The sequence below is a fragment of the Saccharopolyspora sp. MMCC62 genome, assembly GCF_057736575.1.
In genome coordinates this window covers 56,923-286,346 of sequence record NZ_JBYKCM010000009.1, presented here as the reverse complement: position 1 = coordinate 286,346, position 229,424 = coordinate 56,923, and the positions used below count along the sequence as shown (strand labels likewise).

195 protein-coding genes, 4 tRNA genes and 2 riboswitches (2 of these 201 only partly in view) are annotated in these 229,424 nt (G+C 72.0%); of the genes, 130 read left to right on the top strand and 69 right to left on the bottom strand.

What is annotated here, in order from left to right; all coding sequences use genetic code 11:
- The 4 genes in view from hutU to hutI are tightly spaced (at most 22 nt apart) and all read left to right on the top strand, a layout consistent with a single transcriptional unit that may run on beyond the window.
- Positions 1 to 1,123 carry the 3' portion of a urocanate hydratase gene (gene hutU / locus AC29IT_RS21935; protein WP_488219967.1) on the top strand. Its footprint begins 542 nt before the window's first position, so only the last 1,123 of its 1,665 coding nucleotides appear in the window; its start codon lies off the left edge, out of view; the stop codon is at positions 1,121 to 1,123.
- Positions 1,120 to 2,319 carry an allantoate amidohydrolase gene (locus AC29IT_RS21930; protein ID WP_488219966.1) on the top strand — a complete coding sequence of 400 codons (1,200 nt, stop codon included), beginning with the start codon at positions 1,120 to 1,122 and terminating at the stop codon, positions 2,317 to 2,319. Before hutU ends, AC29IT_RS21930 begins: the two co-directional genes overlap by 4 nt.
- The gene (locus AC29IT_RS21925) at positions 2,316 to 3,626 is read left to right on the top strand and encodes a formimidoylglutamate deiminase (protein WP_488219965.1); all 1,311 of its coding nucleotides are present in this window, start codon (positions 2,316 to 2,318) and stop codon (positions 3,624 to 3,626) included. The genes AC29IT_RS21930 and AC29IT_RS21925 overlap by 4 nt, the downstream gene beginning before the upstream one ends.
- A gap of 22 nt (positions 3,627 to 3,648) precedes the next feature.
- The gene (hutI, locus tag AC29IT_RS21920) at positions 3,649 to 4,809 is read left to right on the top strand and encodes an imidazolonepropionase (protein WP_358443617.1); all 1,161 of its coding nucleotides are present in this window, start codon (positions 3,649 to 3,651) and stop codon (positions 4,807 to 4,809) included.
- A 281-nt stretch (positions 4,810 to 5,090) separates the two neighbouring features.
- On the opposite strand, the gene AC29IT_RS21915 is transcribed toward hutI, so the two are convergent.
- The 7 genes from AC29IT_RS21915 to ald all read right to left on the bottom strand — a co-directional run bounded on the left by AC29IT_RS21915 (position 5,091) and on the right by ald (position 17,524).
- Positions 5,091 to 5,267 carry a DUF6104 family protein gene (locus tag AC29IT_RS21915; RefSeq protein WP_224958280.1) on the bottom strand — a complete coding sequence of 59 codons (177 nt, stop codon included), beginning with the start codon at positions 5,265 to 5,267 and terminating at the stop codon, positions 5,091 to 5,093.
- A 167-nt stretch (positions 5,268 to 5,434) separates the two neighbouring features.
- A complete protein-coding gene (locus AC29IT_RS21910; RefSeq protein ID WP_358442467.1) occupies positions 5,435 to 9,157 on the bottom strand; it encodes a multifunctional oxoglutarate decarboxylase/oxoglutarate dehydrogenase thiamine pyrophosphate-binding subunit/dihydrolipoyllysine-residue succinyltransferase subunit in 3,723 nt (1,240 codons plus the stop codon).
- 363 nt (positions 9,158 to 9,520) lie between these two features.
- Complete coding sequence (locus tag AC29IT_RS21905) at positions 9,521 to 13,234, bottom strand: ABC transporter ATP-binding protein (protein ID WP_488219964.1); 3,714 nt, start codon at positions 13,232 to 13,234, stop codon at positions 9,521 to 9,523.
- A gap of 333 nt (positions 13,235 to 13,567) precedes the next feature.
- Positions 13,568 to 14,416, bottom strand: coding sequence for an ABC transporter permease (locus AC29IT_RS21900; protein WP_358442462.1), 849 nt, complete (start codon positions 14,414 to 14,416; stop codon positions 13,568 to 13,570).
- Positions 14,416 to 15,438, bottom strand: a complete 1,023-nt coding sequence (locus tag AC29IT_RS21895) for an ABC transporter ATP-binding protein (protein ID WP_358442459.1) — start codon at positions 15,436 to 15,438, stop codon at positions 14,416 to 14,418. The genes AC29IT_RS21900 and AC29IT_RS21895 overlap by 1 nt, the downstream gene beginning before the upstream one ends.
- A gap of 115 nt (positions 15,439 to 15,553) precedes the next feature.
- Positions 15,554 to 16,048, bottom strand: coding sequence for a hypothetical protein (locus tag AC29IT_RS21890; protein WP_488219963.1), 495 nt, complete (start codon positions 16,046 to 16,048; stop codon positions 15,554 to 15,556).
- A gap of 360 nt (positions 16,049 to 16,408) precedes the next feature.
- Positions 16,409 to 17,524, bottom strand: coding sequence for an alanine dehydrogenase (ald, locus tag AC29IT_RS21885; RefSeq protein ID WP_488219988.1), 1,116 nt, complete (start codon positions 17,522 to 17,524; stop codon positions 16,409 to 16,411).
- A gap of 208 nt (positions 17,525 to 17,732) precedes the next feature.
- Positions 17,733 to 17,828, top strand: a riboswitch (glycine riboswitch).
- 1 nt (position 17,829) lies between these two features.
- Positions 17,830 to 17,919, top strand: a riboswitch (glycine riboswitch).
- Positions 17,920 to 17,967: 48 nt separating this feature from the next.
- Here ald and gcvH point away from each other — a divergent pair.
- The 4 genes from gcvH (at position 17,968) to AC29IT_RS21865 (ending at position 21,077) form a co-directional block, all read left to right on the top strand.
- Positions 17,968 to 18,342 carry a glycine cleavage system protein GcvH gene (gcvH, locus tag AC29IT_RS21880; RefSeq protein WP_488219962.1) on the top strand — a complete coding sequence of 125 codons (375 nt, stop codon included), beginning with the start codon at positions 17,968 to 17,970 and terminating at the stop codon, positions 18,340 to 18,342.
- Between the two features lie 24 nt (positions 18,343 to 18,366).
- Positions 18,367 to 19,719: an L-serine ammonia-lyase gene (locus tag AC29IT_RS21875; RefSeq protein ID WP_358442450.1), complete on the top strand. Its 1,353-nt coding sequence runs from the start codon at positions 18,367 to 18,369 to the stop codon at positions 19,717 to 19,719.
- A 418-nt stretch (positions 19,720 to 20,137) separates the two neighbouring features.
- Complete coding sequence (locus tag AC29IT_RS21870; RefSeq protein ID WP_358442447.1) at positions 20,138 to 20,656, top strand: MarR family winged helix-turn-helix transcriptional regulator; 519 nt, start codon at positions 20,138 to 20,140, stop codon at positions 20,654 to 20,656.
- 1 nt (position 20,657) lies between these two features.
- Complete coding sequence (locus AC29IT_RS21865; RefSeq protein ID WP_358442444.1) at positions 20,658 to 21,077, top strand: organic hydroperoxide resistance protein; 420 nt, start codon at positions 20,658 to 20,660, stop codon at positions 21,075 to 21,077.
- Positions 21,078 to 21,120: 43 nt separating this feature from the next.
- On the opposite strand, the gene AC29IT_RS21860 is transcribed toward AC29IT_RS21865, so the two are convergent.
- The 5 genes from AC29IT_RS21860 to AC29IT_RS21840 form a co-directional block, all read right to left on the bottom strand.
- Positions 21,121 to 21,447 carry a DUF202 domain-containing protein gene (locus AC29IT_RS21860; RefSeq protein WP_488219961.1) on the bottom strand — a complete coding sequence of 109 codons (327 nt, stop codon included), beginning with the start codon at positions 21,445 to 21,447 and terminating at the stop codon, positions 21,121 to 21,123.
- Positions 21,448 to 21,449: 2 nt separating this feature from the next.
- On the bottom strand, positions 21,450 to 21,848 hold the full coding sequence (locus tag AC29IT_RS21855) for a YidH family protein (RefSeq protein WP_358442439.1): 399 nt from the start codon (positions 21,846 to 21,848) through the stop codon (positions 21,450 to 21,452).
- Positions 21,849 to 21,954: 106 nt separating this feature from the next.
- The gene (locus tag AC29IT_RS21850; RefSeq protein ID WP_488219960.1) at positions 21,955 to 22,350 is read right to left on the bottom strand and encodes an SSI family serine proteinase inhibitor; all 396 of its coding nucleotides are present in this window, start codon (positions 22,348 to 22,350) and stop codon (positions 21,955 to 21,957) included.
- A 475-nt stretch (positions 22,351 to 22,825) separates the two neighbouring features.
- Positions 22,826 to 24,514 carry an AMP-dependent synthetase/ligase gene (locus tag AC29IT_RS21845; RefSeq protein ID WP_488219959.1) on the bottom strand — a complete coding sequence of 563 codons (1,689 nt, stop codon included), beginning with the start codon at positions 24,512 to 24,514 and terminating at the stop codon, positions 22,826 to 22,828.
- Between the two features lie 537 nt (positions 24,515 to 25,051).
- Positions 25,052 to 25,771 (bottom strand): MerR family transcriptional regulator, encoded by a 720-nt coding sequence (locus AC29IT_RS21840; protein ID WP_358442430.1) that lies wholly within the window; start codon positions 25,769 to 25,771, stop codon positions 25,052 to 25,054.
- Between the two features lie 108 nt (positions 25,772 to 25,879).
- Between AC29IT_RS21840 and AC29IT_RS21835 the strand changes: the two genes are divergently transcribed.
- From AC29IT_RS21835 to AC29IT_RS21825, 3 genes are read left to right on the top strand one after another with little or no spacing between them, the layout of a single operon-like run.
- Positions 25,880 to 27,016, top strand: coding sequence for a CaiB/BaiF CoA transferase family protein (locus tag AC29IT_RS21835; RefSeq protein WP_358442427.1), 1,137 nt, complete (start codon positions 25,880 to 25,882; stop codon positions 27,014 to 27,016).
- Between the two features lie 5 nt (positions 27,017 to 27,021).
- Complete coding sequence (locus tag AC29IT_RS21830; protein ID WP_358442424.1) at positions 27,022 to 28,164, top strand: acyl-CoA dehydrogenase family protein; 1,143 nt, start codon at positions 27,022 to 27,024, stop codon at positions 28,162 to 28,164.
- Positions 28,165 to 28,181: 17 nt separating this feature from the next.
- Complete coding sequence (locus tag AC29IT_RS21825; protein ID WP_488219958.1) at positions 28,182 to 29,330, top strand: alkaline phosphatase family protein; 1,149 nt, start codon at positions 28,182 to 28,184, stop codon at positions 29,328 to 29,330.
- A 364-nt stretch (positions 29,331 to 29,694) separates the two neighbouring features.
- On the opposite strand, the gene AC29IT_RS21820 is transcribed toward AC29IT_RS21825, so the two are convergent.
- Positions 29,695 to 30,189, bottom strand: coding sequence for a YbaB/EbfC family nucleoid-associated protein (locus AC29IT_RS21820; RefSeq protein ID WP_358442418.1), 495 nt, complete (start codon positions 30,187 to 30,189; stop codon positions 29,695 to 29,697).
- A 238-nt stretch (positions 30,190 to 30,427) separates the two neighbouring features.
- On the opposite strand from AC29IT_RS21820, the gene AC29IT_RS21815 reads away from it, so the two are divergent.
- From AC29IT_RS21815 to AC29IT_RS21790, 6 genes are all read left to right on the top strand, one after another.
- Positions 30,428 to 31,912, top strand: coding sequence for an FAD-linked oxidase C-terminal domain-containing protein (locus AC29IT_RS21815; RefSeq protein ID WP_488219957.1), 1,485 nt, complete (start codon positions 30,428 to 30,430; stop codon positions 31,910 to 31,912).
- A complete protein-coding gene (locus AC29IT_RS21810; RefSeq protein WP_488219956.1) occupies positions 31,912 to 33,147 on the top strand; it encodes an FAD-binding oxidoreductase in 1,236 nt (411 codons plus the stop codon). Before AC29IT_RS21815 ends, AC29IT_RS21810 begins: the two co-directional genes overlap by 1 nt.
- Positions 33,144 to 34,475 carry a glycolate oxidase subunit GlcF gene (glcF, locus tag AC29IT_RS21805; RefSeq protein ID WP_358442410.1) on the top strand — a complete coding sequence of 444 codons (1,332 nt, stop codon included), beginning with the start codon at positions 33,144 to 33,146 and terminating at the stop codon, positions 34,473 to 34,475. Before AC29IT_RS21810 ends, glcF begins: the two co-directional genes overlap by 4 nt.
- A gap of 405 nt (positions 34,476 to 34,880) precedes the next feature.
- Positions 34,881 to 36,464: an L-lactate permease gene (locus AC29IT_RS21800; RefSeq protein WP_488219955.1), complete on the top strand. Its 1,584-nt coding sequence runs from the start codon at positions 34,881 to 34,883 to the stop codon at positions 36,462 to 36,464.
- Positions 36,465 to 36,649: 185 nt separating this feature from the next.
- Entirely contained in the window at positions 36,650 to 37,864 is a 1,215-nt protein-coding gene (locus AC29IT_RS21795) for an acetyl-CoA C-acetyltransferase (protein ID WP_488219954.1), read from the top strand.
- A 134-nt stretch (positions 37,865 to 37,998) separates the two neighbouring features.
- Positions 37,999 to 40,218: a 3-hydroxyacyl-CoA dehydrogenase NAD-binding domain-containing protein gene (locus AC29IT_RS21790; RefSeq protein WP_488219953.1), complete on the top strand. Its 2,220-nt coding sequence runs from the start codon at positions 37,999 to 38,001 to the stop codon at positions 40,216 to 40,218.
- 313 nt (positions 40,219 to 40,531) lie between these two features.
- Here AC29IT_RS21790 and AC29IT_RS21785 read toward each other — a convergent pair whose 3' ends face one another.
- Complete coding sequence (locus tag AC29IT_RS21785) at positions 40,532 to 41,290, bottom strand: hypothetical protein (RefSeq protein ID WP_358446432.1); 759 nt, start codon at positions 41,288 to 41,290, stop codon at positions 40,532 to 40,534.
- A gap of 250 nt (positions 41,291 to 41,540) precedes the next feature.
- Complete coding sequence (locus AC29IT_RS21780; RefSeq protein ID WP_488219952.1) at positions 41,541 to 42,170, bottom strand: TetR/AcrR family transcriptional regulator; 630 nt, start codon at positions 42,168 to 42,170, stop codon at positions 41,541 to 41,543.
- A 99-nt stretch (positions 42,171 to 42,269) separates the two neighbouring features.
- Here AC29IT_RS21780 and AC29IT_RS21775 point away from each other — a divergent pair, with 99 nt between their 5' ends.
- The 3 genes from AC29IT_RS21775 to AC29IT_RS21765 all read left to right on the top strand — a co-directional run bounded on the left by AC29IT_RS21775 (position 42,270) and on the right by AC29IT_RS21765 (position 45,356).
- Positions 42,270 to 43,763, top strand: a complete 1,494-nt coding sequence (locus AC29IT_RS21775) for a flavin-containing monooxygenase (protein ID WP_488219951.1) — start codon at positions 42,270 to 42,272, stop codon at positions 43,761 to 43,763.
- A gap of 112 nt (positions 43,764 to 43,875) precedes the next feature.
- Positions 43,876 to 44,562, top strand: a complete 687-nt coding sequence (locus AC29IT_RS21770; protein WP_358446440.1) for a DUF6319 family protein — start codon at positions 43,876 to 43,878, stop codon at positions 44,560 to 44,562.
- Between the two features lie 401 nt (positions 44,563 to 44,963).
- Complete coding sequence (locus tag AC29IT_RS21765; protein ID WP_488219987.1) at positions 44,964 to 45,356, top strand: hypothetical protein; 393 nt, start codon at positions 44,964 to 44,966, stop codon at positions 45,354 to 45,356.
- A gap of 15 nt (positions 45,357 to 45,371) precedes the next feature.
- On the opposite strand, the gene AC29IT_RS21760 is transcribed toward AC29IT_RS21765, so the two are convergent.
- On the bottom strand, positions 45,372 to 45,752 hold the full coding sequence (locus AC29IT_RS21760) for a hypothetical protein (RefSeq protein WP_488219950.1): 381 nt from the start codon (positions 45,750 to 45,752) through the stop codon (positions 45,372 to 45,374).
- Positions 45,753 to 46,162: 410 nt separating this feature from the next.
- On the opposite strand from AC29IT_RS21760, the gene AC29IT_RS21755 reads away from it, so the two are divergent.
- Positions 46,163 to 48,235 carry a transglycosylase domain-containing protein gene (locus AC29IT_RS21755; protein ID WP_488219986.1) on the top strand — a complete coding sequence of 691 codons (2,073 nt, stop codon included), beginning with the start codon at positions 46,163 to 46,165 and terminating at the stop codon, positions 48,233 to 48,235.
- Between the two features lie 252 nt (positions 48,236 to 48,487).
- Here the strand turns inward: AC29IT_RS21755 and AC29IT_RS21750 are convergent, their stop codons facing one another.
- Positions 48,488 to 49,444, bottom strand: coding sequence for a CPBP family intramembrane glutamic endopeptidase (locus tag AC29IT_RS21750; protein ID WP_488219949.1), 957 nt, complete (start codon positions 49,442 to 49,444; stop codon positions 48,488 to 48,490).
- Positions 49,445 to 49,539: 95 nt separating this feature from the next.
- Here AC29IT_RS21750 and AC29IT_RS21745 point away from each other — a divergent pair, with 95 nt between their 5' ends.
- From AC29IT_RS21745 to AC29IT_RS21730, 4 genes are all read left to right on the top strand, one after another.
- Positions 49,540 to 50,898, top strand: a complete 1,359-nt coding sequence (locus AC29IT_RS21745) for a serine hydrolase domain-containing protein (RefSeq protein WP_488219948.1) — start codon at positions 49,540 to 49,542, stop codon at positions 50,896 to 50,898.
- A 116-nt stretch (positions 50,899 to 51,014) separates the two neighbouring features.
- Entirely contained in the window at positions 51,015 to 52,115 is a 1,101-nt protein-coding gene (locus tag AC29IT_RS21740; protein WP_488219947.1) for a 3-deoxy-7-phosphoheptulonate synthase, read from the top strand.
- Positions 52,116 to 52,143: 28 nt separating this feature from the next.
- On the top strand, positions 52,144 to 52,575 hold the full coding sequence (arfB, locus tag AC29IT_RS21735) for an alternative ribosome rescue aminoacyl-tRNA hydrolase ArfB (protein WP_488219946.1): 432 nt from the start codon (positions 52,144 to 52,146) through the stop codon (positions 52,573 to 52,575).
- A 61-nt stretch (positions 52,576 to 52,636) separates the two neighbouring features.
- Positions 52,637 to 53,566, top strand: a complete 930-nt coding sequence (locus tag AC29IT_RS21730; RefSeq protein WP_488219945.1) for a patatin-like phospholipase family protein — start codon at positions 52,637 to 52,639, stop codon at positions 53,564 to 53,566.
- A gap of 176 nt (positions 53,567 to 53,742) precedes the next feature.
- Here the strand turns inward: AC29IT_RS21730 and AC29IT_RS21725 are convergent, their stop codons facing one another.
- On the bottom strand, positions 53,743 to 54,705 hold the full coding sequence (locus tag AC29IT_RS21725; protein ID WP_488219944.1) for a hypothetical protein: 963 nt from the start codon (positions 54,703 to 54,705) through the stop codon (positions 53,743 to 53,745).
- Between the two features lie 218 nt (positions 54,706 to 54,923).
- Here AC29IT_RS21725 and AC29IT_RS21720 point away from each other — a divergent pair, with 218 nt between their 5' ends.
- The gene (locus AC29IT_RS21720; protein WP_488219943.1) at positions 54,924 to 56,225 is read left to right on the top strand and encodes a S1C family serine protease; all 1,302 of its coding nucleotides are present in this window, start codon (positions 54,924 to 54,926) and stop codon (positions 56,223 to 56,225) included.
- Positions 56,226 to 56,280: 55 nt separating this feature from the next.
- Here AC29IT_RS21720 and AC29IT_RS21715 read toward each other — a convergent pair whose 3' ends face one another.
- A complete protein-coding gene (locus AC29IT_RS21715; RefSeq protein ID WP_488219942.1) occupies positions 56,281 to 57,717 on the bottom strand; it encodes an alpha/beta hydrolase in 1,437 nt (478 codons plus the stop codon).
- Positions 57,718 to 57,817: 100 nt separating this feature from the next.
- On the opposite strand from AC29IT_RS21715, the gene AC29IT_RS21710 reads away from it, so the two are divergent.
- The 10 genes from AC29IT_RS21710 to AC29IT_RS21665 all read left to right on the top strand — a co-directional run bounded on the left by AC29IT_RS21710 (position 57,818) and on the right by AC29IT_RS21665 (position 69,131).
- Positions 57,818 to 59,086 (top strand): ATP-grasp domain-containing protein, encoded by a 1,269-nt coding sequence (locus AC29IT_RS21710; RefSeq protein WP_488219941.1) that lies wholly within the window; start codon positions 57,818 to 57,820, stop codon positions 59,084 to 59,086.
- Complete coding sequence (locus AC29IT_RS21705; RefSeq protein WP_488219940.1) at positions 59,083 to 59,913, top strand: hypothetical protein; 831 nt, start codon at positions 59,083 to 59,085, stop codon at positions 59,911 to 59,913. The genes AC29IT_RS21710 and AC29IT_RS21705 overlap by 4 nt, the downstream gene beginning before the upstream one ends.
- Before the next feature lie 53 nt (positions 59,914 to 59,966).
- A complete protein-coding gene (locus AC29IT_RS21700; RefSeq protein ID WP_358446717.1) occupies positions 59,967 to 60,995 on the top strand; it encodes a PLP-dependent cysteine synthase family protein in 1,029 nt (342 codons plus the stop codon).
- Positions 60,992 to 62,020 (top strand): dipeptide epimerase, encoded by a 1,029-nt coding sequence (locus tag AC29IT_RS21695; protein WP_358446698.1) that lies wholly within the window; start codon positions 60,992 to 60,994, stop codon positions 62,018 to 62,020. Before AC29IT_RS21700 ends, AC29IT_RS21695 begins: the two co-directional genes overlap by 4 nt.
- Complete coding sequence (locus AC29IT_RS21690; RefSeq protein WP_358446691.1) at positions 62,017 to 63,306, top strand: MFS transporter; 1,290 nt, start codon at positions 62,017 to 62,019, stop codon at positions 63,304 to 63,306. Before AC29IT_RS21695 ends, AC29IT_RS21690 begins: the two co-directional genes overlap by 4 nt.
- Positions 63,282 to 64,070 (top strand): class I SAM-dependent methyltransferase, encoded by a 789-nt coding sequence (locus AC29IT_RS21685; RefSeq protein WP_358446688.1) that lies wholly within the window; start codon positions 63,282 to 63,284, stop codon positions 64,068 to 64,070. Before AC29IT_RS21690 ends, AC29IT_RS21685 begins: the two co-directional genes overlap by 25 nt.
- A gap of 171 nt (positions 64,071 to 64,241) precedes the next feature.
- Complete coding sequence (locus tag AC29IT_RS21680; RefSeq protein WP_488219939.1) at positions 64,242 to 65,816, top strand: ABC transporter substrate-binding protein; 1,575 nt, start codon at positions 64,242 to 64,244, stop codon at positions 65,814 to 65,816.
- Entirely contained in the window at positions 65,813 to 66,760 is a 948-nt protein-coding gene (locus AC29IT_RS21675) for an ABC transporter permease (RefSeq protein WP_488219938.1), read from the top strand. Before AC29IT_RS21680 ends, AC29IT_RS21675 begins: the two co-directional genes overlap by 4 nt.
- Positions 66,757 to 67,563 (top strand): ABC transporter permease, encoded by an 807-nt coding sequence (locus AC29IT_RS21670; protein WP_358438704.1) that lies wholly within the window; start codon positions 66,757 to 66,759, stop codon positions 67,561 to 67,563. Before AC29IT_RS21675 ends, AC29IT_RS21670 begins: the two co-directional genes overlap by 4 nt.
- On the top strand, positions 67,560 to 69,131 hold the full coding sequence (locus AC29IT_RS21665) for an ABC transporter ATP-binding protein (protein ID WP_488219937.1): 1,572 nt from the start codon (positions 67,560 to 67,562) through the stop codon (positions 69,129 to 69,131). Before AC29IT_RS21670 ends, AC29IT_RS21665 begins: the two co-directional genes overlap by 4 nt.
- 131 nt (positions 69,132 to 69,262) lie before the next feature.
- On the opposite strand, the gene AC29IT_RS21660 is transcribed toward AC29IT_RS21665, so the two are convergent.
- The gene (locus AC29IT_RS21660) at positions 69,263 to 69,868 is read right to left on the bottom strand and encodes a GNAT family N-acetyltransferase (RefSeq protein ID WP_358438710.1); all 606 of its coding nucleotides are present in this window, start codon (positions 69,866 to 69,868) and stop codon (positions 69,263 to 69,265) included.
- A 227-nt stretch (positions 69,869 to 70,095) separates the two neighbouring features.
- On the opposite strand from AC29IT_RS21660, the gene AC29IT_RS21655 reads away from it, so the two are divergent.
- Complete coding sequence (locus AC29IT_RS21655; RefSeq protein ID WP_488219936.1) at positions 70,096 to 71,553, top strand: SDR family oxidoreductase; 1,458 nt, start codon at positions 70,096 to 70,098, stop codon at positions 71,551 to 71,553.
- Positions 71,554 to 71,623: 70 nt separating this feature from the next.
- Here the strand turns inward: AC29IT_RS21655 and AC29IT_RS21650 are convergent.
- A tRNA-Arg gene (locus tag AC29IT_RS21650) sits at positions 71,624 to 71,696 on the bottom strand.
- 165 nt (positions 71,697 to 71,861) lie between these two features.
- Between AC29IT_RS21650 and AC29IT_RS21645 the strand changes: the two genes are divergently transcribed.
- A complete protein-coding gene (locus AC29IT_RS21645) occupies positions 71,862 to 72,782 on the top strand; it encodes a cation diffusion facilitator family transporter (protein ID WP_358438715.1) in 921 nt (306 codons plus the stop codon).
- 332 nt (positions 72,783 to 73,114) lie between these two features.
- Here AC29IT_RS21645 and rho read toward each other — a convergent pair whose 3' ends face one another.
- The 6 genes from rho to argS all read right to left on the bottom strand — a co-directional run bounded on the left by rho (position 73,115) and on the right by argS (position 82,372).
- Complete coding sequence (gene rho / locus AC29IT_RS21640; RefSeq protein ID WP_488219935.1) at positions 73,115 to 75,040, bottom strand: transcription termination factor Rho; 1,926 nt, start codon at positions 75,038 to 75,040, stop codon at positions 73,115 to 73,117.
- Positions 75,041 to 75,895: 855 nt separating this feature from the next.
- Complete coding sequence (gene thrB / locus AC29IT_RS21635; protein WP_358438880.1) at positions 75,896 to 76,816, bottom strand: homoserine kinase; 921 nt, start codon at positions 76,814 to 76,816, stop codon at positions 75,896 to 75,898.
- Positions 76,817 to 76,818: 2 nt separating this feature from the next.
- Positions 76,819 to 77,904, bottom strand: a complete 1,086-nt coding sequence (gene thrC, locus AC29IT_RS21630) for a threonine synthase (RefSeq protein ID WP_358438720.1) — start codon at positions 77,902 to 77,904, stop codon at positions 76,819 to 76,821.
- Entirely contained in the window at positions 77,901 to 79,205 is a 1,305-nt protein-coding gene (locus tag AC29IT_RS21625; protein ID WP_358438723.1) for a homoserine dehydrogenase, read from the bottom strand. The genes thrC and AC29IT_RS21625 overlap by 4 nt, the downstream gene beginning before the upstream one ends.
- Complete coding sequence (gene lysA / locus AC29IT_RS21620; protein WP_358438726.1) at positions 79,206 to 80,624, bottom strand: diaminopimelate decarboxylase; 1,419 nt, start codon at positions 80,622 to 80,624, stop codon at positions 79,206 to 79,208.
- A gap of 86 nt (positions 80,625 to 80,710) precedes the next feature.
- The gene (argS, locus tag AC29IT_RS21615) at positions 80,711 to 82,372 is read right to left on the bottom strand and encodes an arginine--tRNA ligase (protein WP_358438728.1); all 1,662 of its coding nucleotides are present in this window, start codon (positions 82,370 to 82,372) and stop codon (positions 80,711 to 80,713) included.
- A 208-nt stretch (positions 82,373 to 82,580) separates the two neighbouring features.
- Between argS and AC29IT_RS21610 the strand changes: the two genes are divergently transcribed.
- Positions 82,581 to 83,381 (top strand): thioredoxin-like domain-containing protein, encoded by an 801-nt coding sequence (locus AC29IT_RS21610; protein WP_488219934.1) that lies wholly within the window; start codon positions 82,581 to 82,583, stop codon positions 83,379 to 83,381.
- Between the two features lie 4 nt (positions 83,382 to 83,385).
- Positions 83,386 to 84,075, top strand: a complete 690-nt coding sequence (locus tag AC29IT_RS21605) for a DUF305 domain-containing protein (protein ID WP_358438734.1) — start codon at positions 83,386 to 83,388, stop codon at positions 84,073 to 84,075.
- A gap of 148 nt (positions 84,076 to 84,223) precedes the next feature.
- On the opposite strand, the gene AC29IT_RS21600 is transcribed toward AC29IT_RS21605, so the two are convergent.
- Positions 84,224 to 84,610: a hypothetical protein gene (locus AC29IT_RS21600; RefSeq protein WP_358438737.1), complete on the bottom strand. Its 387-nt coding sequence runs from the start codon at positions 84,608 to 84,610 to the stop codon at positions 84,224 to 84,226.
- A 237-nt stretch (positions 84,611 to 84,847) separates the two neighbouring features.
- Between AC29IT_RS21600 and rpmE the strand changes: the two genes are divergently transcribed.
- The 3 genes from rpmE (at position 84,848) to prmC (ending at position 87,297) form a co-directional block, all read left to right on the top strand.
- Positions 84,848 to 85,072 carry a 50S ribosomal protein L31 gene (gene rpmE, locus AC29IT_RS21595; protein WP_358438739.1) on the top strand — a complete coding sequence of 75 codons (225 nt, stop codon included), beginning with the start codon at positions 84,848 to 84,850 and terminating at the stop codon, positions 85,070 to 85,072.
- A 138-nt stretch (positions 85,073 to 85,210) separates the two neighbouring features.
- Entirely contained in the window at positions 85,211 to 86,284 is a 1,074-nt protein-coding gene (prfA, locus tag AC29IT_RS21590) for a peptide chain release factor 1 (protein ID WP_358438742.1), read from the top strand.
- Between the two features lie 137 nt (positions 86,285 to 86,421).
- Positions 86,422 to 87,297 carry a peptide chain release factor N(5)-glutamine methyltransferase gene (prmC, locus tag AC29IT_RS21585; protein ID WP_358438745.1) on the top strand — a complete coding sequence of 292 codons (876 nt, stop codon included), beginning with the start codon at positions 86,422 to 86,424 and terminating at the stop codon, positions 87,295 to 87,297.
- A 215-nt stretch (positions 87,298 to 87,512) separates the two neighbouring features.
- On the opposite strand, the gene AC29IT_RS21580 is transcribed toward prmC, so the two are convergent.
- The gene (locus AC29IT_RS21580) at positions 87,513 to 89,144 is read right to left on the bottom strand and encodes a coiled-coil domain-containing protein (RefSeq protein ID WP_488219933.1); all 1,632 of its coding nucleotides are present in this window, start codon (positions 89,142 to 89,144) and stop codon (positions 87,513 to 87,515) included.
- Between the two features lie 184 nt (positions 89,145 to 89,328).
- Here AC29IT_RS21580 and AC29IT_RS21575 point away from each other — a divergent pair, with 184 nt between their 5' ends.
- Together AC29IT_RS21575 and AC29IT_RS21570 are read left to right on the top strand one after the other, a co-directional pair.
- Positions 89,329 to 89,718 (top strand): SPW repeat domain-containing protein, encoded by a 390-nt coding sequence (locus AC29IT_RS21575; protein ID WP_358438750.1) that lies wholly within the window; start codon positions 89,329 to 89,331, stop codon positions 89,716 to 89,718.
- Between the two features lie 309 nt (positions 89,719 to 90,027).
- The gene (locus tag AC29IT_RS21570; RefSeq protein WP_488219932.1) at positions 90,028 to 90,600 is read left to right on the top strand and encodes a TetR/AcrR family transcriptional regulator; all 573 of its coding nucleotides are present in this window, start codon (positions 90,028 to 90,030) and stop codon (positions 90,598 to 90,600) included.
- Positions 90,601 to 90,603: 3 nt separating this feature from the next.
- Here the strand turns inward: AC29IT_RS21570 and mce are convergent, their stop codons facing one another.
- On the bottom strand, positions 90,604 to 91,044 hold the full coding sequence (gene mce / locus AC29IT_RS21565) for a methylmalonyl-CoA epimerase (protein WP_488219931.1): 441 nt from the start codon (positions 91,042 to 91,044) through the stop codon (positions 90,604 to 90,606).
- Positions 91,045 to 91,168: 124 nt separating this feature from the next.
- On the opposite strand from mce, the gene AC29IT_RS21560 reads away from it, so the two are divergent.
- From AC29IT_RS21560 to AC29IT_RS21550, 3 genes are all read left to right on the top strand, one after another.
- Complete coding sequence (locus AC29IT_RS21560) at positions 91,169 to 92,110, top strand: hypothetical protein (protein WP_488219930.1); 942 nt, start codon at positions 91,169 to 91,171, stop codon at positions 92,108 to 92,110.
- 378 nt (positions 92,111 to 92,488) lie between these two features.
- Positions 92,489 to 93,676, top strand: coding sequence for an acetyl-CoA C-acetyltransferase (locus AC29IT_RS21555; protein ID WP_358438761.1), 1,188 nt, complete (start codon positions 92,489 to 92,491; stop codon positions 93,674 to 93,676).
- A 109-nt stretch (positions 93,677 to 93,785) separates the two neighbouring features.
- A complete protein-coding gene (locus tag AC29IT_RS21550) occupies positions 93,786 to 94,571 on the top strand; it encodes a hypothetical protein (RefSeq protein ID WP_358438764.1) in 786 nt (261 codons plus the stop codon).
- A gap of 181 nt (positions 94,572 to 94,752) precedes the next feature.
- Here AC29IT_RS21550 and AC29IT_RS21545 read toward each other — a convergent pair whose 3' ends face one another.
- The 3 genes from AC29IT_RS21545 to trxA all read right to left on the bottom strand — a co-directional run bounded on the left by AC29IT_RS21545 (position 94,753) and on the right by trxA (position 97,561).
- On the bottom strand, positions 94,753 to 96,078 hold the full coding sequence (locus AC29IT_RS21545; RefSeq protein ID WP_488219929.1) for a DNA polymerase IV: 1,326 nt from the start codon (positions 96,076 to 96,078) through the stop codon (positions 94,753 to 94,755).
- 114 nt (positions 96,079 to 96,192) lie between these two features.
- Positions 96,193 to 96,378, bottom strand: a complete 186-nt coding sequence (locus AC29IT_RS21540; RefSeq protein WP_358438770.1) for a hypothetical protein — start codon at positions 96,376 to 96,378, stop codon at positions 96,193 to 96,195.
- Between the two features lie 223 nt (positions 96,379 to 96,601).
- Positions 96,602 to 97,561, bottom strand: a complete 960-nt coding sequence (gene trxA / locus AC29IT_RS21535) for a thioredoxin (RefSeq protein WP_488219928.1) — start codon at positions 97,559 to 97,561, stop codon at positions 96,602 to 96,604.
- A gap of 304 nt (positions 97,562 to 97,865) precedes the next feature.
- Between trxA and AC29IT_RS21530 the strand changes: the two genes are divergently transcribed.
- The gene (locus AC29IT_RS21530) at positions 97,866 to 98,126 is read left to right on the top strand and encodes a hypothetical protein (protein ID WP_358438776.1); all 261 of its coding nucleotides are present in this window, start codon (positions 97,866 to 97,868) and stop codon (positions 98,124 to 98,126) included.
- 60 nt (positions 98,127 to 98,186) lie between these two features.
- Here AC29IT_RS21530 and AC29IT_RS21525 read toward each other — a convergent pair whose 3' ends face one another.
- Complete coding sequence (locus AC29IT_RS21525; RefSeq protein WP_358438882.1) at positions 98,187 to 98,492, bottom strand: MTH1187 family thiamine-binding protein; 306 nt, start codon at positions 98,490 to 98,492, stop codon at positions 98,187 to 98,189.
- Between the two features lie 123 nt (positions 98,493 to 98,615).
- On the opposite strand from AC29IT_RS21525, the gene AC29IT_RS21520 reads away from it, so the two are divergent.
- Complete coding sequence (locus AC29IT_RS21520) at positions 98,616 to 99,116, top strand: MarR family winged helix-turn-helix transcriptional regulator (protein ID WP_358438779.1); 501 nt, start codon at positions 98,616 to 98,618, stop codon at positions 99,114 to 99,116.
- A gap of 378 nt (positions 99,117 to 99,494) precedes the next feature.
- Here AC29IT_RS21520 and AC29IT_RS21515 read toward each other — a convergent pair whose 3' ends face one another.
- The gene (locus tag AC29IT_RS21515) at positions 99,495 to 99,854 is read right to left on the bottom strand and encodes a DUF3817 domain-containing protein (protein ID WP_358438782.1); all 360 of its coding nucleotides are present in this window, start codon (positions 99,852 to 99,854) and stop codon (positions 99,495 to 99,497) included.
- Positions 99,855 to 100,210: 356 nt separating this feature from the next.
- Here AC29IT_RS21515 and AC29IT_RS21510 point away from each other — a divergent pair, with 356 nt between their 5' ends.
- Genes AC29IT_RS21510 through AC29IT_RS21495 form a run of 4 tightly spaced genes read left to right on the top strand, consistent with a single transcriptional unit; the run spans position 100,211 to position 104,048 of the window.
- Complete coding sequence (locus AC29IT_RS21510) at positions 100,211 to 101,185, top strand: LacI family DNA-binding transcriptional regulator (protein ID WP_358438785.1); 975 nt, start codon at positions 100,211 to 100,213, stop codon at positions 101,183 to 101,185.
- A gap of 37 nt (positions 101,186 to 101,222) precedes the next feature.
- Positions 101,223 to 101,987: an ATP-binding cassette domain-containing protein gene (locus AC29IT_RS21505; protein ID WP_488219927.1), complete on the top strand. Its 765-nt coding sequence runs from the start codon at positions 101,223 to 101,225 to the stop codon at positions 101,985 to 101,987.
- Positions 101,987 to 103,030: an ABC transporter permease gene (locus AC29IT_RS21500; protein ID WP_358438791.1), complete on the top strand. Its 1,044-nt coding sequence runs from the start codon at positions 101,987 to 101,989 to the stop codon at positions 103,028 to 103,030. Before AC29IT_RS21505 ends, AC29IT_RS21500 begins: the two co-directional genes overlap by 1 nt.
- 58 nt (positions 103,031 to 103,088) lie before the next feature.
- Complete coding sequence (locus AC29IT_RS21495; RefSeq protein WP_488219985.1) at positions 103,089 to 104,048, top strand: ABC transporter substrate-binding protein; 960 nt, start codon at positions 103,089 to 103,091, stop codon at positions 104,046 to 104,048.
- Positions 104,049 to 104,109: 61 nt separating this feature from the next.
- Here the strand turns inward: AC29IT_RS21495 and AC29IT_RS21490 are convergent, their stop codons facing one another.
- Positions 104,110 to 104,979, bottom strand: coding sequence for an alpha/beta fold hydrolase (locus tag AC29IT_RS21490; protein WP_358438794.1), 870 nt, complete (start codon positions 104,977 to 104,979; stop codon positions 104,110 to 104,112).
- A 255-nt stretch (positions 104,980 to 105,234) separates the two neighbouring features.
- Between AC29IT_RS21490 and AC29IT_RS21485 the strand changes: the two genes are divergently transcribed.
- The 12 genes from AC29IT_RS21485 to AC29IT_RS21430 all read left to right on the top strand — a co-directional run bounded on the left by AC29IT_RS21485 (position 105,235) and on the right by AC29IT_RS21430 (position 115,746).
- Entirely contained in the window at positions 105,235 to 105,885 is a 651-nt protein-coding gene (locus AC29IT_RS21485) for an L-threonylcarbamoyladenylate synthase (RefSeq protein ID WP_488219926.1), read from the top strand.
- A gap of 247 nt (positions 105,886 to 106,132) precedes the next feature.
- Entirely contained in the window at positions 106,133 to 107,308 is a 1,176-nt protein-coding gene (locus AC29IT_RS21480) for a glycosyltransferase family 4 protein (protein WP_358438799.1), read from the top strand.
- The gene (locus tag AC29IT_RS21475) at positions 107,309 to 107,764 is read left to right on the top strand and encodes a Cg1360 family ATP-synthase-associated protein (protein ID WP_358438802.1); all 456 of its coding nucleotides are present in this window, start codon (positions 107,309 to 107,311) and stop codon (positions 107,762 to 107,764) included. It begins immediately after the preceding gene.
- 231 nt (positions 107,765 to 107,995) lie between these two features.
- Positions 107,996 to 108,775 carry a F0F1 ATP synthase subunit A gene (gene atpB / locus AC29IT_RS21470; protein WP_224956399.1) on the top strand — a complete coding sequence of 260 codons (780 nt, stop codon included), beginning with the start codon at positions 107,996 to 107,998 and terminating at the stop codon, positions 108,773 to 108,775.
- A gap of 62 nt (positions 108,776 to 108,837) precedes the next feature.
- Positions 108,838 to 109,095: an ATP synthase subunit c family protein gene (locus AC29IT_RS21465; protein ID WP_308011215.1), complete on the top strand. Its 258-nt coding sequence runs from the start codon at positions 108,838 to 108,840 to the stop codon at positions 109,093 to 109,095.
- A 37-nt stretch (positions 109,096 to 109,132) separates the two neighbouring features.
- Positions 109,133 to 109,690, top strand: coding sequence for a F0F1 ATP synthase subunit B (locus AC29IT_RS21460; protein ID WP_224956477.1), 558 nt, complete (start codon positions 109,133 to 109,135; stop codon positions 109,688 to 109,690).
- A gap of 72 nt (positions 109,691 to 109,762) precedes the next feature.
- Positions 109,763 to 110,593: a F0F1 ATP synthase subunit delta gene (locus AC29IT_RS21455; RefSeq protein WP_358438806.1), complete on the top strand. Its 831-nt coding sequence runs from the start codon at positions 109,763 to 109,765 to the stop codon at positions 110,591 to 110,593.
- 64 nt (positions 110,594 to 110,657) lie between these two features.
- A complete protein-coding gene (atpA, locus tag AC29IT_RS21450) occupies positions 110,658 to 112,301 on the top strand; it encodes a F0F1 ATP synthase subunit alpha (RefSeq protein ID WP_358438809.1) in 1,644 nt (547 codons plus the stop codon).
- 10 nt (positions 112,302 to 112,311) lie between these two features.
- Positions 112,312 to 113,235 (top strand): F0F1 ATP synthase subunit gamma, encoded by a 924-nt coding sequence (locus tag AC29IT_RS21445; RefSeq protein WP_358438813.1) that lies wholly within the window; start codon positions 112,312 to 112,314, stop codon positions 113,233 to 113,235.
- Position 113,236: 1 nt separating this feature from the next.
- Positions 113,237 to 114,670: a F0F1 ATP synthase subunit beta gene (atpD, locus tag AC29IT_RS21440; RefSeq protein WP_224956408.1), complete on the top strand. Its 1,434-nt coding sequence runs from the start codon at positions 113,237 to 113,239 to the stop codon at positions 114,668 to 114,670.
- Between the two features lie 245 nt (positions 114,671 to 114,915).
- Complete coding sequence (locus tag AC29IT_RS21435; protein ID WP_358438815.1) at positions 114,916 to 115,281, top strand: F0F1 ATP synthase subunit epsilon; 366 nt, start codon at positions 114,916 to 114,918, stop codon at positions 115,279 to 115,281.
- Positions 115,282 to 115,293: 12 nt separating this feature from the next.
- Positions 115,294 to 115,746: a DUF2550 domain-containing protein gene (locus AC29IT_RS21430; RefSeq protein ID WP_358438817.1), complete on the top strand. Its 453-nt coding sequence runs from the start codon at positions 115,294 to 115,296 to the stop codon at positions 115,744 to 115,746.
- A 101-nt stretch (positions 115,747 to 115,847) separates the two neighbouring features.
- On the opposite strand, the gene AC29IT_RS21425 is transcribed toward AC29IT_RS21430, so the two are convergent.
- Positions 115,848 to 116,765, bottom strand: a complete 918-nt coding sequence (locus tag AC29IT_RS21425; RefSeq protein WP_488219925.1) for a LysR family transcriptional regulator — start codon at positions 116,763 to 116,765, stop codon at positions 115,848 to 115,850.
- A gap of 70 nt (positions 116,766 to 116,835) precedes the next feature.
- On the opposite strand from AC29IT_RS21425, the gene AC29IT_RS21420 reads away from it, so the two are divergent.
- Both AC29IT_RS21420 and AC29IT_RS21415 read left to right on the top strand, forming a co-directional pair.
- Positions 116,836 to 117,327, top strand: coding sequence for a GNAT family N-acetyltransferase (locus AC29IT_RS21420; protein WP_488219924.1), 492 nt, complete (start codon positions 116,836 to 116,838; stop codon positions 117,325 to 117,327).
- Positions 117,328 to 117,346: 19 nt separating this feature from the next.
- Entirely contained in the window at positions 117,347 to 117,817 is a 471-nt protein-coding gene (locus AC29IT_RS21415) for a GNAT family N-acetyltransferase (protein WP_358438822.1), read from the top strand.
- A gap of 3 nt (positions 117,818 to 117,820) precedes the next feature.
- Here AC29IT_RS21415 and AC29IT_RS21410 read toward each other — a convergent pair whose 3' ends face one another.
- Positions 117,821 to 118,393 (bottom strand): cob(I)yrinic acid a,c-diamide adenosyltransferase, encoded by a 573-nt coding sequence (locus AC29IT_RS21410; protein WP_358438824.1) that lies wholly within the window; start codon positions 118,391 to 118,393, stop codon positions 117,821 to 117,823.
- An 83-nt stretch (positions 118,394 to 118,476) separates the two neighbouring features.
- Here AC29IT_RS21410 and murA point away from each other — a divergent pair, with 83 nt between their 5' ends.
- Entirely contained in the window at positions 118,477 to 119,733 is a 1,257-nt protein-coding gene (gene murA, locus AC29IT_RS21405) for a UDP-N-acetylglucosamine 1-carboxyvinyltransferase (protein WP_358438826.1), read from the top strand.
- A gap of 294 nt (positions 119,734 to 120,027) precedes the next feature.
- Here murA and AC29IT_RS21400 read toward each other — a convergent pair whose 3' ends face one another.
- From AC29IT_RS21400 to AC29IT_RS21390, 3 genes are all read right to left on the bottom strand, one after another.
- A complete protein-coding gene (locus AC29IT_RS21400) occupies positions 120,028 to 120,672 on the bottom strand; it encodes a LysE family translocator (protein WP_358438828.1) in 645 nt (214 codons plus the stop codon).
- A gap of 88 nt (positions 120,673 to 120,760) precedes the next feature.
- Positions 120,761 to 121,294: an NUDIX domain-containing protein gene (locus AC29IT_RS21395; RefSeq protein WP_488219923.1), complete on the bottom strand. Its 534-nt coding sequence runs from the start codon at positions 121,292 to 121,294 to the stop codon at positions 120,761 to 120,763.
- Positions 121,295 to 121,398: 104 nt separating this feature from the next.
- Positions 121,399 to 122,787 carry an amino acid permease gene (locus tag AC29IT_RS21390; protein WP_358438832.1) on the bottom strand — a complete coding sequence of 463 codons (1,389 nt, stop codon included), beginning with the start codon at positions 122,785 to 122,787 and terminating at the stop codon, positions 121,399 to 121,401.
- A 107-nt stretch (positions 122,788 to 122,894) separates the two neighbouring features.
- On the opposite strand from AC29IT_RS21390, the gene nucS reads away from it, so the two are divergent.
- The 10 genes from nucS to AC29IT_RS21340 all read left to right on the top strand — a co-directional run bounded on the left by nucS (position 122,895) and on the right by AC29IT_RS21340 (position 133,557).
- Positions 122,895 to 123,554, top strand: a complete 660-nt coding sequence (nucS, locus tag AC29IT_RS21385; RefSeq protein WP_358438834.1) for an endonuclease NucS — start codon at positions 122,895 to 122,897, stop codon at positions 123,552 to 123,554.
- A 580-nt stretch (positions 123,555 to 124,134) separates the two neighbouring features.
- The gene (locus tag AC29IT_RS21380) at positions 124,135 to 125,817 is read left to right on the top strand and encodes a sodium:solute symporter family protein (protein WP_488219922.1); all 1,683 of its coding nucleotides are present in this window, start codon (positions 124,135 to 124,137) and stop codon (positions 125,815 to 125,817) included.
- A 13-nt stretch (positions 125,818 to 125,830) separates the two neighbouring features.
- Positions 125,831 to 126,097 carry a hypothetical protein gene (locus tag AC29IT_RS21375; RefSeq protein WP_358438840.1) on the top strand — a complete coding sequence of 89 codons (267 nt, stop codon included), beginning with the start codon at positions 125,831 to 125,833 and terminating at the stop codon, positions 126,095 to 126,097.
- Between the two features lie 320 nt (positions 126,098 to 126,417).
- A complete protein-coding gene (locus AC29IT_RS21370) occupies positions 126,418 to 127,932 on the top strand; it encodes an aldehyde dehydrogenase family protein (RefSeq protein WP_358438843.1) in 1,515 nt (504 codons plus the stop codon).
- Between the two features lie 767 nt (positions 127,933 to 128,699).
- Entirely contained in the window at positions 128,700 to 129,695 is a 996-nt protein-coding gene (gene dhaK / locus AC29IT_RS21365) for a dihydroxyacetone kinase subunit DhaK (protein WP_488219921.1), read from the top strand.
- Between the two features lie 17 nt (positions 129,696 to 129,712).
- Positions 129,713 to 130,342, top strand: a complete 630-nt coding sequence (dhaL, locus tag AC29IT_RS21360; RefSeq protein ID WP_488219920.1) for a dihydroxyacetone kinase subunit DhaL — start codon at positions 129,713 to 129,715, stop codon at positions 130,340 to 130,342.
- Positions 130,342 to 131,013, top strand: a complete 672-nt coding sequence (gene dhaM / locus AC29IT_RS21355) for a dihydroxyacetone kinase phosphoryl donor subunit DhaM (protein WP_488219919.1) — start codon at positions 130,342 to 130,344, stop codon at positions 131,011 to 131,013. The genes dhaL and dhaM overlap by 1 nt, the downstream gene beginning before the upstream one ends.
- A 423-nt stretch (positions 131,014 to 131,436) precedes the next feature.
- A complete protein-coding gene (locus tag AC29IT_RS21350) occupies positions 131,437 to 132,408 on the top strand; it encodes a DUF3558 family protein (protein WP_488219918.1) in 972 nt (323 codons plus the stop codon).
- A gap of 32 nt (positions 132,409 to 132,440) precedes the next feature.
- Positions 132,441 to 132,758 (top strand): hypothetical protein, encoded by a 318-nt coding sequence (locus tag AC29IT_RS21345; protein ID WP_358438858.1) that lies wholly within the window; start codon positions 132,441 to 132,443, stop codon positions 132,756 to 132,758.
- A 49-nt stretch (positions 132,759 to 132,807) separates the two neighbouring features.
- Positions 132,808 to 133,557: an alpha/beta hydrolase gene (locus AC29IT_RS21340; RefSeq protein WP_358438860.1), complete on the top strand. Its 750-nt coding sequence runs from the start codon at positions 132,808 to 132,810 to the stop codon at positions 133,555 to 133,557.
- Here the strand turns inward: AC29IT_RS21340 and AC29IT_RS21335 are convergent, their stop codons facing one another.
- From AC29IT_RS21335 to AC29IT_RS21310, 6 genes are all read right to left on the bottom strand, one after another.
- Positions 133,558 to 134,736, bottom strand: coding sequence for a THUMP-like domain-containing protein (locus tag AC29IT_RS21335; protein WP_358438863.1), 1,179 nt, complete (start codon positions 134,734 to 134,736; stop codon positions 133,558 to 133,560).
- A gap of 106 nt (positions 134,737 to 134,842) precedes the next feature.
- Complete coding sequence (locus AC29IT_RS21330) at positions 134,843 to 135,625, bottom strand: enoyl-CoA hydratase/isomerase family protein (RefSeq protein WP_488219917.1); 783 nt, start codon at positions 135,623 to 135,625, stop codon at positions 134,843 to 134,845.
- Positions 135,626 to 135,768: 143 nt separating this feature from the next.
- Entirely contained in the window at positions 135,769 to 136,536 is a 768-nt protein-coding gene (locus AC29IT_RS21325; RefSeq protein ID WP_358438888.1) for an ABC transporter ATP-binding protein, read from the bottom strand.
- Positions 136,537 to 136,755: 219 nt separating this feature from the next.
- On the bottom strand, positions 136,756 to 137,211 hold the full coding sequence (locus AC29IT_RS21320) for a rhodanese-like domain-containing protein (protein ID WP_358438869.1): 456 nt from the start codon (positions 137,209 to 137,211) through the stop codon (positions 136,756 to 136,758).
- A complete protein-coding gene (locus AC29IT_RS21315; protein WP_488219916.1) occupies positions 137,208 to 137,798 on the bottom strand; it encodes a cysteine dioxygenase in 591 nt (196 codons plus the stop codon). The genes AC29IT_RS21320 and AC29IT_RS21315 overlap by 4 nt, the downstream gene beginning before the upstream one ends.
- 562 nt (positions 137,799 to 138,360) lie before the next feature.
- On the bottom strand, positions 138,361 to 139,665 hold the full coding sequence (locus AC29IT_RS21310) for a neutral zinc metallopeptidase (protein WP_488219915.1): 1,305 nt from the start codon (positions 139,663 to 139,665) through the stop codon (positions 138,361 to 138,363).
- Between the two features lie 158 nt (positions 139,666 to 139,823).
- On the opposite strand from AC29IT_RS21310, the gene glgP reads away from it, so the two are divergent.
- Entirely contained in the window at positions 139,824 to 142,373 is a 2,550-nt protein-coding gene (gene glgP, locus AC29IT_RS21305; protein ID WP_358438877.1) for an alpha-glucan family phosphorylase, read from the top strand.
- 252 nt (positions 142,374 to 142,625) lie between these two features.
- Here glgP and AC29IT_RS21300 read toward each other — a convergent pair whose 3' ends face one another.
- Positions 142,626 to 143,783 carry a hypothetical protein gene (locus tag AC29IT_RS21300; RefSeq protein WP_358437550.1) on the bottom strand — a complete coding sequence of 386 codons (1,158 nt, stop codon included), beginning with the start codon at positions 143,781 to 143,783 and terminating at the stop codon, positions 142,626 to 142,628.
- A 242-nt stretch (positions 143,784 to 144,025) separates the two neighbouring features.
- Between AC29IT_RS21300 and AC29IT_RS21295 the strand changes: the two genes are divergently transcribed.
- The 3 genes from AC29IT_RS21295 (at position 144,026) to hrpA (ending at position 150,525) form a co-directional block, all read left to right on the top strand.
- Positions 144,026 to 145,498 (top strand): neutral zinc metallopeptidase, encoded by a 1,473-nt coding sequence (locus AC29IT_RS21295; RefSeq protein WP_488219914.1) that lies wholly within the window; start codon positions 144,026 to 144,028, stop codon positions 145,496 to 145,498.
- Between the two features lie 137 nt (positions 145,499 to 145,635).
- Positions 145,636 to 146,403, top strand: coding sequence for a tyrosine-protein phosphatase (locus AC29IT_RS21290; RefSeq protein ID WP_358437556.1), 768 nt, complete (start codon positions 145,636 to 145,638; stop codon positions 146,401 to 146,403).
- A 162-nt stretch (positions 146,404 to 146,565) separates the two neighbouring features.
- A complete protein-coding gene (gene hrpA, locus AC29IT_RS21285) occupies positions 146,566 to 150,525 on the top strand; it encodes an ATP-dependent RNA helicase HrpA (protein ID WP_358437559.1) in 3,960 nt (1,319 codons plus the stop codon).
- Here the strand turns inward: hrpA and AC29IT_RS21280 are convergent, their stop codons facing one another.
- Complete coding sequence (locus tag AC29IT_RS21280; RefSeq protein WP_488219913.1) at positions 150,526 to 151,371, bottom strand: DegV family protein; 846 nt, start codon at positions 151,369 to 151,371, stop codon at positions 150,526 to 150,528.
- A 306-nt stretch (positions 151,372 to 151,677) separates the two neighbouring features.
- Between AC29IT_RS21280 and AC29IT_RS21275 the strand changes: the two genes are divergently transcribed.
- Both AC29IT_RS21275 and AC29IT_RS21270 read left to right on the top strand, forming a co-directional pair.
- The gene (locus AC29IT_RS21275) at positions 151,678 to 152,460 is read left to right on the top strand and encodes an electron transfer flavoprotein subunit beta/FixA family protein (RefSeq protein WP_358437565.1); all 783 of its coding nucleotides are present in this window, start codon (positions 151,678 to 151,680) and stop codon (positions 152,458 to 152,460) included.
- A gap of 27 nt (positions 152,461 to 152,487) precedes the next feature.
- Positions 152,488 to 153,447 (top strand): electron transfer flavoprotein subunit alpha/FixB family protein, encoded by a 960-nt coding sequence (locus AC29IT_RS21270; protein WP_358437568.1) that lies wholly within the window; start codon positions 152,488 to 152,490, stop codon positions 153,445 to 153,447.
- 269 nt (positions 153,448 to 153,716) lie between these two features.
- Here AC29IT_RS21270 and rnhA read toward each other — a convergent pair whose 3' ends face one another.
- Positions 153,717 to 154,172: a ribonuclease HI gene (gene rnhA / locus AC29IT_RS21265; protein WP_358437570.1), complete on the bottom strand. Its 456-nt coding sequence runs from the start codon at positions 154,170 to 154,172 to the stop codon at positions 153,717 to 153,719.
- A 140-nt stretch (positions 154,173 to 154,312) separates the two neighbouring features.
- Between rnhA and AC29IT_RS21260 the strand changes: the two genes are divergently transcribed.
- Both AC29IT_RS21260 and AC29IT_RS21255 read left to right on the top strand, forming a co-directional pair.
- Positions 154,313 to 155,092, top strand: coding sequence for a GNAT family N-acetyltransferase (locus AC29IT_RS21260; protein WP_358437573.1), 780 nt, complete (start codon positions 154,313 to 154,315; stop codon positions 155,090 to 155,092).
- A complete protein-coding gene (locus AC29IT_RS21255) occupies positions 155,089 to 155,931 on the top strand; it encodes a lysophospholipid acyltransferase family protein (protein WP_488219912.1) in 843 nt (280 codons plus the stop codon). Before AC29IT_RS21260 ends, AC29IT_RS21255 begins: the two co-directional genes overlap by 4 nt.
- A gap of 240 nt (positions 155,932 to 156,171) precedes the next feature.
- Here the strand turns inward: AC29IT_RS21255 and AC29IT_RS21250 are convergent, their stop codons facing one another.
- Together AC29IT_RS21250 and AC29IT_RS21245 are read right to left on the bottom strand one after the other, a co-directional pair.
- Positions 156,172 to 157,005, bottom strand: coding sequence for a class I SAM-dependent methyltransferase (locus AC29IT_RS21250; protein ID WP_488219911.1), 834 nt, complete (start codon positions 157,003 to 157,005; stop codon positions 156,172 to 156,174).
- Complete coding sequence (locus AC29IT_RS21245; RefSeq protein ID WP_488219910.1) at positions 157,002 to 157,631, bottom strand: SRPBCC family protein; 630 nt, start codon at positions 157,629 to 157,631, stop codon at positions 157,002 to 157,004. The genes AC29IT_RS21250 and AC29IT_RS21245 overlap by 4 nt, the downstream gene beginning before the upstream one ends.
- Positions 157,632 to 157,771: 140 nt before the next feature.
- Here AC29IT_RS21245 and AC29IT_RS21240 point away from each other — a divergent pair, with 140 nt between their 5' ends.
- Genes AC29IT_RS21240 through mnmA form a run of 3 tightly spaced genes read left to right on the top strand, consistent with a single transcriptional unit; the run spans position 157,772 to position 161,550 of the window.
- A complete protein-coding gene (locus tag AC29IT_RS21240) occupies positions 157,772 to 159,169 on the top strand; it encodes an MFS transporter (protein ID WP_488219909.1) in 1,398 nt (465 codons plus the stop codon).
- Positions 159,170 to 159,224: 55 nt separating this feature from the next.
- Complete coding sequence (locus AC29IT_RS21235; protein WP_488219908.1) at positions 159,225 to 160,457, top strand: cysteine desulfurase family protein; 1,233 nt, start codon at positions 159,225 to 159,227, stop codon at positions 160,455 to 160,457.
- Positions 160,458 to 160,461: 4 nt separating this feature from the next.
- Positions 160,462 to 161,550: a tRNA 2-thiouridine(34) synthase MnmA gene (mnmA, locus tag AC29IT_RS21230; protein ID WP_488219907.1), complete on the top strand. Its 1,089-nt coding sequence runs from the start codon at positions 160,462 to 160,464 to the stop codon at positions 161,548 to 161,550.
- 170 nt (positions 161,551 to 161,720) lie between these two features.
- Here mnmA and AC29IT_RS21225 read toward each other — a convergent pair whose 3' ends face one another.
- Positions 161,721 to 162,689: an ABC transporter substrate-binding protein gene (locus tag AC29IT_RS21225; protein WP_488219906.1), complete on the bottom strand. Its 969-nt coding sequence runs from the start codon at positions 162,687 to 162,689 to the stop codon at positions 161,721 to 161,723.
- Between the two features lie 128 nt (positions 162,690 to 162,817).
- Here AC29IT_RS21225 and AC29IT_RS21220 point away from each other — a divergent pair, with 128 nt between their 5' ends.
- From AC29IT_RS21220 to ligA, 4 genes are all read left to right on the top strand, one after another.
- Complete coding sequence (locus tag AC29IT_RS21220) at positions 162,818 to 163,849, top strand: methionine synthase (RefSeq protein ID WP_488219905.1); 1,032 nt, start codon at positions 162,818 to 162,820, stop codon at positions 163,847 to 163,849.
- Between the two features lie 87 nt (positions 163,850 to 163,936).
- Positions 163,937 to 165,001, top strand: coding sequence for a DUF6461 domain-containing protein (locus AC29IT_RS21215; protein ID WP_488219904.1), 1,065 nt, complete (start codon positions 163,937 to 163,939; stop codon positions 164,999 to 165,001).
- Between the two features lie 335 nt (positions 165,002 to 165,336).
- Entirely contained in the window at positions 165,337 to 166,017 is a 681-nt protein-coding gene (locus tag AC29IT_RS21210; RefSeq protein WP_358437601.1) for a hypothetical protein, read from the top strand.
- Positions 166,018 to 166,253: 236 nt separating this feature from the next.
- The gene (gene ligA / locus AC29IT_RS21205) at positions 166,254 to 168,380 is read left to right on the top strand and encodes an NAD-dependent DNA ligase LigA (RefSeq protein WP_488219984.1); all 2,127 of its coding nucleotides are present in this window, start codon (positions 166,254 to 166,256) and stop codon (positions 168,378 to 168,380) included.
- 247 nt (positions 168,381 to 168,627) lie between these two features.
- Here the strand turns inward: ligA and AC29IT_RS21200 are convergent, their stop codons facing one another.
- Complete coding sequence (locus AC29IT_RS21200) at positions 168,628 to 169,281, bottom strand: ACT domain-containing protein (protein WP_488219983.1); 654 nt, start codon at positions 169,279 to 169,281, stop codon at positions 168,628 to 168,630.
- A gap of 391 nt (positions 169,282 to 169,672) precedes the next feature.
- On the opposite strand from AC29IT_RS21200, the gene gatC reads away from it, so the two are divergent.
- The 4 genes from gatC to gatB are packed head-to-tail and all read left to right on the top strand — an operon-like array spanning position 169,673 to position 173,206.
- Complete coding sequence (gene gatC, locus AC29IT_RS21195; RefSeq protein WP_224956462.1) at positions 169,673 to 169,972, top strand: Asp-tRNA(Asn)/Glu-tRNA(Gln) amidotransferase subunit GatC; 300 nt, start codon at positions 169,673 to 169,675, stop codon at positions 169,970 to 169,972.
- The gene (gene gatA, locus AC29IT_RS21190; RefSeq protein ID WP_358437604.1) at positions 169,972 to 171,507 is read left to right on the top strand and encodes an Asp-tRNA(Asn)/Glu-tRNA(Gln) amidotransferase subunit GatA; all 1,536 of its coding nucleotides are present in this window, start codon (positions 169,972 to 169,974) and stop codon (positions 171,505 to 171,507) included. Before gatC ends, gatA begins: the two co-directional genes overlap by 1 nt.
- Complete coding sequence (locus AC29IT_RS21185; protein WP_358437607.1) at positions 171,507 to 171,704, top strand: hypothetical protein; 198 nt, start codon at positions 171,507 to 171,509, stop codon at positions 171,702 to 171,704. Before gatA ends, AC29IT_RS21185 begins: the two co-directional genes overlap by 1 nt.
- Positions 171,701 to 173,206, top strand: a complete 1,506-nt coding sequence (gene gatB / locus AC29IT_RS21180) for an Asp-tRNA(Asn)/Glu-tRNA(Gln) amidotransferase subunit GatB (protein ID WP_488219903.1) — start codon at positions 171,701 to 171,703, stop codon at positions 173,204 to 173,206. Before AC29IT_RS21185 ends, gatB begins: the two co-directional genes overlap by 4 nt.
- 60 nt (positions 173,207 to 173,266) lie before the next feature.
- Here the strand turns inward: gatB and AC29IT_RS21175 are convergent, their stop codons facing one another.
- From AC29IT_RS21175 to AC29IT_RS21165, 3 genes are all read right to left on the bottom strand, one after another.
- Positions 173,267 to 173,824, bottom strand: coding sequence for a sugar O-acetyltransferase (locus tag AC29IT_RS21175; protein WP_358437611.1), 558 nt, complete (start codon positions 173,822 to 173,824; stop codon positions 173,267 to 173,269).
- 103 nt (positions 173,825 to 173,927) lie between these two features.
- The gene (locus AC29IT_RS21170; protein ID WP_488219982.1) at positions 173,928 to 175,418 is read right to left on the bottom strand and encodes a potassium/proton antiporter; all 1,491 of its coding nucleotides are present in this window, start codon (positions 175,416 to 175,418) and stop codon (positions 173,928 to 173,930) included.
- A gap of 168 nt (positions 175,419 to 175,586) precedes the next feature.
- Positions 175,587 to 176,762 carry a PQQ-dependent sugar dehydrogenase gene (locus AC29IT_RS21165; RefSeq protein ID WP_358437615.1) on the bottom strand — a complete coding sequence of 392 codons (1,176 nt, stop codon included), beginning with the start codon at positions 176,760 to 176,762 and terminating at the stop codon, positions 175,587 to 175,589.
- Between the two features lie 381 nt (positions 176,763 to 177,143).
- Here AC29IT_RS21165 and AC29IT_RS21160 point away from each other — a divergent pair, with 381 nt between their 5' ends.
- On the top strand, positions 177,144 to 177,863 hold the full coding sequence (locus AC29IT_RS21160) for a DoxX family protein (protein ID WP_358437617.1): 720 nt from the start codon (positions 177,144 to 177,146) through the stop codon (positions 177,861 to 177,863).
- A 95-nt stretch (positions 177,864 to 177,958) separates the two neighbouring features.
- Here AC29IT_RS21160 and ilvD read toward each other — a convergent pair whose 3' ends face one another.
- Positions 177,959 to 179,803 carry a dihydroxy-acid dehydratase gene (gene ilvD, locus AC29IT_RS21155; protein WP_358437619.1) on the bottom strand — a complete coding sequence of 615 codons (1,845 nt, stop codon included), beginning with the start codon at positions 179,801 to 179,803 and terminating at the stop codon, positions 177,959 to 177,961.
- Between the two features lie 228 nt (positions 179,804 to 180,031).
- Entirely contained in the window at positions 180,032 to 180,895 is an 864-nt protein-coding gene (locus tag AC29IT_RS21150) for a PH domain-containing protein (RefSeq protein ID WP_488219902.1), read from the bottom strand.
- Between the two features lie 443 nt (positions 180,896 to 181,338).
- On the opposite strand from AC29IT_RS21150, the gene AC29IT_RS21145 reads away from it, so the two are divergent.
- From AC29IT_RS21145 to ilvC, 3 genes are all read left to right on the top strand, one after another.
- The gene (locus AC29IT_RS21145) at positions 181,339 to 183,171 is read left to right on the top strand and encodes an acetolactate synthase large subunit (protein WP_488219901.1); all 1,833 of its coding nucleotides are present in this window, start codon (positions 181,339 to 181,341) and stop codon (positions 183,169 to 183,171) included.
- Positions 183,172 to 183,179: 8 nt separating this feature from the next.
- Positions 183,180 to 183,686 carry an acetolactate synthase small subunit gene (ilvN, locus tag AC29IT_RS21140; protein ID WP_224956483.1) on the top strand — a complete coding sequence of 169 codons (507 nt, stop codon included), beginning with the start codon at positions 183,180 to 183,182 and terminating at the stop codon, positions 183,684 to 183,686.
- Between the two features lie 125 nt (positions 183,687 to 183,811).
- Entirely contained in the window at positions 183,812 to 184,807 is a 996-nt protein-coding gene (gene ilvC / locus AC29IT_RS21135) for a ketol-acid reductoisomerase (protein ID WP_358437625.1), read from the top strand.
- Between the two features lie 316 nt (positions 184,808 to 185,123).
- On the opposite strand, the gene AC29IT_RS21130 is transcribed toward ilvC, so the two are convergent.
- Positions 185,124 to 185,981: a LysR family transcriptional regulator gene (locus AC29IT_RS21130; protein WP_358437627.1), complete on the bottom strand. Its 858-nt coding sequence runs from the start codon at positions 185,979 to 185,981 to the stop codon at positions 185,124 to 185,126.
- 69 nt (positions 185,982 to 186,050) lie between these two features.
- On the opposite strand from AC29IT_RS21130, the gene AC29IT_RS21125 reads away from it, so the two are divergent.
- From AC29IT_RS21125 to AC29IT_RS21100, 6 genes are all read left to right on the top strand, one after another.
- Entirely contained in the window at positions 186,051 to 186,983 is a 933-nt protein-coding gene (locus tag AC29IT_RS21125) for an EamA family transporter (RefSeq protein ID WP_488219900.1), read from the top strand.
- 83 nt (positions 186,984 to 187,066) lie between these two features.
- A complete protein-coding gene (locus AC29IT_RS21120; protein ID WP_373690015.1) occupies positions 187,067 to 187,327 on the top strand; it encodes a DUF397 domain-containing protein in 261 nt (86 codons plus the stop codon).
- A 216-nt stretch (positions 187,328 to 187,543) separates the two neighbouring features.
- Positions 187,544 to 189,133, top strand: coding sequence for a phosphoglycerate dehydrogenase (gene serA, locus AC29IT_RS21115; protein ID WP_358437631.1), 1,590 nt, complete (start codon positions 187,544 to 187,546; stop codon positions 189,131 to 189,133).
- 236 nt (positions 189,134 to 189,369) lie between these two features.
- On the top strand, positions 189,370 to 190,413 hold the full coding sequence (locus AC29IT_RS21110; RefSeq protein ID WP_358437633.1) for a 3-isopropylmalate dehydrogenase: 1,044 nt from the start codon (positions 189,370 to 189,372) through the stop codon (positions 190,411 to 190,413).
- Between the two features lie 335 nt (positions 190,414 to 190,748).
- Positions 190,749 to 192,446, top strand: a complete 1,698-nt coding sequence (gene cimA, locus AC29IT_RS21105) for a citramalate synthase (RefSeq protein ID WP_488219899.1) — start codon at positions 190,749 to 190,751, stop codon at positions 192,444 to 192,446.
- 62 nt (positions 192,447 to 192,508) lie between these two features.
- A complete protein-coding gene (locus tag AC29IT_RS21100; protein ID WP_358437637.1) occupies positions 192,509 to 193,285 on the top strand; it encodes a fumarylacetoacetate hydrolase family protein in 777 nt (258 codons plus the stop codon).
- 245 nt (positions 193,286 to 193,530) lie between these two features.
- On the opposite strand, the gene AC29IT_RS21095 is transcribed toward AC29IT_RS21100, so the two are convergent.
- A complete protein-coding gene (locus AC29IT_RS21095) occupies positions 193,531 to 194,766 on the bottom strand; it encodes an FAD-dependent oxidoreductase (RefSeq protein WP_488219898.1) in 1,236 nt (411 codons plus the stop codon).
- A gap of 132 nt (positions 194,767 to 194,898) precedes the next feature.
- On the opposite strand from AC29IT_RS21095, the gene gltX reads away from it, so the two are divergent.
- The 5 genes from gltX to AC29IT_RS21070 all read left to right on the top strand — a co-directional run bounded on the left by gltX (position 194,899) and on the right by AC29IT_RS21070 (position 198,200).
- A complete protein-coding gene (gene gltX / locus AC29IT_RS21090; protein WP_358437642.1) occupies positions 194,899 to 196,392 on the top strand; it encodes a glutamate--tRNA ligase in 1,494 nt (497 codons plus the stop codon).
- Between the two features lie 141 nt (positions 196,393 to 196,533).
- Positions 196,534 to 197,358, top strand: a complete 825-nt coding sequence (locus AC29IT_RS21085) for an HAD family hydrolase (protein WP_488219897.1) — start codon at positions 196,534 to 196,536, stop codon at positions 197,356 to 197,358.
- A gap of 205 nt (positions 197,359 to 197,563) precedes the next feature.
- A tRNA-Gln gene (locus AC29IT_RS21080) sits at positions 197,564 to 197,635 on the top strand.
- A gap of 31 nt (positions 197,636 to 197,666) precedes the next feature.
- Positions 197,667 to 197,739, top strand: a tRNA-Glu gene (locus AC29IT_RS21075).
- A gap of 388 nt (positions 197,740 to 198,127) precedes the next feature.
- A tRNA-Glu gene (locus AC29IT_RS21070) sits at positions 198,128 to 198,200 on the top strand.
- Between the two features lie 198 nt (positions 198,201 to 198,398).
- Here the strand turns inward: AC29IT_RS21070 and AC29IT_RS21065 are convergent.
- Positions 198,399 to 199,100: an IclR family transcriptional regulator gene (locus tag AC29IT_RS21065; protein WP_358437648.1), complete on the bottom strand. Its 702-nt coding sequence runs from the start codon at positions 199,098 to 199,100 to the stop codon at positions 198,399 to 198,401.
- Between the two features lie 96 nt (positions 199,101 to 199,196).
- Here AC29IT_RS21065 and leuC point away from each other — a divergent pair, with 96 nt between their 5' ends.
- The 3 genes from leuC (at position 199,197) to AC29IT_RS21050 (ending at position 202,322) form a co-directional block, all read left to right on the top strand.
- On the top strand, positions 199,197 to 200,600 hold the full coding sequence (gene leuC / locus AC29IT_RS21060; RefSeq protein ID WP_488219896.1) for a 3-isopropylmalate dehydratase large subunit: 1,404 nt from the start codon (positions 199,197 to 199,199) through the stop codon (positions 200,598 to 200,600).
- Positions 200,601 to 200,630: 30 nt separating this feature from the next.
- The gene (gene leuD / locus AC29IT_RS21055; RefSeq protein ID WP_358437653.1) at positions 200,631 to 201,233 is read left to right on the top strand and encodes a 3-isopropylmalate dehydratase small subunit; all 603 of its coding nucleotides are present in this window, start codon (positions 200,631 to 200,633) and stop codon (positions 201,231 to 201,233) included.
- 228 nt (positions 201,234 to 201,461) lie between these two features.
- Positions 201,462 to 202,322, top strand: coding sequence for an HU family DNA-binding protein (locus AC29IT_RS21050; RefSeq protein WP_488219895.1), 861 nt, complete (start codon positions 201,462 to 201,464; stop codon positions 202,320 to 202,322).
- 402 nt (positions 202,323 to 202,724) lie between these two features.
- Here the strand turns inward: AC29IT_RS21050 and AC29IT_RS21045 are convergent, their stop codons facing one another.
- Positions 202,725 to 203,822: an NUDIX hydrolase gene (locus AC29IT_RS21045; RefSeq protein ID WP_358437659.1), complete on the bottom strand. Its 1,098-nt coding sequence runs from the start codon at positions 203,820 to 203,822 to the stop codon at positions 202,725 to 202,727.
- Positions 203,819 to 205,945: an RNA degradosome polyphosphate kinase gene (locus AC29IT_RS21040; RefSeq protein ID WP_488219894.1), complete on the bottom strand. Its 2,127-nt coding sequence runs from the start codon at positions 205,943 to 205,945 to the stop codon at positions 203,819 to 203,821. Before AC29IT_RS21040 ends, AC29IT_RS21045 begins: the two co-directional genes overlap by 4 nt.
- A gap of 61 nt (positions 205,946 to 206,006) precedes the next feature.
- Between AC29IT_RS21040 and AC29IT_RS21035 the strand changes: the two genes are divergently transcribed.
- A complete protein-coding gene (locus AC29IT_RS21035; RefSeq protein ID WP_488219893.1) occupies positions 206,007 to 206,651 on the top strand; it encodes a hypothetical protein in 645 nt (214 codons plus the stop codon).
- A gap of 83 nt (positions 206,652 to 206,734) precedes the next feature.
- Here the strand turns inward: AC29IT_RS21035 and cofC are convergent, their stop codons facing one another.
- Positions 206,735 to 207,367, bottom strand: coding sequence for a 2-phospho-L-lactate guanylyltransferase (cofC, locus tag AC29IT_RS21030; RefSeq protein ID WP_488219892.1), 633 nt, complete (start codon positions 207,365 to 207,367; stop codon positions 206,735 to 206,737).
- Positions 207,368 to 207,488: 121 nt separating this feature from the next.
- Between cofC and AC29IT_RS21025 the strand changes: the two genes are divergently transcribed.
- The 6 genes from AC29IT_RS21025 (at position 207,489) to AC29IT_RS21000 (ending at position 214,054) form a co-directional block, all read left to right on the top strand.
- Entirely contained in the window at positions 207,489 to 208,274 is a 786-nt protein-coding gene (locus AC29IT_RS21025; protein WP_358437665.1) for a lysophospholipid acyltransferase family protein, read from the top strand.
- Complete coding sequence (locus AC29IT_RS21020) at positions 208,261 to 209,277, top strand: NAD(P)H-dependent glycerol-3-phosphate dehydrogenase (RefSeq protein ID WP_358437668.1); 1,017 nt, start codon at positions 208,261 to 208,263, stop codon at positions 209,275 to 209,277. Before AC29IT_RS21025 ends, AC29IT_RS21020 begins: the two co-directional genes overlap by 14 nt.
- A gap of 93 nt (positions 209,278 to 209,370) precedes the next feature.
- The gene (locus AC29IT_RS21015) at positions 209,371 to 210,474 is read left to right on the top strand and encodes a cystathionine gamma-lyase (RefSeq protein WP_488219891.1); all 1,104 of its coding nucleotides are present in this window, start codon (positions 209,371 to 209,373) and stop codon (positions 210,472 to 210,474) included.
- A gap of 493 nt (positions 210,475 to 210,967) precedes the next feature.
- Positions 210,968 to 211,444 carry a cysteine dioxygenase gene (locus tag AC29IT_RS21010; RefSeq protein WP_358437673.1) on the top strand — a complete coding sequence of 159 codons (477 nt, stop codon included), beginning with the start codon at positions 210,968 to 210,970 and terminating at the stop codon, positions 211,442 to 211,444.
- A gap of 68 nt (positions 211,445 to 211,512) precedes the next feature.
- Positions 211,513 to 212,952 carry a MocR-like pyridoxine biosynthesis transcription factor PdxR gene (pdxR, locus tag AC29IT_RS21005; protein ID WP_488219890.1) on the top strand — a complete coding sequence of 480 codons (1,440 nt, stop codon included), beginning with the start codon at positions 211,513 to 211,515 and terminating at the stop codon, positions 212,950 to 212,952.
- 10 nt (positions 212,953 to 212,962) lie between these two features.
- On the top strand, positions 212,963 to 214,054 hold the full coding sequence (locus AC29IT_RS21000) for a D-alanine--D-alanine ligase family protein (protein WP_358437679.1): 1,092 nt from the start codon (positions 212,963 to 212,965) through the stop codon (positions 214,052 to 214,054).
- 271 nt (positions 214,055 to 214,325) lie between these two features.
- Here the strand turns inward: AC29IT_RS21000 and AC29IT_RS20995 are convergent, their stop codons facing one another.
- On the bottom strand, positions 214,326 to 214,898 hold the full coding sequence (locus tag AC29IT_RS20995; RefSeq protein WP_358437682.1) for a DUF3515 domain-containing protein: 573 nt from the start codon (positions 214,896 to 214,898) through the stop codon (positions 214,326 to 214,328).
- 45 nt (positions 214,899 to 214,943) lie between these two features.
- Entirely contained in the window at positions 214,944 to 215,177 is a 234-nt protein-coding gene (locus tag AC29IT_RS20990; protein WP_184481871.1) for an Lrp/AsnC ligand binding domain-containing protein, read from the bottom strand.
- A 97-nt stretch (positions 215,178 to 215,274) separates the two neighbouring features.
- Between AC29IT_RS20990 and AC29IT_RS20985 the strand changes: the two genes are divergently transcribed.
- Positions 215,275 to 216,240 (top strand): thiamine-phosphate kinase, encoded by a 966-nt coding sequence (locus AC29IT_RS20985; RefSeq protein ID WP_488219889.1) that lies wholly within the window; start codon positions 215,275 to 215,277, stop codon positions 216,238 to 216,240.
- 72 nt (positions 216,241 to 216,312) lie between these two features.
- On the opposite strand, the gene AC29IT_RS20980 is transcribed toward AC29IT_RS20985, so the two are convergent.
- Positions 216,313 to 217,656: an MFS transporter gene (locus tag AC29IT_RS20980; RefSeq protein WP_488219888.1), complete on the bottom strand. Its 1,344-nt coding sequence runs from the start codon at positions 217,654 to 217,656 to the stop codon at positions 216,313 to 216,315.
- Between the two features lie 371 nt (positions 217,657 to 218,027).
- Here AC29IT_RS20980 and AC29IT_RS20975 point away from each other — a divergent pair, with 371 nt between their 5' ends.
- Both AC29IT_RS20975 and AC29IT_RS20970 read left to right on the top strand, forming a co-directional pair.
- Positions 218,028 to 218,699 (top strand): uracil-DNA glycosylase, encoded by a 672-nt coding sequence (locus AC29IT_RS20975; RefSeq protein ID WP_358437689.1) that lies wholly within the window; start codon positions 218,028 to 218,030, stop codon positions 218,697 to 218,699.
- Between the two features lie 523 nt (positions 218,700 to 219,222).
- Positions 219,223 to 219,810, top strand: a complete 588-nt coding sequence (locus tag AC29IT_RS20970) for an Rv1733c family protein (protein WP_488219887.1) — start codon at positions 219,223 to 219,225, stop codon at positions 219,808 to 219,810.
- Between the two features lie 316 nt (positions 219,811 to 220,126).
- Here the strand turns inward: AC29IT_RS20970 and rpmB are convergent, their stop codons facing one another.
- Positions 220,127 to 220,318 (bottom strand): 50S ribosomal protein L28, encoded by a 192-nt coding sequence (gene rpmB / locus AC29IT_RS20965; protein WP_358437708.1) that lies wholly within the window; start codon positions 220,316 to 220,318, stop codon positions 220,127 to 220,129.
- A 407-nt stretch (positions 220,319 to 220,725) separates the two neighbouring features.
- Here rpmB and AC29IT_RS20960 point away from each other — a divergent pair, with 407 nt between their 5' ends.
- The 4 genes from AC29IT_RS20960 to AC29IT_RS20945 all read left to right on the top strand — a co-directional run.
- On the top strand, positions 220,726 to 222,300 hold the full coding sequence (locus AC29IT_RS20960; RefSeq protein ID WP_488219886.1) for a DAK2 domain-containing protein: 1,575 nt from the start codon (positions 220,726 to 220,728) through the stop codon (positions 222,298 to 222,300).
- A 201-nt stretch (positions 222,301 to 222,501) separates the two neighbouring features.
- A complete protein-coding gene (recG, locus tag AC29IT_RS20955) occupies positions 222,502 to 224,733 on the top strand; it encodes an ATP-dependent DNA helicase RecG (RefSeq protein WP_358437697.1) in 2,232 nt (743 codons plus the stop codon).
- Positions 224,734 to 225,005: 272 nt separating this feature from the next.
- Entirely contained in the window at positions 225,006 to 228,383 is a 3,378-nt protein-coding gene (locus AC29IT_RS20950; RefSeq protein ID WP_358437699.1) for a pyruvate carboxylase, read from the top strand.
- A gap of 330 nt (positions 228,384 to 228,713) precedes the next feature.
- Positions 228,714 to 229,424, top strand: the 5' portion of a protein-coding gene (locus AC29IT_RS20945; protein WP_488219885.1) for an SAM-dependent methyltransferase. The gene runs 90 nt beyond the window's last position; the window shows 711 of its 801 coding nt (coding positions 1-711); the start codon lies at positions 228,714 to 228,716; its stop codon lies beyond the right edge, outside the window.

Genomic DNA, 229,424 nt, shown 5'->3' with positions numbered 1-229,424 from the left:
CGTCACCATGAACGGCGGGGCCGCGCTCGTCGTCGAATGCGACCCCGAACGCGCCCGCCGCCGGGTGCAGCACCGCTACCTCGACGTGCTCGCCGACGACCTCGACGACGCCGTCGAGCAGGCCGTCGCCGCCCGCGACCAGCGGCGCGCCGTGTCCATCGGCGTCATCGGCAACGCCGCCGAGGTGCTGCCCGAACTGCTGCGGCGCGGCGTGCCCGCGGACATCGTCACCGACCAGACCTCCGCGCACGACCCGCTGTCCTACCTGCCGCGCGGCGTCGAGCTCGACGACTGGGCGGACTACGCGGCGAAGAAGCCCGACGAGTTCACCGCCCGCGCCCGCGACTCCATCGCCGAGCACGTCGAAGCGATGGTCGGTTTCCTCGACGCCGGCGCGGAAGTCTTCGACTACGGCAACTCGCTGCGCGGCGAAGCGGCCGAAGCCGGCTACGCGCGCGCCTTCGACTACCCGGGATTCGTGCCCGCCTACCTGCGGCCGCTGTTCTGCGAGGGCAAGGGGCCGTTCCGCTGGGCCGCGCTGTCCGGCGACCCCGCCGACATCGCCGCCACCGACCGCGCGATCCTCGAGGAGTTCGGCGAGGACGAGCACCTGGCCCGCTGGATCCGGCTCGCCGGGGAACGGGTCGCGTTCCAAGGGCTGCCCGCCCGGATCTGCTGGCTCGGCTACGGCGAACGGCACCGGGCGGGGCTGCGGTTCAACGAGCTCGTCGCCTCCGGCGAGGTGTCCGCGCCGCTGGTGCTCGGCCGCGACCACCTCGACAGCGGATCCGTCGCCTCCCCGTACCGGGAGACCGAGGGGATGGCCGACGGGTCCGACGCCATCGCCGACTGGCCGCTGCTCAACGCGCTGGTCAACACCTCCTCCGGTGCCACCTGGGTGTCGGTGCACCAGGGCGGTGGCGTCGGCATGGGCCGTTCGCTGCACGCCGGGCAGGTCACTGTCGCCGACGGCACCGAACTCGCCGCCCGCAAGCTCGAACGCGTCCTCACCAACGACCCCGGCACCGGGGTGCTGCGGCACGCCGACGCCGGCTACGACCGGGCCCGCGACGTCGCCGCCGAACGCGGGCTGCGGCTGCCGATCGCGGGGGAGGGGCGATGAGCACGGCCCGGCTGCTCGCCGAACTCGACGACGTCGGCCGCGACCGGCGCCGCGGCGGCTACTCCCGGCACGTCTTCGACCGCGGTGAACGGGAACTCCGCGAGTGGTTCACCGAGCAGGCCGGGCGCCGCGGCCTGCAGGTCGAGACCGACCGGAACGCGAACCTGTGGGCGTGGTGGGGAGAACCCGGCGACGACGCCGTCGTCACCGGCAGCCACCTCGACTCGGTGCCCGGCGGCGGGGCCTTCGACGGGCCGCTCGGCGTGGTGTCCGCGCTCGCCGCGGTGGACTCGTTGCGCGACAACGGGTTCCGGCCGCGGCGCCCGCTCGCCGTCGTCGTGTTCGCCGAAGAGGAAGGCGGCCGGTTCGGGGTGCCGTGCCTCGGCTCCCGGCTGCTCAGCGGCGGCATCAGCCGGGACGCGGCCTGCGCGCTGCGCGACCCCGACGGCACCACCTTCGCCGAGGCGATGCGCGCCGCCGGGCACGACCCGGACCGCGCCGGTCGCGACGACGCGGCGCTGCGGCGCATCGGACGCCTGGTGGAACTGCACGTCGAGCAGGGCAGAGGCCTCATCGACCTGCACCGGCCCGTCGCCGTCGCCGACAGCATCCTCGCGCACGGGCGCTGGCGGTTCCGGTTCCGCGGCGAAGGCAACCACGCCGGAGCCACCCTCATCGGCGACCGCCGCGACCCGATGATCCCCGCCGCCCGCACCGTGCTCGCCGCCCGCCGCGCAGCCGCCGCCCGTGACCAGGCCCGCGCCACCGTCGGCCGCATCGAGGCCACCCCCGGCGGCACCAACGTCATCGCGTCCACAGTGGACGTGTGGCTGGACGCGCGGGCCCCGCGGCACCCCGACGCCCGCGCCCTCGTCGACGAACTCACCCGGCAGGCCCACGAGCACGCCGGCGACGAAGGCTGCACCGTCGAGATCACCGAGGAGTCCTACGGCGACACCGTCCACTTCCACCCCGGGCTCCGCGACGAACTCCGCGACCAGCTCGACGACGCACCCGTGCTGCCCACCGGAGCCGGGCACGACGCAGGAGTCCTCGCCGCCCACGTGCCCACCGCCATGCTGTTCGTCCGCAACCCCACCGGCATCAGCCACGCGCCCGACGAACACGCCGAACCCGACGACTGCGCTGCGGGCACCAGCGCGCTCGCCGACGTCCTCCGGAGGTGGACCGCATGACCTACTGGTGCGAACACGCCTGGCTCGACGACGGGCCGCAGCCCGGCGTGCTCGTCGACGTCGACGGCACCACCATCACCGCCGTCACCCGCACCGGCAGCCCGCCCGCCGGAGCCACCCGGCTGCCCGGACTCGTCATCCCCGGCCTCGCCAACGCCCACTCGCACGCCTTCCACCGCGGACTCCGCGGGCGCGCCACCGGACGCGGCACCTTCTGGACCTGGCGCGAGCAGATGTACGCGCTCGCCGGACGGCTCGACCCGGACGGCTACCGGCGGCTCGCCACCGCCACCTACACCGAGATGGCGCTCGCCGGCATCACCTGCGTCGGCGAGTTCCACTACCTGCACCACCCGCCCGGCGGCGGCCGCTACGACGACCCCAACGCCATGAGCGCCGCGCTCGCCCAAGCCGCTCACGACGCGGGCATCCGGCTCACCCTCCTCGACACCTGCTACCTCACCGGCGGCTTCGACACCCCCGCCGAAGGCGTGCAGCTGCGCTTCAGCGACGGCGACGCCACCGCCTGGGCCGACCGGGTCGACAGGTTCCGCGTCGACTGCGGCCGCGTGCGCCTCGGCGCCGCCGTGCACTCCGTGCGCGCCGTGCCCGCCGACCAGATCCCGCACCTCGCCGACTGGGCGCACCGCGGCGGCACCCCGCTGCACGTGCACCTGTCCGAACAGCGCGCCGAGAACGACGCCTGCCGCGCCGCCCACGGCCGCACCCCCACCGAACTCCTCCACGAGCGCGGCGCCCTCGGACCCCGCACCACCGCCGTGCACGCCACCCACCTCACCGAGCACGACCTGCGGCTGCTCGCCGACACCGGCACCGGCAGCTGCCTGTGCCCCAGCACCGAAGCCGACCTCGGCGACGGCATCGGACCCGCCCGCGCGCTGCACGACGCGGGCAGCCCGCTGTCCCTCGGCAGCGACGGGCATTCCACCATCGACCTGCTCGCCGAAGCCCACGCCGTCGAAGCCGGCCAGCGGCTGCGCACCGAAACCCGTGGGCACTTCGACACCCCGCAGCTGCTCGACATGGCCACCACCCACGGGCACCGCGCCCTCGGCTGGCTCGACGCCGGACGCATCGCACCCGGGCACCGCGCCGACCTCGTCGCACTCGACCTCGACCGGCCCCGCCTCGCAGGCATTCCCCTGCGCAACGTGCCCACCGCCGCCCGCGCCGACGACGTCCGGCACGTCATCGCCCACGGCCGCGCCATCGTCCGCGACCACACCCACGAACACGTGCCCGACCCGGTGCAGCGGCTCCGGCGGCTGCTCGCCGAACTCAGCTGACCACCGACGCGGACGGAACACCATGACCAGCACCGTCATCACCGGCATCGGCGAACTCACCACGAACGACGACGAGCTCGGCACCCCCGGCGGCGCCGCACTCGTCCTCGACGGCGACCGCATCGCCTGGACCGGACCCGCCGACCGCGCACCCGCCGCCGACCATGCCCTCGACGTCGGCGGCCGCGCCGTGCTGCCCGGCTGGGTCGACAGCCACACCCACCTGCTGTTCGCCGGCGACCGCACCGCCGAGTTCACCGCCCGCATGAACGGCGAGCCCTACGCCGCGGGTGGCATCGCCGTCACCGTCGACGCCACCCGCGCCGCCACCGACGACGAACTCCGCGGCACGCTGCGCCGCCACCTCGCCGAAGCCGCCCGGAACGGCACCACCTGCGTCGAGACCAAGACCGGATACGGGCTCACCACCGCCGACGAACTCCGCGCCGCCCGGATCGCCGCCGCCGAAGCCGACGAGGTCACCTTCCTCGGCGCGCACCTCGTCCCACCCGGCGAGGACCCCGACCGCTACCTCGACCTCGTCTGCGGCGAGATGCTCGACGCCGTCGCACCCCACGTGCGCTGGTGCGACGTCTTCTGCGAACGCGGTGCCTTCGACGCGGCGCAGACCCGGCGCGTGCTGCGTGCCGCCGCCGACCGCGGACTCGGGCTGCGCGTGCACGGCAACCAGCTCGGACCCGGACCCGGCGTGCGGCTCGCCGTCGAACTCAGCGCCGCCAGCGTCGACCACTGCACCCACCTCGAAGCCGAGGACATCGCGGCCCTCGCCGGATCCGGCACCGTCGCCACCCTGCTGCCCGCCTGCGACCTCTCCACCCGGCAACCGCTGCCTGCCGCCCGCGAACTCCTCGACGCCGGGGCGACCGTCGCGCTCGCGTCCAACTGCAACCCCGGCTCCTCCTACACCACGTCCATGGCGTTCTGCGTCACCACCGCCGTGCTGCAGATGCGGATGACCGTGCCCGAAGCGATTCGCGCCGCCACCCTCGGCGGGGCGCGGGCGCTGCGGCGCGACACCGGCGACGGGGCCGTCGGCGTGCTGCGGCCCGGCGCCCGCGCCGACGTGCACGTGCTCGACGCGCCCAGCGCGGCCTGGCTCGCCTACCGGCCCGGGGTGCCGCTCACGCACGCGGTGTGGCGAGCGGGGGAGCGGGTGCGGTGAGGAAGGGGGCCTTCCTGCGCGGAAGGGGCCCTTCCTACGAGGAAGGGGCCCTTTCGGTCACCGGTGCGGTGAAGGGAACCTTCCTGTCACGGGTGCGAGGAAGGGACCCTTTCGATCACCGGTGCGGTGAAGGGACCCTTTCGGTCACGGGCGCGGTGAAGGGAACCTTCTGGTCACGACCGGCGGAAGGGAACCTTGCTGCCACGGATGCGGTGCGGGGGACCTTCCGATCACCCGTGGGACGACGGGAACTCCCGGTCGATCCGGAACGGGGAGCGGCTTCAGTCGTCGTCCGCGTCGTCGCGGGCGAGGAAGGTCGCGAGCCGCTCGGTCGCGTCCTCGAACGCCGGGTTCAGGTCGACGAAGACCCGCATCCGGTCCGCGACCCACGCCAAGGTCACCTCGTCGTCACCGCGACGCTCCTCGAGCTCCTCGATGCCCCGGTCGGTGAAGTACACCGTCTCCTCCTCCACGTGCGAACCGGCGGCAGCGCACCGCCGGAGCTGACAGCAAGGGAACCTTACTGTCACACGTGACCGGAAGATTCCCTTCATCGCACCCCCGGATGCGAAAAGCGGGCCGCCGGTTCCCGGAGGAACCGACGGCCCGCGATCGTGCGGAGGGATCAGGCGAAGGCGTTGTGCACGACCTCGGCCTGCTCCACGTCGTGCACGGCCTTGAGACCGGTGGCCGGGGCGGCCATCGGGCGCCGCGACACGCGCTTGAGCCCGCGCATCCGCTCGGGGAACAGCTCCGGCAGCGCGAGGCCGAGGAACGGCCACGGGCCCTGGTTCGCCGGTTCTTCCTGCGCCCACCGGATGTCGGTGGCGTTCGGGTAGCGCTCCAGCAGCGCGCCGAGCTTGCGGTGCGGCAGCGGGTACAGCTGCTCGAGCCGCACCACGGCGGTGTCGGTGTGCCCCTGCTTCTCCTTCTCGGCGGCGAGGTCGTAGTAGAGCTTGCCGGAGCAGAGGACGATCCGGCGCACCGCCGACGGGTCCGGCTGCGCCGGGTCGTCGATCACCGAGGTGAACTTGCCCTCGGTGAAGTCGGCGACGGAGCTCGTCGCGGCCTTCATCCGCAGCATCGACTTCGGCGTGAACACCACCAGCGGACGGTGGATGCCGTCCAGCGAGTGCCTGCGCAGCAGGTGGAAGTAGTTCGCCGGCGTCGACGGCAGCGCCACCGTCATGGACCCTTCGGCGCACAGCTGCAGCCAGCGCTCGATGCGCGCCGAGCTGTGGTCCGGGCCCTGGCCTTCGTGGCCGTGCGGCAGCAGCAGCACCACGTCGGAACGCTGCCCCCACTTGGCCTCACCGGACGAGATGAACTCGTCGATGATCGACTGGGCGCCGTTGAAGAAGTCGCCGAACTGCGCTTCCCACAGCACGAGGGCGTCCGGGTTGGCGACCGAGTAGCCGTACTCGAAGCCCATCGCCGCGAACTCGGACAGCGCCGAGTCGTAGACGAGGAACTTCGCCTGGTCGTCGCCGAGGTTCTGCAGCGGCGTGTACTCGGTGCCGTTCTTCCGGTCGATGAGCACCGAGTGCCGCTGGCCGAAGGTGCCGCGTCGCGAGTCCTGGCCGGTGAGCCGCACCGAGCGGCCCTCCATCGCCAGCGACCCGAACGCGAGCAGCTCGCCGAAGCCCCAGTCGATCTCGCCCTCGCGGGCCATCTTGGCGCGCCGCTCCAGCACCGGCTTGACCCGCGAGTGCGGGGTGAAGCCCTCGGGCAGGTCGACGTGCGAGTCCGCGATCCGCTCCAGCGTGGCGGGGGAGATCGCGGTGACCAGCTTGGTCGGCACGACCTGCTCGGACTCCACCGACGGGCTCGGCTCCGGCGGGTGCTTCTCCAGCTCGCGGACCTCGTTGAACACGTGCTCCAGCTGGGAGGCGTAGTCCTTGAGCGCCTTCTCGGCCTCTTCGACGGTGATGTCGCCGCGGCCGATGAGGGACTCGGTGTAGGTCTTGCGGACGCTGCGCATCTTGTCGATCGCGTCGTACATCGACGGCTGCGTCATCGACGGGTCGTCGCCCTCGTTGTGCCCGCGGCGGCGGTAGCACACCATGTCGATCACGACGTCCTTGCCGAACGCCTGGCGGTACTCGACGGCGAGCTTCGCGACCCAGACGCACGCCTCGGGGTCGTCGCCGTTGACGTGGAACACCGGCGAACCGATCATCTTCGCCACGTCGGTGGAGTACTTGCTGGACCGCGAGTGCTCCGGGGCGGTGGTGTAGCCGACCTGGTTGTTCACGATCACGTGCACGGTGCCGCCGGTGCGGTAGCCGCGCAGCAGCGACAGGTTCAGCGTCTCGGCGACCACGCCCTGGCCGGCGAACGCGGCGTCGCCGTGCAGCAGCACCGGCAGCACCGTGAAGCCTTCCTGGCCCTTGTCCAGGATGTCCTGCTTGGCGCGGACGATGCCTTCCAGCACCGGGTCCACGGCCTCCAGGTGGGAGGGGTTCGAGGTCAGCGACACCTTCGTCTCGCCGTCGCCGAACATGCGGAAGTACTTGCCCTCCGCGCCCAGGTGGTACTTGACGTCACCGGAACCGTGCGCCTGGCCCGGGTCCAGGTTGCCCTCGAACTCGCGGAAGATCTGCGAGATCGGCTTGCCGACGATGTTCGCCAGCACGTTCAGCCGGCCGCGGTGCGGCATGCCGATGACGACCTCGTCGAGGTCCGCGGCGGCCGACGAGTCGAGCACCGCGTCCAGCAGCGGCACCACGGTCTCGGCGCCCTCCAGCGAGAACCGCTTCTGCCCGACGTACTTGGTCTGCAGGAACGTCTCGAACGCCTCGGCGGCGTTGAGCTTGGAGAGGATGTACTTCTGCTCGGACTGCTCCGGCTTCTCGTGCGGCTTCTCGACCCGCTTCTGCAGCCAGTCGCGCTCGTCCGGCTCGAGGATGTGCATGTACTCGACGCCGACGGTGCGGCAGTACGAGTCGCGCAGCACGCCCAGCACGTCGCGCAGCGACATCCGCTCCTTGCCCGCGAACCCGCCGACCGCGAACTTCCGGTCCAGGTCCCACAGCGTGAGGCTGTGCGAGAGGACGTCGAGGTCCTCGTGCCTGCGCTGCCGGTAGTTCAGCGGGTCGATGTCGGCCATCAGGTGGCCGCGGGTGCGGTAGGCGTCGATCAGCTCCAGCACCCGGGCGGTCTTGTCGACCGCGCCCTCCGGGATGTCCTGGGTCCAGCGGATCGGCTCGTACGGGATGCGCAGCGACGAGAAGATGTCGTCGAAGAACTTGTCCTCGCCCAGCAGCAGCTGGTGCACCTTGCGCAGGAAGTCACCGGACTCGGCGCCCTGGATGACCCGGTGGTCGTAGGTCGAGGTCAGCGTCACGATCTTGCTGATGCCCATGTCGACCAGGGACTTCTCCGAAGCCCCCTGGAACTCGGCCGGGTAGTCCATCGCCCCGACGCCGATGATCGCCGACTGGCCCTTGGTGAGCCGCGGCACCGAGTGGTTCGTGCCCGACGGGCCCGGGTTCGTCAGCGAGAACGTGGTGCCCGCGAAGTCGTCCGCGGTCAGCCCACCGGTGCGGGCCTTGCGGATGATGTCCTCGTAGGCCTGCCAGAACTGCTGGAAGGTCATCTCCTCGCAGCCCTTGATGGAGGCCACGACGAGGTTGCGCGAGCCGTCCTTGGCGGGAAGGTCGATCGCGAGACCGAGGTTCACGTGCTCCGGGGTGACGGCCGCGGGCTTGCCCTTGGCGTCCTCCCCGTAGTGGCGGTTCATGTTCGGGTAGTCCCGCATCGCCCGCACCAGCGCGTAGCCGATGAGGTGCGTGAACGAGACCTTGCCGCCCTTGTTCCGCTTCAGGTGGTTGTTGATCACGATGCGGTTGTCGAACAGCAGCTTCGCCGGGACCGCCCGCACGCTCGTCGCGGTGGGCACCTCCAGCGACTGCTCCATGTTCTTGGCGATCGCCGCGGCCGCACCGCGCAGCGGCTTCGTCTCCTCGCCCGCACCGGAGCTCTTCACCGGAGCCGCCTTCGCGGCCTGCTGGGGGGACGGCTTCGGCTCGGCTGCCTTGGCCGGCTTCGGCGCGGGGGCCTGCGCTGCGGCGGCCGGGCGAGCCTGCCCGTTGCCCTCGCTGCGCGTGGCCGTCGCAGTAGTCGTTCCCGACACCGTTGTCGTCGTCGCGGTCGACCCGGCTCCTGCCGCGGCGGTGGAGTTGTCAGCGGCTACCGAGACCGAGGCCGCCTGCCCCGGCTTGTAGTCGGCGAAGAACTCGTGCCACGCGGAGTCCACCGAAGCGGGATCTTGGAGGTACTGCTCGTACATCTCCTCGATCAACCATTCGTTGGGGCCGAACTGTGACGCAGGGCTGCTGCTGGACACGGCTGGCGTTCGCCTCGATCCATCTGCTCGTGATGTACACACACTCAAGTACCAGGCTAGCGGTCCGATTAGTGCGGTTGGCACACAGTGCGGGCCTGGTGGAGAAGAGCTCGGTCACAGGATCGATCAGGAAAGTCCCTCACCAGGCAAACGTGACCCGTTCGGGCGTCGTAGTCGATCACTGGCATCCGTACTATGCGCCGACTCACCACCGGCGGGCCGGTGGTCCTCCACCCCGTCTGTCGCCTGCGGACACCACAACGTTTCGGTCACGACCGCTGTTCCCGCCTCGCGGGACGAACCGGCCCGACCGGCGAGAACGCGTGACGCCACGTGCTCGCGGCCACCCGCACGGTGAGCACGTCAGGGGGAGGTGCGCAGCGGATCGTGCGCCGAGTCACCGGCGTCCGCGGAGCGGTGCTCGACCGGGCCCGTCGGGTCCGCCACCGCGTGATCACCCGCCCGCCACAGCCGCGCGTAGTGCCCGTCCCGCGCCAGCAGCTCCGCGTGCGCGCCGTCCTCCACGACCCGGCCGCCGTCCACCACCACGATCCGGTCCGCCCGCGCCGCCGTGCCCAGCCGGTGCGCCACCACGAACGTCGTGCGCCGCGCCGCCAGCCGATCGCTCGCCGACACCACCAGCGACTCCGTCGCCGGATCCAGCGCCGCGGTCGCCTCGTCCAGCAGCAGCAGGTCCGGCCGGACCAGCTCCGCCCGGGCCAGCGCCACCAGCTGCCGCTGGCCCGCCGACAGCTCCCGGCCGCGCTCGCCGACCTGCTGGCGGAACCCGAGGCGCAACATCGCGATCCCCGGCAGCGCGCCCACGTCCCGCGCCGCCGCCTCCACCTCCGCGTCCGACGCCGCCGGCCGCCCGTAGGCGATGTTCTCGGCCACGTCCCCCGCGAACAGGTAGCCCTCCTGCGGGACCACCGCGAGCCGGTCGTGGAACCCGGACAGCTCGTAGCGGCGCACGTCCACCCCGTCCACCAGCAGCTCGCCGCCGGTCACGTCGTAGAACCGGGCCAGCAGCTTCACCAGCGTCGACTTGCCCGCACCCGTCGGGCCCACCAGCGCCACCGTCGTGCCCGGCTCCACCCGCAGCGACACGTCCCGCAACGCGTCCCGCTCCGCACCCGGGTAGCGGAACGACACCGACCGCAGCTCCACCGCGCCCGCCAGCCGCTCCGGCACCGGCACCGGCGCCGCGTCCTGCGGCACCGACGTCGGCGTGCGCAGCAGATCACCGATGCGGCGCAACCCCACCCTGGCCTGCTGGTAGCCGTCGAACACGCCCGACAACTGCTGCACCGGCGAGAAGAACATGCCCAGGTACAGCAGGAACGCCACCAGCACCCCCGCCGTCAGCTCGCCCGAAGTCACCCGCGTCGCCCCCACGCCCAGCACCACCGCCTGCGCCAGCTCCGACAGCAGCGCGGTGAACGGGAAGTACGTGGCGATGTAGCGCTGCGCCCGCAGCCGCGACCGCCGGTACGCGTCGCTGCGCTGCGCGAACACCTTCGCCGAGTAGCGCTCGCGGCGGTGCGCCTGCGCCACCCGCAGCCCCGACACGTTCTCCTGCAGGTCCGCGTTCACCGTGCTGACCCGCTCCCGCGCCTCCGCGTACGCCGTCGACGACACCCGCCGGAAGAGCACCGTCGCCACCACCAGCGGCGGCAGCACCGCCAACGCCACCAGCGCCAGCGACAGATCCGTCACCAGCAGCGCCACCGCGATCCCGAAGATCGTGAACGCGCTCACCACCGCCGTCGCCAAGCCCGTCTGCAGGAACGACGACAACGCGTCCACGTCCGTCGTCATCCGCGTCATGATCCGGCCCGCGAGCTCCCGCTCGTAGTAGTCCAGCCCCAGCCGTTGCAGGTGCGCGTAGCTGCGCACCCGCAGCAGGTACAGCAACGTCTCCCCGGTGCGGGCCGTCACCACCGTCTGCACCTTGATCACCAGCCAGCTCACCAGCACGATCACCGCGCCGATCGCCGTCACCAGCCACAACGTCCCCGGATCGCGCGCATCCACCCCGCCGTCCACTCCGTGGCGCACCAGCGACGGCAGCGCGACCGAGCCCAGCGCATCCGCCGCCACCAGCAGCACCGTCACCACCAAGCCCCACCGGATCGGCCGCAGCAACCGCGCCAGCCGGAACCCCGGATCCGGCGCCGTCGCATCCACCCCGGGCAGCCGCGGCGCGTCCACCGCCGCGGGCAGCGCGCGCAGGCCCGCGGCCAGCTCCGGCGTCAACGGCGTCGCCGCACCACCCCCGCGGCCACCGCGCACCTCCACCGCGTGCGTGCGCTCCGGTTCGTCCACCGCGGGCCACAGCTCCGCGGTCGGCGCCGCAGCCGCGATCGGCTCCGGCTCGGTCGCGCCCGCCGCGTCGATCTCCTCCCCGGGACCGGCCAGCAGCGAGCGGAACAAGCCGCACCGCTCCCGCAGCTCCTCCTGCGTGCCCACGTCCACGACCCGGCCCGCGTCCAGCACCGCGACCCGGTCCGCCAACGCCAGCGTCGACCGGCGATGCGCGATCAACAACGTCGTGCGCTGCGCCGTCACCGACCGCAACGTGTCGTGGATCGCCGCCTCCGTCGCCGGGTCCACCGCCGACGTCGCATCGTCGAGCACCAGGATCCGCGGATCCGACAGCAACGCCCGCGCCAGCGCCACCCGCTGCCGCTGGCCGCCCGACAACGTCAGGCCCCGCTCGCCGACCAGCGTCCCGTAGCCCTCCGGCAGCGCCGCGATGAAACCGTGCGCCTCCGCCGCGCGCGCCGCCGCCTCCACCTCCGCATCCGTCGCCTCCGGGCGCCCGTAGGCGATGTTGCCGCGGATCGAATCCGAGAACAGGAACGCCTCCTCGAACACCACCCCGACCGCCGACCGCAACGACTCCAACCGCAGGTCCCGCACGTCGTGCTCGGCACCGCCCTCGGCCGCGCCGATCCGCACCGCGCCCTGCTGCACGTCGTAGAACCGCGGCAGCAGCAACGACACCGTCGACTTCCCCGACCCCGCCGGCCCCACCAGCGCCACCGTCTCGCCCGGCTCCACCCGCAACGACACGTCCGAGAGCACCTGCTGATCACGGGTGTAGCCGAAACCGACCCCGTCCAGCCGCACCCGCAGCGGCACCTCCGGCAGATCCACCGCGCCCGGCCGGTCCCGCACGTCCGGCCGCGAATCGATCAGGTCCGTGATCCGCTCCATGCCCGCCCGCGTCAGCTGGCCCTGCACCAGCACGCTCGCCATCATCCGAGCCGGGCCGCCCAACATCCCCACGTACGCCGCGAACGCCACGAACGTGCCCAGCCCCACCTGGCCGTGCAACGCCATCCAGCCGCCCAGGCCCAGCACGCCCACCTGGCCCGCCGCGGGCAGCACCGACAAGCTCGCCTGCGGGAACGACGTCATCCGCGCCGTGCGCAGCCGCTCCGCGAACAACCGGCGCGCGCCCGACTCCAACCGGGCCACCTCGCGGGCCTCCTGGCCGAAGCCCTTCACCACCCGGACCCCGGACACCGTCTCCTCGACCTGCTGGGCGATGTCCGCCGCCCGCTGCTGCGCCGACCACGTCGCCGGGAACAGCCGCTTCTTGCTGCGCGCCGACACCGCCGCGATCAACGGCACCACCACCAGCACCACCGACGTCAGCAGCGGCGACAACCACACCATCGCCACCAGCGCGAACACCATCAGCACCACGGTCCCCGCCGCCAGCGGCACCATCGACAGCAGCGCGTTCACCAGCTGCAGATCGCTGATCGCCCGCGACGCCACCTGGCCCGTGCGCAACGCGTCCTGCTTGCCGCCGTCCAGCCGCTGCACCGAACCGAACACCGCGCGCCGCAGATCGTGCTGCACGTCCAACGCCAACCGGCCCGCCGAGTAGCGGCGCACGAACGCCGCGCCGAACCGGAACACCCCCAGCCCCGCCAACGCCGCCGCCAGCCACCACAACCGGCTCGTGTCGCCCGCCACCGCGTCGTCCACCGCCGTCTTCGTGATCAGCGGGACCAGCGCCTCCAAGCCCACCGCCGCCACCGACGCGCCCAACGCCAGCAGCATCGCGACCGGATGGCGCCGGCACGCGGCGAGCAGACGGCGGATCCAACCAGGACGGGAACATTCGCTGCCGGAGTCGCTCACCGGGCCAGGTTAGGCGCCGGGGACGACGGGGCGGAGCAGCCGTGGCGGCGGGGTACCGGGTCTCACCTGCGCGTGGAAGGGAACCTTCCGGTCATCGGAGTGAGGAAGGGAACCTTTCTGTCACGGGTGCGATGAAGGGAACCTTCCTGTCACCGGTGCGGTGAGGGGAACCTTCCTGTCACCACCCCGAACGCGAAGGAGGGGACCTCCCCGCTCCCGCGGAAAGATCCCCTCCGGTCGACCGGCGTCGGCTCAGGTGATGTCGCGCCGCCCGCTGAAGTACCAGCCGCCGAGCACGAACAACGCCGCGTAGCCGGCGAAGGTCAACATGCTCAGCCACCACGGGTGCCCGTAGGACCCGCCGAAGACGAAGTGCAGCACGTCGAACAGCCCCTGCGGCACGTTCGGTTCGTTCGGCCCGGCGATGGCGCTGATGAAGGTCGGCACGGCGAGGTTGCCGACGATCCCGCTCCCGGCCGCGCCCGGCAGGTAGGAGACGACCCCGGACGCGTCGGAGCCGACCAGGAACAGGTCGACGATGAACTCGAACACGAACTTGTAGACCAGCAGCACGATGATCACGATCACCGGGTTGGCGACGAGCGCGCCGAACCCGACGCCGAGCAGCGTCCACAGCACCATCGCCAGCAGCCCGGCGGCGCTGACGATGAGCCAGTCGGGCCCTTCGCCGAACCCGTCGACGCCCCCGCCGGCGAGCGCGCCGAGGCTGGCGGACAGCACGTTGACCAGCCCGTACAGCAGGCCGAGGTTGGTGTAGGCGATGAGCTTCGCCCCGAGCACCGCCCCGCGCGGGTTCCCGGTGAGGTAGGTGGTGGTGATGCTCTTGTTCCGGTACTCGCCGGCGAACGCCAGCGCCCCCACCAGTCCGGCGAAGATGGTGCTGAAGTTCGTCGACATCGACATGGTGAGCAGCCCCAGCGGCAGCGGCCGCCCGAGGTCCTCTTCGATCGCGGGCATGTAGCCGAACCCGGTGCCCATCCAGCTGGCGCCGAAGCTGAGCAGCGCCACGGGGATGAGCAGTGCCCACCACAGGTTGGTGGTGAAGATCTTCCGGAATTCGGACTTGACCAGGCCGTCCATCAGGCGCCTCCTCCGAATCCGCCGTGCTGCTGGTACGGGTTGGGTCCGCCGGGCGGTGCCCAGCCGCCGGGGCCGGGTGGTGGCCCGCCGGGCGGGTGCTGGGCGCCGACGTACTGGCCGCTGGTGAGCTGGAAGAACAGCCGCTCGAGGTCGACCTGCTCCTCCTGGATGCCGTAGACGGCGACGCCGGCCTGCAGGGCCAGTTCGGCGACCGACCGGGAGTCGGAACCGGTGACGGCGATCCGCCCGTCCGGCAGCGGCTCCACGGTGAGTCCGGCGGCCTGCAGCGAGTTCACCAGCGCCTGCGGGTCACCGGCCTGCACGAGCACCCGGTTGCGCTGCTGCGCGCGCAGCTGGTCCAGGTCGCCGTTGTAGACGCATTCGCCGCGGCTCACGATCACCACGTGGTCGACGGTGTGCTCCATCTCGCGCAGCAGGTGGCTGGAGACGAGCACGGTGCGCCCGGATGCGGCGAACGACTTGAGGAAGCCGCGCAGCCAGGCGATGCCCTCCGGGTCGAGCCCGTTGGCCGGTTCGTCGAGGATCAGCACCTGCGGGTCGCCGAGCAGCGCGGTGGCCAGGGCCAGCCGCTGCCGCATGCCCAGCGAGAACCCGCCCGCCGCGCGGTTCGCGGCGCCGGTCAGCCCGACGAGGTCCAGCGCGTGGTCGACCTGCTGGTCGGGCACGTTCATCGCCGCCGAGTAGCAGCGCAGGTGGTTGCGCGCGGTGCGGGACGGGTGGAAGCTCTGCGCCTCCAGCACCGCCCCGACCACGGTGGCGGGGTTGCGCAGCTGGGCGAAGGGCACCCCGTTGACGGTGGCGGTACCCGATGTCGGGTTCACCAGCCCCAGCACCATGCGCAGCGTCGTCGTCTTGCCGGAACCGTTCGGGCCGAGGAAACCCGTGACCACCCCGGGGTGGACGGCGAAGCTGAGGTCGCGGACCGCGCTCACCGGCCCGAAGTTCTTGCTCAGGTTCTGCACCAGGATCCGGCCGCTGCCGTCGTGCACACGCTCCTCCATCGTCGCTCGGCCCCGCAGGGCGCCCGCGAGCGCGCGACGCTGAACGATCACGCTCGGGCGCGGGGCGGTCCCATCCTGCCTGACCGGCCCGCGCCGTTAGGGGGGAGTGCGGAAATCAGCCCGTGCCGTGCTGCGGCCGGCTGATCGGCCGGTCCGAGCCCGGTGGTCGGCCGTCCTCCGGTCGGGGGGAGCGGTGGTGGACGGGTGCACTGGCGGGCCAGCGACCGGTCGGTTGCCGCGCCCCGGTGTCCGGTCCCGGTTCGCGGTCCGGCGCCGGTTCGCCGGCGGGGGCGTGGCGGCCGATCGGTGCGCCGGGCGTCGCGCTGTCGCCGATGAGGCCGCGGTGCACGTGCAGCCACGACTCGCACGGCCAGCTGCGGCTGCGCACCGTGCCGGAACAGGCGGGGCAGCGCCCGTCGGAGTCCGGGTGGTGGGCCTCCAGCAGGGCGCGCAGGCCGCCGGTGAGGCGGTGCAGTTCGGACCTGGCGACCGGTAACAGCTCTTCGGTGCCGCCTTCGGTGGCCACCCGCTCCAGCCGGGCCAGCCGGTCCAGTACGGCCTCCCGCATCTTCGCGTCGTCCACGTGCCACTCCCCGCGTCGTACGGTCATCGCGGCCGATCGGGACGGAGAAGGCGGACGTCCGTGGCGTCCGCGACGAGCACCGCCGCAGATCGGCGCGGCTTGGCGCACTCCCATCGGCAGTTCACCCGGCCGACCACACCGAACTCACCTGGTCGAGTGGATTTTCGGGCGGGTTCGGCCCCGATGGGTTCGTCACGCTCCGCACGTCGGAAATCAAGCGTTCGTGTCCTACACTGGGACCTGGCGGCCTGCTCCCGGTGACCCCCAGGCCGGTCGAGCGGGCCGCCCTCTAACCCCTATCGGGGTGCTCTCACCTCTGCGAGTGAAACTCGCCGGTCTCGCCGCGAAGTGGTCTCGGATGGTCCCACATGGTCTCGCGGTTGCGGATCAGACCAGCACCGCACCCGGGTCCGTGCGCGGCATCCCGTGCGCCACCGCCACCGCCTCGCTCACCAGCAACCCGCCGTGCGCGTTCAACCCGCGCGCCAGCGCCGCGTCCGCCCGGCACGCCGCTCGCCACCCCTGATCCGCGATGCGCAACGCGTACGGCAACGTCACGTTCGTCAACGCGTGCGTCGACGTGTTCGGCACCGCGCCCGGCATGTTCGCCACGCAGTAGAAGACCGCATCGTGCACCCGGAACGTCGGATCCTCATGCGTCGTCGGCCGCGAATCCTCGAAGCACCCGCCCTGGTCGATCGCCACGTCCACCAGCACGCAGCCCGGCTTCAACCGGGACACCAGCTCGTTCGACACCAGCTTCGGGGCCTTCGCCCCCGGCACCAGCACCGCGCCGATCACCAGGTCCGCCGACCGCACCGCTGACTCCACCGCGTACGCGTTCGACGTCACCGTGCGGATCGCGCCCCGGTGCGCCGCATCGATCTCCCGCAACCGGTCGACGTCGGTGTCCAGCACCTCCACCTGCGCACCCATGCCCGCGGCCACCCGCGCCGCGTTCAACCCGGCCACCCCGCCGCCGATCACCACCACCCGAGCCGGCGGCACGCCCGGCACCCCGCCGGGCAGCACCCCGCGGCCGCCCTGCGGCGTCAGCAGCGCCTGCGCGCCCACCTGCGGGGCCAGCCTGCCCGCGACCTCGCTCATCGGCGCCAGCAGCGGCAACCCGCCGCCCGCCGACTGCACCGTCTCGTAGGCGATCGCCGTGACCTCGGCGCGCAGCAGCTCGTTCGTCAACTCCGCCGACGCCGCCAAGTGCAGGTAGGTGAACAGCACCTGGCCCGAGCGCAGCCGCGGGAACTCCTCCGCCACCGGCTCCTTCACCTTCAACACCAGCTCGCCCTCGGCCCAGGCGTCCGCCGCCGACGGCACGAGCGCCGCCCCCGCCGCCGCGTAGTCCTCGTCCGGGATCGACGAACCACGCCCGGCACCGGCCTCCACGAACACCGAGTGCCCGCGCGCCACCAGCTCGTGCACGCCCGCGGGAGTGCACGCCACCCGGTACTCGTGGTTCTTCACCTCGCGCGGCACCGCGACCTTCACCCGGCCCACCTCCCGACACCTCGCCCGACCCCGCACTCCGCATCATCCGCCCCGAACCCCCACCCCGCCCGGACCGCGAGGAAGGGAACCTTTCCGCCACCGGTGACCGGAAGGTTCCCTTCCACGCCGCGATCCGGACGGGCGCGCGCCGGCGACGGGTGACACCCGTTTATCGTTGCCGGGCACGACCACAACCGAACAGCGCCGCAGAACCCGAGCGGGAGAGACCCTGCGCACCAGCAGGGCGCCGAAGGAGCAAACCCTCCCCGAAAAACTCTCAGGCACCCATGACCGCTCGGGCGAGGCCACTCTGGAAAGCGCGCGCCCCGGCGCCGCACCCACGGTGCAAGCCGCGAACCCGCGGCGAAGCTCTCAGGTCCCGAAACAGAGGGGGAGGCCCGCGAACCAGGGCACACCCGTGCCCGTGATGGTGAGGAGCCTCCATGTCCCTGCCCGAACAGCTGCGCTACACCGAAGAGCACGAGTGGCTCGACGACCGCGGCGACCTGGTCCGCATCGGCATCACCCCGTACGCGGCGGAAGCGCTCGGCGACATCGTCTACGTGCAACTGCCCGAGGTGGGCGAGCGCATCGAGACCGGCGCGGCCTGCGGCGAACTCGAATCGACCAAGTCCGTCAGCGACCTGTACGCGCCCGTCACCGGCGAAGTCGTCGCCGTCAACACGGCCGCCGCCGACGACCCCGCGGTCATCAACTCCGATCCGTTCGGCGCGGGCTGGCTGCTCGAAGTGCGCGCCGAACAGACCGGTGCTGTGCTCACCGCGCAGGAATACGCCCAGTTCACCAGCGGTGAATAGGCCGGGGCGAAGGGGGACGGAGCTGTGACGATCAGCGTCTTCGACCTCTTCTCGGTGGGCATCGGCCCGTCGAGTTCGCACACCGTCGGCCCGATGCGGGCGGCGCGGATGTTCACCGCGCGGTTGCACGACGACGGTCTGCTCGGTCAGGTCGACAAGGTGAAGGCCGAGCTGTTCGGTTCGCTCGGCGCCACGGGGCACGGCCACGGCAGCCCCACAGCGGTACTGCTCGGACTCGAAGGGCACGACCCGGAGACGGTCGACCCGGCCGCCGTCGAACACCGGGTGGAGACCATCCGCGCCGAGGGCAGGCTGCGGCTGGCCGGCGAACGCGACATCCGGTTCTCCGCGGACCGCGACCTGGTGATGCACCGGCGCAGATCGCTGCCGGTGCACCCCAACGGGATGCGGTTCACGGCGTTCGGCGGCGGCGCCGAACTGCGGTCCGCGGTGTTCTACTCCGTCGGCGGCGGATTCGTCGTCGACGACGACGCCACCGGAACCGACCGGATCAAGCCCGACGAGACCCCGGTGCGCCACCCGTTCCGCACCGGCGACGAACTGCTCGCCCGGGTCGCCGAAGCCGGCTCCCGGATCAGTGACGTCATGTTCGACAACGAGCTGTCCTGGCGCTCCGCCGAGGACATCCGGGCCCGGCTGCTGCACATCTGGTCCGTGATGCAGGAATGCGTCGACAACGGCTGCCGCAACGACGGCGAACTGCCCGGCGGGCTGCGGGTGAAGCGGCGCGCCGCCGCCCTGCGGGCCCACCTCGGCGAGCAGGACGACGCCATGGAGTGGCTCACCCTGTTCGCGCTCGCCGTCAACGAGGAGAACGCGGCAGGCGGCCGAGTGGTCACCGCGCCCACCAACGGTGCGGCCGGGATCGTGCCCGCGGTGCTGCACTACTACGTGCGCTTCGTGCCCGGAGCCGACGAGCAGGGCGTCCTCCGGTTCCTGCTCGCCGCCGGCGCCATCGGAGTGCTGTTCAAGGAGAACGCGTCGATCTCCGGGGCCGAAGTCGGCTGCCAGGGCGAAGTCGGATCGGCCTGCTCCATGGCGGCTGCCGGGCTCGCCGAGGCGATGGGGGCGACGCCGTGGCAAGTGGAGAACGCCGCCGAGATCGCGATGGAGCACAACCTCGGGCTCACCTGCGATCCCATCGGCGGGCTCGTGCAGATCCCGTGCATCGAGCGCAACGCCGTCGCCGCCGTCAAGGCCGTCACGGCCGCGCGGATGGCGCTGCGCGGCGACGGCAGCCACTTCGTCTCCCTCGACAAGGTGATCAAGACGATGCGGGAGACCGGCCGCGACATGAAGGTCAAGTACAAGGAGACCGCCCGCGGCGGGCTCGCGGTCAACGTCATCGAGTGCTGATCGGTTCCCTTCCGGCCTCGCCCCGCCCGGCGCCCACCGCCGCGCGGGGTGGGGCGAGGAAGGGAACCTTCCTGTCACCGAGGTGCCGGTACGCCGGGCCGCGGTGCTCCGGCGAGGAAGGGAACCTTTCGGTCACGGGTGGGATGAAGGGAACCTTCCTGTCACCGACGGCCGCGGCCCGACCCGGGCGATGACCGCTGCGAGGAAGGGAACCTTTCTGCCACCGGTGCGATGAAGGGAACCTTCCTGTCACGCTCGGGCGTCGTCCGGGGTCGTGGGGTACCCGGTGTGGTGGAGTGCGGCGGTGGTGTTCCGCCGGGCTGCGCGGGTGCGATCTCGGAGACCACTTAGGAAGTGCACAACTCAGTTGCGCACAACTCGAATCACGGCTAGTGTCGACCACGTGCAGGAGGCGGGGATGAGCGCGGACTCGGCGCTGTCACTGGATCAGCAGGTGTGCTTCGCGCTCTACAGCGCGTCGCGTTCCTTCACCAACATGTACCGGCCGTTCCTCGACGAGCTGGGGCTGACCTACCCGCAGTACCTGGTGATGCTGGTGCTCTGGGAGCACGACTCGCTCGCGGTCAAAGACCTCGGGACGATGCTCAAACTGGACTCCGGAACGCTGTCGCCGCTGCTGAAACGGCTCGAAGCGAGCGGACTGGTGGACCGGCGGCGCAGCACTCGCGACGAGCGGTCCGTCGAGATCGGACTGACCGAGCGGGGGCGGGAGCTGCGGGAGCACGCCGAGCAGATCCCGAATCGGGTGCTCGCCGCCAGCGGCATGGAACTCGACGAGGTGCTGGCGCTGCGCTCCACGCTGCAGCGGCTCACCGCCAACGTGGACCAGGCCGCGCACCGCGCCAGGGCCGCCGTCGCCGACGGCGTCCCCATCACCGACGAACTCCTGCGCGGGACCACGACACAAGGAGACTGAGATGGCAGCGTTGTACACCGCCGAAGCGACCGCGACCGGCGAAGGGCGCGGCGGCCGCACCCGCTCCTCCGACGGAGTGCTCGACCTCGACCTGGCGGTCCCGCGTGAAATGGGCGGCCCCGGTGGCGACTCCACCAACCCCGAGCAGCTGTTCGCCGCCGGCTACGCCGCGTGCTTCCACAGCGCGCTGCAGCTCGTCGCCCGCAAGGCGAAGGCGAACATCGCCGACTCCGCGGTGACCGCCCAGGTCGGCATCGGCAGCAACGGCGCGGGCGGCTACGCGCTCGAGGTCACCCTGTCGGTGAGCCTCCCCGGCGTCGACGAGGAGCAGGCCCGGCAGCTGACCGAGCAGGCCGACGCGGTGTGCCCGTACTCCAACGCCATCCGCGGCAACGTCCAGATCGACCTCGCCGTCGCCTGAGCCCCGCGCGGCGCGCCCGTCCCGGAAACCGGGGCGGGCGCGGTCACATGAGCAGGACGTACACCAGGCCGATCGCGCCGGCCAGCAACGCGAGCAAGGTGAACGCCGCCTGCAGCACCCCGTCCGGCAGCGGCTCCTCCGCGCGCAGGCTCCGCTCCGCAGCCCGGTGCCTGCGCCACGACGCGATCGCGATCACCGCCGCCAGCGGCAGCGCCACCGCGGCGCACGCCACGGCCGCGACCGCACTGCGGTGCGCGACCAGCCGCAGCAGCACCATCAGGCACACCACGAACGTCAAACCGGTGCGCAACCACGCCAGCGTCGTGCGCTCCACCTGCAGCCCCGGATCCCACGGGCCCTGCCGAGACACGATCAGAGCCCGCTGACCAGCAACAGCACCACCACTGCCACGCCGATCACGCCGAGCCCGAACCCGAGCACCGGCGCCAGCTTCGGCGGCGGCAGCGGCGCCTTCGTGCGCAGCGCCCGCTCCATCGTCATCCACCTGCCGAACGCCGCCACGCTGCACGCCACACCCGCCAGCAGCAGCAGCACGGCCAGCGACGTGCGCAGCGGATCCGGGCCGGACGGCGTCGCCGCGTTCAACGCCTCCACCCCGACACCCGCCGCCATCAACGCCAGCGCCGTGCGGATCCACGCCAAGAACGTGCGCTCGTTCGCCAGCGTGAACCGCGGATCGGGCTCGTCACCCACCCCGTAGATCCGGTTCGGCCAGCGCCTACACGCGGGATCTTCGTTCTCGGCAGCCATACCGCCACCGTAGTGCGACCGGAGCAGCCGGAATCCGCTGAGGGTGGTAACGCCGCGCGGGCACCGGCGCGGCGCTCGGCCGATCCGGTGCCCGCGGGCCGGGAACTCAGAAGTCGAACACGGCGCCCGCGGCGGACGACGCCACGCACTGGTTGCCGAACTCCTTCTCGAAGTGCACCGGACGGCCCTGCCACGTGCCGTGCGCGGTGCCCACCACCGGCTTCAGCTCCATCGTGCACTGGGTCGCGTGCACCTGGCCGAGCTGCTCGAAATCGCCGCCGGCCGAGGTCAGGCCGTCGCAGGCGGCCGCGGCCTTCGGGTGCGAGCCACCCGTCGGCTCGCAGCGCAGCGTCACCGTGCGGGGCAACTCCGCCCGACCCTTCGCCGCGATCGTCAACGTCAGGTCGCTCGGCGCCGCGGCCGCGCCCGCCGTCGCGGGGGTGAGCATGAGAACGGCCGTCGCCGCGAGCAGCAGACCGCGGATGAACCGAGTGGCAGCCATGTCGGGTGCGCCTCCAAGAGGTAGTGGGGAAAGCTCCGCACAGATCTATCGGCAGCGACCCCACGATTTCCGCACCTGCGACCGAAGATCACCAGATCGTGGGGTTGGCGGGTGGTGAGCCGGTCACCCTCGGCTCATCTGGATCGAGCGTGGTGGCTGAAGTGGATCACTCTTAAGTGGAGGGAGTGAACCGAATCGGGGCAGGGTAGGCGAGGCGCCCGGCGCGTGGCTCTTGGTGGCAGGAAGGTTCCCTTCATCGCACCGGTGGCAGAAAGGTTCCCTTCCTCGCAGCGGTCATCGCCCGGGTCGGGCCGCGGCCGTCGGTGACAGGAAGGTTCCCTTCATCCCACCCGTGACCGAAAGGTTCCCTTCCTCGCCGGAGCACCGCGGCCCGGCGTACCGGCACCTCGGTGACAGGAAGGTTCCCTTCACCGCACCGGTGGCAGAAAGGTTCCCTTCCTCGCCTCCCGATCCGTCAGTCGTACAGCTCGTCCAGCGCCGCCGCGTACTTCGCATGGATGACGCGCCGCCGCAGCTTCAACGCGGGACTGAGCTCGCCGCCCGCCGCGCCCCACACCCGGTCCAGCACCCGGTGCGCGCGCACCTGACCGGAGCTGCCGAGCGCGGCGTTGGCCGCGTCCACCGCGCGGTCCACTTCGGCCAGCACGTCCGGGTCGTGGGCGAGTTCGTCGATCCCGGTCGCGGCGATGCCGTGCGCGGCCGCCCACGCGGGCGCGGCGTCCTCGTCGAGCACGACCAGCGCGACGACGTGCGGCCTGCCGTCGCCGAAGGCGAGGGCGTGCCCGATCAGCGGATGGGTGCGCAGCGCGTTCTCCACGACGCTGGGCGCGACGCTCTCCCCGTGCGAGTTGATGATCAGTTCGCTCTTGCGGTCGGTGATGGTGAGGTATCCGTCGTCGAGGTGCCCGACGTCCCCGGTGCGCAACCAGCCGTCGGCGTCCACCGCCGCCCGGACCAGGCCGTCCTCCTGCAGGTGGCCGGTGCAGACGACGGGGCCGCGCACCAGCACTTCGCCGTCCTCGTCGATGCGGACCTCGACACCGGGCAGCGGGGTGCCGACGGTGCCGAAGCGCACCGCTCCCGGCCGATTGGTGGTCGCCCAACCGCTGGATTCGGTGGACCCCCACGTCTCGAAGATGTCGAAGCCCAGCCCGGAGAACAGCTCCAGCAGGTCCCGGCGCAGCGGCGCCGCTCCGCTCGCTCCCCACACGGTGCCGTCGAGGCCGAGCCCGCTGAGCACCTCGTGCTTCTCCGCCGCGGTGTGCGCGACGGGCTGGGCGCCGGCGAGCGCTGCGAGCCGTTCCCACATCCGAGGGACCCCGAAGAAGGTGTGCGGGCGGACCTCCGGCAGTGCCCGCACGGCCTCGGCGATGCCGTTGCAGAAGTGCACGTGCGCCACGTCGTGGATGGCGCTGTACACGTTGCCCGCGCGTTCCGACATGTGCGCCATCGGCAGGTAGCACAGGGTGCCCGCGTGTGGTGGCGCGCCGGTGACCTGCTGGCGGGCCGCGGCGGCGGCGAGCACGTTGCGGTGGGTCAGCACCACGGCCCGCTGCATCCCGATCGCGTCGGGGGAGTACAGCACGGTCACCGGATCGTCCGGCACCACCTCCGCGGTGCGCCGCCGCACCACTCCCGGGTCCTGCCGCAGCAGGCCCGCGCCGTGTTCGCGCAGCGCAGCCCAGGTGCGGAACCGGACGTCCTCCTCGGGGATCGCGGCCTCGTCGACGACGATGACGTGGCCGAGCGCGTCCGGCTCGCGCAGCGCCGCCGACCAGCGGCGCACGTGGTGGGCGTTGCCGAGCACGGCGATGTGCGCCCGGCTGTGCCGGGTGACCTCGCGGATCTCGCCGGAGCTCGACGCGGGGTGCACGGCGATCGGCACCGCGCCGAGGTGTGTGGCGGCGACGTCGGCCAGCCACTGCTCGGCGCCGTTCGACATCATCAGCACCACGGTCTGGCCGCGCTGCAATCCGAGGTCCGCGAAACCGGCGGCGAGGTCCTGCACCGCTTCCGCCGCTTCGCCCCAGTTCCAGGTCCGGCCGGCCGCGGTCAGCGCCGGGTGCTCGCGGTGCTCGGTCGCGTTGCGCTCGAACAGGTGCGGAATGGTCGCGGTCAGCGTCGGCGCCGCTGCTGGGCTCATGTGGCTCCTCCACTCACGAGGCGGCCACGGCGTGATGCGAGTCACGGTGACCTCGCCGATGAAACCGCACCGGAGGCCGGTTTGGCCAGTAGGCGGACGGGTGCCGTCGCGCGGGGGATGCGGAGTCCGCGGCTGCACCGCGTGTCCGGCCGTCGTGCCTGGTGCTCGGCGGAGTACGGCCGTCCGAGGAACTGGTTCGCGCGAACGGGTCGAGGTCGAAGTCGCAGCCCGTGATTACCGGACACGGCGGTGCTCGGCGCACTGATCACGAACCGGATGCCAGGAAGGTTCCCTTCACCGCGCTGGTGACAGAAAGGTTCCCTTCCTCGCACCGGTGGTCGGGAGGTCGCTTCGCTCGCGCTGGAGAGGGGAGGACGCCGTTGCTCGCCCGGTGGCGGTAGATGCCGTTCCGCGCATCGGTGACAGGAAGGTTCCCTTGCTCGCACTGATGGCAGGAAGGTTCCCTTCCTCGCACTGGTGACAGAAAGGTTCCCTTCCTCGCGCTCAGGGCGGAACGCGCCCGCCGGCGCCGCTCGTTCAGACGTGGTCGCGGATGACGTCGTTGATCGCGTTCTGGAACCCGTTGACGAGCACGTGGATGGTCAGCGGCCGCAGTTGCTGGGTGGCGATGTGCACCCGTTCCCGTTCTTCTTCGGGCCTGCCGCGCTCGAGGTAGGGCCGGAGGACGTTGGCGGCGAACAGCTCGCGGAGTTCGACGGCGATCTGCGAGGTGTGCTGTTCGACGATGTCCTTGGCTTCGAGCAGCATCCCCTGCGGCAGGTCGAGGTCGAGGATCTGCAGTCCGACGCCGAGCATGGCGGAGTTGGACAGCCGCACCGTGGTGAGCTCGTCGTCGAGCGCTCGCAGGATGCCGAGGGAGATGAGCTTGCCGACGAGGTCGTCGTCGAGCTGCCGCCCGGCGCGCTGGCTGAGTTCGTGCCGGGTGAGGTCTTCGCTCTGGTCGCTGGTCCACGGCGCGAGCAGCGCGCGGTGCAGGGCGAGGTCTTCGGCGGTGGCGTCGTCGGGGATCCGCTCCAGGTGCCGTTCGATGGCGGAGAGGGTGAACCCGAGGGCCTGGAGCTCGCGGATGAGGTCGAGCCGGGCCAGGTGGTCGCCGCCGTAGAGGCCGAGCCGCCCGCGCAGCCGGGGCGGGGGGAGCAGGCCGCGGGACGCGTAGAAGCGAACGGTGCGCACGGTGACGCCGGCGCGCGCGGCCAATTCGTCGATGGTGAGCTCTTCGTCCGCGGTTCGGAGCATGGTCGGGGAGCTTACTCCTTGACCGCTGTGACACCAACGATGTAACACTGATTGCGTCGCGACACGGTGTCGTGCGCGGTGTGCGGCCGCTGGCGGAGAGGTGCAGGCGTGACGGCAGAAGGCGACGGCCCCCTCGCGGGCCTGCGGGTGGTGGAGCTGGCGGGCCTGGGGCCGGCCCCGTTCTGCGGAATGCTGCTGGCGGATCTGGGCGCGGACGTGGTCCGCGTCGGCCGTCCCGGCGGCGAGCCGGGCGAGCACGACCTGCTGGACCGCGGCAAGCGCGCGCTCTCGGTGGACCTCAAGCACGAGCAGGGCCCGGCGACGGTGCTGGCGCTGGTCGACCGCGCCGACGTGCTCATCGAGGGCTTCCGGCCGGGCGTCGCGGAACGCCTCGGCGTGGGCCCCGAGCAGTGCTGGGAGCGGAACCCGAAGCTGGTGTTCGGCCGGATGACCGGCTGGGGCCAGGACGGGCCGCTGGCGCAGACCGCCGGCCACGACATCGGCTACATCGCGTTGAGCGGGATGCTGCACGCCATCGGCCGCAGCGGCGGCCCGCCGCAGGTCCCGGCGAACCTGCTGGGCGACTTCGGCGGCGGCGCCCTGTACTTGGCGGTGGGCGTGCTGTCCGCGGTGCTGAACGCGCGTAGCACCGGGCAGGGCCAGGTCGTCGACGCGTCCATCGTGGACGGTGCCGCGCACCTGGGTTCGATGCTGTTCGGGTTCGCCGCGGCCGGGGCGTGGCAGGAGCGGCGCGGCACGAACCTGCTGGACACCGGTGCCCCGTACTACGACGTGTACGAGACCTCGGACGGCGAGCACATGGCGGTCGGCGCGCTGGAGCCGAAGTTCTACGCCGAACTCCTCGCGCGCCTCGGCCTCGACGACGTGCCGGACCGCGACGATCCGGCGAACTGGCCCGCGCTGCGCGAGCGCTTCACCGAGGTCTTCGCGGGCCGCACCCGCGCCGAGTGGACCGAGGTCTTCGACGGCTCGGACGCCTGCGTCGCTCCCGTGCTGCCGATGAGCGAAGCCCGGCAGCACCCGCACGTGCAGGCCCGCGGCACCCTGCCCAGCCCCGGTGGCGTGCTGCAGCCGGCGCCCGCCCCGCGGTTCTCCCGCACCCCGAGCGCACCGCCGCGCCCGGTGCCCTCCCCGGACACCGCGGTGCTCGCCGACTGGCAGGTGCCCGCCGCGGCCGACCTGCTGGCGTCCGGCGCGATCCACCAGGCCCGAGAGGAAGCGTGACCCGCATGCGCAGGGAACTGTTCGAAGCCGAGCACGAGGCGTTCCGCGAGAGCGCGAAAGCGTTCATCGCCAAGGAGCTCGTCCCGCACCAGGAGGAGTGGGAGGCCGCGGGCGTCGTCAGCCGCGAGGCGTGGCTGGCCGCCGGTGAGCAGGGGCTGCTCGGCATCGCCGCCGACGAGACCTACGGCGGCGGGGGAGTCGACGACTTCCGGTTCAACGTCGTGTTCGACGAAGAACTCGTCAACGCGGGCATCAACGGCTTCGGCGTGCCCGTCCACACCGACATCAACCTGCCCTACCTGACCCGGCTGGCCACCGAGGAGCAGAAGCGGCGCTGGCTGCCAGGCTTCTGCACCGGCGAGATCATCAGCGCCATCGCCATGACCGAACCCGGCGCGGGCAGCGACCTGCAGGGCATGCGCACCACCGCGGTCCGCGACGGCGACCACTACGTGCTCAACGGGCAGAAGACGTTCATCTCCAACGGCATCAACGCCGACCTGGTGATCGTCGCCGCCCGCACCGACCCGGACGCGGGCGCGCAGGGCATCAGCCTGCTCGTCGTCGAGCGCGGCATGGACGGCTTCGAACGCGGCCGCAACCTGGACAAGATCGGCCAGAAGTCCCAGGACACCGCCGAGCTGTACTTCAACGACGTGCGGGTGCCCGTGGCGAACCTGCTCGGCGAAGAAGGCCAGGGCTTCATCTACCTGATGCAGAACCTGCCGCAGGAACGGCTGTCCATCGCCGTCGCGGCCGCCGCCAGTGCCGAGAAGGTCCTGGAGATCACCAAGCAGTACTGCCGGGACCGCACCGCCTTCGGCCGCCCCATCGGCAAGTTCCAGAACACCCGCTTCGAACTCGCCGAGATGGCCACCGAGGTGCAGATCGGCCGCGTCTTCACCGACCGTTGCGTCGCCGACCACGTCCGCGGTGAACTGAGCGTGGAACACGCCGCCATGGCCAAGTGGTGGCTCACCGAGATGAACAAGCGCGTCGTGGACCGCTGCCTGCAGCTGCACGGCGGCTACGGCTACATGCTGGAATACCCCGTCGCGAAGGCGTTCCTCGACTCGCGCGTGCAGACCATCTACGGCGGCACGACCGAGATCATGAAGGAGATCGTGGGGCGCTCGCTGGGGATCTGACTCACGAGAGGTGCGGCATGGACTGGATGGTCACCCCCGCGGCGGACCGGGCGCTGTCCGACGTGCTGCCCTCGACGCTCGCCGCGCTCGGCACCGCCGGGTTCACCGACGTGCTCGGGATCCCGCGGTGCCGATCGGCGGCGGTGCTGCTCGTCGACGGGCTCGGCTGGTCGCTGCTGCGCGAGCACGCCGCCGCCGCGCCGGTGCTGAACTCGCTGGCCACCGGGGCACCGCTCGTCGCAGGCTTCCCCACCACCACCGCCACCAGCATCACCTCGCTGGGCACCGGGCGGCGCGCCGGTGAGCACGGCATCGTCGGCTACACCTTCGCCGAACCCTCCGGCGGCCTGCTGTACCCGCTGGCCTGGGCGAGCCGCGGTGCCGACGGGCGGCGGCGCGGCCTGCTCGACGAGTGGCCGCCCGAAACCGCCCAGCCCACCCCGACCGCGCTGGAACGCGCCGCCGCGGCGGGCGTGACCGTGCGCTCGGCGGCCCCCGCCGATTTCGCGGGTAGCGGGCTGACCAGGGCCGCGCTGCGCGGCGGGGAGTTCCGCGGCGTGCACGCGCTCGGCGACCTCGGCGCGGAACTGCTCACCGCGCTCGCCGATCCCGGGCCCGCGCTGTGCTACGGCTACCACGGCCACCTCGACCTCGTCGGCCACGTGCACGGGCCCGGTTCGCTGCCCTGGCGGATCCAGCTCGCCCAGGTGGACCGGCTCGTCGACTCGGTGCTGCAACGGCTGCCCGCCGAATCGGTGCTGCTCGTCGTCGCCGACCACGGCATGGTCCCCGTCGACCCGGCCGACACCGTCGACGTGGACGCCGACCCCGCGCTGCGGTCCGGGCTGCGGCTCATCGGCGGCGAACCCCGCGCCCGCCACCTGTACCCGCTGCCCGGGGCGCGCGACGACGTGCTGCACACCTGGCAGGACGCGCTGGGGGAGCGCGGCACCGTCGTGACCCGCGACCAGGCCGTCGACGAGGGGTGGTTCGGGCCCGTCGTCACCGACGAGGTGCTGCCGCGCATCGGCGAGGTCCTCGCGCTGGCCCGCGACGGCGCGATCATCCGGTCCGCGGCCGAGCCCGGCGAATCCGCGCTGCGCGGCCAGCACGGCTCGCTGACCGCGGCCGAACAGCACGTCCCGCTGCTCATCGCGCAGGGGTGAGCGCGGCGGTCCGGGGCGCGGTCGCGTTCGGGCGGTCACCGGGAGGGAACACGTCCCGCGGTCGGGGGAGGTGGTGCCCGCCGGTGCCGCCCGGCCGGGGCAGGTCCTGGCGGGCGGCGTCCCCGCGTCGCGCTCATCGGCCTCGCGTAGGCGTGTTGCGCGCTCGCCGGTCGAGCTTCGCCGGTTCAGCGCTCTCGGTCTCGGGTCCGCCGGTCTCGCGTAGGCGCGTTGCGCGCCCGCCGGTCCGGCGCTCTCGGTCTCGCGTACGCGCGTTCAGCGCACGTCGGTCCAGCGTTCGCGGGTCTCGGGTCCGCGCGTTCCTGGCCTGTCGGTCCGGCGCTCGCCGGGTCCGCGGCTCGTCGGTTCAGCGGAGGAAGGAATCGCGCGAGAAGTCCTCGTCGCCGGGGGTGTCGTCGCGGCGGGGCCGGTTCGGGCGGGACGGCTGGGCGGGCCGCCCGGCCGCGGGCGGCGCCTGCCGTGGCGCGGTGTCCGCCGCGTCGTCGTTCTCGGCGGGCGGCTGCGCGCCGTGCGCCTGGTAGGCCTCGCGGAACTGCTCGGCCCGATCGCCCAGCACCGGTTCCACGGTGGCGTTCATCGCCTCCGCCGCCTGCTGGGTGGCCTGCCGGATGGTCCGCACGATCGCCTGCTGCAGCTCGGTGTGCGAGCGGCGCATCGCCTCCGGGCTCAGCCGCAGGTCCAGCACCGCACCGGACGGGGCGACGGTCACGGTGACCGCGCCGTCCTGGCTGCGCGCCTCGCCGCGGATCTCGCCCATCTTGTCCTTGAGCTGCGCCGCGGCCGCCGCCTGCTCCTCGAAGCGGGACAGCATCTCCCGGACGCGCTGCTGGGCACTGGACATGAAAAATCTCCCCGACTTCGAACGTTTTCGGAGAGCGTAGCCAGTGCTCGCCGCGCGCCGCGGAGGTTCCGCGATCTCCGGTGCGCGAGGCCCGTCCGGGGTGGTGACGAGGAGCACAATGAAGGTGTCGCGACACCTCGCCGGCCTCTTGTATCCATGCGGTGCGGCACTTAAGGTTCCCGGTAGTCGGAATGCTGTTTCCGTATAGTGAAATCCTCAGTGGTGAGGAGGCGTGCCCATGACCACCACCAGCGCCACGACCGCACCCGACCTCGACCGGCTCGTGCGACACCTGCGCGCCGCGCTGCCCGAACGCGCGGTGATCACCGACCCGCAACGGCTCCGCACCTACGAGTGCGACGGGCTCGCCAGCCACCGCGTCGTGCCCGCCGTCGTCGTGCTCCCCGAAACCACCGAGCAGGTCCAGCGGGTCGTCGCCGCCTGCGCCGAACAGCAGGTGCCGTTCGTCGCCCGCGGCTCCGGCACCGGCCTGTCCGGCGGCGCCCTCCCGCACGCCGACGGCGTCCTCATCGTCACCGCCAAGATGCGCCGCATCCTCGACGTGGACATCGCGAACGAACGCGCCGTCGTCGAACCCGGCGTCATCAACCTCGACGTCACCCGCGCCGCCGCCCCGCACGGCTACTACTTCGCCCCCGACCCCTCCAGCCAGCAGGTGTGCTCGGTCGGTGGCAACGTCGCCGAGAACTCCGGCGGCGCGCACTGCCTCAAGTACGGGTTCACCACCCACCACGTCCTGGGCCTCCAGGTGGTGCTGCCGGACGGCGAACTCGTCGAACTCGGCGGCAGCGCCCGCGAAGAACCCGGCTACGACCTGCTCGGCGCCTTCATCGGCAGCGAAGGAACCCTCGGCGTCGTCACCCGCATCACCGTGCGGCTGATGCGCGCACCCGAAACCGTGCAGACCCTGCTCGCCGGGTTCCGCGGCACCGACGACGCGGGCGCCGCCGTCTCCGCCATCATCAGCGCCGGAGTCACCCCCGCCGCCATCGAGATGATGGACGCGCTCGCCATCGAAGCCGCCGAACAAGCCGTCCACTGCGGATACCCCGACGGCGCGGGCGCCGTCCTCGTCGTCGAACTCGACGGGCCCGCCGCGGAAGTCGAGCACACCTTCGCCGAAGTGACCCGGCACTGCGAACAGCACGGCGCCTTCGAGATCCGCGTCGCCGCCGACGACCAGGAACGCGCCATGATCTGGAAGGGACGCAAATCCGCGTTCGCCGCCGTCGGCCGCATCAGCCCCGACTACATCGTCCAGGACGGAGTGATCCCGCGGACCGCGCTGCCCGAAGTGCTCGGCCGCATCGCCCGCCTCTCCGCCGAATCCGGCGTCCGCGTCGCCAACGTCTTCCACGCCGGGGACGGGAACCTGCACCCGCTCGTGCTCTTCGACGACGCCGAAGACGGCGCCGCCGAACGCGCCGAAGCCGTCTCCGGCGCCATCCTCGACCTGTGCATCGAGCACGGAGGCTCCATCACCGGCGAACACGGCGTCGGCGCCGACAAGGTCAAGTACATGGGGCGCATGTTCACCGACGACGACCTCGACACCATGCAACTCGCGCGGTGCGCGTTCGACCCCGGCGGGATCTGCAACCCCGGCAAGGTGTTCCCCACCCCGCGGCTGTGCGGCGAAGTCCCCGGCCCCCGCCGCGGCGTGCACCCGCTGACCGAAGCAGGATTGGCGGACCAGTTCTGATGACCACCAGCGCCGCCCTCCACGACCGGCTCGGCGACCGGCTCCGCGACGCCACCGACCACGACGAGGTCGCCGGCGTCCGGCCCCGCTGGGTCGTCACCGCCGCCGACACCGCCGACGTCGCCGCGACCCTGCGCGCCGCCGCCGAGCACGACCTCACCGTCGTGCCCCGCGGCTCCGGCAGCAGGCTCGACTGGGGACCGGCACCCACCTCCGCCGACCTGCTGCTCGACCTGGCCCCCTGCGCCGGCGTCCTCGACCACGCCGCGGGCGACCTCGTGCTCAGCGCCCGCGCCGGAACCCCGCTGCGCACCCTGCACGACACCGCCGCCGCGGCGGGACAACGGCTGCCCATCGACCCGCCGCAGGACACCGCCACCGCGGGCGGCGTCGTCGCCACCGGAACCTCCGGGCCCGCCCGGCACTTCTACGGCGGCGTCCGCGACCTGCTCATCGGCATCACCGTGGTCCTCGCCGACGGCACCACCGCCACCTCCGGCGGCCACGTCGTCAAGAACGTCGCGGGCTACGACCTCGGCAAGCTCTACACCGGATCCCTCGGCACCCTCGGCGTCATCACCGAAGTCGTGTTCCGGCTGCACCCCCTCGCCGCCGAACACCGCTGGATCAGCAGCACCACCGACGACCCCGGCGACGCCGCCGCCATCGTCGACACCCACCGGCACGGCCAAGCCGTGCCCACCGCCATCGAACTCGACCGGCCCCGGCCCGGCGGGCCCATCACCATCACCGCGCAGCTCGAAGGCCGGCCCGACGCCACTCACGAACGCGCCGAGCACCTCGCCCGCGCCGTCGGCGGCACCGTCCACGACCACGCACCCCCCTGGTGGGGCGAGCACCCCTTTCCCGCCGACGGCACCGGGCTGCGCATCGGCACCGAACCCGCCGCGCTCGCCGACCTGCTCCGCGCGGCCGACCGGGCCGCCGCCACCACCGCGCTGCCCCTCGCGCTGCGCGGCGCCGCCGGGCTCGGCGTCCTGCACGCCGGACTCCCCGGCACCGCCGACGCCCAGGCCACGACCGAACTCGTCACCGCCCTGCGCGCACTCCCCGGCTACACCGCGCTCGAACGCGGCACCCCCGCCGTCCGCGCCGCCCTCGACCCCTGGGGGCCACGACCCGCCGCACGCGTCGCACTAGACCGGCGGCTCAAGGACCACTTCGACCCCGGACACCGACTCGCCCCCGGCCGCGATGCGGGAGGACACCGATGACCGACACCGAACCCGACGACGTGCTGCGCGGCGGAGCGTTCGACGCGCTGCACCCGCCGCAACGCGAACTCGTCGACGACTGCGTCCACTGCGGATTCTGCCTGCCCAGCTGCCCCACCTACGACCTGTGGGGCGAAGAGATGGACTCGCCCCGCGGCCGCATCTACCTCATGAAGGAAGGCCTCGAAGGCGAACCCATGACCGACACCATGGTCGGCCACATGGACAACTGCCTCGGCTGCATGGCCTGCGTCAGCGCCTGTCCCTCCGGCGTCCGGTACGGCACCCTCATCAACGACACCCGCGCCCAGATCGAACGCAACCACACCCGCGGACGCTGGGAGAAGCTCCTGCGCACCGCGATCTTCACCCTCTTCCCGCACCCGCGCAGGCTCCGCGCGCTCCGCGGCCCCCTCGCCCTCTACCAACGGCTCCGCATCGGACGACTGCTGCGCCGCACCGGGATCACCGACGCACTGCCACCGCACCTGCGCGCCATGGAATCCCTCGCGCCGCCCATCACCCGAGCACCCCGCCTCGGCCACCGCGTGCCCGCCCGCGGACCACGCCGCGCCACCGTCGGCATGATCACCGGCTGCGTGCAGAGCGCCTTCTTCCCCGACGTCAACGCCGCCACCGCCCGCGTCCTCGCCGCCGAAGGCTGCGACGTCGTCATCCCGCCCGCCCAGGGCTGCTGCGGTGCGCTCAGCGAGCACTCCGGACGCGAGACCGAAGCCGCCGCCTTCGCCCGCAACCTGCTCGACACCTTCGACCGCGCCCGCGTCGACCACATCGTCATCAACTCGGCGGGCTGCGGCTCCACCCTCAAGGACTACCCGCACCTGCTCCGCGACGACCCCAGCTACGCCGCCAAGGCCGAACGGTTCGCCGCCCGCGTCCGCGACATCACCGAGCTCCTCACCGAACTCGGACCCGCCGCCACCCGGCACCCGCTGCCCACCACCATCGCCTACCACGACGCCTGCCACCTCAGCCACGGCCAAGGCATCCGACGGCAACCCCGCGACCTGCTCCGCGACATCCCCGGGCTCGAACTCCGCGAAATCGACCGCGGCGAACTGTGCTGCGGATCCGCAGGCGTCTACAACCTGCTCCAACCCGACGCCGCCCGCGAACTCGGCGACCGCAAAGCCGGCCACGTGCACGACACCGGTGCGCAACTGCTCGTCACCGCCAACCCCGGGTGCTCCATGCAGATCCGCGCCGCGCTCGAACGACGCGGCGAAGCGATGCCGATGGCGCACACCGTGCAGGTGCTGGACGCGGCGATCCGGGGGGTGGGGGTGGCGGGGTTGCTCCGGGCCTGACGGCGGCTGGGGTGACCGGAAGGTTCCCTTCGTCGCAGGGGTGATCGGAAGGTTCCCTTCATCGCACGAGCCGACGCGGAGCGCGCCGGGCGGTTCCGGTGACAGGAAGGTTCCCTTCATCGCACCCGTGACAGAAAGGTTCCCTTGCTCGCAGTGGCGCCCCGGCCGTCCTCTTCGGTGGCAGGAAGGTTCCCTTCACCGCGTGAGTGGCAGAAAGGTTCCCTTGCTCGCACCGATGACCGGAAGGTTCCCTTCCGTGCACCGGCGACCGTGAGTCCGCATCGGACACCGCAGTCAAGGCGCTGAGCGCACCCCGCGGCGGCGCCGGACGGAGCTACCCGAGCCGGTCGTGCGCGGTTATCGTCGCCGTCTCGGCACGTTGGCCTCCGCCACGAAGGAGTGGTCGTGTACCAACAGATCCTGGCCCCGCTGTTCGGCTCGCTCGGCTGGAGCGCCCTCGCGGCCGCCCTGCCGCTGCTGGTCCTGTTCGCCCTGCTGGGCATCGTGCGCATGACGGCGTGGAAGGCCTCGCTCGTCGCACTTGCCATCGCGCTGGCGGTGGCGGTGTTCGTGTACCCGATGCCGGTCGACCAGGCGCTGCTGTCCGCCGTGCTCGGCGCGGCGTTCGGCTTCTTCCCGATCCTGTGGATCGTGATCAACGCGATCTGGATCTACCAGATGACCGTGACCACCGGGCACTTCGACGTGCTGCAGCGGAGCTTCTCGCGGGTCAGCGGGGACCGGCGGATCCAAGCGATGATCATCGCGTTCTGCTTCGGCGCCCTGCTCGAGGCGCTCGCGGGCTTCGGCACCCCGGTCGCGATCACCACGGTGATGCTGCTGGCGCTGGGAATCAGCCCGATGACCTCGGCCGTCGTGGCGCTCGTCGCGAACACCGCGCCCGTCGCCTACGGCGCGCTCGCCTCCCCGCTGGTCACGTTGGCCAGCGTCACCGAACTGCCGCTGGACGAACTCGGGGCCATGACGGGCAGGCAGACGCCGGTGCTCGCGCTCGTCGTGCCGATGGTGCTCGTCGGCATCATCGACGGGGTGCGGGGTGTGCGGGAAACCCTCCCGGCGACCCTCACCTGCGGGATCACCTTCGCCGTCGCCCAGTTCGCCGCCGCCAACTACCTGTCGGTGCCGCTGACCGACATCATCGCCGCACTGCTGGCGGCCGGGGCGACCGTGCTGCTGCTGCGGGTGTGGACGCCGCGCGGCGCCGAACCTCCCACCTCCGGCGGGACCGACGGGCGTGCCGACGTGCTCCGGGCCTACGCGCCCTACCTGATCATCATCGCGGTGTTCGTCGTCGCCCAGCTCGGTGTCGTCGCCGACCTGCTCGAGGCCGTCACGGTCAAGTTCGGCTGGCCCGGCCTCGACATCCGCGACGCGAGCGGGGACGCGCTGTCGCTCACCGAGTTCAAGCTGAACTGGCTGTCCAGTGCCGGATCGCTGCTGCTGATCGCCGGGCTGATCACCATTCCGGTGATCGGGATCCGGGCGCGGGACGCGCTCGGTCGCTACGGCGCCACCTACCGGCAGCTCGCCTGGCCGATCGTCACCGTGATGACGGTGCTCGCCATCGCCTACGTCATGAACACCTCGGGGCAGACCGCGACCCTCGGCACCTGGATGGCTGCGACCGGCGGGCTGTTCGCATTCCTGTCGCCGATCCTCGGCTGGCTCGGCGTCGCCGTCACCGGCTCCGACACCTCGTCGAACTCGCTGTTCGGGGCGTTGCAGGTGACCGCCGCCGAACAGGCCGGCATCGAACCGATGCTGGCGGCCGCGGCCAACGGGTCCGGGGGAGTGCTCGGCAAGATGATCTCCCCGCAGAACCTGGCGATCGCCGCGGGCGCCGTCGGCATGGCCGGTCGCGAAGGCGACCTGTTCCGCCGGGTCCTGCCGTTCAGCCTCGGATTCCTGCTGCTGATGTGCGTGCTGGTGGCGCTGCAGGCGACGCCGGTGCTGTCTTGGATGACCTGAGCGGGGGGAACCTTCCGGTCGCGGCACCCCTCCCGCCTGCGCCGAACGGGCTGCGAGCAAGGGAACCTTTCTGTCACCGGTGGCAGAAAGGTTCCCTTCCTCGCACCCGCATGGCATTGACTGTGACAGTTCTGGTGTCACACTCTGGATGGAGAACCAGGCCGCAACGAGGAGGCACGTCGCCCATGTCCGAGGCGCTCGTCTACGAAGCGATCCGCACCCCGCGCGGTCGCGGCAAGAAAACCGGTTCGCTGCACGGGACCAAACCGATCAGCCTCGTCGTCGGACTCGTCGACGAACTCCGCAGGCGTCACCCGGGCCTCGACCCCGAGCTGATCGACGACCTCGTGCTCGGCGTCGTCTCCCCGATGGGCGACCAGGGCGGCGACATCGCCAAGACCGCCGCGCTCGCCGCCGGCCTGCCCGACACCGTCAGCGGCGTCCAGCTCAACCGCTTCTGCGCCTCCGGGCTCGAAGCCGTCAACGTCGCCGCCCAGAAGGTCCGCTCCGGCTGGGAGGACGCCGTCCTCGCCGGTGGCGTCGAATCCATGTCCCGGGTGCCGATGGGATCCGACGGCGGCGCCTGGGCGATGGATCCCGAGACGAACTTCGACACGTCCTTCGTGCCGCAGGGCATCGGCGCCGACCTGATCGCCACCCTCGAAGGCTTCGACCGCGCCACCATCGACGCCTACGCCGCCGAATCCCAGAACCGCGCCGCCAAGGCCTGGGCCGACGGCCGCTTCTCCCGCAGCGTGGTGCCCGTCGCCGACCGCAACGGCCGCACCGTCCTGGACCGCGACGAGCACATCCGTCCCGGCACCACCGCCGATTCCCTCGGCGGTCTCCAGCCCTCGTTCGCCGCCATCGGCGACATGGGCGGCTTCGACGCGGTCGCCCTGCAGAAGTACCACTGGGTGGAGCGCATCGACCACGTGCACACCCCCGGCAACTCCTCCGGGATCGTCGACGGCGCCGCGCTCGCCCTCATCGGCAGCGAAAGCCTCGGCGAGCGCACGGGCCTGCGCCCGCGGGCCCGCATCGTGTCCGCCGCCCTCAGCGGAGCCGACCCGACGATCATGCTCACCGGCCCCGGACCCGCCGTGCGCAAGGCGCTCGCCAAGGCCGAGCTGACCATCGACCAGATCGACCTGGTCGAGATCAACGAGGCCTTCGCCGCCGTGCCGCTGCGGTTCATGAAGGAATTCGGCGTGCCGCACGAGAAGGTCAACGTCAACGGCGGCGCCATCGCGATGGGCCACCCGCTCGGCGCGACCGGCGCCATGATCGTCGGCACCCTCATCGACGAACTCGAACGCCGGGAGCAGCGCTACGGCGTGGCCACCCTGTGCGTCGGCGGCGGCATGGGCATCGCCACCGTCATCGAACGGCTCGGCTGAACCCACCCCGCACCGACCCCGGCACCGGCCGCCGCGTCGCGATGAAGGGAACCTTCCTGTCACCCGTGGCAGAAAGGTTCCCTTGCTCGCACCCCGCGGGCCGGTGTTCGCGAACCACGAAGGGCACCAACGCCATGAGCGACCAGAGCACCATCCGCTGGAACGAGGACGCCGACGGCATCGTCGTGCTCACCCTCGACGACCCCCAGCAGCAGGCCAACACGATGAACGACCGCTACCTGCGGTCCATGGAAGAGACCGTGCAGCGCCTCCAGGCCGAGCGCGAGAAGATCACCGGTGTGGTGATCACCTCGGCGAAGAGCACGTTCTTCGCCGGCGGCGACCTGCGCGACCTCGTCAAGGTCCGCCCCGCGAACGTCGAGGAGTTCGCCGAGGTCAGCGCCACCAGCAAGCGGCAGCTGCGCGCACTGGAGACGCTGGGCGTCCCGGTCGTCGCCGCGCTCAACGGCACCGCCCTCGGCGGTGGGCTGGAGATCGCGCTCGCCTGCCACCACCGCATCGCCCTCGACGGTCCGAAGACCCGCTTCGGCCTGCCCGAGGTCACCCTCGGCCTGCTGCCCGGCGCCGGCGGCGTCGTTCGCACGGTCCGCATGCTCGGCATCGCCGACGCCCTGCTCAAGGTCCTCACCCAGGGGCAGCGGCTGCGCCCGGAGAAGGCCGAGGAGATCGGTCTCGTCGACGAGGTCGTCACCGACGCCGACGCCCTGCTCGACCGCGCCAAGCAGTGGATCAGGGACAACCCGGGCGCGGTGCAGCCGTGGGACCAGAAGGGGCACAAGATCCCCGGCGGCACGCCGTCGAACCCGAAGTTCGCCGCGAACCTCCCCGCGTTCCCCGCGAACCTGCGCAAGCAGCTCAAGGGCGCCCCGATGCCTGCGCCGAAGAACATCCTCGCCGCCGCCGTCGAAGGCGCCCAGGTCGACTTCGACACCGCCCTGGAGATCGAAGGCCGCTACTTCGTCGACCTCGCCAGCGGCCAGACCTCGAAGAACATGAGCAAGGCGTTCTTCTTCGACCTCCAGCACATCAACTTGGGCGGCAGCAGGCCCGACGGGTTCGACCGCTGGACGGCGAACAAGGTCGCCGTGCTCGGCGGCGGCATGATGGGCACGGGCATCGCCTACGTGTGCGCGAAGGCGGGCATGCAGGTGGTGCTCAAGGACGTCTCCGCGGCCGCAGCCGAGAAGGGCAAGGCCTACTCGCAGAAGATCCTCGACAAGGCCGTCGCCAAGGGCCGCACCAGCGAGGCCGAGCGCGACGAAGTCCTCGCCCGCATCACCGCCACCGACCAGAACGAGCAGCTCACCGGCTGCGACCTGGTCATCGAGGCGGTCTTCGAGGACACCCGGCTCAAGCACCAGGTGTACGGGGAGATCGAGGGCGTCATCGACGGCGACGCCCTCATCGCCTCGAACACCTCCACGCTGCCCATCACCTCCCTCGCCGAAGGCGTGCGCCGCCGCGAGGACTTCATCGGACTGCACTTCTTCTCCCCGGTCGACAAGATGCCGCTCGTCGAGATCATCCGCGGTGAGCAGACCAGCGATCGCGCGCTGGCCAGGGCGTTCGACGTCGTGCAGCAGATCAAGAAGACGCCGATCGTCGTCAACGACAGCCGCGGCTTCTTCACCAGCCGCGTCATCGGAACCTTCCTCAACGAGGGCGTGTCGATGCTCGGGGAGGGCATCCACCCGGCCACCATCGAACAGGCCTCCAACCAGGCAGGTTTCCCCGCGCCGGTGCTGCAGCTGTTCGACGAGCTCACCCTCACCCTGCCGCGCAAGATTCGCGCCGAGACCAAGCGCGCGCTCGAAGCCGCGGGCGGGACCTGGACCCCGCACCCGGCCGACGAGATCCTCGACCGGATGGTCGACGAGTTCGAGCGCCCCGGTCGTTCCGGCGGCGCCGGGTTCTACGAGTACACCGACGGCGTGCGCGCCGGGCTGTGGCCGGGACTCGTCGACGAGCTCGGCGCGGGCAGCGTCGACCCGGCGCAGGTCGTGCTCGAGGACCTCGTCGAGCGGCTGCTGTTCATCCAGGCCGTCGAAACGGTCCGCTGCCTGGACGAGGATGTGCTGCGGTCCGTCCCGGACGCCAACATCGGCTCGATCTTCGGCATCGGCTTCCCCGCCTGGACCGGGGGAGTGGTGCAGTACATGAACGGCTACCCCGGTGGCCTGGCCGGCTTCGTCGAGCGCGCTCGGGAGCTCGCCGCCGCCTACGGGGAGCGCTTCGTCCCGCCGGAGTCCCTGGTCCGCAAGGCCGCGGCCGGCGAGCCGTTCGACCTGGGTGAGCCGGACGCCGAGATCGTCAGCGCCACCTCCGCGGCGTGACAGCAAGGTCGCGGGGGTGGGGCCCCGGGGCGGAACGCGGCCCCGTGCCCTCCCCCCCCCCCCGCGGGGGTCCCCAGCCGGCCGCGTTGGGGTCCCCGGGCCCCCCCCCCCCCCCCTTCCACGCACCACCGCGCGCTGCGGACCCCCGCCACGGGACACCCGGAGCGCGCGAGCAAGGGAACCTTCCTGTCACCGGTGACCGAAAGGTTCCCTTGCTCGCACCGTTCCCGGGCGCGCGAAAGGGGCGCCGGACCACTGGTCCGGCGCCCCTCTTTCGCGTTCGGTGCGCTCCGCGGCGCACCCTTTCTTCAGATCAGCGCTGTCCGGGCAGCTGCGGCAGCCCGGTGGCGACGCCGTGCACGATCTGCCCGGGCACGGCGGTGAGCTCGTCGGCCTTGGTCATCTCGGCGACCTTGCCCGCGGCGGGCACCACGTCCCCGACCTTCGGCAGGTCGGCGCCGCGGTAGTCGTGCTGGAGCAGCTCGTCCGCCCGGGCGGCGGGCCCGATCGTGTAGCCCTGCGCGGCGGTGAGGGCGATGGCGGTGTCCGCGGTGGACACGCCCTGGTGGTCGGGCTGCCGCGGCCCGATCTCGCCTTCGAGGAACCCGCCGCCGGGAGCGTGCGAGTCGACGATGCCGGTGTGGTCCGGCTGGACGTCGAAGCCGACGGTCGGCCGGGTCTTGGTGAGTCCTTCGACCCGGAGCCGCTCGTCGCCGATGTGCTGGGAGATGCGGGTGAGCTTGGCTTCGTCGAGCTGCCGGCCATCGCGGAGTTCACCGGCGATGCCGTGCGTGGTGGTGACGATGTCGGCACCGACCTGCTTGACGACGTTGGGTGCTTCGGCGCTCAGTTGCGCGTCGACGCAGGGCGCCTTGGTGTTGTTGAAACCCGGAGCGTCCTGCGCGCTGCAGGCGTTCACCGGCACGGTGGCACCGATGGTGTCGGGCACCGTGGACAGGTCCGGCTTGGCCAGGTCGGGAGTGGGCGCTGCCGAGGCGGTGCCTGCCCCGACTGCGGCGAATCCCGCGGCCACGACAGCTGCTTGCAGGGTGCGCGTGGTCCAGGGGCGCAAGATCAGTTCTCCTTGTGTCGCGGGTGGGGCTCGGTTCCCGGCCCGGCGCCGGGGTGCGATGCCGGGACGGGAACCTCGTGCAGTCGCCCGGTGCGGGTGACGGCGACCCGATCGGGTCACGCCTCAACTCCGGACGATCAACGCGCTCCACATCGGCGCTTTAGGAGTTCGTCTTGATCCCTCGATGGTGGATGCCGCCCGATCGAGTGGTTTTCGCCTGCTCGTCCGGCGGGTGGTGACGCGCGGTGGTTCAGGCTTGCGCGACGAGGCTCGGGCTGATCAGGGCCATCAGGTGCCGGGTGGCGTCTTCGGCGGTGATCTCGGGGCGCTTGTCGCGCCAGAGCGCGAGCCGTTCGCAGGCACCGATGATCGACTCGGCGAAGGCTTCCAGCCGCACCTGGTCCAGTTCGGGACGGGATGCTTCGAGCAGTCGGGCGGTGAGGTCGGTCTGCTGCTGCCGGGTGGCTTCGAGCGCGGTGTTGACGGTGGCGAGCGGGATGGCGGCCTCGGTGCGCAACAGCGCCCAGGACTGCGCGTGCTCGTCGCCGAACCGGAAGAAGGCGAGCAGGCAGTCGTGCAGCAGCTGGTGGGCGTCCTCGCCGGCACCTGCGGCGGCTTCCGTGGTGGCGTCGAGCAGTTCGCGGCGCGCGCGTTCGACGCAGGCGAGCAGCAGCCCCTCCTTGGAGCCGAAGTACTCGTACAGCATCGGCTTGGACAGGCCGACCCGGTGGGCGATGTCGTCCATGGAGCTGGCTTGGTAGCCGTTCGTGGCGAACACCTGCTCGGCGACGGCCAGTATCTGCTGTTCCCGCTCCGCTCGGGGGAGGCGCTTGCGGCGTCCGGTCGGGGCGGAGTGGTCGTCGGCGTGGTGCACGTTCACGGTGCGACCTTATCGAGAATCGACCCGCCGAACCCTACCGGAGGTAACTTACTCCTAGTAGGCTACTTGCAGGTAGGTGGTCGATCAGGGAGGGCTGGAATGACACAGGCGTCGGCACAGCGGTACGACACGTCCGTCGTCATCGTGGGCACCGGATTCGCGGGCATCGGCACGGCGATCAAGCTCAAGGAAGCGGGCATCCACGACTTCATCGTCCTCGAGAAGAGCGACGATCTCGGCGGAACCTGGCGCGACAACACCTACCCGGGCTGTGCCTGCGACGTCCCGTCGCTGATGTACTCGTTCTCCTTCGAGCAGAACCCGAACTGGTCCCGCCTGTTCGCCCAGCAGCAGGAGATCCACGACTACCTCCAGCACTGCGCCGACAAGTACGGGATCCGCGAGCACATCCACTACGGGGTCGAGTTCACCGGCGCCGAGTACGACGAGCAGCAGCGCTCCTGGCACGTGCACACCGCGGCGGGCACCGAATACGTCGGCCGCGCGCTCGTCTCCGGCGTCGGCGCCCTGCACATCCCCAGCTACCCGGAAGTCGACGGCATCGAACGCTTCCAGGGCGAGGTCTTCCACTCCGCGCAGTGGAACCACGACTACGACCTCGACGGCAAGCGCGTCGCCGTCATCGGCACCGGCGCCAGCGCCATCCAGTTCGTGCCCGAGGTCGCCGAGCGGGCCACCGAACTGCACCTGTTCCAGCGGACCCCGCCGTGGGTGCAGCCCAAGCCCGACCGGGAGATCCCGCGCGGCATCCGCACCCTGTTCCGCCGCGTCCCCTTCGCGCAGCGCATCGCGCGCACCGCCGTCTACTGGATCCTCGAACTCCGCTCCGTCGCCGTGCTGCGCAGCAAGCTGCTCGGGAAGTTCTCCGAGCACCTCGCCAAGCGCTACATCCGCGGCGTCGTGCAGGACCCGGAGGTGCGCGAAGCCGTCGTCCCGCGCTACTCCATGGGCTGCAAGCGGATCCTGCTCTCCAGCGACTACTACCCCGCGCTGAACAAGCCCAACGTCGACCTGCACACCAGCGGCGTCGCCGAGGTCAAGGAGAACTCGATCGTCACCGGCGACGGCGACGAGCACGCCGTCGACGCCATCATCTACGGCACCGGGTTCCACGTGACCGACGCGTTCGACCACCTCGAGATCGTCGGCCGCGGCGGCCGCAAGCTGCAGGACGCCTGGAAGGGCGGGATGCAGGCCCACCTGGGCGTCACCGTCTCCGGATTCCCCAACCTGTTCTTCCTGCTCGGGCCGAACACCGGCCTCGGGCACAACTCCGTCGTGTTCATGATCGAATCGCAGATCAACTACGTGCTCAGCTGCCTGCGGCCGATCCTGCGCGGCGACGTGGACCAGGTCGACGTGCGCCAATCCGTGCAGGACGAGTTCAACGACAAGATCCAGCACCAGCTCTCCGACGCCGTCTGGTCCGCCGGCGGCTGCCAGAGCTGGTACCTCGACGTCAACGGCGTCAACCGCACGATCTGGCCCGGCTTCACCTGGAACTACTGGCTGCGCACCCGCAAGGCCGACCCGGCGGACTTCGAGGTCACCGCCGCGCCAGGACACCGTTGATGGTTCGCACGGGCGTTCGATATAGTGGCAGTCGTCATTGCTGGAACAGCCCCGGCTGACTTCACCCGGTGTGGGGCCGGAGGACGGGGCGCACCCTGAGCTAGGGGCTCCGATGCCACAGGCCCGCACGCTGACGTCCGACGAGATCAGCGGACTCCGCGACGAACTCACCTCCGGCGGCACTCCGACCGTGTGGTTCACCGCCACCGCCGTCGGAGTGCCCGAAGGACGCTCCGGCAAGGTCGTCGCCCTCGACGACCCCGCCGAAGGCGACTTCATCCAGATCCGCCCGGCCGGATCCAAGGACGTGCTGTCCTTCTCCGCCGCCGAGGTGACCGTCGTCAAACCACCGCGCAAGCGCAAAGAACCCGACACCGTCGCCGCCGCCCGCACCCCAGAACCGCCGCGGGCCGAGGCCAAGGCTCCGGAACCGCAGCCCGCCGCGAAGGCACCCGCGAAAGCACCGGAACCGACGCCGGTGCCCGACGACACCCCGAAGCCCGCTCCGGCGGCGAACCGGCGCAAGCCCAAGCCGCCCGCGGGCGCCACCGTGATCCTCACCGCGGACCAGGCCGGGCAGTGGAACGTCGAAGTCAGCACCGGCAAGAAGCGCGTGCTGCGCCCGACCCCCGTGTCCACCTCCGCCGTGGCGCAAGCCGCGAAATCCCTGCACGAAGAAGTCGCCTCCGCCGTCGAACCACTGCTGGAAGCCGCCCGGGAACAGCAGCGGGAACGCGTCGAGCAGCTCGAACGCCAGCTCGCCGAGGCGCAGCGGATGCTGCACGAGCTCAGCGACTGACGCCGGCGGAGTGACAGGAAGGTTCCCTTCCGCCCACTAGTGACAGGAAGGTTCCCTTCCTCGGTGGTCGGCGTGCGCGGGAGTGCTCCGCGCTCGGCGGTGACCGGAAGGTTCCCTGCTGCGCACTGGTGGCAGAAAGGTTCCCTTCCTCGCCGTACCGATGTGCTCGGGTGCCTGCGCCCGGGGTGTGGCAGAAAGGTCCCCTTCTGCGCACCGATGACAGGAAGGTTCCCTTCCTCGAACCGGACCGTGGAGCTCTCGGTGGGGTGCGTCCGCGCAGATCAAGGCCACGCCACCGGGCGCCCCCCGCCGCACCGGTGACAGGAAGGTTCCCTTGCTCGCCCGCCCTGCGCGCCTGACGGCGCGCGCCACCGGGCGCCTAGAATCGTGGCGTGAGACGGATGCTGACCCCGCGCTGGTTGTCGCTGCACGCGCTGTTCGTGGCGGCGGCGATCGCCACCGGCTTCCTGGCGTGGTGGCAGTGGGACCGGGCGCACGAGGCGGGGGGCAGTTTCCAGAACCTCGGCTATGCCCTGCAGTGGCCGCTGTTCGGCGTGTTCACCGTCTGCATGTGGGTGTGGTTGATCCGGATGGAGCTGCGCGGCGGCCGGGAAGCGCCGGCCGCGGTGCCGGAACCCGCCTCGGAGTCCGAGGCCCGGGTGGAGCCGGTGCGGTCGCGGCGGCGCCCGCTCGTGCCGCCGCCGGCGAGTTCGGTGGGTGCGGATGAGGACCCGGAGCTGGCCGAGTACAACCGCTACCTCGCCGAGCTCGACCGGGCGGACCGCCAGGGCTGACCCTCGGCCGGCGGCTCAGTTGAACGTGATGTCGCCGTTGATCTGCTCGGTCTGCACGAGGGTGCGTACCTCGCCGGTGTTCTGGTTCACCACGCGGCTGTGCGAGGCGGACAGCTCCGCGTGCACGTTCCGACCTGCCGCACGCACCTCCGCGTCGAACTCCGGGTCGTGCTGCGCCACCTGGTCCAGCCGCTCCGCCAGGGCCTTGATCTGCGGCTCGCCCGCCGAGGGCTGCTCGGCGGCGGTGAGCGCCGCCATCGTCTCCGGGTCGGCATCGCCGCGGCGGCGCAGCAGATTCCGGACCTTGTCCACGGCGCCCTGCGCGGCGGCGCCGAGCGCGACGGCGAGCTGCCCGCCGAGCGCGTTCGCCAGCGAATCGAAGAACGGGTCGACCATCAGCCCCTCCACACGGTTGATCGAGCCTCAGTGTAAGCGTCCGATCACGCGCCGCGTGCGGGTTCCGGCCCGTCCGGCCAGTCTCGGGCGCACCCGGGACCACTGGTCGTGATGTCCGATGGCGGAGGTATGCGGCGGTTGCGCCGCGCGGCGGATTTTCCTGGCGGTGCCAGGGGGAACGCGGGTTCCGGAAGGTCGGCCGGAGGTCGGGCGCAACCGGCCGGTGTGATATCAACGGAGGGACCGATGGAGCAGGTTCGGCGATCTCACGGCAGAGCCGCCGCGCCTCCCGGAACGTTCGGAACCGCCGCCCTGGCGCACCTACCCGGGCCTGCGGTCAGCGGTCGAGATCAGGTCGTCATGGACATGCGGTGATTGGGGCAGGCGTGCGCAGCGGCGTGCTGTTGAAGATGTTCGGGCTGTGCGTACTGGCCGGTGTGCTGGTGGCGTTCCTCATGATGCCGATGGCCACCGGCGCCGGAACCGTGGTCAACCAGGCCACCGACGCGATGGCGAGCATGTCCAGCTCGCTCGCCAAGCGGGACATGCCGCAGGTGTCGGTGGTCACCGACAAGGACGGTGAGCCCATCGCCTACTTCTTCAAGGACTACCGGGTCGAGACCAAGCCCGAGCAGATCTCCGGCTACATGAAGGCCGCGATCACCTCGGTCGAGGACAAGCGCTTCTGGAACCACGACGGCGTCGACTGGCAGGGCACCGTCCGCGCGCTCGCCAAGAACGTCAGCACCGGCGGCACCGCCCAGGGCGCCTCCACGATCACCCAGCAGTACGTGAAGAACTACCTGGTGCACGTGGTCGCGCAGAACGAGGTCGACGCGGAGAAGGCCAAGGAGACGACGATCGCGCGGAAGCTCCGCGAAGCGAAGATCGCAGTCGAGCTCGAACGCACCATGACCAAGGAGGAGATCCTCACCGGCTACCTGAACGTGGTGCCGGTCGGGAACCAGACCTTCGGCGTGGGTGCGGGCGCCCAGACCTACTTCGGCACCACCCCGGACAAGCTGACGATCGCGCAGTCCGCCCTGCTCGCCGCCATCGTCAACCAGCCCGGCTCGCTCAACCCGCGGACCAACCCGGACGAGGCGATGGAACGCCGGAACCTCGTCATCGACCTCATGACGGACCCGCACAACCGGCTGCGGATCAGCGAAGAGGACGCCAAGGTCGCGAAGGAGGAGCCGCTCGGGCTCACTCCGCAGCTGGGCCGCCCGCCGAACGGCTGCGTCGGCATCGGCGACGGCACCACCGACGGGTTCTTCTGCGAATACGTGCGTCACTACCTGGAGAAGTCCGGCATCGACGACGACGAGCTGGAGACCGGCGGCTACACCATCCGCACCACGCTGGACCGCAATGCCAGCGACGCCGCGAAGGAAGCCGCCAAGAAGCAGGTGCCCACCCAGACCGACGGCATCGCCAACGCCATGGCCGTCGTCGAACCCGGCACGGACAAGCACAAGGTCCGCGCGCTCGTCGCCAACCGCGACTTCGGCAACGACTCCGCCGCCGGGCAGACCGCCTACGACATCGTCAGCCGGGTGCAGCCGTTCGGCGCCGGGTCGATCTACAAGGTGTTCACCGCGGCCACCGCCCTCGAGCAGGGCATGACCATCGCCGACAACGTGCCGGTGCCCGCCACCTACACGTCCAGCGTCTACAAGAACGGCACCAACCCGTACACCGTCGGCAACGCCGAAGGCGTCCGGCCGGGGGACCGCACCCTGCAGATGGCGCTCGCGACCTCGCCGAACACCGGCTTCGTCGCGCTGCAGGAGAAGGTCGGGCTCAACAACGTCGTCGACATGGCTTCCAGGCTCGGCCTGCGGCAAGGGATGAACGGGGTGAACAGCGCGGGCTCCACCCTCAAGAAGGACGGCTCCAACGGGCCCTCCCAAGCCGAAGCCGTCAAGAAGAACAAGCGCGGCGCCTTCACCCTCGGCTACACGCCCACCAGCGTGCTCGAGCTGTCCAACGTCGCCGCCACCATCATGAGCGGCGGCACCTATTGCCCGCCTACGCCGCTCGAAGAGATCCACGACCGCAACGGCAACGAAGTGCCCATCAAGGAAGCGCCCTGCGAACAGGTGCTCACACCTGAAATCGCGGGACAGCTCGCACAAGGCATGAGCAAGGACGACACCGAAGGCACCTCCAAGGCCGCCGCCGCGGCCGCGGGCTGGACCCGGCCGATGATCGGCAAGACCGGGACCACCCAGGAGAGCAAGTCCGCCGCGTTCCTCGCCGCGACCCCCCAGATGGCCGGTGCCGTCCTCACCTACGCCGACGGTTCCCGCCCCCGCGGCATCTGCGACGCCGGCGGCGACGCACCGCCGTTCCTGTGCAGCGACGGCAACATCTTCGGTGGCAAGGTGCCTGCGCGGACCTGGTTCGACGCCATGAACCGGATCCACCAGGACCTGCCGGTCGCCCCGCTGCCGGGTGGGCCGCCACCCGCGCCGTGATCGTGAACTGAACCGAAGAGGGGCCGTCCGCCGAGTGCGGGCGGCCCCTCTTCGCACATCCCGCCCCGTGGTGACAGGAAGGTTCCCTTCACCGCAGGAGTGACAGGAAGGTTCCCTTGCTCGCGAACGCAACGGGGGAGCACATCTCCGGCGCAGGCGTGACAGGAAGGAACCCTTCATCGCGGATGTGGCAGAAAGGTTCCCTTCCTCGAATGCCGAGCCGGACGTTCCGCGGCCCGATCTCTCGGCTGCTCAGCGACGGCTGAGCCTGCGAACGCCGCGAGTCAAACCGGGCTCCTCATCCGGGAGCGGAACCGGGAGCTTCCCGAGCAGCACGAGCACCAGGATCGCCAACACCAGCACGATCCACCCGGACCAGCCGAGCAACCCGGACGTCACGTTGTTCACCGGACTTCCCGCAGCGCTGAACAGCAGACCGAACCCGGCGGCCGCATTCACGAACCCGTGCGCGATCGCCGCAGGCCACACGCTCCCCGTCGACAGCCGAAGCCAGCCCAGCAGCGCACTCAGCAAGCTGCAGAAACAGCCCATCATGATGAAGGCGACGACCACCGGGGCATTCGGGTAGTTGTAACCGAGGACGAGCAGCGGGGCGTGCCACAACGCCCACAGCACGCCCGTCACCAGGAATGCGGCCGGCTGCCCCAACGGCAACAAGGCCGACGTCAGATAACCGCGCCAGCCCACTTCCTCGCCGACTGCGGGAATCACGTTCAGCCAGCCGAGGAAGAACACCTGCGCCAACTGGATCAGCGCCAACGAGGAAGCCGGCGGCGAGTTCTCGCCGAACGCGCCGAGCTGTTCGGAGAGGCCCGAGAACCCCGTCCAATCCGCCTGGTAGACGCCGAACAACGCGCCCAGCAGCAGAGCGAGCAGCATCAGCGCCGGCGGTGCCAGCCAAGCGAGCAGCGCACGTCCCCACCACGTCCGGATTCCCGGGCCGGTGACCCCCAACTCGCGGAGCGGGGCAGGCCGCGGGCTGATCCACCTCGTGACGACGACCGCCGACAAAGCGGGCACGAACATCATGACCACCAGCAGGAGCGGAGCCCACTCCCAGGTCAGCCCCGTCCCCGTCACCCACATCGGAACGGTCAACGCCCACGTCAACGCGTAGGTCAACCCGACGAAAGTCAGCACGCCACGAACATCAACCCGATCGCCCACGCGCTCCATCCTGCCAACCACCCCACACTCCTTCCATGAGAGGAAGGGAACCTTTCTGCCACGGGTGACAGAAAGGTTCCCTTCCTCACCCCGATGTCCGTGACAGCATGGGCGCCATGACGAGCTTGCTGCCTTCCACCGAACGAGCGTTGCTCAGGCGATTGGCCGTCGAGCAGAGCCAGAACCGAGTGCCGTCGCTGATGGCCGGGATCGTCCGCGATGGCGAAACGCTCTGGACGGGAAGCCGAGGCCTGGTCGCCGGGGCGGCGCCCACCTCGGACACGCAGTACCGGATCGGCTCCATCACCAAATCGCTCGTCGCCGTCGCGGTGCTGCGCCTCCGCGACGAAGGCCTGCTGAACCTCGAGGACGAGCTCGACGAGTACGTGCCCGGCACGGCCGTCGGAAACCGCAGCATCGCCCGCCTGCTCTCGCACACCAGCGGGATGAGCGCGGAGCCTGCCGGGGACTGGTGGGAACGAACCGAGGGCGGTTCGGTCGAGGAACTGCTCACCGGAGTCGATGAGCAGGCGATCCGGCCACGTCCCAGGCACGGATTCCACTACTCCAACACCGGTTTCGGCGTTCTCGGCGAACTGGTCGCCCGGCTGCGGGGCCGATCCTGGTACGAGACGGTCCGGCAGGAGATCCTCGCCCCGCTCGCGATGACCAGGACCACCTTCCACCCGGAGTCCCCGCACGCCAGCGGATGGGCGGTCCACCCGTGGGCCGACGTGCTGCTGCCGGAACCGGCCGAAGACGGAGGTGCCATGGCACCCGCCGGGCAGCTGTGGTCCACCTTGGACGACATGCTCCGGTGGGCTCGTTTCGTCGCAGGCGAGACCGGTGAGGTCCTGCACCCCGACACGGTCGCCGAAATGCGCGCGGCCGGTGCGGTCGACGACGGCGATGTCTGGCGCGCCGGATACGGGCTGGGTCTGCAGTTGATCAGGCATCAGGGGCGCAGGCTCGCCGGGCACACCGGATCGATGCCGGGCTTCCTCGCCACCGTCATGGCCGATCCCGCGGAGCGGACCGGTGTCATCTTCATGGCCAACACCACGGCGGGCGTCTCGTCGGCACTGGTGACCGACTTGTTCGACCTGTTGGAAGCGCACGAACCGCGGATCCCCGCGCCTTGGGCTCCGAGCCCGGAAGTCGAGACCGGGTTGCTCGAGCTGACCGGGCAGTGGTTCTGGGGGCCGTCGCCGTACGTGCTGCGGATCCTGCCCGATGGCCTGCTCGACCTGGTGCCGTGGCAAGGACGAGGCAGGGCGTCCCGCTTCCGCCGGGATCACGCCGGGCGGTGGATCGGGCTGGATGGGTACTACTCCGGTGAACAGCTCCAGGTCGGCCGGTCCGGCGACGGGACCGTCACACACCTGAACCTGAACACCTTCATCTTCACCCGCACTCCGTACGACTCTGAGGCGCCGGTGCCGGGTGGGGTGGAGGGCTGGACCCCCGCGCACTGAACCGCTTCGCGGAGATGAGGAAGGGAACCTTTCTGTCACCAGTGGCAGAAAGGTTCCCTTGCTCACACCCGACCACGATCGAATTAGGTTAGGCTTCCCTGGTTTTGGGAGGTGGGATGTCCGTGCATCCGTCGATCGACGTCGTGCCCGTGTCCGGAAAGTCCGTCGTAGAGGTCACCTCGCCGGCCGAGCTGTCGGCCCAGATCCCGGCCGATCAGGCGACCACCGCCAGGATCTCCGCCTGGCGCAGGTCCATCGCTCGCGTGCTCGCCGGCGACGACGATCGCGTGCTCGCCGTGGTCGGCCCGTGCTCGCTGCACGATGCCGCGGCGACCAGGTCGTACGCGAGCCGCCTGCGCGCACTCGCCGCCGAACTCAACGATGAGCTGCTGGTGGTGATGCGCGCCTACCTGGAAAAACCTCGCACCACCATCGGCTGGACGGGCATGCTCGCCGACCCAGGTCTGGACGGCGGCGCCGATATCGAAACGGGGCTGCGCACTTCGCGGCGATTACTGCTCGACCTCGCGGAACTCGACCTCCCGGTCGCGACCGAGTGGGTCAGCCCCATCGCCCCCGACTACCTGGGCGACCTGGTCAGCTACGGCGCGATCGGCGCGCGCACCGTGGAGAGCCAGGTGCACCGGCAGTTGACCAGCGCGCTGCCGATGCCGATCGGCATGAAGAACGGCACCAGCGGCTCGTTGCAGGCCGCGGTGGACGCGATCGTCGCGGCCCGGCACCCGCACAGCTTCCTCGCGTCCGGGGCGAACGGTGCTGTGACCTGGGTGCGCAGCACCGGCAACCCGGACGCGCACATCATCCTGCGCGGCGGCGCGACCGGCCCGAACTACGACGTCACGTCCGTGCGAAAGGCAGTGGGGAAGCTCCGCTCGGCGGGCATCTCACCTGCCGTCGTGGTGGACGCCAGCCACGGCAACAGCGGCAAGGACCACACCAGGCAGCCGTCGGTGGTGGCGGCCGTCGGCGATCAGATCGCGAGCGGCACGGCGGCCATCCGGGGCGTGATGGTGGAGAGCTTCCTCGTCGAAGGTAGGCAGGACGTCGGATCGGCCCGCCCGTTGCGCTTCGGCCAGAGCATCACCGATGCCTGCCTCGGCTGGGACGACACCGCGGTGGTGCTGGGTGACCTCGCCGCATCCGTGCGGGCGTCCCGGCGGACGTGTGACTCGGCGAACTGGCTGCGGTTGGCCTGAACGCCGCCGGTGCGGCCATGCTGGGACGGTGCCCGAAGATCTGCGCATCACACCCAGGCTGACCGTGCCGGCAGCCGAGCTCTCCGAACGGTTCTCGCGTTCCTCCGGTCCCGGCGGGCAGCACGTCAACACCTCCGACTCCCGTGTCGAGCTCACCTTCGACCTGGCCGGATCCAGCCTGCCCGAGCGCGATCGGCGACGAGCGCTCGAACGGCTGGAATCCCGGCTGGTCAACGGCGCCATCACCATCGCCGCATCCGAACACCGCAGCCAGCTGCTCAACCGCACCGCAGCGCGCGAACGGCTCGCGCATCTGCTCGCCGAAGCCATCGCTCCCGACCCGCCGACCCGACGCCGCACCAAACCCACCGCCGGATCACGACGGCGACGCATGGCCGCCAAGAAGCGCCGCGGCCAGGTCAAGCAGTGGCGCCGTCGAGGTGACCCGGGAGACAGCTGAAGCGCTCACCCCGCAAACCCGGCTAGCCTCGAACGCACGACGAGCAGAGAGGGTGACGCTCATGCGCACGGCTTGGGTGATGCCTGGTGGGTCTACGTTCGGAGCGATCCAGGCCGGTCTGGCCACCGCGCTGTTCGAAGCAGGAGTCCGACCAGACCTCCTGGTCGGCACGTCTGCGGGCTCGCTGAACGCCGCCTGGCTCGCCGGCGACCCGTCCAGCCGCGGGGCGGAAGAGCTGCGCGCGCTGTGGGGCACGATGCGGCGCTCCGACATCTTCCCCATCCAGCCCACACGCATACTCGCCGGGAAGCTCGGCATCACCAACCACCTGATGACCAGCACGGGACTGGCACGGTGGATCCACCGGACCCTCCCGTACCGGACGTTCGAGCAGGCCGAGATCCCGCTGACCGTCACCGCGACCGACGTCGACACCGGCAGCGCCGTCTACTTCGACCGCGGGCCGGTGCTGCCGCCGCTCGTCGCCTCCTGCTCCATCCCCGGCCTCTTCCCGCCGTTCCAGGTGAACGGCCAATGGCTGGTCGACGGCGGCGTCGCCGCGTTCATGCCGATCAGCAAGGCCGTGGAACTCGGCGCGGAACGGGTGTTCGTGCTCCCGTGCGGAGGTGGAGAGCCGTTCGACCGCCGGTTCGGGAAGCGCGGCGGGCACGTCCCCGCCAGTGCCCCTACTCCGCCGATCCCGCCCCGATCCGTCAGCGGCGTCAGCGGGGCCGCGCTCGGAGCGGCGATGCTCACCGCGGCACGCCTCGACATGCAGCTCAACTCCACCCGATGCGAGCTCTACATCCTGCCCGCTCCCAGCACCGTCGGGCTCTCGCCCTACTCGTTCGCGCACTCCACCGCGCTCATCGAAGCGGCCTGGAGCATCGCGGGCGCCTGGTATCCGGGGGCTCGACCGGTGCCTGCGGGTGTGGTCGACAACTGGGGGCGGCCTGTGCACGACGACAAAACCGCCCTAACCCCCAACTGATTCGGAGCAAGGGAACCTTCCTGTCACCGGTGACAGGAAGGTTCCCTTGCTCCGTAATGGAGTCTGGTGCGGAGGGGTCGGTGGGCGGCACGACGTTATGGCATGCGAAATACCCGGAGGCGGCTTGGCGACTCCGGGTGGTCTTCGATGTTCGTCTGTCGGCTGGAACGCTCGGGTCAAGCTCCTTCGGCGATGGCACGGACCAGAATGTTCGGACGCGGCCGCAGCGTCGCTGCTTGGTACGCCTGTCGAATGGTGGAGAGGGCGGCGTCGGGCCGCTGCATGACATCGACGGGCAGGATCTGCACGACTGCTACGCCATGCGTCGCATAACGGGTGTTCCGCCTCGTCGTCGCGGCGAAATCGGCTCGCGACGAGTGGTATGCGAACGAATCGAATTCCACGGCGAGGCCCACGTCGTCGAACCACGCGTCGGGCATTCCGACGTAGCGGCCACCTTCGTCGAACAGCGACGTGTTCCACGAAGGTTCGGGCAGGTCGGAAGTTCTGATCAGTTCGAAAGCCCGGAGCTCGGCGACGGAACGAACATCGGCCGTCATGGCCCGGAGGATCTCGCGCGGCAGCCCGGTCCCTCGTCGCGATCCTCGTTCCATCTCCTCGCTGAGAGCTCGAGGTGAACAACCCGGAGCCCGCTGGATCGCTTCGACGAGCAGCGCTTCCGTCGAGCGGCGGGACTGCCAGGTGCGGGCGGCATCCATGATCGCCCGAGCCGCGGGAGCCACCGGGATACCGTCGATGATGATCGGTGGGGGCGGGCGTGTGGTGCGCTCGAATCTGACCAGATCGCTGCTCTGGATCTTCTTGCCGTGCGGGATGAGGACGTGGACCGGAGCGGTCTCGTCCGGGGTGTCGAGACCGTGCATCCGGGCCGCGTGCATTCCGGTGACCATGGCGGACGGGCCGGCCCGTAGTAGCGCAGCTGTGATCAGATCATCCGTGGTGGGCGGGCCCGGCATGACCAGGACGATGCCGGGGAGCAGCCGTGTCCACGGCCCGTCGACGCGTCCGCGGCGGTAGCTGGTCGACTGCGAGACGCCGAGTTTTTCCAGTTCGGAGACATGGAAAACGCGGCGGGGCGATGACTGGAGAGTGTGCTGGTTGATCACTGAGGATGACATGTGATCACTATCGGTCATGTTCGGTGTTGTGGTGGGGCGCTCATTCGCCGGTGTGTCGGCCGGGCCTGCACCTCATGAGGCGGGCGGAGCAAGGGAACCTTTCTGCCACGGGTGGCACGAAGGTTCCCTTGCTTGCCCGCGGTTGTTCGGGGTGGGTTGAGGGCGAATCACCAGGGAACGCATAGCTCGCTCTCAGCCTGATGGAGCACTGTCGGTTCATGGCTGACGACGATTTCGCAGGTGCCGGTGACCGTTTCGCAGCGGATGCGCCACCGGGGGGTGGCTACGGGATGACCTCGGCGTCGTGGGAAGCGGGCGGTTCGCAAGGCCGGCGGCCGGATGTTCCTGAACCAGGTGAAAGGCGATCGCGCTTCGCCGGTCTCTCGGCGGGCACGGTCGTCGTAGCGCTGCTCGCCGGACTGGTCGGTGGTGCTGCCGGATTCGGCGGCAGCTTGTTGTTGGGGTCATCGGACGGCTCCGGCTCGCCGACCTTGAGCCAGCACGATTCCGCCGTGGGCACGCAGATCAGCGCGCAGAGCGGAACCGTCCAGTTCGCAGCGGAGAAGGCGTCGAAGAGCACCGTGGACATCGCGGTGTCGTCGCGTTCCGGTAGCGCGGAGGGCACCGGGGTCGTGCTGACCGCTGATGGCTACGTGCTGACGAACAACCACGTCGTGAGCAGCGGTGGAGACATCTCGGTCACCTTGCCGAACGGGAAGAAGGCGAGCGGCCAGGTCGTCGGAACCGCCCCCTCCTACGACCTGGTGGTGATCAAGTTGGATGGGGTCGGCGGGCTCTCCGCGGCCGAGCTGGGCAGGTCTTCGGATCTTGCGGTCGGGCAGGCGGCGGTGGCGATCGGCTCGCCGCTGGGGCTGGAGGGCACGGTCACCTCGGGCATCGTGAGCGCGTTGGACCGCACGGTGGAGGTGTCGTCCGACAACGGCCAAGCGGTCGTCTACAACGGCATCCAGACGGATGCTTCGATCAACCCGGGTAACTCAGGCGGCCCGCTGGTGAATCTCGACGGGCAGGTGATCGGGATCAACTCGAGCATTCAATCGAACACGTCCAGCGAGTCCAGCGCGGGCAACATCGGGTTGGGGTTTTCGATCCCGATCGACACGGCCAGCAGGGTCGCCGAGGAGATCATCAAGTCGGGCGTGGCGATGAAGCCGCAGCTGGGCGTCACCGGTGTCGATGGCGAGGCGGGGAACGCCGTGATCAGCAGCGTCAGCGCGGGCTCGGCCGCCGAGAAGGCGGGGCTTCGGCAAGGCGACACGATTCTCGAGGTGAACGGCAAGGCGGTCAGCGCGTTTTCGGACCTGATCGCTCAGATCGGGTCGAGCGAGCCTGGCGGGAAGGTGACGCTCACGGTCGGCGATGCGCAGGGCGGTAATGCCCATCCGGTCGAGGTCACGTTGGGAAGCGTGCAGGATTCGGAGCCGGAGACGACCACGCAGCGCCCAGGGGTGGAGAGCCCGTACCAGTGGCCAGGTGGACAGCTCCCGTACGGCCGCTGACGGGGGCGAGCAAGGGAACCTTCCTGTCACCAGTGACAGGAAGGTTCCCTTGCTCTCATCGGTGGGGGTGGGTGGGGCAGTGGGTTTCCACCCCCGGCATCACCCCGTCGACCAGGTACCGCGCCGCGGCCGTGTCGAGGCAGTCGTCGCGTTGGCTGGCGAAGGCGCCGTGGGAGCGGCTGCCGTCGAGGACGACGAGCCGGGATCCGGGGAGCCGTCGTTGCATGCGCCGCGCGCCGTCGAGGGGCGTGGTGGGGTCGTGTTCGGCTTGGGTGAGCAGCACCGGCGGCATGTCGGGGTGTCCGAGCCGGGTGGTGTCACGAGGTGGTGTCCAGTAGGCGCAGGTGCCGGCTTCGATCCCGGTGAGGACGGGTTGGGGGTCGGCGGCGCGCAGCGCGCGGATGGAGGCGAGCACGTCGGCGGGCCGGGGCGGGCTGCTGTCGGCGCATTTGATGGTGCGCAGCGCGGATTCGTAGTTGTGGTCGTCGGCTTCGGCGGGGCGTAGCGGGGTGTCGTCGCCGGTGTGGACGTAGTGGCTGAGTGCGTGGGCGAAGGGTTCCCAGCGTTCGGTGCGGGAGAGGGTGCGGTAGACGACGCGGTCGAATTCGTCGGGCCCGTAGGTGTCGTGGGGGAGTGCGGCGCGGGTGTCGAGGTAGTGCTGCCGGACGGTGCGGCGGTCGTCGCCGAGGCCGAGCCGGGGGCGGGCGGCGATCCAGTCGAAGAGGGCGTCGCGTTGTTCGATCATGGCGAAGGCTTGCCGGGTGTCGAAGTCGTGCCAGTCGTCGGGGCTGACGACGCTGTCGAGGACCATGCGGCCGACGTGCCGGGGGTGGTGTGCGGCGTAGGCGGCGCCTAGGTAGGTGCCGTAGGAGACGCCGAGGTAGTTGAGGCGTGGTTCGCGCAGTGCGATGCGGATCCGTTCCATGTCGTGCGCGGTGTTGGTGGTGTTGATGTGCGCGTGGGCGGGGCCGATGGTGCGCATGCAGTCGTCGGCGGTGGCCTGCAGTCCGCGCAGGTGGGCGCGTTCTTGTTCCGTGGTGGTGGGAACGGGGTCGGGCCGGGGGTGTTGGAAGAGTCCGCCTGCGGGGCCGCAGTCGACGGGTGCGCTGCGGCCGGTGCCGCGCGGGTCGAATCCGATGATGTCGTAGCTGCGTCGGACGGCGGCGGGGAGTTTGGGGCGTTTGCTCTCGGCGTAGTCGGTGCCGGTGCCGCCGGGGCCGCCGGGGTTGACGAGCAGTGCGCCGCGTCGTTCTTCGGGGGGACCGTCGGCGGGGATGCGGGTGAGGGCGATGGTGATCTGCGGCCCGTGGGGATCAGTGTGGTCCAACGGCACCGCTAATCGTCCACATTGGACTATCGGGTTGTCGGTGATGTCCTCCGGGCAGGGGCCGAATCGGGGGTCCGGTGCTGCGGTCGCGGCGGGGGCGGGCGCGAGGGTCGCGAGCAGCAGGGTGAGCAGCGGGAGGGCGCTGCCGCGACGCGAGATGAACACGCTGAGTGACTCCAGTGCTACCTGAATGGGGTTTGCCAACATGTATTGAACATGATTATCGTTACCGTCCGCTAGTGGCAAACCATGCGGAGGAGTCGGAGTGGGTCACCTGCTGATGGTGGAAAGCTGGGTCGGGGCGATGAGCACGCTGCTGCCCAGAGGAATCCGGGACGGGGGCCACCGCTTCAGCTTCCTCACCCGGGACGTGCACCACTACCTGCGAGCCTGGGACCGGCCGGGCGCCCACCCGCTGCTCGGCGCGCAGAACGTGCTCACCGCCGAGACCAACGACGTGCCGTCCCTCGTGGAGCACGTGGCGCGGCTGCAGCCCGCGCTCCGCTTCGACGGCGTGCTCACCTCCTGCGACTACTACCTGGGCGCCGTCGCGCACCTCGCGCAGCACCTCGGTCTGCCCGGATCGCCGCCCGAAGCGGTGGAGCTCGCCTGCAACAAGGACCGGACCCGGCTCGCGCTGCGCGAAGCCGGTGTCCCCGGTCCCGCGTTCGCGCTCGCCGACACCGCATCCGGGCTGCGCGAAGCGGCCGCCGCCCTCGGGTTCCCGCTCGTGGTCAAACCGGTCGACCTGTGCGCGGGCATGTTCGTGCGCAAGGTGTCCGACGAGGCCGAGCTCGCCGAAGCCGTCCGCGATCTGGAGGGCTTCCCGGTGAACGCCCGCGGCCAGCGCCGCAGCCGCACCGTGCTGCTGGAGGAACTGCTCACCGGTCCCGAAGTCAGCGTCGAAGCCGTCACCTCGCACGGCCGGACGACCGTCATCGGGGTGACCGACAAGAGTGTCGGCGGCGCGCCCTGGTTCGTCGAGACCGGGCACATGTTCCCCGCCGCCCTCGACGCGGACATCGAACGCGCCGCCACCTCGACCGCCGTGGACGCCATCGCCGCGCTCGGCCTCGACAACACCGTCACCCACACCGAACTCAAGCTCACCCCGGACGGGCCGCGCATCGTCGAGGTCAATCCGAGACCCGCGGGCAACCAGATCACCGAGCTGATCCGCCGCGTCACCGGCATCGACCTGCCCGCGGTGCACGCCCGGCTCGCCGCCGGAGAACGACCCGACCTCACCGCGCACGCAACCGGGGCGGGCAGTGCGGCCATCTCGTTCCTGCTGCCGCCGCGCACCGGCCCGATCCGGCACATCGCGGGCGCCGAACTGCTCGCCGGAACCGACGGCGTCGTCGACAGCGTCGTCAAGGAACCGGGGCACGTGGCAGGCGCCGCGACCAGCAACAACAACTACCTCGGCCACGTGATGGTCACCGATCCGGCACCCGGGGCCGCGCGCGCCCGCGCCGAGGCGGCCGTCGGCTCGCTGGACGTCGTCTACGCCGAGGATCTGGTCACCGCATGAAGGACGCCTTCCTGTCACTGGACGGGTTCGCGGCGGCCGTGGGGGACGGACTCGCGGGCGACGAAGTCGCCGAAGCGGCGGTGAGCGTCGGATTCCTCACCCAGCAAGGCGTCCGCCATTCCGGGCGCGGTCGTTCCTACCGCAACCACGTGCTGAGCCTGCGCGTCGAGGACGCCGTCGGTTCCTGCGCGGTCGAACCGGGGGAGCTCACCGACGAGCAGGTCGTGGACTGCGTCGGCGCCACCGTCGGGCAGCTGCTGCGGCACCCGTTGCCCGCGGTGCGGATCGCCGCGCTGGACGCCTACCTGATGTGGCGGTTCCCGCACCGCGAGCACGCCGAGCAGGTAGCCCTGGATCGCGGCAACTCGCTGCAGAAGTCCTTGCAGCGCGCCGAACTCGTGGTGGACCTGCTGCCGGAGCGGGCGAACCGGGTGCTGGTGGTCGGCGTGGTGAACTCGCTGCTGCACCGGCTCCGCGACCGCGGCCTCGACTACGTCCCCTGCGACCGCAAGGGCGGCAGCACCGAGTGGGACGAGCCGATCGTCGGCGATGCCATGGCCGCCGTCGACGGCTGCGACGCCGTGCTCGCCACCGGGATGCTCGCCGCGGGCGACACGTTCGCCCCACTGCTGGAACACGTGCGCGGCACCGGAAAACCGCTGGTCATGTTCGCCCAGACCGCGAGCGCGATCCTGCCGTGGTTCATCGGATCGGGCGTCACCGCGGTCTCCGCCGAGCCCTACCCGTTCTTCTGGCTCGACGGCGGACCCGGCTCGCTCTACCGCCACCGCACCCCGATCACCCCGCCCGGGAAGGACACCCGTTGATCGACGTGAGCACGAGCCCGGCCCGCACCCCCAACCCGGACCTGCTGGAGCTGATGCGCGACACCCCGGTCACCAGGGTCAGCACCCCGCTGCCGGACCACCACCCCGGATTCTGGGCGAAGCTGGAATGCCTCGGTGCAGGCGGCATGAAGGCGCGCGCCGCGATGTCCATGCTGCGCGGTGCCCGAGCCCGCGGCGAACTGCGCCCCGGCGCGCCCGTGGTCGAATCCACCAGCGGCACCCTCGGTGTCGGACTCGCCTTCGCCGGTCAAGCGCTCGGCCATCCCGTCGTGCTGGTCGTCGACCGGGAGCTGGAGCGCAGCATGCGGTCGCTGCTGCGCGCGCACGGCGTCCGCACCGAAGTCGTCGACCGCCCGCACCCCGTCGGCGGCTGGCAGCAGGCGCGGCTGGACCGGGTGCACGAACTCTGCGCGGAACTGCCCGGCTCCTACTGGCCGGACCAGTACAACAACCCCGACAACCCGGCAGGCTACGAACAGCTCGCCGAAGAGCTCGTCGCCCAGCTCGGCACCGCCGACACCCTCGTGTGCAGCGTCGGATCCGGCGGGCACAGCGCGGGCGTGATCCGCACGCTGCGCAGGCACTGGCCGCGGCTGCGCCTGATCGGCGTGGACACCGTCGGCTCCACGATCTTCGGGCAGCCGGCGCGGCGGCGGCTCATGCGCGGGCTCGGCAGCAGCATCTTCCCCCGCAACGTCGCCTACCCCGAATTCGACGAAGTGCACTGGATCGGGCCCGCCGAAGCCGTCGACGCTTGCCGCAGGCTCGCCGCGCACTCCTTCGTCAGCGGCGGCTGGAGCACCGGGGCGGTCGCGCTCGTCGCTGCGTGGGCGGCGCGCCGGGAGCCCGGATCGCAGGTGGTCACGGTGTTCCCCGACGGGCCGCACCGCTACCTCGACACCATCTTCGACGACGAGTACTGCCAGGAGCACGGCCTGCTCGGCGGGCGTCCCGCGACGCGGCCCGTCGAGATCGCCGACGCCGCCGCGGTCGAAGTGCACGGCTGGGCCCGCTGCCGCGCCGTCCGCGACCCCGCCGAGTCCGTGGAGGTGCCGGCGTGAAGCTCAGCGCACGTACCGGAACCCTGCGACTGCGCGAACCGTTCCGGATCTCCCGCTCCGTCATGCACGAACGGGACGCGGTGTGGATCGACCTCGAACACGACGGGCGGACCGGCCGCGGTGAAGCCGTCACCAGCGTCTACTACGACCTCGACGTGCCGCGCATCCTCGAGCGGCTCGAGGAACTGCGCCCGCACGTCGAGAACTGCGCGGACCCCGGCGCACTCCTCGCGGGCATCGCCGCATGGCCCGAGGTCGAACCGGGCGTGCGCTGCGCCGTCGACGCCGCCGCCCACGACCTCGCCGCGCAGAGCCGCGGCCGGACCGTGCAGGACCTCGTCGGCGCACCACCCGTCGGCAGCCCCGCCACCGCCCGCACCATCGGCATCACCGGCACCGACCAGGCCGTGCGCACCGCCACCGAGCTCACCGCACGCGGATTCCGCGTGCTCAAGGTGAAACTCGGCGACGGACCCGACGAGACGGCCCGCGTCGCCGCGGTCCGCGCCGCCGCCCCCGACGCGGAACTGCTGCTCGACCCCAACGGGGCGTGGGAACCCGACCGGGCGCTGCGGCTGCTCGACGAGCTCGCCGAGCACCGCATCGCCGCCGTCGAACAACCCACCCCGCCCGGCGATCCCGCCGAACTCGGCCGCATCGCCCGGCACAGCCCCATTCCCGTGATCGCTGACGAGGACGCGCAGAGCCTCGCCGACGTCCGGGCGCTCGGCTCCAGCGTGCACGGGGTGAACGTGAAACTGGCCAAGTGCGGCGGAATCCGGCCCGCCCTCGAGATCATCGACGCCGCCCGCTCCGCCGGAGTCGACGTGCTGCTCGGCTGCCTCGTCGCCAGCTCCCTCGGTATCGCGCCCGCCGTGCACCTCGCCGGGCACGCTCGCTGGATCGACCTCGACGGGCACCTGCTGCTCGCCGACGACCCGTGGGACGGCATCGGCGGCACCGGCGGGACCCTGCACATCACCGGCGAACCCGGGCTCGGCGTGCGGCCGAGGGCGGCCGCATGACCACCTGGCGGCTCATCCGCAGCTTCCCGCTGGCCGTGCAGGTGCTGCTGGTCAACCAGCTCGGCGTCAACATCGGCTTCTACCTGCTCATCCCGTACCTCGCCGGCTACCTCGGGCACGACCTCGGCATGTCGGCGGCGCTCGTCGGCGTGGTGCTCGGGGTGCGCAACCTCAGCCAGCAAGGGCTGTTCCTCATCGGCGGCAGCGCGGCCGACCGGCTCGGGGCGCGTCGCGTCATCATCGCCGGCTGCGCGCTGCGCACCGTCGGGTTCGGGCTGTTCGCCCTCGGCGGTTCGGTGCCCGTCCTGCTCGCCGCCTCCGTCCTCAGCGGACTCGCCGGAGCGCTGTTCAACCCCGCTGTGCGCGCCTACCTCGCACGCGAAGCAGGAGAGCGACGAGCCGAAGCGTTCTCCCTGTTCAACGTGTTCGCCAACACCGGTGCGCTGATCGGACCGCTGCTCGGCAGCGCGCTCGTCCTCATCGGGTTCACCACCTCCGCGCTCGTCGCCGCGCTCGTGTTCGCGCTGCTCACCGCCGCCCAGATCGCGGTGCTGCCGCACCGGGACGTGCCACCGTCGCGCGGCACCGTGCTCGGCGACTGGCGGGGCGTGCTCGGCGACAAGCGGTTCGTGCTGTTCACCCTCGCGCTGACCGGGATGTTCGCGCTGCAGAACCAGCTGTACCTGGTGCTGCCGATGGAAGCCGCCCGGCTGACCGGCTCCAGCGGCACCGTCGCCGCCGTGTTCATCGTGTCCACAGTGGCCGGTCTGCTGATGCAGGTGCGGATCACCCGGTACTTCCAGCGCAGGTGGCCCCGCGGCCGGGCCATCGCCGCAGGCATGGCGCTGATGGGGCTCGCGTTCCTCGCCACCCTCACCGCCGGGATCGTGCTGCCCGGCGCCTCCGCCGTGCCTGACCCGGTGGGCGTGCTGCTGCGGCTCAGTCCCGTGCTGCTCGCCACCCTCGTGCTCACCACCGGGCTGATGCTGGCGCAGCCCTTCGTCAACGACCTCATCCCCTCGTTCGGCCCCGAAGCGCTGTCCGGCACCTACTTCGGGGTCTTCTACCTGGCCTCCGGAGTCACCGCCGCTGCGGGCAACGCCGCCATCGGATGGATCAGCGACCTCGCCGGGAACACCGCGCCCTGGGCGCCGTCCGCGCTGTGCCTCGCGTTCGGACTGCTCTCCGCCGCCGCGATCGCCCTGCTGCACCGCCGCGGACTCGTCGGCCCCGCGCCCACCGCCCGAACAGGAGAGACCGCATGCGCGTCGACGCCAACTTCCTGACCGACAACCCCCGGCTCTACGAAGCGCAGTTCCCCGACCCCGAACACCTCGCCGCCCGATTCGTGCTCGATGTCCTAGCCCGCCACGGCCTCGAACGCGGGGCGCTGCTCGACGTCGGGTGCGGCACCGGCCGCGACGCCGCGCACTGGGCCCGGCACGGATTCCACGTCACCGGCATCGACAACTCGCCGCGCATGGTCGAGCACGCGGGCGCGCACTGCCCCGACGCCACCTTCCGGCAAGCCGACATGCGCGCATTCCGGCTGGATCGCACGTTCGACGCGATCACCTGCCTGGACAGCGCATTCCTCTACTGTCACACCGACGACGAACTCGATTCCTTCCTCCAGCGGTGCCGGGACCACCTCCGCCCCGGTGGGATGCTCGTCGCCGAAATGCGCAACGGCGCATTCTTCCTCGGCAACACCGAATTGCTCGACGGAATCCGCGAACGGACCGTCGAATGGGAAGGCGTGCCGTACCGGTCCCGCACTCGGCTGTGGATCGACCACGCCGAACAACTGCTGCGCCGGGAACGGGTGTGGGATTGGCCCGGATGCGAGCGCGAACTCACCCAGCGCTCGGCCTGGCGACTGCTCTTCCCCCAAGAACTCCGCCGCGTCCTGCGCCAAGCGGGCTTCGAGGTGCTCGACCTCTTCGACCACCCCGGCCCCCGAACCGAACCGGCCTGGCGCTCCGGCGCGCACCTCGGCACGTCCCTCGCGGGCGATCGGCTGCACTTGGTAGCCCACCGCCCCACCTGACCAGCGGGTGCGTGCAAGGGAACCTTCCTGTCACCGGTGACAGGAAGGTTCCCTTGCACGACGTGAGGGAGATCGCTTGCTCGGGATTGTTGAAAAGTATTATCGTTTTCTTTTGGTGTTGCAGTGGGCGGCGCCGGCGTTGCAGGTATCGGGACGAATGGAGAACCGCGCATGGAGTCCGACGGGTCGGCTGCTTACTCATCCACCGGCGGGGCGGTGAGCAGGCGGGGCTTCTTGGGGCTCACCGCGGCGGCCGCGCTGGTGGCGGTGCCGGGGTGCGCGGCTGGCGGCTCGGGTTCGAGCGCCGGGCCGGCGAAACCGGGCGGCCGGTTGCGCGCGGTGTTCCCTGGTGGTGGAGCGGAGGAGGTGCTGGATCCGCACGCCACGAACCTCTACGCGGAGGTCGCCCGGGCCAAGGCGCTGTTCGACAAGCTCGCCGACTACGGCTCCGACATGTCCCCGCAGCCCCGGCTGGCCGAACGGTGGGAGTCGAGCCCGGACCTGCTGACCTGGCGGGTGCCGCTGCGCGAAGCCGTGTTCCACGACGGCCGGCCGGTGCGCGCCGCTGACGTGCTGTCCAGCTATGCGCGCATCCTGCGTCCGGACAGCACGCGGCGGGCGAAGGCGAGCCTGTCCGTGATCGACCTGTCGAGCAGCCGCGCCCTCGACGACCGCACCGTCGAGTTCCGGTTGAAGCGGCCCTACGCGGAGTTCCCGAACGCGCTCGCCACGCTGGGCGCCTACATCGTTCCGGAGGGTGCGGAGAACTTCGACCGGCCCGTCGGTTCGGGTCCGTTCCGGTTCACTTCGTTCGAGCCGGGGCGCAGTTTCCTCGCCGCGCGCAACCCGGACTACTGGGAGGGCGCCCCGCTGCTCGACGAGCTCGAGATCCTGGTGAGCAACGACGAAGCCGCTCGGGTCAACGCGCTGCTCGGCGACCAGGCGGACTACGCCCACGACCTGACCGCCACCACGGCCCGCAGCCACGAGGCGGCCGGGCAGGTCCAGATCCACCGGTTACCGCTGAGCAATTTCCACGCGCTGGCGATGAAGGTGGACCGGCCGCCGTTCGACCGGCTCGAGGTCCGGCAGGCGTTCTTCCACCTGGTCGACCGCGAAGAGCTGGTCCGCTCGGTGCTGCAGGGTTCGGGCGAGATCGCCAACGACCTGTTCGGCAAGAACTACCAGTACTACGACGCTGATCTGCCGCAGCGGCGGCAGGACTTGGCGAAGGCGAAGGACCTGCTGCGCCGGGCGGGAGCGGAGAACCTGCGGGTCGAGCTGCTCACCTCCGAAGCGTCTCCCGGCCTGCGGGAGGCGGCGTTGGCGTTCGCCGACCAGGCGAAGCTCGCCGGCGTGACGGTCGACGTGACCTTGGGGAACAAGGACACGTACTGGTCGGACATCGGTGAGCAAGGTTCGCTCGTCAGCTACCGGTCCGGCGCGATGCCGATCGAGTCGCACATCTCGCAGCGGCTGCTGTCGAGCTCCACGACGAACAACACCAAGTGGCAGCGCCCCGAGTTCGACGCGCTCTACCAGCAGGCTCAGTCCACTTCGGACGAGAACGCGCGCGCCGGGCTCTACCGGGAGATGCAGCGGACCCTGTTCGAGGAGGGTGGTTTCCTGTGGTGGGGCGTGTCGGATTGGATCGTGGCGTCGGCGAACCGGGTCGGTGGCATCGATGACCGAGCTCCGGCGAACACCCTGGACTGGGCGCGCTTCGACAAGGTGTGGCTCGGGTGAGCATTCCGGGCTACCTCGCCCGGCGAGTGCTGCTGGGACTCGTGCAGGTCCTCCTCGTCATGGTCGTCGTGTTCTTGCTGATCGAGGCGTTGCCGGGCGATGCGGCCGTCACGATCGCCGGTGACGATCCCGACCCGGCGGTCATCGCGCTGCTGCGCGAGCAGCTGGGGCTGAACGTGCCGGTGTGGGAGCGCCTCGGTGGCTGGCTGCTCTCGGCCGTGCAGGGAGATTTCGGCAAGTCCCTGGTGGGGCCGCGTTCGGTGCTGGACATCATCGGATCCTCCGTCGGCCCGACCTTGTTGCTGGCGGTGCTCACCTTGGTGTTGATCGTGCCGGTGTCACTGGGGCTCGGAGTGCTGGCGGCCAACCGGGAGGGCCGGTTCGCCGACCGGCTCATCACGTCGACCACTCTCGGCTTGTACTCGGTTCCCGAGTTCGCCATGGGCATCCTGCTGGTGACCGTGTTCGCGGTGCAGCTCGGCTGGTTGCCGCCGACCGCGGTGGGCGGCAGCGGGCTGCTGAGCCGGCCGGAGGTGCTGGTGCTGCCGGTGTTGGTGCTGCTGCTGCGGCCGATCTGCTCGCTGAGCAGGCTGGTGCGCGCGGGCATGATCGACGCGTTGCACTCCGGGTACGTGCGGCAGGCCCGGCGCGCCGGGATCTCGCCGGTGCGGGTGCAGCTCGCGCACGCCTTGCCGAACGCGGTCGTGCCCGCGGTGCAGCAGCTCGCCCGCACGACGGATTGGCTCATCGGCGGCGTCATCGTGGTGGAGGCGATCTTCGTGATCCCAGGTCTGGGGACGACGTTGATCGACGCCGTGTCCGCGCGGGACCTGCCGGTGGTGCAAGGGTTGTCGGTGGTGCTGGCCGTCGTGACGGTCCTGGTGAACCTGGTGGCCGACGTCGTCGCCCGGCTGCTGGCACCTGCTGCGGAGGACGATCGATGAGGCGCCTGCTCAGACCCGGAGTGCTGGTTCCCGGAATCCTGATCGCCGTGCCGGTGCTGCTGGCCGTGTTCGGCCCGCAGTTCGCCGCGGGCGAGGTGGGCAAGGACGTGGCGTTCAGCAGCGGCGCCGGCCACCCGTTCGGCACCGATTTCGTCGGCCGCGACGTGTGGAACGAGGTGCTGCTCGGCGGGCGGTCGGTGGTGCTGGTCGCCGTGGCCGCCACGGTGTGCACGTACGCCGTGGCCGTGCCGATCGGCGTGGCGGTCGGGATGAACCGGGTGCGGTTCATCGACGAGGCGGTGATGCGCCCGCTGGACGTGCTCCTCGCCATCCCCTCGATGCTCCTGCTGTTGTTGCTGGCATCCGCCGCGCCGAACGTCGGCTGGGTGCTGGTCGTGATCGTCACCGTGATCAACCTCCCGGACGTCATCAGGATTTCGCGGGCGTCGGCGCTCTCGCTCTCCGCGCGCCCGGCCGTGGAGGCCATGCGCATGCAGGGGGAGAGCCGCGTCCGCATCGGACTCGGCTACGTGGTGCGCGCGATGGCGCGCACCTTGGCCGCGGACTCGGGTACCAGGTTCACCGGCGCCATCTACCTGGTCGCTTCGGCGAGCTTCCTGGGGGTGGGGGTGTCGCCGCAGACCAGCGACTGGGCGGCCATGGTGGACCGCAACCGCACGGGACTGTTCTTGCAGCCCTGGGCGGTCGTGCTGCCCGCGTTGCTGATCGTGGCATTGTCGGTGGGTGTGAACTTGGCTTTCGACCAGCTGCTGCGCAGGAAACGGCGAGAGGTGCGCGCGTGAACGTCGTCGAGGTCGGCGGGCTGAACGTCTCGCTCGACTCCCGGCCCCTGGTGTCCGAGGTCTCGTTCGCCGTCGCGGCAGGTGAGGTGACCGCGCTCGTCGGCGAATCCGGCAGTGGCAAGACCACGACCGGACTCGCGCTGCTCGGTGAGCACCCCGCCGGTGCGGTGGTCGGCGGCGAGGTCACCGTCGCCGGTCATCCGATCGGTCCGGGGCGGCCACCGGCGGCGGGATTGGTCGGGTACATTCCGCAGCACCCCGCGGCCGCGCTGAACCCGGTCCGCCGGGTCGGCTCGGTCCTGCGGGAGATCGCGGTCCGCCACCTGGGGCCGGTCGCGCGCGCGGAACGCAAGGAACTGGTGCGCGCCAAGGTCTCCACCGCGCTGCGCCGGGCGCAGCTCCCCGACGGGGAAGCCCTGCTCGACCGCTATCCGCACCAGCTCTCCGGCGGCCAGCAGCAGCGCATCGTGCTGGCGCAGGCGCTGGTCTGCGATCCGGCCGTGGTGATCGCGGACGAGCCGACCACCGGGCAGGACGCGCTCACCCGCGCCCAGATCGTGGCGGAACTCCGCAGCCTCGCCGACCAGGGGATCGCCGTGCTGCTGCTCACCCACGACCTGGACGTGGTGCGGCAGCTGGCGCACCGGGTGCTGGTCATGCGCGCCGGAACGGTGGTCGAATCGGGACCTGCCGGCGAGGTGCTCGGTTCCCCGGAGCACGCCTACACGCGACTGCTCGTCGAATCCCAGCCCGACACCAGAGCACCGCTGGCGCCCGCCGGGAACGACCGCGAATCCCCGGTGCTCGCGGCGCGGGACCTGGTCGCGGGCCATCGGGACCGGGGCAGGCAGGTGGAAACGCTGCACGGGATGTCGCTGGCCGTCGGGCCGGGCAGGCGGATCGCCGTCGTCGGTCGTTCCGGCAGCGGCAAGACGACGCTGGCCCGGTGCCTCGCCGGGCTGCACCCGCCGCGGCGCGGCTCGATCGTGCTCGATGGGACACCGCTGGCAGCGCGCCTGCGCGGGCGCACCAGGGCGCAGCTCGCCGACGTCCAATACGTCTTCCAGGACGCCCGCGCCTCGTTCAACGAGTTCGCACCCGTCCTCGACCAGGTCGCGCGGACCGCCGAACGACTCCGCGGCACCGACCGGCGGCAGGCACGGCGGCGGGCGGCGGAGTGGTTCGAGCGGGTCGGGCTCGGTGCCGAGATCACCGCCCGGCGCCCCGACTCCCTGTCCGGCGGTGAGCTGCAACGTGCCGCGCTGGTGCGCGCGCTGCTCGCCGAGCCGAGGGTGCTGATCTGCGACGAGATCACCTCCGGCCTCGACACCGTCACGCAGGCCGAACTGCTCGTCCTGCTCAAGGAGTTGCAGCACAGCGCTCAGTGCGCGCTCGTGCTGATCACCCACGACCTCGGGGTCGTGGCCGATCTCGCCGAACACGTCGTGATCGTCGACGGCGGGCACATCATCGAGCAGGGTGCCGCCTCGGAAGTGCTGCGTGCGCCACGACATGCGATGACGCGCGCGCTGGTCGAAGCCGCGACGAGCCGGATCGGCCAGGACTAGGGCGCGGACCGCGCCGTGCCACCGGGCGAGGAAGTGCGTGGAGGAGGTCATGCCTCCATGCTGCTCGGTCGAACGCGCGTTCGCATCACTGAAGCGGGTAGGAACGAGCTCACTCGATCTCGCAGCCGATGTCACCCGGCGTAATCGACGTCCTGGAGCTCGAACGCCTGGCTCGGGCGCGAGGCCCGGCCCGGGATCGGGATCTCGAAGTGCACGCTCGGGCTGTACCGGGAGTCCTGCCTGCCGTCGTAGATCTCGGTGGCCGCGCTGTGCCAGAACGGCGCCGCGCCCTCGATCGCCGGATTCGTGTGCAGGTAGATCGTCGAATACTCCGGCGTGTCGGCGACGAAGTCGCACGCCATCGACACCAGCGCGCTCGCCAGGCCGTTGCGGCGGTGCGCCCGGTCCACGTACACCCGGAACAGCTGCGCGGTGCTGCCGTCCCCGTACTTGGCCGCGAGCCACTCGGGGTGCGGAGGGCAGCGCGGGCCGCCGGAGCGGATGGCGGTGGTCGCGGCTACCTCGTCGTCGCGCACCGCGACGAACAGCGCGTGTCGCGGGTTCTTCAGGTACGCGCCCTCGATGTCGACGACGTCCGAGTGCCAGCGTGCGTGGTAGCCGTGGCCGAACTCTTTGTAGAACGTGTCGAGCATGACCCGCCGTGCGCCCTCGACGTCCTCCGGGCGGGCTCGGCGCACCGCGTACTCGCCGATCCGGTGCTCTTCCTGGTGATCCATGTGCTCTCCATCGGGCTCTCGCGCTTGAACCGCGAGCAACGCGACTCCCGGTGCGCCGCGGTCACAATACAATGACTGTCATTTTCAATAAGTCGGGGGTGTGGCGCAAAGCCCGCGGAGATCGTGCGATGAAGGGAACCTTCCTGCCACCCGTGACCGGAAGGTTCCCTTCATCGCACCCGGGGAGCCGGGGTGCGCGGGTGGCCGGCGGACCGCACGCTTCGGCCATGGTGTGTCTGGTGACGGGGGCGAGCGGGTACGTCGGCGGCAGGTTGGTTCCGCGGTTGCTCGAGGACGGGCGGCAGGTCCGCTGCCTGGTCCGGAATCCGGAGAAGCTGCGCGACGTGCCCTGGCGGGATCAGGTGGAGGTGGTCCGCGGCGATCTGCTGCAGGAGGACGACGTCCGCGCCGCCTGCGACGGGGTCGACGTCGTCTACTACCTGGTGCACGCGATGGCCGAGTCGGGTTTCGCGGCCAGGGACCGGCGGGCGGCGCTGCTGCTCGGGCAGGCGGCGCGGGAGATGTCGGTTCAGCGGATCGTGTACCTGGGCGGAGTGCATCCGGCGGGGGAGCGGTTGTCCGAGCACATGGCTTCGCGGGCGGAGGTCGGCGAGATCCTGCTGCGCAGCGGGGTTCCGACGGTGGTCCTGCAGGCCGCGGTGATCATCGGGTCGGGCTCGGCGAGCTTCGAGATGCTGCGGCACCTGACCGAGCGGCTTCCCGCGATGGTGACACCCCGCTGGGTGCGCAACCGGGTGCAGCCGATCGCGGTCCGGGACGTGCTGCACTACCTGGTCGAGGTGGCCCGGCTGCCGGGTTCGATCAACCGGACCTTCGACGTCGGCGGACCGGACGTGCTGACCTACGGGGAGATGATGCGCCGCTACGCGATCGTGGCGGGTCTGCCGCCGCGTCGGATGCTGTCGGTGGGCGTGCTGACGCCGTGGCTGAGCGCCCAGTGGATCAACGTGGTGACGCCGGTGCCGAAGAGCGTGGGGCGGCCGCTGATCGAATCGCTGATCCACGAGGCGGTCTGCGCCGAGGACGACATCGACGAGCTCATCCCGCAGCCGCCGGGCGGGCTCACCGGCTACGACCGCTCGGTCCGGCTGGCGCTGCGGAAGATCCGGAACGCGGAGGTGGAGACCCGCTGGTCGGATGCGGCGCCTTCGGACGCGCCCTCGGACCCACTGCCGTCGGACCCGGCCTGGTCCGGCGGCACCGTGTACTCGGACGTCCGCGAAGGGCGCAGCCGGGTGTCACCGGAACGGTTGTGGCGCGTGGTCGAAGGCGTCGGCGGGGAGCACGGCTGGTACTCCTCGTCGCTGCTGTGGGCGGTGCGCGGCGTCGTCGACAAGCTCTCCGGCGGAGTGGGCTTGCGGCGAGGTCGCCGGGACGCGCAACGGTTGCGCGTGGGCGAGGCGCTCGACTGGTGGCGGGTGGAAGAGCTGGTGGAGGGCAGGATGTTGCGGCTGCGCGCGGAGATGCGGTTGCCGGGACGGGCGTGGCTGGAGTTCACCGTGGAGCCGGACGATGCGGGTGGTTCGCACTACCGCCAGCGAGCGGTGTTCGTCCCGCGCGGCTTGGCCGGTCACCTCTACTGGTGGCTGGTCGCGCCGTTCCACGGTGTGGTCTTCGGCGGGATGGTGCGCAACGTGCTCCGCGTCGCAGCGGGCGGCGGGTGAGGTGCGGCGAAAACCTACGTGGAAATGCAGAAGAGGACGAGCATCTGCTGCTCGTCCTCTTCTGCGTGGGCGCCCTCGGCAGGACTCGAACCTGCGACACCTGCCTCCGGAGGGCAGTGCTCTATCCGCTGAGCTACGAGGGCTTGCTGTTGTTGACTTGCGTCAGCTTAGCGCACGCTCCGATGTCGACCGGAAGGGGGTGAACGTTCGTCGGACGGGTGGTCGTGTCCAGTGGGTGGACCCTCCATTGCATTCATGCGCATCTCGCTATATATCATGGTGGGCGGTAGGCGAAGGGGAGGTTCGTGATGGGCCACGGGCACGGCCACGGGCATGGGACGGCGTCGCCCGCGAGCGCTTCCGGGCGGTACTCGCGGCGCCTGGCGATGGCGTTCGGGGTGCTGCTGGCGTTCTTCGTGCTGGAAGCGGTGGTCGGATATCTGACGTCCTCGCTGGCGCTGCTCTCGGACGCCGGGCACATGCTGACCGACGTGCTGGGCGTGGGCATGGCGCTCGCCGCGATCACCGCCGCGCGCCGCCCGGCCTCGGCGAAGCGGACCTTCGGCTGGTACCGCGTCGAAGTTCTCGCCGCCCTCGCCAACGCGGTGCTGCTGTTCGCCGTCGCCGGCTACATCCTCGTCGAGGCCGTCGGGCGCTTCCAGGACCCGCCGCAGGTCGCTGGACTGCCGATGATGATCACGGCGGCCGCCGGGCTCGCCGCGAACGTGGTGGCGTTCCTGCTGCTGCGCGAAGGGGCGGGGGAGAGCCTCAACCTGCGCGGCGCCTACCTGGAGGTCCTCGCCGACACCATCGGCTCGGTCGGTGTGCTGCTGGGCGGGGCGCTCGCCTGGGCCTTCGGGTGGTACCTGGTCGACCCGATCGTCGCCGTCGCCGTCGGGCTGTTCGTGCTGCCTCGCACCTGGAAGCTCGCCGGGCAGGCGCTGCGCATCCTCGTGCAGCAGGCGCCGGAGGGCGTCGACGTGCACGCGATGCACCAGGACCTCGCCGCGCTGCCCGGGGTGAAGGAGGTGCACGACCTGCACGTGTGGACGCTGACCTCCGGCATGGAGGTCGCCTCGGCGCACCTCAGCATCCCGGCCGAAGCCGACCACGGGGACGTGCTGGTCGCCGCGCAGCGGCTGCTCGCCGAGCAGTACCGGATCGAGCACGCCACCTTGCAGGTCGAACCCACCGAGTGCGCACGGCGGTGCCAGGCGCTCACCTGGTGATCATCTGATCGGAAGGTTCCCGGAGCGGGACTCGGGCTGAAGTGACAGGAAGGTTCCCTTCCGCGCACCGATGACAGGAAGGTTCCCTTCCACATCGGGACGGGTTCGGGTCGTCGGGCGGGTGGATGACAGAAAGGTTCCCTTCCTCGCACCCGTGGCGGAAAGGTTCCCTTCCACCCCTGACCGGTTCGCGTCGGCAGCTGACCGGATGGCAGGAAGGTTCCCTTCACCGCACCCGTGACAGGAAGGTTCCCTTCCTCGCGCCAGGGTGGAAAGAAAGCCGGCCCGCTCCTCTTGCGAGGTGCGGGCCGGCTTCGTGCGCGGAGCGGACGTCAGTTGTCGTCCTTGCCGCCGGGGGCGTTCTTGGCGACCTGCATCAAGAACTCGATGTTGGTGCGCGACTTGCGCAGCCGTTCCTGCAGGAGTTCCAGCGACTGCTGGGCGTCCAGTGCGGCGAGCACCCGGCGCAGCTTGTGCGTGACGGTGAGTTCGTCGGGCGCGAGCAGGATCTCGTCCTTGCGGGTGCTGGAGGCGTCCACGTCGACGGCGGGGAACAGCCGCTTGTCGGCGAGCTTGCGGTCCAGCTTGAGCTCGGCGTTGCCGGTGCCCTTGAACTCCTCGAAGATCACCGTGTCCATCGTGGACCCGGTTTCCACCAGCGCCGTGGCGAAGATGGTCAGCGAGCCGCCGTTCTCGATGTTGCGGGCCGCGCCGAGGAACCGCTTCGGCGGGTACAGCGCGGTCGAGTCGACACCACCGGAGAGGATCCGGCCGGACGCGGGGGCCGCGAGGTTGTAGGCGCGGCCGAGGCGGGTGATCGAGTCGAGCAGCACGACCACGTCGTGCCCCATCTCGACGAGCCGCTTGGCCCGCTCGATGGACAGCTCCGCGACGGTGGTGTGGTCCGACGGCGGGCGGTCGAAGGTGGAGGCGATGACCTCGCCCTTGACCGAACGCTGCATGTCGGTGACCTCTTCGGGGCGCTCGTCGGCGAGCACCACCATGAGGTGGCATTCCGGGTTGTTCGTGGTGATCGCGTTGGCGATCGCCTGCAGCACCATCGTCTTGCCCGCCTTGGGCGGCGAGACGATCAGCGCGCGCTGGCCCTTGCCGACGGGCATCACCAGGTCGATGATCCGGCCGGTGAGGTTCTGCGGTTCGGTTTCCAGCCGCAGTCGCTCGTTCGGGTACAGCGGGGTCAGCTTGTGGAACTCCGAGCGGCCCTTCGACGCCTCCGGCTCGAGGCCGTTGATGGAGTCGACGCGGACCAGCGGGTTGAACTTCTGCCGCTGCTGCTCGCTGTCGCGGGGCTGCCGGATGACGCCCTTGATGGCGTCGCCGCGGCGCAGGCCGTACTTGCGGACCAGCGACAGCGACACGTACACGTCGTTCGGCCCGGCGAGGTAGCCCGAAGTGCGGACGAACGCGTAGTTCTCCAGCACGTCGAGGATGCCCGCGACGGGCAGCAGCACGTCGTCCTCGCGGACCTCGGGCTCGTTGCCGCCGCCTTCGGTGCGGCCGCGGTTGCGCCTGCGGTCCCGGAAGCGGCGTCCGCGCCTGCGGCCGCCGTCCTCGTCGGAGTCGTCCTGCGGGCGGTTGTCCTGCTTGTCCTGCTGCTGCCGGGAGTTCTGCCGGTCGCCGCGGTCCTGACCGCCCCGGTCGCCCCGGTTGTTGTCCTTGTCGCGGTCCCGGTTGTCGCCGCGGTCACCGCGGTCGTTCTGCCGGTCGCCGCGGTCCTGGCCGCGCTCGTCGCCCTGGTCCTGGTTGCCGCCGGAGCGGTTGGAGGAGCGGCGGCGGCGGTTGTTGCCGCGGCGGCCTTCGTCCTCCCCGCCCTGCTCGGCGGACTGCTGGCGCCGGGAGCGCCCGCGGTTCGGCGCGGAGCCGTTGTTGCCGGCGTCCGGGGCCGAGTCCTGCTGCGGGGCGGCGGAGTCGGTCTCGTCCAGCGCGGGCTGGCGGGCCTTGTCACGGCTCGGCGCGGTCTCCTGCGCGGGCTTGGCGGCCGCGCGCGGCTTGGCGGGGGCGCCGCCCTGCCGCTCCTTGATGGCCGCGATCAGGTCGCCCTTGCGGAGGCCGCTGGTGTCGATCCCCAGTTCCCCGGCGAGTTGTCGAAGCTCGGCGAGGACCATGCCGGACAGCCCGCCGCGACGGCGCGGGGCGCCGTTGGCCTCGGCGCCCGCGGACGGCTGCTCAGACTCCTGCTGGCCAGCCTGGGAGACGCCGTTGGTCGTCTCGCTGCTCAACAGTTCGGTGTTGCTCACGAATGTCCTTCCTGACCGGACCGCGCCTCCTACGCGACCCAGCGGATTGCCCGCCCGCTGCTGTCAGCGGAACGGCCTTGATGTGCTACCAGCCCGATGCCGGTCGAGTTCAACACGCACGCGCGGCTCGATCGACGTCGGCGATCAGGGGGACCAGCAGCACCGGGCGGTGGGAGGTACCCGGGTCATGTGCTCGTCCGAATGCCGTTGCGCGGTGCGGTTTTCACGCTTCTGCGTGCCAGAACCACGGTGCACGTGCGACGCATCCACTCCGATCCACACTCGCCGATGCACGCCCTGCTGCCGCCTCACTCAGATGTCGTCTTCCGCGGGGAGCGCTGTGATTTCCGGTCCGGCCCGATCTGCCGCTGAGCGGAGACGGGACGACGGGCACCGGGGTGCGCCGAACCGGCGTCGATCGCGTCGGAAACATGACCACCGCGGTCAGGCCCCCATGCTGCGTCGGCCGGAACCCACAGGTCGGCAGCCCCGCGCGAACCCCATTGAGTTGACAACTCCTGCCTCTGCCACCGCGTCCGGCAACCCGCAGATCCTGATCTTCACCCGTGTGGAGTGGAGTCGATTCACTAGCGGGAAATGTGCCCCGGGGAACGAAGCCCCGGATGCGGCACCGGCGCCGAGCGCGCGGTGACTGATTGACCTTGAGGGTAGACGCCTCACCACCGAGGTGCAACAACCTCCGGAGGCGTGGCACGCCCTCGTTCGATCACGGTGTTCGCGCAATCGGCCGTGCCGGAGCATCCACCGTTTCGGAACACCTGCCGAGCAGCACTGACGTCCTGCCGACATGTCCTTTGTACCACCACGCCGGGCGGAATGGTCGGGCCGGGCCGGTCATTCCGCCGTTGTCGGCTCCGATATCACCTGAACGCCGCGCCGATCGACCGGAAGGCGCAGCGCGGTGAACCCGCCGATGTCGACCGTGCGGGGCAGTTCGCCGCCCGCGGGCAGCGCCAGCACGGTCGGGCCCGCGCCGGACACCGCGGCGGGCACTCCGGCGGCGCGCAGCCGCCGCACCAGCTCGATGGTGCTCGGCCAGGCGGACTCCCGGTAGTCCTGGTGCAGCCGGTCGTCGGTGGCCGCCAGCAGCAGCGAGGGGTCGGTGGTGAGGGCGTGCACGGCGAGCGCGGCGCGGCCCGCGGCGAACGCGGCGTCGGCGTGCGGCACCTGCTCGGGCAGCAGGCCGCGCGTGGTGTGCGTGGCGGACTCACCGCCCGCGACCAGCGCGACCGGGTGCACGTCGGGGTGCGCGGGCAGCGCGGCGGCGCGGAACCGGTCGGTGTCCCGCCAGGCGATCACCACGCCGCCGAGCAGGCTGGCCGCGACGTTGTCGGCGTGGCCTTCGCAGTCGGCGGCCAGGTGCAGCGCCTGTTCGAGGTTCTTGGTCTCCCGCAGCGGGAAACCGGCGAGCTCGTAGGCCGCCGCGGCCCCGGCGACGATCGCCGCCGCCGAGGACCCCAGCCCGCGGGAGTGCGGGATGGCGTTGCGGCAGCGCAACCGGACCGCGGGCGCGGCCACGCCGAGCTCGGCCCAGGTGCGGTGCAGCACCCGCACGACCAGGTGTTCGTGGTCGGTGGGGATGGATCCGGCGCCTTCGCCTTCGGCGGTCACCACGGCGCTGCCCGGCGGCCCGTCGGTCACCGCGACGTGCACGGTGTCGTGCAGCGCGAGCGCCATGCCGAGCGCGTCGAACCCGGACCCGAGGTTGGCGGTGGAGGCGGGCACCACGACCCGCACCCCACCGCCGGCCCGCAGGCTCACACCAGTTCCAGCGCGGTGGCCACGGCGCGGGGGTCGACCGGCAGCGGCTCGACCTCGACCATGCCGGACAGCGCCGTGTCGGGGTCCTTGAGGCCGTGCCCGGTGACGGTGCACACCACGCGGGACCCGCGGGGCAGCGAGCCGTCCTCGACGGCGGCCAGCAGCCCGGCCACGCTGGAGGCGGAGGCGGGTTCGACGAACACGCCCTCCCTGGTGGACAGCAGCCGGTAGGCGTGCAGGATCTGCTCGTCGGTGACCGCGGCGAACCGGCCGCCGGAGGCGTCCTTCGCGGACACCGCGTGCTGCCAGGAGGCGGGGCTGCCGACCCGGATGGCGGTGGCGATCGTCTCCGGTTCGAGCACGGGCGCGCCGTGCACGAGCGGCGCGGCGCCCGCGGCCTGGAAGCCGAACATCCGCGGGGTGGACGGGATCACGCCGTCCGCGGCGTACTCCGCGTAGCCCTTCCAGTAGGCGGTGATGTTGCCCGCGTTGCCCACCGGCAGGCAGTGCACGTCGGGGGCGGAGCCGAGCACGTCGCAGATCTCGAACGCCGCGGTCTTCTGGCCTTCCAGCCGCACCGGGTTCACCGAGTTGACCAGCGTCACCGGGTGTTCGGCGGAGGTCTTGCGGGCGAGTTCGAGGCAGTCGTCGAAGTTGCCCTGCACCTGCAGGATCTTCGCGCCGTGCGCCACGGCCTGCGCCAGCTTGCCCATCGCGATCTTGCCCTGCGGCACCAGCACCGCCGAGGTGAGCCCGGCGCGCGAGGCGTAGGCCGCTGCGGAGGCGGAGGTGTTGCCGGTGGAGGCGCAGATGACGGCCTTGCTGCCCGCGGCGAGCGCGTGCGTGATGGCGACCGTCATGCCGCGGTCCTTGAAGGAACCGGTCGGGTTCGCGCCTTCGACCTTGAGGTGCACCTCGCAGCCGGTGAGCTCGGACAGGTGCTGCGCGGGCACCAGCGGGGTGCCGCCCTCCTGCAGGGTGACCACGCGGGCGCCCTCGGGGATCTCCACCCGGTCCCGGTACGCCTCGATGAGGCCGGGCCACCCGGCCCTCGTGGGCGCACCCTGGATGTTCGAAGTCACGACGGTTCACCTTCCACGCGCATCACGCTGACGACCTCGCGCACCGAGGCCAACCCGGCAATCTTGTCCACTGTGGATTTCAGGGCGGCATCGGTGGCGGTGTGGGTGACCACCACCAGGCTGGCCTCTTCGCCCCTGCCCGCCTGGCGCACCACCGAGATGCTCACATCGTTGTCGTTGAACGTGGCCGCGACCTGGGACAGCACGCCGGGTTTGTCGTCCACGTCGAGGCTGATGTGGTACCGGGTGGGGGTGGCGCCCATCGGCTGCACCGGCAGGTTCGCGTGCGCCGACTCGCGCGGCCCCTTGCCCGCCACGACCAGGTTCCGCGCCACCGCGACGAGGTCGCCGAGCACGGCGCTGGCGGTCGGTTCGCCGCCGGCGCCCTGGCCGTAGAACATCAGGCTCCCGGCGGCTTCGGCTTCCACGAACACCGCGTTGTAGGCGCCGCCGACCCCGGCCAGCGGGTGGTCGCGCGGAATCATCGCCGGGTGCACCCGGGCCGAGACGGATTCGGTGCCGTCCTCGGCGACGACGCGCTCGCAGATCGCGAGCAGCTTCACCACCCGGTCCAGCGATTTCGCCGCCGCGATGTCCCCGGGGGTCACGTTCGAGATGCCCTCGCGGTGCACGTCGGTGGCCGCGACGCGGGTGTGGAACGCCAGCGACGCGAGGATGGTGGCCTTCGCCGCCGCGTCGAACCCGTCCACGTCGGCGGTCGGATCCGCTTCCGCGTAACCCAGCCGCCCGGCCTCGTCGAGGGTCTCCGAATAGCCGGCGCCCGTGGAGTCCATCGCGGACAGGATGTAGTTCGTGGTGCCGTTGACGATGCCCATCACCCGGTTGATGCGGTCCCCGGCGAGGGATTCGCGCAGCGGGCGCAGCAGCGGGATGGCCCCGGCGACGGCGGCTTCGAAGTAGATGTCCGCCCCGGACTCGTCGGCGGCGGCGTACAGCTCCGAGCCGTGCTCGGCCAGCAGCGCCTTGTTGCCGGTCACCACCGACTTGCCGCTGCGCAGCGCGCGCAGCAGCAGCGAGCGGGCCGGTTCGATGCCGCCGATGAGCTCCACCACGACGTCCACGTCGCCGTCGACGAGCGCGGCGGCGTCCGTGGTGAGCAGCTGCTCGGGGACGTTCGGATGCTTGTGCAGGCGCCGCACGGCGACGCCGGTGACCTGCACGGGTGCTCCGGTCCGCGCCGCGAACTCCTCGGGGCGGGACTGCAGCAGGCGCAGTACCTCGGTGCCGACCGTGCCGCAGCCCAGCAGCGCGACGCGGATCGGCTCACGGTCCTCGATCACTCACACCTCCAGCCGGAGCAGGTCGTCCTCGGTCTCCCTGCGCAGCAGCAGTCGCGACCGCCCGTCCCGCACGGCGACCACCGGCGGCTTGGGGAGTCGGTTGTAGTTGCTCGCCATCACGTAGCAGTAGGCCCCCGTCGCGGCGACGGCCAGCAGGTCGCCCGGAGCAATGTCCTCCGGCAACCAGCAGTCTCGCACCACAACGTCACCGGACTCACAATGCTTGCCCACGATGCGGGACAGCACGGGGGGTGCTTCGGCCGATCGGGAGACGAGCCTGCAGTCGTAGACGGCGTCGTAGAGCGAGGTGCGGATGTTGTCGCTCATGCCGCCGTCCACGCTCACGTAGCGCCGCGACACGCCGCCGTCGAGCTCGACGTCCTTGATCGTTCCCACTTCGTAGACGGTGACCGTGCCGGGCCCGGCGATGGCGCGGCCCGGTTCGACGGCCACCCGCGGCGGCTCGAACCCGGCGAGGTCGCACTCCTTGCGGACCACGTCGTGCAGCCGGGTCGCCAGTTCCTGCACCGGCAGCGGATCGTCGTCGGGGGTGTAGGCGATGCCGAGGCCGCCGCCGAGGTCCACGGTGGTCAGGCTCGCCAGCGCTTCGGCGCCGTGCTCGGCGCGCAGGTCGGCCAGCAGCGACACCACCCGGTGCGCGGACAGGCCGAAGCCGTCGTCGTCGAAGATCTGCGAACCGATGTGGCTGTGCAGGCCCACCAGTTCGAGGCCGTCGGCCTTGATGACGCGGCGGGCCGCTTCGGCGGCGTTGCCGGACGCCAGCGAGAACCCGAACTTCTGGTCCTCGTGCGCGGTGGCGATGAACTCGTGGGTGTGCGCCTCGACGCCGACGGTGACCCGGACCATCACCGGCTGCACGACGCCGCGCTCGCGGGCGAGGTGGTCCAGGCGGGCGATCTCGTGGAACGAGTCCAGCACGACGGAACCGACGCCGGCGTCCACGGCGGTCGCCAGCTCCTCGACGGACTTGTTGTTGCCGTGGAAGGTGATGCGCTCCGGCGGGAACTCGGCGCGCAGCGCGACGCGGAGCTCTCCGCCGCTGCACACGTCCAGGCTCAGGCCTTCGTCGGCGACCCAGCGGGCCACCTCGGTGCACAGGAACGCCTTCGACGCGTAGTGCACGGACGTGGGGTCGCCGAACGCGGTGGCGTACTCGGCGCAGCGGGACCGGAAGTCGGCCTCGTCGAGGACGAACAGCGGGGTGCCGTGCTCGCGGGCGAGTTCGCGCACGTCCGTCCCGGCGAAGGAGACGGCGCCGTCGTCCTCCCGGTGCGAACCGCGCGGCCACACCGCCGCGTGCAACTCGTCGAGCTCGGACTCGTCCGCCGGGACCGGCCCGGCTGTGCTGCCCGGCAACAGGACCTCGGCGTGCCGAGGTCCGGCGGGATGGGCGCGCATGATCGCGGCTCCTCTGCGGATTCGTGCCGGACCGGGGAGCCGTTCCCCGGCGCGGCCGCCCGAACGCCGGGCGTGGACGTCGTCGGTCACATCTGGTCGGGGGCGCTCACTCCGAGCAGCCCCAGACCGTTGGCCAGCACCTGGCGGGTCGCCTCGCACAGCTGCAGGCGCGCGATCGTCAGTGCGTTCGCCTGGTCGTCACCGGGCTGCAGCACGCGGCACGCGTCGTAGAACTTGTGGTAGGCGCTGGCCACTTCCTCCAGGTACCGCGCGATGCGGTGCGGTTCCCGCAATTCGGCGGCGGAGAGCACCACTCGCGGGTACTCGCCGAGCGTGCGGATCAGGTCGCCCTCGCGTTCGTGGGAGAGCAGCGACAGGTCCGCCTCCTGCACCGGTCCCCGGTCGATGCCGAGGGACGCGGCGTTGCGCTGCAACGAGGACAGCCGGGCGTGCGCGTACTGCACGTAGTAGACCGGGTTCTCGTTGCTGCGCTTGCTGATCAGGTCCAGGTCGATGTCCACGGCCGAGTCCACCGAGGAACGGGTCAGCGAGTAGCGGGCGGCGTCCACGCCGACCGCCTCGACCAGGTCCTCCAGGGTGACGACGGTGCCCGCGCGCTTGCTCATCCGCACCGGTTTCCCGTCGCGCACCAGGTTCACCAGCTGCCCGATGAGCACCTCGACGGCGTTCGGGTCGTCGTCGAACGCGGCGGCCGCCGCCTTGAGCCTGCTCACGTAGCCGTGGTGGTCGGCGCCGAGCATGTACAGGCACAGGTCGAAGCCGCGGCCCCGCTTGTCCCGCAGGTAGGCGATGTCCCCGGCGATGTAGGCGGTGCCGCCGTCGCTCTTGATCACCACCCGGTCCTTGTCGTCGCCGAACTCGGTGGAGCGCAGCCACCAGGCGCCGTCCTCGAAGTACAGGTGCCCGGATTCCTTCAGCTGCGCGACGGCCGTCTCGACCGCGCCGGAGGCGTGCAGCGAGTCCTCGTGGAAGAAGACGTCGAAGTCGGTGCCGAACTCGTGCAGGCTGCGCTTGATCTCCTCGAACATGAGGCCGACGCCGACGCGGCGGAACGTCTCGTGCCGCTCGGCCTCCGGCTGCTCCAGCGCGCCCGGTTCGGCGGCGAGCACCCGCTGGGCGATGTCGGCGATGTAGTCGCCGCCGTAGCCGTCCTCCGGGGCGGGCTCGCCCTTCGCGGCGGCCAGCAGCGACAGCACGAAGCGGTCGATCTGCGCGCCCGCGTCGTTGAAGTAGTACTCGCGCACCACCTCGGCGCCCTGCGCGGTCAGGGTGCGGCCCAGCGCGTCGCCGACCGCGGCCCAGCGGGTGCCGCCCAGGTGGATCGGGCCGGTCGGGTTCGCGGAGACGAACTCCAGGTTCACCCGCAGGCCCTGGTAGCGGTCGCCGCGGCCGAACTCGGCACCGGCGGTGACGACGTCGCGCACGATCCCGGCCTGCGCATCGGTGGCCAGCCGCAGGTTCAGGAATCCCGGCCCGGCGACGGTGACCTCGGTGATGCCGTCCTGCGCGGCCAGCGCCTCGGACAGCCAGGTCGCCAGGTCGCGCGGCGGCACCCCGGCCTTCTTCGCCACCTGCATCGCCAGGTTCGTCGCGTAGTCGCCGTGCTCGGGGTTTCGGGGTCGCTCCACCGTCACCGTCTCCGGGAGGACGGAAACGTCCAGGTCACGTGCGGACAGCACGTCGACGGCGGCGGTGCGGACCAGATCTGCGAGCGCGGCGGGAGTCACCTGGAGAAGTCTAAGGATGCGTCGCCGCTGTTCAGCGAACGGGTGCGATCGCCGCGCCGGTCGCGTGCACGGTGGGTGATCGGGTGGTGACCTCGATGTGAGAACGTGACCGCGACGTGTTCGACGTACGCCCTCCGGTGGCCGTGGGATCTCTAGACTGGCGTGCCGGGTCACCTGGCGACCGATGGCGAGACGAGGTCCGGACAGCATGGCGAGCGGTAAGCAGAGCAAGGCGATGCGCAAGGCGCGCGGTTCCGTGGTGCAGCAGCGGTCGATCCCGTGGATGGTAATTCTCAGCGTCGGGGTTGTCTTCGTCGTTGCCGCTGCGGTTTTCGGTACCGTCTACGTCCGCTACGCCGACAAAGCCGAATCCCGCGAGGCGCAGGCGAAGGCCGAAGCGGCCGCCGCGCCGTTCAAGCCGACCCCCGAGAACCCGGACCCGTCCAAGGGCATCCCCGGCGTCGTCACCGCCGAGTACCCGGGCCAGCAGCACGTCCGGCCCGACCAGCGCGTCGCCTACGACAAGACGCCCCCCTACGGCGGCCCGCACGACGGGATCTGGGCCGACTGCACCGGCGTCGTCTACCCGAACGCGGTGCGCACCGAGAACATGGTGCACTCGCTGGAGCACGGCGCCATCTGGATCGCCTACGACCCGGCGCGGATCGACGAGGCGGGCAAGGAGACGCTCGCCCGCCGGGTCGAGAACAAGCCCTACACGATGATGTCGCCCTACCCCGGCCTGGACTCCCCGATCTCGCTGCAGTCCTGGGGCCACCAGCTGAAGCTGGACAGCCCCGACGACGCGCGCATCGACCAGTTCATCACCGCGCTCAAGGAGAACCCGAACAAGGTCTACCCGGAGATCGGCGGCTCCTGCCAGGCCTACCCGGGCGCGTTCGACACCCAGAACCCGCCGCCGTTCGACGCGAGCCCGCCGCCCGCGGACGCCATCCCCATGAGCGGTGAGGGCACCCAGCAGGGGCAGGGCGAGATGGGCGGGCGGTGACCCGATGAGCACCCAGGAGGACACCACCGCGGCGTCGATGCCGGTGCGCATCGCCATCGCCGTCGTGGCCGCCGCGGCGCTGCTGCTGCTCGGCGGCGCGGGCGGACTGCTCATCGCCACCCCCTCGCACGATTCCGACCCGGCGCCCAGCGCCGTCGACGTCGGGTTCGCCCAGGACATGTCGACGCACCACCAGCAGGCCGTGACCATGGCCACCCTCGCCAGGGAACACGCGTCGGACGTCGCGGTGCGCCAGCTCGCCTTCGACATCGAGACCAACCAGCGCGACCAGATCGGGCGGATGCAGGGCTGGCTGAACCTGTGGGGCGAGCCCTCCGGCAGCAGCTCGCCGATGCAGTGGATGGGTTCCGGCGGGCACGAGCACGGCACGGACCACTCGATGCACGGCGCGTCCACCGGATCCGGGGCGCCCACGATGCCCGGCATGGCCGACACGGCCGAGCTGGACCGGTTGCGCGGGCTCGACGGTCCCGCCTTCGACGCGTACTTCCTGCAGCTGATGCTGCGCCACCACGAGGGCGGGGCGCCGATGGCCCGCTACGGCGCCGAGCACGCCGGGCTCGGACCGGTGCGCGGGCTCGCCGCGAACATGCTCGGTTCGCAGGGCACCGAGAGCGAGCTGATGCGCGGGATGCTGGCGGACCGCGGAGTGGCACCGCTGCCCGCGAACTGACGTCGACCCGTCCCAGGGCCGGTGCGCGAACTCCGCGCACCGGCCCTGGGTCTTTTCCGGCCCGGGACGGGCGCGCCGTGGGGACGAGGAAGGGAACCTTCCGGTCACGGGTGACAGGAAGGTTCCCTTCCTCCACCCGGGGACCGGTTCAGCGGTAGTCGCAGTGCCGTGCCGCGCCGCGGAACGCGACGACCACCAGCGCCACGATCGCCACCCCGCCGAGCAGCAGCGTCGGCAGCAGCGGCACCAGCACTCGGTCGGCGCCGAGCGCGCAGCCGAACATCGCGGCCGGGTAGGCGAAGCGGAGCCCGAAGCGCTGCCAGTCGCGGGACCAGCGCACCTTCCCGCCGGTGAGCAGCGCGAGGCCCGCGGCGAACCCGAGCAGCACCGGCGGCGACACCTCCAGCCCGGGACGCCCCGGCTCGAACGACCAGGACACCAGCGCGGCGACCCCGCTCGCGCCGGCGAGGAACAACGGCGGCAGCAGGATCCACATCCGGACCGTGAGGTCACGCAGCGCAGGGCACAGCAGCACGAGATCAAGGATGCTGCCGGACTGCTCCGTTCGCACCGCGGCGCGGCCCCCGCTCGGCGGGCGGTCACCTGGCCGCGCCGGGCGGTCGAGCGGCCCGCTCGCCAGGAATAACGTGCGGACCGACTGCGTTCCAGGTCAGCGCCTTCGGTCTGGCAGAATGACAGGCCGAGTCGGCTCCGGTTCACCTCGCGATGATCGTCGGCGAGGACCCGGCGGCCCCGAACAGGAGGACACGCTTTGAAGGCGGACATTCACCCCGAGTACGTCGCGACCCAGGTGACCTGCGGTTGCGGTAACAGCTTCACCACCCGGAGCACCAGCAAGGCCGGCAACATCTCGGTCGAGGTCTGCTCCAACTGCCACCCGTTCTACACGGGCAAGCAGAAGATCCTGGACACCGGCGGCCGGGTGGCTCGCTTCGAGGCCCGCTACGGCCGGCGGCAGAAGAACGCCACCAAGTAGCTGGGCCGACGGCGCCCGTCCTCGCGCACCGCGCAGGGCGGGCGCCGTCGTCATGTCGGGCCCCGCCCGTCCGTCCGGCCCGTTCGGGTCCAGCCATTCCGGTTCAGCCGCTCCGGTCCAGCAGTGAAGAAGGTTCCCGTGGAAACGTCGAAGCTCGAGGAGTTGCTCGCGGAGCACGCGGAACTGGAGCGGCGCCTGGCCGAACCGGATGTGCACGCCGACCAGGCGACCGCGCGCAAGCTCGGCCGCCGCTACGCGGAGCTGACCCCCGTGGCGAAGGTCGCGAAGGAGTGGGAGCAGGCCCGCTCGGACCTGGTGACGGCCCGCGAGCTGGCCGCGGACGACGAGGGCTTCGCCGCCGAGGCCGAGTCGCTCGCCGAATCCGTGCCGGCGCTGGAGGACAAGCTCACCGAGCTGCTGCTGCCCCGCGACCCGCACGACTCCTCCGACGTGGTGCTGGAGGTCAAGTCCGGGGAGGGCGGCGAGGAGTCGGCGCTGTTCGCCGGGGACCTGCTGCGGATGTACCTGCGCTTCGCCGAGCGGCAGGGCTGGCGGGCCGAGGTGCTCGACGCAACCGAATCCGACCTCGGCGGCTACAAGGACGTGACGGTCGCGGTGAAGGCCAAGGCGGGCGACACCGGGCCGGACGGCGTGTGGGCGAAGCTGAAGTTCGAAGGCGGCGTGCACCGCGTGCAGCGGGTGCCGGTCACCGAATCGCAAGGCCGCGTGCACACCTCCGCGGCCGGGGTGCTGGTGTACCCGGAGACCGAAGAGGTCGAGGTCGAGGTCGACGAGAAGGACCTGCGCATCGACGTGTACCGCTCCTCGGGGCCGGGCGGGCAGAGCGTCAACACCACCGACTCGGCGGTGCGCATCACGCACCTGCCGACGGGCACCGTCGTCTCCTGCCAGAACGAGAAGTCGCAGCTGCAGAACAAGCTGCGCGCCATCCAGGTGCTGCGCGCGCGGCTGCAGGCCCTCGCCGAGGAGGAAGCGCAGAAGGAGGCCGCCGAGACCCGGCGCAGCCAGGTGCGCACCGTGGACCGCTCCGAACGGGTCCGCACCTACAACTTCCCGGAGAACCGCATCTCCGATCACCGGGTCAACTACAAGGCCTACAACCTCGACCACGTGCTGGACGGCGACCTGGCCGGGGTGCTGGAGGCGCTCGTCGCCGCCGACCGCGCCGACCGGCTTGCCGCGAGCTCCTGACCACCCGCGCCGGGGCCCGGTGGATCCGGCCGGCGGGGCGACCCGACCGGGTCGTGTTCGCTGTGACGGGAACGTTCCGCTCCTCGCGGGGTGTCGCCTGAACGAGCTCCCGCGACCCGCGCTCTAAGCTTGCCCCCGTGACTCGACAGCCACTGCGCCTGGCCATCCTCGAAGCGGAACGTCGACTGTCCGCGGCAGGCGTGGCGAGCCCCCGGACGGACGCCGAACTGCTGGCCGCACACCTGCTCGGTGTGGAGCGCACCAAACTGATGATGGTGCCGCTGGTCGACCCGCCGGTGGTGGAGGCGCTGCACGCCCTCGTGCAGCGGCGCGCCGAACGGATCCCGCTGCAGCACCTCGTCGGCAGCGCGCACCTCGGCGGCGTGGAGCTCAGCGTCGGGCCCGGCGTGTTCGTCCCCCGGCCGGAGACCGAACTGCTGCTCGCGTGGGGCCTGTCGCTGCTGGACGGGGTGGAGCGGCCCGTCGTCGTCGACCTGTGCACCGGCACCGGGGCGCTGGCGCTGGCCACCGCGCACGCGCGGCCCGACGCGCAGGTGCACGCGGTCGAACTCGAACCGCACGCGCTGGCGTGGGCGCGGCACAACATGGACCAGCAGGCCGCCGCAGGCGACACCCCGGTGCGGCTCTACTCCGGTGACGTGTGCGATCCGACGCTGCTGATGGAGCTCGAAGGCCTCGTCGACCTGGTGCTGTGCAACCCGCCGTACGTGCCGGAGGGCACGCCGGTGCCGCCGGAGGTGCGCGACCACGACCCGCACGACGCCGTGTTCGGCGGCCGCGACGGGCTCGACGTGGTGCGGCACGTCGTCGGGTGCGCCGCGCGGCTGCTGCGGCCCGGCGGCGGCGTCGCGATCGAGCACGACGACACCCACGGCGGTTCGGTGCCCGCGCTGCTCAAGGCGCGGCGGGTGCTGTCCGACGTCGAGGACCACCCCGACCTGGCGGGGCGCCCGCGATTCGCCACCGCGCGGCGGACCGCGCCGGAGCTCTGATTCCCCGGCCGGTGCGCTGCCGGCCGCTTCCCCTACCCGCGACGAGCGGGCATTCGTGCTGCCCGCACGCCCGCCGCAGCCGGTGATGAAGGGAACCTTCCTGCCACCGGTGACCGGAAGGTTCCCTTCATCGCACCGGGTGCGGGCGTGAAGAAGCCCGGCCAGGGCGTGCCTGGCCGGGCTGGGAGAGCACCTGCGGGATCGGGCCCCGGGGCTCAGCGGTGCTGGCGGGGTGCCTGTTCGGCGGGCGCGGGCTTCGGCCCGCCCTGCTCCGGGCCCTGGCGCTGCTGGTCGGCGGCGCCGGGGATCGGCAGCTGGATCCGCCGGGTCGGCGGGTCGTGCGGGTTGCGCTGCTGCTGCCCGGGGTTGCCGCCACCGGGGAGGTGCTGCCGCTGGATCTTCTCGGTCGGCCCTTCGCCACCGCCCCGCTGCTGCCGGGGCTGCTGGGGTTGCTGCGCCGGCCGCTGCCCGTTCGGCCCGCCGGGCTGGGGCTGCGGGGCCGGTTCGTGCGAGCGGTCTTCGGCGACTTCGGCTTCGGCGGACTTGCGCGCCTGCTCGCGGGCTTCCGCGGCGGCCTCCCGCAGCGCGGCCTCCTCCTCGTCCTCCTGGTCGAGGCGGGCGAGCAACGGCGTGGTCTGGCCGAGCAGTTCGGCGGCGTCCCGCAGCTTGCTCGCGACGGTGTCGCGCAGCTCGGTGAGCGAGTGCACCTGCTGGTCGGCCTTGGTGAGCCTGCGCTGGCACTCCTCGGAGGTGGCGCCGAGCCTGCGCTCGGCGTCGAGCCGCGCCTCGCGGATGAGGCGTTCGCGCTCCCGGGTGCCCTCCTCGACGAGGCGGGTCGCTTCGTCGGTGGTCTCCCGGACCATCCGCTCGGACTTCGCGGTGGCCTCGGTGACGAGCCGCTCGGCTTCCCGGGTGCTGTCGAGCTCGCGCTTCTCGGCGGCGGCGATGCTCTCCTGCTCGCGCTGCTGGGCGGCGGCGATGCTGTCCTTCTCGCGCTTCTCCGCGGCCTCGGTGCTCTCGCGTTCGAGGAGCTGGGCGGCCTCGGTGCTCTCCCGCTGCAGCTTCTCGGCGGCCTGCTGGGACTCGGTGGTGAGCCTGGTGGCCTCGTCGGTGGCCTCGCGGACCCGGCGGTGCGCCTCGTTGGTGCCTTCCCGCAGCCTGCGGTTGGCCTCTTCGGTGGCTTCGCGGACGCGGCGCTGGGCGTCGGCCTTGCTGGTCGTCTCCTGCTCGGTGAGCAGCTTCATGGACTCGGTGCGCCGCGCGGCCATCGCGATCTCGAAGTCCTCTTCGACCTGCACGCGGCGGGCCTCGGACTCCTCGTCGGCCCGCTTGCGGTTCGCCTCCGCTTCGGTGGTGATCCGCTCGGCTTCGGCCTGCGCCTTCTCCAGCGTCGACCGGTGCTCCTGCTCCATCTCGGTGCGCCGGGTGTCGACCTCGGCGATGAGCTTCTCGTAGCGGGTGCGCAGCGCGCCCGCTTCGGCCTCGGAGCGGGACCGGGTCTCGGCGGCGTCCTTCTCGGCGCGGCCGCGGATGTCGTTGGCCTCGTCCTGCGCGAGGCGCAGCATCCGCTGCAGGCGTTCGCTGAGCCCCTCCAGCGTCGTCGGCGGCTTCGACAGCCGCTCCACCTGACCGCGCAGGTTCTCGATCTCCGAACGCGACGACTCGAGCTGCTTCGACAGGTCGCGCGCCTGCGACACGGCCGCATCGCGGTCGGAGGTGATGATGCGCAGATCCGCGTCGACCCGTTCGAGATGCTCGTCGACCTGGGCGCGGTCGTATCCGTTCTTGCGAACGAGGTCGAAGCCCGATCCCAGCGGGAGAAGATCACGATCGTCGGCGAGGCCCATGGTTCAACGCTACCTGGAAGACAACCGCGTTGTGGGAGGTGTGGGCGGGATGACCGGAGAATCGCGCCCCGGAACCACCGGACCGGGGCGGACCGCGCGCCTTCGGGCCGGAAGTCCCTTGTTCGGCCGGCCGGTCAACGCGAACGGTGGGGTGCGTCGGCAGCGGCTGCTGGAGGTGATCGACATGGCCACCAGGGCGAACGAACCCTCGAAGGTGCGGCCGTGGACGCGGTGGCAGGACTGGGCCGCGCTGGTGCTCGGGTTGTACGCGGTGCTCGCGACGATGTGGACGCGGACCAGCGGCGGAGCGCTGTCGGCGATGGTCGTGCTGGGCGGGCTGCTGGTGATCGCCGCGGTGTGGTCGCTGGCGCTGCCCCGCTCGATGACCAGTGAGTACGCCCACATGCTGCTGGGCGTGCTGCTGTTCATCGCGCCGTGGGTGCTGGGGTATTCGGCGTTGACCGGGGCGGCGTGGACCTCGTGGGTCGTCGGGGTGCTGGCCGTCCTCGTCGGTGCCGCGGCGCTGCCGGAGGCGACCGTGGCGCACGGCAGGGGCGTGGCCGGGCAGCACTGAGCCCGCTCAGCACCGGGCAGCTCAGCACTGAGCGGCAGGCTGAGCAGGACCCAGCCGGGACTGGAGCCGGTCCGGGCAGCACCGGGTCGCCCGGCACCGGGTCGCCCAGCACTGAGCGGCAGGCCGGGCAGGACCGGCCGGGACCGAGCCGGACAGCGCCGGACCGAGCCGGACAGCGCCGGTCCGGGCGGGCCGAGGGCAGCACCGAGCCGGACAGGGCCGAGCCGGACGGGCCGGGCGAGCACCGAGCCGGGGCGCGCGGATTCCGCGAAGCCGCCCGGCGGCCGGGTTCGGCGGGGGAGGGCGCCGATGGGACGAGTTCCGGGGCGAGCGCCCGCGGTCCCCGCGCGGGAGCGGATCCTGTCGGCGGCGGGGGAGCTGTTCGCCGAATCGGGGTTCGCCGCCACCCCCACCTCGCGGATCGCCGCGCGGGCGGGCGTGCCCAAGGGGCTGATCCACTACTACTTCCGCCGCAAACCGGACCTGCTGGTCGCGCTGGTGGACCGGCTGCCCGCGGAGCGGGTGGACCTCGCGCGGATCGTGGTGCCGGGCGATGTGGCGGCCACGCTGCGCGGCCTCGTCGCCGAGCTGGACCGGGGGTTCGAGTCGGCGCTGCCGCTGCACCACCTGCTGTGGCGGGAGGCCGACACGCACAGCGCGGTGCGGCGTGCGCTGCGCGAGCGGTTCCGGGCCGTCGTGGCGCAGGTCCACGAGGTCGTCGCCGCCGCGGTGCCCGGTCCGGCGGGGGCCGACGTGGACACCGCGGCGGTCCTGCTGGCCAGGATCGTCGATCACCGGCACGCGGTGGCCGGGCGGGCCGAGCGCGACGACTCCGCCGACCGCGAGATCGACTTCATCGCCCGCGGGCTCGACCCGCGCTGACGGTCAGGACGCCGGTTCGACGAGCTCCACCAGCACTCCGCCCGCGTCCTTCGGGTGCACGAAGTTGATGCGGCTGCCCGCGGTGCCCCGGCGCGGCGCGTCGTAGAGCAGCCGCAGGCCCTTGTCCCGCAGCGCCGCGCTCGCCGCCTCCACGTCGGTGACCCGGTAGGCGAGCTGCTGGAGGCCCGGGCCGTTGCGGTCCAGGAACTTCGCGATCGCCGAGTCCGCGCGCAGCGGCGCGATCACCTGCAGCTGGGTGGCGCCCGCGGCGTCGCCGGGCGCGCGCAGCATCGCCTCCCGCACCCCCTGCTCCTCGTTGACCTCGGTGTGCGCGACCTCCAGGCCGAACGTGGCGCGCTGGAACTCGATCGCGGCGTCGAGATCGGTGACCGCGATGCCGACGTGGTCGACGGCGGTGACCAACCCGCTCAGTTCGCTCTGCATGGCCGGGAGCCTAACGCGGCGCCTGCGCTGCGCGGGGGTGCGAGATGTGGCAGGAAAGGCCTCGGCCCGGGTGGCGCCGCGGTGCGCGCCGGGAGTCACGTGCCGTCGACGTGGAGGGTGGGACATGGTCTCCGGAAGACGAACCCGGCCGGTCGCGGTGGCCGCCGCGGTGCTCGCGATCGGCCTCCCGGCGATCTCCGCCGGCGAACCCGACGCGATCCGGCTCAAGCACGAACGCGCCTGGGTCGACTCGGGGCCGCTGGAATTCGGGGCCGAACCGCACGCGGCGGTGCGCGCCGCGGCCGCCGACGCCGCGGCCGGTGCGGACTGCGCGGTGGACGTGGACACCGCCGCCCGCCTGGTCCTCGCACCGACCTGGCCGGAGGTCGCGGCCTCCGGCAGCGCGCCGGCGCCCATGACGCTCTCCCGGTACGACGACGGGACCGCGCTCGCCGACCCCGGGCGGCGCTCCCCGGGGATCTTCTTCAGCCCCGGCGTCGGTGCCTGGCAGCTCGACTCCGCCGGGCTCGGCGCCACCGCGACCGCGGCGGCCGCCATCGACACCGGCGCGGCCGCGCGCACCGTCGCGCCGCACGTGGTGGGGAGGTACTGCGCCGAGCTGGGCGACGGCTCGTCCCCGGCCGCGGCGCGCGCCGCCGCCTGGAGCTCCTGGTACGCCTGCGACGAAGGCGCCTGCGAGGACGTGTACCAGCGGCTCCTCGACGAGGGCGTCGTCGAGGACGGCACCGTCGGCAGGCACGGCGGGGCCGACCCGCGGCGGTGCCACTACGCGGGCGGCACCCACGACTGCGCCTACGTCGACCCCGCCGCGGCGCAGGGCGACGAGGCGTGGCGGGTCCCCGGCTACGGGCCCGCACCGGTGCCGGACCCGTTCTACGTGCTCGCCCTCGGTGGCGAGGAAGTGCGCTACTGGCTGGCCGTCGACACCGGGGCGGGCACCGACGTGGTCGCGTCCCGCGAACTCGGCGCCGACGCCAGGGAGTCGCTGCGGTGGTCGGCGGGGGCGGGGTTGTGCGACCGCACCGCGCACCGCGGCCGCTGTTGACCGGGTGCGAGGAAGGGAACCTTTCTGTCACCGGTGACCGGAAGGTTCCCTTCATCGCAGCACCGGCCCCGGCGCGGGATGTGACCGGAAGGTTCCCTTCCTCGCACCGATCCGGGGCGGGGCGTGACCGGAAGGTTCCCTTCCTCGCACCGATCCGGGGCGGGGCGTGACCGGAAGGTTCCCTTCCTCGCACCGACCGGAGGCGGGATGTGACCGGAAGGTTCCCTTCCTGCCGGTGGTGGTCCTGTGCGAGAGTGCCCCGGGTGGCACTGCGTGCCACGTCGGGTCGTGGGCCGGTGCCCGCGCCGAGCGCATGATGGATGGAGCGCGCCCGAGCGGTGCGCGGCGGAAGTCGAACGAGAGGGCCGGGAGGCCACTGTGAGCACATCTGTGATCGTTGCCGGGGCGCGCACCCCGATGGGGCGCCTGCTCGGCTCGCTGAAGGACTTCTCGGGCGCGCAGCTCGGCGGCGTGGCCATCAAGGCCGCCCTCGAACGCGCCGGAGTCGCCCCGGAGCAGGTGCAGTACACGATCATGGGGCAGGTGCTCACCGCGGGCGCGGGCCAGATCCCGGCCCGGCAGGCCGCCGTGCACGCCGGGATCCCGATGGACGTGCCCGCCCTCACCATCAACAAGGTCTGCCTGTCCGGCCTCGACGCCATCGCCCTCGCCGACCAGCTCATCCGCGCCGGCGAGTTCGACGTGGTCGTCGCGGGCGGCCAGGAATCCATGACGCAGGCCCCGCACCTGCTGGCCGGTTCCCGCGAAGGCACCAAGTTCGGCGACGCCCAGCTCGTCGACCACATGGCGTTCGACGGCTTGACCTGCGCGTTCGACGAGATCGCGATGGGCGCGTCCACCGAGGCGCACAACGCCCGGCACGGCCTCACCCGGCCCGAGCAGGACGAGTTCGCCGCCCGCTCGCACCAGCGCGCCGGGGCGGCGGCCGACCGCGGCGTGTTCGCCGACGAGATCACCCCCGTCGAAGTACCGCGGCGCAAGGGCGACCCGGTCGTCGTCGACGCCGACGAAGGCATCCGGCCCGACACCACCGCCGAATCCCTCGGCAAGCTCCGCCCCGCGTTCGCCCCGGACGGCACCATCACCCCCGGCTCGGCCTCGCAGATCTCCGACGGCGCCGCCGCCGTCGTCGTCATGAGCAAGGACAAGGCGGAGGAGCTCGGCCTCACCTGGCTCGCCGAGATCGGCGCGCACGGCGTCGTCGCCGGACCCGACGCCAGCCTGCACGAACAGCCCTCGAACGCGATCAAGGCCGCCTGTGCCAAGGGCGGTGTGGACGTCGCCGACCTCGACCTGGTGGAGATCAACGAGGCGTTCGCCGCCGTCGGCATCGTCTCCACCCGCGCGCTCGGGCTGTCCCCGGACGTCGTCAACGTCAACGGCGGCGCCATCGCCCTCGGCCATCCGCTCGGCATGTCCGGCGCCCGCATCGCGCTGCACCTGGCGCTGGAGCTGCGCCGCCGCGGCGGCGGCACCGGAGCGGCCGCGCTCTGCGGCGGCGGCGGGCAGGGCGATGCGCTGATCCTCAAGGTCCCCGGCAGCTGAACCCCGGTCGGCGGGCGGCGTCGGGGTACCCGGAAATCACCCCGATGCCGCCCCTGATTCGCGCCACCGACCGTGATCACGTTCCGTGTTCGCCGCTACCCTGGCGAGCATGAAGTGGCTTCCAGGTGGATGGCAACGCGCAGACCGGGCCGGACGGGAATGGGCGACGGTACCCGGCCGCGTCACCCGCAGGGATGACGCCACGGCACGGCTCGGAGCGGAGCGCGGCGGGCCCGCGACCCGCGTCTACGGCAACCGGGAACAGCCGCCCGAACCGCCCGCGCCCGTCGGCCTCGGCCCCGAAGCGCACGACGTCGACGTGTCCGCGAGCAGCTTCCGGCTGCTGCTGATCGGCGGCGGTGTCAGCGGGCTCGGCACCGTGCTGTGCGCCGCCACCCTCGCCAACAACGGCAGCACCGTCGGCATGTGGGTGTGGCAGCTCGTGTTCGGCATCGTGTTCCTCGGCTTCCTGATCTCCTCCCGGGGCATGCTCAGCAGTCGCGGCTTCCTGCTCGACCGCAGCGGCTTCTACGCGCGCACCCTCGGCGAGGTGTACGGGGTGTCGTGGAACGAGATCTCCGCCATCGGCATCGGCAGCCTCCCCTGGATCGAGCAGAAGCGGCCCATGCACCCGGAGCGGCGCGTCGCGCTCGAGTTCTACCCGGCCGACCGCGGATTCGCGGCCAGGCATCCCGAACTCGACCGCTGGCGCGTGGAAGAACAGCCCTCGCTGCCCGAAACGCCGTCGGTGCGGTACCGGTTCCACCTGCCGCCGTTCACCCGGCTCCCGCGCGCCCTCGAACGCGCCGTGCAGACCGTGGCGCCGCGGAAGTGGGTCGGGCACTACCGCAGGCACCTCCCGCCGCTGCACCTCCCGGACTCGACGAAGTTGTGAGGTCGTTCCGGGTTCGCGCTGCTTCGCGGGGCGGGCGGCGGAGTCCCGGTGGCCTCCTCGCTGCGGGATGGTTCGCGCAGGTTCCGCCACCGGCGACGTCGCAGGCCTCGCGAGCAGGCCGCTGAGCATCCGGGGCGGTGCCGCTCGGCGGCTCCGCCGTCGGCGAGCGCCCGCGGGTGCTTCACCAGCCGAGGCTGTGCAGCGGATCGGCCGGGGTGAGGGACGGGTCGTCCTCGCGGAAGGTGCGGGCTCGGCCGCGACCCGTCGCGGCCGTTTCGAAGCGGACCGTGACCCGGCCCAGCCCGGCGCCCTGCACCCAGCCGTGCCCGCCGTCCGGGTGGAACACGTCGTCGCCCGCCCGCCACGACTGGTGCGCCACCACCGGCGCAGCCTCCGCCACCGGATCCGCCGGCTCGGCATCCGGCACCACCTCCGGCTCGCGCGACGGGCTGTCGAACAACGCTTCCTGCTCCGAGGTCGCCAACCCCGAGAACGACACCCCCACCAGCCGGATCGGAGTGCCCGGCGGCACCGCCACCCCGATCAACCGCCGCGCCGCCGCGCCCAGCGGGCCCAGGTCGGACGTGGCCGTCGCGAACGTCTCCGCCCGGCTGATCGTCGTGAAGTCCGCGTCCCGCACCTTCACCGTCACCGTGCGCGCCGCGCGGCCCGAGGACACCAGCCTGCGGTGCGCGTGCTCCGCCATCCCGTCCACCTCGAACGCCAGCCGCACCGGCTCGGTGATGTCCACGTCGAAGGTCGTCTCCGCGCTGACCTGCTTGGCCTCCGCGCGCTCCGCCACCGGGTGATCGTCGATGCCGTGCGCCAGCCGGTGCAGCTCCGCGCCGTGCGCCTGCCCGAGCAGCGCCGTCGCATCGCCCAAGCGCAACGCGGCCAGCTCACCCACGCTGTACACCCCGATGCGGTGCAGCTTCGACTCGGTGACCGGGCCCACGCCCCACAACTTCCGCACCGGCAACCCCGTCAGCAGCTCCAGCTCCTGCCCCGGCGGCACCACCAGCGCCCCGTCCGGCTTCGCCAAGCCCGAGGCGATCTTCGCCAGCTGCTTGCCGGAACCCGCGCCGACCGATGCGGGCACCCCCACCTCGCGGTGCACCCGCTCCCGCAGCAGCGCCGCGAACCGCTCCACCTCCGCCGTCGAGGCGTCCGCCAGCTCCACCGGTTCCAGGAACGCCTCGTCGATCGACACCTGGCCGACCACGTCCGAGACCTCGCGGACGATCTCGAAAACCCGGCGGCTCACCGCCTGGTACACGGCTCCTCTCGGTGGCAGCACCACCGCCACCGGGCAGCGGCGGCGCGCCTCCGCCATCGGCATCGCCGAGCGGGCCCCGTACGCGCGGGCCTGGTAGCTCGCTCCCGCGACCGTGCCCCGCGGACCCAGCCCGCCCACCAGCACCGCCCGGTCGCCGACCGTGGGACGGGTGAGCTGCTCGACCGACGCGAAGAACGCGTCCATGTCCACGTGCAGCACCCATCTGCGCATGTGCACATTCAACGAGATTCCACCGACAAACGGCACGCGCCCCGGCCGTGCGCGGGGGAACTCGTCCGCCACCGATGACCGGAAGGTTCCCTTCCTCCGCCGGCCGCGGCCGGATCAGTCCTCGGTCGGGTCCTGCTCCGGCGCCTCCTCGGTGCCGGTGTCCCGCTTCGGCGGCGCCAAGAAGACGACCCCGCGGTCCAGATCCAGCGGACCACCCGGATCGTGCTCACGTCCGGGCGCGCCCTGATCGCCCTCGTGCCGGAGCTTGCGCCCCGGGAACAGTTCTCCGTAGGAAGCCATGACCCCAGCGTAGGACGGCCGCCAGAGCCGCGGCACCGATCCGCCGCGGGCCGGTGCGAGGAAGGGAACCTTTCTGCCACCGGTGGGGTGAAGGGAACCTTCCTGTCACGCGGGAGGCGTGCGGTGCCGCGGGACGAGGAAGGGAACCTTCCGGTCAGCGGAGGCCGTGCACGCGAAACCGGCCGCCACCGGGGATCGGTGACGGCCGGTTTCGCGGCGGAGCTCAGAACAGCGCGCTGGCCAGCGCTCGCCGTCCCCGGGTGACCCGCGGGTCGCCGTCGGGGAACAGCTCGAACATGTCGATGAGGTGCTGGCGGACCCGGTTGCGCTCGTCGCCGGAGGTGCGCTTGACGGTGCGCACGAGCCGGTCGAACGCTGCTTCCACCTGCTGTCCGGCGAGTTCGGCGTCGGCGGCGGCGAGCTGGGCGTCGACGTCGTCGGGTGCGGCGTCGGCGCGCTCGATGGCGGCCGGGTCGGCGTTCTCGGCGCGGGCGGCGAACCGGACCTGGGCGAGTGCGGCCTTGGCCTGCTCGTTGCCCGGTTCGGCGTCGAGGATCTGCTGGTAGGCGGCTTCGGCGGCGGCGAAGTCCCCGTTCTCGAGCGCGTCCTCGGCTGCGGTGAACCGGGGGTCTTCGGGTTCTTCCTGCTCGTCGGCGTCGCCCGCGCCCTGCTCGGCGGCTTGGATGCCGGGGAGCTGGTCGCGCAGCGCGTCGAGCAGCTGGGTGATCCACTGCCGGATCTGCGGTTCGGGCTGGGCGCCCGCGAAGGCCTCGACGGGCTGGCCGCCGGCGATCGCGATCACGGTGGGGATGGACTGCACCTGGAACAGCTGCGCGATCCGCGGGTTGGCGTCCACGTCGACCTTCGCCAGGACCCAGCTGCCGCCGCCTTCGTTCGCGAGGCGTTCGAGCACGGGGGACAGCTGCTTGCAGGGGCCGCACCACTCGGCCCACAGGTCGACGACGACGGGGACCTGCATGGAGCGGTCCACGACCTCGGCCTGGAAGGTCGATTCGGTGACGTCGATGACCGTCGGCCCGGTGGGCGAGGTGTTCTCGGCGGGACCGCCCGCGGCGGGCTGCCGGGAGGCGTTGTCCGCTCTCGTCTTCAGCGCGGACAGGTCGACTGCGCCCGCCATCGCGGCGGGCATGGCTGCGTTCTGGCGTGGATCGGGCCTCGTCACCTCTCCATCCTGACACGCGGCGACTGGCGCGCGGTGCGTGGGCAAGGGTTCTTCGGAGGGGCGGGGAGCAGCGGTGCACCGCCCATCACGGTCCGCCAGCCATAGCTGAGAGATCGACCTGAACGAGTGTTGATGACCACTCGAAAGACTGAGGTTACGTGGAACCCCCTCATGTTTTCCCGGGCCCATCGCCGAAGGAGCCACTGTGCCTGGTCGAGATCCCGTCTCGTCCGGCGCGAGGGGAGCCCCGGGAAAGAGCCGGGACCGAGCTCCCTGCCCGAAGTTCTAGGAGAGGTTTCAGAACGTGCGTATTGCAACCCGCGTCGCCGGCGCCGCCGGCATCGCAGCCCTCGGCATGGTGTCCCTCGGCTCGACCGCCTTCGCGGACACCGCCGGCAACGAAGGCGTGAACCTGGTCGACGACAACAACGTCAGCGCCGTGCCGGTGCAGGCCTGCGGCAACAACGTCGGTGCCGCCATCGGCGTCGTGGTGCCGGTCCTGTCGCCGCAGACCAGCGACTGCACCAACGCGCCGGTCGTCGACCACCCCTCCATCAAGGGCTGATCGACCCAGTGCGAACCGGGCCGGCCGGGGAGTCCGCGAGGGCTCCCCGGCCGGCCTCGCTCATTCCCCGGACGACAGGTGCTCTTCGACCCGCCGCACCTTCTCCTGCAACTGCCCGGTGTGGCCGGGCCGGATGTCGGCCTTGAGCACCAGGCTGGTGCGCGGCGACCGCGACGACACGGCTTCCGTCGCCCGCTTCACCACGTCCATCACCTCGTCCCAGTCGCCTTCGACCGTGGTGAACATCGAGGTCGTCTCGTGCGGCAGGCCCGATTCGCGCACCACCCGCACCGCTGCCGCGACCGCCTCGCTCACGCCGCCGTCCTCGCCGGAACCGGACGGGGCCACGCTGAACGCCACCAGCATTCGCTGTTCCTCCTGCACTGTTCGGGCACCTTCCGCACGATCATGCGCGATCCGGCCGGGAACTCGCGCATCGGCGGGCGAATGGTCATTCGCCTCCGCGGAGCCCGCTGCTAGCGTCGGGGCATGAGCGCTCGTAGTCCGCTGCCCTTCGATCCCATCGCCCGAGCGGCCGAGCTGTGGTCGGAGCGGATCGGACCGTCGACGACGATGGCCGCGGTGACCAGCGTGATGCGGGTCCAGCAGATCCTCCAGTCCGCAGTGGACACGGCGCTGCGGCCGCACAACTTGACCTTCGCCCGCTACGAGGCGCTCGTGCTGCTCACCTTCTCCCGGCGGGGCAGCCTGCCGATGCGCGTCATGGGCGACCGGTTGCAGCTGCACCCCACCAGCGTCACCAACATCGTGGACCGCCTGGAGCACGACGATCTGGTGCGCCGGGTGCCGCACCCGACGGACCGGCGCACCACCCTGGTGGAGATCACCGACGACGGGCGGGACCTGATGAAGCGCGCCACCGAGTCGGTCACCGAGATCGAGTTCGGCCTGGGCGGGGTGACCGAGCGGCAGACCCAGCAGCTCACCGAACTGCTCGGCAAGGTCCGGCACGCCGCCGGGGACTTCTGAGGCGTCCCGCCCGCGCCCTCCGGATCACCGCCGGGCCCTTCCGCGCGCCGAGGTGATGAAGGGAACCTTCCTGCCACCGGTGACCGGAAGGTTCCCTTCATCGCACGAGCGCCGTCCGCCTTCGAACCCGCCTGCGGGTCTCGTCGGTTTCCTGTCGGCGGCGAAGCCGCTGAGCCGCCGACCACCCGAGCAACTCGCACCGCCGCGGGTTCTCAGCTGGTTCCTCGCGAGGACAGCGATTTCTCCTGTGGCGGAGCCACCGGTGACATCGATCCCGCAGCGAGGAAGCCGCTGAGGTTCCGCTACCCGAGCACTACGCGGCAGAAGCAGCGAGACGGGCAATGCGGTTCCGCCACACCCGCCGCGCGGCGGGCCCGGTCAGTTCAGGGTGCGCAGGACGTGCGCGACGCGGCCCCAGAACGTCGGCTCGGCCGACTCCTGCCAGGTCAGCAGTCCGCGCCCGTTCGCCCAGCGCTCGAAGGCGACGGAGGCCAGCGGCGGGATCGACGCCACCAGCGAGGCCACCAGGACGGGGAAGGACCAGCGCAGCGGGCTGAACACCACGAGGCAGGTCACGACGTAGCCGGTGAACACGAGCCCGTGGACCCAGCCGAGCACGGTGACGCCCGTCGGCATCCCGAGCCCGTACTTGAACCCCATCGCGATCAGCAGCCCCGCCCAGGAGCACGCCTCGGCGATCGCGACGAGGCGGAACCACCCCGCGTAGGTGCGCAACACCGTCCACCAGCCTTCCGGTCCGGCGCCGCCGGTCGGCGCTCGACCTCTCCGAGTGTGCCGGGTGCGCGCGGTCACACGGCCACCGGTGACGAGGGCCGCATCGTGATCGATCCCGAAACGGAATTGTGACCGCCGCGCGTTTCCGCGGATTCCACGGAATTCGATCATGATTCTGAAAATCGCTGGACAGATCGCGGACGAATGGTTTTCGGGGCTTCGTTGCGCCGTTCGGCCGCATTTCTGCGCCCGTCGGTACGCAGCGGCGGGGTCGAGCATTGACACCGCTGGTCCAGCCCGGTGAAATCCGCCAGATCATGACAACGTTGTCTGATTCCGGGAATGTTCGGCGCGCCACGATGAACGACGTGGCGCGCCTCGCCGGGGTGAGCATCAAGACGGTGTCCCGGGTGGTCAACGGCGAGCGCGGGGTGCATCCGGGAACGGCGTCGCGCGTTCTCGACGCGATCGAGCAGCTCGGTTTTCGGCGCAACCTGGGGGCGCGGAATCTGCGGCGTGGTGCCGAGACCGGAATCATCGGGCTGGTCCTGGAAGACGTGGCGAACCCGTTCTACTCGATGTTGACGCGAGCCGTGGAAGAGGTCGCGAGCGAGCAGGGCGCGCAGGTGCTGACAGGTTCTTCCGGCGAGGATCCGGCGCGGGAGCGGGAACTGGCGCTGGAATTCCTGTCCCGCCGGGTCGACGGTCTGCTGGTGGTGCCGGCAGGGGACCGGCACGGCTACCTCGCGCGGGAGGCGCACGCGGGCACCCCGGTGGTGTTCGTGGACCGGCCGGCCGGCGGGGTGGACGCGGACACGGTGCTGGTCGACAACGCGGGCGGCACCGCGCTGGCCGCCCGGCACCTCGCCGAGCACGGGCACCGGCGGATCGCGTTCCTCGGGGACGCGCCGGGCATCAGCACGGCGGCGGAGCGCCTCAGCGGATTCCGGGCGGGCTGCGCGCAGGCGGGCGTCCCGTTCGACGCCGAGCTGGTGCGGATGGGCCCGCACACCGCCGAGTCGGTGGCGGGCGCGCTGGCCGGCCCGCTGCGCGCGGCCACCGCCCTGGTCACCGGGAACAACCGGATCACCGTGCACGCGCTGCGGGCGCTGGCCGGGCGGGCGACGCGGCCCGCGCTCGTCGGCTTCGACGACTTCGAGCTGGCGGACCTGCTGGACCCGCCGATCACGGTGATCACCTACGACGTGCGGGAACTGGGCGCTTCGGCGGCGCGGGCGGTGTACGCGCGGCTCGGCGGCGACGCGGGCCCGCCGCGGCGGCTGGTGCTGCCGACCCGGTTGCTGGCGCGCGGCTCCGGCGAGGTGTCGGCGTGACCCGAACCCATCCTTCGAACCGACCTGGGAAGGCCTGATGTCCGAACCGCTGCTGGAAGCACGCGAACTGACCAAGAGGTACGGCGGCGTGGAGGCGCTGCGCGGCGCCTCGTTCACCGTCCACCCCGGCGAGGTGGTCGCCCTGATCGGCGACAACGGCGCCGGGAAGTCCACCTTGGTCAAGTGCCTGTCCGGTGTGGAGCGCCCGGACTCCGGGCAGGTCCTGATCTCCGGGAAACCGGTGGAGCTGGATTCGCCGGTCGCCGCCCGCGCGCACGGGGTGGAGACCGCCTACCAGGACCTCGCGGTGGCCCCCGACCTCGATCCGGCGGCGAACCTGTACCTGGGGCGGGAGATCCGCCGCCCGGGCCTGCTCGGCAAGCTCGGGATGCTGGACAAGAAGGCCATGCGCAGCCGCGCCGCCGAGCAGTTCGCGACGTTCGGCGTCTCGCTGCCGGACCTGGACGTGCCGATCGGCGCGCTCTCCGGCGGCCAGCGGCAGAGCGTCGCGGTCGCCCGCTCGGTGGCCTGGGCGGACAAGCTGGTGTTCCTCGACGAGCCGACCGCCGCGCTCGGCGTGGTGCAGCGGGAACGGGTCCTCGACGTGGTGCGCCGCGTCCGCGACACCGGGATCTCGGTGGTGCTGATCAGCCACAACATGCCGGAGGTGCGGTCGGTCGCCGACCGCGTCGAGGTGCTGCGGCTGGGTCGCCGCGTCGCCCGCTTCCGCGCCGCCGACGTCAGCTTGGAAGAGCTCGTGGGCGCCATGACCGGGGCGTTGACCCAGGAGGACGAGAGCTGATGCCCGCGACGAAATCGAACCCCGAGGTCACCGGGGAACTCGCCGAGACCCCGAAGGGCTTCCGCGCCCGGCTGGCCGCCTCGCCGACGCTGTGGACCGGGCTGGTGCTGGTCGTGCTGTGCGTGCTGTTCAGCGCGGTGCGGCCGGACGCCTTCCCGACCCTGTTCAACCTGCAGACGCTGCTGGTGCAGGCGGCGCCGCTGCTGATGCTCGCCGTCGGCATGACCTTCGTGATCATCACCTCCGGCATCGACCTGTCCGTCGGGTCGGTGCTGGTGTTCGCCGGGGTGGTGTCGGCGCAGACGATGGAGGCGCTCAGCGGCGGCGATGCCACCGGCGCCGGGTGGGGCGTGATCGCGGTCGGATTGGTGGTGGCGCTGCTCGGCGGCGCCGCGTGGGGCGTGCTCAACGGGCTGCTGGTGGCGGTGGCGAAGGTGCCCGCGCTGATCGTGACGCTCGGCTCGTTCGGCGCGGCCCTCGGTGCCGCGCAGCTGCTCACCAACGGCATCGACGTGCGGACCGTGCCCTCGGCGCTGCGCGAGACCCTCGGCACCGGCACCTCGTTCGGCGTGGTGCCGAACCTCGTGCTGCTGGCCGCGGCGGTCACCCTGCTGGCGGGCTGGGTGCTGCACACCACCCGGTTCGGCAGGCACACCTACGCGATCGGCTCCAACGCGGAGGCGGCGCGGCGCGCGGGCATCGACGTCAGCAGGCACCTGGTCGCGGTGTACGCGCTGACCGGGGTGCTGGCCGGGCTCGCCGGATTCCTGTCGCTGGCCTACTTCGGCACCACCACGATCAGCGGCCACAGCAACGACAACCTGAACGCGATCGCCGCGGTGGTCCTCGGCGGGACCAGCCTGTTCGGCGGCGTGGGCACCATCCTCGGCAGCGTGATCGGCGTGTTCATCCCCGCCGTGCTCGACGCCGGGTTCGTCATGGCCGGGGTCCGGCCGTTCTGGCAACCGATCGCGGTCGGCGCCGTGCTCGTCGCCGCCGTCTGGCTCGACCAGCGGCGCCGCCGGGCGCGCAGCAGCCGCTGACCCCCTTGTGCGGCACAACGGTGTGTGGAGGAGACAAGTGAAGATCAAGTCGAAGGTGATGGTCGTGCTGGCGGCGGGCACCCTGCTCGCCGGCTGCGGATCCGGGCAGATCGGGGACGGCGGGGGAGCGGCCACCGACCCGGGCAACAAGAACTTGGCGCTGCTGACCGGCATGCGCGGGGAACCGTTCTACGTCTCCATCGAGTGCGCGGCGAAGGAGGCGGCCGCGGCCGCCGGGTACGAGCTCAACGCGCAGGCCCCGGAGAAGTTCGAGCAGGCCGAGCAGGCGCAGCTGCTCAACGGCGTCGTCAGCTCCCGGCCCGGTGCGGTGATCATCGCGCCGACCGACGACAAGGCGCTCGCCACCCCGCTGCAGCAGGCGAAGGACAACGGCGTGCAGGTCGTGGAGGTCGACACCGCGCTGGAGGACCGGTCGATCGCGGTGAGCTCGCTGTCCTCGGACAACCACGCGGGCGGGGTGCTGGCCGCGCAGACCCTCGCCGAGCTCGTCGGCGACCGGCCCGGCTCGGTGCTCGCGCTCAACACCAAGGCGGGCACCTCCACGACCGACGAGCGGGCCCGCGGCTTCGAGGAGGAGATCGCGAAGCACCCGAACCTGAAGCTGCTGCCCACGCAGTACACCGAGAACGAACCGGCCACCGCCGCGCAGATCGTGTCCGCGACGCTGGCCGCCAACCCGGACCTGGTGGGCGTGTTCGGCACCAACCTCAACACCGGTGAGGGCGCGGGCACCGCGCTCGCCAACGCCGGTCGGTCCGGTCAGGTGCAGCTCGTCGGGTTCGACGCCAGCCCCAAGCAGGTCGACGACCTGCGCGGCGGGCGGGTGCAGGCGCTCATCGCGCAGAACCCCGCCGAGATCGGCGAGGAAGGCGTGCAGCGGGCCATCGCCGCGATCAAGGGCGAGCCGGTGGAGCGGGAGACGAAGACCGACATGATCGCGCTCACCCGGGATTCGATGGAGGAGCAGGCGCAGTACTTCTACCGCGCCACCTGCTGACGCGGGGGTGCGATGAAGGGAACCTTCCGGTCACCGGTGACCGGAAGGTTCCCTTCCCCGCTCACGCCCGGGCGTTCACGAACTCCCGCAGCAGCGCGTTGAACTCGTTCGACTTCTCCCGGTTCGGCCAGTGCCCGGCGCCGGGGATCACGTGCAGCTGGGCGCCGGAGATGGCGGTGGCGGCCTGCCGCGACGAGGTGACGGGCACCACCGCGTCCTGCTCGCCGTGGATGAACATCACGGGGCAGCGGATCTGGTCCAGGTGCGGCCCGTGGTTGACGCGCATGGCGCGCCGTCCCACCGAGTCGCGCTGCCAGTCGGCGAACACCGAGTCGCGCTGCGCGGCTTCGGCGGCGACCTCCTCGACGATGCCCTCCAGGTCGGGCACCGAGCGGTCGCCGGTGAACAGCCGCCGCTCCAGCATCCGGCGGGCGAGCCCGCGGTGCCGCGCCAGCAGCTTCGCGCCGGTGGTGCCGATGAAGTCGACGCGGGTGGCGAGGTAGCCGAGCAGGTGCCGGTCGAGCCGGGCCACCAGCCCGCCGGAGCCGACGAGCACCAGCCCGCGCACTCGTCGCGGGTGCCGCAGCGTGAAGCCGGTGGCGATGCTGCCGCCCAGCGACAGCCCGACGATCATGGTGTCCCGCACGCCCCACGCGTCGAGCAGCCAGCGCAGCACCTCTTCGCAGGTGCGCTGGTTGGCGCGGCCGTGCCAGGGCAGGCTGCCTCCCTGGCCGGGCAGGTCGGGGACGTAGACGCGGTGGTCGGCGGCGAGCACGGGGATGGTGTGCCGCCAGCTCAGCATCGCGTTGTCCAGGCCGCCGCCGTGCAGCAGCACGATCGCGGGCCCCGAGGTCCCGGCGCGGTAGTAGCGGATCTTGCCGGCAGGGAACTCGACGTGGTCGACCTCGACACCCTGGGGCGGGGCGGTCATCTGTACTCCTTGTTCGGGACCGGCGTGCGGCAGTCCGGTGCGGCGACGCGGACCTGCCGATCGTTCGAGCAGACGTGGGCGGGTCCGTCGCGTGGCCGCGTTCGAGCGTGCTGGGGGCGACGACTCCGCCGGGGACGGGCGCACCCCTTCAGATCTCGTGCGGGGGCGCCGGTGTTACTCGGCAGGATAGGCCCGCGCCGGTGCGGACGGGCACCACCCGCCGTGCTGCGCGCGGGGCGTGCCAGGATTCGGAGCGTGAGCACCGCGTATGACTGCAACCGTCCGGACGGCCGGGAATCCGGTCTCGCCGCCGCCGCCAACACCGTCCGTGCCGGTGGACTGGTGGTCCTGCCCACCGACACCGTGTACGGGATCGGCGCGAACGCCTTCGACCCGGAGGCGGTGGGCGCGCTGCTGGCGGCGAAGGGCCGCGGCCGCGACATGCCGGTCCCGGTGCTGGTGGGTTCGTGGTCGACCATCGACGGCCTCGTCCAGTCCGTGCCGCAGCAGGCCCGCGCGCTGGTGGAGGCGTTCTGGCCCGGTGGCCTGTCGCTGATCCTGCCGCAGGCGCCGTCGCTGGCCTGGGACCTGGGCGACACCCGCGGCACGGTGAACCTGCGGATGCCCCTGCACCCGGTGGCGCTGGACCTGCTCCGCGAGGTCGGCCCGATGGCGGTGTCGAGCGCGAACCGCACCGGCAACCCGCCGCCCGCGACGGCGCAGCAGGCGCAGGACCAGCTGGGCGACTCGGTGCAGGTCTACCTGGACGGCGGGCCGACGGGCGAGCCGGTCGCCTCGACGATCGTGGACCTGACCCAGGCGACGCCGCGCGTGCTGCGCCAGGGCGAGATCACCCTGGAGCAGCTCACCGAGGTCCTGGGCGTCGAGGTCGAACCGCTCGCCTGACCGCCGCCCGCCGGCCCCGCTCCGGCCGCGAGCCGCTCGCCGGGGCGGGGAGCGGGCGGAGGCGGACCGGCCGGACGATCTTGGCTGATCCGGACCGGTGGTCGTGGCGCGGCTGTTTGCCGATAGCGTTAGCCCCCGGATGCGCAACGTGGACAGCGATGAGGAGCGCCGAGCTTGAAGACGCCGTTCCGGTGGCCGGACCTCCACCTTCCGCGGGCCGTCGGGCCGCGAGGGTAGAGCCGCCGCCATGGACAACGCACCTCTGTGGGCGCCGGCGGGTCTGCCCGTCCGCGAATACCTGCTCGTTCTGCTCACCGCGGCGGCGGTGACGTTCCTGCTGACCGGCCTGGTCCGGTTGCTGGCGATCCGGGTGGGCGCGGTCGCCTACCCGCGCAAGCGCGACGTGCACCTGACGCCGATCCCGCGGATGGGCGGGGTGGCGATGTTCGGCGGGGTGCTCGCGGCGATGTTCCTGGCGAGCAACCTGCCCGCGCTGTCGCGGGGTTTCGACTTCTCCAACGATGCGGCCGCCGCGATCGTGGCCGGCGGGCTGATCGTGCTGGTCGGCGCGCTGGACGACCGGTTCGAGCTGGATTCGCTGACGAAGCTCGCCGGGCAGGTGACCGCGGCGGGCATCCTGGTGCTGTTCGGCGTGCAGTGGTTCGGCTTCTGGGTGCCGTGGGGCGGCGACGAGGGCCACATCGGCCAGCTGATGGTGCTCAACAGCAACCAGGGGCAGCTGCTGACGGTGCTGCTGGTCGTCACGATGATCAACGCGATGAACTTCGTGGACGGCCTGGACGGGCTGGCCTCCGGCATCGGGGTGATCGCGGCGAGCGCGACCTGCGCGTTCTGCCTGAGCCTCCTGCAGCAGCACGGCGGGGACGTGACGGCCTACCCGCCCGCGCTGATCGCGGCCTCGATCGCAGGCGCCTGCGTGGGCTTCCTGCCCTACAACTTCCAGCCGGCCCGGATCTTCATGGGTGATTCGGGGTCGATGCTGATCGGGCTGATGCTGGCGACGGCGAGCACCTCGGCGTCCGGCAAGGCCGACTACGCGGGCTTCGGCGGCAAGGACCTGCTGGCGCTGCTGTCGCCGCTGCTGGTGCTGGCCGCGGTGCTGTTCGTCCCGCTGCTGGACCTGATCATGGCGGTGGTGCGGCGGACCGCGGCGGGCAAGAGCCCGTTCCACGCGGACAAGATGCACCTGCACCACCGGTTGCTGGAGATCGGGCATTCGCAGCGGCGCGCGGTGCTGCTCATCTACCTGTGGGCCGGGGTGCTCGCGTTCGGGGCGGTGTCGTTGACGCTGTTCAGCGCGGCCGTCGTCGGCTGGGTCGCCGGATTGGGCGTGGTAGCGGCAGCTATCATTTCGCTGATTCCGAGAATGGCCGGACGATGGCGATCCGATCGAGGGGCCTGAATGAGCGAGACCGAGCAGTCCACCGGGCAGTCCGCGGAGAACCCGCACGCTGCGACGGTGCGCAAGCTGGCCGACGCCATGCTGCGCACCGCGCTGGTGCCGGGCGCCGTGACGGTGCTGCTCGGAGTCGTGGTGTCCGCGGTGCTGGTCGGTGCGACCGGTGCGTTCGGCGCGGTGGTGGGCGGAGTGGTGGCGTTCGGGTCGTCACTGCTGACGATCTTCCTGATGCGCTGGACGGGTGGGTTGCACCCGATGTTCGTGATGGCGGTCGCGCTCGGCGGGTACGTCGGCAAGATGCTGGTGTTACTCATCGTGATGACCTTGCTGGGCGGGGTCGACGCGCTGCATCCGACGTCGCTGGCGCTCACCATGCTGGCCACCATCATGGTGTGGGCCGGAGCCGAGGTCGTTGCCTTCCGCAAGACCAAGATTCCGACCATCGTTCCTGGTCAGTGACGGTGTCGCTGATCTGCAGCGGGTAGCTTCCCGAAACTTGTTACCCGCTGGTATTGTCCGCTTCGGCCAGGTCGCCCATCAGTGTGGCGACCGTCCACCTCTTACTGAACGTATTCGCGCTCACTAGGGTGGGGTCGGCGAACGTGCCAGATCGCGTATCGGGTACGTTACGTGCAAATCATGACGATTCCCCCGGTGGTGTGAACCTCGGGAGAACCGGAAGGAGCCCAGTTGGGCGCGCTGGTGCTGGCCCAAGGCGGACAGTTCGTACCGCCGGGTGCCGATGCTTTTGACCTCCCGCCGATCTTCGGCGGCGTAACCAAACCGATGGTGCTGATCGCGCTGTCGGTGGTGATCGTCGGCGCGTACTTCGTGATGGCGACCCGCAACCTGAAGCTGGTACCGGGCAAGTCCCAGTTCGTCGCGGAGTTCCTCTACGAATTCAGCCGCAACAACATCGCGCGGGAGCAGATCGGGGCGAAGGACTTTCGCAAGTTCGTCCCGCTGATCTTCGCGATGTTCACGTTCGTCCTGGTGAACAACATCTTCGGGATCATCCCGCTGATCCAGTTCCCCACGATGTCGCGCATCGGGTTCCCGATCGCGCTGTTCATCGTCGCGTACGTGGTGATGCACACGGTCGGTTTCGCCAGGCACGGATTCCTCGGCTACTTCAAGCACGTCATGTTCCCCCCGGGCGTGCCGAAGCCGATCTACCTGCTGCTGTCGCCGATCGAGTTCTTCCAGAAGTTCATCGCTCAGCCGGTCGCGCTGGCGATCCGGGTGTTCGCCGCGATGTTCGCCGGTCACCTCATCCTGCTGGTGTTCACCCTGGGCGGGGAGTACCTGCTCATGGAGGCGAGTGCGGGGTTGAAGCCGGTCTCCATCGTCGCTTTCGCCTTCTCCATTGCCTTGACGTTCGTCGAAGCCCTGATCCAGGTGCTCCAGGCGTACATCTTCGCGCTGCTGACCGCCAACTTCATCGGCAGTGCGCTGGCCCAGGAGCACTGAGAGCAAGACCAAGACCTCCGATCCGCGCCGACTCGCGCGGACCGAGTTGAAAGGTAGTGAAAGTGAGCAACATCGTTCTTGCGCAGGCCGCTGAAACCGCTGGGAACATCAACCCCGGTCTGGCCGCGATCGGTTACGGGCTCGGCGCCATCGGCCCGGGCGTGGGCGTCGGCCTGATCTGGGCCGCGGTCATCAACGGCACCGCCCGCCAGCCGGAGGCCCAGGGCCAGCTGCAGGGCATCGCCTGGATCTCCTTCGTCCTGGTCGAGGTGCTCGCCCTGATCGGCCTGGTCGTGTACTTCATCGCCTCCGCCGCCTGATCTTGTTCACGGCTGGAAAGCGTTGGGAGACGTCGTGGTGAAGACACAGATGCTGTTGGCGGCCGAGGGCGGGCACAGTCCCGTCATCCCCGAGCCGTCCGAGATCGTCGTCGGCCTGATCGCCTTCCTGATCCTGCTCTTCGTACTGTGGAAGTACGCGGTGCCGCGCTTCGAGAAGCTCTACGCGGAGCGCAGCGAGCGGATCGAGGGCGGCATCGCCCGCGCCGAGCAGGCCCAGGCCGAGGCGCAGCGGACGCTGGAGCAGTACAAGTCGCAGCTGGCCGAGGCGCGTGCCGAAGCGGCGCGGATCCGGGACGACGCGCGGGCCGAGGGCCAGCAGATCGTCGAGGAGATGCGCGCGCAGGCGCAGTCCGAGTCCGAGCGCATCGTCACGCAAGGCCAGAACCAGCTGGCCGCGCAGCGCTCGCAGATCGTCGCGGAATTGCGCGGCGACCTCGGCAGGCAGGCCGTGGATCTGGCCGGTCGCATCGTCGGTGAGTCCCTCGAGGACGAGACCCGTCGTCGCGGCACCGTGGACCGGTTCCTGGAGGAACTGGAATCCACGTCGGCACCGTCCGGGTCCAGCAGGTCCTGACGGCGCCGGTGCGATGGACACGCACATGATGTGGTCCCCGAAGGTTCCCCCAGAACGAAAGGCCCTGGAGAGTTGAGCACCCTCGTGAACGCCGCGAGCCGCGATGCGCTGGCAGCCACCGAGCTGCAGCTGTTGCAGGCCACCGACGGGGCCGGGGCCGCGGAGATCACCGGCCTCGCCGACGAACTGTTCGGCGTGGCCGCCCTGCTGGGTCGCGAGTCGACCCTGCGCCGGGCGCTGGCGGACGCCTCCACCGAACCCCGTTCGCGGGAGGAGCTGGCCAAGCAGCTGCTGGCCGGCAAGCTCGGCGCCCGGGCGCTGCCCGTGGTGGTCGAAGCCGTCCGCTCCCGCTGGTCGAGCGCGAAGGATCTGGTCGGAGGTCTGGAACGGCTGGCCCGGGTCGCCCTGCTGGTGCAGGCGGAACGGGCGGGCCGGCTGGACGCGGTCGAGGACGAGCTGTTCCGCCTCGGCCGCATCATCGGCGCCGAACTGGAGCTGGAGCGGCTGCTGGCCGACCCGGCCGCTGCCACCGACGGCAAGACCGCGCTGGTCGACGAGCTGCTCGGCGGCAAGGTCGAACCGGTCACCCAGGCCCTGGTGCGCCAGCTGGTCTCGCACCCGCACGGCGGGCACGTCAGCGAGGGGCTGGAGGAGCTCGCGGAGCTCTCGGCCAAGCGCCGGGAGCGTTCGGTGGCGCACGTGCGGTCCGCCATCGAACTGACCGAGCAGCAGCAGCAGCGGCTCGCGGCCACGTTGCAGCGGATCTACTCGCGGCCCATCGCGGTCCACCTGGAAGTGGATCCTGCGGTCGGCGGCGGCCTGCTGATCAAGGTCGGTGACGAGGTCATCGACGGAACGACCACGGGGCGCCTGCAGTCCCTCCGGCGCGACCTCGCCGACTGACGGCGAGGGCCGCGGCCCGGACACAGAACTTCCTTCCAGAACGAACCGAGAGCAGGAACGAGACATGGCGGAGCTGACGATCTCGTCGGACGAGATCCGCAGTGCGATCGAGAAGTACGTCTCCAGCTACTCCCCGGAGGTCAGCCGCGAGGAGGTCGGCGTCGTCACCGATACCGGTGACGGCATCGCCCATGTCGAGGGCCTGCCTTCGGTGATGACCGAAGAGCTGCTGGAGTTCCCCGGCGGCGTCTACGGCGTGGCGATGAACCTGGAGGCTCAGGAGATCGGCGCGGTCATCCTGGGCGAGTCCGCTGGCATCGAAGAGGGCCAGGAGGTCAAGCGGACCGGCAAGGTGCTGTCCATGCCGGTCGGCGACGGCTTCCTCGGCCGCGTGGTGGACCCGCTGGGCGAGGCCATCGACGGCCTCGGCGAGATCAAGGCCGAGAGCCAGCGCGCGCTGGAGCTGCAGGCCGCCACGGTCGTGCAGCGCCAGGGCGTCGCCGAGCCGATGCAGACCGGCATCAAGGCCATCGACTCGATGACCCCGATCGGCCGCGGCCAGCGCCAGCTGCTGATCGGCGACCGCAAGACCGGCAAGACCACGGTCGCGGTCGACACGATCATCAACCAGAAGGGCAACTGGGACAGCGGTGACCCTGCCAAGCAGGTGCACTGCATCTACGTCGCGATCGGCCAGAAGGGCTCCACGATCGCCGGCGTGAAGAAGTCCCTCGAGGACGCGGGCGCGATGGAGTACACCACCATCGTCGCCGCCCCCGCCTCGGACTCGCCGGGTCTGAAGTGGCTGGCGCCGTACGCGGGCTCCGCGCTGGGCCAGCACTGGATGTACCAGGGCAAGCACGTCCTGATCGTGTTCGACGACCTCACCAAGCAGGCCGAGGCGTACCGCGCGATCTCGCTGCTGCTGCGCCGCCCGCCGGGCCGCGAGGCCTACCCCGGTGACGTCTTCTACCTGCACTCCCGTCTGCTGGAGCGTTGCGCGAAGCTGTCGGACGAGATGGGCGCCGGTTCGATGACGGGTCTGCCGATCATCGAGACCAAGGCGAACGACGTGTCGGCCTACATCCCGACGAACGTCATCTCCATCACCGACGGCCAGTGCTTCCTGCAGTCGGACCTGTTCAACTCCGGTCAGCGCCCCGCGATCGACGTCGGCATCTCGGTGTCCCGCGTCGGTGGTTCCGCGCAGATCAAGGCGATGAAGTCGGTCACCGGCTCGCTGAAGATCGACCTGGCGCAGTTCCGCGAGCTGGAGGCGTTCTCCGCCTTCGCCTCGGACCTGGACGCCGCGTCGAAGGCGCAGCTGGACCGCGGTGCCCGCCTGATGGAGCTGCTCAAGCAGGGCGCGGGCGACCCGCTGCCGGTCGAGGAAGAGGTCGTCTCGCTGTTCCTCGGCACCAAGGGCCACGTCGACACCGTTCCGGTCGGCGACGTGCGGCGCTTCGAGTCGGAGTTCCTCGCCTACCTGCGCCGGACCCACGAGTCGCTGCTCAAGGACATCGTCGAGAGCAAGAAGCTCTCCGACGACGGCCAGAAGCTGATCGTGGACTCGGTGGAGGAGTTCAAGAAGCAGTTCACGACCTCCGACGGCACCTCGCTCACGCAGGAGGCCGACGCCGAGGCGATGGACGCGGGCGCGGTGGGCCAGGAAACCGTCCAGGTCAACAAGCCCGCCCCGAAGAAGTGACCGGGTAGCCATGGCCAATCTTCGAGAACTGCGAGACCGCATCCGGTCGGTCAAGTCGATCCGGAAGATCACCAAGGCGCAGGAACTGATCGCCACCTCCCGCATCATGCGGGCCCGGACCAGGGTCGAGGCGTCCCGGCCGTACGCGGCCGAGATCACCAAGTCCCTGTCCGAGCTGGCAGGCGCGAGCTCGCTGGACCACCCGCTCCTGGTGGAGCGGGACAACCCCAAGCGGGCCGCGGTGCTCGTGGTGACCAGTGACGGCGGCCAGTGCGGCGGCTACAACTCCAACGTGCTGCGCGCGGCGGAGGAGCTGCAGAGCCTGCTCCGCGAGCAGGGCAAGACCCCGGTGCTGTACGTGATCGGCCGCAAGGGCGACGCGTACTACCGGTTCCGCCAGCGCCCGGTCGCGGCCAGCTGGACCGGCTTCGCCGAGAAGCCCGGCTACTCGGATGCCGCCGAAGTGGGGGAGACCCTGGTCAAGGCGTTCCTCGCGGGCGCCGACGACTACCTCGACGACGGCGGGCCGGACGGTACGCTGGGCGTGGACGAGCTGCACATGGTGCACACCGAGTTCGTCTCGATGCTGACCCAGCGGCCGACCGTCACGCGGATCGCCCCGCTGGAGGTCGAGTACTCCGACGAGCCGAAGAAGCCGCGGTCGGTGTACGACTTCGAGCCGGACGCGGACACGTTGTTCCGGGCCCTGCTGCCGAAGTACATCAACACCCGGATCTTCGCCGGGCTGCTGGACTCGGCGGCGTCCGTCTTCGCGGCACGTCGTACCGCGATGAAGGCGGCCACGGACAACGCGGACGAACTGATCCGCAACCTCAGCCGTGAGGCCAACCAGGCCCGCCAGGCCCAGATCACCCAGGAAATCAGCGAGATCGTCGGTGGTGTCGAGGCGCTCTCGTCAGCAGGAAGTGAGTGACATGACTGCGACTGCCACTAGCACGGCTACTGGCACCGGCCGCGTCGTCCGGGTTCTCGGCCCGGTCGTGGACGTCGAGTTCCCGCGCGACCAGGTGCCCGACCTCAACAACTCCCTCACCGTGGACATCACGGCCGAGGCCATGGCGAAGACGCTGACGCTCGAGGTCGCACAGCACCTCGGCGACAGCGTGGTGCGCTGCGTCTCGATGCAGCCGACCCAGGGCCTGGTCCGGGGTGTCGCGGTGCGCGACTCCGGCGAGGGCATCTCGGTGCCGGTGGGCGACGTGGTCAAGGGCCACGTGTTCAACGCCCTCGGGCACTGCCTCGACGAGCCGGGCTACGCCTCGGACGCCGAGCGCTGGTCCATCCACCGCAAGGCCCCGGCGTTCGACCAGCTCGAAGGCCGCACCGAGGTGCTGGAGACCGGCATCAAGGTGATCGACCTGCTCACCCCGTACGTGCAGGGTGGCAAGATCGGCCTGTTCGGCGGTGCGGGTGTCGGCAAGACGGTGCTCATCCAGGAGATGATCCGCCGCGTCGCCAAGAACTTCGGTGGCACCTCGGTGTTCGCCGGCGTCGGCGAGCGCACCCGTGAGGGCAACGACCTCTGGGTCGAGATGGCGGAGTCCGGCGTGCTCGCCGACACCGCCCTCGTCTTCGGGCAGATGGACGAGCCGCCGGGCACCCGCATGCGGGTCGCCCTGTCGGCGCTGACCATGGCGGAGTACTTCCGCGACGTCCAGAACCAGGACGTGCTGCTGTTCATCGACAACATCTTCCGGTTCACCCAGGCGGGCCAGGAGGTGTCCACCCTGCTGGGCCGGATGCCTTCCGCGGTGGGTTACCAGCCGACGCTGGCCGACGAGATGGGTGAGCTGCAGGAGCGGATCACCTCGACCCGCGGCAACTCGATCACCTCGATGCAGGCGATCTACGTGCCCGCGGACGACTACACCGACCCGGCGCCGGCGACCACGTTCGCCCACCTGGACGCGACGACGGAGCTGTCCCGGCCGATCTCGCAGATGGGCATCTACCCGGCGGTCGACCCGCTGACCTCCAGCTCCACCATTCTGGACCCGGCCGTCGTGGGCGACGAGCACTACCGCGTCGCCCAGGAGGTCAAGCGGATCCTCCAGAAGTACAAGGAGCTGCAGGACATCATCGCCATCCTCGGCATGGACGAACTGTCCGAAGAGGACAAGGTGACGGTGCAGCGGGCGCGGCGCATCCAGCGCTACCTGTCGCAGAACTTCTTCGTGGCGAAGCAGTTCACCGGGCAGGACGGCTCCTTCGTGCCGGTGAAGGAGACCATCGAGGCGTTCGACAAGCTCTGCAAGGGCGACTTCGACCACTACCCGGAGCAGGCCTTCCTGTCCATCGGTGGTCTGGAGGACCTGGAGCAGGCCTACAAGAAGCTCACCGAGAAGTGAGCCCCGGTCTTCGCCGCGGTGCACCCACCGCGGCGAAGACCCATCGGCAGGGGTCGGGGTCCGGTCACGGGCCCCGGCCTTCTTTTTCGCTCTTCCCAGAGGAAGGGAACCTTCCGGTCACCCGTGACCGGAAGGTTCCCCTGCTCGCACCCCTCCGGATGTGACGCGGCCCTGCTCGGCCCGTCACCAGGGCCCGCCTGGCGTTGGCTAGACTGCGGGCTGTACACCCGACAAAGGAGACGCGCGTGGCCAACATGTCCGTCCAGCTGGTCGCTGTCGAGCGCCGCCTGTGGTCTGGTGAGGCGACCACCGTCGTGGCCCAGACGACCGAAGGCGAGATCGGCATCCTGCCGGGGCACGAGCCGCTGCTCGGCCAGCTCGTCGAGGGTGGCGTCGTGAAGATCACGACCATCGACGGCGACACCGTGACCGCCGCCGTCCAGGGCGGATTCCTGTCCGTCACCGCCGACGGCGTCAGCGTCCTCGCCGAGTCGGCCGAACTCGCCCAGGAGATCGACGTCGCGCAGGCGCGCACCGACGCGAAGAGCGACGACGAGGAAGCGCGCACGAGAGCGCTGAGCCGACTCCGGGCGGCCGGGCAGTCGGTCTGACGGGCCGCGAACATGGGCTCCGCGGGCGTGTGGTCGATCATCGTTTTCGGGCTGGTGCTGCTCCTGGCGGCCGCGGCCCTGAGCGTGGTGCTGGCCGCGCGCCGGCGGCTGCAGCAGTTGCGCGCCGGCGGGATCGACGTGGCGCTGCGGCTGCGCACCGATGACCGCGGGCGGGGCTGGCACCTCGGTGTCGCGCACTACCGCGGCGAGGAGTTCAGCTGGTACCGGGTGCTGAGCCTCAGCTCGGGCCCGAACTGGGTGGTGAACCGCCGCGAGGTGGAGATCGCCACCCGCCGCGAACCGTCCGCGTCCGAGGTGTACGCGCTGCCGCAGGCCGCGACCGTGCTGCACCTGACCGGTCGCGGTGAGGAGCTGGAGGTCGCGATGGGCGCGGACGCGCTCACCGGCTTCCTGTCCTGGTTGGAGTCAGCGCCGCCCGGACGTTCCGTGCCCTGGGCTTCCTGATCCCCGAACGTGCAGCGCCCCCTCTTCGGAGGGGGCGCTTTTTCGCGCGTCGGGGGTGGATGAAGGGAACCTTCCTGCCACCGGTGACCGGAAGGTTCCCTTCATCGCACCGGGTGCGCGGTGCCGCCGTGTTCGGCGCAGAGGTCGCGGAGCAGACCGAGGAACACCTCGGCGAGCTCGGTGGGGGAGTGCGCGGGCAGCACGGCGTGCACCCGCCGGAACAGCGCGGGCTCGTCGAGTTCCCGGGTGACGGTGCCCGGCACGTCGCCGATGGCGAGCCGCGGCAGGAAGGTGACCGCGACTCCGGCGGACACCACGGCCTGCGCGACGGCGTACGACTCGGATTCGAACGGGACGTGCGGGGTGAACCCGGCGGTGCGGGCCAGGTCGTCGAGCTGGCGCCGGTTCGGCAGTTCCCGCGGCGCGCACGCCCACGCGTCGGCGGTGAAGTCCCGCAGCACCAGCGGGGATCCACCGGTGGCGGCCGGGTGGCGTTCGGGCAGCACGGCGAGCACCGGGTCGTCGAGCAGCGGCACCAGCCGCACCCCGGCGGGCGGGTGCAGCGGTTCGCCGTAGGAGGCGACGAGCGCCAGGTCCAGTTCGCGTTCGGCGACGAGCGCGTTGCCCTCGGTGGGACCGAGGTCCACGACGGACAGCTCGCTGTCCGGGTGCAGCCGGTTCAGCGCGGCCAGGGCCTCGGGCAGCAGCCGCACGCCCGCGGTGGGGAAGGCGCCGAGCCGCAGCCTGGTGCGGTGCAGCCGGAGGTGCCGCGCCCGGTCCGCTTCGGCGCCGCGCAGGGCGTGCGCGATCCGGTCGGCGCGTTCGGCGAGCTGCTCCCCGAGCGGGGTGAGCCGGACGCCGTGCGGGAGGCGTTCGACGAGCGCGGTGCCCGCTTCCCGCTCCAGCCGGGCGAGCTGCTGGGACACCGCGGGCGGGGTGCGCCCGGTGAGCTCGGCGGCACGGGGGACGCTGCCGCCCTCGCGCAACGCCAACAGCAGCAGCAACTTCGCCGGATCCATGAAGCTCCACTTTAGCCACCGGAAGCCGGGGTAACTGGCGGTGAAGGCTCGGCTCGGAAAGACTGGTCGCATGATGGACGCGACCCCGGACAGCGGCCGGTTCACGATCACCGCCGAATCGATCGCCGGTGCGGACGCCACGGCCGCGCTGGAGCAGTACGTCGCCGAGCTGACGCAGGTGTTCCCCGCCGGGTTCGACCCGGGCCGGGCGGCGCCGCCGGAACCGGGCGATTTCGCGCCGCCGCGCGGCCGCTTCCTGCTGGTCCGGGACGCGGCGGGCGCGGTGCGGGGCTGCGGCGCGGTGCGGGTGCTGGAGCCCGGCATCGCGGAGATCCGGCGGATGTGGATCTCCCCGGTGCTGCGTGGTCGCGGCGCAGGCCGGGCGTTGCTGGCCGAGCTGGAGCGCGGCGCGGCGGAGCTGGGGTGCGGGGTGGTGCGCCTGGACACCGCCGCCGAGCTGCACGCCGCGCGCGCCCTGTACGGCTCGGCCGGTTACGCGGAGATCCCCGCCTACAACGACAACGAGTACGCCCGGCACTGGTTCGAGAAGGTGCTGGGCTGAGCGCTCCTAAGCTGGCCGCATGCACATCGAGATCGCCGAGTTCGACCACCCCGACGCGCAGCGGCTGATCGAGGAGGTCCAGCAGGAGTACGTGGGCCGCTACGGGCGCCGGGACGAGACGCCGATCGACTCGGGCCAGTTCAGCGCCCCGCACGGGACGTTCCTGCTCGGCTACCTCGAGGCGGAACCGGTCGCGATCGGCGGCTGGCGGGTGTACGACCCGGCGGAACCGGAGTTCGAGGACGGCGACGTCGAGCTCAAGCGGATGTACGTCTCGCCCGCCGCGCGCGGTCGCGGCCTGGCGCGGCGGCTGCTGGCCGAACTGGAAGGACGGGCCGCCGACGCCGGGCACAAGCGGGTTCTGCTGGAGACCGGGAACCGGCAGCCGGAGGCCATCGCCCTGTACCGCTCGGCGGGCTACGCGGGCATCCCCGCGTTCGGCCCGTACCGCGACGACCCCGACTCGGTGTGCTTCGCCAAGCAGCTGTGAGCGTCAGGCGCCGCCGCCCGGGCGCCACAGCACGTCGCCGTCCGGGTTGGCGACGCGGGCGAGGATGAACAGCAGGTCGGAGAGCCGGTTCAGGTACTTCGCGGCGAGCGCGTTGCTGCGCTCCGCATCGACCTCGAGCAGCGCCCACGCGGAGCGCTCGGCGCGCCGGGCCGTGCACCGCGCCTGGTGCAGCAGCGCACCGCCGGGGGTGCCGCCGGGGAGGATGAACGAGTTCAGCTTCGGCACCCGCGCGTTGTACTCGTCGCACCAGCCTTCGAGCCGGTCGACGTAGTCCTGGGTGACGCGCAGCGGCGGGAACTCCGGATCCGGCACCACCGGGGTGGCCAGGTCGGCGCCCACGTCGAACAGGTCGTTCTGCACGGTCCGCAGCACCTCGACGATCGCCGCGTCGAAGGTCGCGGTGGCCAGCGCCACGCCCAGCACCGAGTTCGTCTCGTCCACGTCGGCGTAGGCGACCAGCCGCGGGTCGGTCTTGCTGATCTGCGAGTTGTCCGAAAGCCGGGTGGTGCCCGCGTCGCCGGTCCGCGTGTAGATCTTCGTCAGGTGTACGGCCATGCCTCCAGGGTAGGTGCCGCACGCCGGTGCGCCCGGCGCACCCGCCACGGACGGGGCGGCGCCCGGCCCGTAACCTGCTGTTCGTGAGTGAGCACTTCCGCGTGCACGGCGGGGCGCGCCTCGTCGGCGAAGTCGATGTGGTCGGCGCGAAGAACAGCGTGCTGAAGCTGATGGCGGCCGCGCTGCTGGCCGAGGGCACGACGACGATCACCAACTGCCCGGAGATCCTGGACGTCCCGCTGATGGGCGACGTGCTGCGCAGCCTGGGCTGCGAGGTCGACATCGACGGCCGCACCGCGTACATCACGACGCCCGCGGAGATCAGCCACGAGGCGGTGTCGCCGTCGATGGGCAAGCTGCGCGCCTCGGTGTGCGTGCTGGGCCCGCTGGTGGCGCGGTGCCGCAAGGCCGTGGTGACGCTGCCCGGTGGCGATGCGATCGGTTCGCGCCCGCTGGACATGCACCAGAGCGGGCTGCGGCAGCTGGGCGCGACCAGCCACATCGAGCACGGCGCGGTGGTGGCCGAGGCGGAGAACCTGCGCGGCGCCCAGATCTGGCTGGACTTCCCGAGCGTCGGCGCCACGGAGAACATCCTGATGGCCGCGGTCCTCGCCGAAGGCACCACGATGATCGACAACGCGGCTCGCGAGCCGGAGATCGTCGACCTGTGCGTGATGCTGCAGCAGATGGGCGCGAAGATCGAGGGCGCGGGCACCTCGACGCTCACCGTGCACGGCGTGACCTCGCTGAAGGCGGTGGAACACCGGGTCATCGGCGACCGCATCGTGGGCGCCACCTGGGCGTTCGCCGCGGTGGCGACCCAGGGCGACATCAAGGTGCGCGGGGTGGACCCGCAGCACGTGAACCTGGTGCTGGAGAAGCTGCGCAGCGCGGGTGCCGAGGTCGTGGTGGGCGATGAGGAGTTCCGCGTGGTCGCGGACCGCCGCCCGCTGGCCGTGGACTACGTGACGCTGCCGTACCCGGGGTTCGCGACGGACCTGCAGCCGATGGCGCTGGCGCTGTCCGCGGTCGCCGACGGCACCTCGATGATCACCGAGAACCTGTTCGAGTCCCGCTTCCGGTTCATCGAGGAACTGGTGCGGATGGGTGCGGACGCGCGCACCGACGGGCACCACGCGGTGGTGCGCGGGTTGGAGCGGCTCTCCAGCGCCCCGGTGTGGGCGTCGGACATCCGCGCCGGGGTGGGCCTGGTGCTCGCCGGGTTGTGCGCGGACGGGGTGACCGAGGTGTGGGACGTGTTCCACATCGACCGCGGCTACCCGAACTTCGTGGAGAACCTGCGGGGCCTGGGCGCTTACATCGAGCGCGTCACGGACTGATCGGCCGACGGCCGGGCCGCCCGAGGCTCGGCCGCTCCCAGCGGTTCCGCGATCGCCGCTGCCGATCACTGCCCGCCTGCGAACCCGCCCTGCAAGTCTCGGCCGTTTCCCGTCAGCGGCGAAGCCGCTGAGTTGACGACCACCCACGACACCGGCACCGTCGCGGGTTCTCAGCGGTTTCCTCGCGAGGACAGCGTTTCTCATGTGGCGGAGCCACCTGTGAAAACGATCCCGCAGCGAGGGGACCGCTGAGGTTCCGCCACTCTCCCCACCTCGCAACAGGAGTTGGGGAGATCACCCGCTCTCGAAAGCCACCCGGAGGCCGAGGGCGATCATCACGGTGCCGGTGGCGCGCTCCAGCACGAGCTTCACCTTCCGGCGGCTGAGCAGGGTGCGCATGCCGCCGACCAGCCAGGACGCCACCCGCCAGTACACGAGCGCCACGCCCAGGAACGCCAGCGTGAGGACCATCGAGGTGAGCGCGCGCGGTTCGCCGGGCGAGATGAACTGCGGCAGCAGCGTCAGGAACAGCAGGATGATCTTGGGGTTGAGCACGTTGCTGACCAGCCCCTGCCGGAACGCCGCGCGCCGCGTCAGCACCTCGCCGGCCGCCTGCGGTTCCGGCAGCGCCGCCGCGGGGGCCTCGTGCCGGTTCCGGATGCTCTTCCACAGCGTCGTCGCGCCGAGCCACACCAGGTAGGCGGCGCCGCCGAGCTTGAGGGCCGTGTAGGCGACGGCGGAGGCCGCCAGCAGCGCGGAGAGCCCCGCGACCGAGATCGCCGCGTGCACCAGCAGCCCGGCGCAGCAGCCCAGCCCGGTCCACCACATCCCGGTCGACCCGCCGCGGATGCTGTTGCGCAGCCCGAGGGCCATGTCGGGGCCGGGGGCGACGGTCACCACGATCACGAACAGCACGAAGGGCACTAGTTGAGCCGGCACCAGCGAAGGATAAGGAGCCGGGGCCCGCTCCGTCACGTGATCCGGGGGCGCCGCGACGGGCGCCACACCGGCACGGGGCCGAAACCGGTCAAACCCCCCGTTCGTGCAAGCAGAGCAGCTGGTAGGCGGCGATGGACTGGGCGTCGGTGATCGCGCCGCCGCGGATCATCCGCTCGAATTCGGCGCGGTCGAACCAGGCCGCCCGCATGTCCTGCTCCTCCGGTTCCCGCTCGTGCTCGCCCGCGGTGAGCCCGGTCGCCAGGTAGACCCGGCCGCGCTGGCTGGACATGCCCGGCGCCACGTCCAGCTGCCCCAGGTCGGTGAGCCGCGCGGCGCGCAGCCCGGTCTCCTCCCGCAGTTCGCGGGCGGCGAGTTCGGCGGTGTCCACTTCGGCGCGGTCCGGCGCGGTGCCCTGCGGGAATTCCCAGCGGCGCCGGCCCAGCGGGTAGCGGAACTGCTCGACCAGGTGAATCCGGTCGCCGTCCAGCGGGATGATCAACGCGTAGTCCGGTTTGTCCACCACGCCGTAGATCCCGTCGGACCCGTCGGGGCGGCGGATGCCGTCCTCCCGGACGGTCATCCACGCGTTCGCGTACACCTCGCGGCTGCTCGTCGTGCGCATCCGCCCATCGTGCACCGCCCCGCCGCGCGCTGATCGCGCGCCGTGCGCGGAAGGGAACCTTCCTGTCACGGGTGCGTGGAAGGGAACCTTCCTGCCACCCCGGCTCAGTTGAGCTTCGACCGCCGCAGCCCGTACCCGAGGTACACGGCCAGCCCCGCCACCATCCAGATCCCGAAGACCAGCCAGGTGATCCAGTCCAGCCCGAGGATCAGGTAGGCGCACAGCGCGACCCCGAGCAGCGGCACCCACGGCATCAGCGGGGTGCGGAAGGACCGTTCCAGGTCGGGTTTGCGCCGCCGCAGCACGATGACGCCGATGTTGACGACGCCGAACGCGACGAGCGTGCCGATGCTGGTGGCGTCGGCGAGGCTGCTCAGCGGCACCACGGAGGCGAGGGCGGCCACCAGCAGTCCGACGATCATGGTGTTGTGCGCGGGCACGGCCCGGCGGTTGACCGCGGACAGCTTCGCGGGCATCAGCCCGTCCCGGGACATCGACACGAGGATGCGGGTCTGCCCGTACAGCACGGTGAGCACCACGGAGGCGATGGCGACGACGGCGCCGAAGGCCAGCAGCACCGCGGGCCAGCCCTGCCCGGTGACGATCTCCAGCGCGGTGGCCAGCGAGGCGTCCGAGCCGCCGAGCACGTCGGTGCCGACGGCGCCGACGGCGGCGAACGCGACGACGACGTAGACCAGGGTGACGATCGCCAGCGAGATCATGATGGCCCGCGGCAGGTCCCGCTTCGGGTTCCGCGCCTCCTCACCGGCGGTGGAGGCGGCGTCGAAGCCGATGAACGAGAAGAACACCGCGGACGCGCCCGCGGAGATCCCGGCGACGCCCGCGGGCGCGAACGGGGTGAGGTTGTCGGAGCGGAACGCGGTCAGCGCCACGCAGACGAAGAACACCAGCACGCCGATCTTGAGCAGCGTGGTGGCGGTGGTGACGGCGGCGCTCTCCCGCACGCCCATCATCAGCACGGCCGTGGCGAGCAGCACCACGATGACGGCGGGCACGTTGACCACGCCGCCTTCGCCGGGTGGCGCGGACAGCGCGTCGGGCAGGGTGAGCCCGATGGTGCCGCGCAGGAACTCGTTGAGGTAGCCGCCCCAGCCGACCGCGACCGCGGCCACCGAGACGCCGTACTCCAGCAGCAGGCACCAGCCGCAGACCCAGGCGACGAGCTCGCCGAGCGTGGCGTACGCGTAGGAGTAGGCCGAGCCGGAGACGGGGACGCTGCCCGCCAGCTCGGCGTAGGACAGCGCGGAGCAGAGCGCGGCGAGTCCGGCGAGCACGAACGACACCACGACGGCCGGTCCCGCGGCGGGCGCGGCTTCCGCGAGCACCACGAAGATGCCGGTGCCGAGGGTGGCACCGACCGACAGCGCGATGAGCGGCACCAGTCCGAGCGTGCGGTGCAGCGCGGTGTGCGAGCCGTCGTCGGCGATGCGCTCGACCGGTTTGACTCGGGTGAACAGCTGGGCGTACGACACGGGAACGCACGGTAGACCCGATGCGACTGGTGATCTTTCGAAGGTTCGCCTGCCCTGAACCGGCATGGGTGCTCGACATCGTGATCGCCGCCCGTACCCTGTGCCGGGTGCGTCTTGTCATCGCTCGCTGCAAGGTCGATTACGTCGGCCGCCTCACCGCGCATCTGCCCATGGCGCAGCGCCTGCTGCTGGTGAAGGCGGACGGTTCGGTCTCGGTGCACTCCGACGACCGCGCCTACAAGCCGTTGAACTGGATGAGCCCGCCGTGCTGGCTCATCGAGGATCCCGGCGTGTGGACGGTGCAGAACAAGGCCGGCGAGAAGCTGGTGATCAGCCTCGAAGAGGTGCTGCACGATTCCAAGCACGAGCTCGGTCCGGAACCCGGCCTGGTCAAGGACGGGGTGGAGGCGCACCTGCAGCAGCTGCTCGCCGAGCACGTGACGACGCTCGGCGACGGGTGGTCGCTGGTGCGCCGCGAGTTCCCCACCGCGATCGGCCCGGTCGACCTGATGTGCCGGGATTCGGACGGCTCCAGCGTCGCGGTCGAGATCAAGCGCCGCGGCGAGATCGACGGGGTGGAGCAGCTGACCCGCTACCTGGAGCTGTTGAACCGGGATCCGCTGCTGTCGCCGGTGGCGGGCGTGTTCGCCGCGCAGCAGATCAAGCCGCAGGCGCGGACGCTGGCCGAGGACCGCGGCATCCGCTGCGTGACCTTGGACTACGACCAGCTGCGCGGGATCGAGCCGGACGAGTTCCGGCTGTTCTGAGCGGCCTCGTCCACCGCCGTTCGAACGTTTGTTCACTCTGCTGAGTGATGATTTCCGCGGTCGGGCGCGGAACACTGGAGTCATGATCAGTCCGGTGTTCCGCGCCCTTCGTGTTCCTCCGGGTTCTTCCCGGCAGCTCCGTCCCATCGGTCCCGGCCGTGCCGGCGTCAGGTGGTCGGCGTGGTCGGCGGGGTCCGGCGGCGCCTCCGCGCGCACCGCCCGCCGTGGTGTCGTCGCCCCGGGGTGCGCGCGGGCGCGCGATCCGGCCGGGGCGGGACGTGCTGTCGGCGACTCGGGTTGATTTCCGTTGTCTCCTGTGGACTGCGCCCGCGCGGGCGTGGTGGATTCACCGTCCGCGTCGGATCGGCGTCGGTTCGTGGTGGTTGTCGAGCGCTGGTCCGGCGGCTGACTGTCCGTGATGTTTCCGCTGCTCGGGGGAGTGTCGATACCCCCGAAAGGTGACGCTCAACGAATTGGTATCGGTCCAGTGTGAGTGGTCCCACTGTGCGGTAGTGTCCGTCTGCCGCCGATCGGGTGGTGATTATCGTTGGACTTTGTTGGGTCTGGAGGTGGGGTGGCCGTGAACGTGCTAGCCCAAGAAGAGTTGCGGCTCGATGCCAGCGCGGTCGACTACGTGCTGCTCGCGCTGTACTTCGCGTTCGTGCTCGGCATCGGCTATCTCGCCCGGCGCTCGGTTTCCACGAGCTTGGACTTCTTCTTGTCCGGGCGTGCCTTGCCCGCGTGGGTGACGGGGTTGGCCTTCATCGCGGCGAACCTGGGCGCGATCGAGATCATCGGCATGTCGGCGAACGGCGCCGAGTACGGCATGCCGACCATGCACTACTTCTGGGTCGGTGCGGTCCCCGCGATGCTGTTCCTCGGCATCGTGATGATGCCGTTCTACTACGGCTCGAAGGTCCGCAGCGTCCCCGAATTCATGCTGCGGCGGTTCGGGAAGCCGGCCCACCTGGTCAACGGCATCAGCTTCGCCGTCGCCCAGGTGCTCATCGCGGGCGTCAACCTGTACCTGCTGGCCAGCATCGTGAACGTGCTGCTGGGCTGGCCGCTGTGGGTCTCCGTGCTGGTGGCCGCCGCGATCGTGCTCACCTACACCGCGCTCGGCGGGCTGTCGGCGGCGATCTACAACGAGGTGCTGCAGTTCTTCGTGATCGTCGCGGCGCTGCTGCCGCTGACCCTGGTCGGCCTGCACAAGGTCGGCGGCTGGGACGGCCTGGTCGAGAAGATCAGCGCCAGCCCCGGCGGGGCCGAGCAGCTCTCGGCGTGGCCGGGCACCGAGCTCACCGGCTTCACCAACAGCTTCCTGAGCGTGCTGGGCATCGTGTTCGGCCTCGGCTTCGTGCTCGCCTTCGGCTACTGGACGACGAACTTCGTCGAGGTGCAGCGGGCGATGGCGTCCAAGAGCATGTCCGCGGCCCAGCGCACGCCGATCATCGGCGCCTTCCCCAAGCTGCTGATCCCGTTCATCGTCATCATCCCCGGCATGATCGCGGGCGTCGCGGTGCAGGAGCTCGTCGCCTACAAGGCGACCGAGACCGGCAGCGTGGACTACAACGACGCGATCCTGCTGCTGATGCGCGACCTGCTGCCCAACGGCATCCTCGGCGTGGCGCTGGCCGGTCTGCTCGCCTCGTTCATGGCCGGCATGGCGGCGAACCTGAGCTCGTTCAACACGGTGTTCACCTACGACATCTGGCAGGCGTACATCGCCAAGGACCGGCCGGACCAGTACTACCTGAAGATGGGCCGCTGGGTCACCGTCGGCGCCACCGTGATCGCCGTCGGCACCGCGTTCATCGCCTCCGGGTACTCCAACCTGATGGACTACCTGCAGCAGCTGTTCTCGTTCTTCAACGCGCCGCTGTTCGCCACGTTCATCCTCGGCATGTTCTGGAAGCGGATGACCCCGACCGCCGGTTGGCTCGGTCTGGTGCTGGGTACCGTCTCCGCCATCGCGGTGTTCGGCCTCTCCGAGGTCGGCGTGCTGGACCTGCCGGGCCAGGGCGCGAGCTTCGTCGGCGCCGGTGCCGCGTTCGTGGTCGACATCGTGGTCAGCGTGGTGGTCAGCCTGGTGACGCGGCCGAAGCCGGAAGCGGAACTGGTCGGCCTGGTGTACTCGCTCACGCCGCGCACCAAGCTGCAGGCCTCCACTTCGGGCGAGGACGCGGGCTGGTACCGCAAGCCCGGCCTGATGGCGGGCATCGTCCTGGTGATCACCATCGTGCTCAACATCGTCTTCGGCTGACCGGAGGAACCCCATGGCCACTGAGACAAGCAAGCGCACCGCGGGCGCCTTCGACATCCGATTGATCATCGCCGTGCTGTTCTTCCTGTACGGCTTGGTGCTCACCGTGCTCGGGGCCACCGCGAGCCCCGAAGACGTGGCGAAGGCCGCGGGCATGAACATCAACCTCTGGAGCGGGGTCGGCATGCTCGTGTTCGCCGTCCTGTTCGCCCTGTGGGTCCGGTTGCGGCCCATCGTGGTGCCCGCGGACGTCGCGGAGGAACCCGCGACCGAGCACTGACCGGGACGCTCCGGCCCTTTCTCCGGCCGGAGCACCGCCCGCACGCGGCGTCGTCGACCCACGGCCTTCGGCCTGGTCGGCGGCGCCGCTTTCGCACGCCCCGGCCGGGCGGCGCGGCCCGGTTCCGCGCCCTGCCGAGCCCCTGCCGCACCGCCGGTGCGCGGCGGACCGGCGGCGGGTCGGGGCGACCGTCCGGCCGGGCCAGGACTTCGCGCCGTTCACATGCGAACCCGGCATTCGTCCGCAGAACCTGCCGCTGAGCGCGGGATTTCCGTAGGCTGCCGATTCACAACGACCATTGACACGGTGGGAGGCAGCACATGACCCGGACCGCCAGCGGCGAGGCCGAGCCGATGGCCGCAGCGAGCTCAGCGCAGACCACGTTCGACTCGCTCGACCCGCGTACCGGCGAAGTCGTGGGCCGGTACCCGCTGCACGACGCCACCGAGGTCAACGAGATCGTCGAATCCGCCCGGGTCGCCGGGCGGTGGTGGGCGGAACTCGGCTTCGCGGAGCGGAAGAAACGACTCGACCAGTGGCGCGCGCTGCTGGTGCGCGGCATCGACGAGCTCGCCGGGGTGATCTGTTCCGAGACCGGCAAACCGCTCGACGACGCCCGGCTCGAACTGGTGCTGGTGATCGACCACCTGCACTGGGCGGCGAACAAGGCCGAGAAGGTGCTGCGGCGCCGCAAGGTCGGCTCCGGCGTGCTGATGGCCAACCAGGCCGCCACCGTCGAATACGTGCCGTTCGGCGTCGTCGGCGTCATCGGCCCGTGGAACTACCCGGCGTTCACACCGATGGGATCGATCGCCTACGCGCTCGCGGCGGGCAACTCGGTGGTGTTCAAGCCCAGCGAACTCACCCCCGGCGTCGGCCGCTGGCTGGTGGACAGCTTCGCCGAGGTCGTACCCGAGCACCCCGTGCTCGCCCTCACCACCGGCTTCGGCGACACCGGTGCCGCGCTGTGCGCCTCCGGCGTGGACAAGGTGGCGTTCACCGGCTCCACCGCCACCGGCAAGCGCGTGATGGCGGCCTGTTCGGAGACGCTGACCCCGGTGCTGGTCGAGTGCGGCGGCAAGGACGCGCTCATCGTCGACTCCGACGCCGACCTCAAGGCCGCCGCCGAAGCCGCCGTCTGGGGCGGCATGTCCAACGCCGGGCAGACCTGCATCGGCGTGGAGCGGGTGTTCGTGGTGGAGGCGGTCGCAGACCGGTTCCTCGAACTCGTCGCCGAACGCGCCAAGAAGCTCCGGCCGGGCGGGGAGCCCGGCGCCGACCTCGGGCCGATCACCATGCCCTCCCAGGTCGAGGTGATCCGCAGGCACGTCGACGAGGCGCTCGACGGGGGAGCGCGGGCCGTCGTCGGCGGCAAGGACTCGGTGCGGCCCCCGTTCGTCGAACCGGTGGTGCTCGTCGACGTCCCGGCCGGCTCCGCGGCGGCGGTCGACGAGACCTTCGGCCCCACCCTCGTGGTGGAACGCGTGCGCGACGCGGACGAAGGCGTCGAGCTCGCCAACCAGGGCGACTACGGCCTCGGCGGGACCGTCTTCTCGCGCTCCCGCGGGGTCGAGCTCGGGCGGAAGCTGCGGGCCGGGATGGTCGCGGTCAACTCGGTCATCGCGTTCGCCGCGGTGCCCGCGCTGCCGTTCGGCGGCGTCGGTGACTCCGGGTTCGGGCGCATCCACGGCGAGGACGGACTGCGCGAGTTCGCCCGGCCGCAGTCGATGACCCGCACCAAGTTCCGCATCCCGCTGAACCCGATGACCTTCGCCCGCTCCAAGGGCACGGTGCGCGCGGTCGTGCGGCTGATCCGCCTCACCCGCGGGCGCTGACCGGACGAGGGCGCCTTCCGGTCACCGCGTGGTGACCGGGAGGTCTCCTTGCCGCGCCGGACGATCCGGACTGACCAGGCCCGACGGCACCGCTGCGCGCTCAGCTGACCGGAAGGTTCCCTTCCTCGTACCAGTGACCGGAAGGTTCCCCTCTGCGCAGCGGTGACCGGAAGGTTCCCTTGCCCGCACGGGTGGGCACGAAGGTTCGCCCACCTCGTCCGTGACAGGAAGGTTCCCTTCTGCGCAGCGGTGACCGGAAGGTTCCCTTCCTCGCACCGGTGGGTGCCTTCCGCCGTGGCCGCTGCGGGCGTCGAGGTCCGTGCTCCGCCGTGACCGGAAGGTTCCCTTGCTCGCGCGCAGCAGCGGCCCCACCTCGTCCGTGACCGGAAGGTTCCCTTGCTCGCGCGGGTGGCAGGAAGGTTCCCTGGACGTCGTCCGTGACCGAAAGGGTCCCTTCCTCGCACCGGGGCCGGGCGGTTCCCGTGACCGGAAGGTTCCTTTCCGCTCGTTTCGCGACGGCGGAGTTCCCTCGTCCGCACCGGCGGTGGTCGGTGTGCTGCGGGGGCACGCCGCGTAACCTGCCCGCTCGGGTGATCGACTGCGCGCCGCGGGCGGGCCGAGAGGTGCCGCGCGGCCCCGGTGGGGGTGAGGATTGTGCGGAGGCGGCTGCTCCGGGCGCATCCGGTCGGGTCGCCCGAACGTTCCAGCGAGACCGGTCGTCGGCCAAGCGGCGCCGCGGTCGCGATCCGGCGGCGAGGAGACCAACGGTGAAGAAGATCATCAACGATCCGGCGGCGGTGGTCGGCGATGCGCTGCGCGGTATGGCCGCCGCGCACCCGGATCTGCTGCGGGTGCGCACCGGCCCGGCGTTGATCGTGCGCGCGGACGCGCCGCAGGCGGGCCGGGTCGCGTTGATCTCCGGCGGAGGTTCGGGCCACGAGCCGCTGCACGGCGGGTTCGTCGGCCCGGGCATGCTCACGGCGGCCGTGCCGGGCGCGGTGTTCACCTCGCCGACGCCGGACGCGGTGCAGGCGGCGATCGCCGAGGCGGAGGCGGGCGCGGGCGCGCTGCTGCTGGTGAAGAACTACACGGGCGACGTGCTGAACTTCGAGACGGCGGCGGAGCTCGCGGGCCTGGAGGGCACCGATGTCCGCGCGGTGATCGTCGACGACGACGTGGCGGTGAAGGACTCGACGCACACCGCGGGCCGGCGCGGCGTGGGCGGCACCGTGCTGGTGGAGAAGATCGTCGGCGCGGCGGTGGAACGCGGCGTGGACCTGGCCGGGTGCGAGGCGATCGCCCGGCGCGTGGTGGGCCGGGTGCGGTCGATGGGCGTGGCGTTGACCGGTCCGACGGTCCCGCACGCGGGCACGCCGAGCTTCACGCTCGCCGACGACGAGGTGGAGATCGGCATCGGCATCCACGGGGAGCCGGGCCGGGAACGCATCCCGCTGGAGAACGCCGACGGCCTGGTCGCGAGGCTGCTGGAGCCGATCTTGGCGGACCTGCCGTTCGAGGCGGGCGACGAGGTGCTGCTGTTCACGAACTCGATGGGCACGACGCCGCTGATCGAGCTGTACCTGGCGCACGGCGTCGCGGAGCGGCTGCTGGCGGAACGGGGCGTGCGGGTGCGCCGCAGGCTGGTCGGCCCGTACACGACGAGCCTGGACATGCAGGGCATGAGCCTGACGTTGCTGAAGCTGGACGACGAGCTCACCGAACTGTGGGACGACCCGGTGCGCACGGCTGCACTGCACTGGTGACGAGGACGGGTGAACTGATGGGTTGCACGGCACAGGACGTGATCGCCGCACTGCGGGCGGGCGCGGCGGTGGTCGCCGAACACCGGGACGAGCTGGTGGAGCTGGACCGGGTGATCGGCGACGCGGACCACGGCGAGAACATGGACCGCGGGTTCCGCGCGGTCGTGTCGAAGCTGGACACGGCGGCGCCGGAGACGCCGGGGGCGGTGCTCAAGCAGGTCGCCACCACGTTGATCTCCACCGTCGGCGGGGCGTCCGGCCCGCTGTACGGCACGGCGTTCCTGCGGGCGGCCTCGGCGGTGGGCGACGCGGCCGAGCTGGACGAGATGGCGCTCGTGTCGGCGTTGCAGGCCGGTCTGGAGGGCGTGGTGGCCCGCGGCAAGGCCGAACCGGGGGACAAGACGATGGTGGACGCGCTGATCCCCGCGGTCGACGCGGCGACGGCCGCCGCCGCCGAAGGGGCCGGCTCGGAACGGGTGCTGGCGGTGGCCGCGGCCGCCGCGCACACCGGGGCGGCGTCCACCGAACCGCTCGTCGCCCGCAAGGGCCGGGCGTCCTACCTGGGAGAGCGCAGCGCGGGGCATGTGGATCCCGGCGCGCGCTCGACCGCACTGCTGTTGTCCGCGTTCGCCGAATCGAGGTCGTGATGGGTGTCGGTCTGGTCATCGTGTCGCACAGCGAGCGGCTCGCCGCGGGAGTCGCCGAGCTCGCCGCGCAGATGGCGCCGGAGGTGGCGGTGGTGCCCGCGGGCGGGCTGGCCGGGGGTGATCTGGGCACCGACTTCGACAAGGTGTCGGCCGCGCTGTCCGACGCCGACTCCGGCTCGGGCGTGGTGCTGCTCTACGACCTGGGCAGCGCGCAGATGACGGCGGAGCTCGCGGTGGAATCGCTCGGCGACCCGGACACGGCGATCGTCGCGGACGCGCCGCTGGTGGAGGGCGCGGTGGCCGCCGCGGTCGAGGCGCAGGGCGGCAAGGACCTGGACGCGGTGGCGCGCGCCGCGGTCGCCGCCGGGGTCGGGTCCGACATCGAGCAGCCCGCCCCCGCCGGGGAGACGATCACCGAGGAGCTGGAGCTGCACAACGAGGTCGGGTTGCACGCCCGTCCGGCCGCGCTGCTGGCCCGCAGCCTCACCGGGCTGCAGGCGGACGTGCGGGTGCGGCTCGGCGACGCGGAGGCCGACGCGGCGAGCGTGCTGGGCCTGATGGGCCTCGGCGCCCGCAAGGGCGACCGGGTCACCCTCGTCGCCGCGGGCCCCGATGCGGGTGAAGCGATGCGCAGGATCCAAGACCTGGTGAGCACCAACTTCGGCGATTGAGGCTTGGCTCGTTCTGCTTTTCGGGGCGGGTGGCGGAACCTCAGCGGTCCCCTCGCTGCGGGATCGATTTCTCGAGTGGCTCCGCCACACGTGAAATCGCTGTCCTCGCGAGGGAACCGCTGAGAACCCGCGGCGGTGCGAGTTGCTCTGGTGGTCTCCGCTCAGCGGCTTCGCCGCTGACAGGACACGGCATGAGCCGCACGAGGACTACGAGCAGTGGGGTCTTGTCGGTGCGGGGCGCTGTGCGGCGGCCACCTGAGCGACAGGACCACCCGCGGGTTCCCGGCTGCTTCCTCGTGCGGGCGGTGGTCTCTCCGGTGGCGGAGACGGTCGTGACGATGATTCCTCGGGGGAGGAAGCAGCCGAGGGTCCACCAGACCCCGAAGCCGCGGGCGCGGTGGGGCGGCCGGTTAGGGTGAGGCGATGCCGTCTCGTTCGTGGTTCCGAGGCCTGCCGGTGTTGCTGCTGTCGCTGGTGCTGGCCGCGGGATGCAGCGCAGGCGCGCAGCGGTCGCCCGCTCCCGCGTCGGATCGCGATGCGGCGGACCGCGCGGCGGCGCTCGGTGATCCCCGCACCGTCGACCCGTGTTCGCTGGTCGAGGACGCCGCGCTGGCGCGCTTCGGCGAGGTGCGCGATGCGGGGACCGTGTCGTTGGACTACTGCCTGCTGCGGGTGCGCACGAACGACGGTGCCTTCGCGCAGGTGAAGGTCGGCGAGCTCGCCCCCGAACCTCCCGGCCGGTCCGATCCGGTGGTGGGCGAGGCGGAGCCGCGCATCGCGCAGGAGGCGCCGCTGCCGGGCCACTGCACCCGGCGGGTGCTGCTGGGGGACCGGTCGGTGCTGGTGAGCGCCGACCAGCTCGCCGGTGGCCCGGGCGTCGAGCTGTGCGGGATGGCGCAGGCGGGGGCGGAGCAGGCCGCGACCGCGCTCCGCGAGCACCGGGTCGAACACCGCGCGTACCCGCCGAATTCGCTGGCGCTGCTCGATCCGTGCCGGGTGCTGCCGACCGACGTGGTGCGGCAGGTTCCGGGGTTGGAGGAGGCCGAACCGGTGGCGGCGCCGGGCGGCCACCGCTGCCAGTGGGGCCCGGACGACGCGACGGCGCCGCGGGTGCAGCTGGTGCACACGGCCGGTGCTCCGCCGGAGGTGCTGCACGGCACGGCGGTGGAGGAGCAGATCGCGGGTCGCCGCACCGTGACGAGCGTCGTCGGTGGCGACCCGTCGACGCCGCTGTGCTCGGCGGAGACGGGGCACGTCCCGTTCGGTCCGCCCGGCGCCGATCAGGTGGAGGTGGCGATGCTCGTCGTCGCCTACCCGGACGGCGACGGGCTGGACGCCTGCGAGTTCGCGCGGGGGCTCGCGGAGCGCGCTTGGCCGGCGCTGCCGCCGGTCTAACGCCTGCGGCGCGGGCGGTTACGGTGTGGGGCGTGCCGCGCCGCAACCGCCAACAACGTCCCACCGGTGGCCAGCGGGGGAGTTCGTCCCCGCGCCCGCTGGGCGCCGGTTTCGGCTGGTCCAGGGTGGAGGAAGGCCCGGACGGCGAGTGGGTGGTGCGCACGGTGCCCGCGGCGCAGGCCACCAAGACCTACCGCTGCCCCGGCTGCGACCACGAGGTGCGGCCGGGCGTGGGGCACGTCGTGGCGTGGCCCGCGGACGAGCAGGGCGATGTGGCGGACCGCAGGCATTGGCACAGCTCCTGCTGGCAGGCGAGGGCCCGGCGGGGCCCGACGCGGCGCTGGTCCTGACTGGAAGCTCACAGCGATCGCACCCGGCTCGCGTGGGAGGATCGCGGGGATGAGCACCGAGATCCGCGCCAACACCGCGCTGCCCGCGAAGCGGGAGCAGATCACCTTGCACACCGCGGACGAGCTGCGGTTGATCGGTGAGCTGGCGCTGCCGGAGAGCGGCGCGCCGCGGGCCACCCTGGTGTGCCTGCACCCGCTGCCCACGCACGGCGGCATGATGGATTCGCACCTGTTCCGCAAGGCGGCGTTCCGGCTGCCCGCGCTGGCCGACCTGGCGGTGCTGCGGTTCAACACGCGGGGCACGGCCAGCGAGGCGGGCCGCAGCGAGGGCGAGTTCGACTCGGGTGGTGCGGAGCGGTTCGACGTGGCCGCCGCCCTGGAGTACGCCGAGTTCCACGACCTGCCGGACGTGTGGCTGGTCGGCTGGTCGTTCGGCACCGACCTGACCTTGGTGCACGGGCTGGATCCGCTGGTGCGCGGCGCGATCCTGATCTCGCCGCCGCTGCGCTGGAGCACCGAGGACGACCTGCGGGCCTGGGGCGACTCCGGGAAGCCGGTGCACGCGCTGGTGCCGGAGTTCGACGACTACCTGCGCCCGCCGGAGGCGCGGGAGCGGTTCGCCGCGATCCCGCAGGCCCGGGTGCACGGGTTCGACGACACCAAGCACCTGTGGGTGGGCAAGGCGGAGGCGGCGCTGGACGCGATCGTGGACATCGTCGCGCCGGAGGTCACCACGCCGCTGCCCCGCACCTGGGACGGTCCGCACGAGACGCGCCAGGTCACCATCGTCGGGCAGTGATCAGGTGCGTTCCGCGCGGCACAGGTAGGCGTGCGGGGTGCTGCCGACCCGGGTGAGCACCGCGGTGGCTTCGGCGCCGCCGCGCGGTTTGAGCCTGCGCCGCAGCGCGTCCGGATCGACGTCCACCCCGCGGGTCATGATCTCCAGCCGTCCGACGTCGTGCGCGCGCAGCAGCGCCCGCAGCGCCTTCTCGGAGTACTTGCCGTGGTCGAGGACCCGGAACGCGCGGATGCCGGGCGGCGGCGCGTCCCCGGTGAGGTAGGCGATGCGCGGGTCGAGCTGCCCGAGCCCGTGCCGCGCCGCGTAGTGCCGCACCAGTCCGGCGCGCACCACCGCCCCGTCCGGGTCGACGAGCCACGGCCCGGCGTCGCGGGTGGGGCAGTCGTCCGGTTCGCGGTCGGTGAGCTCGTCGCGGGTGCCGTCGGCGCGCAGCACGGTGGCGCGCCGCCGCACGTCGGGGTCGGCGAGCCCGCCGAGCCACACCGCGGCTTCCCGCACCTGCCCGGCGAGCGACACGATCTCCACTTCGGCGTGCGCGGGCACGGCGTCGAAGTCCAGGCCGGGCGCGCACTTCACGACGAGGTCGCGTCCGGAGTGGACGTCGAGCAGTTCGTCGAGCGGCGGCACCAGGTCGGCGGGGTTCCAGCGGCGGCGCCCGCTGCCGTCGCGGCGCGCCGGGTCCGCGGTGATCGCGGTGCCGGTGCTGGTGGGGCGCAGCGCGTCGGCGCGCACGAATCCGGCGGGGGTTCCGTCGGCGGCGAGGTTGTGCCGGGCCATCGCGAGCCGCACCTCGTCGAGGTCGGAACCGAGGCAGCGGTCGGCGACGCGGGCGATCTCCCGCAGGTCCGCGCCGATCGAGCAGGTCACGTCGTGCACGTCCCGCCCGGCGAGGCGGCGGGCGCGGTGCCGGGCGACGGCGGTGGTGGTGGCCTGCTGCAGCGCGTCGCCGGTGAACAACCAGTCCGCGGTGCCGTCGAGCTTCGCCGCGGCCTTGCCGCGCAGCACCGCGGTCTCCAGCGCGGCGGCCGCGAACCGCGGGCCCGCGGCGGCGCGGGCGGCGGCGACGTCGGCGAGCCGGGAGCCGGTGGTCAGCGGCCGCCCGGACAGCGCGGCGACGGCCTCGACCCCGGCGGGGGAGCGCAGGAACGCCACGTCGTCCAGGTCGAAGGCGTACGCCACTCCGGATCTCCCTGCCACGCGCTGCTCGGACGCGCAGCACTCTAGTCCGCGCGAACGCCCCGCCCGCCGGGGAGGGCGAGCGGGGCGTGCGACGGGGGTGTGCCGATCAGCGGCCGGTGAACTCGGCCTTGCCCGGCCCGTTCTCGACGAACGAGCGCATGCCGATCTTCTGGTCCTCGGTGGCGAACAGACCGGCGAAGATCTGCGTCTCCAGCCGCAGCCCGCTGGCCAGGTCCACGTCGAGGCCGCCGTCGATGGCGGCCTTGGCGGCGGCGAGCGCGTGCACCGGGCCGTTCGCGAACTGCTCGGCCCACTTCCGCGCGGCCGCGTACACCTCGTCGCCCGGGACGACCTCGTCGACGAGACCGAGTTCGAGCGCTTCGGGTGCCTTCACGAACCGGCCGGAGAAGATGATGTCCTTCGCCTTGCTCGGGCCGACGAGGCGGGCGAGCCGCTGGGTGCCGCCTGCGCCGGGGATGACGCCGAGCAGGATCTCCGGCTGGCCGACCTTCGCGCCCTCGCCCGCGATGCGCCGGTCGCAGCTCAGCGCCAGTTCGAACCCGCCGCCGAGGGCGTAGCCGGTGATGGCGGCGACGGTCGGTTTCGGGATGGCGGCGACGGCGCTCATCGCCGCGGACAGGCCGTCGGCCTCCTTGCCCGCCATGTCCGCGTAGGACATGGCGGCCATCTCCTTGATGTCGGCACCCGCGGCGAGGACCTTCTCCCCGCCGTAGACGATCACCGCGCGCACGTCGGGGTGCGCGGCGGCCTCGGCGGCCACGTCCTTCAGCTCCTGCTCGATCTGCCGGTTCAGCGCGTTCATCGGCGGCCGGTCCAGCCGGATCGTGCCGATGCCGCCTTCCACTTCGAGCCTGACGAACTCGCCCACGCCGCAACCTCCTCGTCGAAACCGCTGCTTGCCCGCAGGTTATCCCGCGCGGCGGGCACCGTCAGTGGCGCTGATCTCACGGCGGGCCCGAGATGCGACGGGCCCCGCTCCGGCTGGGAGCGGGGCCCGGTTCGCGGGTGCGGTCAGGCGCGCCTGCGGGCGAAGAAGCGGTCGCCGCTGCGCTGCAGCTCCAGGTCCTGGTCGAAGGTCTTCGCCAGGTTGTCCTCGGTGAGCACGTCGTCCAGCATCCCCTGCGCCACGATCATGCCGTCGCGCAGCAGCAGCCCGTGGGTGAACCCGGGCGGGATCTCCTCGACGTGGTGGGTGACCAGCACCGAAGCGGGCGCGTCGGGGTCGAGGGCGAGTGCGGACAGCCGCGCCACCAGGTCTTCGCGGCCCCCGAGGTCCAGCCCGGCGGCCGGTTCGTCCAGCAGCAGCAGCTCCGGGTCGGTCATCAGCGCGCGGGAGATCAGGGTGCGCTTGCGCTCCCCGTCGGACAGGGTGCCGAACGCGCGGTCCGCGAGGTGCGCGACGCCGAGCAGCTCCAGCAGTTCCGCGGCCCGGTCGGTGTCCATGTCGTCGTACTCCTCGCGCCACCGGCCGAGGACCGAGTAGCCGGCGCTGACGACGACGTCCCGCACGAGCTCGTCGCCGGGCACGCGGGAGCCGAGCGAGGCCGAGGTGAGGCCGATGCGCGGGCGCAGCTCGAAGACGTTGACGCGGCCCATGCGTTCGCCGAGCACGTCCACGGTGCCGTCCGACGGGTGCAGTTCGGCGGCGGCGAGCCGGAGCAGCGTGGTCTTGCCCGCGCCGTTCGGGCCGAGCACCACCCAGCGCTCGTCGAGTTCCACCGACCAGTTCACGTCGGACAGCAGCGCGTTCCCGCCGCGCCGGACTCCGACACCGTCCATCCGGATGACCAGGTCGTCCACGTCCACCTCCCAGCCGTTGCCGGCCGCTCTGCGCACGGTTCCGGGCGCGTTCGGACCGCCTGCGATCACCGGCGGATCCCCTCCGGGACCTCATTCTTCCGGTCCCGCACCACGCGCTTGCGGCGGGGCCGACCTGCGGCCGCGCGAACGGACCGTTCGTCCCGCGGGATCGGGCGAACGGTCCGTTCACCAGGGTGCTCAGCCGACGGGTGCGCGGCCGCCTTCGACGACGGGCAGCCCGGCGGCCGCCCAGGCCCGGAAACCGCCGACCAGGTCGGTGGCCCGGCCGAGGCCGAGCTCGCGGGCCTGCGCGGCGGCGAGGCTGGACGCGTAGCCCTCGTTGCAGACCAGGATCACCGGCTGGTCGACGCGCAGGCCGTCGAGCCGGTGCGGGCTGGACGGGTCCAGCCGCCATTCCAGGACGATGCGTTCCACGGTGAGCGCGCCGGGGATCTCGCCTTCGGCGAGCCGGTTCGCCTGCGGGCGGATGTCGATCAGCAGGGCGCCGTCGCGCTGGAGCTCCGCCGCCCGCTGCGGGTCGACCCGGTCCAGTTCGCCGCGGGCGTCGCCGAGCAGGTGCTCGATGCCGTACGGGCCGAAGCCGGGGGCGTCGTCGGGGTGGGTGCGTTGCTGGGGCACGGTGACCTCGCTCATCGGGTTGCCGTCCGGATCGGGCCCGCCGGCTGCGGCGCGACGGGCGGCACGTCGGCCAGGTCGGAGTAGTGCCGCACCGGCAGCAGCGGCGGCGAGTAGGCGTGCACGCTCGCCGCGTTCACCGCGCCGGTGTTGCGCACCTGGTGCGCGCGGCCCGCGCCGAAGCCGATGGAGGCGCCGGTGCCGTGCTGCGCGGTGCGGATCGGGCCGGACGGGTAGCGGTAGTCCTCGCGGACCTCGCCGAACAGCACGGCGAACGAGCCGGACGCGCCGCCGTGGTCGTGCGGGTGGGTGCCCTGGCCGGGCGCCCAGGACAGCAGCCACAGCTCGACGCCCGCGGTGAGGCCGAGCCGTGCCCACCAGCGCTCCTCGTCGTGCACTTCGACGAGGTCCAGCAGCGAGCCGGTGAGCTCGGTGATGGCCAGCGTGGTGAGGTCGCGCAGCTCCTTCGGCGTCCACAGGTCGTGGTCCGGCCGGATCCAGTCCCGCAGCAGCGGCAGGTCGAGCGCGGGGTGCAGCTCGAACGCGCCGAGTTCGGGGATCTCCTCGGTGGGGGTGTACTGCGAGATGTGCGTGGGTGCGGACATGGGTGTTTCCGTTCCTTCGTTCGCGAGCTGAATCGGGAACGGGCCGATCGGCGGGAGCCGGACCGCGTGCGTCCGCGGCAGGGCGGGCGGGTCCGGGGTTCAGGTGGTGCCGCGCCGTCGACCCGAGCGGGTCCACGGGGAGTTGCGGTCAGTGACAGGCGGAAGTGACGACCAGGAACAGGTCGATCACGCGATCACGAGTCAGCAGCGAATCCGGCACGTCGGGATCGTGGCACGTCACCGGGGTTCTCGGCCATACCCCGGCCGAGTCCTCTCACGATGTGGGCGCCGGCCGGGCGGTGCCGGTGCGGCCGCGGTGATCACCCGCTGCGATCGGTCCGGGCCGTCGATCCGCGTGCCCGCGAGGCCGGTGTCCCCGAGCCCGGTGTCCCGATCTCGGTGTTCCGGTCCGCCGGTGTCCTGGTCCGCCGGTGCCCGGATTCTGGGTGCCCTGGTCCGCCGGTGCCCGATTCAGGTGCTCCGGCCTGTCGGGGCCGGACCGTGGTGCTCCGGTCCGCCGGTGCCCCCGACCCCGTGCCCGGTCGTTCCGGCGGCCCGGCGTTCAGCCGCAGCGGTCCGGGCCGTGCAGCAGCCCGTCCCGGAACGCGTCGGCGCGCTGCGCGCCGGTGAGCCGCCCGCCGTCGGCGTCGCGGGAGGCCGCGTCGCGAGAGGTGGCGTCGCGGGAGACCGCGTCGGTGACCAGCAGCGATTCGACGGCTTCGTCCAGATCGCCCGCGGACACGCGTTCGGCGGCGGTGTAGGCCCCGGTGAGGCAGCTGATCGCCGTCCCCGCGGCCGGTCCGGTCGTGGGCAGTCCGAGCGGGCCGAGCGCGGCGAGCGCGTACCGGGAGGCGAGCAGCGTCGCGGTGGCCTGGTCGCCGACGTCGCGGTGCAGCTCGTCGAGCCGCGCCGGGTCGTAGCCGATGGTGCCGTGGTCGGCGCAGTAGCCGACGGGGTCGCCGGGGCAGCTCCCGGCGCGCACCTCCGGCGGGGTCCAGGCGCGGCCCGCGGCGGCGATGCGGGCGCCGAAGAACTCGCGGGCCGTGCTCGCGGTCCGGTCGATCGTGGCGGGCAGCGCTGCGTTGGGCCCGTCGGGTCCGTCGCCGGTGGGGGCGGGTTCCACGTCGGGTTCGGCGCAGCGGGCGGGCCCGTTGCGGTAGCCGTCCTGGAACGCGGTGATCCGGTCGAAGGAGCTGCCGTGCGCGTCCCCGGCGGAGGCGTCGGTGCCGATCGGGTCGCGGAACACGATCAGCGCGTGCAGCGCTCCGTCCAGGTCCTGCGGCGAGACGCGCAGGTGCGCGGTGCGCCCGTCGGCGGCGGCGCGCAGGAACGACCCGGCGTAGCAGTCCGCGCCCGCTTCGGTGCGCGCCGCGTCGCCGCCCGCGCCGACGTCCACTCCGGTGCGCTGCTGCACCGCGTGCCCGAGTTCGTGGGCGAGGACGACGGCGACGGCCGCGTCCCCGTAGTGGTCGCGCAGCACCGGCAGCAGGGCGGCGCGGTCCCAGGCGATGGCGTCCACCGAGGCGCAGTAGTAGGCGTTGCCCTCCAGGTTCGCGACGGTGCCCGAGCACGGCGGCGGGCGGCCATCGCCGCGCGCGGTGTCCACCGAGAAGTAGCCGCCGTCCAGGTCGTGCCACTCCTTCCCCGCCACGGCGGGGAGGTTCGCGGTCCAGAAGTCCCGCACGTCGGTGATGACGGTGGCGGCGAGCCGGTCCGCGTCGCCCCCGTCGGCGCCGTGCACGAATCCCGGGTCGACGGCCCGGTTCGCCGGTTCCCGGGCGGGCGCGGGCCGCGGCTGCGGCGCCGCGGGCGAACAGCCCGCGACCCCGAGGACGAGGGCCAGCACGGCGGACGGGAGGATGCGCACCCCGCCAGCTTCGCACTCCGGATCGATCAGCCGTCCGCGGCCGCGTCCGCGGGCTGCGAGACTGGCGGGCACGCGTCCGCCAGCGGGGCGGCGCGGAACTCGTCGGAGCTGTGCGACGCCGCGCCGGTTCCACCGACCGCGAGATGGGATCAGCCGCCGTGAAAGCCGTCCACCGTTTCACCGTTCGAGCACACCTGCCGGAGCAGCTGGCGGCGCTGGGGACGTTGGCGACGAACCTGCGCTGGACCTGGCACCCGCCGACGCAGGACCTGTTCGCCGCGGTGGATCCGCAGGTGTGGGCGCGGGTCGGCGGCGATCCGCTGCGGCTGCTGGAGGAGGTGCCCGCGGAGCGGCTGCGCGAACTGGCGCAGGACGAGGACTTCCTGGCCCGCACCCGCGCGGTGCACGACGACCTGCGGCACTACTTGACGGTGCCGCGCTGGTACCAGCAGCGGCAGGCCGAGGGCGCCGGGTTGCCGTCCTCGGTGGCGTATTTCTCGATGGAGTTCGGGGTCAGCGAGGCGCTGCCGAACTACTCCGGCGGGCTCGGCGTGCTCGCGGGCGACCACTTGAAGTCGGCGTCGGACCTGGGGGTGCCGCTGATCGGGGTGGGCCTGTTCTACCGCTCCGGTTACTTCCGGCAGGCGCTGTCCGCGGAGGGCTGGCAGCAGGAGCACTACCCGGTGCAGGACCCGAAGGGCCTGCCGCTGGAGGTGCTCACCGAACCGTCCGGCGAGCCGCTGCTGGTGCGGGTGGCGATGCCGGGCGGGCGGGAGCTGCGCGCCCGGATCTGGAAGGCGCAGGTAGGCCGGGTTCCGCTGCTGCTGCTGGACACGGACCTGCCGGACAACGACGACGACCTGCGCGGCACCACCGACCGGCTCTACGGCGGCGACGCGGACCACCGCATCCGGCAGGAGATCCTCGCCGGGATCGGCGGGGTGCGGGCGCTGCGCGCCTACTGCGAGCTGACCGGGCACCCGGAGCCGGAGGTGTTCCACACCAACGAGGGCCACGCCGGTTTCCTCGGCCTGGAGCGGGTGCGCGAGCTGCACGGGGCGCCGGGCCTGCACTTCGACGAGGCGGTGGCCGCGGTGCGCGCGGGCACCGTGTTCACCACGCACACCCCGGTTCCGGCGGGCATCGACCGGTTCCCGGTGGACCTGGTGCGGCACTACTTCGGCGACGGTTCCTCGCAGGCGCTGCTGCCGGGGGTGCCGACGGAGCGGGTGCTGGCGCTCGGCGCCGGCGACAAGCCGGGCATGTTCAACATGGCGCACATGGGGTTGCGGCTGGCGCAGCGCGCGAACGGGGTGTCGGCGCTGCACGGCGGGGTGCTGCGCACCATGTTCCGCGGGCTGTGGCCCGGTTTCGGCGTCGAGGAGGTGCCGATCGGGTCGGTGACGAACGGGGTGCACGGGCCCACCTGGTCGGCGCGGGAGCTCGGCAAGCTGCTCGGCGAGTCCGAAATGGACAGCGGGGCGGGGTTGCGCGGGATGGAACCGGTGAGCGACCCGCTGCTGTGGGAGCTGCGCAGTTCGCTGCGGCAGCGGCTGGTGGACGAGGTGCGGCGCAGGCTGCGGCAGGCCTGGTTGCAGCGCGGCGCCTCCGACCTGGAGCTCGGCTGGTGCGATTCGGTGTTCGACCCGGACGTGCTCACGATCGGTTTCGCCCGCCGGGTGCCGACCTACAAGCGGCTCACCCTGATGCTGCGCGACACCGAACGGCTGCGGCGGCTGCTGCTGGACCCGGAACGGCCGGTGCAGCTGGTGGTGGCCGGGAAGTCGCACCCGGCCGACGAGGGCGGCAAGGCGATGATCCAGCAGATCACCCGGTTCGCCGACGACCCCGAAGTGCGTCACCGCATCGTGTTCCTGCCGGATTACGACATGTCGCTGGCCCGGTACCTGGTGTCCGGCTGCGACGTGTGGCTGAACACCCCGGTGCGGCCGCTGGAGGCCTGCGGCACCTCCGGGATGAAGGCGGCGCTGAACGGCGCGCTGAACCTGTCGGTGCGGGACGGCTGGTGGGACGAGCTGTTCGACGGCGAGAACGGGTGGGCGATCCCGAACGCCGACGGCGTCACCGACCAGAACCGGCGCGACGACCTGGAGGCGGCCGCGCTGTACGAGCTCATCGCCACCGGTGTCGCCCCCACGTTCTACGAGCGCAGCGCCGACGGCGTCCCCGGCAAGTGGATGTCGATGGTGCGCCACACCCTCGCCACCCTCGGCCCGCGGGTGCAGGCGTCCCGGATGGTCCGCGAGTACGTGGACCGCTACTACGGTCCGGCGGCGCGGTCGGCGCAGGCCATGACCGAGCACGACCACCGGGGCGCGAAGGAGCTCGCCGAGTACGGGGCGCGGCTCGGTTCGGCGTGGGGTTCGGTGCGGATCGGTGCCACCCGGATGTCGGTGTCGGGCGGCGCGACCCCGCTGCTGGGCGGGCGGATCACCGTGCGCGCGGAGGTCGACCTCGCCGGGCTGGCACCGTCCGATGTGGACGTCGAGGTGGTGGTGGGCCGGGTGGACGACGCGGACAAGCTGCACGAGTTCATCACCGAGTCCATGCGACCCGGCCCGGACGGCGACTACGAGGCGACGGTGACGCTGCCGCACGCCGGTCCGGCCGGCTACACGGTCCGCGTGCTCCCGAAGCATCCGCTGCTGTCCGGTCCCGCCGAGCTCGGCCGCATCGTCCTGGCCTGACCCCTGGATCCCACTTCTGTCGCGTAGTGGTCGGGTGGCGGAACCTCAGCTGTTTCCTCGCTGCGGGATCGATTTCACAGGTGGCTCCGCCACATGAGAAATCGCTGTCCTCGCGAGGAACCAGCTGAGAACCCGCGGCGGTGCCGGTTGATCAGGTGGTCGGCGGCTCAGCGGCTTCGCCGCTGACAGGAAAAAGCCGAGACCCGGCTGGCGGGTTCGGAGGTGGGTGGTGAGCCGGGTGCTCGGTGGGCGTCAGGCGACGTAGAGGCGTTCGCGGACCTCGCGGACGCGCGGCCACCAGGCGGCGAGGCGTTCCGCATCGGCGAGGGCGGCGCGGGCGGCGGCGTTGTCGCGGCGGGCCATGTGCGCGCGGGCCAGGGTCGCGAAGTCGTCGGCCTTCGACAGCGGCGAGGAGGCGTGGTCCGCCCCGGACGCGGCCAGCCGCGCCGCCTCGTCCGCATCGCCCTCCAGCAGCGCCAGCAGCCCCTTCGTCCCGTTCAGCTGGTGCGCCGGGTAGCCGAGCGAGATCGCGTCCTCCAGCGCCTTCCGCGCGATCGGCAGCACGTCGGCGGCGGGCAGCTGGTCGGATTCCGCGGCGCAGCACCCCAGGCCGGCCAGGCCCGCCAGCGCGTAGGAGAGCTCGCGCGGCGCCAGGTCGACCGCCGCGATGTGCCCGCTGAGCTTCAGCACCGCGTCCGCGTACTCGCCGCGCGCCTCGTGCATCGTGATCCGGCAGTTCACCGCCACGTCCAGCTCGGGGTGCAGCGCGGAGAGCCGGTTCACCACCACCTGGGCGCGTTCGACGTCCCCGTCCTGCAGCGCTTCGTGCGCGCGCGCCGCCAGCGGGGCCGCCAGGAACTCGCTGCGCCGCGGCTCCTCCAGCCGCGGCAGGCCGAACAGCAGCCAGCCGGTGGAGGTGCTCAGCGGTTCCCGGCGCGGCCACAACTTGTAGATCATCAGCGGGGTCACGGCGATCAGCAGCCCGCGCCCGAACGAGCCGTCCGCCAGCAGCCAGCACGCCAGCACGGCACCGATCCCGGCCACCGCGGACGTCACGCCCGCCAGCCAGCAGCGCAGGATCACCGGGCTGCGCCACGGGCCGATCTCGGACGCCAGCTCCAGCGGCAGCGCCCGCAGCGTGATCGTGGTCCGCCCGACCCGCCAGCTCGCGATGCCGTGCAGCGAACCGATCACCACGTGCCGGATGCGCAACCCGAAGATCGCGGCCCCGGCCAGCAGCCCCAGCTGCGTGACCATCGGCAGCGCGATGACCCCGGCCAGCGCGCCCAGCACGCCCCGGCCGAACCCGCCGGCACCACCGCCCGCGAGACCTTCCACGACTCCCACGGCCACCAGGCCGGCCAACGCGGCCACCACCCACGGCCGCAGCCACTGACGCAACGTCCCCATGAGCAGGGGACCTTACGGAACGATCCCCGCGCACACCGCCGTTTTCGGTGCAGAGCCCGTCTCGACCGTCCTGCGCGGCACGGGCTCGACCGTCGTGCGCAGCACGGGATTCCGGGCGCGCCCGCGGAGATCCGGCCCGCACCGGCCACCCGATAGGCTGATCCGCAGCGGCCGGTGGACCGAGCTCGGGGACGCGGTTCCGCCGCCCGCCAACGGATCTTCGAACAGGATGAGGGACTTCTGTGGCACCGGTTTCGGCAGGCGGTCCGCGCGGCACCCGGGTCGGCGGCGCGGTCCTCGCGCTGCTCGCGTGCATCTCGGTGGTGAGCGGCTGCTCGCGGGTCATCAGCGGCACCCCCACCACCGCGGGCGGGCCCGCCGTCGACGACGTGGCCGGGCTGCCCGCGAGCAACGGGCCCACCGGTCCCCGCGACGGCGTCGCCGACGCCGACCTGCCGGTGGAGGGCACCGACCACGGCGAGATCGACGGGGTCGCCCGCAACGCCGTCTCCGACGTCCAGGACTACTGGAAGGTCGTGTTCCCCGAGGCCTTCGACGGCAAGCAGTTCGACGCGGTCGGCAAGTTCGTCTCCTACGACTCCACCGCGCTCGGCGGCGAGCTCTGCGGCCAGCAGACCCGCGGGCTGTCCAACGCGTTCTACTGCGGCAAGGAGGACTTCGTCGCCTGGGACCGCGCGGACCTGCTGCCGCGGCTGGAGAACAGCTTCGGGCCGATCGCCGTGGTCACCGTCCTCGCCCACGAGATGGGCCACGCCGTGCAGCAGCGCGCCGGGACGATGGCGGAGAAGGACTCGACGCTGGTCTCCGAGCAGCAGGCCGATTGCTTCACCGGTTCCTTCTTCCGGCACGTGGCCGAAGACGACGCGAAGCACTTCCAGGTCTCCACCGGCGACGGCCTGAACAAGGTCATGGGCGTGCTCAGCTACATCCGCGACACCCCCGGCGAGAGCGACTTCACCGGCGCCGACGCGCACGGCAGCGCCTTCGACCGGGTCACCGCCTTCCAGTTCGGCTTCAGCGACGGGCCGAAGCGCTGCGCCGAGATGGACGCCGACGACGTCAAGCAGCGCACCACCCAGTTCCGGTTCTGGAAGCAGGCGCAGGAGAGCGACCTGCCGGTCGACGAGAAGAACCTGGCCGCCGTGCAGGAGAGCCTCCGGCAGGTCTTCAAGGACACCGGGGCGCTGCCGCCGCACCTGGTCACCGAACCGCTCGCCTGCACGGGGGTGCGCGGGACGAGCCCCGTCGCCTACTGCCCGGGCACGAACACCGTGTCGCTGAGCCTGGACGACCTGCAGCGCATCGCGACGCCGCCCGCGAAGGACGACGCGAACTCCGGCTACGGCGACTTCGCCGCCTACGCGCAGGTCGCGTCGCGGTACGCGCTGTCCGTGCAGGAGGCCGCCGGGCTGCCGCTGACCGGGCAGAACGCCGGCCTGCGCACCGCCTGCATGGTGGGCGCCTGGAGCGGGCTGCTGGTGGAGGACCCGATCGGGCAGCGCAACCCGGTGGGCGAGCTGCGGATGGCGCCCGGTGACATCGATGAAGGGGTGGCCGCGCTGCTCGGCGACGACAGCCTCATCGCCGCCGACGTCAACGGCGACCAGGTGCCCGCGGGCTTCGCCCGCATCGAGGCGTTCCGGCTCGGGTTCCAGGACGGCTTCGCGCCGTGCAGCACCAAGTACTCGACCTGATCCCCGCCGGGTGAATGGCCCATCGGGCCGATCTTGCGAGGCGAACGGGGCACTCACCCGGTCGCCGGGCCCGGCTCGCCGCGCCGGGTTGGGCCGTTCGGCGTGCAACGGGCGTTCGGGCCGCGCGTCCTCCGGACATGGCTGGATGGCGGGAACTCGGGTGGGACGGGTTGATCAACGGGCGCGAGCTGGGCGGGCTGCCGGTGCGCGACGGATACGTGCGCTGGGGTGCCGTCGTCCGCGCCGGGAACCCGGTGCGGCTCAGCGCCGACGGCTGGGCCGCGCTGTGGGCGCACGGGGTGCGCACCGTCGTCGACCTGACCGACGGCGTCGAGGACGGTCCGGACCGGGCGCCGCGGCCCGCCGGGCTCAGCACGCTGCACCTGCCGCTGGACGACCCGGCGGACACCGAGTTCCAGGACCGCTGGGGCGGCGCGCTGTCCTGCACCCCGCTGTACTACCCGGCGTTCGTGCGCCGCTACCCGCGGCGGCTGGCCGAGGTGGTCGGCGCGATCGCCACCGCCCGGCCGGGCGGGGTGCTGGTGCACTGCGGTAGCGGGCGGGACCGGGCCGGGCTGGTGGTGCTGGTGCTGCTCGGCCTGCTGGGCGCCGCGCCCGAGGTCATCGCCGCCGACCACGCGCTCAGCCACGCCCCGCTAGGCGCGCTCGCCGCCGCCGAGGGCAGGCCGGACGACGCCCCGGAGATCCGGCGGCTGCTCGCCGCGCACGGCAGCAGCACCGCCGACGTGGCCCGCGAGGTCGTCGAAGCCCACGACCTGGCCGCCGAGCTGCGCGCGGCGGGCCTGACCGGCGGTGAGCTCGCCGCGCTGCGCGAACGCGCCCTCGGCCGCGTCCGCCCGGCCCGCCCCGACCGGCCCATCGACACGCCGTTCCTGCACGGCTGAGCGCCACCCCGCGGCGGAGTCCTGCGCTCGGCGCCGAGCGGCTCGCCACCCGTTCCGGCGCGGCCGGACGTGGTTCCGGGGCGGCCGGGCGGGGGACGTCCCGCACGTCACTGCCTGACCGGCGGAAAACCGGTGGCGGCGTTCTCTATCCTGGACCGAAGTATGGGTACGTCACCTGTGAGCTCCCCGCTGGCCGATCTGCGCGACCGCCTGCCCGAGCTGATGTTCAACGACCAGCGCAGGCTCCGCCGCCGCATCGAAGGCGCCCGCAAGATCCGGGACGCCGCGGCGCTGGACTCGGCCACCGGCGAGATCGCCGCCGAGGTCGCCGCCGCCGAGCAGCGGGTCGAACGGCGCCGCGCCGCGGTCCCGCGCATCACCTACCCCGAGCAGCTGCCGGTCAGCGCGCGCCGCGACGACCTGCTGGCGGCGATCCGGGACAACCAGGTGGTGATCGTCGCGGGCGAGACCGGCTCCGGGAAGACGACGCAGCTGCCGAAGATGTGCCTGGAGCTGGGCCGCGGCATCCAGGGCGGCATCGGGCACACCCAGCCGCGCCGGATCGCCGCCCGCACCGTCGCCGAACGCGTCGCCGAGGAGCTCGGCACCGAACTGGGCGAAGCGATCGGCTACCAGGTGCGGTTCACCGAGCGCGCGGGCGAGTCGACGCTGGTGAAGCTGATGACGGACGGCATCCTGCTCGCCGAGATCCAGCGGGACCGGCTGCTGCGCCGCTACGACACGCTCATCATCGACGAGGCGCACGAGCGCAGCCTCAACATCGACTTCATCCTCGGCTACCTCAAGCAGCTGCTGCCGCGCCGCCCCGACCTCAAGGTGATCATCACCTCGGCGACGATCGACCCCGACCGGTTCTCCCGGCACTTCGGCGACGCCCCCGTCGTGGAGGTCTCCGGCCGCACCTACCCGGTCGAGGTCCGCTACCGGCCGCTGGTGGAGGAACCGGACGACCCGGACCTGCCCGCCTACGAGCGGGACCAGACGCAGGCGATCTGCGAGGCCGTGGACGAGCTCGGCGCCGCGGGCGACGGGGACGTGCTGGTGTTCCTCAGCGGCGAGCGGGAGATCCGCGACACCGCCGAGGCGCTGGAGCAGCTGAAGCTGCGCAACACCGAGGTGCTGCCGCTGTACGCGCGGCTCTCCGCCGCCGAGCAGCACCGCGCGTTCCAGCCGCACACCGGCAGGCGCATCGTGCTGGCCACCAACGTCGCCGAGACCTCGCTGACGGTGCCCGGCATCAAGTACGTGATCGACCCGGGCACCGCCCGCATCTCCCGGTACAGCTTCCGCACCAAGGTGCAGCGGCTGCCGATCGAGCCGGTGTCGCAGGCGTCGGCGAACCAGCGCAAGGGCCGCTGCGGCCGCGTGTCCGAGGGCATCTGCATCCGGCTGTACTCCGAGCAGGACTTCGAGTCCCGCCCCGAGTTCACCGATCCGGAGATCCTGCGCACCAACCTCGCCTCGGTGATCCTGCAGATGACCTCGCTGGGGCTGGGCGACGTCGCCGAGTTCCCGTTCCTGGAGCCGCCGGACCGCCGCCAGATCACCGACGGCGTGAACCTGCTGCACGAGCTCGGCGCGCTGGACACCGGCGAGCAGGAGGGGCAGCGCAAGCTCACCCCGGTCGGCCGCACCCTGGCGCAGCTGCCCGTCGATCCGCGGCTGGCCCGGATGGTGCTGGCCGCGGACCGCAACGGCTGCCTGCACGAGACGCTCGTCATCGCCGCCGCCCTGTCCATCCAGGACCCGCGGGAGCGGCCCGCCGAGCACCAGCAGGCGGCGGGGGAGAAGCACGCGCGGTTCACCGACGAGCAGTCGGACTTCCTGGCGTTCGTGAACCTGTGGAACCACCTGCGGGAGCAGCAGCGCGCGCTGTCGTCGAACCAGTTCCGCAAGCAGTGCAAGGCCGACTTCCTCAACCACCTGCGGGTGCGGGAGTGGCAGGACCTGTACTCGCAGCTGCGGCAGATGACCAAGTCGCTGGACATGACGCTCAACGACAACCCGGCGGCGCCGGAGCTGGTGCACCGCTCACTGCTGGCCGGGCTGCTGTCGCACATCGGGCTCAAGGACGTCGACGAGAAGAACGAGAAGAAGCAGAGCGGCCGGCGCCAGCGCGGGGCCACCGAATACCTGGGGGCGCGCAGCGCCAAGTTCGCGATCTTCCCCGGCTCGGCCCTGTTCAAGAAGCCGCCGCGGTTCGTGATGTCCGCCGAGCTCGTCGAGACCTCCCGGCTGTGGGCGCGGGTCAACGCCCGCGTCGAACCCGAGTGGGTGGAGCAGCTCGCCGGGCACCTGGTGAAGCGCAGCTACAGCGAACCGCACTGGGAGAAGAAGCGGGCCGCCGTCGTCGCCGCCGAGAAGGTCACGCTGTACGGGGTGCCGCTGGTCGCGGACCGCAAGGTGAACTACGGGCGGGTCGAACCGGAGCTGTGCCGGGAGCTGTTCATCCGGCACGCGCTGGTGGAGGGCGACTGGGACACGAACCACCGGTTCTTCCACGACAACCGCGCCCTGCTGGCCGAGGTGGAGGGTCTGGAGGAACGCGCCCGCCGCCGGGACATCCTCGTCGACGACGAGACGCTGTTCGAGTTCTACGACCAGCGGGTCGGCGCCGAGGTCGTCTCGGGCAGGCACTTCGACAGCTGGTGGAAGAAGGCCCGCCGCGAGCAACCGGAACTGCTCGACTTCGAGAAGTCCATGCTCATCAACCAGGAGTCGGCGCGGGTCACCGACCACGACTACCCGGACGCCTGGCAGCAGGGCGGCCACCGGCTGGAGCTGACCTACCAGTTCGAGCCGGGGGCCGACGCCGACGGCGTCACCGCGCACGTCCCGCTGGCGGTGCTCAACCAGATCGAACCGGCCGGGTTCGACTGGCAGATCCCGGGCCTGCGCGAGGAGCTCGTCGTCGCGCTGATCAAATCGTTGCCGAAGTCGTTGCGGCGCAACTTCGTCCCGGTCCCCGACCACGCGAAGGCCGCGCTGTCCCGGATGCCCGCGCTGCAGGGCGACCTGGTCGGGGCGCTCAGCGACCAGCTGCGCCGGATGACCGGGGTGACGGTGCCACCGGGCGAGTTCGACGTGGATTCGCTGGCCGACCACTTGTCGATGTCGTTCCGCGTCATCGACGGCGACGGGAAGAAGCTCGCCGAGTCGAAGGACCTGGGGGAGCTGAAGCGGCGGCTGCGGCCGAAGCTGCGCGCCGAGATCTCCGCGGCCGCGGGCACCGTGGAACGCGCCGGGCTGGACTCGTGGAACTTCGGGGAGCTGCCCCGCACCTTCGAGCAGGACCGCGGCGGGAACGCGGTGAAGGCCTACCCGTCGCTGGTGGACGAGGGCGACTCGGTCGCGGTCCGCATGTTCGACACCGAGGCCGAGCAGCGCCGCGCGCTGTGGGACGGCACCCGGCGGTTGCTGCTGCTGAACCTGCCGTCGCCGGTGAAGTCGTTGCAGCGCGGCATGAACGCCCGCACCCGCGTGGTGCTGGGCACCGCCCCGCACGGCGATCTGGGACTGCTGCTGCAGGACTGCGCGAGCTGCGCGGTGGACAAGCTCGTCGCCGACGCGGGCGGTCCGGTGTGGAGCCAGGACGGGTTCGCGGCGCTGCAGGCGAAGGTGCGCGCCGGGCTCGGGCCGGTCACCGCCGACACCGCCGCCAAGGTGGAGAAGGTCCTGGACGCGGCGCAGCGGGCCCGTTCGGCGCTCGCCGACCGGGCGCAGGCGATGCCGGCCGATTCGCGCGCCGACGTCGAGGAGCAGCTGTCCGGGCTGCTGCACCCCGGGTTCGTCACCGAGACCGGGTGGGCGCGGCTGCCGGACGTGGAGCGCTACCTGCGGGCCGTGGAGCAGCGGCTGGAGAAGGTCCAGCACCACCCGCAGCGGGACCGGCAGTGGCTGGCGCAGGTCGACGAGGTGCGGGACCGCTACCTGGACGCGCTGGACGCGGTGCCGGACGGGCACGCGCCCGCGCCGGAACTCCTCGACGTCGGCTGGATGATCGAGGAGTTCCGGGTCTCGCTGTTCGCGCAGTCGATCGGCACCCCGAAGGCGGTGTCGGCCAAGCGGATCCACCGGGCCCTGGACAAGGCGCTGCGCTGATCAGGTGGCGGGGGAGACGGTGAGCCCGAGCGCCCCCGGCCCGGCGTGCGCGCCGATGATGGCGCTGGTCTCGGCGACGACGACGCGGCGGGCCTGCGGGAGCTGGGCGCGCAGCTGCTCGGCGATCTCGTGGGCGCGTTCGCCGTACTGGAAGTGCTCGATGCCGATGTCCACCGGCCCGTCTCCCGCGCGGGTGACCGCTTCGCGGATGGCCTTCTTCAGCGCCCGCTCCGGTCCGCGGCCCTTGACCATCGGTTCCAGGATGCCCTCGCGCAGCACCAGCACCGGTTTGATGGACAGCGCCTGCCCGAAGAAGGCCTGGGCGCGGCCCACGCGGCCGCTGCGGCGCAGGTACTCCAGGGTGTCCACGTAGATCATCTGGGTGGTGCTGCGCAGCCTGCGGTCCAGCACGCCGAGCACGCCCTGGATGCTGCCGCCCGCGGCGGCGGCCTCGGCAGCGGCGATCACCGGGAATCCCATGCCGAGCCCGCACAGCCGCGAATCGACCACGAACACCGGCAGGCTGATCTCCTCCGCGGCGGTGCGCGCGGACTGGCAGGTCTGGGAGAGGCCTTCGGAGATGTGCACGGACACGATCGCCTCGGCCCCGGAGGAGGCGGCGTCGTTGTAGTTCCAGAAGAACGCGGGTGGCGGCGGTGGTCCCGTTTCGACGTGGGTGCCGTCGCGCATCGCCTGCGCGAGTTCCGCGTGCGGGATGCGGCGTTCGTCGTTCTCCTGGTCGCCGATCGTGAGTTCCAGCTGGATCACGCAGATCTTCAGCTGCTCGGCGACGTCGGGTGGGATCGAGGCGGTGGAGTCCGTCACGATGGCGACGTGGTGGTTCATGGCGTGCAGGCTAGTCACTTGTGAAAGTTTTCAGATCTTGGCCGGGGGAATTCCCGGGGCGGACTTCCGCGGGACTGGTGGGAAGTCCTGACGGCGACGTGAGTACCGTCACGGGAAACCTCGGTTGCGCAGGGGCTACCGGCAAGTAACATCCGGGGTGGGCGGCGTCACTGTGCCACCACCAGTGCGCCATGGCAAGGTCGAACTTCCCGGTAGCGGTGTCATCGCACCGACCGGAAGCCCCGCGCAACCGCGCGAAACGCAAGCGAAGCCGACGTGAAGTCCGCAGGAGGTCGAAGAGGACCCATGAACATCGTCGTCCTGGTGAAGCAGGTGCCCGACACGTGGTCCGAGCGCAAGCTCAAAGACTCCGACCACACGCTCGACCGCGAGTCGGCGGACGCCGTGCTGGATGAGATCAACGAACGTGCGGTGGAAGAGGCGCTGCTGATCAAGGAGGCGCAGGGTGGTGAGGTGACCGTCGTGGCCATGGGCCCCGACCGCGCCACCGACGCGATCCGCAAGGCGCTGTCGATGGGCGCGGACAAGGCGGTGCACCTCTCCGACGAGGCGCTGGCCGGTTCCGACGCGGTCTCCACCGCGAAGGCCCTCGCGAAGGTCGTCGGCACCGTCGACTCCGTGGACCTGGTGCTCGCGGGCAACGAGGCCACCGACGGCCGCGTGGGCGCGGTCCCGGCGATGCTGGCCGAGCTGCTGGGCCTCCCGCAGCTGACCTACGCGCGCAAGGTCACCACCGACGGCTCGACGATCAGCATCGAGCGCGAGACCGACGCGGGCATCATCAGCCTGGAGGCGAACCTGCCCGCGGTCGTGTCGGTCACCGAGAAGATCAACGAACCGCGCTACCCGTCCTTCAAGGGCATCATGGCCGCCAAGAAGAAGCCGGTCTCCGTGCTGACGCTGGCCGACGCGGGCATCGACGCCTCCGAGGTCGGCCTCGCCGGCGCCGGGTCCAAGGTCGTCGAGTCCGCGCCGAAGCCGCCGAAGCAGGCCGGCCAGCGCGTCAACGACGAGGGCGACGGCGGCACCAAGATCGTCGAGTTCCTGGCCGCCGAGAAGCTGGTCTGAGTCCTAGGTTCGCGAGGAGATAAAGACATGTCTGAAGTTCTGGTCCTCGTCGACCACTCCGGCGGCGAGGTCAAGAAGGTCACCCTGGAGCTGCTGACCGCGGCCCGCCGCCTCGGCGCGCCGTCCGCGGTCGTCGTCGGCGAGCCCGGTGAAGCGGGCAAGCTGGCCGACGTGCTGGCGTCCTACGGGGCCGAGAAGGTGTACGCGGCCGAGTCCGCCGACACCGCGTCCTACCTGGTCACCCCGGCCGTCGACGTGCTCGCGTCGCTGGTCGGCTCGGCCTCCCCGGCCGCGGTGCTGGTACCGGGCTCGATCGACGGCAAGGAGATCGCGGGCCGGCTGGCCGTGCGGCTCGGCTCGGGCCTGCTCTCGGAGGTCGTCGACATCGACGGCGACGGGATCGGCTCGCACTCGCTGTTCGGCGGCACCTACAACGCCAAGGCGCAGGTCACCACGGGCACGCCGGTCGTGACCGTGCTGCCCGGCAGCGTCGAGGCCGAGCAGGCCGCGGGCGCCGGTGCCCAGGAATCGGTCGAGGTGCCCGCGGTCGACGGCGCGAAGAACGCCAAGATCACCGGTGTGCAGCCCGCCGAGGCCGGGGACCGCCCCGAGCTCACCGAGGCCTCCGTGGTCGTCTCCGGTGGCCGCGGTGTCGGTTCGGCCGAGTCGTTCGACGTCGTCGAGAAGCTCGCCGACTCGCTCGGCGCGGCGGTCGGCGCGTCCCGCGCCGCGGTCGACTCCGGCTACTACCCGCACCAGTTCCAGGTCGGGCAGACCGGCAAGACCGTTTCGCCGCAGCTGTACATCGCCCTCGGGATCTCCGGCGCCATCCAGCACCGCGCCGGCATGCAGACCTCGAAGACGATCGTGGCCGTCAACAAGGACGCCGAGGCGCCGATCTTCGAGATCGCCGACTACGGCGTGGTCGGCGACCTGTTCAAGGTCGCCCCGCAGCTGACCGAAGAGGTCGGCAAGCGCAAGGGCTGAGCCCTCCACCGCGCAGCGAACGGGCCGCACCTCCTCGTGGGGTGCGGCCCGTTCGCGTGCGTGCGGCCTCGCGTGTGCGTGCGGCTTCGGGTGCGTCCGGTCTCGCGTGCGTCCGGTTTCGCGCGGGAGCGGCCTCGTGCGCGCCCGGCCTCGCGGGGCTCCGGCTCCGTGTGCGTCCGGCCTGGTGTGCGTCCGGCCTCCCGGGGGTGCGGCGCGTTCGCGGGCCGACGGGCCGCCCGCGCCGCGCCGGTGGTGGGCCGGGCCGCGGGTCAGCGGTGCTCGTCGCGGCCTTGGCAGGCGAGCTTGTCGGCGCGCTCGTTCTCCGGGTGGCCGTTGTGGCCCTTCACCCAGTTCCACCGGACCTCGCCGTGCCGCTGCACCTCGGCGTCCAGGCGCTGCCACAGGTCCGCGTTCTTCACCGGCTTCTTCGCCGACGTGAGCCAGCCGTTGCGCTTCCAGCCGCGCATCCACTCCGAGATGCCCTTGAGCACGTAGGTGCTGTCGCTGAACACGTGGACCTGCGGCACCGGGCGGTTCAGCGCGGCGAGGCCTTCGATGACCGCGGTGAGCTCCATCTTGTTGTTCGTGGTGGCGGGCTCCCCGCCGTGCAGCTCGCGCTCGTGGTCGCCGTAGCGCAGCACCACGCCCCACCCGCCGGGGCCGGGGTTGCCGCTGCACGCGCCGTCGGTGAACAGTTCCACGAGGTTCCGGTCGGGCTCAGCCATCCCGCCAACCTACTTCCCGCCTCGCCGCGGCCCGCGAGCCGCACCGCATCGATCGAGTACCGCGCATTCACCGAAAGTTCCTGCTGCGTGCCCTCGTCCGATCTACTGCACTTCCTGCGCGCGGCGATACACCTGCAGGCATGTCCGAGTCGCAGCTGCTTGCCAGCACCGCGCCCGCAGGATCGCCCGCCACCGACGGCGCCCACTACTCGCTGCTCGTCGCCAGGGACACCGAGGAGGTGCGGGCCGCCCAACGCCTGCGCTACCAGGTGTTCGCCGAGGAGATGGGCGCCACCGTGCACGCCGACCTGCCCGGCGTGGAGACCGATCCGTTCGACGACTTCTGCGATCACCTGATCGTCCGCGACGACCGCTCCGGGGCGGTCGTCGGGACCTACCGGATGCTCCCGCCGGAACGCGCGCACGCCGCCGGGAAGCTGTACTCCGAGGGCGAGTTCGACCTGGGCTCGCTCACCTCGCTGCGCCCGGCCCTGGTCGAGACCGGCCGGTCCTGCGTGCACCGCGACCACCGCTCCGGCGCGGTGGTGAGCCTGGTGTGGGCGGGGATCGCCCGCTACATGCTGCTGTCCGGCCACACCTGGCTCGCCGGGTGCGCCTCGGTGCCGCTGGACGACGGCGGGCCGCTCGCGGCGAAGGTGTGGGACACCGTGTCCGCGAAGCACGCCTCGCCGGCCGAGCTGCAGGTGCGGCCCTACCTGCCGTGGGACCCGGACGGGGTGCCGCGCACCCACCGCGGGCCGATGCCGCCGCTGCTGAAGGGCTACCTGCGGCTCGGGGCCTGGGTGTGCGGGCCGCCCGCGCACGACCCGGAGTTCGGGGTCGCGGACTTCTTCGTGCTGCTCAACTTCACCGAGATCGACCAGCGGTACCTGCGGTTCTTCCTGGGCGCGGCGGCATGACGCACCCGTGGTTCCCGGAGTCCCCGTGCGGGCCCGGGTGCCTGCCGGGGCCGGGCGCTCCGCGGGCGGGCACCCACCTGGTGGTGCTGCGGCTGTCCCGAGCGGTCGTGCTCGTGCTGCTGGGGATCGTGCTCGGGGTGGTGTTCGCGCTGCTGCGCGGACCGCTGCGCACCGCGCTGGTGCGGGCCTGGTTCCGGGCGCTGCTGCGCGCGTTCGGCGTGCGGTTCGTGGTGCGCGGCGAGATCGGCGGCGCGGGCTGCCTGGTCGTCACCGACCACGTGTCCTGGCTGGACGTGGTGGCGCTGATGGCGGTGCGGCCGATGCGGCTGCTGGCGAAGACCGAGCTGCGGGACTGGCCGGTGGTGGGGCCGCTGGCGACGCGCGTCGGCACCCTCTACATCGACCGGGAGCGGCTCTCGGCGCTGCCCGCGGCGGTCGGGGCGATCGCGGGCGCGCTGCGCGGCGGTGCGGTCGTCGGCGCCTTCCCGGAGGGCACCACGTGGTGCGGGCGGGCCGCCGGGCGCTACCGGCCCGCGGTGTTCCAGGCCGCGCTGGACGCGGGCGTGCCGGTGCGGCCGGTGGCGCTGCGGTTCCGCACCAGGGCCGGGGAGCCGACGACGGTGGCCGCGTTCGTCGGGGCGGCGACGCTGCTGGAGTCGGTGCTGGCGGTGGCGCGGGCGCGGGACCTGGTGGTGGAGTTCGACGTGCTGCCGGAGCTCCCGCCCGGCCCCAGAGCGGACCTGGCCCGCCGCGCCCAGCACGCCGTCACCCGAGCCACCTCCGCAGCGGACCACCACCCCGCGAACCAGCCCCACCCCCCACTCCCGACAGCAGCCTGACCACCGACGAAGAAGCGACCTCGAACCGAGCACCGCGAGCAGTGTCCTTCTCCTGTCAGCGGCGAAGCCGCTGAGCCGCCGACCACGCATGCAACCGGCACCGCAGCGGGTTCTCAGCGCTTTCCTCGCGAGGACAGCGTTTTCGCCTGTGGCGGAGCCACCGGTGAAAACGATCCCGCAGCGAGGAAAGCGCTGAGGTTCCGCCACCCGCCCCCGAAGGAAAGCCCCCAGGGGAATTCCTCAGCGGTGGCCGAAGGCTTGGACGAAGGCGGGGGCTAGGTCCCAGAACCCCGGATTCCGCAGCATTCGGTCGAATTCCGCCAGTTCGTCCTCCGCCACCCGCCCGTCGGCGAGCAGCCGCCGCGCGGACATCGCCACGCCGCGCCGCCAGAACTCGGCGAGCTCGGTGCCGCCGCGCAGGTGCCAGGTGCCGGTGCGCGCCCCGACGTCCCGGTAGCCGAGTTCGAGCAGCGATCCGGGCTGGCGCCGGGACCAGCCGCTGTCGGTGCCCACGACCTCCTGCAGCAGGTCGCTCCACTGCTGCAGCACCCGGCGGTACACCGGGTTCGGCGAGCCCTCCAGCGGGAACCAGCCGAACGATTCGACCAGCACCACGCCGCCGGGCCGCAGCCAGTCCCGCATCCGGCGCAGCACCTCGTCGCGTTCGCGGAGGTGGGACAGCACCAGCCGGGCGTGGATCACGTCGAACGACTCCGGCGGGAACGCGTCGCGGACCACGTCGTGGCGCAGCACGGTGAGGCCGGGGCGCTGGTGGCGTTCGAGCAGCGAGGTCTCCACGTCGGTGGCGACCACTTCTCCGTCGGGGAGGTGCTCGCACCACCAGCGGGCGATCGATCCGGAGCCGGCGCCGATCTCCAGGCAGCGGGCGTCGGGCCGGGTGCCGAGTTCGGCGAGCAGGCGGGTGGTCTCGGGGTCGAAGATCCGGCACAGCAGGTCGAGCCGCGCCTCTTCGTCGGCGTCCAGGGTGAACAGGGTGTCGCCGTACTTCTCCATCGTCCTCTTCCTGCCGTCGCGGGCGGCCCGGGTGGTGCCGGTGCGCCGAGGTTCGCTCATTCCTCGCCGGTGTAGGCGGCGAGGGTGCGGTCGGCGGCGGCGCGCGCTTCCGGTTCGGGGGTGCCCGCGGCGACGCTCGCCGCGTACCAGGCTTCGGAGCCGGCGCGCAGGAACCGCAGGCCTTCCTCGGACGCGAGCCACTGCGGGCCTTCCTCCGGGGTGATCCCGCCTTCGGGCGCCAGGTGGGAGGCGAGGCCGAGCAGCATCGAGTCCCAGCCGAGGCCGACCGCGCCGGGCCCGTACTGCGCCCAGCGTTCCGCGGACACGTGCGCCACGTGCTCCAGCTCCAGTTCGGTGCCGCCGTCGGCGGCGCGCAACCGCACCTCGATCCAGCTCACCTCGCCGCCGAACTCCCAGGTCGCGGCGAAGGAGTGCGGCGGGTCGCAGCGCTGCACGGTGCCGCCCGCGTGCCCTTCCAGCTGGTAGTGGCCGCCGAGTCGCAGGTCGCCGCTGATCGGCAGGAACCAGCGCGGGATCCGGTCGGCGTTCGTCACCGCGTCCCAGACCTCGTCGAGCGGCGCGTCCAGCCGTTCGGCGAGCACCGCGACCCGCGCTGGTCCGGTCGCGAGTTCGCGGGTGCCGACGGTGCGCCGCACCGAGTCCAACTGCTGCTGGGCATCGACCATGACCTGCTCCTCCGTGGTGGCGGCTCGCTCCGGGACCAGCCTAGGAGCGACCGCGGGCGTCCGGCCCGGCGCGCGGGGCGCACCGCCGAACGGTGGACCCGGCTGGACTTCGACCGGGGTGCAGGTTGCAGGCTCACCGGGTGACGATCGACGACGAAGCCACCGAGTCCGCCCGTCCGCCGACCAGCGCGCTGTGGAGCCCGCAGCGGCGGAACTTCACCGCCGGGCTCGTCCTCGTCATCACGCTCGCCGCGTTCGAGGCGATGGGCATCGGGACCGCGCTGCCGACGATCGTGCGCGAGTGGGGCGCCGAGCAGTGGTACTCGTGGCCGTTCACGATCTTCATGGCCGCCAGCGCCATCGGCACCGTCGTCGCGGGCCGGGTGTGCGACCGGCGCGGCCCGGCGGTGCCGCTGCTGGTGGCGATGCCGACGTTCGCGGCGGGCCTGGTCATCGCCGGGTTCGCGCCGGGGATGGCGGTGCTGCTGGTCGCCCGCGCGCTGCAGGGGCTCGGCGCGGGGGCGCAGATCGTCGCGCTGTACGTGCTGATCGCCCGCGTCTACCCGGAGCGGGACCGGCCCGCCGCGTTCGGCGCGCTGTCCGCGGCGTGGGTGGTGCCCGCGCTGCTCGGGCCGGTGGTGGCGGGGGCGTTGACCGAGCACGTGGGCTGGCGGTGGGTGTTCCTCGGGCTGGCGCCGCTGATGGTGCTCGGGGCGCTGCTGCTGGTGCCGACGGTGCGGCGGATCGGTTCCGAGGGCGAACCGGAGGCCGCGCCGGTGCCGGGGCTGCCGCTGGCGGCGGTGGGGGCCGCGGCCGGGACCGTCGGGTTGAACTGGGCGGCGCAGGACCTGTCCGGTTCGGCCGGGGGAGTGCGGTGGCCGGTGCTGGTGGCGGGCCTGGCAGGGCTGCTGGTGCTGGTGCCGTCGCTGCGGGTGCTGCTGCCGAGCGGTACCGGGACCGGGCGGCCGGGCATCCCGGTGATGGTGCTCGCGCGGGGGCTGCTCGCCGGGGTGTTCTTCACCGCGCAGGCGTTCGTGCCGTTGACCTTGTCGGTGGTGCACGGGTTCTCGCCGACGGCGGCGGGCGTCCCGTTGACCGTCGGTTCGCTCGGCTGGTCGGTCGGGGCGCTGTGGCAGAGCCGCCGGGCCGGTGCGCGCCGGGAGTACCTGGTGGGAGCGGGTCTGGTGCTGGTGGCGATCGCGGTGGCGGGGTTGGTGCTGATCGCCCCGGCGGGCGGTGCGGCGTGGCCGGTGTTCGTGCTGTGGTCGCTCGGCGGGGTCGGGATGGGGCTCGGCGTGGCGAGCACCTCGGTGCGGGTGCTGGGGCTGTCGGCGCCGGAGCAGCGCGGGTTCCACTCCTCGGCGCTGCAGATCTCGGACATGCTCGGGCAGGCGCTGCTGGTGGGGCTCGGCGGCGTGCTGGTGGCCGCGCTGGCCGTGCCGGGAGCGGCCACCGCGGGGGTGGTGCCGCTGGACCTGGGGCTGGCGGTGATCGCCGCGCTCGGCGCCGTCCGCGTGTTCCGCGCCGGTCGGGCGTGACCGAGCCCCTGGCACGGCGAGTCGGTCGACGAGCCTGCATTACCCTGGTAGGGCGATGACTTACCTCGACCACGCCGCCACCACGCCCATGCGGGCGGAAGCGGTCACGGCGATGAGCGAGGCGTTGGCCCGGCTGGGCAACGCCTCGTCCCTGCACACCTCGGGCCGCCGGGCCCGCCGCGCCGTGGAGGAGTCCCGCGAGACCATCGCGACCGCGCTCGGCGCCCGGCCCTCCGAGGTGCTGTTCACCGGCGGCGGCACCGAGAGCGACAACCTCGCGGTGAAGGGCATCTTCTGGGCCCGCCGCGGCCAGGACCCGGCGCGCAACCGGGTGCTGGCGTCCGCGGTGGAGCACCACGCGGTGCTGGACACCGTGGAGTGGCTCGCCGAGCACGAAGGCGCCGACGTCACCTGGCTGCCCGTCGACGAGCACGGCCGGGTGCGCCCGGAGGCGTTCGAGGAGGCGCTGCGCGCCGACCCCGACCGCGTCGCGCTGGCCACCGTGATGTGGGCGAACAACGAGGTCGGCACCGTGAACCCGATCCCCGAGCTCGCCGCGATCGCCGCCCGCTTCGGGGTGCCGCTGCACACCGATGCGGTGCAGGCCGTGGACACCGTGCCGGTCGACTTCGCCGCTTCCGGCGCGGCCGCGCTCACCATGACCGGGCACAAGGTCGGCGGCCCCTACGGCGCGGGCGTGCTGCTGCTGGCGCGCGACGTGCCCTGCACCCCGCTGCAGCACGGCGGTGGCCAGGAGCGGGAGGTGCGCTCCGGGACGCTGGACGTGCCCGGGGTGATCGGCCTGGCCGCCGCGACCCGCGAGGCCGTCGAGCAGCGCGCCGCGCACGTGCCCGCGGTCGCCGCGCTGCGCGACGAACTCCTCGCCGGGGTGCGCGCCGCGGTGCCGGACGTGGTGCTCAACGGCGACCCGGACCTGTCGGTGGCGGGCCCGGTGCCCGCGCGGTTGCCCGGCAACGCGCACCTGACCTTCCCCGGCTGCGAGGGCGACAGCCTGCTGATGCTGCTGGACGCGCACGGCATCGAGTGCTCCACCGGTTCCGCCTGCACCGCGGGCGTCGCCGAACCGAGCCACGTGCTGCTGGCGATGGGGGCCGAACCGCGGGCGGCGCGCAGCTCGCTGCGGTTCTCCCTGGGACACGACTCCACCGGCGCCGACGTGCGGGCGCTGACCGAGGCCATCGGGCCGGTGGTGGAACGAGCGCGCAACGCCGGGCTGACCGGGTTGCGCCGGGCGGCGGCGAAGACGACCGCCACGACGGAGGTGTGAGGCAGTGCGAGTACTTGCTGCGATGAGCGGCGGGGTGGACTCCGCGGTCGCCGCGGCCCGCGCGGTGGAGGCCGGGCACGACGTGACCGGCGTGCACCTGGCGCTGTCGGCGAAACCCGGCACGCTGCGCACCGGCGCCCGCGGCTGCTGCACCATCGAGGACTCGCGGGACGCGCGCCGCGCCGCCGACATCCTCGGCATCCCGTTCTACGTGTGGGACTTCGCCGAGCGGTTCACCGAGGAGGTCATCGAGACCTTCGTCGGCGAGTATGCCGCCGGGCGGACCCCGAACCCGTGCCTCACCTGCAACGAGAAGATCAAGTTCGAGGCGTTGCTGGAGAAGGCGATGGCGCTCGGCTTCGACGCGGTGTGCACCGGGCACTACGCCCGGCTCGTCGTGCAGGACGGCGTGCCGGAGCTGCGGCGCAGCCGCGACGAGGGCAAGGACCAGTCCTACGTGCTGGCCTCGCTGACGGCCGAGCAGCTGCGGCACTCGATGTTCCCGCTGGGCGGCTCGCTGAAGTCCGAGGTGCGGGCCGAGGCCGAACTCCGCGACCTGGCCGTCGCGCAGAAGCCGGACAGCCACGACATCTGCTTCATCCCGGACGGCGACACCCGGTCGTTCCTGGAGTCGAAGCTGGGCCAGGCCCCCGGCGAGCTGGTGGACGCCGAGACGGGCGCGGTACTGGGCAGGCACACCGGGGTGCACGGGTTCACCGTCGGGCAGCGCAAGGGCCTCGGCATCGAGGCGCCCGCGCCGGACGGGAAGCCGCGCTACGTGCTGTCGCTGGAACCCGTGTCGGGCACCGTGAAGGTCGGTTCGGCCGATCACCTCGGGGTGACCGGGATCGACGCGAAGCGCCCGATCTGGCCGTCGGAGCGGGAGCTCGACGGGTCCACGGAGTGCGTGGTGCAGGTGCGCGCGCACGGCGGCACCGCGGGCGCGGTCGCCGAGGTCGCGGACGGCGGCCTGCGCGTGGAGCTCACCGAACCGCTGCGCGGCGTCGCCCCCGGGCAGGCGATCGTCCTCTACCGCCCGGAGCCCGATGGCGACCTCGTCCTGGGCAGCGGCCTCATCTCGGCGACCCGCTGATCGCCTGTTCTCGCTGCTTCCGCCGCGTAGTGGTCAGGTGGCGGAACCTCAGCGGCTTCCTCGCTGACGGGAAACCGACATGACCCGCCGGGCAGGTACGGAGACGACCACCTCAGGTGAATGGCCCATTCGCCCCGTCCTCGTGGGCGGGTGGGCCATTCACCTCGAGGTCAGCGGGTCTTGAGGATCGCTTCGAGCTCGTCCAGCGCCGCGACGGCCTGGGAGTAGCCGAAGACGTACAGGTTGTGGAACGGGATGCCGCGCCGCTCGCGAACGGCGGGCAGGTTCTGGAACGCGCCCTGCCCGAGCAGCGCCTCCATCGCCGGTTCCGCGGAGCCGTCCGGGTTCACCTGGTACAGCAGCACATCGGTGTCGTTGAGCACGCCCAGCTGCTCGTACGAGTGCTCCACGGCGCTGCCGGTCTTGCCTTCGGCGGCGGAGCCGAACCGGCCGCCCGCCTCGGCCAGCACCACGCCGCTCCACGAATCCGGCAGGCACAGGTTCCAGCTGCCCGAGCTGAACGAGGCCACCAGGTTGAACCGGGTGCGGCCCAGCGCGTCCGCGTACGTCTCGCGGATCTTCTTCGCCCGCGCGAGGTAGTCGTCGCGCAGCCGGTTCATCGGCTCCGGCCGGTTCACGATGTTCGCGGCCTGCAACGCCATCTCCTGCCACTCGCCGGACACCCGGGAGGTGAGGATGACGGTCGGCGCGATGCCGGACAGCTGCTCGTAGGTGCTGCCGCCGGTGAGGGTGAACGCGCTGTTGCCGATGATCAGGTCGGGGTGCATGGAGATCACCCGTTCCATCTCCGGCTGGTAGCCGCCGACGCGGGGCAGCTGGTCGTAGGCCGCCTTGTGCTGCTGCGGCATCCAGTCGTCCAGGCCGTCGACGGTGGCGGCGGGCCGGATGCCCACGTCCAGCAGCGCGATGGTGGCGTACTGGTCGAGGCACACGACGCGCTGCGGGTCGGCCGGGATGGTCACCGGGCCGAGGTGCGAGTCGACGCTGCGGGTCGCCCCTTCGGGCTGGGCGGCACCGCCGCCTCCCGCGCACCCCGCGGCGCCCAGCACGGCGAGCGCCCCCGCGGCTTGCAGCAATCCGCGGCGCGAGAGTGCGGACGTCCCGGACGACAGCGGCATGGAGTACTCCTTCGCAGAACCGGCGCGCCCGAGCGGGTGACACCGAAGGGCGGTAAGCATGGTTAGCCTAACCTAGCGTGCGCATCCCGCCTGCCGGTCCGCCCGTGGGCGCCGCCGATAATGGGGTCGTGAGTGACGCAGCGTGGAACCCCGGGATCGCGACCGCCATCGGCTCGATGCCGGGAACCGATCCGCTGGAAGCCGCCCGGACGGTGCTGGGCGAGCTCCCGGACCTGATGCCGTTCCCGGAACTGCCCGCGCGCGGAGTCGGCGCCGACATCCTCGGCCGCACCGCCGGGCTGCTCGTCGACCTGGCCGTCGAGGTGGTGCCCTCCGGCTACCGCGTCGCGGGCCGACCCGGGCGGGACCACCGGCGGGCGCTGGACCTGCTGCGCTGGGACCTGGACGCCGTCGAGCAGGCCGTCGCCGAAGCCGGTGCGCCGCGCGCGGTGAAGGTGCAGGCCGCGGGCCCGTGGACGCTGGCGGCGGGCATCGAGCTGGAGCGCGGGCACCGGGTGCTCACCGATCCCGGCGCGCTGCGGGACTTCGCCGAATCCCTCGGGGAAGGACTCCGGGTGCACGCCGCGCAGGTCGCCGCCCGCACCGGCGCACCCGTCGTGGTGCAGCTGGACGAACCGTCGTTGCCCGCGGTGCTCGCCGGGAACCTGCCCACCCCGTCCGGCTACGGCCAGGTGCCCGCGGTGCCCGGCCCGGAGGCGCAGCGGCTGCTCGCGGACCTGATCGACGGTCTCGCCGCCGCCACCGGGCAGCCGGTGATCGTGCACTGCTGCGCGCCCCGGCCGCCGGTGCGGCTGCTGCGCGGCGCGGGCGCCGGGACGATCGCGCTGGACGCGACCGGGCTCGGCTCGGTCACCGGGGCGTTCGCCGACGAGCTCGGCGAAGCGTGGGAGGAGGGCACCCGGCTGCTGCTCGGCCTCGTCCCCGGCACCGACCCGGAGCACCGCCCGGATCCGCGGGACCTGGCCCGGCCCGGGCTGGAACTGGCCGCCCGCCTCGGTTTCGCGCCGAAGGCGCTGCTGGAACGCGCCGCGGTGAGCCCGTCCTGCGGGCTGGCCGGCGCCTCGCCCGAGTGGGCTCGGCGGGCGCCCGCGGTGGCGCGACAGGTCAACGAGGTGTTCGCCGAAGCGGCGGAACGCTAGCGGTGGCGCGGAGAATCCTCCTGATGGGCAAGATCGTTCATGCCGTTCACGTCACCTGAATGTCCGAGCGATGGTAAGAAACCAGACGTGTCGAACACCGGGGAAGTCGAGCGGTTCGGATGGGTGCACCGCAGCACCGTCCAGGACGCCGCGTGCCTGACCTTCGTGCGCGGCACCGGTCTCGACGCGATCGCGGGCCGGTTCGGCGCCATCACCGAGCATCGGCGCCCGCTGGACTTCGACGAGTACTGCGAAGAGGCCTTCGCGCACCAGGACCGGTATCCGGTGATCGGGCTGCGCAGCGCCGGGGACTGGACGCTGGTCGCCGAGGACGGCGGATTCCAGGGCAGCAGACCGGAAGTGCTGCGCCGCGCCAGCCGCGGCACCGAGGTGGTCTCGGCGTTCTGGAACGTCAACGGGCTCACCCAGTTCAGCCACGCCGTGGACGGCGAGGTGCGCACCTCCTTCGAAGCGCTGATGCCCGCGTTCCGCCAGGGCACCCGGCCGGACAGCCTGGAGGAGGTCCGCGCCGGGCTCCCGTGGGCGGGCAGCGGACCGGGGGAGCGCGGCGCCGACACGATCGAGCTGATGCTGGCGCTGGCCGCCCGGGTCACCGGGGAACCGCTGACGCCCGAGTGGTTCGAGGGCGACTTCGCCACCTACCCGGTCGCTGCCTGGCCGCTGGACCTGCCGAGCTCCCCGGAGGCGCTGCTCGACGAGGTGGGGCTGGACCAGATCGGCATCCGGCCCGCCGCCGAGGACTTCGAGGTCGACTCCGCCGAACTGCTCGACCTGGTGCGCAACGCCGGTCCCGCCCGGTGCAGGCGGGCCGCGGTGAGCGTGGCGCGGCACGTGCTGGACCTGACCGCGGGCCACGACCAGCTGGTGGTGGCGGCGACGCTGCGCGGTCTGGAGAACGGCGCGGAACCGGACGCCACCGCGATCGGCGAGGTGGTGCGGCTGCGGCGCTGGGAGCTGCACCGGGCGCCGGTGACGAGCGTGGACCGGGCGCGGGTGCGGGCGCTGGAAGTGCTGCGGCAGGCCACGAACCGCGATCCGCTGACCGCGCTGCTCGGCGCGCTGGCCGAGGCGGGGCGGTTGCGGATCGAACGCCGCGACCTGACCGACCTGGTGACCGCGGCGCTGGGGTGAGCCGGTCGCCGGGTCGTTCCGGCGGCGATGTTCATCCGGCTGCGAGGTCGTTCCGGCTGCGTGGTCGATCGGGCTGCGTGGTCGATCGGGCTGCGTGATTGATGCGGCTCCGGGTCGATCCGGGTCCGGCGACGAAGTCGATCCGGCTGTCGGGTCGTTCCGGCTGCGAGGTCGACGCGGGCGTTGAGCCGGTGTTGCCGCCGATCCGCGCATCGGCGGACCGCGGCGCCGGGACGGTCGGGACTCCGGCGCCGCGCGGTCCCGAATTCCCGTTGCGGTACGGGGATCTTCCGGAACGCCCGCGGCGCCCGGGGTCCGGGCGGCACAATGGGGGGATGCTGAGGTTCTTCCGCCGCCGCGCCGACCAGGACGCGCCCGACGAGGTCGACGACGTGGCCGCCGATGCGCGGGCGAAGGCCGCGGAGTTCTGGCGCCGCTGGGACGAACTGCTCCCCGAGCTCGCCGCGGCCCTCGGCGAGGGGAACCCGCAGCAGCTGGACGAGGAGCTCGCCGCGGCCGTCACCGCGCTGCACCCCGACCTGGCGTTCTCGGTGGAGCAGGGCGAGCGCACCTCGTACGCGCTCGTCGTCAGCGGCCAGGGCGATCCGCGGGTGCGGCCCTACACCGATGCCTGGCTGGCCGCCGCGCCCCGGGGCGACCTGCTGTTCGAGTACCACGACGCGGTGCCCCCGGTGCCGGACCCGACGCAGGTCACGGTGAACCTGGCGGGCGAGCGCTACCGGTTGGCCGAGGTGCGGGTGTTCGCCCAGGTCGACGAGGCCGGAGGACTGGTGGACGTGGCCGTCCACCACCCGGGTTTCGCCGAGCTGGAGCCCGCGGCCCGCTCGGCGCTGACGTTCCTGCCGCTGGACGCGGCGCTCGGCGAGCGGCTCGCCGCGGACCGGCTCGGCAGGGTGGAGACCGCCGAGCGGGAACCGCAGGGCGCGGTGGGCCTGCTGGAGTTCCGCGAGCTGGTGCGCGGCCTGGCCGCCGCCGCGCCGGACGACGCGGAGTGACCCCGCCCCTCGCCCGGAACGGTGGTCCGGGACGCCCGCCGGTGGCCCGCGGTGATCGCACCGCCCGGGCGCGCCGCGCTGCCGGGTGATCCGCGCGAGGTGTCGGGGCCGCTGGTTAGGCTCAGTGCGTGACCAGCAAGGACCGCGCCGGTAGCGCTTCCGGCGAGAAGACCGGCCCCACGACCGACCCGACCGGGCCTGAGCAGGGCGGAACCGCCGCGAACCCGGATGCGGACCTGCCCGCCGACCCGGTCGCCGACCCCGCCGTCGACGAGGCGGAGGGCGTGGAGGACGTGCCCGCCGACGTGCGGGAGCACTACGCGGCGCTGGCCGAGGAGGTCCGCGGTCACCAGTTCCGGTACTACGTGCTCGACTCGCCCACCATCGCCGACTCCGAGTTCGACGAGCGGTTCACGGCACTGCAGCGGCTCGAAGCCGAGCACCCCGCGCTGCGCACCCCCGACTCGCCGACGCAGACCGTCGGCGGCACCTTCTCCACCGAGTTCACCGCCGTGGACCACCTGGAGCGGATGCTCAGCCTGGACAACGCCTTCGACACCGAGGAGCTGCGGGCCTGGGTGGACCGGGTGGAGCGCGAGGTCGGCACCGACGTGCACTACCTGTGCGAGCTGAAGATCGACGGGCTGGCGATCAACCTGCTGTACCGGGACGGGAAGCTGGCGCGCGCGCTCACCCGCGGCGACGGCCGCACCGGCGAGGACGTGACGCTCAACGTGCGCACCATGGGCGACGTGCCCACCGAGCTGCACGGCACCGACGAGTACCCGGTGCCCGCGCTGGTGGAGGTGCGCGGCGAGGTGTTCTTCCGCGTCGAGGAGTTCGCCGAGCTGAACGCGGCGCTGGTCGATGCGGGCAAGTCCCCGTTCGCGAACCCGCGCAACGCGGCCGCCGGGTCGCTGCGGCAGAAGGACCCGCGCGTCACCCGCCGCCGCCCGCTGCGGCTGATCTGCCACGGCCTCGGCAAGCGGGAGGGCTTCGAACCGGGCAGGCAGTCCGAGTCCTACGCCGCGCTGAAGGCCTGGGGCCTGCCGGTGTCCCGGCACACCCGCGTGCTGTCCACTGTGGACGAGATTGTGGAGCACGTCCGGTACTGGGGCGAGAACCGGGACACCGCCGAGCACGAGATCGACGGCGTCGTCATCAAGGTCGACGAGGTGTCGCTGCAACGCCGCCTCGGCACCACCTCCCGCGCCCCGCGCTGGTCCATCGCCTACAAGTACCCGCCGGAACAGGCCACCACGACGCTGCGCGACATCAAGGTCAACGTCGGCCGCACCGGCCGCGTCACCCCCTACGCCGAGATGGAACCCGTCAAGGTCGCGGGCTCCACCGTCTCCATGGCCACCCTGCACAACTCCGACGAAGTGCGGCGCAAGGGCGTGCTCATCGGCGACCGCGTCGTCATCCGCAAGGCGGGCGACGTCATCCCCGAAGTGCTCGGTCCCGTCGTCGACGTCCGCGACGGCCGCGAACGCGAGTTCGTGATGCCCGCCGAATGCCCTGAATGCGGCGCCACCCTGCACCGGCAGAAGGAAGGCGACGTCGACATCCGGTGCCCCAACTCCCGGTCCTGCCCCGCGCAGCTGCGGGAACGGCTGTTCCACCTCGCCGGGCGCGGCGCCTTCGACATCGAAGCCATGGGCTACGAATCCGCCGTCGCCCTGCTGTCCTCCGGCGTGCTCGTCGACGAAGGCGACGTGTTCGACCTCGGCGAGGACGAGCTGCTGCGCACCGAGCTGTTCCGCACCCAGAAGGGCGAGCTGTCGGCGAACGGCGCCAAGCTCCTCAAGAACCTCGCCGCCGCCAAGGAGAAACCGCTGTGGCGGGTGCTCGTGGCGCTCTCCATCCGGCACGTCGGCCCCACCGCCGCCCAGGCCCTGGCCCGCGAGTTCGGCTCGCTCGAACGCATCGACGACGCCGCCGAGGAGGAGATCGCCGCCGTCGACGGCGTCGGCCCCACCATCGCCACCGCCGTCCGCGAGTGGTTCGAGGTGGACTGGCACCGCGAAGTCGTCCGCAAGTGGCGCGCCGCGGGCGTCCGGATGGCCGACGAGCAGGACGAGAGCGTGCCGCGCACCCTCACCGGCCTGTCCATCGTGGTCACCGGATCGCTCGAGACCTACTCCCGGGACGAGGCCAAGGAGTTCATCATGGCCCGCGGCGGCCGCGCCGCCGGATCCGTGTCGAAGAAGACCGCGTTCGTCGTCGTCGGCGACTCGCCCGGCTCCAAGTACGACAAGGCCGTGCAGCTGAAGGTGCCGGTGCTGGACGAGACCGGATTCCGGGTGCTCCTGGAACAAGGCCCAGAAGCAGCATCTTCCGCGGCGCTCGAGGTTGAGTGATCGGATCGCCCTGCGATAGGGGCGGGTGGCGGAACCTCAGCGCTTTCCTCGCTGCGGGATCGATTTCCCAAGTGGCTCCGCCACGAGGGAAATCGCTGTCCTCGCGAGGAAAGCGCTGAGAACCCGCGGGTGGTCCTTTTGCTCTGGTGGTCGCTGCTCAGCGGCTTCGCCGCTGATAGGAGAAGAGCGAAAGGCTTCGGCGGTGCCGGTTGTTCGGCTCGTTCGCCGTTGGCGGCGAGCGAGCTGGTCAGCCGTCGAGGACCACCGAGACGATGCCGGCGAGGTGGGCGAGCCTGGCGACCTCGGCGGCGCGGAACATGGGGCCGCCGGGGCGGCCGGCGAGCAGGACGCGGTCCGGCTTGCCGATCGGCGTCGCCGCCAGCTCGGTGCCCAGCTCCTGCCACGTCTCCGGCACCCACAGCTCGTCGCCGTCCAGGATCGTGGCCCGCGGCAGCGGTAACCACGGCAGTTCGAGGTAGCCCTCCTGCGGGGCCGACGAGCTCGCGGCCAGCTGCTCGGCGCCGCCCGAGTGGTGGCCGAACACGATGGCCCAGCCCGACCGGATGATCTTCGGGACGCCTTCGGCGAAGATCTGCAGCCCGTTGCCCGGCTCCGCGGCGATGTCCTCCACGAGCTCCAGCTCGCGGTGGGTGTCCAGCACGCCCGCGTACGGGCGGACCGCGTCGACCTCCACGCCGTCCACCGACTCCGCGGCGGTGATCAGGATGTCCGGGAGGCGGCCCGACGGCAGTTCGACGACCATGTCGTCGATCGCCACGTCCCCGCCGCGCTCCACCACGTCGACGCTGAGGATGTCGGCGCCGATCTCGCCGAGTGCGGATGCGACCGCCCCCAGCACACCCGGACGGTCCGGTATCTGCACCCGGATCAGGAAGGACACCGGACTCAACGCCTCCAGCTTCGCGCGCGGAACCTCGCCGTCCGCGCTCCCCGCACCGCACACGGCCGCACGCGGAGGCCACCGTGCGCCCGGCGGGCGGGGCAAATTGTGGCAGACACCGCACCCTATCGGTGCGACCGGCGTTCGTGTAGTGGAACGAGCACGGCATTCGCGAGGTTCCCGCCCAGGTCCCCGGCCCCGCGCCCGCTGTCCACGATGTGCGCGGCGACGTCCACGATGCGGGAGGCGGCCGGTACCCGGCGCGGTCGCCCGATCGCGGGGAGCGAGCGGGTGCCCGGCGCGTCCGATCGCCCCCTGGACGGGCAGGCACGAGCTCCGCCATAGACTGAGGTGCAACCGTGATACCGGACATGACCAGGGAGCCTTCGTAGTGTCCAAGATCTCCCGCGACGAGGTCGCGCACCTCGCCGGCCTCGCCAGGCTGGCGGTCACCGAACAGGAGCTCGACACGTTCGCCGGGCAGCTCGACGTCATCCTGGAATCGGTCGCGAGGGTCGGTGAGGTCGCGGCGGAGGACATTCCGCCGACCTCCCACGCCGTGCCGGTGACGAACGTGTTCCGCGACGACGTGGTGCGGCCCAGCCTGCCGCGCGAGGCGGCGCTGGACGGCGCGCCCGCGGCCGAGGAGAACCGGTTCCGCGTTCCGCGGATCCTGAGTGAGGAGGCGTGATGACGACGACCGCGACCGGAGGTGACCCGGCCCTGACCGGCCTGTCCGCCGCCGACCTCGCCGACCGCCTCGCCGCGGGCGAGGTCACCTCGGTGGAGGCCACCCAGGCCCACCTGGACCGCATCGCCGCCGTGGACGGCGTGGTGCACTCGTTCCTGCACGTCGACGCGGACGGCGCGCTCGCCGCCGCCCGGCAGGCCGACGAGGACCGCGCCGCGGGCAAGGCGGCCTCGCCGCTGGCGGGCGTGCCGCTGGCGCTCAAGGACGTGTTCGCCACCCGCGACATGCCCACCACCTGCGGCTCCAAGATGCTGGAGGGCTGGACGCCGCCGTACGACGCGACGGTGACCCGGCGGCTGCGCGAAGCGGGCGTCGTCGTCCTCGGCAAGACCAACATGGACGAGTTCGCGATGGGCTCCTCCACCGAGAACTCCGCGTACGGCCCCACCCGCAACCCGTGGGACCCGGAGCGCATCCCGGGCGGCTCCGGCGGCGGCTCCGCCGCGGCGCTCGCCGCGTTCGAGGCCCCGCTGGCCATCGGCACCGACACCGGCGGCTCCATCCGCCAGCCCGGCGCGGTCACCGGCACCGTCGGCGTGAAGCCCACCTACGGCGGGGTGTCCCGCTACGGCCTCGTCGCGTTCTCGTCCTCGCTGGACCAGCCGGGGCCGTGCGCGCGCACCGTGCTGGACGCGGCGCTGCTGCACGAGGTGATCGCCGGGCACGACCCGATGGACTCCACCTCGATCAGCTCGCCGGTGCCGCAGGTCGTGGCCGCCGCCCGCGAAGGCGCCGCCGGTGACCTGGCCGGGGTGAAGGTCGGCGTGGTCCGCGAATTCGCCGGGGACGGCTACCAGCCCGGCGTGGAGCGCTCGTTCCGCGCCGCCGTCGACCAGCTCGCGAAGCTGGGTGCCGAGGTCGTCGAGGTCTCCTGCCCGCACTTCGAGTACGCGATGGGCGCCTACTACCTGATCGCGCCCAGCGAGTGCTCCTCGAACCTCGCCCGGTTCGACGCGATGCGCTACGGCCTGCGCGTCGGCGACGACGGCGGCCGCAGCGCCGAAGAGGTCATGTCGCTGACCCGCGAAGCCGGGTTCGGGCCCGAGGTGAAGCGGCGCATCATGCTCGGCACCTACGCGCTGTCCTCCGGCTACTACGACGCCTACTACGGGCAGGCGCAGAAGGTGCGGACGCTGATCACCCGCGACTTCGCCGCCGCCTTCGAGCAGGTCGACGTGCTGGTGTCGCCGACGACGCCCACCACGGCGTTCCCGATCGGCGAGCGCACCGACGACCCGCTGGCGATGTACCTGGCCGACCTGTGCACCATCCCGTCGAACCTGGCGGGCAACGCGGCCATGAGCCTCCCCAGTGGACTGTCCGATGAGGACGGTCTGCCGGTGGGGCTGCAGATCATGGCCCCGGCGCTGGCCGACGACCGGCTCTACCGGGTCGGCGCGGCCTACGAGACCGCCCGCGACGCCGCTCAGGGCGGCCCGCTGCTCGACCGTGTCCCCGCCCTGGAGGTGGCGTGATGAACCAGAAACTGAAGGCGGCGTTCCAGCTCGCATCCGTGCTCTCCGCGGCCTACGGCCTGCGCGCGAGCCTCCGCGAGGCCAAGGCGAACGGCGACCGGCTCGCGATGGCCGACTCGATCATCACCGCGCTCGGCCTGATCACCGGCACCGCGCTCGCCGTCCGCACCCTGCGCCAGGGGGAGGACGGCAAGTGACCGCGGTCGCCGAGATCATGGACTACGACGAGGTCCTGGAGCGGTTCGACCCGGTCCTAGGCCTCGAGGTGCACGTGGAGCTGTCCACGGCCACCAAGATGTTCTGCGGCTGCGCCAACGTCTTCGGCGCCGAGCCGAACACGCAGGTGTGCCCGGTGTGCCTGGGCCTGCCGGGCGCGCTGCCCGTCGTCAACGGCAAGGCGGTGGAATCGGCGATCCGCATCGGGCTGGCGCTGAACTGCCAGGTCGCCGAGTGGTGCCGGTTCGCGCGGAAGAACTACTTCTACCCGGACCAGCCGAAGAACTTCCAGACCTCGCAGTACGACGAGCCGATCGTCTTCGACGGTCACCTCGACGTGGTGCTCGACGACGGCGAGACCTTCCGCGTCGACATCGAGCGGGCGCACATGGAAGAGGACACCGGCAAGTCGCTGCACGTCGGCGGGTCCACCGGTCGCATCCACGGCGCCGAGCACTCGCTGCTGGACTACAACCGCGCGGGCGTGCCGCTGGTGGAGATCGTCACCAAGCCGATCGTCGGCGCCGGGGAGCGCGCGCCCGAGGTGGCGCGGGCCTACGTGGCCGCGCTGCGCGACCTGCTGCGCTCGCTGGACGTCTCCGACGTGCGGATGGACCAGGGTTCGCTGCGCTGCGACGCGAACGTCTCGCTGATGCCAAAGGGCACCACCGAGTTCGGCACCCGCACCGAGACGAAGAACGTCAACTCGCTGCGCAGCGTGGAGCGCGCCGTGCGCTACGAGATGCGCAGGCACGCCGCGGTGCTGACCTCCGGCGGCGAGATCCGCCAGGAGACCCGGCACTTCGACGAGTCGACCGCGACGACCTCGGCGGGGCGCAAGAAGGAGACCTCCGAGGACTACCGGTACTTCCCGGAGCCGGACCTGACTCCGATCGCGCCGTCCCGCGAGTGGGTCGAGGAGCTGTCGACGACGCTTCCCGAGCTGCCTTGGGAGCGCCGCAAGCGCATCCAGGACGAGTGGAAGCTCTCCGACGAGGAGCTGCGCGACCTGGTCAACGCCGGGGCGCTCGACCTCGTCGCGGCCACCGTGGACGCCGGGGCACCGCCCGCCGAGGCGCGCTCCTGGTGGGTGGCCTACCTGTCGCAGCAGGCCAACACCCGCGGCGCCGAGCTCACCGAGCTGGCCATCACGCCGGCGCAGCTGGCGCGGGTCATCGCGCTGGTCGCCGAGGGCAAGCTGACGAACAAGCTGGCCCGCCAGGTCGTCGACGGCGTGCTCGACGGGCAGGGCGAACCCGACGAGGTCGTCGCCGCGCAGGGCCTGGAGGTCGTGTCCGACGACTCCGCGCTGCAGGCCGCGATCGACGAGGCCCTGGCCGCGCAGCCCGACGTGGCGGACAAGATCCGCGGCGGCAAGGTGCAGGCCGCGGGCGCCGTCGTCGGCGCCGTCATGAAGGCCACCGGCGGCAAGGCCGACGCCAAGCGGGTCCGCGAGCTCATCCTCGCCGCCTGCGGGCAGTAGCACCGTCCTGCCGCAGCGGGCCGCTCGTCCTCCGGGACGGGCGGCCCGTTCGCTTTCCGGCTAGAGCGCGCGGATCACGCGGCAGGGGTTGCCCGCCGCGAAGACCCGGTCCGGGACGTCCCGGGTGACGACGCTGCCCGCGCCGATCACCGCGTCATCGCCGATCGTCACGCCCGGGCAGACGATCACGCCACCGCCCAGCCACGCGTTGTTGCCGATGCCGATCGGCGCCGCCGTCTCCCACCGCTCCCGCCGCGCCCGGTGGTCCGTCATCGGGTGCAGCGCGGTGAGCAGCTGGGCGCGCGGCCCGATGGACACGTCGTCCCCGATGCTGATCGGCGCGCAGTCCAGCAGGATCGCGTCGTAGTTGAGGAAGCTGTTGTCCCCGATGCTGATCAGGTACCCGTAGTCGCACTGGAAGCGCGGCATGATCCACGATCCGGTGCCCAGCCGCCCCAGCAACCGGCCGAGGACCTCCTGCCGCCGCTGCTCCTCGCCGGCCCGCGTCGCGTTGAACTCGTCCAGCAGCTCCTGGCAGCGCCTGCGCTCGGCGAGGAGTTCCGGATCGCCGTCCTGGTACGGCTCCCCGCGCAGCATCCGCTCCTTGTGCTCACCCATCCCGCCATTGTCCGGCCCGCGCGGCCGGGGTTCGCGCGGGCGCCCGGCCGAGGACGATCGGACCACCGGCCGCTCCCGCCCGCGGCGTCCGGTGGCGGGGACGTCAGTCCGGGGCGCCGTCCTCACCGAACCAGTGGGCCAGCCGGCCGCGGCGGCTCACCGCGCGCAACCGGTGCTCGGTGGCGGTGCGCGCCCCCGCGGTGGTCATGATCAGCAGGTCGTCGCCGGTGCGCAGCCGGGTGCCGGGGTCCGGGACGAAGGAGGCGCCCGCCCGGATGATCAGGGTGATGGCGCTGGGGTCGGGCAGCCGCAGCTCCCGCAGCATCACGTAGTGCAGTTGCGATCCGGGCGGCACCGACACGGTCAGCAGCTCCGCGTCGAGCACGTCCAGCGGCGCCACCTCCACCTGGATCTCCCGGGCCGCGTCGGCCCGCACCAGGCCCAGCGCGCGGGCCAGCCCCAGCAGCCCGGGGCCCTGCACCAGGGTGAACACGGCGACCAGCACGAACACCACGTTCAGCACCCGGTCGCTGCCGGGCACGCCCGCCACCACCGGGAAGGTGGCCAGCACGATCGGCACCGCGCCGCGCAGCCCCGCCCAGGACACGAACGCCTGCTCCCGCAGCGGCACCCGGAACGGCAGCAGCGACACCAGCACCGAGAGCGGCCGCGCCACCAGCAGCAGCACCAGCCCCACCACCAGCGCGGGCAGCAGCTCCGGCAGCAGCTCGTGCGGGGTGACCAGCAGGCCCAGCAGCACGAACAGCCCGATCTGCGCGAGCCACCCGATCCCTTCGGCGAACGAGCGCACCGAGGCGCGGTGCGGCAGCCCCGAGTTCGCCAGCACCAGCCCACACAGGAACGCGGCGAGGAACCCGGAGGCGTCCACCGCGCCGGAGGCGGCGAACGCGACGATGCCGAGCCCGAACATCGCCACCGGGTACAGCCCGGACGCGGGCAGCGCCACCCGGTGCAGCACCCACGCGCCGGCCCGGCCGATGAGCAGGCCGATCACGGCGCCCGCGCCCAGCTCGTAGACCACGTCGCCGGCGACCTCCAGCGGGTGGAACTCCATCGGCACGGTGCTGAACAGCAGCACCAGGATCACGGTGGGCGCGTCGTTGAACCCGGACTCGGCCTCCAGCATCCCGGCGACGCGGCGCGGCACCGGCAGGGTGCGCAGCACCGAGAACACCGCGGCCGCGTCGGTGGAGGACACCACCGCGCCGAGCAGCAGCGAGGCCTGCCAGGGGAGTCCGACGAGCAGGTGCGCGCCCGCGGCGGTGACCGCGACGCTGACCGCGACCCCGGCGGTGGCGAGCAGTCCGCTGGGCGCCAGCAGCGGTTTCACGTCCGACCAGCGGGTGGTGAGGCCGCCTTCGACGAGGATGACGGCGAGCGCGGCGGTACCCAGGTCCTGCGCGAGCTGCGCGTCGTCGAAGTGCAGTCCGAGCCCGTCCTCGCCGATGACCAGGCCCAGCGCGAGGAACAGCAGCAGCGCGGGCAGCCCGAAGCGCGCCGCCGCGCGGGTGGCGAGGATCGCCGCCAGCAGCACGATCCCACCCGCCAGCAGCGCCGTGTACAGCTGCTCCAAGGTCATCGCTGTTCCGTTCCGCCACCGGCGCGCCGCCGGTACCGGCCCGGGGCGCGTCCTGAGTGGACCATGTCCGCGTTCGTCCTGCTCCGGCCACCCCCTCGTCCCGGCGGTGGCGGGGCGACCGGCCCACCGGCCGGGCCGGTCGAACGGGCCGTCGACCCGGGGTCAGTCCTTGCCGGTGTCGCCGGAGGGAGGTTCGATGCGGATCGCCCGGTCGTCGCTGGGCACGGGGGCGCCGCCGGACTTGTTGGCGGTGCCCAGCCACAGCAGGCCGTCCGGGCCGTTCGCGGCGGCGGAGAAGCGCCCGTAGGTCTTCTCCATGACCTTGGTGGGCTGGCCGGTGAACGTGCCGTCCGGTCCGGGGTTGAGCGCGTACAGCGCCGCCGCGTCGGTCAGCGCCACGACCACCGAGCCCGGTGTCGCCGCGCACCCGGCCACGCCGGGCCGGTCCGGCCAGCTCCAGGCGGGTTCGCCGAGCGCGGTGCCGAACTCGATGCGGTGCAGCGCGTCCCGGCTCCCGCCGCGGTCGGTCAGCCAGTAGCCGCCGGTCTCGCCCGAGCCGCACAGCCCGCCCGGGTCCGAGACGCCGGAGGCGACCACCCGGGACTTCGGGTCCGGGTTGCCCGCGGCGGGCGCGCCGAAGCCGTCGATGCGCAGCACCTTGCCGGCCAGCGAGCCCCGGTTCGCCGCGTTCGCGCGGTCGCCCGCGTCGCCGGTGGCGACCAGCAGCGCGCCGCGCCCGTCGTCCAGCAGCGCGCCCGCGTTGCCCGCCGAGCCCTTCGGGATGCCGGTGAGCACCGGTTTCGGGCTGTCGCCGGGCGCGACCCGCAGCACCTGGTTCTCGCCGCCGACGCTCGCGTACGCGTAGACGAGCTCGTCCTCCTGGTAGCTGGGGGACAGCGCCAGCCCGGTCAGCCCGCCACCGCCGGAGCGGTCCACCGGCACCCGGGCGATCTCGACGGGCTCGGTGTCCGGTTCGACGCGCAGGATGCGGCCGGTGGCGCGTTCGCCGACGAGCGCGCCGCGGCCGTCGGGCAGCACGGTGATGGCGCCGACCGGGTCGAGGCAGGTCGCGACGACCGCCGGGTCCGGGTCGATGCAGCCGGTGGGCACCGCGGGCACTTCGTCGGTGGGCTGTCCCGGTGGTGGCGGGGGAGGCGCGGGCTGCTCGATGGACGGCTGCGGCCCGGCCTGCGGTTCCAGCGAGGGCTGGTCGCGCCAGGCGCCGGGGTGCTCGTCGGGGAACTGCGCGCAGCCGCCGAGCGCGATCGCGGCCAGCAGCGCTCCCGCCGTCCGCGCGCGAGGACGGCGGCCGGTGGGGGAGGTGCGCTGGGCTGCCACGAGTGCCGAGGGTATCGGCCGCGCCGTGAACCCCGGGTGAGCACCCGGCCGCGCCGATCTCCGCGGCCCGCGAATCCCACCCGCCGGGAAGGTCCGTTTCGCGGGAGCCGCCGTGCAGCCGCGCGAGCGCCACCGAATGCAGCAATTCCGGACGAGACGACCGTCGCGGAACCGGATCCGAACCGCGCCACCAGGCCCGTCCCGAGCGCGCGGTCCCGGTCGCGGTGCGGTGCCCGGCCGCCTGCGCAAACGGTGAATTGCGAGTCCTGCGGCGCATTCTGCCGAATGCCGGAACATCGAGATCTCCGTGGAATTCCCGCCGAAAAAGGTTCACCTGAAAGGGTCGCTTCGGCCACTGGTGATGCCTTAGCCTTCTGCGCCGTGAGCATTCACGACGATCGCCCCAGCGGACGCCGAGACGAGCGTGCGCAGCGCGGCGGGAAGAAGTCCGCCGACGGGCCCACCGGAACGCAGGGCCTCGGCGTGCAGGACTACGACGACTACTACGACGACGCCGCGTACAGCGATGCGAACGCGACCGCCGTGGTGGATCGCGGTTCCAGTGCCGACTTCTACGAAGAGATCGACGACCGCAAGCCGTTCGCCTGGAACGCCGGGACCGACCTGGGCCTGCTGGTGCTGCGCCTGGTCGTCGGCGGGGTGTTCGCGGCGCACGGCGCGCAGAAGCTGTTCGGCGTGCTCGGCGGTTCCGGCCCGGAGAAGTTCGCGCAGAGCCTGGCCAAGGCCGGGTTCGAGCAGAGCGCGGTGCTGTCCCTGGTCACCGGCGGAACCGAGCTCGGCGCGGGCGCGCTGCTGGTGCTGGGCCTGTTCACGCCGCTGGCGGCCGCGGGCATCGTCGGCGTGATGGCCAGCGCCATCGTGTCGATGAAGCTGCCCGGCCCGTTCTTCGACCAGGAAGGCGGCTACGAGTACCCGGCGATCCTCATCGCCGTCGCGCTGTGCCTGATGTTCACCGGACCCGGCCGGGTCGCGCTGGACAACGGGCGGTCCTGGTTCCGGCACCCGCTGATCAGCGGCTTCATCTGCCTGGTGATCGCGGCGGGTTCCGCGGCGGCGGTGCTGGTCCTGCTGCGGTCCTGACGTCCGGCGGAGCGCCGGTCCCCGGCGGCTCCGCGCCCTCCGACGAACGCGAAGGCCGGGTTCCGCGCAGGAACCCGGCCTTCGTCGCGAGGACCTTACTTGGAGACGTCCCGGACGGCGCCGTGCGAGGCGGAGGTCGCCAGCCGCGCGTAGGCGCGCAGTGCCGAGGTGACCTTGCGGTCGCGGGACACCGGCTGCCAGGGGTGCTCGCTGCTCTCCATCTTGGCGCGCCGCTCGGCCAGCACCTCGTCGTCGACGAGCAGCTGCAGCGCGCGCTCGCGCACGTCGATGAGGATCTGGTCGCCCTCTTCGACGAGGCCGATCACGCCACCGTTGCCCGCCTCCGGCGAGATGTGCCCGATGGACAGCCCGGAGGAGCCGCCGGAGAACCGGCCGTCGGTGATCAACGCGCACTTCTTGCCGAGGCCGGAGCCCTTGAGGAACGCGGTCGGGTGCAGCATCTCCTGCATCCCCGGCCCGCCGGAGGGGCCTTCGTAGCGGATCACCAGCACGTCACCGGGCTCGATCTTCTTCTGCAGGATCGCGGCCACGGCCTGCTCCTGGCTCTCCATCACCCGGGCGGGCCCCTGGAAGTGCCACAGCTCCTCCTCGACGCCCGCGGTCTTCACGACGGCGCCGTCCTCGGCGAGGTTGCCGCGCAGCACCGCCAGCCCGCCGTCCGCGGTGTAGGCGTGCTCGAAGTCGCGGATGCAGCCGCCCGCGGCGTCGGTGTCCAGCGAGGACCAGCGGTTCTCGGTGGAGAACGCCTTCGTGGTGCGGACCCCGCCGGGCGCGGCGTGGAACAGGTCGAGCGCCTCCTGCGAGGGCGATTCGCCGCGCACGTCCCAGCGGTCCAGCCACTCGGTGAGGCTGCCGCTGTGCACCGAGGACACGTCGCGGTGCAGCAGCTCCGCGCGGTCCAGCTCACCCATGATCGCGGAGATGCCGCCGGCCCGGTGCACGTCCTCCATGTGGTAGTCCGAGTTCGGCGCGACCTTCGACAGGCACGGCACCTGGCGGCTGATCCGCTCGATGTCCGAGAGCTCGAAGTCGATCTCGCCCTCGCGTGCGGCGGCCAGCGTGTGCAGCACCGTGTTCGTGGAGCCGCCCATCGCCATGTCCAGCGCCATCGCGTTCTCGAAGGCCTTCTTGTTCGCCACCGAGCGCGGCAGGACCGAGTCGTCGTCCTCCTGGTACCAGCGCTTCGCGATCCGCACGACGGTGCGCCCGGCCTCCTCGAACAGGGCGCGGCGCGCGGCGTGCGTGGCCAGCGTGGAGCCGTTGCCGGGCAGCGCGAGGCCCAGCGCCTCGGTGAGGCAGTTCATCGAGTTCGCGGTGAACATGCCCGAGCAGGACCCGCAGGTCGGGCAGGCGGAGCGCTCCACCTCGCTGAGCCCGTCGTCGTCCACGCCCTGGTTCGCCGACGCGGAGATCGCGGTGATCAGGTCGGTCGGCGCCTGCGCGACGCCCTCCACGACCACGGCCTTCCCGGCCTCCATCGGTCCGCCGGAGACGAACACCGCGGGCACGTTGAGCCGCATCGCGGCGTTGAGCATGCCGGGCGTGATCTTGTCGCAGTTCGAGATGCACACCAGCGCGTCCGCCTGGTGCGCGTTGACCATGTACTCCACCGAGTCGGCGATGATCTCGCGCGAGGGGAGCGAGTAGAGCATCCCGCTGTGGCCCATGGCGATGCCGTCGTCCACCGCGATCGTGTGGAACTCCCGCGGCACGCCGCCCGCCTCGCGGATCGTCTCGGCCACCACGTCGCCGAGGTCGCGGAGGTGCACGTGACCGGGCACGAACTGGGTGTAGGAGTTGGCGATGGCCACGATCGGCTTGCCGAAGTCGTCGTCGGTCATGCCGGTGGCACGCCACAGCGAACGGGCGCCTGCGGCGTTCCGTCCGTGGGTGGTGGTGCGGGAGCGCAACTGGGGCATGGTCCTTCTCGGTTTCTCGCTGAATTCGCGTCGGGGACGGCGAAAGGACGCCCACCTCGTGAGTGGGGACGAACTGCGGTGACCTCGACGCTACTCCTGCCCGGTAGCGCCGGAGGTGACCGGTTCGCGCTCCCCGGGCGTTCGTGACGCAGGCCTCGGCCGGTGGCGGGGAACGGACGGCACCGGCGGTGCCCGGCCCGGGATGGGCGCGGCCGGTGCGAGCGGGGATCAGCCCGCGGACTTGGGGGAGGTGCCGTCGGCGCCGGGCTCGTCGGTGGACGGCTCAGTGGTGCTCTCGGTGCCAGTACCAGTACCAGTACCAGTTCCGGCGTCAGCAGCGGTGCCGGTGGCGCCGTCGGTGGTCTCGGTGCCGCTCAGCGTTCCGGCGTCGTCCCCGGTGGTGGCGTCTCCAGCGGTGGCGGCGGTTCCGGCGTCGTCTCCAGCAGGGGTGTCGTTTCCAGCGGTGGCGGCGGAGTCGGCATCGGCCGCGGTCTCGGTGTCCGCGCCCGACGTGTCCCGCCGCTCGGCGGTGTCAGCGGCGTCGTCCCGGGGCTCGGCGTCCGCGGCCGGAGCGCTCGGCGCGGCGTTCGGGTCCGGGATCCGGCCCCCGCTGAGCTCGGCCAGCCGGGCCACGTCCCGCACCCGGATCGCCGGGAGCGCGACCTCCTTGCCGGAGTCGAGCACGGCCCGCACCCAGCGGCGCTCGTCCAGCCGCAGCGAGGCCAGCTCGTCCCAGCCGAAACCGGTGCCGCCGAACACGCGGCGCACGGTGATCCGCTCGGCGGTGACGACGGTGCGCGGCCGCACGATCACGTAGGCCAGCGCCAGCGGGATCAGGTAGGTCGACAGCAGCTGCGGGAACGGCTCGGCGAAGGCGATCGGGGTCACCGACACCGCCACCGCGAACACCGCGAGCAGCGAGGTGCGGGTGAGCTGGAACGTCAGCGACTTCGGCAGCGCCCTGGCGCGCCCGGCGGCGCGCGGAGCGGGCTGCGCGGCCGGTGCGGCGGCGCCCGCGTTCTCGGTGGTGCCGGTTCCCTCGGTGGTGCCGGTTCCTTCGGTGGGCTGCTGGGCCGCTGGTGTCTCGCTCACCCCTCGATGCTCTCACCCGGACGCGGGGCGTCCGCAGCGTCCCTGCTGGTGGCGGAACTCCGGCAGTGCCCGGTGCGCCCGCCGGCGCGCGGCGCCCGCGGGAGAGCGGGGCGGTGGAGCGACGTACGCCACACCGGGCTCGGCCGAATGCGAACCAGGCGTCGGTGAACTGCGGAAACGCCCGCCGTCGGCGGAGTTCGAGCAGGCCCGGGTGTCCACCATGCGGGAGGATCGTCTCGCATGGTTTGACCTCGTGGCGCTCGTGCCGTTAACGTCCTCGACATGCTGCGACTGCACGACATTCTCGTACTTCCCCGGCGCGTCGACGCCTGAGGAAGCTCCGCAGCGACGACGCGCCAACCCTCGTACGGTCCTATCCGGCCCGGCGGGGGTTTTTTCGTGCCCACTCACCGACCACCACCGTTCGGACAGAGGCGAACTCGATGACCAGCGCCCACACCAGGCAGAGCCCGGTCCCGGCACCGCCGCCGGGACACCGTTCCAAACCAGCACCGACCAACGACGCTCCAGTGCAGGTCACCGGCGCGCAGTCGCTCGTCCGGTCGCTGGAGTCCGTCGGCGCCGAGATCGTCTTCGGCATTCCCGGCGGCACCATCCTGCCTGCCTACGACCCGCTGCTCGACTCCACGAAGGTCCGGCACGTGCTGGTCCGCCACGAGCAGGGAGCCGGGCACGCCGCCACCGGGTACGCCCAGGCCACCGGCAAGGTCGGCGTGTGCATGGCGACCTCCGGCCCCGGCGCGACCAACCTGGTCACCGCGCTCGCCGACGCGCAGATGGACTCGGTCCCGATCGTCGCGATCACCGGCCAGCAGTCGACCAGCCTGATCGGCACCGACGCGTTCCAGGAAGCGGACATCTGCGGCATCACGCTGCCGATCACCAAGCACAACTTCCTGGTCACCAAGGCCGAGGACATCCCGCGCACCATCGCCGAGGCCTTCTACATCGCCTCGTCCGGACGCCCCGGCCCGGTGCTGGTGGACATCCCGAAGGACGTCCAGCAGGCCGCGACCACCTTCTCCTGGCCCCCGGAGATGAAGCTGCCCGGCTACCGGCCGACCAGCAAGCCGCACGGCAAGCAGGTCCGGGAAGCCGCGAAGCTGATCACCGCGGCGCAACGGCCCGTGCTCTACGTCGGTGGTGGCGTGCTCAAGGCCGAAGCGACCGAGCAGCTCCGCGAGCTCGCCGAGACCACCGGCATCCCGGTCGTCACGACCCTGATGGCCCGCGGCGCGTTCCCCGACTCCCACCCGCTGCACCTGGGCATGCCCGGCATGCACGGCAAGGTCGCCGCCGTCGCCGCGATGCAGCGCTCCGACCTGCTGATCGCCCTCGGTGCCCGGTTCGACGACCGGGTCACCGGGCAGCTGTCCTCCTTCGCGCCCGAAGCGAAGGTCGTGCACGCCGACATCGACCCGGCCGAGATCTCCAAGAACCGCAACGCCGACGTGCCGATCGTCGGTGACTGCAAGGAGGTCATCACCGAGCTCATCGACGCCGTCGCCACCGCCACCGACACCGGCGGCACCGCCGACCTCGGGCCGTGGTGGACGCAGCTGAGCACCTGGCGCGACACGTTCCCGCTCGGCTACGAGTGGCCCGCCGACGGCAGCCTCGCCCCCGAGTACGTCATCGAGCGGCTCGGCGCGCTCGCCGGCCCGGACGCGGTGTACTGCGCGGGCGTCGGCCAGCACCAGATGTGGGCGGCCCAGTTCGTCCGCTACGAGAAGCCGCGCACCTGGTTGAACTCCGGTGGTCTCGGCACCATGGGCTACTCGGTGCCCGCCGCGATGGGCGCCCAGGCCGGCATGCCCGGCACCCAGGTGTGGGCCATCGACGGCGACGGCTGCTTCCAGATGACCAACCAGGAGCTCGCGACCTGCGCCATCGAAGAACTGCCGATCAAGGTGGCCGTCATCAACAACGGCAACCTCGGTATGGTCCGGCAGTGGCAGAGCCTGTTCTACGCCGAGCGCTACTCACACAGTGACCTCGGCACCCACAAGCACCGCATCCCCGACTTCAAGCTGCTCGCCGAGGCGCTCGGCTGCGCGGGCCTGCGGTGCGAGTCCAGGGAGGACGTCGACAGCGTCATCCAGCAGGCGATGGAGATCAACGACCGACCCGTCGTGATCGACTTCGTGGTGGGCAAGGACGCGCAGGTCTGGCCGATGGTGGCCGCGGGGACCGGCAACGACGAGATCATGGCGGCGCGCGGAATCCGCCCGCTGTTCGACGAAGACGAGGGGTGACCGCACCCATGAGCCGACACACTCTCAGCGTGCTGGTGGAGAACGTGCCGGGCGCGCTCGCCCGCGTCTCCGGGCTGTTCTCCCGCCGCAGCTTCAACATCGAATCCCTGGCCGTCGGCCCGACCGAGCACCCGGAGATCTCCCGGATGACGATCGTGGTCGCGGTCAGCGACCAGCCCCTCGAACAGGTCACCAAGCAGCTCAACAAGCTCGTCAACGTGATCAAGATCGTGGAGCTGGAGCCGGAAGTCGCGGTCCAGCGCGAACTGCTCCTGGTCAAGGTGCGGGCGGACGCCTCCGTGCGCAGCCAGGTGCTGGAGACCGTGCAGCTGTTCCGGGCCAAGGTCGTCGACGTCTCCCCGGAGGCGCTGACCGTCGAGGCCACCGGCGACGGCGAGAAGCTGGGCGCGCTGCTGCGCATGCTGGAGCCCTACGGCATCCGGGAGATGGTGCAGTCCGGGGCGATCGCCATCGGCCGCGGACCCCGCTCCATCACCGCCACCGCGGTGCGCTGACCGCGTTCCCCGGCACCACCGGGAGATCGCCGACGCGCACCGGCGGTCAGCCCTCCCGCCGCGACCGGGACGGCTGCCGCGGGCAGAACAAATCGAGAAGTCCCGAAAGGAACACGGAAACCATCATGGCAACTGAGATCTTCTACGACGCCGACGCCGACCTCAGCATCGTGCAGGGCCGCAAGGTCGCGATCATCGGCTACGGCAGCCAGGGCCACGCGCACGCGCTGAGCCTGCGCGACTCCGGTGTGGACGTCCGCATCGGCCTGCCCGAGGGGTCGAAGTCCCGCGCCAAGGCCGAAGAGGAAGGCCTGCGGGTGCTGACCCCGGCCGAGGCCTCCGCCGAAGCCGACCTGATCATGATCCTGGCGCCGGACACCAAGCAGCGGGAGATCTACGCCAACGACGTCGCTCCCAACCTGAAGAGCGGCGACGCGATCTTCTTCGGCCACGGCTTCAACATCCGCTACGGCCTGATCCAGCCGCCGTCGGACGTCGACGTCGCCATGGTCGCCCCCAAGGGCCCCGGCCACCTGGTGCGCCGCCAGTTCGTCGACGGCAAGGGCGTGCCCTGCCTGATCGCCATCGAGCAGGACGCCTCCGGCAGCGCCCAGGCGCTCGCGCTGTCCTACGCCGCCGGCATCGGCGGTGCCCGCGCCGGCGTCATCAAGACCACCTTCAAGGAGGAGACCGAGACCGACCTGTTCGGTGAGCAGGCCGTCCTCTGCGGTGGCACCAGCGCCCTCGTGCAGACCGGGTTCGAGGTCCTCGTCGAGGCCGGCTACCAGCCCGAGATCGCCTACTTCGAGGTGCTGCACGAGCTCAAGCTGATCGTCGACCTCATGTGGGAGGGCGGCATCGCCGGGCAGCGCTACTCCTGCTCCGACACCGCCGAGTTCGGCGACCTCACCCGCGGGCCGCGCGTCGTCGACGCCCGCGTCAAGGAGTCCATGCAGAAGATCCTGGGCGAGATCCAGGACGGCACCTTCGCGAAGGAATGGGTCGCCGAGGACGAGGCGGGCCGCCCCAACTTCACCAAGCTGCAGCAGGCCGGCAACGACCACCAGATCGAAGAGGTCGGCAAGAAGCTCCGCGCCCTCATGTCCTGGACCGGGAAGTGAGCGTCGGCGCACCGCTGAGCTGAGCAGAACGCGCCGCCCGCCGTCCGATCGGCGGTGGGCCGGTGGTCGGGAAGGCCCGGGATCCCCACAAGGGATCACCGGGCCTTCGGCTTTTCCCCCGGGGGGTCTTTGTGCTTTGGGGTGGGGTGGCGGAACCTCAGCGCTCTCCTCGCTGCGGGATCGTTTTCACCGGTGGCTCCGCCACAGGCGAAAACGCTGTCCTCGCGAGGAGAGCGCTGAGAACCCGCTGCGGTGCCGGTTGCTCTGGTGGTCGTTGCTCGGCGGCTTTGCCGCCGACAGGACGAGGTGTGGTTCGTCAGGGTTTCTTCTCGTAGAGGTCGGTCAGCAGGGCGACCACCGCTCCGGTCGCGGGGTGGGGGTCGTTGCGGGGCCAGATGACCTGGACCGGGACCGGCTCGGCGTCGCGGACCGGGCGGTAGGTGATGCCGTCGCGGCGGTACTGGGCGACCGTGCCGTGCGGCGTGATCCCCACGCAGCGGCCGGTCGCGATCGCCGCCAGCCAGTCGTCGATGTCGTGCGTCTGCTCCAGCACCGGGCGCCGGTCCGGCGGCCACAGGTCCGCCGTCGTCGTGCCCGTGCGCCGGTCCACCACCAGCACCCGCTCCCGGATCTCGCCCAGCGGCACCGAACGCCGCCGCGCCCACGGGTCGTCGCCCGCCAGCGCCACGTACCGCCGCTCGTGCCCCACCGCCGCGTGCCCGTAGCGCGCGGAATCCACCCCGACCCGCACCACCGCCAGATCGCAGGCGCCCTCGGCGAGACCGCCGGTCTGCGTGTTGGTGCGCACCAGGTGCAGCTCCACGTCCGGGTGCTCGGCCGCCCAGCGGCGCTGGAACTCCTTGGTGTGCCGCCCCACCGCCGACCACGCGTGCCCCAGCCGCAGCCGGGCGTGCCCGCCGGTGGCCTCCCGCACCAGCTCCTCCGCCTCCGCCAGCAGGTGCCGGGCGCGGGCCAGGACCCGCAGCCCCGTCGGCGTCGGGACGCAGCTGCGGCTGGTGCGGTCCAGCAACCGGACGCCGAGCGCGCGTTCCAGCGACCGCAGCGTGCGCGACACCGCCGCCTGCGAGACGCCGAGCTCGATCGCCGCGTCGGTGAACGTCCCGGTGTCCGCGATCGCCACCAGGCAGCGCAGCTGCCGCAACTCCACATCCATGACTTCAGCGTATAGATGGTGGTCCCGGCGCATTTTGCGCGGCGCCGCGGCGGTCCGATGCTCGTGGTCATGACGACGACGGAACGCCTCGAACCGGCCACCGGGACCACTCCCGCGGAACCCGGGGCCACCGCCGCGGGGAGCGGGCGGGCGACCGGCGTCGCGCTGATGCTCGGCGGCGGGCTGTCCAACCAGTTCGGCGCCGCCACCGGCGCGCTCGCGTTCCCCGTCATCGGCCCCGCCGGCGTGGTGGCGGTGCGGCAGTGGGTGGCGGCCCTGGTGCTGCTCACCACCGGGCGGCCGCGGCTGCGCTCGTTCACCGCTCGGCAGTGGCGGCCGGTGCTGGGGCTGGCCGCCGTGTTCGCCACCATGAACCTCTCGCTCTACACCGCCATCGACCGCGTCGGGCTCGGCCTCGCCGTCACCCTCGAATTCCTGGGGCCGCTGGCCGTGGCGCTGCTGACCTCGCGGCGCGCCGTCGACCTCGGCTGCGCCCTCGCCGCCGGGGCGGCCGTCGTGGTGCTGACCCGGCCGCAGCCCAGCACCGACTACGCCGGCATCGGGATGGCGCTGCTGGCCGCGGTCTGCTGGGGCTGCTACGTGCTGCTGAACCGGACCGTGGGGCGGCGGGTGCCCGGTGCGCAGGGCTCGGCGGCCGCCGCAGGGGTCTCCGGGCTGCTGTACCTGCCGATCGGCATCGCGGTGCTCTGGCAGCACCCGCCGACGGCCGCCGCGCTCGGCTGCGCGGTCGTCGCGGGAGTGCTGTCCTCGGTGGTGCCGTTCGTCGCCGACCTGTTCGCGCTGCGGCGGGTGCCCGCGAACTTCTTCGGCGTCTTCATGAGCGTCAACCCGGTGCTGGCCGCTCTCGTCGGCCTCCTCGTGCTGGGCCAGCGGCCCGGCTGGCCGGAGTGGGCGGCGATCGGGGTGATCGTGGCCGCCAACGCGGTCGCGATGCTCACCGGTTCCCGGGCCGCCCGCCGCGCGGTGGCGGACGCGCGGTGACCCGGCCGCCCCCGGCGTCCGGGGGACCGGCCACCCGTTCACGCGATCGAGAAGCACCGCCGGTGAGCGGTATCGTGCCGGGCGTGAGCGAAGAGACCAACACCACCGTGGACGAGCCGGTGGACGACAAGGCGCACATCCGGCACAAGCTGGACTTCACCGACGCGGAGTGGATCACCAGCACCGAGGACGACGACGAACCCGGCGTGGAGATCGCCTTCGTCGACGGCTACATCGGCATGCGCAACGGCGCGGAACCGGAAGGCCCCGTCCTCGTGTTCACTCCCGAGGAATGGGACGCCTTCGTCGCGGGAGCCAAGGACGGCGAATTCGACGAGCCGTGATCCCCGATCGCACGTCCAGCCGCTGAGCTGCTGGTTCATCCTCCCGCCTTCGATCCGGTCGGGCCGCGCACGCGGACGCCCGGGGCGGCGCGCGGTGGGATTGGGATGCGTCACACCCTTGTGAACGAGTTCTCAATCTCCCGTTAAACTCGCTGACCGTCCGGGTACAACGCCGTGCCCAGCTACGACCGTGATCCCTCTCAATGGAGCGCGCCCGTGACCAACCGTCCTGTCGTCCTGATCGCCGAGAAGCTGGCCCCCTCCGTGCTGGACGCCCTCGGAGAAGAGGTCGAGATCCGCCACGTCGACGGCACGGACCGGCCGGCGCTGCTGGAAGCCGTCGCCGATGCCGACGCGCTGCTGGTCCGCTCCGCCACCAAGGTGGACGCCGAAGTCCTCGGCGCGACCGGCAAGCTCAAGGTCGTCGCCCGCGCCGGCGTCGGCCTGGACAACGTCGAGGTGCCCGCCGCCACCGAGCGCGGCGTGATGGTCGTCAACGCGCCCACCTCCAACATCGTCTCCGCCGCCGAGCACGCGCTGGCGCTGCTGCTGGCCGTGGCCCGCAACGTGGCCGCCGCGGACGCGAGCCTGCGCGCCGGTGAGTGGAAGCGCAGCTCCTTCAGCGGCATCGAGCTCAACGGCAAGACCATCGGCGTCGTCGGCCTGGGCAAGATCGGCCAGCTGTTCGCGCAGCGCATCGCGGCCTTCGGCACCAAGCTCATCGCCTACGACCCCTACGTCTCCGCCGCGCGCGCCGCGCAGCTGGGCATCGAGCTGGTCAGCCTGGAAGACCTGCTGGCGCGGGCCGACGCGATCTCCATCCACCTGCCGAAGACCGCCGAGACGCTCGGCCTCATCGGCGCGGAGGAGCTCAAGAAGGCCAAGCAGGGCCTGATCGTCATCAACGCCGCCCGCGGTGGCCTGGTGGACGAGGAGGCGCTGGCCGAGGCGATCCGCAGCGGCCACATCGGCGGTGCCGGCATCGACGTCTACAAGACCGAGCCGACCACTTCCAGCCCGCTGTTCGAGCTGACCAACGTGGTCGCCACCCCGCACCTGGGCGCCTCCACCACCGAGGCGCAGGACCGCGCGGGCACCGACGTGGCCCGCTCGGTGCTGCTGGCGCTGCGCGGCGACTTCGTGCCGGACGCGGTGAACGTGCAGGGCGGCGCCGTCGGTGAAGAGGTGCGCCCGTACCTGCCGCTGACCCAGAAGCTGGGCCAGCTGCTGGCCGCCGTGCTCGGCAGCACGCCGACCTCGGTGACGGTGGAGGCCCGCGGCGAGCTCGCGCACGAGGACGTCTCGGTGCTGCAGCTCGCGGCGCTGCGCGGCGTGTTCGCCGGGGCCGTGGACAGCCAGGTGACCTTCGTCAACGCTCCGCAGCTCGCCGAAGACCTCGGGGTGCAGGTCGAGGTCAAGACGACCTCCGAGAGCCCGAACCACCGCAGCGTCGTCTCGCTGCGCGCGACGCTCGCCGACGGCCGTTCGGCGGTCGTGTCCGGTGCGCTGTCCGGCACCGACCTGGTGGAGAAGCTGATCGAGGTCAACGGCCGCCACTTCGACCTGCGGGCCGAGGGCAGCGTGCTGCTGCTGGAGTACCCGGACCGCCCCGGCGTGATGGGCAAGGTCGGCACCCTGCTGGGCGAGGTCGGCGTCAACATCGAGGCCGCCACCGTCAGCCAGACCGCCGAGGGCTCGGACGCGATCATGCTGCTGCGGGTGGACCGCCCGGTCGAGGCGGGCGTCCTGGAGCCGATCGGCGCGGCCGTCGGCGCTCGCACGGTCCGGACCGTGGACTTCGAGTGATCGGCTGATCGGGCGAGGTTGCGGGTTCGCCGTTGCCGGAAAAGGGGCCGTCGCACACCTGTGGGCGGCCCTTTTCGCCACCCCGCTCACCTGCGTCACCCGATCGGGTGTCCCGCCAATCGGGATGCCTCGACCACTTGGTGGGTCCGGCGTGCCTGCCCGCGTGGCCTTGCCGGTAGCCTTCGGCGCAACAGTTCGAGCCCCGCGGGTCGGGGTGGTAGTCGGGAGGTGTGTACATGCGGCTCGCTGTGATCCCCGGTGACGGGATCGGGCCGGAGGTGGTGGCCGAGGCGCTCAAGGTCCTCGGTGAGGTCGTTCCCGATACCGAGATCACTCGATACGACCTGGGAGCCGCCCGCTGGCACGCGACCGGTGAGCTGCTGCCGGAATCGGTGCTGACCGAGCTCCGCCAGCACGACGCGATCCTGCTCGGTGCCGTCGGAGACCCCTCGGTGCCCAGCGGAATCCTGGAGCGCGGGCTGCTGCTGCGGCTGCGCTTCGAGCTCGACCACCACGTCAACCTCCGCCCCGCCCGGCTGTACCCGGGGGTGAAGAGCCCGGTCAACGACCCGGGTGAGATCGACATGGTGGTCGTGCGCGAAGGCACCGAAGGCCCGTACGCGGGCAACGGCGGCCTGCTGCGCAAGGACACGACCCACGAGATCGCCACCGAGGTCAGCCTCAACACGGCGTTCGGCGTGGAGCGGGTGGTCCGCGACGCGTTCGCCCGCGCCGCGTCCCGGCCGCGCAAGCACCTCACGCTGGTGCACAAGACGAACGTCCTCACCCACGCGGGTTCCTTGTGGTCCCGGGTGGTCGAGGAGGTCTCGCTGCAGCACCCCGACGTGACGGTCGCCTACCAGCACGTGGACGCCACGACGATCCACCTGGTGACCGACCCGAGCCGGTTCGACGTGGTGGTCACCGACAACCTGTTCGGCGACATCATCACCGACCTGGCCGGTGCGGTGACCGGTGGGATCGGCCTGGCGGCCAGCGGCAACATCGACGCGACGCGCCGGAACCCGAGCATGTTCGAGCCGGTGCACGGCAGCGCGCCGGACATCGCCGGGCACGGTTCGGCGGACCCGACGGCCGCGGTGCTGTCGGTGGCGCTGCTGCTCGACCACGTCGGGCAGGCCGAGGCGGCGCGCCGGGTGGAGGCGTCGGTGGCCTTCGACCTGGCGACGCGGGACCACTCGGCGCCGGGTGCGACGTTCGCCGTCGGCGACCGGCTGGCCGCGCTGGTGTCCTCCCGCGAGGTGGCCCAGCAGCCCTGATCCACGCGTTCCGGAACGGGCGCCACCCCACCCGGGGAGGCGCCCGTTCCGCGTTCCGGCCGGTGTTCGCGGCCCGTTCCTGGTTCCGGCCGGGACGGGTGGCCCGTTCGCCCGCCCCGGGGCTCACCTGGAGCGAGCAGCGGGTGGTGTGGCACCATGCGGGCGTGGCCGCTACGACCATGATCATTATCGAACCGCGCGCCGGGTGACGACTTCCGCACCCCCGGCGCGCAGACCTCTCGCATCCATGCGGGGGGTCTTTTTCGTGTTCCGGGGGTGGTTCGGCACCAGGCGGCTCCGCCGCACGAGACACCGACAGCCCGCAGGAGATCCCAGTGACCCGCACGACCCCGGCCGGCACCCCGCTCGGCGACGACTTCCACGTCTACGACACCACGCTGCGCGACGGAGCTCAGCGGGAAGGCATCTCCTACTCGGTCGCCGACAAGATCGCCGTCGCCCGGCTGCTGGACTCGCTCGGCGTCGGCTTCGTCGAAGGCGGCTGGCCGGGGGCGCTGCCCAAGGACACCGAGTTCTTCGCCCGCGCCGCCGCCGGTGAGCTCGAACTGCGGCACGCCGCGCTCGTCGCGTTCGGCGCCACCCGCCGCGCCGGGGTGTCCGCGCAGGAGGACCCGCAGGTGCGGGCGCTGCTGGACTCCGGTGCCCCCGTCGTCACCCTCGTCGCCAAGGCCGACCGCAGGCACGTCGAGCGCGCCCTGCGCACCAGCGCCGAGGAGAACCGGGCGATGATCGCCGACACCGTCCGGCACCTGGTCGACGCGGGCCGCCGGGTGTTCGTGGACGCCGAGCACTTCTTCGACGGCTACGCCCACGACCCGGACCACGCGCTGCGCGTGCTCGACGCCGCCGTCACCGCGGGCGCCGACCTCGCCGTGCTCTGCGACACCAACGGCGGGCAGCTGCCCACCGGGCTCGCGGGCACCGTGCGGGAGGTGGTGGCGCGCACCGGGTTCCGCGTCGGCATCCACTGCCAGGACGACACCGCCTGCGCGGTCGCGAACTCGGTCGCCGCCGTCCAGGCCGGCGCCAGTCACGTGCAGTGCACCGCCAACGGCTACGGCGAGCGCGCGGGCAACGCGGACCTGTTCGCGGTCGTCGGGAACCTCCAGACCAAGCTCGGCATGCCGGTGCTCCCGGACGGGCGGCTCCCCGAGCTGACCCGGGTGTCGCACGCGCTCGCCGAGATCGCCAACCTCGCCCCCGACACGCACCAGGCGTACGTGGGGACCTCCACGTTCGCGCACAAGGCGGGATTGCACGCCAGCGCGATCAAGGTCGACCCGGAGCTGTACAACCACCTCGACCCGGCCGTCGTCGGCAACGAGATGCGGGTGCTGGTCACGGAGATGGCCGGGCGCGCCAGCATCGAGCTCAAGGGCGCCGAACTGGGCGTGGACCTGTCCGGGGCGCCCGACGCGGTCGGCGGTGCGGTGCGCAGGGTCAAGGAGCTGGAGGCGCACGGCTGGTCCTTCGAAGCCGCCGACGCCTCGCTGGAACTGCTGCTGCGCCGCGAGCTCGCCGCTGCGGGGGAGCGGGGCGCGGCGGGGAAGCTGGACGGGGTGGGGGAGCGGGCCGCGGCGCCGGACGCGCCGTTCGAGCTGGAGTCCTACCGGGTGCTGCTGGACCACCGCCCCGACGGCGCCGTCGTCTCCGAGGCCACGGTGAAGGTGCACGTCGCGGGCACCCGCGTGATCGCCACCGCCGAGGGCAACGGCCCGGTGAACGCGCTCGACGCGGCGCTGCGCGAAGCGCTCGTGCCGCACCTGCCGTGGCTGGACGAGGTGGCGCTGGTCGACTACAAGGTGCGCATCCTCACCGATGCCGCGGGCACCGACGCGGTCACGCGGGTGCTGGTGGAATCCCGCGACGACCGGGAGGAGTGGACCACCGTCGGCGTGCACGGCAACATCGTCGAAGCCAGCTGGCTCGCCCTCTGCGACGCCCTCGCGTACAAGGCGTTGCGCCACAAGGCGAACGCGGGCCGACCGGGCTCGGCCGCCGCGACCGCATAGGCTGGTCCGGCCCGCCCCCGGGCGGGACACGTGGAACAACCGGGAACGAAAAGAGGTCCGCCGTGCGCCTGGCCCGAGTCGCTCACTCCGACGGGGTGTCGTTCGTCGCGCTGGAACCCGATCCGTCCGCGCCGAAGGAGAAGGTGCTGGCCATCGAGATCGACCAGCACCCGTTCGGCGACCCCACCTTCACCGGGCGCAAGTGGCCGATGGGCGACGTGCGGCTGCTCGCGCCGATCCTGCCCAGCAAGGTCATCTGCGTCGGCAAGAACTACGCCGACCACGCCAAGGAGATGGGCGGCGAGGCACCGGCGAACCCGGTGATCTTCATGAAGCCGTCCACCGCGGTCACCAGCCCGAACGCGCCGATCAAGCTGCCGCCGAACTCGGAGCGCGTCGACTTCGAGGGCGAACTGGCCGCCGTCATCGGCCAGCCCTGCAAGGACGTCCCGGAAGCCCGCGGCACCGAGGTGGTCCTCGGCTACACGATCGCCAACGACGTGACCGCGCGCGACCACCAGCAGGCCGACGGGCAGTGGACGCGGGCCAAGGGCTACGACACGTTCTGCCCGCTGGGGCCGTGGATCGACACCGCCGTGGATCCGAAGGACCTGGGGCTGCGCACCGAGCTGGACGGCGAGCTCCACCAGGAGTCGCGGACCTCGCTGATGCTGCACGACGTGGCGGGCCTGGTGTCCTGGGTGTCGCGGATCATGACGCTGCTGCCCGGCGACGTCATCCTCACCGGCACTCCCGCCGGGGTGGGCCCGATGAAGTCCGGCCAGTCGGTCTCCGTCTCCATCGACGGCCTCGGCACCCTCACCAACCCGGTGCAGTGACCCGCACTGCCCGCCGCCCGACCCGAGCGGCGGGCAGTGCCGTCTTCCCGTCAGGTCCTCCTCCTGGCAGCGGCGAAGCCGCTGAGCCGCCGACCACCTGAGACACCGGCACCGCCGCGGGTTCTCAGCGGTTTCCTCGCGAGGACAGCGATTTCTCCTGTGGCGGAGCCACCGGTGAAATCGATCCCGCAGCGAGGAAGCCGCTGAGGTTCCGCCACTCGCCCACTGCGCGAAACACGTGGAGATCAACGGCGGGAGTACCGCGCCGGCGGCCGCTCGCGCAGGGCTCCGTAGGCCAGCAGGTAGGGCGGGAGCACCCGCAGCGCGGGCAACCGCGTGAGCAACCGGACCGGGCGCGGCAGCCGGGTCCGGCCCCCGAAGTCGATGGCGCCGTGCAGGGCGGGTTCGACCACGTTGCGGTGCAACATCTTCTGCAGCCCCTGGATGAGCACGGTCGTCGGCCAGCGCCGCCGCTGGATCGCCGCCACGTGCCTGCGCCGCAACCGGCCCTCGCGCAGCGGCCGGGCCAGGTGCCGGGCCGCGGCCACCGCGTCCTGCACGGCCAGGTTGATGCCGATGCCGCCGACCGGGGACATGGCGTGCGCCGCGTCGCCGATGCACAGCAGCCCCGGCACGTGCCACTTGCGCAACCGGTCGAGCGTGACGTGCAGCAGCTTCACGTCCGCCCACTCGCCGACCAGCTCGCGGCCGTCGTCGAACCACGGCACGAGGTGGCGCAGCCGCCGGTTGAACTCCTCGATCGGCCCGGACCTGCCGTCGGCATCGGTGTCCTTCGCGATGATCGAGGCCGTTTGGTAGTAGTCGCCGCGGTCGATCAGCGCGGTGAACGTGCGGTCCCGGACCAGCCCGACCAGCCCGGAGGGGTCGCTCTCCCGGCGCGGTACCCGGAACCAGCGCACGTCCATCGGGGTGGGGAAGTCCTGCAGCCCGAGCTCCGGCAGCCGCCGGGCGAGCGAGTCCCGGCCGTCGCAGGCGACGGTGATGTCGGCGCGCAGTTCCCCGGTGGTGCCGTCGGCTTCGCGGTAGTGCACGCCGTTGACCCGGCCGCCCTCCCGGATCAGCCCGGTGACCTCGGTGCGCATCCGCAGCGCGAAGCCGTCCTCCTGCTTCGCCTCCTCGGCGAGCAGGTCCAGCAGGTCCCACTGCGGGACCAGCGCGATGTGGTTGTACTTGATCGGGAGCCGCCGGAAGTCCCCGATGGTGACGAGTTCGCCGTCGTCGCCGACGGGCAGCCGCACCGTCTCCACTCGCCGTTGGGGCAGTTCGGCGAACCGCTCGGCGAGCCCGATGTCGTCCATGAGCTGCAGGGTCGTCGGGTGCACCGTGTCCCCGCGGAAGTCCCGCAGGAAGTCGCCGTGCTTCTCCAGCACGGTCACCCGCACTCCGGAGCGGGCCAGCAGCAGCCCCAGGACCATGCCCGCGGGTCCGCCTCCGATGACGCAGCAGGTGGTGCGTTCCATCCCGATCACTCCCAGCAGGTGCGGTGCTGAACGTACTTCCGACGATATTCAACGTGCGTTGAATAAATACAGGGTGCGCCTCCCGGACTCGCTGGTCAACCACCCCGCCTCGCCCGATATGGTGGGCGGGTCATGAGCACGCCAGAGTTCGCCACCCCAGCGCCCGGAACCGTCCGCGCCCGGTTCTGCCCGTCGCCCACCGGCACGCCGCACGTCGGGCTGATCCGCACCGCCCTGTTCAACTGGGCCTTCGCCCGGCACCACCGAGGTTCCCTCGTGTTCCGCATCGAGGACACCGACGCCAGCCGGGACAGCCAGGAGTCCTACGACGCGCTGCTCGAAGCGCTCCGCTGGCTCGGCCTCGACTGGGACGAAGGTCCCGGCGTCGGCGGCGAGCACGGCCCCTACCGGCAGAGCGAGCGCAAGGACGTCTACGCCGACATCGCCCAGCGCCTGCTGGCCGCGGGCGAGCTCTACGAGGCGTACTCCACGCCCGAAGAGGTCGAAGCCCGGCACAAGGCCGCGGGCCGCGACCCCAAGCTCGGCTACGACAACTTCGACCGCGACCTCACCGACGAGCAGAAGGCCGCCCTCCGCGCCGAGGGCCGCACCCCCGTGCTGCGGCTGCGGATGCCGGACCACGACATCACCTTCACCGACCTCGTCCGCGGCGAGATCACCTTCCGCCCCGGCACCGTGCCCGACCCGGTGCTCGTCCGCGGCAGCGGCGACGCGCTGTACACCCTCACCAACCCCGTCGACGACGCGCTCATGCGCATCACCCACGTGCTGCGCGGCGAAGACCTGCTCTCCTCCACGCCGCGCCAGATCGCGCTCTACGAAGCGCTCCAGCGCATCGGCGTCACCGACTTCACCCCCGCCTTCGGGCACCTGCCGTTCGTCATGGGCGAGGGCAACAAGAAGCTCTCCAAGCGCGACCCGCAGTCCAACCTGTTCCACCACCGGGACCGCGGCTTCCTGCCCGAAGGTCTGCTCAACTACCTCGCGCTGCTCGGCTGGTCCATCGCCGACGACCGCGACGTGTTCACCCTCGACGAGATGGTCGAAGCCTTCGACATCGGCAACGTCAGCAGCAACCCGGCGCGGTTCGACCAGAAGAAGGCCGACGCCATCAACTCGGCGCACCTGCGCGCCCTCGCGCCCGACGACTTCGTGCAGCGCGTCGTGCCCTACCTCGTCGCGGGCGGCGTCCTCGACGCCGAACCCACCGAGCAGCAGCTCGAGACCGTGCGCGCCGCCGCACCCCTCGTGCAGGAACGGCTCATCGTGCTCTCCGACGCCGTCGGCATGATGCGGTTCCTGTTCGCGGGCGACGAGTTCGAACCCGAGGAGGCGTCCGCGCAGAAGGCCCTCGGCGACGACGCGCGACCCGTCCTCGAGGCCGCCATCGGCGCCCTCGACGCCCTCGACGGCTGGACCACCGAAGCCATCGAAGCGGCGCTCAAGGAGTCCGTCGTGGACGGACTCGGCATCAAACCGCGCAAGGCCTTCGCGCCCGTCCGCGTCGCCGTCACCGGCCGCACCGTGTCCCCGCCGCTGTACGAATCGATGGAACTCCTCGGGCGGGACGTCTCCCTCCAGCGCCTCCGGCGCGCACTGGGCTGAACAGCAGCACGATTCCGGCGACCGGGTGATGTCCGCAGTGGACGTCACCCAGTACCGGCACGTGCACTAAACCGTGTCAGCCAACGACTATCACCGGCTTGGCCGAGGCGGGCACCGCCGGTGAACACCTAGCCTCTCGGGGTGACATCCGCGCCGCATCCAGAGATCGCACCGCCACCCGGCCACATCAAAGCCGTGTGCCTCGACATCGACGACACCCTGCTCGACAACGCAGGCTCCTCCCGCCTCGGCCTCCGCGCCCTCATCGGCAACGACGCCGCCTGGCCCGTGTGGCGCCACACCACCGAAGAGCACTACGAGCGCTACGTCGCGGGCGAACTCGACTTCGCCACCATGTGCCGCGAACGCACCCGCGCCTTCTTCGCCGCCTTCGGCGAACAGCTCAGCGACGCCGAAGCCGCCGCCCGCGAAGACCACCGCATGGCCGCCATGCAAGCCGCCTGGCGACTCTTCGACGACGCCCTGCCCTGCCTCGAATGGCTGCGCGCCACCGGACTCCGGCTCGCCGTCATCACCAACGCGCCCGGCGCCTACCAGCGCAAGAAGATCAGCCGCACCGGGCTCGCGAGCGCCTTCGACAGCCTCGTCATCTCCGGTGAACTCGGCATCGCCAAACCGGACCCGCGGATCTTCCACGCCGCCTGCGATTCCCTCGACCTCGCCCCGCACGAAGTCGTCCACGTCGGCGACCGGCTCGACACCGACGCCCTCGGCGCCGCCGATGCCGGCCTCCACGGCGTCTGGCTCAACCGCACCGGAACCGAACACGACCCGCCGGACGGGGTCTCCATGATCACCAGCCTCGCCGAGCTCCCCGAACTCCTCGTCTGCGAACTGCCCTTCGCGCCCGGCATCCCCGCCCAAGCCGACGGCACCGCCCGCGAACCCGGCACCCCGTCCCACCCGGACACCGCCAGACCGCGCCTCGGCGCCCTCAGCAGCTGATCGAGCCCGGCCCGCGACCCCGGCGACGACGCCCACCGGACAGCGCCCCGAAACCCGCGCCCACCAGGGAATTCATCCGAAGAGGGGGGTGCTGTCACGGCCCCGCGGGCCATGCTCTACTATTTTCATCAGCAAGGCGGACAGCGGCGAAAGAGCCGGACTTCCCCCAGAAGCCCGGACCAAGACCGCTGGACGCCGAAGCCGATGGGGTATGGTGTAATCGGCAGCACGACTGATTCTGGTTCAGTTAGTCTAGGTTCGAGTCCTGGTACCCCAGCGGAACGATCAACACAGATCGTTCGTTCTAGGGCCCCGTCGTCTAGCGGCCTAGGACGCCGGCCTCTCACGCCGGTAGCGCGGGTTCGAATCCCGTCGGGGCTACGTTCGCGTGTTCAGTCCTCACTCCCTTCGGGAGTGGGGACTTTTCCGTGTTCGTCCTCTTTCTGGGGGGCGACCCCCCAGACCCCCACGGTGCGGGGGGTGCGGTTGGGGTGGGTTGCGGGTTGCGGGGCGTGGGGCGTGGGGCGTGGCTTGCGGGGGGCGCGTTGCGCTTCCCGCTTTGGGAGTGGTGTGTGGGGCTGGGTCCTCCGCCTGCCGCTCTTCGCTTGTGGTTTCTCGCCTGCGGCTTCGGGGTGGGGTGTTGGGTTGCGGGTCTTTGCTCGTTGCTTCGGGGTTTGTCTTCTGGGGGGATTGCTCCTCGCTTGTTGCTTGTTTCGGGGGGTGGTTGTTCGGTGGTGGTCGGGGTGTTGTAGAGTTCTTTTTGTTGCTCGGTCCCGTCGTCTAGCGGCCTAGGACTCCGGCCTCTCACGCCGGCAGCGCGGGTTCGAATCCCGTCGGGACTACGGAGAAAAGCCCCGCTTCCTTTGGAAGCGGGGCTTTTCTTATTGGGGTGATTGGTCGTGGGGTGTGGTTGGGTTTTCTCGGCCTCGGCCTCGGCCTCGGCCTCGGCCTCGGCCTCGGCCTCGGCCTCGGCCTCGGCCGTTGGGCGTTGGGCGGGGTGCTTTCCGCTGCCCTGCTTCCCGGTGGCCTGCGTGTCGGGGTCAGAGGCGGTTCTGGAGGCCTTCGGTGGCTGCCAGCAGGTCTTGGGCCCAGCGGGCTCCTGGCCTTCTGCCCATGCGGTCGATGGGGCCGGAGACCGAGATCGCGGCCACCACCGTGCCTTGGGAATCCCGGACGGGAGCCGAGACGCTGGCCACTCCGGACTCGCGTTCCGCGACGCTCTGGGCCCAGCCGCGGCGGCGGACCTCCAGGAGGGTGCGTTCGCCGAAGACCGCCTCGGCGAGGACCGCGCGCTGGGTGGCCGGATCCGCCCACGCCGCAAGGACCTTCGCGCCCGAACCCGCCACCATCGGCAACGTGCTCCCCACCGGCACCGTGTCGCGCAGGCCGCTCGGCGGCTCCGCCGACGCGATGCACAGGCGCTGCATGCCGTCCCGGCGGTAGAGCTGCACGCTCTCGCCCGTGATGTCCCGCAATTTGGGCAACACCGTCGACGCCGCCTCCAGCAGCGGATCCACCGCGCCCCCGGCCAGCTCCGCCAACGCGGCGCCGGGACGCCACCGGCCGTCCGAACCGCGGCGCAGCAAGCGGTGCACCTCCAAGCCCACCGCCAACCGGTGCGCGGTCGCCCGCGGCAAGCCCGTCCGGCCGCACAGCTCCGTCAAACCGCACGGCTCACCGGCCACCGCCTGCAGCACGGCCACCGCCTTGTCCAACACTCCGATACCGCTATGCTGTCCCACGTACCGATATTAACTTCTCGATATCTGAGAAGTCCACTCTTTGGGACAGTGCCCCGGAACCGGGGTGCGACCACCACATCTCGATGGGGAGGAGCGATGGGCAACACGCTCGCGGAGAAGGTCTGGGAAGGCCACATCGTGCGCCGAGGTGAAGGCCACGAACCCGACCTGCTCTACATCGACCTCCACCTCGTGCACGAAGTCACCAGCCCGCAGGCGTTCGAAGGCCTGCGCCTGGCAGGCCGCCCCGTCCGGCGACCCGATCTGACGATCGCCACCGAAGACCACAACGTGCCCACCACCGGCATCGACCTGCCGATCGCGGACCCCGTGTCCCGCACCCAGGTGGACACCTTGCGGCGCAACTGCGAGGAATTCGGCGTCCGCCTGCACCCGATGGGCGACGCGGAGCAGGGCATCGTGCACGTGGTGGGGCCGCAGCTGGGGCTCACCCAGCCCGGCACCACGGTGGTGTGCGGCGACAGCCACACCTCCACCCACGGCGCGTTCGGCGCGCTCGCGTTCGGCATCGGCACCTCCGAGGTGGAGCACGTGCTCGCCACCCAGACGCTGCCGCTGCGCCCGTTCAAGACGATGGCCGTCAACGTCGAAGGCACGCTGCGGCCCGGCGTCACGAGCAAGGACGTCATCCTCGCCGTCATCGCGAAGATCGGCACCGGTGGCGGGCAGGGCTACGTCCTCGAATACCGCGGCGAAGCGATCCGGCAGCTGTCCATGGAAGCCCGCATGACGATCTGCAACATGTCGATCGAAGCGGGCGCCCGCGCCGGGATGATCGCCCCCGACGAGACCACCTTCGACTACCTCAAGGGCCGCCCGCACGCGCCGGAAGGCGCCGACTGGGACGCCGCCGTCGAGTACTGGAAGACGCTGCGGACCGACGACGGCGCCGAATTCGACGCCGAGGTCACCATCGACGCCGACGCGCTCACCCCGTTCGTCACCTGGGGAACCAATCCCGGGCAGGGCCTGCCGCTGGGGGAGCGCATCCCCGATCCCGCGGACATCGGCGACGACGCCGAGCGCTACGCCGTCGAGAAGGCGCTCGACTACATGGGCCTCGAAGGCGGCACCCCGCTGCGCGAAGTCGCCGTGGACACCGTCTTCCTCGGTTCCTGCACCAACGGCCGCATCGAGGACCTGCGGGCCGCCGCGGGCGTCCTGGACGGCCGCAAGGTGGCCCAGGACGTGCGGATGCTCGTCGTCCCCGGCTCGATGAAGGTCCGGCTGCAGGCCGAGACCGAAGGGCTCGACGAGGTCTTCACCGCGGCGGGCGCCGAATGGCGTTCCGCGGGCTGCTCCATGTGCCTGGGCATGAACCCCGACCAGCTCGCCCCCGGCGAGCGCAGCGCCTCCACCTCCAACCGGAACTTCGAAGGGCGGCAGGGCAAAGGCGGGCGCACCCACCTGGTCTCCCCGCTGGTGGCGGCCGCGACCGCCGTCCGCGGCACCCTGTCCTCGCCCGAAGACCTCGACTGAGCCACCACGACCCGAAAGGAGCAACGTTCGATGGAACCGTTCACCGAGCACACCGGCGTCGGCGTTCCGCTGCGGCGGTCCAACGTGGACACTGACCAGATCATCCCCGCGGTGTACCTCAAACGGGTCGCGCGGACCGGGTTCGAGGACGCGTTGTTCGCCGGATGGCGCGGCGACGAGACCTTCGTGCTCAACCACGACGCGTACCGGAACGGCAGCGTGCTGGTCGCCGGGCCGGACTTCGGCACCGGATCGTCTCGCGAGCACGCCGTCTGGGCGCTGAAGGACTACGGCTTCCGGGTGGTCATCTCGTCCCGGTTCGCCGACATCTTCCGCGGCAACTCCGGCAAGCAGGGACTGCTCGCCGCCGAGTGCGCGCAGTCCGATGTGGAACTGCTCTGGAAGTTGCTGGAGAACGAACCCGGCACCGAAGTGACCGTCGACCTGGTCGAGCGGACCGTGCAGGCGAAGGACCTCACGGTGCCGTTCGGCATCGACGACTACACCCGCTGGCGGTTGCTGGAAGGCCTCGACGACATCGGTTTGACGCTGCGCCACGCCGAGACGATCGACACGTACGAAAAAACCCGGCCTGCCTTCAAACCCGCGACGCTGCCCGCTCGCGCGGGCTGATCGGCTCCGGCCGCGAAGCGGATTCTCCTTTCTGCGCAGGGAAGAACCGATTCGCGGCCGGTGTTCACAACCTCACCGGGAAACCGGCGCGACGAGCCCCGAGCCGCCGAAAGCCCCCACGCCCCAACGAAAAAATGGGGCGTGGCGAATGGCATTCGGCAGTTCGGGGCTTTACCGTGGGTTTCGAGTCGGCCCGACGGGGCCGTTGTTGTCCTGGGAGGGACTGAAGTGAACAAGGCCCAACTCATCGAGGCACTCGCGGAACGCCTCGGCGACAAGAAGACCGCCAGTCAGGCGGTGGAAGGCGTCGTGGACCTCATCGTCCGCAACGTCAACAAGGGCGAGAAGGTCAACATCACCGGCTTCGGCGTCTTCGAGAAGCGCGCACGTGCCGCCCGCACCGCGCGCAACCCGCGGACCGGCGAAGCCGTCAAGGTGAAGAAGACCAACGTCCCGGCATTCCGCGCCGGCACCCAGTTCAAGGAAGTCGTCGGCGGCAGCCGGAAACTGCCCCGCGCGACCGCGGCGAAGTCGGCGGGCACCAAGTCCGCGGGCACCCGCGCCACCGCCACCAAGACCGCGGGCACCGGCCGGGCCACGGCCAAGTCCCCGGCCGCCACCAAGGCGCCCGCCACCAAGGCCGCGGGCACCAAGGCGAGCACCGCGAAGACGGCCGCCGCCACCAAGACCGCGCCGAAGAAGGCCGCCGCCACGCGGTCCAGCGCCAAGCCGGCCGCCACCAAGGCCGCGCCGAAGGCCGCAGCGGGCACCAAGGCCGCCGCCGCCAAGTCCACCGCCGCCAAGGCGCCCGCCGCCAAGGCGAGCACCGCCAAGACCGGCGCCGCGAAGGCCGCTGCTCCCAAGAGCACCGCGACCAAGAGCACCGCCGCCAAGAGCACGGCCGCCAAGAGCACCGCCACCAAGGCGGCGCCGAAGAAGGCCACCGCCACCAAGGCCGCGCCGAAGGCCGCAGCGGCGAAGTCGACCAAGTCCACCGCCGCGAAGACCTCGGCGGCCAAGACCACCGGTCAGACCTCGACCGCCAAGGCCTCCACCGGCAAGACCACGCGCAAGACCGCCAAGAAGTGAGCGCTCGCCGCCTGAGCGAGCCGAACCACGGCGGGCGCGGGTGGCGGTCACGCACACCGCGCGGCGTCATCCGCGCCAAGCGCGGCGGCGGAGCGGTGGGCGGCCCCGGTACCCGGTCCACGGGCGCCGCGGCCGTGCGCGAGCAGCGCTCCGCGAGCATTCCGCGATGATCCCGGCACGATCGCTACCAGGCGATCGGGCCGGGATCATCGCCGTTCCGGGGGTTTTCCGGGAAGCGGCGGCCGGCGCGGCGAGGACCGTTCCGGTGCGGTTCCGAGATGGTGCGGGATCGGGCAAGGGCGGTGCAGGACGATTCCGGTCGGTTGCGGGACCGTTCCGCGGAAATCCGCCCGGCCACCGGAACATTCCGGTGGGCCGAGCGGAATCCGCCCCGACCGGCCGTCAACGACCGGACGGATCCGCCAAGTAGTCCGCCGACACCAGCCGCAGCAGCGGACCCGAACCGTTGCCCGAATGCGCGTCCCGGCTGAACCGCAGCGTCCACACGCTGCCCTTGGCGCTGGCCGGATCGCCGCCCTCGCCGCGGCCGGTGCTCCGGCTGCGCGAACCGTCCCGCAGCACCCCGTTCCGGACGATGGCGCCCCGCTGGACCAACCCGCCCGGATCGGCGGCGTCCGGCCCTAAACCGCCCGGAGCGCGTTCGGCGGACCGCGCCAGCCGGGCCACCAGGTCCGGGATCACCCCGCCCTGGCTGCACACCACGGCCGTGCCCGCCCCCGCCGCGATGCGCAGGAACCGGTGCACCGCGGCTTCCGGATCGGCCCGGTAGCCCTCCTCGGACAGCAGCGGCTCCGCGGCCACCTCGATGCCCAGGTCCGCGGCGACCGGCCGCACCGTCTCCGCGCAGCGCAGCCGCGGCGCCGAGTACACCCGTTCCGGGCCGAACAGCGGCAGCCACGAGTGCAGCGCGTCCCGCTGCCTGCGGCCGGTGCCCGACAGCGGGCGCATCGTGTCGTCGCCGTCGAACTCCGCTCGCCGTCCCGCTTTCGCGTGCCGCACCAGCAGCAGCGTCACCGGATCCTCCGGCAGCGCCGCGAACTCGTCCAGCACCCGCCGGTCCTGCGGGTAGGTCATCAGCTCCCGCGCCTTCGGCAGCGCCACCCACACCAGCTCGTCGACCTCGTCGTTCGCCGCGAACTCGCCGTGCTCGGCGCGGGCCGTGAAGTAGTCCACCCGCTTGCCGGTGCGGCCACCGCCGGGGGCGGGCACCTCGTAGTGCACCCGGGTCAGGTAACCGGTCAGCACGCAGCCGAACCCGGTCTCCTCCCGCACCTCCCGCACCGCGGCGTGCGCGGAGGTCTCGCCGGGATCGAGCTTCCCCTTCGGCAGCGACCAGTCGTCGTGGCGCGGGCGGTGCACCACGGCCACCTCGGGCGCGCCACCGCTGCCCGGGCGGCACAGCACCGCCCCCGCGGCGCGGACCGTCACCGGCAGGTTCCCGTTCATCGGCCGTCGTTCCGGTTCGTGCCGTGCAGTCATGACACCTTCGCCCCGTGCTGGCGCAACATCTCCGTCTGGTGGTCCCGGACCTGCTCACCGCTGCGCGGCGAGGCCTCCCAATCGCCCTTCGCGTTGAGCACCCAGCAGCGCGTCTGCGCGTCCAGCGCCGAATCCAGCATCGCGTCCAGCTGTTCGGTCAGCTTCGGGTCCACCACCCGCACCTGCGTCTCGATCCGGCGGTCCAGGTTGCGGTGCATCATGTCGGCGCTGCCGATCCAGCGCTCGTCGATGCCGACGAAGTGGAACACCCTGGAGTGCTCCAGGAATCGGCCCAGGATCGAACGGACCTCGATGTTCTCGCTGAGGCCCTCCACCCCGGCCTGCAGCGCGCAGATGCCGCGCACCACGATCCGGATCGGCACGCCCGCCAGCGAAGCGCGGTACAGCGCATCGATGATCTGCTCGTCGACCAGCGAGTTGACCTTCATCCGGATGCCGCAGGGCAGGCCGGTGCGGGCGCGCGCCGCCTCCGCCTCGATGCGCTCCACGATGCCGAGCCGAATCCCGTGCGGCGACACCAGGATCCGCCGGTAGGTGCTGTGCCGGGCGTAGCCGGTGAGCACGTTGAACAGGTCCGTGAGGTCCGCGCCCACCTCCGGCGCGGCCGTCAGCAGCCCCAGGTCCTCGTAGGTGCGCGCCGTCTTCGGGTTGTAGTTGCCGGTGCCCAGGTGGCAGTAGCGGCGGATCGCCGACCCCTCCTGCCGGACCACCAGCGCCGTCTTGCAGTGCGTCTTGAGGCCCACCAGGCCGTAGACCACGTGCACGCCCGCGCGCTCCAGGGTGCGCGCCCACTGGATGTTCGCCTGCTCGTCGAACCGGGCCTTCAGCTCGACCAGCGCCACCACCTGCTTGCCCGCCTCGGCGGCGTCGATCAGCGCGTTCACGATCGGCGAATCACCGGAGGTGCGGTACAGCGTCTGCTTGATCGCCAGCACGTGCGGGTCGGCGGCCGCCTGCTCTATGAACCGCTGCACCGAGGTGGAGAACGCGTCGTACGGGTGGTGCACCAGCACGTCGCCCTCGCGCAGCGTCGCGAAGATGCTCTTCGGCGTCTGCCCCTCGGCGAACGCCGGGTGGGTGGCGGGCACGAACGGCGGGTTCTTCAGCTCGGGGCGCTGCAGCTTGTCCAGCTGGAACAGGCAGGATAGGTCCAGCAGGCCCGGCACCTCCACCACGTCGTGCTCGTCGACCTCCAGCTCGCGCAGCAGCAGTTCGAGCATCGTGTCGCTCATGGTGTCGGTGACCTCGAGGCGCACCGGCGGGCCGAAGCGGCGCCGCGCCAGCTCCCGCTCCATCGCCTGCAGCAGGTCCTCGTCGCGGTCCTCCTCCACCTCCAGGTCCGCGTTGCGCGTCACCCGGAAGATGTGGTGGTCGCTGATGTCCATGCCGGGGAACAACTTGTCCAGGTGCGCGGCGATGAGCTCCTCCAGCGGCAGGAACGTCGCCCGCTCCTGCTCCCGGTCCGCCTCCACCCGGATCAGCCGCGGCACGTTGTCCGGCACCTTCACCCTGGCGAAGCGGCGCAGGCCCTCCTCCGGGTCGCTGACGGTCACCGCGAGGTTCAGCGACAGTCCCGAGATGTACGGGAACGGGTGCGCCGGGTCCACCGCGAGCGGGGTGAGCACCGGGAAGATGTGGTCGTCGAAGTACCGGCCCAGCACCTGCTGCTCGGCCGCCGCCAGCATGCTCCAGCGCTGGATGCGGATGCCGTTGGCCTCCAGCTCCGGCAGCAGCTCGTCCAGGAACGTGCGGCCCAGCTTCTTCGTCAGCTCCTGGTTCCGCGCCGAGATCCGGGTCAGCTGCTCGTGCGGGGTGAGCCCGTCCGCGCTGCGCACCGACAGACCCGTCTCCTCGCGCCGCTTCAGGCCCGCCACGCGCACCATGTAGAACTCGTCCAGGTTGGACGCGAAGATCGCCAGGAACTTGGCGCGCTCCAGCACCGGCTGCGACGGGTCCTCGGCGACCGCCAGCACCCGGGCGTTGAAGTCCAGCCAGGACAGCTCGCGGTTCAGGTAGCGGTCGTCGGGCAGGTCGGTGCTGGCCGCCGCGCGGGTCACCGCCGGGGGAGCGGCGGGCACCCGGGCGCCATCACCGCCGTCCACGACCTTCGCCGCGCCGCGGACCGGTGGCAGCGCGGTGCGATCGGCCGAGGTGCGGCGCGTGGTGGGCTTGGCCGCTCTGGAACCGGCCGAGGCGGTCTTCGCCGCCGCGGACCTGGTCGCGGCCCGGCCCGTGGTGCGGGGGCCTGCGGTGGGCGGGGAGTCGGCCGAGGCCGGGGACTGCGTCGAGGCCGGGGACCCGGCTGCCGAGGTCTTCGCCGACGACCTCGTCGACTTGGCGGCGGACCCCGACTTCGCCGCGGTCGTCGACTTGGCCGCGGACGTCGACTTGGCCGTGGTCGCGGGCTTGGCCGTGGACGTCGACTTCGCGGCGGAGGCCGTGGTCGTCCCGGCCGCCGACTTGGCCGAGCTGCGCGGTTTCGCCGTCGCACCGGACCGGCTCGTGGACCCGGCGGTCCCCTTCTTCGCGGTCGAGGACTTCGCGGTGGTCCGCGAACCGGTCGTCGATCTCGCCGGGGAACGCCGCTTCGCGCCCGCTGCGGTCGCCTCCGACCCGGCCGCACCGGATTCGGCGGCGCGCTCCGCGGTGTCCGCCGCACCGGCGGAACCGCCCGCCGCGTCCGGCCCGGACACCTCCGGAGCTCCCGCCGTCCGGCTCCCGCGGCCGGACTTCGGCGAATTCCGGCGAGCACCGGCGGACCCGGCGGTCGACGAGGTCCGGCGGCGCGCTGGTGGGGTGGTCTCGTGATCGCTGTTGTCGGTACTCACGAGGCCATTCTCACCCATCCGGCCGCCGCGGCTCGACCTTTGTCAGCGGGAACACCACACAGGTCAGCGCAGGTGTCCGGCCGTCCCCGCCAGCCACGCGGACGTGCGCTCGCCGAGCCCCAGCCCGGTCGCCCGCCGCAAGTCCTCCGCGGTGTCCACATCGCAGCGCAGCGACTCCCAGGCCCCGTCCAGCCGCCGCGCCCCGGACGCCGCGTGCGCCGCCGCCGAACCCGGACCGAACCGCGGATCGAGCGCACCGTCCACCCCGGCCAGCAGCAGCGTCGTCCCGGTGCCCAGGTGGTCCGCGCAGAACGCGCGGTCCGGTCCGGCCAGCTCCAGCGCCGCCGCCAGTTCCGCCGGGCGCAGCGCGGGCAGATCCGCTTGCAGCGCGCCGACCCGCGCACCGCGGTGCCGCAACCACCGCGCGCCGTGCTCCAGCGCCGGGTTCAGGCCCGCCGCGGGATCGTCCGGCACCACCTCGACGCCCTCCGCCGCGAACGAACCGGCCAGCCGCGGATCGGAGGTCACCACCAGCACCTCCCGCACACCGGGGGTGCGGCGCGCGGCGTCCACCGCGTCGTGCGCGATCGCGCTCACCAGGTCCGCGTGCCGCTCGGCGGGCCGCTCGCCGCGCAACCGCGACTTCGCCAGGTGCAACGGCTTCACCGGCACCAGCAAGGACACTCCGAGGCTCATCCCGCCATCCTCCGCTCCGGCCGTCGATCACCGAGTATGCCCGCCGCGACCGCACCGCCCGCCGGGCGAGAGCGTGCGCCAGGTAACTTGACAGCCGCTCTGAGGGCGAGAGGAGACGCGCGTGGTGGAACCGGCAAGCCTCAAACGGCCGCGCAAGCGGACCAAGGAACGGCCGCCGACGGCGATGGGCCGGTTCTGGCTGCGGCTCGCCGCGATCGTGTTCTACCCGGTGACCACCCTGCTCTCCCGGGTGCGGGTGCACGGGCTGGCGAACATCCCCGCCACCGGGCCCGCGCTGCTGGTGCTCAACCACGTGTCCCACCTGGACCCGCTCTACGACGGCGTCACCGTGCACCGGGCCGCGCGGATTCCGCGGTTCATGGCCAAGAACACGCTGTGGAACGTGCCGGTGCTGCGCAACGTGCTCACCGGCGTCGAGCAGATCCCCGTGTTCCGGCGGACCGCGGACGCGCGCAAGAGCCTCGAAGCCGCGCACGACTCCCTCGAAGCCGGCAAGATCGTGATCATCTACCCGGACGGGACCGTCACCAAGGACCCCGAGGGCTGGCCGATGAACCCGAAGGCCGGCGTCGCCCGCCTCGCCCTGGAGCACGACGTTCCGGTGGTGCCCGCCGCCCGCTGGGGCACCCGCGACATCTACGACCACTACTCGAAGAAGTTCCGGCCGCTGCCGCGCAAGACCGTGCACGTGCGCATCGGCGAACCGCTCGACCTCGGCGAGTACCGGGGCCGCGCCGCCGACCCGCAGGTGCTGCGCGAGATCAGCGAGCTCGCGATGGGCCGGGTGCGCGAGCTGCTCGGCGAGATCCGCGAGCAAGAACCGCCCGCGGACTTCCACTCCCCGGCGCGCCGCCGCGAACCCCGGAACGACGATGACCGCAGCTGAGCCCGCGCAGCGGATCGCGGTGCTCGGGGCCGGTTCCTGGGGCACCACCTTCGCGAAGGTCCTCGCCGACGCGGGCAGCGACGTCACCCTGTGGGCGCGCCGCACCGAGATCGCCGAGCGGATCAACACCGAGCACCACAACCCCGGCTACCTGCCGGGCGTGCCGCTGCCGGAATCGCTGCGCGCCACCGACGACGCGGCCGCGGCCATGCACGGCGCCGATGCCGTGGTGCTCGCGGTGCCCAGCCAGACGCTGCGGGAGAACCTGGCGGGCTGGCAGCCGCTGCTGCCGCCGGACGCGACGCTCGTCAGCCTCGCGAAGGGCGTCGAGCTCAGCACCCTCAAGCGGATGAGCGAGGTCGTCGCGGAGGTCGCCGACGTGCCGATGGCGCAGGTCGCCGTGGTCTCCGGCCCGAACCTCGCCAAGGAGATCGCCGCCGAGCAGCCCACCGCCACCGTCGTCGCCTGCACCGACCACGACCGGGCCGTCGCGCTGCAGGCCGCCTGCTCCACCGGCTACTTCCGGCCCTACACCAACACCGACCTGGTGGGCATCGAGCTCGCCGGGGCCTGCAAGAACGTGATGGCGCTGGCCTGCGGGATGGCCGCCGGGCTCGGGTTCGGGCACAACACGATGTCCTCGCTGATCACCCGCGGGCTCGCGGAGACGACGCGGCTGGGCGCGGCGCTCGGGGCGGAGCCGATGACCTTCGCCGGGCTCGCCGGGCTCGGCGACCTGGTCGCCACCTGCACCTCGCCGCTGTCCCGGAACCGGACGTTCGGCGAGCGCCTCGGCCGCGGCGAAACCCTGGAGCAGGCGCAGGACGCCACCCACGGGCAGGTCGCCGAGGGCGTCAAGTCCTGCTCGTCCATCCGGGCGCTCGCCGCCCGGCACGGCGTCGAGATGCCGATCACCGAGGTCGTGCACCGCGTCTGCCACGAAGGCCTCGCGCCCGCGCCCGGCGCCGCGATGCTGCTGGGCCGCGAGCCCAAACCGGAGTGATCCACCGCTCCACCGCAGGAGTTCCCGGCCCGGCGCGGCTAGATTGCGGCCCGGGCACCCGTTCGGGTGCGAACGGACGCGAGGAGGTCTGCGGTGGACGAGGGAACCGGATACGGCGACGGCACCCGCTGCGTGCACGGCGGTCACGGTGAACCGGAACCCGGGACGCCGCTCGCGCCGGGGCCGGTGTTCGCCGCGCCCTACCACCTCGGCGATCCGGCGGCCGACTTCTACGGTCGCGCCGGGAACCCCACCTGGCGGGCGCTGGAGAGCGCCATCGGCGAGCTGGACGGCGGCGAGTGCGTGCTGCTGCCGTCCGGGATGGCCGCGATCAGCACCGTGCTGCGCGCGGTCCTGCGCGCCGGGGACGGGCTGCTGGTGCCCAGCGACGGCTACTACGCGACGCGGCAGTTCGTGCACGAGGAGCTCGCCGAGCTCTCGCTGCGGGTGCAGGAGATCCCCACCACCGGGCCGTGGCCGCCGGAGCTGTTCGACGGGGTGCGGCTGGTGCTGCTGGAGACCCCGTCCAACCCGGGCCTCGACGTGTGCGACATCGCCGCGCTCGCCCGGCTCGCGCACCGGGCCGGTGCGCTGCTGGCGGTGGACAACACCACCGCGACCCCGCTCGGGCAGCGGCCGCTCGAACTCGGTGCCGACCTCGCGATCGCCAGCGATACCAAGGCGTTGACCGGGCACAGCGACGTGCTGCTCGGGCACGTGTCCACCGCCGACGGCGAACTCGCGGCGCGGCTGCGGCGGGCGCGCACGCTTTCCGGGTCGATCCCCGGGCCGTTCGAGACCTGGCTGGCGCACCGCAGCCTCGGCACCCTCGACCTGCGGCTCGCCCGGCAGGCGTCGAACGCGGCGGCGCTGGTCGCGGCGCTGCGCGAGCACCCGGCGGTGCGCGGGCTGCGCTGGCCCGGGATGCCGGAGGACCCGGCGCACGAGCTGGCGAGCGCGCAGATGCGGCGCTGGGGCGGGGTGTTCCGCTTCGAGCTCGCCGACGCCGCGGCGGTGGCCGAGTTCGTCCGCCGCAGCGAGCTCGTCGTGGCCGCCACCAGCTTCGGCGGGCTGCACAGCACGGTCGACCGGCGGGCGCAGTGGGGCGATCCGGTGGCACCGGGCTTCGTCCGCTTCTCCGCGGGCTGCGAGGACCCCGACGACCTCGTCGCCGACGTCCTCGCCGCGCTGTCCTGACGCGCTCCGCCGCCCGGCCTGGCGGGGGAGCGGTCCGGCAGGCCGGGCGAGCGGGCCGCTCAGCTCGGGAACTCCGGGAACTCCGGGTGATCACGCTCGGTGTCGTGTCCCCGGTGGTGTGACACGGGCGCAATCGGCTTGACGGGTTCCGCTCGGCGCTGGTTCACTACGCGGCGTGTTGCGAGCCATGAGCGGTGGACGAGGTCACATCGACCTGCGCCGGGTGGCGAGCGCGCTTTGTCTGCAGCGGTGATCGATCCCGCTGCCGTGGTGAATCCCGGACCCCGCGAGACCCCCTGAACCAGGGTCCGCCCGACGAGGTCCGACGCAGCGCCGTCGCCGAGACCGCGCCGCCACATCCGCCCGATCCGCACCACCCCGGAACCCGCCCGCGCGGCGGCACGTCCGGGACGTCCGCCGATCGCGCGCCGCACCGGGACGCGTCACCGCCACCTCCGCAGGCTCCCGACCGCACGAACCCCGAGGACTTCCCGTGTTCGCCGTACCCCCTGAGACCATCGCCGCCGTCGCCGACCGCGCCATCGCGCACCCCGTGCGGATCGCCCGCGAACTCGCCGCCGACCGGCTCGGCTGGGCGCACCAGCTGCGCTACGACCCCGAACAGCGCTGGGCCGGACTGCTGGAGCGCACCGGCACCCACGAGGCCTGGCTGCTGAGCTGGCTGCCCGGCCAGCACACCGAACTGCACGACCACGGCGGCGCCGCCGGGGCGTTCACCCTCGTCTCCGGCAGCGTCACCGAACGAGTCGTGCGCAGCACGCCCACCGGGCCCGTCGAGGAGTGGCACCCGCTGGAGGCCGGGCAGTCCCGCGTGTTCGGCCCCGACCACGTGCACCAGGTCCGCAACGACGGACCGGACCCCGCGGTCACCATCCACGTCTACCGCCCCGGCCGGACCCGGATGACCCCGTACTCGCTGCACCCCGTGGACGGCCTCACCCGGCTCTGACCGGGTCCGATCCGGTCGCGGCACCGGACGGTGGCATCATCGGGAGGCCGAGCGGGGGGAATCCTGAGATGCCACATCCGGTGCCCGCGGCGAGTTCGCCGCTGCTGGAACCGGCCGTCGAGCTGCGCCGCGACGACGCGCGGCCGCTGGCCGTGCAGCTGGCCGACGCGTTGCGCCGCGCCGCCGCGCTCGGCCAGCTCCGCGGGGGCGACCGGCTGCCCTCGACCCGCGCGCTCGCCCGGCACCTCGGCGTCAGCCGCACCGTCACCGCCGCCGCCTACGAGCAGCTGCACGCCGAAGGCTGGATCGTCGGCAGGCACGGCTCCGGCACCTACGTCACCACCGCGCCGCCCGGCGCGCCCGACACCCCGGCGGAGCTCGCCGCGGGACTCGCGGACCGGGGCGGGGCGGGCACGGTGCGGCTGGTGCCCGGAATCCCGTGGACCGGCGGCATCGACCGCGCCGCCTGGCGCCGGGCGTGGCGGGCCGCCGCCGACCGCGAACCGGACGAGATCCGGCGGGTCGCCGGCGTCGACCAGTACCGGGACGCGGTGGTGGAGCACCTGCTGCGCCACCGCGGCATGACCACCGGCGGCCCGCACCTGGGCACCGTGATCGCGACCGGCGGCACCACCGCGGCCCTCGCCGAGCTGGCGGCGACCGCGCTCGGCAGCGGCGCCACCGTCGCCGTGGAGGAACCCGGTTACCAGCGCGCCGTGCAGACCCTGCTCGCGGCCGGGGCGCACGTGGTGCCCGCGCCGGTGGACCACGGCGGGATCGTGGTGGACGCCATCCCGCGCGGCGTGCGGGCCGTGTACTGCTCCCCGGCCCACCAGTACCCGCTCGGCGGCCGGTTGCCCGCGGAACGCCGCGTCGCGCTGGTGGAACGGGCCCGCGCCGAGGGGTGGCTGATCGTGGAGGACGACTACGACGGTGAGCTGCGCTACGACGTGGCGCCGCTGCCGGTGCTCGCCGCGATGGCGCCGGACGTGGTGGTGCACCTGGGCACCACCAGCAAGATCCTCACCCCGACGCTCGGCGTCGGCTGGATGCTCGGTCCCGACCGGCTGGTCGCCGGGGTGCTGGAGCACCGCGAGCGCACCAGCACCGGGCCCGCCCCGGCCGGTCAGCGGGTGCTCGCCGAGTACGCCCGCAACGGTGATCTGGGGCGGCACCTGCGCAGGTTGCGCCGGGAGCTGTCGCAGCGGCGCGCCCTGGTGGTGTCCCGCCTCGCCGGCGCGGGAGTCGGGGTGTCCGGCGACGAGGCGGGCGCGCACGTCGTGCTGCCGCTGCCGTCCGCCGCGGCCGAAAGTCGGGTGGTGGCGCGGGGAAACGAGCACGGCATCGTGCTCGACGGGCTGCGCAGGCACCACCACGGGCCGCAGCGCTGGACCGGGATCGCCCTCGGCTACGCCTCGTGTTCGCGTGCCGACCTGGAGCGGTCGCTGGATTTGGTGGCCCGCTGGTGCGCCGAGGAGGCCGCTGGCGGCCCGCACGCGTGCGGGTAGGGTCCGGCGCATGACTGAGCGCAAGACCAGGGTGGCCGTCGTCTTCGGCGGACGGAGCACCGAGCACGGCGTTTCCTGCCTGTCCGCGGGCAGTGTCCTGAGCCACCTGGATCGGGAGCGCTTCGAGGTCGTCCCCGTCGGCATCACCCGCGAAGGCGCCTGGGTGCTGGGCACCTCGGACCCGTCGGAGCTGGCCATCCGGGACCGGCAGGCGCCGGAAGTGGCGCCGGGGACCGCGGTCGCGCTGCCCGGCGACCCGACGCGGCGCGACCTGATCCTGGTCGAGCCCGGCCGCGGCGGCGAAGTCCTGTCCGAAGTGGACGTCGTGTTCCCGGTGCTGCACGGCGCTTTCGGCGAGGACGGCACCATCCAGGGGCTGCTGGAGATGGCCGACGTGCCCTACGCCGGGCCGGGCGTGCTCTCCAGCGCGGTGTCGATGGACAAGGAGTACACCAAGAAGCTCCTGGCGGCGGAGGGGATCGAGGTCGGCACCTACGAGGTGCTGCGGCACTACCAGTCCACTTTGGACGAAGAGCGCCGGGAGCGGATCGGCCTGCCCGCGTTCGTGAAACCCGCTCGCGCCGGTTCCTCCCTCGGCATCACCAAGATCACCGACTGGGCGCAGCTGGACGAAGCCATCGCCGAGGCCCGCCGCACCGACCCCAAGGTGATCATCGAGAAGGCCGTCGTCGGCCGCGAGGTCGAATGCGGCGTCCTCGAATTCCCCGACGGCCGCGTCGAAGCCTCGCTGCCCGCCGAACTCCGCGTCACCGGCGAGGCCGACTGGTACGACTACGACTCCAAGTACCTCGACGACGTCACCGAGTTCGACATCCCCGCCAAGGTCGGCGACGACACCGTCGAGCAGCTGCGCGCCACCGCGATCACCGCGTTCCGCGCGCTGGAGTGCCAGGGCCTGGCCCGCGTCGACTTCTTCGTCACCGAGGACGGCGGCCTCATCGTCAACGAGGTCAACACCATGCCCGGGTTCACCTCGATCTCGCTGTACCCGCGGATGTGGGCGCAGACCGGGGTGGACTACCCGACGCTGCTGACCACGCTCGTCGACACCGCGCAGGCCCGCGGCACCGGTCTGCGCTGAATCGCTTCTCCCGCTTCTCCCGCTTCTCCCGCTTCTGTTGCGTGGGGGGTGGGTGGCGGAACCTCAGCGTCCTCCTCGCTGCGGGATCGATTTCACCGGTGGCTCCGCCACAGGAGAAATCGCTGTCCTCGCGAGGAAGACGCTGAGAACCCGCTGCGGTGCCGGTGGCGTGCTTGGTCGGCAGCTCAGCGGCTGCGCCGCTGACAGGACACCGACACGACCCGCCGGGCAGGTTCAGAGACAGGCAGTCAGCGGTTCCCCCGACGCGGGATCAGGGGAAGACCGGCTTCGCGGGCAGCGCCCGCAGCCGGTCCGACAGGTCCTGCACCGGCCCGCTGCCCGAGTTCTCCGGGGCGGTCAGCGCCACGTACACCGGCCGGTCCACCGCCAGCCACGACGTGTTCCCGGCCTCGGTGATCCGCAGCCACTGCACCCCGTTGATCTGCACCAGCGGCGAGGTCGGCGTCAGCTCGGCGGGCGCGGGCAGGCCGCAGCGCACCGTGATCGGGTCGTGCTCGGCGTCGCCCCACGCCACCGCGCCCGCCGGCGCCGGATCGGCCAGCTCGCGGCGCGGCACGCGGGCGTCGTCCACCGCCAGCTCGGCGGGCAGTCCCGCGAGGACCTGCGCGCACTCCGGGCCGTCGGCGCCGGGGGAGGGGACGGGCGGCAGCGCCAGCGGACCGGTGCGGCGGGCCTGCTGCACCGCCTCCACCGCGTCCTGCTGCCGCTGCTCGGAGAACCGGGACACCAGCCCGAGCGAGATCACGCCCAACGCCAGCAACCCGCTGAGCGCGAGCGCCGTGATCAGCACCGGGCGGGGGAACCTGGGATGTTCGTCGGCCACCGCGCCACTACAGCACGCGCGACCGGAATGACCGGAAGCGGGCGCTCACAGGTGTACGACCGGACACGTCAGCGTCCGGGTGATGCCTTCCACGTTCTGGATGCCTGCGACGACCATCTTGCCCAGCTGGTCGACATTCTCCGCTTCGGCGCGCACGATCACGTCGTACGGACCGGTCACGTCCTCGGACGTGATCACGCCGGTGGAGCCGGAGATCTCGGCGGCGACGGCGGCGGCCTTGCCGACTTCGGTCTGGATGAGGATGTATGCCTGAACCACGGCGTGCCCCTTCGTCTCGGCCTGGTGCGCGGGGTAGGAAACTGGGAGAAAGCTACCCCATCGGGCCGAGCGGATGCTCAAGAAAGGGAGGTCTGACGTGGGTTCGGACACTTCGGCGCAGGACCAGACCGTGTCCGAGGCCGGTGAGTTCGGCCTCATCCAGCGGGTGACCTCCGGGCGGGTGCAACCCGCCGCGACGCTGCTCGGCCCCGGGGACGACGCCGCGGTGCTCGCCGCGCCGGACGGGCGGATCGTCGCCACCACCGACGTGCTGGTGGAGCAGGTGCACTTCCGGCTCGCGTGGTCGACGCCGCACCAGGTGGGCCGCAAGGCCGTGGCGGTGAACCTCTCCGACGTGGCTGCGATGGGGGCGGTGCCGACCGGGCTGCTGGTGGGGCTGGGCTGCCCGCCGGACACCCCGACCTCGGTGATCGACGAGCTGTCCGCGGGCATGTGGGAAGAGGCTCAGCGCGTCGGTGCCGGGCTCATCGGCGGGGACATGGTGACCGCGCCCGCGCTGACGATCTCCATCACGGCGCTGGGCGATCTGCAGGGCCGCACCCCGGTCACGCGTTCCGGGGCGTGCCCGGGTGATGTGGTGGCCGTGGCGGGGCGGCTCGGCTGGGCCGCGGCGGGATTGGCGGTGCTGGGGCGCGGGTTCCGCTCGCCGGTGGCGGTCGTCGGAGCGCAGCGGGTGCCGGAGCCGCCGTACGCCGCGGGGCCGCTGGCCGCGGACGCGGGCGCCACCTCGATGATCGACGTCTCGGACGGGCTGCTGGCCGACCTGGGGCACATCGCGGCGGCCTCGCAGGTCGGCATCGACCTGCGCGACGAGCTGATCGAAGTGCCGCAGCGGCTGACCGAGGTGGCCTCGGCGCTGGGCGCGGACGCCCGGCACTGGGTGCTCACCGGCGGCGAGGACCACGCGCTGGTGGCGACCTTCCCGCCGGAGCAGCCGCTGCCCGAGGGCTGGCGCGCGGTCGGCGAGGTCGTCGAAGGCGACGGGGTCACCGTGGACGGCGCGACCTACGAGGGCGCCGTCGGCTGGGAGCACTGGCGCTGACCGCCCGAGAGTTCCACCGGACATGAGAAGGCCCGGCGGGGGAGATCCCGCCGGGCCTTCGCACGTCTCCGCTCAGCTCGCCGCCGACGGGGAGGTACCGGGAACGTCGGCCTCCTCCATCAAGGGCTGCCGGGCCGTCTCCTTCATCAGCAGGATCGGGACCAGCGCGACCACCGCGGCACCCATCAGGTAGAACGCCGGGAAGAACGAGTTCCCGGTGTAGGTCACCGCCCAGTCGTTGATCAGCGGCGCGGTGCCGCCGAACGCCGCCGTGGACAGGTTGTAGCCCACGCTGAACGCCGCGTACCGCACCTTCGTCGGGAACATCGCGGGAAGCGTCGCCGCCAGCGGCCCGATCAGCTGCAGGTGACCCACGCCGAGCAGCGCCAGCCCCAGCAGCGTGGTGAGCATCGTGCCCTGCGCGATCAGCAGGAACGCCGGGTACGGCAGCACGATGAAGCAGATCGCCGCCGAGAGGAACAGCGGCTTCCGCCCGATCCGGTCCGACAGCGCGCCGACCGGCGTGATCGCCGCCATCATCAGCGCCACCACCAGGAGCAGCGGCACCAGAACCTCGTACTCCCGGCCTTCCGGGATCTGCAAGGTGTCGGTCAGGTAGCTCTCCATGTAGGTCAGGATCGTGTAGTTCGCCACGTTGATGAGCACCACGACGCCCATCAGGATCAGCAGCGGCCGCCAGTACTCGCGCACCAGGGACTTCAGCGGTGAACGGGCCAGGTTGTCGCTCTGCTCCAGGTTCTTGAACGCGGGAGTGTCCTCCAGCTTCGACCGCAGGTAAAGCCCGATCAGGCCGAGCGGTCCGGCCAGCAGGAACGGGACTCGCCAACCCCACGAAGCCATCGATTCCGCAGGCAGCGTGAGGATCAGGATGGTCGGCACCAGTGCGCCGAGACCGAATCCCGCAAGCGTGCCGAATTCAAGCCAACTGCCGTAAAAACCGCGTTTCCGGTTCGGTGCGTACTCGGCGATGTAGGTGGCCGCGCCACCGTATTCACCGCCGGTCGAGAACCCTTGCACCATCCGGCACAACAACAGCAGAACAGGTGCGAGAAGTCCGATCGTGTCGTAGTTCGGCAGGCAGCCGAGCACGAATGTCGAACCGGACATCAGCAGGATCGTGATCGCCAGCACCTTTTGGCGCCCGATGCGGTCCCCCAGTGGACCGAAGAACATGCTCCCCAGGGGACGCAGCAGGAACGAGATCGCGAATACGCCGAATGCGGAGACCGTTGCCCACGGTCCGGGGAAGAACTGCTCGCCCACGTAGACGGCGACGTAGGCGTACACGCCGAAGTCGTACCACTCCGTCGTGTTCCCGATTGCCGCGGCGCCGACCGCCCGCCGGAGCAGTGATCGCCGTTCCGGGGTGAGCTCTTCCGTTTCCTGTGCAGTCATGAGGGTGTGTGCCACCTCCGGGTCGTGCCGTCCACGGTGTGTGAACACGTTTGGAGTACTCAGGAACTTAGCCCAGCGGCTCCCTCCTGGCCACCAAAACGGCTACTTGTGTCCGTTTCGATAATTGTCGTCGTGCCTAATGCGGCGCCCCGCAGTCGCTTTGTGGCCTGCCGTGACCGAGGGGGTGGCGGCGGTCGAAACGCTGGTCACAGCCGGTTATGGCGATCGTGGTCGTTGGACCGGAGGAATGGCTCGCGGCCGGATCGATGATGACGCCCCGCAGTGTGGGGCACAACACGTCGGCCCTCCGGCGGCGGAGCCCGCCGGGGCGGCGAGCAGTGGATCAAGGCCGCTCGCTAGAGTGCGCGACCATGGCACGTCCGCTGCACGAGGTCGTCGAAGCCGGTTGGGCCGAGGCGCTGGAACCCGTCGCCGACCGGATCTCCGCGATGGGCGACTTCCTGCGCGCCGAGGTCGCCGCCGGGCGGCAGTACCTGCCCGCGGGCGACGACGTGCTCCGCGCCTTCCGGCAGCCGTTCCGCGACGTGCGGGTGCTCATCGTGGGCCAGGACCCGTACCCGACGCCCGGGCACCCGGTCGGGCTCAGCTTCTCCGTGGCGCCGGGCGTGCGGCCGCCCAAGAGCCTGATCAACATCTTCCGGGAGTACTGCTCCGACCTCGGGCATCCGACGCCCACCAGCGGTGACCTGACGCCGTGGAGCGAGCACGGGGTGCTGCTGCTGAACCGCGCGCTCACCGTGCAGCCCGGCAAGCCCGCCTCGCACCGCGGGAAGGGCTGGGAAGCGGTCACCGAGCAGGCGATCCGGGCGCTCGCCGCCCGCGATCAGCCGATGGTCGCCATCCTCTGGGGCAACGACGCCCGCAGCACCCGGGTGATGATGCCCGGCGTCGAGACCATCGAATCGGTGCATCCGAGCCCGATGTCCGCCGACCGCGGTTTCTTCGGCACCCGGCCGTTCAGCCGGGCCAACGAGATCCTGCAGCGGGCGGGCGCCGAACCGGTCGACTGGAAGCTGCCCTGAGGGGCGGTGTCCGACGTTCGCCGCCCGATGGTCCGCCGCCCGCAGTTCGCCCCCACGGTCCGCCGCCCGTCACGTTCGGCGCCCGATGGTCGGTGCCTGACGGCCGGCCCTCGACGGCCGGCCCCTGACGATCGGCCCCTGACCGTCGGCGCCCGACGATCGCGTCCGGTGGCCGGCCCCCGGTGGTCGGCTCTGCCGGTCGTCCCCGGAGAAGTCGTCGCTGACGGACTGTGACGATCTCCGTCCCGCCCGCCGCGCGGACCTGAGCTCGCGCGCCCGGTCGTCCGTCCCGGCTGGTAGCCCGCCGCACCGCGCGCAGGGCCTTCGCCACCTGCTCCGATCACCCGCCGGGAGCCCCATCGGCTCCCGTGCCGACGTGCTCCGGCGTGCGCCTCGGCGCAACGCACGGTGATCAGGACGCGGCCGTCCCACCTCCCGTTTCGGCGGATGGCCTTCGCCGGACGCCGGTCGTACATTCGATGCCTGCGGTGGACTTGTGCTCGCCGACGGAAGAAGGCTCGTCATGGGTGCCGGCCCGGTCAGTGGAGGAGTCCTGGCGCGGCTGCGGCGCGGAGTGTGGCCCGGTGCCAACCCGCTGCGGCGCCGGACCGACCTGTTCGAACCCGTCGCGCTGCTGGTGCTCTCGGCGGCGGCGATGGTGGTGCTGCTCTGCTCGTTCATCGCGTCCCAGGCGGTGCTGCGGGACCACTTGGCGCAGGTGAACGCCGAACACGTCGATCGGCACCAGGTCACGGCCCGCGTGCTCTCCGACGTGCCCGGTGATGATGCGGCCGTCGTGCGCTCCGTCGCCGTCGGGTGGGGCGCCGAAGCGGAGCACGTGGCGGTGATCGAGGTGCCCACCGGGGCGCAGCTGGCGGACTCGGTGCCGATCTGGGTGGACCCGCAGGACCGGCCGGTACCGCCGCCGCGCACCCGCTCCGAGGCCACCCAGGCGGCGGGGACCGCGGGCGCCGCGGTGCTGCTCGGTTCGGGTGCGGTGCTCGGCGGGCTGTTCGCCGCCGCGCGCTGGTACGTCGTCAAGCGGCGGCTCGCCGCGTGGGAAGAGGAGTGGGCGAAGATCGGCCCGCACTGGCGGCACCACCACCCCTGATCATCCGGTCGCGCGCAGGTGCGGGACCGGCGCGATCAGCGGAGTCCCTCCACCAGCGGAGCCGCCTGACCAGTGGCCCGCTTCATCATGGGAGCCGCCCGCTCAGCGGAGCTGCCAGCGGAACCCCTCCACCAGCGGAGCCGCCCGATCAGTGGCCCGCCCGATCGCCGCAGCTTCCTGATCAGCGGACCCGCCTCAGCGGAGCCGCCCGATCAGCCGAGGCGAGCGACCAGCCGAGCCGGGCGACCCGTGTCGCGGCGCGCAAAAACCCCGGGACGTCGGTGCGTCCCGGGGTTCGGCGCGAGCGGCAGGCTTGTCAGCCGCGCGTGACCTTGCCGGCCTTCAGGCAGGAGGTGCACACGTTCATGCGCTTGCGCTGCGACAGACCGATCTTGGCGTGCACGGTCTGGATGTTCGGGTTCCACCGGCGACGGGTCTTCCGGTGGGAGTGCGAGACCGAGTTACCGAAGCCCGGACCCTTACTGCAGACGTCGCAGACGGCAGCCACGTCAGACACCCCTTAACTTTGCGTTCGACGTCCTCCCACGCCTGCGGCGGGGAAGCCTGAGTTCGGTTGCGGCGATGAGTCCACGCGAGCGCTGCCCGCTTGGGGATCCAGCCCGCTGAGCCGGCCGGACCACGTACCGCTGGGCTTGCTGCTCGCCAGGAACCGGCGATCTCCTCCCGGCGCGAAGCCGGTTCGGACCTGCATGCCTTACGGGTGCCCTGGGTCATCGCCACCCGGGACCCGATAAGCCTACCCCACGCCCCGAACGGCCCCGGCGGCCCCTGACATGCGGTGCAGCCGGGAGCTCGGCCGCGCGTTCCGGCCGGGGGTCGGGCACCGCCGGGCGGTCCCGGCACCGCGTGTCGGGCGCGGGCTCGGCGCGGGACCGTTGGCCTAGGCTTCGCGATGTGGTGGGAAGTCCGAAGGCGCCGGTGTTCGGCGCGGAGGCGGCCCGGAGCTGGGCACGGGAAGCGGTGGCCGCGCTGGAGCGGGACCGGGCGGCGCTGGACCGGATCAACGTGTACCCGGTGGCCGACGGCGACACCGGGACGAACCTGCTGCACACCATGCGCTCGGCGCTGGCGGAGGTGGCGGACGGCCCCGGCGTGCTGGGCGAGGTGCTCGGCGCGCTCGCCGCGGGCGCGGTCGCCGGGGCGCGCGGGAACTCCGGGATGCTGCTCTCCCAGGTGCTGCGGGGCGTGGCCGCGGAGCTGCGGTCGGCGACCTCGATGGACGGTGCGGCGTTGCGGGCCGCGCTGCACCAGGCGTCCGACCTCGCCGCGGAGGCGATCGCGGAACCGGTGGACGGCACCATGCTCTCGGTGCTGCGCGCCGCCGCGGACGGGACCGGCACCGTCGGCGACGAGCTGGGCGAGGTGGTGCGCGCCGCCACCGCCGCGGCGATCGAGGCGCTGGCGCGAACCCCCGGCCAGCTGCCCGCGCTGGCCGCCGCGGGCGTGGTCGATGCGGGCGGCCGAGGCCTGGTGGTCCTGCTGGACGCGCTGCACGCGGTGGTGCACGACGGAGTCCGGCTCGCGCCGGAACCGCCCGCCGGCGACGTCACCGTGCCCGCCGAGCAGGGCGGCTACGCGTACGAGGTGATGTACCTGCTCGCGGAGGCCGAACCGGACGGCGTCGATCGGCTGCGCACCGCGCTCGGCGAGCTCGGCGACTGCGTGTCCGTGGTCGGCGACGGCTCGGGCGCGTGGGCGGTGCACGTGCACTGCGACGACATCGGTGGCGCGATCGAAGCGGGCGTGGAGACCGGCAGGCCCAGCCGCATCCGGGTGCAGCGCTTCGCCGATCAGGCCGTCGCGCACCCGGTCGGTCAGGCGGTGCTGGCCTGCGTCGCGGGCGAGGCGCTCGCCGAGCTGTTCCGCGGCGAAGGGGCCGAGGTGCTCCCGCTGGGGGACGCGGACCCGCAGGTGTCCGACCTGGTCGCGGCGATCGAGCGGACCCGCGCCGCGCACGTGGTGCTGCTGCCCAACGGGGAGACCATCACCGAACGGGCCGAGCTGGCCGCCAAGCGCGCCGTGCGCGACGGCCGGGACGTCGTGGTGGTGCCCACCGCGTCCCCGGTGCAGGGCCTCGCCGCGCTCGCCGTGCACGACCCGGCGCGGCGCAGCGCCGACGACGCGGTGGTGATGGCCGAAGCCGCCGCCGCGACCCGGCGCGGGGAACTCCGCATCGCCGAATCGGAGGCGCTCACCTGGGTGGGCCGCTGCGCGCCCGGTGACGTGCTGGGCCTGGTGGACGGCGAGGTGGTGCTGGTGGGCCGCGATTTCCTCGACGTGGCGCGGGATCTGGTGGACCGGATGCTCACCGCGGGCGGCGAGCTGGTGACGGTGCTGGTGGGCGATCGCGCGCCGGCGGCGGCCGCGGACCGGATCGTCGAGCACCTCGCCCGGAACCGCCCCGAAGTGGAGTGCGCCTGCTACCCGGCGGGTGCGCTGCCCGCCGCGCTGCTGCTGGGCGTCGAGTAGGCCCTGCGTCGACGCACGGGAGCGGTCTTCCGCCCGGTGCGCGGCTCGGCGGGCACCGGGGCGGGCGGAGTTCTCCGTGCCGCAGCGGGAAAACCGGCGCGGCGCGGTGCCCGTTCGGCGCACCGGTCCGCCCGGGTGACGCCCCCGTCCGATAACTTCGGAGCGGGTACGGCGGTGCACGGGCGACACGGGCAGGGCGGCATGACCACTTCGGAGACGGGGCTCGACCGGGTGCTGGGCGCGAAGACGGGGGAGGCGCTCGAATCCTCGCTCGGACTGTCCACTGTGGGCGACCTGCTGCGGCACTACCCGCGCCGCTACGCCGAACGCGGGGAGCTGACGGCCATCGCCGGGCTGGAGCTCGACGAGCACGTGACGGTGCTGGCGAAGGTGGACCGCGTCTCCAAGCGCAGCATGCGCTCCCGCCGCGGCACCATCGTGGAAGCCCGCATCACCGACGGGCACCGCTCGTTGACCTGCACGTTCTTCAACCAGGCCTGGCGGGAGCGGGAACTGCTACCGGGCAGGCAGGGCATGTTCGCCGGGAAGGTCACCGCCTACCGCGGCTCGTTCCAGCTGTCCCACCCCGAGTACCAGCTGTTCGACTCGGACGACCCGGACCAGGCCGGTTCGGCGGTGGAGGAGTTCGCGGGCGCGCTGATCCCCGTCTACCCGTCCGCGCAGGGACTCCCGTCCTGGTCCCTCGCCCGCTGCGTGCGCCAGGTGCTCGACACCTGGGACGGCGCGGACGATCCGCTGCCGGAGGAGCTGCGCGCCGAGCACCGCCTGCTGGGCCTGGAGACCGCGCTGCGCAAGATCCACCGGCCGAAGGACCACGCCGAGGTCGCCGCCGCGCAGAACCGGCTCAAGTGGGACGAGGCGCTGGCGGTGCAGCTGGTGCTGGCGCGGCTGCGCGAATCGGCGCACGAGAACCCGGCCCCGGCGTGCCCGCGGCGCGAGGACGGGCTGCTCGCCGACTTCGACGGCAGGCTCCCGTTCCAGCTGACCGCCGGGCAGGCCGAGATCGGCACCGAGATCGCCGCCGACCTCGCCGCCGAGCAGCCGATGAACCGGCTGGTGCAGGGGGAAGTGGGTTCCGGCAAGACCGTCGTCGCGCTGCGCGGCATGCTGCAGGTCGTCGACGCCGGACGGCAGGCCGCGATGCTCGCCCCCACCGAGGTGCTCGCCGCCCAGCACGCCCGGTCCCTCGCGGAACTGCTCGGCGACCTGAGCACCGCCGGCGAGCTCGGCGCCCCCGAGCGGGCCACCCGCATCACCCTGCTCACCGGTTCGCTGCCCGCCGCCGCGCGGAAGAAGGCGCTGCTGGAGGCCGCGTCCGGCGAAGCGGGCATCGTCGTCGGCACGCACGCGCTGATCCAGGACCGGGTGTCGTTCGCCGACCTGGGCCTCGTCGTCGTCGACGAGCAGCACCGCTTCGGCGTGGAGCAGCGGGACGCGCTGCGGGCCCGCGGCGGCTCCGAATCCGCGCCGCACGTGCTGGTGATGACCGCGACGCCGATCCCGCGGACCGTCGCGATGACCGTGTACGGCGACCTGGAGACCTCCGCGCTGCGCGAACTGCCCAGCGGCCGCTCGCCGATCAGCACCAGCGTGGTGCCGGTGGCGGAGAAACCGGCGTGGCTGGACCGGGCGTGGCAGCGCGTCCGGGAGGAGGTCGCCGCCGGGCACCAGGTGTACGTGGTGTGCCCCCGCATCGGCGACGACGAGCAGAACCCGCCGAAGAAGGGGAAGAAGAAGCCGCGCACCGACGACGGCGTGGAAGAACCGGAGGACGCGGGCGCCGGCACCGACGAGCGCCGCCCGCCGCTGGCGGTGCTCGACGTGGCCGAGCGGCTGAGCACCGGCCCGCTGTCCGGGCTCCGGCTGGGCGTGCTGCACGGCAGGCTCGCCGCCGACGACAAGGACGCGGTGATGCGCGCGTTCGCCGCGGGCGAGCTGGACGTGCTGGTGGCCACCACCGTCGTCGAGGTCGGCGTGAACGTGCCCAACGCGACCGTCATGGTGATCATGGACGCGGACCGGTTCGGGGTGAGCCAGCTGCACCAGCTGCGCGGCCGCGTCGGCCGCGGCTCGGCCCCCGGGCTGTGCCTGCTGGTGAGCGAGGCGATGGCGGGCACCTCCACCCGGGACCGGCTGGACGCGGTCGCGTCCACCACGGACGGTTTCGAATTGGCTCGGTTGGACTTGGAGCTGCGTCGCGAGGGTGATGTGCTCGGTGCTGCGCAGTCCGGTCGTCGTTCGGGGCTCAAGATGTTGTCGTTGCTGCGGGATGAGGACGTCATCGCCGAGGCGAGGGATGCCGCGCAGCGCTACGTCGCCGATGATCCGTCGCTGCGTGCGCACCCGGGTCTGGCGCGGATGGTCGGCGAGGTCGTCGATGAGGGGCGCGCCGGCTACCTGGAGAAGAGCTGACCGGCGCCACCCGGCGGTCCCGGCCGCGGGGTGGTCCAGTGGCGGGGTGGTCCAGTGGTGGCGTGGCCCGGCCGGAGCGGTGGATCATGTTCCCGATCTTGCCGTATCGGGAAAATCGAGGATTTTTCTTTTCCGCAGGTCTTGTGCGACCTCGACGTCCTCGCAGGTCATTACGGTCGGATGACGTGGGTCACCCCATGATTCTCTCGTCAGGCGGAATTTTCGCGGTACCGTTTCGGGACCGTCCGACACCTGTCCAGGAGGTAGCCGGCATGTTTCGCAAGGTCCTCGTCGCCAACCGTGGCGAAATCGCGATCCGAGCCTTCCGCGCGGGCTACGAGCTCGGCGCGGGCACCGTCGCGGTGTTCCCGCACGAAGACCGCAACTCGCTGCACCGCTTGAAAGCCGATGAGTCCTACGAGATCGGCGAACCAGGGCACCCGGTGCGCGCCTACCTCTCCGTGGACGAGGTCATCAAGGCGGCGCAGACCGCGGGCGCCGACGCCGTCTACCCCGGTTACGGGTTCCTCTCCGAGAACCCGGACCTGGCGAAGGCCTGCCACGACGCGGGCATCACCTTCGTGGGGCCGAGCCACGAGATCCTCGAGATGGCCGGGAACAAGGCCACCGCGGTGGCCGCGGCCCGCGAAGCCGGCGTACCGGTGCTCGACTCCTCCGCGCCCTCGTCGGACATCGACGAGCTGATGTCGGTCGGCGAGACGATCCCGTTCCCGGTGTTCGTGAAGGCCGTCGCCGGTGGCGGTGGCCGCGGGATGCGCCGCGTCGCCGAGTTCGACGGGCTCCGCGAAGCCCTGGAAGCCGCGATGCGGGAAGCCGAATCCGCCTTCGGCGACCCCACGGTGTTCCTGGAGCAGGCCGTGGTGAACCCGCGGCACATCGAGGTGCAGATCCTCGCCGACGCGACCGGCGAAGTGATCCACCTGTTCGAGCGGGACTGCTCGGTGCAGCGGCGGCACCAGAAGGTCATCGAGATCGCGCCCGCCCCGAACCTCGACCCCGAACTGCGCGAACGCATCTGCGCCGACGCCGTCGCCTTCGCCCGCAAGATCGGGTACGTGAACGCGGGCACCGTCGAATTCCTCGTCGACGAGCAGGGCAGGCACGTGTTCATCGAGATGAACCCGCGCATCCAGGTCGAGCACACCGTCACCGAAGAGGTCACCGACGCCGACCTCGTGCAGTCCCAGATCCGCATCGCCGCGGGCGAGACCCTCGCCGACCTGGGCATGACGCAGGACTCGGTGCGGTTGCGCGGCGCCGCGCTGCAGTGCCGCATCACCACCGAGGACCCCACCAACGGGTTCCGGCCGGACACCGGCATGATCAGCGCCTACCGCTCGCCGGGCGGCGCGGGCATCCGGCTCGACGGCGGCACCGCGTTCGCGGGCACCAGCATCAGCCCGCACTTCGACTCGATGCTGGTGAAGCTGTCCTGCCGCGGCCGCGACTTCGGCACCGCCGTGGCCCGCGCCCGGCGCGCCCTCGCCGAGTTCCGCATCCGCGGCGTGGCCACGAACATCCCGTTCCTGCAGGCGGTCCTGGAGGACGACGACTTCGCGGGCGGCCGGGTCACCACCTCGTTCATCGAGGAACGCCCGCACCTGCTGACCGCGCGGCACTCCGCCGACCGCGGGACGCGGCTGCTGAACTACCTGGCCGACGTGACGGTGAACCAGCCCAACGGGCCGCGCCCCACCGCCGCCGACCCGGTGTTCAAGCTGCCCGAGGTCGACCTGAGCGCCCCGCCGCAGGACGGCTCCAAGCAGCGGCTCACCGAACTCGGCCCGGAGGGCTTCGCCCGCTGGCTGCGGGAGTCCGACGCCGTCGGCGTCACCGACACCACCTTCCGCGACGCCCACCAGTCGCTGCTGGCGACCCGGGTGCGCAGCAAGGACCTGCTGGCCGTCGCCCCGCACGTGGCGCGGATGACGCCGGAGCTGCTGTCCCTGGAGTGCTGGGGCGGCGCCACCTACGACGTGGCGCTGCGGTTCCTCGCCGAGGACCCGTGGGAGCGGCTGGCGAAGCTGCGCGAAGCGGTGCCGAACATCTGCCTGCAGATGCTGCTGCGCGGGCGCAACACCGTCGGCTACACGCCTTACCCGACCGAGGTGACCGAGCACTTCGTGCAGGAGGCCACCGACACCGGTATCGACATCTTCCGCATCTTCGACGCGCTCAACGACGTCGAGCAGATGCGCCCCGCCATCCAGGCGGTCCGGGACACCGGCAGGTCCGTCGCCGAAGTGGCGCTCTGCTACACCGGTGACCTGCTGGACCCGGCCGAGAAGGTCTACACGCTGGACTACTACCTGCGGCTGGCCGAGCGGATCGTGGAGGCCGGGGCGCACGTGCTGGCCATCAAGGACATGGCCGGGCTGCTGCGCGCGCCCGCCGCCGCCGAGCTCGTCACCGCGCTGCGCCGCGAGTTCGACCTGCCGGTGCACCTGCACACCCACGACACGCCGGGCGGGCAGCTGGCCACCTACCTGGCGGCGGTGCAGTCCGGGGTGGACGCGGTCGACGGGGCCGCGGCCTCGCTGGCGGGCACCACCTCGCAGCCCGCGCTGTCCTCGGTGGTCGCCGCCACCGACCACACCGACCGGGCCACCGGGCTCGACCTGCGCTCGGTGTGCGACCTGGAGCCGTACTGGGAGTCGGTGCGCAAGGTCTACCAGCCGTTCGAGGCGGGCCTGGCCGCGCCCACCGGCCGCGTGTACCGGCACGAGATCCCCGGCGGGCAGCTGTCGAACCTGCGCACCCAGGCCGTCGCGCTCGGCCTCGGCGACAAGTTCGAGGAGATCGAGGCCATGTACGAGGCCGCCGACCGGATCCTCGGCAGGCTCGTCAAGGTCACCCCGTCCTCGAAGGTCGTCGGCGATCTCGCGCTGCACCTGGTCGGTGCCGGCGTCGACCCCGCCGACTTCGAGGCGGAGCCGCGCAAGTTCGACATCCCGGACTCCGTCATCGGCTTCCTGCAAGGGGAACTGGGCGAGCCGCCCGCGGGCTGGCCGGAGCCGTTCCGCACCCGCGCGCTGGAAGGGCGCACCGGGGGCCGGAAGGTCGCCGAGCTCACCGCGGAGGACCGCACCGGGCTGGAGGACGACCGCCGCGGCACCCTCAACCGGCTGCTGTTCGCCAAGCCCACCAAGGAGTTCACCGAGCACCGCGAGGCCTACGGGGACACCTCGCTGCTGCGCAGCAAGGACTTCTTCTACGGGCTGCGGCCCGGCGAGGAGTACTCGGTCGACCTCGAACCGGGCGTGCGGCTGCTCATCGGCCTCGAAGCGATCAGCGAGCCCGACGAGCGCGGCATCCGCACCGTGATGGCCATCCTCAACGGCCAGCTGCGGCCCATCCAGGTGCGGGACCGCTCGGTGGCCACCGACCTGCCGGTGGCGGAGAAGGCCGACCGCGGCAACCCCGGCCACGTGCCCGCCCCGTTCGCCGGGGTGGTCACGCTCGCCGTCGCCGAAGGCGACGAGGTCGCCTCCGGGCAGACCATCGCGACGATCGAGGCCATGAAGATGGAGGCCGCGATCACCGCACCGCAGGCGGGCCAGGTCAAGCGGCTCGCCATCGGCCGGGTGCAGCAGGTGGAGGGCGGCGACCTGATCGCCGAGATCGGGTAGTCCGGCACGACCTCCGGTGGGGGGGGGGGGGGAGCCCCCCCCCCCCCCCGGCGGGTGGGGGGCGGGCGTGGGGGGGGGGGGGGGGGGGCCCGCCCCCCCCCCCCCCCCCCCCCCCACCGCTGCGTTCGGGGCGCTGCGTTCGGGGTGCTGCGTTCGGGATGTCGCGTTCGAGGGTTCCGCGGTCGGGGTTCCCGTGGTCGGCGTGGCGCGACCGCAGCGTCGTGCGCTGCGGGATCGGGCGGGTACCGTGACCGCACCGCGCGTCGCGGCCGGTTCCGGGACCGCGGGTCGGGTGCAGAGCCGCACCCGGGCACGAGCGACGGAGGAACCGTGCGGGAGCTGCCCAGAGGCGCCGACATCAGCAGGGCCAGCGCGGCCCGGATCTACGACTACGGCCTCGGCGGGTCGCACAACTTCGAGGTCGACCGCAAGGTCCTCGACGACATCAAGCGGATCTTCCCCGCCACGCCGCAGCCCGCCCTCGACAACCGGGCGTTCCTCGGCCGCGCGGTGCGGTACTGCCTGCGGGCCGGAATCCGCCAGTTCCTCGACCTCGGCTCCGGGATGCCGGCCGTCGGCAACGTGCACGAGATCGCGCAGCAGGGCGACCCGGCGGCGCGCGTGGTCTACGTGGACGTCGACCCGGTCGCCGTCGCGTGCAGCCGCGCGCTGCTCGGCGGAGATCCGCGCACCACCGTGCTGCAGGCCGACATGCGCGAACCGGAGACGATCCTCGGCCACCCGGAAGCGCTGCGGCTGCTGGACTTCGCGGAACCCGTGGCGGTGCTGATGGTCGCGATGGCGCACTACCTCACCGACGAGGACGACCCGGCGAGCGCGCTCGCCGCCTACCGCAAGGCGATGCGCCCCGGCTCGCTCCTGGTGTTCTCGCACATGACCGCCGACGACCACCCCGAGGTGCACCGCACCGCGGAGACGTTCAACGCGGGCGGCTCGGAGCGGCTGGTGCTGCGCTCCAAGGACGAGATCACCGCGCTGCTGGCCGATTTCGAGTTCGTCGAACCAGGCTTGGTCCACCCC

Excerpts from the sequence above, each read along its gene's own strand:
- AC29IT_RS21930 (WP_488219966.1), top strand. The coding sequence starts at position 1,120 with ATGAGCACGGCCCGGCTGCTCGCCGAACTCGACGACGTCGGCCGCGAC.
- AC29IT_RS21925 (WP_488219965.1), top strand. The coding sequence starts at position 2,316 with ATGACCTACTGGTGCGAACACGCCTGGCTCGACGACGGGCCGCAGCCC.
- hutI (WP_358443617.1), top strand. The coding sequence starts at position 3,649 with ATGACCAGCACCGTCATCACCGGCATCGGCGAACTCACCACGAACGAC.
- AC29IT_RS21905 (WP_488219964.1), bottom strand. The coding sequence starts at position 13,234 with ATGCTGCTGGCGTTGGGCGCGTCGGTGGCGGCGGTGGGCTTGGAGGCG.
- AC29IT_RS21900 (WP_358442462.1), bottom strand. The coding sequence starts at position 14,416 with ATGGACGGCCTGGTCAAGTCCGAATTCCGGAAGATCTTCACCACCAAC.
- AC29IT_RS21895 (WP_358442459.1), bottom strand. The coding sequence starts at position 15,438 with ATGGAGGAGCGTGTGCACGACGGCAGCGGCCGGATCCTGGTGCAGAAC.
- AC29IT_RS21890 (WP_488219963.1), bottom strand. The coding sequence starts at position 16,048 with ATGACCGTACGACGCGGGGAGTGGCACGTGGACGACGCGAAGATGCGG.
- gcvH (WP_488219962.1), top strand. The coding sequence starts at position 17,968 with ATGTCCCTGCCCGAACAGCTGCGCTACACCGAAGAGCACGAGTGGCTC.
- AC29IT_RS21870 (WP_358442447.1), top strand. The coding sequence starts at position 20,138 with ATGAGCGCGGACTCGGCGCTGTCACTGGATCAGCAGGTGTGCTTCGCG.
- AC29IT_RS21865 (WP_358442444.1), top strand. The coding sequence starts at position 20,658 with ATGGCAGCGTTGTACACCGCCGAAGCGACCGCGACCGGCGAAGGGCGC.
- AC29IT_RS21855 (WP_358442439.1), bottom strand. The coding sequence starts at position 21,848 with ATGGCTGCCGAGAACGAAGATCCCGCGTGTAGGCGCTGGCCGAACCGG.
- AC29IT_RS21850 (WP_488219960.1), bottom strand. The coding sequence starts at position 22,350 with ATGGCTGCCACTCGGTTCATCCGCGGTCTGCTGCTCGCGGCGACGGCC.
- AC29IT_RS21845 (WP_488219959.1), bottom strand. The coding sequence starts at position 24,514 with ATGAGCCCAGCAGCGGCGCCGACGCTGACCGCGACCATTCCGCACCTG.
- AC29IT_RS21840 (WP_358442430.1), bottom strand. The coding sequence starts at position 25,771 with ATGCTCCGAACCGCGGACGAAGAGCTCACCATCGACGAATTGGCCGCG.
- AC29IT_RS21830 (WP_358442424.1), top strand. The coding sequence starts at position 27,022 with ATGCGCAGGGAACTGTTCGAAGCCGAGCACGAGGCGTTCCGCGAGAGC.
- AC29IT_RS21825 (WP_488219958.1), top strand. The coding sequence starts at position 28,182 with ATGGACTGGATGGTCACCCCCGCGGCGGACCGGGCGCTGTCCGACGTG.
- AC29IT_RS21820 (WP_358442418.1), bottom strand. The coding sequence starts at position 30,189 with ATGTCCAGTGCCCAGCAGCGCGTCCGGGAGATGCTGTCCCGCTTCGAG.
- AC29IT_RS21815 (WP_488219957.1), top strand. The coding sequence starts at position 30,428 with ATGACCACCACCAGCGCCACGACCGCACCCGACCTCGACCGGCTCGTG.
- AC29IT_RS21810 (WP_488219956.1), top strand. The coding sequence starts at position 31,912 with ATGACCACCAGCGCCGCCCTCCACGACCGGCTCGGCGACCGGCTCCGC.
- glcF (WP_358442410.1), top strand. The coding sequence starts at position 33,144 with ATGACCGACACCGAACCCGACGACGTGCTGCGCGGCGGAGCGTTCGAC.
- AC29IT_RS21795 (WP_488219954.1), top strand. The coding sequence starts at position 36,650 with ATGTCCGAGGCGCTCGTCTACGAAGCGATCCGCACCCCGCGCGGTCGC.
- AC29IT_RS21790 (WP_488219953.1), top strand. The coding sequence starts at position 37,999 with ATGAGCGACCAGAGCACCATCCGCTGGAACGAGGACGCCGACGGCATC.
- AC29IT_RS21775 (WP_488219951.1), top strand. The coding sequence starts at position 42,270 with ATGACACAGGCGTCGGCACAGCGGTACGACACGTCCGTCGTCATCGTG.
- AC29IT_RS21770 (WP_358446440.1), top strand. The coding sequence starts at position 43,876 with ATGCCACAGGCCCGCACGCTGACGTCCGACGAGATCAGCGGACTCCGC.
- AC29IT_RS21765 (WP_488219987.1), top strand. The coding sequence starts at position 44,964 with ATGCTGACCCCGCGCTGGTTGTCGCTGCACGCGCTGTTCGTGGCGGCG.
- AC29IT_RS21760 (WP_488219950.1), bottom strand. The coding sequence starts at position 45,752 with ATGGTCGACCCGTTCTTCGATTCGCTGGCGAACGCGCTCGGCGGGCAG.
- AC29IT_RS21755 (WP_488219986.1), top strand. The coding sequence starts at position 46,163 with ATGTTCGGGCTGTGCGTACTGGCCGGTGTGCTGGTGGCGTTCCTCATG.
- AC29IT_RS21745 (WP_488219948.1), top strand. The coding sequence starts at position 49,540 with ATGACGAGCTTGCTGCCTTCCACCGAACGAGCGTTGCTCAGGCGATTG.
- AC29IT_RS21740 (WP_488219947.1), top strand. The coding sequence starts at position 51,015 with ATGTCCGTGCATCCGTCGATCGACGTCGTGCCCGTGTCCGGAAAGTCC.
- AC29IT_RS21730 (WP_488219945.1), top strand. The coding sequence starts at position 52,637 with ATGCGCACGGCTTGGGTGATGCCTGGTGGGTCTACGTTCGGAGCGATC.
- AC29IT_RS21725 (WP_488219944.1), bottom strand. The coding sequence starts at position 54,705 with ATGTCATCCTCAGTGATCAACCAGCACACTCTCCAGTCATCGCCCCGC.
- AC29IT_RS21720 (WP_488219943.1), top strand. The coding sequence starts at position 54,924 with ATGGCTGACGACGATTTCGCAGGTGCCGGTGACCGTTTCGCAGCGGAT.
- AC29IT_RS21705 (WP_488219940.1), top strand. The coding sequence starts at position 59,083 with ATGAAGGACGCCTTCCTGTCACTGGACGGGTTCGCGGCGGCCGTGGGG.
- AC29IT_RS21700 (WP_358446717.1), top strand. The coding sequence starts at position 59,967 with ATGCGCGACACCCCGGTCACCAGGGTCAGCACCCCGCTGCCGGACCAC.
- AC29IT_RS21690 (WP_358446691.1), top strand. The coding sequence starts at position 62,017 with ATGACCACCTGGCGGCTCATCCGCAGCTTCCCGCTGGCCGTGCAGGTG.
- AC29IT_RS21685 (WP_358446688.1), top strand. The coding sequence starts at position 63,282 with ATGCGCGTCGACGCCAACTTCCTGACCGACAACCCCCGGCTCTACGAA.
- AC29IT_RS21680 (WP_488219939.1), top strand. The coding sequence starts at position 64,242 with ATGGAGTCCGACGGGTCGGCTGCTTACTCATCCACCGGCGGGGCGGTG.
- AC29IT_RS21670 (WP_358438704.1), top strand. The coding sequence starts at position 66,757 with ATGAGGCGCCTGCTCAGACCCGGAGTGCTGGTTCCCGGAATCCTGATC.
- AC29IT_RS21660 (WP_358438710.1), bottom strand. The coding sequence starts at position 69,868 with ATGGATCACCAGGAAGAGCACCGGATCGGCGAGTACGCGGTGCGCCGA.
- AC29IT_RS21655 (WP_488219936.1), top strand. The coding sequence starts at position 70,096 with ATGGTGTGTCTGGTGACGGGGGCGAGCGGGTACGTCGGCGGCAGGTTG.
- AC29IT_RS21645 (WP_358438715.1), top strand. The coding sequence starts at position 71,862 with ATGGGCCACGGGCACGGCCACGGGCATGGGACGGCGTCGCCCGCGAGC.
- lysA (WP_358438726.1), bottom strand. The coding sequence starts at position 80,624 with ATGCGCGCCCATCCCGCCGGACCTCGGCACGCCGAGGTCCTGTTGCCG.
- AC29IT_RS21610 (WP_488219934.1), top strand. The coding sequence starts at position 82,581 with ATGGCGAGCGGTAAGCAGAGCAAGGCGATGCGCAAGGCGCGCGGTTCC.
- AC29IT_RS21605 (WP_358438734.1), top strand. The coding sequence starts at position 83,386 with ATGAGCACCCAGGAGGACACCACCGCGGCGTCGATGCCGGTGCGCATC.
- AC29IT_RS21580 (WP_488219933.1), bottom strand. The coding sequence starts at position 89,144 with ATGGGCCTCGCCGACGATCGTGATCTTCTCCCGCTGGGATCGGGCTTC.
- AC29IT_RS21575 (WP_358438750.1), top strand. The coding sequence starts at position 89,329 with ATGGCCACCAGGGCGAACGAACCCTCGAAGGTGCGGCCGTGGACGCGG.
- AC29IT_RS21570 (WP_488219932.1), top strand. The coding sequence starts at position 90,028 with ATGGGACGAGTTCCGGGGCGAGCGCCCGCGGTCCCCGCGCGGGAGCGG.
- mce (WP_488219931.1), bottom strand. The coding sequence starts at position 91,044 with ATGCAGAGCGAACTGAGCGGGTTGGTCACCGCCGTCGACCACGTCGGC.
- AC29IT_RS21560 (WP_488219930.1), top strand. The coding sequence starts at position 91,169 with ATGGTCTCCGGAAGACGAACCCGGCCGGTCGCGGTGGCCGCCGCGGTG.
- AC29IT_RS21550 (WP_358438764.1), top strand. The coding sequence starts at position 93,786 with ATGAAGTGGCTTCCAGGTGGATGGCAACGCGCAGACCGGGCCGGACGG.
- AC29IT_RS21545 (WP_488219929.1), bottom strand. The coding sequence starts at position 96,078 with ATGCGCAGATGGGTGCTGCACGTGGACATGGACGCGTTCTTCGCGTCG.
- AC29IT_RS21540 (WP_358438770.1), bottom strand. The coding sequence starts at position 96,378 with ATGGCTTCCTACGGAGAACTGTTCCCGGGGCGCAAGCTCCGGCACGAG.
- AC29IT_RS21525 (WP_358438882.1), bottom strand. The coding sequence starts at position 98,492 with ATGCTGGTGGCGTTCAGCGTGGCCCCGTCCGGTTCCGGCGAGGACGGC.
- AC29IT_RS21520 (WP_358438779.1), top strand. The coding sequence starts at position 98,616 with ATGAGCGCTCGTAGTCCGCTGCCCTTCGATCCCATCGCCCGAGCGGCC.
- AC29IT_RS21510 (WP_358438785.1), top strand. The coding sequence starts at position 100,211 with ATGAACGACGTGGCGCGCCTCGCCGGGGTGAGCATCAAGACGGTGTCC.
- AC29IT_RS21505 (WP_488219927.1), top strand. The coding sequence starts at position 101,223 with ATGTCCGAACCGCTGCTGGAAGCACGCGAACTGACCAAGAGGTACGGC.
- AC29IT_RS21500 (WP_358438791.1), top strand. The coding sequence starts at position 101,987 with ATGCCCGCGACGAAATCGAACCCCGAGGTCACCGGGGAACTCGCCGAG.
- AC29IT_RS21495 (WP_488219985.1), top strand. The coding sequence starts at position 103,089 with ATGGTCGTGCTGGCGGCGGGCACCCTGCTCGCCGGCTGCGGATCCGGG.
- AC29IT_RS21490 (WP_358438794.1), bottom strand. The coding sequence starts at position 104,979 with ATGACCGCCCCGCCCCAGGGTGTCGAGGTCGACCACGTCGAGTTCCCT.
- AC29IT_RS21480 (WP_358438799.1), top strand. The coding sequence starts at position 106,133 with ATGGACAACGCACCTCTGTGGGCGCCGGCGGGTCTGCCCGTCCGCGAA.
- AC29IT_RS21475 (WP_358438802.1), top strand. The coding sequence starts at position 107,309 with ATGAGCGAGACCGAGCAGTCCACCGGGCAGTCCGCGGAGAACCCGCAC.
- atpA (WP_358438809.1), top strand. The coding sequence starts at position 110,658 with ATGGCGGAGCTGACGATCTCGTCGGACGAGATCCGCAGTGCGATCGAG.
- AC29IT_RS21445 (WP_358438813.1), top strand. The coding sequence starts at position 112,312 with ATGGCCAATCTTCGAGAACTGCGAGACCGCATCCGGTCGGTCAAGTCG.
- atpD (WP_224956408.1), top strand. The coding sequence starts at position 113,237 with ATGACTGCGACTGCCACTAGCACGGCTACTGGCACCGGCCGCGTCGTC.
- AC29IT_RS21430 (WP_358438817.1), top strand. The coding sequence starts at position 115,294 with ATGGGCTCCGCGGGCGTGTGGTCGATCATCGTTTTCGGGCTGGTGCTG.
- AC29IT_RS21425 (WP_488219925.1), bottom strand. The coding sequence starts at position 116,765 with ATGGATCCGGCGAAGTTGCTGCTGCTGTTGGCGTTGCGCGAGGGCGGC.
- AC29IT_RS21420 (WP_488219924.1), top strand. The coding sequence starts at position 116,836 with ATGATGGACGCGACCCCGGACAGCGGCCGGTTCACGATCACCGCCGAA.
- AC29IT_RS21415 (WP_358438822.1), top strand. The coding sequence starts at position 117,347 with ATGCACATCGAGATCGCCGAGTTCGACCACCCCGACGCGCAGCGGCTG.
- AC29IT_RS21410 (WP_358438824.1), bottom strand. The coding sequence starts at position 118,393 with ATGGCCGTACACCTGACGAAGATCTACACGCGGACCGGCGACGCGGGC.
- AC29IT_RS21395 (WP_488219923.1), bottom strand. The coding sequence starts at position 121,294 with ATGCGCACGACGAGCAGCCGCGAGGTGTACGCGAACGCGTGGATGACC.
- AC29IT_RS21375 (WP_358438840.1), top strand. The coding sequence starts at position 125,831 with ATGGCCACTGAGACAAGCAAGCGCACCGCGGGCGCCTTCGACATCCGA.
- AC29IT_RS21370 (WP_358438843.1), top strand. The coding sequence starts at position 126,418 with ATGACCCGGACCGCCAGCGGCGAGGCCGAGCCGATGGCCGCAGCGAGC.
- dhaL (WP_488219920.1), top strand. The coding sequence starts at position 129,713 with ATGGGTTGCACGGCACAGGACGTGATCGCCGCACTGCGGGCGGGCGCG.
- dhaM (WP_488219919.1), top strand. The coding sequence starts at position 130,342 with ATGGGTGTCGGTCTGGTCATCGTGTCGCACAGCGAGCGGCTCGCCGCG.
- AC29IT_RS21350 (WP_488219918.1), top strand. The coding sequence starts at position 131,437 with ATGCCGTCTCGTTCGTGGTTCCGAGGCCTGCCGGTGTTGCTGCTGTCG.
- AC29IT_RS21340 (WP_358438860.1), top strand. The coding sequence starts at position 132,808 with ATGAGCACCGAGATCCGCGCCAACACCGCGCTGCCCGCGAAGCGGGAG.
- AC29IT_RS21325 (WP_358438888.1), bottom strand. The coding sequence starts at position 136,536 with ATGGACGGTGTCGGAGTCCGGCGCGGCGGGAACGCGCTGCTGTCCGAC.
- AC29IT_RS21320 (WP_358438869.1), bottom strand. The coding sequence starts at position 137,211 with ATGAGCGAGGTCACCGTGCCCCAGCAACGCACCCACCCCGACGACGCC.
- AC29IT_RS21315 (WP_488219916.1), bottom strand. The coding sequence starts at position 137,798 with ATGTCCGCACCCACGCACATCTCGCAGTACACCCCCACCGAGGAGATC.
- AC29IT_RS21300 (WP_358437550.1), bottom strand. The coding sequence starts at position 143,783 with ATGGGGACGTTGCGTCAGTGGCTGCGGCCGTGGGTGGTGGCCGCGTTG.
- AC29IT_RS21290 (WP_358437556.1), top strand. The coding sequence starts at position 145,636 with ATGGCTGGATGGCGGGAACTCGGGTGGGACGGGTTGATCAACGGGCGC.
- hrpA (WP_358437559.1), top strand. The coding sequence starts at position 146,566 with ATGGGTACGTCACCTGTGAGCTCCCCGCTGGCCGATCTGCGCGACCGC.
- AC29IT_RS21280 (WP_488219913.1), bottom strand. The coding sequence starts at position 151,371 with ATGAACCACCACGTCGCCATCGTGACGGACTCCACCGCCTCGATCCCA.
- AC29IT_RS21275 (WP_358437565.1), top strand. The coding sequence starts at position 151,678 with ATGAACATCGTCGTCCTGGTGAAGCAGGTGCCCGACACGTGGTCCGAG.
- AC29IT_RS21270 (WP_358437568.1), top strand. The coding sequence starts at position 152,488 with ATGTCTGAAGTTCTGGTCCTCGTCGACCACTCCGGCGGCGAGGTCAAG.
- rnhA (WP_358437570.1), bottom strand. The coding sequence starts at position 154,172 with ATGGCTGAGCCCGACCGGAACCTCGTGGAACTGTTCACCGACGGCGCG.
- AC29IT_RS21260 (WP_358437573.1), top strand. The coding sequence starts at position 154,313 with ATGTCCGAGTCGCAGCTGCTTGCCAGCACCGCGCCCGCAGGATCGCCC.
- AC29IT_RS21255 (WP_488219912.1), top strand. The coding sequence starts at position 155,089 with ATGACGCACCCGTGGTTCCCGGAGTCCCCGTGCGGGCCCGGGTGCCTG.
- AC29IT_RS21250 (WP_488219911.1), bottom strand. The coding sequence starts at position 157,005 with ATGAGCGAACCTCGGCGCACCGGCACCACCCGGGCCGCCCGCGACGGC.
- AC29IT_RS21245 (WP_488219910.1), bottom strand. The coding sequence starts at position 157,631 with ATGGTCGATGCCCAGCAGCAGTTGGACTCGGTGCGGCGCACCGTCGGC.
- AC29IT_RS21235 (WP_488219908.1), top strand. The coding sequence starts at position 159,225 with ATGACTTACCTCGACCACGCCGCCACCACGCCCATGCGGGCGGAAGCG.
- AC29IT_RS21225 (WP_488219906.1), bottom strand. The coding sequence starts at position 162,689 with ATGCCGCTGTCGTCCGGGACGTCCGCACTCTCGCGCCGCGGATTGCTG.
- AC29IT_RS21210 (WP_358437601.1), top strand. The coding sequence starts at position 165,337 with ATGCTGAGGTTCTTCCGCCGCCGCGCCGACCAGGACGCGCCCGACGAG.
- gatA (WP_358437604.1), top strand. The coding sequence starts at position 169,972 with ATGACGACGACCGCGACCGGAGGTGACCCGGCCCTGACCGGCCTGTCC.
- AC29IT_RS21185 (WP_358437607.1), top strand. The coding sequence starts at position 171,507 with ATGAACCAGAAACTGAAGGCGGCGTTCCAGCTCGCATCCGTGCTCTCC.
- AC29IT_RS21175 (WP_358437611.1), bottom strand. The coding sequence starts at position 173,824 with ATGGGTGAGCACAAGGAGCGGATGCTGCGCGGGGAGCCGTACCAGGAC.
- ilvD (WP_358437619.1), bottom strand. The coding sequence starts at position 179,803 with ATGCCCCAGTTGCGCTCCCGCACCACCACCCACGGACGGAACGCCGCA.
- AC29IT_RS21145 (WP_488219901.1), top strand. The coding sequence starts at position 181,339 with ATGACCAGCGCCCACACCAGGCAGAGCCCGGTCCCGGCACCGCCGCCG.
- ilvN (WP_224956483.1), top strand. The coding sequence starts at position 183,180 with ATGAGCCGACACACTCTCAGCGTGCTGGTGGAGAACGTGCCGGGCGCG.
- ilvC (WP_358437625.1), top strand. The coding sequence starts at position 183,812 with ATGGCAACTGAGATCTTCTACGACGCCGACGCCGACCTCAGCATCGTG.
- AC29IT_RS21130 (WP_358437627.1), bottom strand. The coding sequence starts at position 185,981 with ATGGATGTGGAGTTGCGGCAGCTGCGCTGCCTGGTGGCGATCGCGGAC.
- AC29IT_RS21125 (WP_488219900.1), top strand. The coding sequence starts at position 186,051 with ATGACGACGACGGAACGCCTCGAACCGGCCACCGGGACCACTCCCGCG.
- AC29IT_RS21110 (WP_358437633.1), top strand. The coding sequence starts at position 189,370 with ATGCGGCTCGCTGTGATCCCCGGTGACGGGATCGGGCCGGAGGTGGTG.
- AC29IT_RS21095 (WP_488219898.1), bottom strand. The coding sequence starts at position 194,766 with ATGGAACGCACCACCTGCTGCGTCATCGGAGGCGGACCCGCGGGCATG.
- gltX (WP_358437642.1), top strand. The coding sequence starts at position 194,899 with ATGAGCACGCCAGAGTTCGCCACCCCAGCGCCCGGAACCGTCCGCGCC.
- leuC (WP_488219896.1), top strand. The coding sequence starts at position 199,197 with ATGGGCAACACGCTCGCGGAGAAGGTCTGGGAAGGCCACATCGTGCGC.
- leuD (WP_358437653.1), top strand. The coding sequence starts at position 200,631 with ATGGAACCGTTCACCGAGCACACCGGCGTCGGCGTTCCGCTGCGGCGG.
- AC29IT_RS21045 (WP_358437659.1), bottom strand. The coding sequence starts at position 203,822 with ATGACTGCACGGCACGAACCGGAACGACGGCCGATGAACGGGAACCTG.
- cofC (WP_488219892.1), bottom strand. The coding sequence starts at position 207,367 with ATGAGCCTCGGAGTGTCCTTGCTGGTGCCGGTGAAGCCGTTGCACCTG.
- AC29IT_RS21020 (WP_358437668.1), top strand. The coding sequence starts at position 208,261 with ATGACCGCAGCTGAGCCCGCGCAGCGGATCGCGGTGCTCGGGGCCGGT.
- pdxR (WP_488219890.1), top strand. The coding sequence starts at position 211,513 with ATGCCACATCCGGTGCCCGCGGCGAGTTCGCCGCTGCTGGAACCGGCC.
- AC29IT_RS21000 (WP_358437679.1), top strand. The coding sequence starts at position 212,963 with ATGACTGAGCGCAAGACCAGGGTGGCCGTCGTCTTCGGCGGACGGAGC.
- AC29IT_RS20980 (WP_488219888.1), bottom strand. The coding sequence starts at position 217,656 with ATGACTGCACAGGAAACGGAAGAGCTCACCCCGGAACGGCGATCACTG.
- AC29IT_RS20975 (WP_358437689.1), top strand. The coding sequence starts at position 218,028 with ATGGCACGTCCGCTGCACGAGGTCGTCGAAGCCGGTTGGGCCGAGGCG.
- AC29IT_RS20970 (WP_488219887.1), top strand. The coding sequence starts at position 219,223 with ATGGGTGCCGGCCCGGTCAGTGGAGGAGTCCTGGCGCGGCTGCGGCGC.
- recG (WP_358437697.1), top strand. The coding sequence starts at position 222,502 with ATGACCACTTCGGAGACGGGGCTCGACCGGGTGCTGGGCGCGAAGACG.
- AC29IT_RS20950 (WP_358437699.1), top strand. The coding sequence starts at position 225,006 with ATGTTTCGCAAGGTCCTCGTCGCCAACCGTGGCGAAATCGCGATCCGA.